The following is a 226,868-nucleotide window of genomic DNA, read 5'->3' as shown; positions in this document are numbered from 1 at the left end:
ATAGCACTTGCTATATTAATAAGCCACTGCTTTCATATGCGTCAGCCAGGTCGCCCTCGCCGCCTTTCTTTCCCCAAGGACGACGCCCTCATGCCCGTTGCCACGCCCCTCTTCCATCGGCTGCCCCTGGCCGCCGCCATTGCCCTGACCCTGCCGCTGCCTGCACTGGCCGCCACTCCGAAACCGACCGAACTGGACCGTGTGCAGGTCAAGGTGAGCACCGCCACGCGCAGCGAACGCCTGCTGTCGGACGTGCCGATCCGCACCGAGGTGCTGCGCAAGGAAGACATCGCGCTGCGCGCGGCCACCGACTTCTCGCGCGCCGCCGAGCTGATCAACGGCCTGCGCGTGGAGAGCAACTGCCAGAACTGCAACACCAGCGAAGTGCAGCTGCTGGGCCTGCCCGGTGCCTACAACCAGCTGCTGTTCGATGGCATCCCGCTGCTGTCCACGCTGGGCAGCGTGTACGGCCTGGAACAGATCCCGGCCGGGTTCGTCGACCGCATCGAAGTGGTCAAGGGCGGTGGCTCGGCGCTGTACGGCCCGGGTGCGGTTGCCGGTGTGATCAACCTGATTCCGCCGCTGCCGGCGCGCAGTGGTGGCCATGTGCAGGCCGGCGTGGGTGTCCTGGAAGGTACGCCGCAGAAGAACGCCGACGTGCGGCTGGACCTGGTGGCCAAGGAAGTAGACGCCGGCCTGTCCGTGATTGCCCAGCGCAACTGGAACAACGGCATCGACTACAACGGTGACGGCTACACCGAGATCACCCGCAAGAACCTCAAGGTCGGCGGGCTGCAGGCCTGGTACGCGCCCACGCCGGGCACGCGGCTGCGCCTGGACCTGCAGGTGACCGATGAAACCCGCCGCGGCGGCAACCGCCTGGACCAGCCCGAATACCTGGCCAACATCGCCGAATCGCTGGATACGAAATACCGGCGCGGCAGTGTGTCGTGGGACCAGGAGATCACTGCCGACGTCGATTTCCGCCTGGCCTACGCCTTCGCCGACATCGACCGCGACAGCTTCTACGGCGGTCTCGGCGACGTAGTCACCGATCCGTCCGCACCCGGCTATGACCCGTCGCAGCTGGACCGCAACGTGGCCGGCAGCGCGGCCTCGCGTTCGTGGCGCCAGTACGGCCGCACCCACAACCCGCTGCACTACATCGACAGCCAGTTGAACTGGCGGCTGGGCGCGCATGCGCTGGCCTTCGGTGTGCAGTACAAGCACGAGGCGCTGCGCGACGACAACCGCACCGGTGACGGGCAGCGTCTTGCGGTGCTGGAGGATGCGACCTTCCACAACCTGGGCGCGTTCATCCAGGACGAATGGAGCCTGCGCGACAACGTCGACCTGGTGCTGGGTGCACGCGTGGACAAGAGCTCGGAACTGGACAACGCGGTGTTCTCGCCGCGCATCGCGCTGGCCTGGCAGGCTACACCGAACCTGAAATGGCGGGCGGGCATCGCCACCGGCTTCCGTGCTCCGGAGATCTTCGTTGAGGATGTGCACGTCGATACGCTCGGTGGCGAACAGGTACGCGTGCGCAATACCGATGGCCTGAAGGAAGAGCGCGCGTTGACCACCCTGTTCGGCTTCGACTGGCGCTCGGACCCGGCCAATCCGGTGTGGAGCTGGGATGCTACCGCCTCCTATGCACGCATCCGCGATACCTTCGCGCTGGGCGAGATCCAGCGCGGCGATGACGGCCAGCTGAGCCAGCTGCGTTACAACGCCTCCGGCTCGGACGTGCTGGGTGCGGAAACCAACCTCGGCTGGCAGCCGTCGCTGCAGTGGCGCCTGACCGCCGGTGCCTCGTGGTACCGCTCGCGCTACCGCGAGCCGCAGCGCGTCTTCGACGACAGCGGCGACGGTGGCGACACCGTGATCGAAAGCCGCGACTACCTGAAGACTCCGCGCTGGACCGGCCTGGCCCAGCTCAGCTGGATGCCGGCCGAACCGTGGGAAACCTTCGTCGCGCTGCGCCATACCGGGCCGATGTCGGTGCTGAACAACCGGTTGGGCGAACTGCACCGCACGCGTTCGTTCCTGGTCACCGATCTCGGGGCGCGCTGGCACCGTCACCTGGGCGCACAGGCGCAGCAGGAAGTGTCGGTGGCCGCGGGCGTCAAGAACGTGTTCGATCAGCGCCAGAAGGATCTGGAAGTGGGCGCGCTGCGTGACAGCGACTATGTCTACGGGCCGCGCTTCGCGCGTTCGTGGTACGTCAACCTGCGCTATGCGTTCTGAAGCGCTGAGAGCGTTGGTGCTGGCCTGTGCCGCGCTGCCGGCCGCACCGACGGTGGCTGCGGACCTGCACGCGCAGGTCTCGGCTTCGCTGATGCGGCCGGAACAGCGCTCGCTGCGGCCGATGCAGTGGACACCGCCGCCGAAGCTGGTGGCGCTGTACTTCGGTGCCGACTGGTGCGCGCCCTGCCATGCCTTCGTACCCACCTTGCGCAGCGTACGCGACGCGTTGCGCGAGGCCGGCGCCGATACCGAAGTGGTGTACGTCAGCCTGGATGAGAGCGACGCTGCATTGCGCCGCTACATGCACACGCAGGACATGCCGTGGCCGGTGCTGGACCCGCGCCGCGCCGCGCGCATGCCGGCGCTGCAGGCATTGGCCGGGCTGGCACCGCCGAACCTGGTACTGATCGATGCCGACGGCACGGTGCTGGCCAACGGCTGGCAAGGCCGGCGCTATCAAGGCCTGCAGCCGGTGTTGAAGGAATGGATGAAACGGGCGTGTGCGCAGCAGCAGGCGCGCTGCCCGCCCGATCTGTAGAGTCAAGCCACGCTCGACGCATTCGATCACCGTGCGAACGGCAGCCGAGCATGGCTCGGCTCTACAAAAACCGGGATCGCGCGAACGGCCGGAGGCCATGGCCCGGCGCTACCGTTACGGCGCCTCGCCCTCGGCCTTGCGCACGAAGGCTTCGAACAATGCCAGCGTCTGCTCGCTCACATGGTGCTCGATGCCCTCGGCATCGCGCCGCGCGGTATCCGCGTCCACGCCCAGCGCCAGCAGGAAACGCTCCACGGTCTGGTGGCGCTGGCGGCTGGCGTGGGCCAGCGCTTCGCCTTCCGGGGTCAGGAACACGCCACGGTACGGCCGCTGTACCACCCAGCCATCACGGGCCAAGCGCCGCAGCATCTTCGCCACGGTGGGCTGGGCCACGCCCAGTCGGGTGGCAATGTCGACCTGGCGGGCCTCGCCGCCGTCGGCCAGCAGGTCCGAAATCAGCTCGACATAGTCCTCCACCAGCTCCATCCGGTGCGCCTCGCGCACTTGCCGGAAGCTCTCGACCTGGCGCTCGGCCTCGATCAAGGGGGTGCTTTTCAGCGATGTCGAATCGTCGGTCTTGCCCACGCCTGCGCCTGTCCTTCCGGTGCAATCCGGTGTTGAACCTGAATTCTGGACCAGTCACACGATAAAGACGATTGTTTCACATTGCTAATGACTATAGCAGGAGCTATATTTGGACCCATGAATACCTTGGCGCCCAGCGACCCTTCGGCCTCCACTCCGGCCAGCCTGGGTGCGCTCAACGCCTCGGTCGCGGTGCCCGACAGGGGCCATTGGTGGTTCCGCCTGCTGGCCTTCCTCGGCCCGGGCTACATGATCTCGGTCGGCCACATGGACCCTGGCAACTGGGCCACTGACCTCGCCGGCGGCTCGCGCTTCGGCTACCTGCTGCTGTCGGTCATCCTCGTCTCCAACCTGATGGCGGTGATCCTGCAGGCGCTGTCGGCGCGGCTCGGCATCGCCACCGGCATGGACCTGGCGCAGGCCTGCCGCGCGCGTTACCCCAAGCCGGTGAACCTGGCGCTGTGGGCGCTGTGCGAGGCGGCGATCATCGCCTGCGACCTGGCCGAGGTGATCGGCACCGCCATCGCACTGAAACTGCTGTTCGATCTGCCACTGCTGTGGGGTGCGGTGATCACCGCGCTGGACACGCTGCTGGTGCTGCTGCTGATGAACCGCGGCTTCCGTGCGCTGGAAGCTTTCGTGATCGCGCTGCTGATGGTGATCTTCGCCTGCTTCGTGGTGCAGATCGCGATGGCTGCGCCGCCGGTGATGGCGGTGCTGGGCGGCTTCATTCCGCGCGCGCAGGTGGTGACCGATCCGAACGCGCTGTACATCGCGATCGGCATCATTGGTGCCACCGTGATGCCGCACAACCTGTACCTGCATTCGTCCATCGTGCAGACCCGCGCCTACCCGCGTACCGATGAAGGCCGCCGCAGTGCGCTGCGCTGGGCGGTCACCGACAGCACGCTCGCGCTGACCCTGGCGCTGTTCATCAACGCCAGCATCCTGATCCTGGCGGCGGCGGTGTTCCATGCCAATGGCCGATTTGATGTGGAAGACATCGAGCAGGCGCACCAGCTGCTGGCACCGATGCTGGGTGTGGGCGCAGCGGCGACGTTGTTCGCGGTGGCCCTGCTGGCCTCGGGCCTGAATTCGACGGTGACCGCCACGCTGGCCGGCCAGATCGTGATGGAAGGCTTCCTGCACCTGCGAATGCCGCCGTGGCTGCGTCGGCTGATCACGCGTGCGCTGGCCATCATCCCGGTGGTGGTGGTGATCCTGCTGTTCGGCGACCAGGGCGCGGTGAAGCTGCTGGTGCTGAGCCAGGTGGTGCTGTCGATGCAGTTGCCGTTCGCGATCATCCCGCTGGTACGGATCGTGACCGACAAGGTGACGATGGGCGCGCTGGTCGCACCGCGCTGGCTGGGCGCGATCGCCTGGGTGATCGCGCTGGTCATCGTGGTGTTGAACGTGAAGCTGCTGGTGGACACCCTCAACGGCGCATAGCGCGAAGTACCAGGGACGCCTGTGTAGAGTCGAGCCATGCTCGACTCATCGCACACCGCACGAACAGCAGCCGAGCATGGCTCGGCTCTACAAATGCAACGCAATCGCGGCCTCGATCTGCTGCGGCGACTGGAACCCTGCCAGGCGGGTACGTTCGTCCCCGTCACGGAACAGCGAGAGCGTCGGCGTCTGCCGCAGTCCCAGTTCCCTGAAGAACGCCTCGCCCAGCACCTCCAGCTGCACGCGCAGCAGCGTGGTGCCCTGCCCCGCGACGCTGTTGGCCACCCGGTGCAGCGACATCTCCAGCATCCGGCACCCCGGGCACTGGTCCTTGTGGAAGTCCACCAGTACGCGCGGGTGTTCGGCCAGCAGCTGCTGGAACTGCTCAGGCGTGGTGGCGTCGATGATCTGCATCGCTGTTGCTCCAGTAATGGGCCAGGACCGCATCGGTCCAAGCCTCGATGGCCGCGGCATGGCGCTCGCCATGCGGCATCTGTTCGATCTCCAGCGGCGGATAGTCGCTGTGGAAGTAGCGGATCAGCCGGTGCACAGCACCGCAGTAGTACTCCTGCCCCCACTGTGTCTCGCCGGTACCGAACACCGCCAGCTGCCGCGGCCGCTCGCCGCGCTCGGCGATGCCAGCCACCCATGCCTTCATCTCCGAAGGCGTGCGGCCGGCGTTGTCGGTCCAGCAGCCCAGCAGCACCAGGTCGGCCTCGTCGGCCGCCAGGGACGGCGCCTGCTGCAGGTCGTCGGCCTCCCGCCAGTGCACGGCATGGCCTGCAGCGCGGCAACGCTCGGCAATCTGCCGGCCAAGCTCGCGGGTGTTGCCGCTCAGTGAGGCCACCACCAGCAGGATGCTCAGCGCCGTGCCGGACTCAGAGGTCGTCGAAGCCGTTGTCGACGTTGGTCTTCTTGTAACTTGCATTGCGCATCTCGAAGAAGTCGGTCTTGGTCTCGGTGAAGTTGTCAGCGTAGGCCTTGATCCACGGCATCACGTTGTCGGTGGTGTCGCTGTACAGGCGCTCGATGCCGAGCATGCCGGCCATCTTGTTGGCGCGGTACTTCACGTAGCGCGTCATTTCCTCCACATCGATGCCATCGATGCCGTCCAGTACTTCCGATGACCACTGGGTTTCCAGTTCGATGGCGTGCTCGAACGCCTGGTGCACATAGGCGGTCAGCTCGTTGGTCTGCAGCTCCGGGTTCTCGCCGATGATGGCGCGGATCAGCTCGCTGATGAACTTGGTATGGGCCAGTTCATCGCGGTTGATGAAACTGATGATCTTGCCGGTGCCGGTCATGCGGTTCTGCCGCACCATGTTGTAGAAGTACGCAAATCCGGAATAGAAGTTGATGCCCTCCAGGATCGAGGACTGGATCAGCGACTTCAACAGGGTCTCGGCGGTCTTCTCGCGCATGAAGTCGTCATACGCGCCCATGATCGGCGCGTTGCGCTTGATGATGGTCGGATGGGTGCGCGCCAGTTCAAATACGCGGTTCTGGTTCGGCAGGTCGGTGATCGAGGCCAGCACATAGCTGTAACTCTCGTTGTGGATCACTTCCTGCTGGCCGATGATCGCGGCATTGGCATGCGCGGCCGGGTCGGTGATGTACTCGGCCACGTTGTAGATGAAGCGCGTCTGCGGTGAGTCGAGCGTGGCCAGCAGGCCGATGATCGAGTCGTAGGCGTTCTTTTCGCGCCCGGACAGCTCGCCGTACTGGCGCGCATCGGCCTTCATGTCGACCTCGTCGGGGATCCAGAAGTTGGTCGACAGCTCCTTGTAGGCCCGATAGAACGACGGGTACGGGATGTCATTCCAGTTCAGTATCCCGCTAGTGCGGCCGTTGATGATGCCGGTGCTGCGGTTGGGATGGCGCGGTTCGAGGATCTTGATGCGGTCGAGGGGGGTTGCCATGGTCGTCTACCTTCGTATTACGTGCGTTGCAGATGTAGAGCCGAGCCCATGCTCGGCTGCTCCTCGCGTCGGAGCCGAGCGTGGGCTCGGCGCTACAGGGGCCGCAGCGGTCAGCTGGCGCACCACTCGCATTCGCTGATGTCGATGTCGTTGGAGCGCACGTAGTAGGTGGTCTTCAGGCCCTCGCGCCAGGCGCTCAGGTGCAGCTCCAGCAGGGTGCTGGCGCGGATCGTGCTGGGCACGTACAGGTTGAAGCTGATCGACTGATCAACATGGCGCTGGCGACGCGCGTTCTGGCGCACGCTGGCGAACTGGTCGACCTTGTACGCCCCCTTCTCGTAGTACGGCCAGGTTTCCAGCGACAACCCCGGCGCTGCCACCGGCCGCCGGAAGTCCTTTTTTTCCTCGTAGTAGAACGCGCTGTAGATCGGGTCGATCGATGCGGTGGAACCGGCAATCTGCGCGGTGCTCATGTTCGGCGCCACCGCCAGCAGCCAGCCGTTGCGCAGGCCGTGCGTGGCGACCTCGCGCGCCAGGCTGTCCCATGCGGCGCCAGTGTAGTCGCGGTCACGGAAGTAACGCCCGTTGTGCCAATCGCTGCCGGTGAACATCGGATAGCTGCCCTTTTCCTTCGCCAGTTGCGCGCTGGCCTGGATGGTCAGGAAATTGATGCGCTCATACAGGCGGTCGGCCAGTTGTTCGGCATCCGGTGAATCCCACTGGATCGCCTGCTGCGCCAGCAGGTGGTGCCAACCGAACGTGCCCAGTCCGATGGCGCGGTACTTGCGGTTGGTGATCGTGGCCTGCGGCACCGGCAGTGCGTTGAGGTCGATCACGTTGTCCAGCATGCGCACCTGGATCGGGATCAGGCGCTCCAGCACATCGGTGGCCAGCAGGTCATCCGGCGCATGGATCGCGCGGCCGAGGTTGATCGAAGACAGGTTGCAGACCACGAAGTCGCCGGCGCGGCGTGTGGTGACGATCTGGTCGCCGCTGACGATCTCCTGGATCATCCGCGTCGGGCTCATGTTCTGCAGGATCTCGGTGCACAGGTTGCTGGAATAGATCATGCCGGCGTGCTTGTTCGGGTTACGGCGGTTGACCTCGTCGCGGTAGAACAGGAACGGGTTGCCGGTCTCCAGCTGGCTGAGCATGATCCGCTTGAAAAGATCGATCGCCTTCACCGTGCGCCGGCTGATGCGCTCGTCGGCCACCAGTTCGGCGTAGCGGTCGCGGAAGCTGCCCGCGCCGCGCTTCTCGTCGTAGAAGTCCTGCAGGTACCAGCCCTTGGCCTGCTTCACCTCGTGCGGGTCGAACAGGTACCAGTCGGCACGGCGTTCGACTGCTTCCATGAACAGGTCCGGCACGCACACCGAGGTGAACACATCATGCGCGCGCAGGCGCTGGTCGCCGTTGTTGAGGCGCAGGTCCATGAAGGCTTCGATGTCGCGGTGCCAGATGTCCAGGTACACCGCCACCGCGCCCTTGCGCTGGCCAAGCTGGTCGACCGACACTGCGGTGTTGTTGAGCTGCTTGATCCACGGCACCACGCCGCCGGAGGAATTGGGCACGCCCCGTATCGGCGCGCCGCTGCTGCGCACATAGCCCAGATAGGCACCCACGCCGCCGCCGTGCTTGGACACGCGGGCGATGTCGGTATTGGAGTCATAGATGCCCTGCAGGCTGTCGTCCACCGTGTCGATGAAGCAGCTGGACAGTTGCCCCCCGACCTTGCCGGCGTTGGCCAGGGTCGGCGTGGCCACCGTCATGTACAGGTTGGACAGCGCCCAGTACGCCTCGCCGACCAGCTGCATGCGCCGCTCGCGCGGCTTTTCTTCCTGCATGAGGTACAGCGCGATGGTCAGCCAACGCTCCTGCGGCAGCTCATAGACCTCGCGGCTGCGGTCGCTGGCCAGATAGCGCGTGGCCAGCAGGTACAGGCCGTTGTAGGCGAACAGGCGGTCGCGTTCCGGGTCGATCATCCCGCCGGCCTGCTGCAGTTCTTCCTTCGAGTAGCAGCGCAGGATGTCGTTGCTGTAGATCCCGCGGTCAGCCAGGCTTTCCTGCAGGCCCACGTAGGAGCCGTACTTCAGGCCGACATCGTAGAAGCGGTTGCGGCTGGCACGCTTGTACAGGCGGCGCAGGTAGATGCGCGCGGCAAACTGCTCCCACTCCGGCGCGACCAGGTCCACGCGCGATTCGGCCTCGCGGATCAGCAGATCGACCAGGTCATCGGCGCTGATGCTGGGCTTGCGCTCGACCATTGCCTGCACCACGCGGCGGTAGTCGCTCACATCCAGCTGCGGGAACTCGGCGTGCACCGCATCGATACTGCGCTGCAGTCGCCCGGCGTCGAATGGCAGGCGGCGGTTGCCGGCCTCCTTGGTGATCCAGGTCGGCACGCGCTCGCCACCGGCGCGCAAGGCGTCGCCAGCGCCGGCCAGATCGGCCACGCGGAAGGTACTGTCGGTCATGGTGGTGAAGCTCCAGGCTCGCACGCGCGTTGGCGGTCGATGCCATGGCGGCCCTGCACGCGATACCGGCGCACGGGGCGGTCGGGGTGGGATGCCAAAGCGCGGGAACACCAGATCGTCGGCAACAGCCTGCGCCTGCGGCCGGTATCCGGGCCGTGGGGGCGATCTGGGTCCGCACGATGGCGGCCGCGTCGACACGGCAAGCCTTCAGGGGCGGGCCGCGGGACGTTTGCTGCGTGTCCGGCGGCGGCGGCTGACCGGGAGTGACGACCACAACATAGTGGGGATAATCGGAACCGTCAACACAAGATGCGGCAATCACGACATGCCGCGACGATCAGTCGCAGGATGCCGTGTTGCACCTGCGGCGCCTTGTCGACAGCGCCTGCGTCCCCAGTTCGGTACAACATCAACTTTCCGCGGAACACCGCCCATGCGCGCTGCCCAGTACCCTTCCTTCGGCAACCCGGCCGACGTCCTCGCCATTGCCGATGCCACCCTCCCCGAGCCCGGCCCGGGCGAGGTGCGCATCCGCACCGTGCTGGCCTCGATCCACAATCACGACCTGCTGACCGTGCGCGGCCTCTACGGCTACAAGCCGACACTGCCGGCGATCGGTGGCAGTGAAGCATTGGGCGTGGTCGACGCACTCGGCGAAGGCGTCGACGGCCTGCAGATCGGCCAGCGGGTTGCCGCCGCCTCGGTGCATGGCACCTGGGCCGAAGCGTTCATTGCACCGGCACGCATGGTGATTCCGATGCCCGAGGCGATCCCCGACGAAATGGCCGCGCAGCTGATCGCCATGCCGCTGAGCGCGCTGATGCTGCTGGAATTCCTGCACGTCGAAGCAGGCCAGTGGATCGTGCAGAACACCGCCAATGGCGCGGTGGGCAAGTCGCTGGCGATGCTGGCGCGGGCGCGTGGCGTGCATGTGGCCAACCTGGTGCGCAATGCCGATGCCGTCGCGCAGTTGCAGGCGCTGGGTATCGATCATGTGTTCGACACCTCGGTGGAGGGTTGGAAGGATCGCGTGCGTGAAGCGACTGGCGAAGCACAGGCCGCGGCCGCGGTGGATTCCATCGGCGGCGACGCCAGCGGTGACCTGGTCGACCTGCTCGGCCACCACGGCACCCTGGTGTCGTTCGGGGTGATGAGCGGCGAGCCGATGCGCATTCCCGCCGGTGGCCTGATCTACAAGGAGGCCACGGTGAAGGGCTTCTGGGGCAGCAAAGTCAGCCAGGCGATGGCGGTGGAGGACAAGCGCCGGCTGGTCGGCGAGCTGCTGAAGCGTGCGGCCAGCGGCGAACTGACCCTGCCGGTGGAGAAGATCTTCGCACTGGACGACATCGCCCAGGCGGCGAAGGCGGGCGCCGGTTCTGGCCGCAATGGCAAGGTGCTGCTGCGGCCTTGAGGGTAGGACAACCGGGGTCAGATCCCTTTCCGCTGGAAAGGGATCTGACCCCCGGGAGGAGTGCGGACCAACGGTCCGCACCCACCGAGTCGGTTCGTTAAGAACCTGTGATGTATAACTGAATGCGCTTTCGTCATTGGAAGGCGCACGTGCCTGCGTGCGGTACTGACGGCTCCTCCCCCGTTCTGCGTTGTCGCTTCCATGTACCGCACCACCCTGAACCTGCTTGCCGGCGCGATCGCGCTGGGCCTCACCGCCGGCGCTGCCGGCGCCGCTGAATCCGCCGATACCGGCAAGGACAGCACCACCCTCGGCGCCGTGCTGGTGACCGGCTCCAACATCAAGCGCAGCGACACCGCCGGGCCGAATCCGGTGCAGATCGTCAGCCGCGAACAGATCGAGCAGACCGGCCGCTCCACCCTCACCGACGTGCTGCGCAACCTGTCGGCCAATGCCGGCAACAGTTTCGACGAGCAGTACACCGGCAGCTTCGCCGCCGGTTCTGCATCGATCGGCCTGCGCGGCCTGTCGCCGAAGAACACGCTGGTGCTGGTCAACGGCTATCGCGTGTCCAACTTCGGCTTCGCGCTCAACACGCAGGACACCTTCGTCGACCTCAACGCGCTGCCGATCAGCGCGGTGGAACGCATTGAAGTGCTGAAGGATGGCGCCTCGGCGGTGTACGGCTCCGACGCCATCGCCGGCGTCATCAACATCATCCTGCGCAGGAACTTCCAGGGCGTGGAAGTCGGCGGCGGCTTCGGTACCGCCACCCAGGGCGGCCTGAACGAGCGCAAGGCCAACCTGCTGGCTGGCTTCGGTGACCTCGAACAGCAGGGCTGGAACGTGCTGTTCGGGCTGGACCTGCTCAAGCGTGATCGCCTCGACGCCGACCAGCGTGCCTACACCCGCAGCGGCGATTTCCGCGACAAGCCCGGCGGCCGCCTGGCCGGTTGGTCCACCGCCGGTGGCAACTGGCTGTCCAACCCACGCGCGCCGCAGCCGTTCGCCAACTGCCCCGACGGCAGCCAGCTGCGCCCGTACAGCGACTTCGGCAGCACCCTGCCCGGCCAGGCCTGCGCCTTCAACGCGCAGCCGTTCAAGACCCTGCAGCCCGGCGCCGAGCGCCTGCAGGCGTCGTTGAGTGCGACCTACCGCTTCAATGACAGCGTCGAAGCGTTCGCCGACGTGCTGTACAGCCACAACAAGGCCGACCAGATCTTCAGTGCGCCGCTGACCGTTGGCCCGGGCCTGCGTGCCTACAACCCGGCCACCGGCACCCTGATCGACGTGCCGGCGGTGCTGCCGGTCGGCCACCCGAACAACCCGGGCAGCACGCCGCTGCCGTTCGAGTACACCTTCTTCGACATCGGCCCGCGCCTGAAGGACAACACCCAGGTGTTCTACCGTGCACTGGCCGGCGTGCGCGGCAGTGGCGAGCGCTGGGACTGGGAAGTGGCGGCGCTGACTTCGCAGAGCGCGCAGCGCGAGTACGTCGACAACTTCGTCAACCGCTACGCGTTCGAACAGATCCTGCGCGATGGCAGTTACAACTTCCTCAACCCGTCCAGCACGCCGGGCGCGCTGGATGCACTGCGCCTGCAGACCAAGCGACCGGGCTGGTACAAGCTGCACGCGTTGAACGTGAAGGCCTCGACCTCGCTGTGGGAGCTGCCGGCCGGTGCGGTCGGCTTCGCCTGGGGTGCCGAGTTCCGCAAGGAATCACTGGACGCGCGCACCAGTGCGCAGGTGCTGTCGGGCACCGAGCTGCGCCCGGCCATCAACGTGGTCAACGGCGAGCGCCAGGTCAGCGCCGCCTACGCCGAACTGAGCGTGCCGCTGCATCGCACCCTGGAGCTGCAGGTGGCCGGTCGCGGCGACCACTATGACGACTTCGGCAACGCGTTCTCGCCGAAGGTGGCGCTGCGCTGGCAGCCGCTGGACAGCCTGCTGCTGCGTGGTTCGTTCTCGCGTGGCTTCCGCGCACCTTCGCTGCCGGAGATCGCGCCGGGCCAGACCGTCAGCTACGGCTCGGTGATCGATCCGCTGGACCCGCTGCAGCCCGGTGGCAGCCGTGGCGTGACCAACATCCGCACCGGCAATCCGGACCTGAAGGCCGAACGCTCGCGCAACTTCAACGTGGGCGCGGTGTGGTCGCCCAATGGCGATACCAGCATCGGCCTGGACTGGTACCGCATCGAGCAGGACAACCTGGTCAAGCCGGACAGCGCGCAGTTCATCGTCGACAACCCGACACTGTTCCCCGGACGCGTGCAGCGTGATGCACAGGGGCGCATCCAGTTCATCACCAACCAGTACGCCAACCAGGGCGAGCTGACCACCTCGGGTCTGGATCTGGAAGCCAACCGCACCTTCCGCACCGAAGGCTGGGGCAACTTCACCGTTGCCGGCAGCTGGACCCACCTGCTCAGCTTCAAGCAGCCGCTGGTGGCCGGCCAGGCACCGTATGAAGGGGCCGGCAACAACCGCCACGGCGCACTGCCGCGCACCCGCGGCACCACCTCGTTGAACTGGGCAGTGGGCGACTGGAGCAGCACGCTGAGCCTGCAGTACGTGAGCGGCTACGACCAGCGCGTGGCGACAGCGACCAGCAACCCCGGCCTGCGTGATCGCATCAAGCCGTATCACCAGCTGGACCTGTACGTGGCGTACGAAGGGATTCCCAACACCACGCTGTCGCTGTCGGTGCTGAACCTGACCGACAAGGACCCGCCGTTCGACCCGGCCGGTGGCTCCAACGGTTTCGACATCAGCCAGTACAACCTGCGCGGGCAGTTCATTTCGCTGGGGGCGCGCTACCGGTTCTGATGCGCCAACGGGGCGGCGGTGATGGGCCGCCCCGTTCGCGTTGCCGGCCAGCGGCCGGCACTACCATCACCGGCTCAGGTGCAGGAACTGCAGGTGCCGTTCGTACTGGCTGATGATGTCGTTGATGATCTGCTTGCGGCTGTAGCCCACCAGGTCGTAGTCCTGGCTGCCTTCGAACAAGTGCACCTCGGCGCGGTAGTAGCGCTGGTTGCGCAGCTGCTGGGCCGCGAACGACGGGGTCAGGTAGCCACTCAGGATCACCCGGTACAGGAAGTCCTGCTGCTCGCCGTGATTGACCGTCAGCTCCATGTCGCCGGCCTCGAAGCGCGTGGCCACATCCCAGCCCTGCCCGCGCAGCTGTTCGGCCACCGCTTCCATCGCTGGCTTCACCGTGTCGTCCATGAAGCGGTAGACCTGGTCGCGCACCGGGAAATGCATGGCCTGGCTCAGGCGCTGGCGCCAGCCCTGGTGGTGGCGGTCGTCGCCGATCAGCGGCGAGGGCCGGTACTGCAGCGCGCGCTTGCGGTGCGATTCGTCACTGAAGGCGCGGGTCAGCCCCCACATCATCAGCAGCAGCACCGCCGAGAACGGCAGCGACGCCAGCACCACCGCAGATTTGAGCGCATCGATGCTCCCAGCCAGCAGCAGCCCGGCGGTCAGTACGGCGATCACCGTGCCCCAGAACACACGCAGCCAACGCGGACCATCATCCTCCGGTGCACCGCCATGCGAGGACAGCGTGGACAACACCACCGCCCCCGAGTCGGCCGAGGTCACAAAGAAAATGAAGCTGACCAGCACCGTCACCGCGATCACCGTGCGGCTCCACGGGTAGCCATCCAGCAGTGCATACAGCACCGTCGGTGGATCATCCACCGCCAGCTGTGCCAACTGCTGCTGGCCGTGGTGCAGGACCTGGTCCAGCGCGCTGTTGCCGAAGATCGACAGCCAGGCCAGGGTGAAGCCCAGCGGGATCAGCAGCACGCCGAACACGAATTCGCGGATGGTGCGGCCACGCGAGATGCGCGCGATGAACAGGCCGACGAACGGCGCCCAGCCGATCCACCAGGCCCAGTAGAACACCGTCCAGCCGCCCAGCCATTCCGGCCGGCCGCCATAGGCGTACACATCGAAACTCTTGCCGACCACGCTGCCCAGGTAGTCGCCCAGGTTCTGCATCAGCGTACTCAGCAGGTACTGGGTGGGGCCGGCGCACAGCATGAACAGCACCAGCGCGATCGCCAGCAGCATGTTGATGTTGGCCATCCAGCGCACGCCCTTCTCCACGCCTGAAACCGCCACGGCCACCGCCGCGCCCATCATGCTGACCACCAGGATGATCTGCACCAGGTTGGAGTGCGGGATGTTGAACAGGTGCGACAGGCCCGCGTTGAGGTGCAGCACGCCGAAGCCCATGTCGGCGCCGATGCCGAATACGGTGGCGACAATGCCCAGCGCGTCCACGGTGTAGCCGATCGGCCCGTTGATGCGCTTGCCGATCAGCGGATACAGCGCCGAGCGCAGCGCCAGCGGCAGGTTGTGGCGATAGGCGAAGTAGGCCATCGCCATCGCTGCGAGTGCGAACACGCCCCAGCCATGCAGGCCCCAGTGCAGGAAGAGCAGCTGCATGGCCTGGCGCGCCCCGGCCTCGCCCGCCGCCGGTTCGCCCTGCGGCGGCTGCAGGTAGTGGGTCAGCGGTTCGGAGACGCAGAAGAAGAACAGGGTGATGCTGATGCCGGCGGCGAACAGCATGCCGGCCCAGGAAAGATAGCTGAACTCCGGCTCATCATGGTCGGCGCCGAGCTTGATGCCACCATACTTGGACAGCGCCACACCGACCACGAACACCAGGTACAGGGTCATCGCCAGCAGGTAGTACCAGCCGACATTGAGTGCGGCCCAGTCCTGCGCCTTGACCAGCAGGCGGCCCGCACCGAGCGGAAACAGGCTGACGAACAGCGCGAACGCCACGACAACGATCGCCGCGAAGGCGAACACAGGCCGAAGGGTGCGCACCGGGGATTGTTGCGGCTCCAGTACATCCATGGGGCGGCGTTCTCCGGTAGATCAATGGGTTAGCCGACCGATTCTGGCTGAACCGCAGTGGACAGAGCATGAAGTTGCGGCCTGTGGTCACAGGCCCGGCCCACCATTCCGTGTTATCACGCGCGCGCCGGAGCGCAACCTTGCCCGCGCGGTCCGCGCCGCGGCCACGCGCGTCCTGTCCGATCACGACATTACATGCACCGCACACAGCTTGTTGCCATCCGGGTCACGCAGATAGGCCAGAAACACCTGCCGACCGGACATGTTGCGGACGCCGGGCGGATCTTCGATTGCGGTGCCACCGTGAGCCACGCCAGCTTCCTGCCAGGCACGCACGGCCTCTGCACTGCCCAGACTGAAACCGATGGTGCCGCCGTTGGCATGGCACGCTGGCTGCCCATCGATCGGCGCGGTCACGCCGAACATCCGCCCATCCTTGAAGTACAGCAGCCGACCCTTTTCGTCGAACACACCCGGACGTGCCCCCATCGCGGCGAACAGGGCATCGTAGAAGCGATGCGCGACGTCCATGTCGTTCGTTCCAACGGTGATGTGGCTGAACATGCGGGCACTCCTTGTGGAAAGCCGCAGTGTCGGCGAGCGCGGCGGGCACCGCAAATGAGCGCGCGACAAACGCTGCTCCCCGCGCAACGTTTGTCGCGCGCCATTCGATCACCCTATAATGGGAATCATTCTCATTAATGGCCAATACTGATGGCTGTGCCCGCCGCCTCCAGCACCGCGCTGGCGGGGTTCTACCGCGAACACCATGGCTGGCTGCTGGGCTGGCTGCGCCGCCGCACCCACAACGTCGACTGCGCTGCCGACCTGACCCAGGATACGTTCCTGCGCCTGCTCAGCCGTCGCGTCGATCCATCCGAACTGCGCCTGCCGCGCGCTTATCTCAGCACCATCGCGCACGCCCTGCTGGTCAACCACTGGCAGCGCGCGGACCTGGAGCGCGCCTACCTGGTCGCACTGGCTGCGCAACCGGAGCCGGTGCACCCGTCTGCTGAGGAGCGCGCGCAGGCACTGCAGCTGCTGCATGCCATCGCCGAGATGCTGTACGGCCTGGCCGAACGCCCACGCCGTGCGTTCCTGCTGGCACGGCTGTCTGGCCTGGACTATGCGGAGATCGGCCAACAGCTGGGCGTGTCCGAGCGCATGGTCAAGAAGTACATGGCGCAGGCGATGCTGCATTGCCTGCGCCTGTCCGGCGATGCCACGGCATGAACGCCGCCCTGGCGGGCCCGGCGCTGGAGCAGGCGGCAGAGTGGTTCGCGCTGCGCCAGCAAGGCTGGAGTGACGGCGACCAGCAGCGATGGCGCGCCTGGCTGCACGCCGATACCCGTCATGCCGATGCGTGGCGCCGGGTCGAGTCGGTCTGGCAGTCCTTTGCTCCCTTGTCGGCACCGGCGGCGGCAACGGCGCTCGATGCTGCCGGCCGCCGTCGCCGCCGCGCGCTTCGCACTCTCGGCGGCGCCCTGGGCATCGGCGCTGTTTCCCTGCTCGGCCTGCATGGGCTGCGCGAACAACGCGGCCTGCAGACCCAACGCACTGCTGCCGGGCGCACCGGTCATTGGACGTTGGCCGATGGCAGTCAACTCTGGCTCAACGCCGACAGCGACGTTGCCATCGAGATTGGCAACGGTCGCCGCGCCCTGCATCTGCTGCGTGGTGAGCTGCTGCTGCAGACCGGCCACCACCGTGCATTCACCGGCCTGACGTTGACCGTGCATGTGCCGGGCGCACGCCTGCAGCCGATCGGCACCCGTTTTGCGGTCGGGCGCGAGGCAGAGGGCAGCCGATTGGATGTGTTCGAAGGAGCGGTGCGCTGCCTGCCGCAGTTCGGCGACGCGCTCGATGTGGCTGCGGGAGGCGCGGTGCGGATCGGCCCGATGGGCGGGCTCTCAACGCTCAGTGCGGATCCACTGCGCGGCGACTGGCAGGACGGACGCCTGCAGGTGCAGGACGCGCCGCTGATCCGGGTGATCGACGAACTGGCCCGCCACCACCGAGGCTATCTGGGCTGCGATCCGGCGCTCGCCGCATTGAATGTGACCGCGATACTGCCGCGCCTGGACAGCCTGCAGGCGCTGAAACTGCTGGCGCGCGCCCTGCCGATCCGCATCGAGCAGCGCTGGCCATGGTGGACCGTCGTGCGCCCGATCTGAAGTGACGGTTCCCTTTTCGCGCGCTCGGCGGGCACTACAAGGGAACCCATTGCGGATGTCGCCGCCCCCATGAAACTACCCTGCCCTTCCCCTCGCCCGCTGGCCATCGCGCTGTGCCTGGCCCTGGCCACGCCGTGCCTGTTGCCGGCCGCCGCCCATGCACAGGAAGCTGCCGCTGCCGTTCGCTGGCAGATCCCAGCCGGACCGCTCGACCAGGCCTTGACCACATTCGGCCAGCAGTCCGGCCTGTCCATCGCCGCCGATGCGCGGCTGACCCGTGGCCGCCACAGCGGCGGCGTGCAGGCCTCGCTCACGGACGAGGCCGCGCTGGCGCGGCTGCTGGCCGGTACCGGCCTGACCTTCCAGCGTGATGCCAGTGGCGTGGTACTGCAGGCCGCCCCGGCCACCGACGCCGGCGTGCGCCAGATCGGCACCCTCCGTGTGGTCGGCCAGGCCAGCGAAGGCGCTTCGCCGTGGGGCCTGGCCGATGCCGATGCGGTCTACCGTGACAGCGGCTCGCGCGTGCACCTGGATCGCCAGCAGCTGGAGCGCTTCCGCGGCCAGTCGATCAGCGACGTGCTGGCCGGCGCGGTCGGCGTGCACACCGGGGACGTGCGCAACGGTGGTGCGCTGGACGTCAACATCCGCGGCCTGCAGGGCCAGAACCGGGTGCCGGTGATCATCGACGGTGGCCAGCAGGCCATCGACGTGTACCGCGGCTATGCCGGCGTGCAGCAGCGCAGCTACCTCGACCCGGACCTGATCAGCGCGGTCAGCATCGAGAAGGGGCCGAGCCTGGCCGCCAACGCCGCCAGCGCGATCGGTGGCGTGGTCTGCATGGAAACGCTGAACGTCGATGACATTCTCGACGACGGCCAGGCCTCGGGACTGCGTGTGCGCGGCGGCGTGGCCGACAACAGCATCGACCGCACCCGCACCTTCAAGCAGATCGCGCGTGGCAGCGACAACCGCAACAGCCTGCGCGACCCGCGCGACTGGAACGGCAGCGTGGCCTTCGCCCAGCGCGGCGAGGACTGGCAGCTGGTGGCTGCCTATGCGCGACGCCGCCAGGGCAACTACTTCGCCGGCAGCAACGGCGCGCATCGCTACGACGACCAGCACCTCTCCAGCGGCGGTACCGGCATGTCCAGCCAGGCGGTCTCGGACATGTACCACCCCGGCGATGAGGTGCTCAACACGCACACCGACAACGAATCGTCGCTGCTGAAGTTCACCTGGACACCCAACCCGGACCAGCGCCTGGAGCTGAGCCATCGCTACTTCAACTCCAGCTTCGGCGAGATCATGCCGTCGGCAATCGGCCGCGTGGGCGAGTCCAACGAATGGGTGACCTACGTGGAGAAGGCCAACACCATGTTCCAGTTCGAGCCCGGCAAGATGCGGGTCAACGCCACCTCGCTGCGCCATCGTTACCGACCCGAGGCGCACCCGTGGCTGGACCTGAGCAGCACGCTGTGGTTCACCACCGCCACCAGCCGCATGTTCAACAGCAATATCGCCAACACGCCGCTGTTCAAGGAAATGGCCTCCGACCAGATGCCCGACACGCTGGGCGAGACTTACGGCCCTGGGCTGCAGTCGGACGTAAAGACCCGGCGTTGGGGCGTGGACAGCAGCAACACCACCCGCTTCAGCAATGACCTGGGCGACTGGACGCTGCGCTACGGCGCGTCCTTCCAGCACGAAGACACCGCACCGAACTCGCCCGTGCTGCCGGTGGACTACAACAACAACCGCTACCTGCGCTCGGGCACGCGCCGCGAAGCCAGCGTGGTCGCCTCGCTGCAGTGGCAGCCGTGGGACTGGCTGTCACTGACCGCCGGCGGTCGCTTCATCGACTACCGCACCCGCGACCGCAACCGCGTGGCCTTTGTCAGCGAATCGCGCGACCTGCGCTACACCTTCGCGCGCCTGAGCAAGGGCGGCCAGTTGCTGCCGGGCTGGTACAAGGAGTGGTACCCGGACGCACAAGGCAATTACACCTATGACTCGCTGCGCGCCACGCCCTATGGCGACAGCACGCTGGGCCAGGCCTACGATTTCGACGGATTCATCCGCGATCCGCGTGGTGCCAATGGCTTCCATACCAAGCAGATCCCCACCGCCTGGGGCTACAAGCCGGCGATCCGGCGCTCGGGCCACGGCTTCGCGCCGTATGCCGAGGCGCGCTTCAACCTCGACGCGGACACATTCTTCTACGTGAAGTACGCGCAGGGCTGGAAGATGCCCAGCCTGTTCGAGTCGACGCTGGGCAACAGCACCTCGGCGCCGGTGGCCGGCCTGAAGCCGGAAAAGAACCGCTCCTGGGACATCGGCTTCAGCCTGCTGAAGCAGGATCTGTGGCGTGACGGTGATCGCCTGGCATTCAAGGTCGCCTGGTTCAAGAACGATATCGACAACGCCATCACCCGCCGCTTCGATTCCAGCAACTGGGCGTTCTACGTCGACAACGTCGACAACTACACGGTGTCCGGTTACGAGCTGCAGTCCGGCTATGACGCCGGCATCGCCTACCTGGACCTGTCGGCCAGCTACTACCAGCGCGCGCGCACCTGCGATGCGGCCACCGCCAAGCGCCTGCGCGACGACCCGTATGCGAAGTGGAGCAAGCTGGACACCACGCCGGACTGCGTGGACGGCGGCTTCGGCACCTCGTTCGTCAATGCGCAGAACCCGCCGAAGTACTCGATCCACAGCACACTGGGCTTCCGCCTGTTCGACAAGCGACTGGATACCGGCATCCGACGCACCTACAACAGCGGCCCTACCCATGAACTCGACAAGCCCTGGAACACCACCGGCTCGACCGGCCTGCAGAACATCTACCTGCCGACCGCGATCTACGACTTCTATGCACGCTGGCAGTTCACCCCGCGCAGCGAAGTGGAACTGGTGGTCAGCAACCTTCGCAACACCTACTACATGGACACGCTGGCGATGAGCCTGATGCCCGGCCCGGGCCGCACCACGCGGCTGAACTTCACCGCACGTTTCTGACTGCTGCAGAAACAGCAACGCCCCGGGGAGATCATCCCCGGGGCGCCTGCTTGCGGCGGCTCACGCTCTGGCAGGTGCCAACTTTGGTTGCTTCAGCACGGTAGGTGCCAACCTTGGTTGGCACGGCGACGCGTTACTTCGCGGTACTCAGCAGCAGTACCGCGACGGTCACCAATGCGATGCCGACCCAACCGATCGGACGCAGGCGGTTGCCGAACAACAGGCGTCCGCAGGTGGCGGTACCGATCACGCCGATCGCCCCCCACATCGCGTAGGCGGTGGCCAGGTCCATGTAGCGCACAGCCTGGCCCAGCAGGGCAAAGGCAATCCAGACCATGACGATCGCTCCAACGCCCCAGCGCCAGCGGCGGAAGCCCTCCGACTTGGCCACCATCATGTTCGCGGCGACATCGATCAGCGCCGAACAGATCACGAAAAACAGAGCCAGGGTATTCATCAGTGTGCCTCCCCGAGGGTGACGCAGACGATGCCCACCACCGCCAGCACCAGGCCGGCCAGCTGCTGCAGCGACAGGCTCTCGCCGAACACGGTGAGGCCGACCACGGTCAGCAGGGTCAGGCCCAGGCCTTCCCACACCGCGTAGGCCACGCCCACCGCGATGCGACGCACCGACTGCGCCAGGAAGAAGTAGGACAGCGCCAGCGCACCGGCCATGATCAGATAACCGGTCCAGCCGCCATCGCGGGCGGCGTGGGCCATGAACGAGGTGCCGACCACTTCGGCGACGATCGCCACGGTCAGGCAGGCCCAGGCGACCAGCGCGCCACGGGCGGGAACAGTACGGGACATGTGAAACTCCTTGCAGGACGGGGACCGCGCCGCCTCATCAATGGATCCACGCCGCGCGTGGAGGGTCCGGAACGCCCCTCGCAGACAGGGGCGACGGTGGTTAGTATCATCGCCTTTTACGGTGGTATCAAAATGGATTCCATCGACAGGAGCGATGGATCAATGCCCTATTCCCCTGAATCCCTACAGGCCTTCGTGGAAGCTGCCGCGCTGGGCTCGTTCTCGGCCGCGGCACGGCGGCTGGGCAAGACCCAGTCGACCTTCAGCACCGCCATTGCCCACCTGGAAGCCGACCTCGGCGTGAGCCTGTTCGACCGCAGCGGGCGCTACCCGCGGCTGACCGAGGCCGGGCGCCAGGCGCTGGGCCACGCACAGGAGATCCTGGCCGCCGATGCGCGCCTGCAGCAGTTGAGCGTGCGCCTGTCCGCGCCGGTCGAGCCGCGCCTGACCGTGGTGTTTTCCGATGTCTACCAGCTGGATCCGGAGCAGCGGATCCTGCAGCGCTTCGCCGAAGCGTTCCCGGAGATCGAGCTGGAGTGGCTGGATGCCGAAGGCGAGGACGTGCTGGAGCTGGTCGGCAGTGGTCGCGCCGCGCTGGGCCTGCTGCCCAGGCAGGAGCGCTATCCCGATGGGCTGGTGGCGCGGCCGCTGGCGCACCACAGCGAACTGTCGGTGTACGTGGCGCGCGGACACCCGCTGGCCAGCGCCGGGCGTCGCGCCGCCGCACAACTGGCACGGCATCGGCAGGTGCGCCTGAGCGCGGAAGTCGATCAGACCCGCTTGGTCACCGGCCTCGCGTGGACCGCCACCGATTACCTGATGGTGATGGAGATGGCCGAGGACGGCATCGGCTGGGCCGAACTGCCGCGGGCGCTGGTGCAGCGCTATGACCGTGGGCGGCTGGTGGAACTGGTGCTGCCCGGCTGGCCGCGGCGCATCCACAGCGACCTGCTGTGGCGACGCGACACGCCGCCAGGCCCAGCCGCACTCTGGTGGGCCGACGCGTTGGGGTGAAAAAGGGGACGGAGGGGATTAAGTCGTTTGTGCCCCGGCGGTACTGGGGCACAAACGACTTAATCCCCTCCGTCCCCTTTTATCTGTCAGCGATGGGCGAGCGCGTAATCCAGCGCCGCGCACACCGCTGCCACCTGTGCGTCGTTGCACTGCTGCGGGGTGGCCCGCGGGCTGTCCGGGTAGACCTCGGTGGTGGTGGTGTACTTCGCGCCGGTAATGCCGGCGCACAGGCCCAGCTTCACCAGCGGATACTCGATCACGCCGTGGGCGATCACCGGCGAACCGATGATCTCGCCTTTGTCGTCGGCGGCGGCGATATGGGTGACCTTCTCCACGGCGGCAATGACCGCCTGCTGGAAGGCCGGCTGCGGGGCCTCGCTGTCATCCACCAGGTAGAAGCCATCCGGAATCAGGCCCGGCTCGAACGGCTTGCCGTCACGCGCGGCCAGCGCCGGGCGGAACTCGCTTTCATCACTGTCGGTGGTCTCGTGCAGGTCGATGTGCAGCACGAACTGTCCCTTGATCGGTGCAACCAGCTCGATCAGCGCGGTCGACTCGCGGGCCGGGCCATCGGCGCGGAAGTTGCGGTTCGGGTCGATCGCATCGAAGTTCCAGCGGTTGATGCGCTCGAAGCCCCACGGATTCACGCACGGCGCCACCAGCAGGTTGGCCTTGCCGGCATAGTCGGCGGCGTGCTTTTCGAGGAACTCCAGCGCGCCCATCACGCCACTGGTCTCATAGCCGTGCACGCCACCGGTAACCAGCGCGGCGGGCAGCGCCGGGTTCCAGTCGCGGCTGCGCAGGGCGAACAACGTATAGGTCTCGCCAGCGTAGTCGAGCTTGCCATAGGCCACCTTGTCGAAACGCGAGGCCAGCGCCTCGATGCGCGGCAGCACCTCCTGGTCATAGCGACGCAGGCGCTGCTGGCGACCACGCCACAGCTCCCGTTCCGCCGCTCCCCACGGCTGGCCAGGAGTTCCGACGGGGTAGAAGGCGGCTTGGGACATGGCGGATCTCGGCGAGTCAGGAAGCAATCGCCCACTCTATCACCGGGGCAACGGCATGAACCCGACGCGCATTCCATTGGCGAATGGAATCAGCAATAATTCTCATTTAGGACCTTCCACAGCCTGCACCGATGCCCATCCACGCCCTGCAACCGGCCCGCCTGCCCCTGGCCGCCGCCCTCACCCTGTGCCTGCTTCCGGCCGCCAGCGTCTTCGCCCAGGACGGCGCTACCACGCTCGACAGCATCCAGGTCTCTGGCAGCTGGCTGGGTACCGGCCTGCATGACAGCGTGAAGCGCTTCGCCGGCGCGCGCACGGTGGTCGACCGCCAGCGCATCGAGGCCAGCGGCGCGGCCAGCATCGGCGATGCCATGCGCCGCATCCCCGGCGTGCAGGTCACCGACAACTCCGGTACGGCCGGCAGCTCGGTCTCGCTGAACATCGGCGTGCGCGGCCTGACCGGGCGCTACTCGCCACGCTCGACCGTACTGCTGGACGGCGTGCCGCTGGCGGTAGCGCCGTATGGCCAGCCGCAGCTGTCGTTCGCACCGACCAGCCTGTCCAACATCGAATCGATCGACGTGGTGCGAGGCGGCGGCGCGGTGCGCTACGGCCCGCAGAACGTGGGCGGCATCATCAACTTCAGCACCCGCGCCATTCCCACCGAGGCAGGCCTGCACGGCGAAGCGGGCGTGCGCTACACCGCCTACGACCATGGCGGCGGGGACAGCACCCAGTACAACGCCTTCCTCGGCGGTACCGGCGACAACGGCCTGGGCGCGGCCCTGCTGTACTCCGGCCAGGATGGCCGCGGCTGGCGACAGGGCAGCGATGACCGTTTCAACGATCTCGCTCTGAAGTTCGCCTACGCCATCGACGAACAGCAGGAGCTGCGCGCCAAGCTGTCGTACTACGACGTGCGCTCGCTGACGCCGGGCGGCCTGACCCGCGCCCAGTACGAGGCCGACCCGTTCCAGAACACCCGCTCCACCGATTTCTGGAAGGGCCACCGCACCGGCATCGACCTGGGCTACACCAACACGCTGTCGGCCAACAGCGAGTTCGAGGTGCTGGCCTATTACAACGAAAGCAGCCGCGCCAGCTCGCTGATCAACACGGCCAATACCCAGTTGACCGTGCAGCCGCGCGATTACCGCGTGCTTGGCATCGAGCCGCGCTACACCCAGCGCCTGCACTGGGGCGCCAGCGTGCACGACATCACCGCCGGCTACCGCTTCCTGCGCGAACGCGGCAACGACCGCAGCTACACCGTCAGCCGCCGCACCGGCGTGGCCAGTGCCACCACCCGTTTCGACAACGCGACCGATGCCCATGCGTTCTACATCGACGACCGCATCGCGATCGGCCAGTGGCGGATCACCCCGGGCGTGCGCATGGAATGGATCGACATGGACCGCCGCCAGGCCGGTGGCACGGCGACCTTCAGCAGCCGCAACGACAAGGCCCTGCCCTCGCTCAACATCGCCTACCTGCTGACGCCGCGGCTGACTGTGTTCGGCAACTACACCACCTCGTTCGGGCCGGTGCAGAACATCCAGCTCAATTCCCAGACCGCCAGCAATCCGCTCAAACCGGAAGTGGCAAAGACCGCCGAACTGGGCGCGCGCTGGCAGGACGGCGCACTGCGCGCGGAAGTGACCGTGTTCAAGATGCGCTTCGACAACCAGATCCTGCAGGTGCCGGGGATCACCCCACCGACCTTCCAGAACATCGGCGCCACCGACCACAAGGGCGTGGAGAGCGCGCTGGAGTACCACTTCGCCGAGGACAGTGCGCTGGCCGGGCTGGAGCTGTACGCCAACTACACCTGGACCCAGGCGATCCAGCAGTCCGGTGACAACCGCGGCCTGGACGTGCCCTTCTACTCGCGCGACACCGACAGCGTCGGCGCCCGCTACGCACTGGCCGGCTGGACCTTCAATGTCTCCAGCACCCATCAGAGCGGCCAGTTCTCCGATGCCGCCAACACCTGGGAAGAAACCGCTGACGCGCGCGTGGGCCGCGTGCCGGGCGTGCGCCTGTGGAACGCGCAGGTGGCCTGGCAGGTGCCGGGGCTGGACGACAGCGAGATCGCGCTGGGCGTGAACAACCTGACCGACAAGCGCTGGTACACCCGCAACGTCGATGGCAACGCCGGCCGCATGGTGGCTGCGCCACGCACCTTCTACGTGCAGGGCCGCTACCGCTTCTGACGCGGTAACCGCCCGATGCAGTGACGGCGGCGACCACGGTGGCGGCGTATCATGCCGCCACCATGTCACTGCCTGTTTCGCCATCGCGCCTGCATCTGGCCTTCCAGGGCCTGCGCCTGCGCCTGCGCGGCAGCGACCTGTGGTTCATCGCGCTTGCCCTGCTGGTCGGCCTGATCGCCGGCTACCTGACCCTGCTGCAGTCCGGCATCGCACGCTGGCTGCAGGGCACCCTGTACGGGCTCGACGACGGCATGCGCCTGAGCTCCCTGCCCGCGCTGACCTGGACCGCACTGCTGGTGCTGCCGCTGGGTGGCCTGCTGGTCGGCCTGGTCAGCCTGGCCGCGACCCGGCTCAAGCGGCCCCTGCTCGATGCGGTCGAAGCCAATGCCCTGCATGGCGGGCGCATGTCGATGCGCGACAACCTCATCGTGCTGACCCAGACCCTGCTGTCCAATGGCTGCGGCGCCTCGGTCGGGCTGGAGGCTTCGTATACGCAGATGGGAGCGGGCAGCGGCTCGCAGCTGGGCAGGGTGATGCGCCTGCGCCGCAACGACGTGCGCATCCTGGTCGGCGCCGGTGCCGCCGGTGCCATCGCGGCCGCCTTCGGGGCGCCACTGGCCGGCGCGTTCTACGCCTTCGAGATCGTCATCGGCGCCTACACCCCGGCCGCACTGGCGCCGGTGGCGGTGGCCGCGCTGGCAGGTGCATTCGTGGCCGACCAGGCCGGCATCGAGCCCTACCTGCTGCCGGCTGCCTCGACGATTGATGTCCGCGCCGCCGACTACGCCATTTACGGCCTGCTTGGCTGCTGCTGCGCGATGGTCGGCATCGCGGTGATGCGGCTGATCGCCTCGATCGAAGGCACGGTCAAGCGCAGCCCGCTGCCTGCCTGGGGTCGGCCGGTGGTGGGCGGCCTGCTGCTGATTCCGCTGGCCCTGGCCAGCCCGCAGGTGCTGTCGTCCGGCCATGGCGCGCTGCACCTGGACCTGACCACGCACCTGCCGCTGATCTGGATCGGCGGCCTGCTGACCCTGAAGTGCCTGGCCTCGGGCATCTCGCTCGGGTTTGGTTTCCGCGGCGGCCTGTTCTTCGCCTCGTTGTTCATGGGCACCCTGGTCGGCGCCCTGTTCGCCGGCCTGCTGGCGATGGCCACTGGTGTGCCGGTGATCGACGCCACGTCCGCCGCGCTGGCTGGCATGGCAGCGTTGGCCGCCGCCGTGGTCGGCGCACCGATGACCATGGCCATGCTGGTGCTGGAAGGCACCCACGACTTCCTGCTGACCAGCGTGGTGATGAGTGCGGTGCTGGTCTCCAGCACGCTGGTACGGCAGTGGTTCGGTTATTCGTTCTCGACCTGGCGCATGCACCTGCGCGGCGAGACCATCAAGAGCGCACGCGACGTGGGCTGGGTGCAGAACCTCAACGCCGGCCGGCTGATGCGCAAGGGCGTGGCTACCGCGCCGGCCGATCTCGATGCCGCCACGTTCCGCCAGCGCTTCCCGCTGGGTTCGGGCAGCCGGGTGATCCTGATCGACAGCGAAGGCCATTACGCAGGCATCGTGCAGATTCCGCGCGTCTACGGCGACGGCGTGAAGCCGGAGACCATGATCGGCGAGCTGGCCGAGAACCGTGACGTGTCACTGTCACCGGCCGCGGACGTGGTCAGCGTGATGCAGCGCTTCGACCAGACCCAGGCCGATGAACTGGCCGTGGTCGCCGCCGACGGCCAGGTCCTGGGCGTGGTCTCTGAAGCCTTCGTCCGCAAGCGCTACGCCGAGGAACTGGACAAGCGCCAGCGCGAACTGATGGGCGAGCGCGTCGACGACACCGACTGACCCCACAAAAAGGGGACGGAGGGGATTAAGTCGTTTCTGACACTTTCGAAATCCGCGCATGGCGTGGATCTACTGTCACCTCGACCGGGTAGACTCCGGCCATGCGCTTCATTGAGACCTTCCAGGCCGGTCCCTTCGCCGACACCGTGGTCAGCCTGCTGGCCGCCTTCGTGCTGGGCACGCTGATCGGCGCCGAGCGCCAGTACCGCCAACGCACCGCCGGCCTGCGCACCAACGTGCTGGTGGCAGTGGGCGCCGCCGCCTTCGTCGACCTGGGCATGCGCATCGCCGGCAGCGCCGAGGCGGTACGGGTGATCTCCTACGTGGTCTCCGGTGTAGGCTTCCTCGGCGCCGGCGTGATCATGAAGGAAGGCATGAACGTGCGCGGCCTGAACACCGCCGCCACCCTGTGGTGCTCGGCGGCGGTCGGCAGCTGCACCGGCGCGGACATGCTGGCCGAGGGCGTGCTGCTGACCGTGCTGATCATCGCCGGCAACACGCTGCTGCGGCCGCTGGTGAATGCGATCAACCGCATCCCGATCAACGAGGCGGCGACCGAAGCCACCTACGAAGTGCGCCTGAGCGTGGATGCCGAAGCCGTACCGCGGGTGCGCGAGCGACTGGTCGATGCGCTGGAGGCCGCGCAGTATCCGGTGGGCGATGTGCAGGTGGTCGAGCATGCCGACGCGCCTACCGACGTGATCGCGGTGCTGGTCAGTACCGCGGTCAGTGCCGACGAGCTGGATCTGGTGCTGGCACGGATGGAGCACGTGCCGGGGGTGCTGCATGCCACGTGGGAAGTCAGCACCCGCGATTGATTCATCCACGCAGGGCGTGGATCTGCCGAGGTCGTGCTGCAGTAGATTCACGCCATGCGTGGATACGCTTCTCTCACCCACCCGCCATGCGCTGCTGTGCCCGCAGCAGCTTCCGGAACGAGCCGCACTTCCGGGCATCCTGTGCCTGCGGGCAGGCCGCCGCACGTTGCAGGTGCCGGCGTACCCGTTGCAGCTGGATGATCTGCTGCTGCAGCACATCAGCCTGCGCCAGCAGGGCCTCACGATCCAGCGTAAGGCATCCGCGCTGCGGTGGCAGCGATGCGCCGATCTGCTGCAGCGACAGCCCGGCCGCCTGGCCCAGGCCGATCAGTGCCAGCCGCTCCAGCACCTGCTCGTCGTACTGCCGGCGCAGGCCGCGACGGCCCACTGCCTGCAGCAGCCCAAGCTGTTCGTAGTAACGCAGGGTCGAGGCCGGCACGCCACTGCGCTTGACCACTTCGCCGATATCCAGTTCACGCACGGGCTTGACCTCAAGTGACCTTCAAGCGCCAACCTATGGGCGACTTCCCTGCAAGGCAAGACCATGACCCGTACACCCCCCGTTGATCAGAGCGCCCTGTGGAACGGTCCTGGCGGCCAGGTCTGGGTTGCGCAGCAGGCCATTCTCGATGGCCTGTTCCAGCCCATGGCCGACCTGCTGGTGGCCGAACTTCCGGAGACCGTCACGCAACTGCTGGATGTAGGCTGCGGTACCGGTGCCAGCCTGCTGGCATCAGCCGCCGCACGCCCGGCGACACACAGCACCGGCCTGGACATCTCCGCGCCGATGCTGGCGCTGGCCCGCCAGCGCGCCGAGGCTGCGGGACTGGACGCGGACTTCATCGTGGCAGACGCGCAGCGCCATCCTCTGCCGTCCGCGCACTTCGACTGGATCCAGTCGCGGCTGGGCGTGATGTTCTTCGAGGACAGCCAGGCCGCGTTCGCCAACCTGCATCGTGCCGCGACACCCGGCGCTGGGCTGCGCTTCATCGCCTGGCGCAGTGCCGACGAGAATCCATTCATGACCACGGCCGAGCGCGCCATCGGCGATGCACTGGATCTGCCGCCCCGGGTACCCGGCGCGCCGGGACAGTTCGCCTTCGCCGACGGCGGGCAGGTACAGCGGCTTGTGCAGGCCGCCGGTTGGAAGGATGTGGAGGTGGTTGCGGTAGACCTGTCCTGCTCGATCGCCCGCGAAGACCTGCCCACCTATGTCGGCCAGCTGGGCCCGTTGGGGCTGGCCCTGCGCTCAATGCCGGAAGCCCGTGCCGCCGTGCTTCGCCACCAGGCGCTGGCTGCATTCGCGCCGTTCATCGAAGGCGACCGCGTACGCGTGGATGCCGCCTGCTGGCTGGTCCGCGCCCGCGCGTAGGAAAAGGGGACGGAGGGGATTAAGTCGTTCTTGCCCCGCGTGTGCAGGAAACGACTTAATCCCCTCCGTCCCCTTTTTCTTTACAGCGCCTCGCCGGCGTCGGCCAGGCGCGATTCGATCAAGGCGTACCACTGCTGCAGCACGTCGATCAGCATGTCCAGCTCGGCGTCGGTGCGCTGTGCGCGGCCGCTGCGCAGGCAGGCCTGTGCTTCCTGCAGCTGGGCCAGGAACCCTGCCACGGTATCGGCCTGCAGGATCAGGCCGGGCAGGCGCCGGCCCGGGATGCGCACCACGGCATGGTTGCCGAGCTGGCCGTACACGCTGAGCGTAGCTTCCGTCTTCATGGAGAGTGGCAGGAATTGGGCATTCATCGCGTGCACCGTTTGAAGACCTGAGCCGCAGGCAGGCGTGGACGACGGGGGAGACGTTGCCACGCCTGCCGGCGGTCAGGGGGGACTCGGGATGCCGGGGCACCGCCCCGGCGCAGGAGGGTCAACGGGGCTGTGCCATCCCGGCGATCTGCACGCGCCGGTTCGGCGCCAGGCAGGCAATCAGCTCGCGCCGGTTGCGCTGCCCGCACTGCACGATCGGCTCAGCCGCGCCGCGTCCTTCGGCGCTGATGCTGGCCGCAGGCACGCCGCCCTGCACCAGCGCGCTGCGCACGGCCTCGGCGCGGCGCTGCGACAGCGCCTGGTTGTAGCTGGCGCTGCCGATACGGTCGGTATAGCCGGTCACCCTGATCGACTGCACCTGTGCGGCTTCGCGTACCTGCGCCAGGATGCCCTGCACCGCCTGCTGCCCTTCCGCGCTCAGCACCGCGCTGTCGAAGCCGAACAACGCGTCGGCCGACAGCCGCAGCGGCTGTTCCGGCAGCGGTGCCGGTGCCGGTGCCGGCGGGACCGGTGGCCGCGGCGGCTCCAGCACGGCCGCGCACGATTCCGGCTTCCAGTAACCCGCCTGGGCGATGCCCTTGCTGTCAAAGCGGACCTGGAACTGGCAGGTGAAATACTCCGCACCTTGCGCGGTGCGGAAGTTGAACAGGTAGTTCCACTCGCGCACGCCCCACATGCCTTCGTTGAAATGCGGCGTGCCCAGCAGCGTGTACAACTGCCGCTTGCTCATGCCCGGCGCGAAGCGGCGCAGGTCGGCGACGTCCGGATAGATGCCTTCCTTCAACGAGGCCCTGGAGGCCTCCGGGAACTGCACGGCGGTGGCCTCGGCAGGACCGTCGGTGGCCGGCGCATGGCTGCGGCAGGCGGCCAGCAGGCCCATCCCCAGGATCAGGCCCAGCGTAGCGGCACGTTGGCCGGCGCGGGCGATGCGATGCTGTTTCATGTCATTCCCCCTGTAGACGTTTCCGCGATGCCGGGCCGCGGGTGCGGCCCGGCGGCGGGGATCACCACTGGATGCCGGCACCGACGGCCACGCCGGCCTCGCCACGGCTGTTGGTCGAACCGCTGAACTTGTAGATCCAGCGCCCGCCTTCGGAGACACCGGAGATGCCCAGCGCCACGCCCGATTCGCCGTTGTAGCTGCCAGCCGCGATCGAGGCCATGCTGCGGCCGGCCTCGCTGGGCTGCGGCAGCGCTGCGGTGGCCATCGCCGAGGCGATACCGGCCGAAGCACGGTTGTCGGTCTTGCGCAGGTCGCGCTCGAAGCCACCCATGCGCTCGTCGGTGTAGGCCTTGGACCAGTCCAGGGTCTGCGCCATGCCAGACTTCAGCTGATCCACGTTGACCGCGTCGGTACCGGCGGTGCCAGCGGCAACGTTGCGCACCGTGGTCGGGCCGCTGCTGGTGCTGCCCAGGGTGACGCTGTTGTAGTTGGTCGCACCGTTCACCGTGGTGTCGTAGCGGATGGTGCCCTGCTGCGACGCCTGCAGCTGGCGCACGTTGACCGCGTCGGTGGCCTGCGAGCCGTCAGCCACGTTGACCACCTGGCGTTCGGCGCCGCTGGCACCCACCGAGACCGTGTTGGCCCGGTTTGCCACCGAACCCGCACCCAATGCCACCGAGTTGTCGGCCTGCGCCTGTGAACCATTGCCGAGCGCGGTCGAGTTGGCACCGGCGGCAGTGGAGCCTGCACCACCGGCGGCGGAGTTGGCGCCGCTGGCGGACGGATCGGCCAGGTTGTTGGTGTTGTTGGCGCGGAAGCTGCCCGCCACGTTGGTGATGTTCTGGATCTTCTGGTCGGTGTACTTCTTCGACTCGTCGATGGCGTAATTCACGCCGTTCTTCAGCTGGCCGACGTTGGTCGCGTCGTAGGTGTCCGAGCCGTCGGCAACGTGGGTGATCTTGCGCTCGCTGCCGCTGCTGCCGACCGAGACCTCACCGGCCGAGTTGCTGGCACCGGCCTGGCCGTAGGCGCCGGTATAGCCGCTCTGCGCACCGACGCTGGCCACCGAACCGGCACCCAGTGCCACGCTGTTGCCGGCACTGGCGCTGGCGCCGTTGCCGACCGCCACGCTGTTGGCACCGGCCGCACTGGCCTGCGGGCCGACCGCCACCGCCTCCGCCCCGGCCGCCGTTGCGGCCGCTGCCGTCGAGTTCACCGCCAGGTAGGCACTGCCACCGCCGCCGTTGGTGATGCGCTGGTTGAGGACCTTCAGCGAGCCGTCCACCGCAGTGAAGGCGGCGGTGACATTGTTGTAGTCGCCGCTGGTGAAAGTGCCATCGGTGGCGATGCTGGAGATGCTGAACGTCGGCGCGGTCCACGCGTTGGTGGTGCCGTTGTAGGCGGTGGTGCCACCGAAGTAGTTGGCGATGGTGCTGTGGGTGCTGAACAGCTGGTCGCCGGTGATGGCATCGCTGCTGCCGGCCAGGATGCTGCCGGCGGCGACGTTGGTGATCTTCACCGCACCGGTACCGGTGCCCGTCAGCGTCACGCTGTTGAGCACGTTGCCACTGCCGTCGACATCGTACTTCACGGCCAGCTTGTCGATCTCGCCGGTCTGATCGGCAACGTTGGCCAGCGAGTTGCTGACCGCATCGAAGGCGGTGCCGACGTCGTTGTAGCTGCCCTTGGTCACTGTGCCGTTGGCGGCGACGTTGTTGATCGAGTACGTCGGTGCGGTCAGCACGCCGCTGGCGCTGACCGCAGCACCACCGCCGAGGTGGGTGGCCACGGCCTGGTTGGCGGCGAACAGCTGGGCCCCGTTGATGGCCTCGCTGCTGGTGGCGCTGACCTGGCCCGGGCCGAGATTGCGCAGCGTGGTGGCGGTGCCGGCCTGGCCCAGCGTGGCGCTGGCATAGTTGACGCTGCCATCGGCGTTGAGGTCATAGCGCAGTGCCCCCTGCTCCGAGGCCTGCAGCTGTCCCACGTTGACCGCATCGGTGGCCGCGGTACCGGCCGCCACGTTGATGACCTGACGCTCTGCGCCAGCGGCACCGATGGAAACCGTGTTGGCACGATCGGCAAGGCTTCCCGCACCCACTGCGATGCTGTTGGCTGCCGTCGCCCGCGCATTGGTGCCGACCGCGATCGAATCGGCGCCGCTGGCCACGGCCTCGGTACCGGTCGAGTTCACCCGCAGGTACTTGGTACCGCCGTTGCGGATATCGGTGATCTGCGTGTTGAGGTTGACCAGCGAACCATCCACCGCCGCGAAGGCATCGGTGGCGTTGGTGTACAGGCCCTGGGCGATGGCGCCGGTGGTGGAGATCGTGCTGATCTCGAACAGCGGTGCGGTGAAGATGCCGCTGGCAGGATCGAAGGCCGCACGACCACCGAAGAAGCTGGCGATCGCGCTGTTCGTTGCCGCCAGCTGGCCACCGTTGACGGCCTCGAGGCTGCCCGCGGTGACCGCACCGGCGGCGAGGTTGCCGATGGTGGTGGTGCCGGTGCCTGCACCGAGGGTGACCCGGCGGTAGTTCGGGTTGCCGCCGGCGTCCAGATCGTAGGTCACCGCGGCATCGGCCACGCCATTGATCAGGCTGATGGCCCCCTTCAACTGCGCTACGTTGACCGCGTCGGTGTTGCCGCTGCCCGCAGCCACGTTGGTGATCTGGCGCTCGCCCCCGCCGGCGGTGCCCACCGATACTTCACCGGCCGAGACCTGCGGCGCCGTGAGGCCGTAGGCACTGTAGCTGGCCTGCGCGCCACGCAGTGCGGCCGAGCGGTAGCCCAGCGCGACCGAGTTGGCCTGGTTGGAGGTGGACTCGGCACCCAGCAGGGTCTGCCCGTTGGCGGTGCCGACGGCACTGTCGCCGACGATCACCGAATGGCCCATGCGCGCGGCATAGTCGGCCGTCGGCACGCCGGTCGGGTTGCTGGGATCGTTCACGCCATCACCGGGGAAGGCGACGTTGGCATCGACCTTCGGCAGCTCATGCCGTGCGTTGGCACCGATCACCACTTCCTTGGAGCCGTTGGCGAAGGCGCCGTCACCCATCAGCACCTGGTAGTCCTGCGCCGCGTTGACGGCCCAGCAGGAGATGTCGGCCAGCGCGATGTCCAGGCACTTGGCCGCCCACGCCGGCGAATCGGTCGGCAGAAGAAGGCCCAGCAGGCCACCGGGATTGCCGTTGTTGATGTTGTAGATATAGCTGTCGGAGGTGACGCCACCGATCAGGGTCAGGTGCGAGCTGCCGCCCGTGGCGGCGCCACCCAGGCCGTTGAGCGTGCTGCCGACCGGTGACAGGTTGACCACCGGCAGACCCAGCACGTTGACGGCCGAATAGGTCTGCATGACGTTGGCGTTGCTCAGCTTGAGATTGCCGTTGCTGACGTAACCATCGCCGCCGAACAGGCTGGTGGTGGTCGGCCCGATCAGCTGGCCGACATTGCCGACCAGGCCACCGGTGCCGATGATCAGGCCGGCATTCGGGTCGGCCGGCGCCGGTGCCTTCGGGCTGGTCGGCGGGATCGCCGACGGCTGGGTCAGGCCGAGACTGCCGAGCGTGCCACCCACCAGGCCACCCACGGCGCTGCCCAGGTTGCCGACGGTGCCATTGAGATTGCCGTTGAGCAGGTTGCCCACCGCGCTGCCTACGTTGCCCAGCGTGCTTCCCAGCACGCCGCCCAGGCCTGTGCCGGGGCTACCGGTGGTGCCGTTGAGAATGCCGCCCACTGCGCTGCCGACCGTGCCGACGGTGTTGTTGAGCGTGCCGCCCACTGCACCGCCGACCTGGCCGACAGTGCCGTTCAGAGCGCCACCCACCGCACTGCCGACGGTACCGTTCAATGCGCCACCGACTGCGCCCACCGTGTTGTTGAGCGTGCCGCCCACTGCACCGCCGACCTGGCCGACAGTGCCGTTCAGTGCGCCACCCACCGCACTGCCGACGGTACCGACAGTGCCGTTCAGAGCGCCACCGACTGCGCCTACCGTGTTGTTGAGCGTGCCGCCCACTGCACCGCCGACCGTACCGACAGTCCCGTTCAGAGCGCCACCCACTGCGCCGCCGACCTGGCCAACGGTGCCGTTCAGAGCTCCGCCCACCGCACCGCCGACGGTACCGACGGTGCCGTTCAGTGCACCGCCGACTGCGCCGCCAACTGTGCCGACCGTGCCGTTCAGAGCACCGCCAACTGCACCACCGACTGCGCTGCCGACCTGGCCAACGGTGCCGTTCAGAGCTCCGCCCACAGCACCACCGACCGCACCGACCGTGTTGTTGAGCGCGCCGCTCACGGCGCCGCCAACTGTGCCGACCGTGCCGTTCAGAGCACCGCCAACTGCACCACCGACCACGCCGACTGTGTTGTTGAGCGTGCCGCCCACTGCACCGCCGACCGCGCCGACTGTGCCGTTGAGTGCACCGCCCACTGCGCCACCGACTGTTCCGACAGTACCGTTCAGAGCGCCACCCACTGCACCGCCGACCGCGCCGACTGTGCCGTTGAGTGCACCGCCCACTGCGCCACCGACTGTTCCGACAGTACCGTTCAGAGCGCCGCCCACTGCACCGCCAACCGTGCCAACGGTGCCGTTCAGCGCACCACCCACCGTGCTACCGACCGCACCCGCGGCACCGTGAAGCGTCCCGCCGACAGCATCCACTGCTCCGCCCACCAGACCGCCGACGCCCAGCGCGCTGTGCTGCGCGGCTACGGTTGCCTGCCCGGCCAGCTTCAGGTTGCGATCGGCGACTACTTCCTGGCCGTCCGGCGCCTGCACGCGCACCTTGCCCGCGGCGCCGGCATCGAACGCGGCACTGATGGCGCGATCATGCGTGTCACCCGGCAGTTCCTCCTTGGCCGGCAGCGTGACCGCCGCCGTCGCCCGGGCCTGGCCCTGCCCCTCGATGTGATGGCCAGCCACCGCCAGATGCGCGTCGGTGTCGCCGTCGACAGAGGCCTTCAGGGACGAACCGCTGAGGCCCGCTGCCGCCTGGGCACCCGAATCGATCGAAGCGACCTGATGGCCAGCGATGCCGACCTTGGCCCTGGCGCGCGCATCGGCAGCCACGCCCAGCGGCGCCTGCGCGCCCGGCGCAACGTGCGCTGCCAGCGATGCATCCACCTGTGCCGCCTTGATCGCAGTGTTGCCCAGGCCGACAGTGGCGCGTACATCGGCCGCCAGCGCCGGCACGGCCACCTGCTTCGGCGTGGTGTTCGCTGCCAGCTTCACCTGCACGGCGGCCGGCAATACGTCACGCACCACCGGCAGCGATGTGGTGTTCAACTGCAGGCCCAGGCGAGCGTCCGCACTGATCGCGGGGCTGCTCTGCGCCTGTCGCGCGGCGGCAGCCAAGGCCACTTCCGCATCGACCTTGACCGGCATCGGCTGCGCATACTTCGCCGCAAGCGCTTGCAGGTCGCGCAGCGACTGATTGGTTTCCGATGCCCCTGCGTGGCCGCTGGCCAGCGCGCACAGCAGTGCCAGGACCAGCGCGGTGGGCATCAGCAGGAAGGCGCGCGGATCGCGTGCGGCGCCGCCGCCGCTGTCGCCGGTGGCCAGTTCCGAGGCCACAACCAGAGCATTGAGCTGGCGGTTCCATACACGCCGGTAGATGCGGTTCATGAGCATTTCCCCCGTAGGCGAACAACTGGAATGTCAGTGGACTTGCCGTTAGGCAGGTGACTGACATTTCAGCGGTTGCAACGGTGGCGGCGCACTTCAATCCGGCACGGCAATCGCGCATTCCGGCAAATCCACGGCCGGAATCGGCAGCCGTTTATGCAGAAGCGGCAACATGATCGGCAAGCGGATGTGCAATTCCGGCACGAATGCCGCGAAAACCCTTGCGGGGCTTGGCTCAGGCCGGTTGGCCGATCTGCGCGGGCGCGCGCATCAGGGTATCGCGCGGCAGTTCGCCGAATACCTTGCGGTAATTGTCGGCGAAGCGCGAAAGATCCCACAGGCCGCAGCTGAGGGCGATGGCTTTCACCGAGCGACGGCTGGAATCGGCCATCGACAGGCTGCGGCAGGCCGCGCACAGGCGCAGCATGGAGAGATACCGGTTGGGCGAGGTTCCAAACAGGTCCTCGAACGCATAACGCAGGCCGCGCTCGCTGACCCCAGCCGCATCGCAGATTTCATTCATGTAGATATTGCGGCGCAGGTTGAGCCGCATGAAGTTCTCTGCCCGCTGTGCGATCAGATAATGCGTACGCCGTGCACGGCTGCAACCCGGGCGATCCGCCGCACCGGCACCCAGAAGGGCCTGCACATGCTCGTGCAGCAGGGTTTCAGTTTCTTCCGGCTGCAGGCCTGCACCCTGCCCCAGCTGCAGGTGCAGCTGCTGGTAGTGGCGTGCCAACGGCGTGCCTTCGCTGGCCAGATTGAACAGTGACAGTGCCTGGCCAGCGGGAGGCGTGCTGCGCAGGCTCAGTTCGGTCAGCTTGCGCTGCACCCGTGCCACCGGCAGCAGCATCAGGGTCAGTGCGTGCCTGGGCTCAGGGTGAACTCACTGATGCCTTCCGGCATGATCGTCAACGCCATCCCCGGCGTGAGCGGTACGCCATGGCACCAGCTCAGCGTCTCATCGGTGGCGTGCAGGTACCCGAGCATCGCCCAGTCCGGCGGCAGCATGAAACGGCCGCGGCAGTGGAAACCGCAGCTGATGCTGCAGAACAGGGCTTCCTCGTGCACGCGCGAAGCGAATGCCGCACGTGGCCCATTGCCATCGAGCAGCAGCAGTTCGACATCACAGACACGAAGCACGCCGCTCAGCGTGGCCAGGTCTATCGACCGCAGGCCGCTGTCGCCGCTGTCTCCTACCCCACCATCGACCATGACAGTGTTGTCCCCCGTTGATCCGCCATGCGATGCGGCCCCCACTGCCTGACAGGGCGCGCAGCGATCCAGAAACCACTTCCGTTGTCGTGCAGGCCGCATCGGCTCCGATGCGGCCAACCATGGAAATGCAACAGCTTGAATGCGAGTATGCCCGATAATCGGCGAAGGTAAACCCGCGGGCTGCAATGAAGAAAAAAGATACACAGATGAAGAAAATGTCGGCACCATTGGCACGGTCCTCGCATGCGCCGGAAAATGGAAATCACATAATCTGCACGACCATGAATCGTTTTGCCTTCGAAAGGATTCTCGTCACAGAAACGGCCTGAAAGTTTCAGCATCCCGGGGTTTCTGCCGAATTTGCATATAGGTTCCTGTTGCAGCCAACGTCCATTCAGGCAAAGTCGATAGCACGGTGATCCGGCCAACTGATCCGGCCGCACCCAGGGGGACAGCATGACCACGCACGCATCATTGGATGCCTCGACCACCGGCCCCGGGCCGAGCGGTCGCGACCGTGCGGCTGGCGGCCAGCCTGGAGACGATCGCCCTGCTTGAGCACAGCGGGTCCATCCCGCCGTGCCTCCTCCGCCAGGACGCGCGGAGGCCCACGGACGATCCCGGCGGAGCCGGGCCACCGCCCAACGCAGGTGTACTGCATCCGCAGACAGGTAGAGGGAGACATTGGTCATGAACGCATCGATCCGCAAATTCCTGAAGGAAGAAGACGGTGTCACCGCGCTCGAGTACGGGCTGCTGGCTGCCGTCATCGCTGGTGTCCTGATCGCGGTCGGCAACGACCAGATCAAGGGGTTCTTCGAAACGCTGTTCAAGAACCTCTCCGCACTGGCCACCAAGGCGTCGGGCTCGACGACCTGAGCGGCGACCGCGCGCGGCCGGCAGAGCCGCGACGGTGGGGCGCATGGAACCAGGCGAAGACCGTCCAGTGACGGACGACGGAGTGTGCGATGACACTGCTGGGATTGTTGGCCATCGGCGTATGCCTGCGGATCGCGATCAGTGATCTGTATGCCCGTCGGGTGCCCAACGCCTGGCTGATCGCCGCTTGCGTGATCGCCACCGTGGTGATCGTCTTCGGCCAGTTCAGTGCGCCGCGCCAGCCGTGGTTGCCCCACGTTGCTGGCGCGGCGCTCGGCCTGTTGGCGCTGCTGCCGTTCTATGCCCTGCGCTGGATGGGCGCCGGCGACGTGAAGTTCTTTGCCGTGCTGGGGCTGATGCTGGGCTGGCAGGCGCTGCTGCCGGTCTGGCTGGTCGCCAGCCTCGCCGCCGGGTTGCACGCCGTGCTGGTGCTGGCGGGCCGGCGCCTGGGCGTGTTGCTGCCCGGCCACCTGCAGATGCAGGTGAATCGCACCAGCACGCAATGGCACGCGCATCCGGCCCTGCGCGACATGCAGGCCGCACGCCAGGGACGACGTGGCATTCCCTATGCCGCCTACCTCGCACTCGCCGCCATCGGCTGGGTGCTGGCAAGCATCTACGGAGGTGCACAATGAACATCCGCAGCCCGCGCCGGCAACGCGGCGTCGCCAGCATCGAGTTCGCCCTGATGCTGATGCTCGGCCTGTTGCCGCTGCTGCTGTTCACCTTCTCCGGGGTGATGATCATGGCAGCACAGCAGACCCTGGCCACCGCCTCGGCCGAAGGCGCGCGCGCCTCGCTGCGCTACGGCACGGCCGGCGAACGGCGCACCGCCGCCTGCGTCGCCGCACGCACCTCGATGCAATGGCTGCTGCAGTTCTCCAGGCAGAACGTGGACTGCAGCGCGGGGGGCAGCAATGCCATCGTAGTGTCCGCGCAGGCGCCCTGCGCCGGCCTGGCCACGGCCCAGTGCATGACCGTGACAGTCAGCTACGACTACGCCAGCCATCCCTTCCTGCCCGGCACCGCCACGCTCTACAAGTGGGTGATGCAGGCTCCCATCCGCAGCGTCGCGGTCGCCCAGCTCGATCTCGGCAGCGGCAACTGATGACCGGTATTTTGGAGACGGTTCCATGCTCAAGTTGACCCGCATCGCTGCCGTCGCCCTGATCGGCCTGGCCGTGCTGCTGGCGCTGATCGCCTTCATGATCGGGCGCAAACCGGCGGCACCGGTCACGGCCGCGCCGATCGCGCACAACGAAGTGCAGGCCATTGCGGTGGTGGAAGCCGTGGCGCGCCTGCCCGCGGGCGAGCCGATCAGCGCCAACGACCTGCGCCTGGCCCAGCGCACCTCCCCCGTCGCCGGTGCCGCCACCAGCATCGCCGCCGTGGTCGGCAAGGTGCCGGTGCAGGACATTGCCGAAGGCAGCCCGGTCAGCAGCAGCGCATTGGCACAGGGCTTCTCGCTGCAGCTGCGGCCGGGCGAGCGCGCACTGGCCGTGCCCGTGGACGAACTGGTTGGTGCCGGCAACCGCATCCTTCCCGGTGACTTCGTCGACGTCTTCCTCAACCTGCGCAATGCCCAGCCCAGCATCAACAGCCCCGCCGAAGCCGCGCAGACGCGCCTGCTGCTGTCGCGCCTGCGCGTGCTGAGCTATGGGCAGCAGGACATCGTGCCGGTCGCCTCGGAAGCCACCTCCAATAGCGAGGCCGACACCCGCAACGACCCGCGCGCGGCCGACATCACCGGCAGTGGCGGCAGCCACAGCAGCAATGAAGCCCCGCAACCCGCGCGCAGCGCGGTGCTGGCGGTACCGGTGGCCGACGCCAATCGACTGCTGCTGGGTGCGCAGCAGGGCAAGCTGTTCCTGGCGCTGCGCAATCCCGCTGATACGGGCCTGCCCGACCTCGCACTGTTCCCTCAGTCGCGCGGCGTGATCGATCCGCTGCGTGGGCTCGACGCAGAGCAGCAGCTGGCACTGCAGCGCCCGGAGAACCACGCCTTCGCCGGTATCGACGGCGACGCGCTGGCCGGCCGCGGCAGTGCCCCGCCACGCAGCAACGCGGATGCACCCGCGCGTGCGCCGGCGCCCCGTCGCAGCGCCCCGCGCGCTTCGGGTATCGAGATCATCCGTGGCGACAGTTCCGCCCCCCGTGGCTCCCTTTGACCTGCATCGAGCGCATCCATGACCGAACGTCGCCGCCGTCCACGCCTTTCTCCCCGCCAGCGGTGGCTGGCCCTGCTGCTGGTGCTGCTGGCACCGGCAACGAGCGTGGCCGCCGATGACCTGGTGCTGCAGGCCCGTGAGCAGCGTCCCTGGAACCTGCCGGCCGACCTGGAACGGGTGGCCATTGCCGACTCCGGCGTTGCCGACATCGTGATGCTGCGCGGCCAGCGCCAGGCGCTGCTGGTGGGCAGGATGCCCGGCACCACCACCCTGCTGCTGTGGCACCGCAAGCAGGCCGAGCCGCAACGGGTGACAGTACGGGTGCAGAGCGCCGTACAGGGTGCGGCCAGCACCGGCGGCAACGATCTGGTGTTCACCCAGCAGGACCAGCAGGGCCTTTTGCAGGGAAGCACTGACAGCGTGCTCTCGCACATGCAGGAACAACGCACGGCGGCGATGGCACTGGGCAAGGAAGGTGCGCTTGCCGATACGTCCACCATCAGCAGCGGCGGTGTGGTCCAGGTCGAGGTCAAGGTGGTCGAGTTCAACAAGACCGCGATGAAGCAGATCGGCATCAACTTTCAGAACCGCAACGGCGGCTTCGCCTACGGCTTCGCGCGGCCCGGCACCGGGTTGCCGGGCAACACCGGCCTGCTGCCCGGCATGAAGGAAGGCAACAGCAGCAACGAGGCCGTCTCGCCGATTTCCTCGGCATTCCGCCTTGTTTTCGGCTCGACCAAGGGGCTGTGGAACGCCGATGTCGAACTGCTGCAGGCCAATGGCATGGCCCGCGTACTGGCCGAGCCGACGCTGGTGGCGCTGTCCGGGCAGAGCGCCAGTTTCCTGGCCGGTGGCGAACTGCCGATCCTGGAACCGCAGGGGCTTGGCACTACCACCATCACCTACAAGCCGTTCGGCATCGGCCTGACCGTGACCCCGACCGTGCTGGCAGCGAACCGCATCGCGCTGAAGGTAGCGCCCGAAGCGAGCGACCTGGACTACAGCAATGCCATTGTGCTCAACAACGTGCAGATTCCCTCGATCACCACCCGCCGCGCCGACACCACCGTCGAGCTGGGTGATGGCGAGAGTTTCGTCATCGGGGGCCTGGTCAGCTCCAACATCGTCTCCAACGTCAGCAAGATTCCGCTGCTGGGCGACCTGCCGATCATCGGCTCGTTCTTCCGTAACTTCGATTACAAGCGCCAGGACAAGGAGCTGGTGATCATCGTCACCCCGCGCCTGGTGCAGCCACTGGCGCGCAACACCGAACTGCCGCTGCCCGGCGAGCGCGAAGCCAGGCCGCATCTCCCCGAGTGGGGTTCCTGGTTGCTGGGTCCGGTTAGCCAGGACCCGGTGCCCGGATTCTCGCGCTGACTCCATGATGCCTGCGATACCACGCCCATGCCCTACGCCACCGCCCAGCCGCTGCATCCGCAAGGACCGCCAATGAACCTGGTCCTGTACGGCATCGACCGCGAACTGCTGCCCCGGCTGGCCGCCAAGCTGCCGCCGAGCACCGCCCTGCATTGGCAGGACAGCAACGCCCCCACCTCCGCCCAGGACCTGCAACGCGGCCCGCAGAGCCTGGTGCTGCTCGACTTCCGGCCCGAGCATGCGGCCGCCTCGAGCGTGCTGGCGCAGCAGCTGCAGCAGACCCAACCGGACCTGCCGCTGGTGGCCGTGGGCGCCACCAGCGCCGGCCAGGTCGAAGGCGTGGTGATCGCGCTGCGCGCCGGCCTGCGCGATGTACTGGACCTGGACAGTGACGACGCAGGCATCGAGGCGGCCTTGCGGCGCGCCCTGTCTCCGCGCCCGGCAGCGGTTGCCCAGCACGCACACAAGGCACGCCTGATCGTGCTGCTGGGTGTGCGCGCCGGCGTCGGCACCAGCACCCTGGCCGCACATCTTTCGGTGCTGGCGCAGCAGACGCGCGCCCTGGCCCAGGGCGAAGCCGTGCAGCAGGACGGCCTGCTGATGGAGCTGGCGCAGCCCTCCGGCGACCTCGCGCTGTACCTCAATCTCGACAGCCGCTTCCACTACGAAGACGCGCTGCGCAATGCCAGCCGCATCGATGCCACCCTCGCCCGCACGGCCATGGCGCGCCATGACTCCGGGCTGGTGCTGCTGGATCGTGCCAGTGGCAGCGATGCCGTCCCGCCCTCGGATCCTGGCGCGCTGCTGCAGCGCCTGCGCGGCGTGTTCGCCAGCGTGCTGTGCGATGCCGGCGGCTGCCCGTTGCGGCAGCTTCCGCCCCTGTTGCTGGACCAGGCCGACGAGATCTGGCTGGTCACCGATGCCTCGATCGCCACGCTGGTTTCTCTGGACCAGGCCCTGAAGCACCTGGCGGGCCAGCGTGAGCGCGAGAAGCGCCTGCAACTGGTGATCAACCGCCACGATGACAGCAGCGGCATGAGCCCGGAACAGATCGCACGCCGCTTCGAAGTACCGCTGCTGGCGACGCTGCCCGAACGACCGCGCGTGCGCCTGGCCGCCAGCCAGGGACACCTGCTGCTGCAGGATGCCCCGCGCGACCCCTATCTGCGTGCCCTCGCCCCGCTCGTGTCGCGCCTGGATCCGGCCGCCTGCCCGGTCCAGCCGCATGGCCTGCGGGAAAGACTCTCCCTTGCCCTGGGTGGATCGCAATGGAAGACAAGGTAACCCCGTTCCCGCATGCCGTTGCCCGCCCGGTACTGCCCGAATCTGCCCCGGGCCACCTGCCGTTCGCGCAGACCGAGCAGTACCAGAAGGTGCTGTCGGCCGCGCATGAGCACCTGCTCAACAGCATCGAGGACGAGCGCATCGACATCGATTCCTGGGCCCCGGACACCATCGCCCGCTGGGTGCAGGTGCAGACCGTGGGCTTCATCCAGGAATGGCGCATCCCGATCAACGAAGAAGAGATGCAGGTGGTCGCCGAGGGACTGGTCAAGGAGCTGACCGGTTTCGGCCCGCTGGACGACCTGCTCCACGACCCCTCCATCGAAGACATCCTGATCAACGGCTTCAAGGATGTGCACGTTTCGCAGGGCGGACAGCTCAAGCGCGCCACCCAGCGCTTCACCGATGATACCCACCTGCTGCGCATCCTGCGCCGCATCCTCGCCCCGCTCGGCCGCCGGCTGGATGATTCCAATCCGATGGTCGACGCGCGCCTGCCCAACGGTGGCCGCCTCAACGCGATCATCTCGCCGCTGGCGGTGGACGGACCGATGGTGTCCATCCGCAAGTTCCGCAAGGACCCGTTCACCCCCGACGAACTGCTCGCCAAGGGCACCTTCGACGCACCGATGCAGGCACTGCTGAAGGCGATGGTGCTGGGGCGCTGCAACATCCTGGTCTCCGGCGGCACCAGCTCGGGCAAGACCTCGCTGCTCAATGCCCTGGCCAGCTACGTGCCGGCCGATGAGCGCGTCATCACCGTGGAGGACACCGCCGAGCTTTCGCTGAACCATCCGCACGTGGTGCGCCTGGAGAGCCGCATCGGCGGCGCCGAGGGCCAGGGCGCGGTCAGCATCCGCGACCTGGTGCGCAACAGCCTGCGCATGCGCCCGGACCGCATCGTGGTCGGCGAAGTGCGCGGCGCTGAAGTGCTGGAAATGCTGCAGGCGATGAACACCGGCCACGACGGATCGATGGCCACCATCCACGCCAACACGCCGCGCGACTGCCTGTACCGCATCGAGATGCTGGCCGGGTTTGCCGGCTTCCAGGGCAGCGAAGACAGCCTGCGCCGGCAGATCGCCAGCGCCATTGATTTCATCGTGCAGATCTCGCGACTGGGCAGCGGGCGCCGGGTGCTGGTCTCGATCACCGAGATCACCGGGGTCAGCGACAACCTGATCACCACCCAGGAGATGTTCCGCCACGAGGTGCAGATCGATGGCACCGGCCGCGAGACCGACCGCTGGATCGGCCTGGGCTTCCATCCGCATTCGCACAAGCTGGAGCCGTTCCGCCAGCAGCTGCGCGAATCACTCTACGGGGACTTCTGAACATGGGCACCGGCCTGCTGCTGGGCGTGTTGAGCATCATCTCGGTGCTGCTGGCGCTGGCCGTCTGGCTGTGGGGTACCGCCAGCAGCCGTGAACAGCGCCAGGCCTCGCTGCAGCACACCGAGCAGCAGCTGGCACGCGGCAGCACGGCCAGTGCGGTGCCGGCCGGGCCTGCCGTTGCGGCGGCGAACGATTCGGCCCGCCCCGCCAGCAGTGGGAGCCGCGCATTACCCTGGGATGGCGTCCTGCAGCGCGCCGGCCTGCAGCCGGGCTGGAAGCTGCCACTGATGCTGCTGGTACCGGGACTGGTGCTTGCGGTCGTGGCGGCGGTGCGGCTGGGCACGGCCTGGATGTTTCCGCTGACCCTTCTGCTGTACCTGCTGGGCTGCTGGCTGTGGGTGATGCGCCGGATCACGAAACTGCGCGCGCAGCTGCTGCACCAGATGCCGGACTTCCTCGACAACCTGGTCCGCCTCACCGCGCTGGGCAACAGCCTGCAGGCCGCGTTCCAGGTGTCTTCGATGCAGACCAGCGCGCCACTGCGCGGCCTGCTGGACACCACGGTGCGCTATGCGCGCAGCGGCATGGAGCTGGATCGTGCATTGAGCCTGGCCGCACAGCCGTACCGGATGGACGTGCTGAAGGTGCTGGCGGTGGTGATCGGGGTGAGCGTGCGCATCGGCGGGCGCGCCGACCAGATCCTGCAGCGCATGGGTGATTTCATGCGCGATCTGGAGCAGGCCCAGCAGGAGCTGGCCGCCACCACCTCGGAAACCCGCATGTCGGCCTGGGTATTGGGGCTGCTGCCACCGGCCAGTGCGGTGCTGATGGCGATCTCCAGCCCGGCGTTCTTCCAGCCGGTGCTGCATGACCCGCTCGGCCACAGGATCCTGCTGATCGCACTGGGCCTGGAACTGCTCGGGGCGTTGCTGCTGTACCGCCTGGCCAAATCGCTATGACCGCCCGCAGCTACCCGCGAGGTTCCCGATGAGCGCCAGCGCCTGGTTCGCCCTTTCGCTGCTGGTGCTGGCAGCGGGCGTCGCCCTGCTCGGCATTGCCGGCTGGGTGCGCAGCCATCGCGAGCACCGCACCTCGGCCGCGCTGAAGACCGCCCTGCAGCCGCGCGAGGAAGCCCGCGACACCGGGGCCACGCGCCGCGACTCGCTGGGCTGGCTCGAGCGCTTCGGGCGCTCGCTCAGTGGTGGCCGCCTGGAGGCCGCGCTGCTGGCCAACGAGGACAGGCTGCTGCTGGACCTGGCCGGCTGGAACACGCGCCGCGGCACCGCCATCTATCTCGGCCTGCGCCTGTTGCTTGCGCTGCTGGTGCTGGCGCTGGCGCTGGCGTTCAGCAGCGCGCACGGTCTGGCCAGGGTGATGGTGGTGATCGGTGCGCTGGCGGCCGGGCTGCTGCTGCCCAAGTTCGTGCTGTCGTCGTGGGTCAAGCGCCGCCGCCGCGCGGTCGAGAACGAACTGCCCTTGCTGATCGACCTGCTGCGCCTGCTGCAGGGCGTGGGCTTCAGCATGGACCAGAGCCTGCAGACGCTGGGCGACAAGCTGCGCGATGCGTTGCCGGTACTGGGCGGCGAACTGCAGGAAGCCAACGTAGCCTACACCCACGGCCGCACCCGCGCGCAGTCACTGCGGCGCTTGAGCGAGGTCTACGCCGATGACGACCTGGCCAGCCTGATGCAGCTGATCCTGCAGGTGCATGCGCACGGCGGCGCCGTGCAGGAACCGCTGCGCCAGTTCAGCATCCGCCTGCGCGAGCAGCGCCGCAACACGTTGAAGGAAAAGGTCGGCAAGCTCTCGGTGAAGATGACCGTGGTGATGATGCTGACCCTGTTGCCGGCACTGATGCTGGTGCTTGCCGGTCCAGCGCTGGTCGCGCTGGCCACCACCATGTCCAAGATGGGATCGCCCTGATGCCTGCCCTGCGCACCCCCTGCCTGCTGCTTGCCGTCGCCCTCGCCACCCTGGCCAGTGGCTGCGCATCGACCACGCCGAAGTACGTGCGGGCGCCCAGCCTTGCGCCGCCGGAGCCCGATCCGCAGGACAGCCGCAACACCTATCTGGAGCTGATCGAGCGCATGCAGCAGCAGGGCGCCTGGTATGCCTCGCTCGCCCACGTGGAGGCCTTCCGCCAACGCTATGGTGATCGCCCCGCCCTGCGCCTGCTGCAGGCCGACGCCCTGCGCGAGACTGGCCAGAGCGACGCAGCGGTCGCGCTGTATCGCGAGCTGTCCAGTGGGCCGCAGGCCGCTGCGGCCGCCCACGGCCTGGGCCTGATCGCTGCACGCCGCGATGACGACGCCGGCAGCGAACAGGCGCTGGCGCGCGCCACGCAACTGCAGCCCTTGAACACCGACTACCTGGGCGACCTGGGTTATGCGCGGCTGCGCGCCGGCCAGTTCGACCAGGCGCGCGAGCCGCTGGCCAAGGCCCTGGAACTGTCGCCAGGCAACGCCAAGGCCACGGCCAATCTCGCACTGTGGGCGCTCCTGCGCGGCGACCAGGCCACCGCGGAGCGCCTGGCGGCACAGGCCAACCTCAACGACGAAACGCGCCGCAGCATCCAGCAGCAGGCCCAGCAGATCCGCACGCGCCTGCAGCAGCGGCAGGCGGCGGCCGCCGTCAACGCCCCTGCGCCTGCGCCTGCGGCCAGCAGCGAACACGGCGCCCGTGCGTCGGGCAGTACCCGGCTGGCAGCCGAACCACGCCGCGAAGCACGTGACGAGCGCGATCCGCAGCGCCTGCCACCGTCGATGCTGGAACGCTTCAGCACCACCGAACACCCGACCGGAAGCACACCATGACTGCGATGCGCCTGACCCGACGCCTGTTGCCCGTGCTGTCCTGCCTGCTTGCTGCCGGTGCCGTGCAGGCCCAGCAACAGCCATTGACCGGACAGATGCTAGGTGGCCCCTTGCCGTCGGCACCGGCCGCAGCACCGATGCAGGCCGAGCCGCTTCCCACCGTGGAGCTGGCCGCACCCGCCGCATCCGCGGCGGTGGCAGCGGTGCCACCGGCACTCCCCGCAACCGACGGTGCCCCGCCGGCAACACCGCGTGCGCGCCTGCAGAGCGGCGAAGCCACCCGCAACCTGTTTCGCCTGCAGGCGTCGGGACAGCAGGCCGGCCAGCGCCTGCCGATCCTGGGTGACCAGGCCACCCTGAGTTATGCGCGTTACCTGAAGAGCTTTGAACACGAGATTCCGGACTTCTTTGAGACCGATGTTGCCCGGTCCAAGGATGCCTCCTCCTCCGGACGCTGAGGTAGGCCATGAAACGCCCACGCCAGTTCAGTTTCGGCCGCGCACGCGGCGGCATGTCGGTCACCATGATGCTGGTCATGCTGGCCTTGCTGGCGATGCTGGGCCTGATCGAGATCGGCTATCTGTTCTGGGCCAAGCGCGATGCGCAGAAGGTTGCCGATCTGGCCGCACTGGCCGGCGCGCAGCGACTGGAGTTGTGCAGCGCGGACAACAGCGACAACAGCGCCGCCCGGCAAAGCGCACTGGCCCAGAACAGGTTCGCAGGCACCTTGCAGGTCCGCTGCGGCAACTGGAGTGCCAGCCGCGGTACCAGCAACCGTTTCGTCACCAGCGTTGATGCCAGCAACCCGCGCAATGCGGTGCAGGTGATCGCCGAGCGCAGCGTGCTGCCCTTCTTCGGCCAGAACACCAGCCTGCCGACCGTCAGCGTGCAGGCGGTCGCCCGCCGCTCGGAGCCCACGGCGGTGTTCGCGGTGGGCTCGCAGCTGCTGCGCACCAATGGCGATTCCGTACTGCTGTCGACCCTGCGCCTGGTCGGCCTGGATGTCAGCAATGCCACGGTGCTGTCCTATGACGGTCTGGCGCAGGCCAACGTCACCCCATCCGGCCTGCTGAAGGCACTCAACATCCCGGTGAGCGCCAACCTCAGCGTGGCCGATTTCAACCGCCTGCTGTCGGTCAACAAGATCTCGCTGGCGCAACTGGTCGATGCCACCGCCACCGTGGTCGGCCGTGACTCGACGGTGGGCGTGCAGCTGCGCGCCCTGTCCGACCTGGTCGCCACCCAGCTGGACATCAACAAGCTCAACATCGTGCTCGGCAGCCAGGCCGGCGGCGGCGGGCTGTTCGCGGAAGTTGTCTCACCCGACGGCACCGTCGGCAGCGCACTGGAATCGAAGATCAACGTGCTCAACCTGATCAGCACCGCCATCTCCATCGCCAACGATGGCAACGGCGTGACGATCAAGGGGCTGGACCTGCTGGGCATCAACATCCAGGGCGGCGTGGTCGAGCCGCCGTCGATCGCCATCGGCGGCGTCGGCACCCGCGCCTACAATGCGCAGGTGCGGCTGATGGTGGACGTGGACAGCAACAACCTGTTCGCGCTTGGGCCGCTGCTGAACCTGCTCGGCACGCGCCTGCACCTGCCGCTGCACGTCGACGTGGCCAACGGCATGGGTACCCTGACCGGCATCCAGTGCGGCGGCAGTCCCCCCAAGGCCACCATCCAGGTCGATTCATCGGTGCTGCGTGCCTGCGTCGGCAACGTCGACCCCGCACAGCGATTCTCCAAGGCCAATGTCTGCGACGCCACGCTGCAGAACGAACAGCTGTTGAAGCTGCTGGGCCAGCCGCTGATCAACGACAGGATAACCCTGCCCGCCCTCACCGGCTCACAGGACCTGACCCTGGCTGCGGGCGAGACCGGCTCGACCCGGATCAATCCGCTCGCGATCGGTGACGCAGTGTCGAGCCTGGTCAACGAGCTGCTGCGGGTGCTGTCGGGCATGCTCAGCTCGCCAAAGCAGGGCATGAGTGCCAACGACACGGCCAAGGCGCTGGCCGATCGTTACCTGCAGGCGGCCTTTCCCACTGGCGGACGCTACAACGTCGACCAGGTCATCCCGCTGCTGCGCGATGGCGATCCGGCACGCAACCTCGCCCCGCTGGGCAACTGGACGGTGAAGAATGGCGTCCCCAAGCCCTGCCTGCTGGGCCTGACCACCTGCTGGGAAGACGGTTCGGTGTGGACCGGTTACAGGACGACCGTCACCGGCCAGGGCCTGGGCCTGCTCGATGGCCTGCTCGGCTCGCTGGCCGGCGGCCTGCTGATCAACCGCTGCGACAGCCTGCTCGGCAACCTGATCGACTACAACGGCTGCGTGCGCAACAACCTGGCGTCGTACATCCAGACCGCGCCGGCGGGTTTCCTCGATGGCGCCGGTGGCAGCGGCGTCGCCAACCCCGACGGAAGCGTCAGCTGCAGCGGCCTGCTGTGCACCGTGCTGAAGCCGATCCTGGCCGCACTGCGACCGGTGCTCAACAGTGTCGGCACTCTGCTGACCAACCTGCTGGCCAGCGTGCTGGGCCTGGAACTGGGCCGGACCGACGTCAACGTGCAGTCGATCCAGTGCAGCGCGGCACAGCTGGTCTATTGAAATCGCGCCGTGACCGCCGCCCTTGGCGGCGCCCGCGCCCATGCTAGACTCCCGGCGGGGAACCACCTTCATCTCAACCCACACTCATCCGTGGATGGTCTAGACATGCGAGAAACTTCAGGGGGCGCGGTCTTCGCCCGGCACGCGCGCAACGCAGCAGTGCTGGCCGTGGCCATGATGCTGGTGGCACCGGCGGCGATGGCCGCGCGTGGCGACCGCGAGGCTGCAGCCGAACCGGCGCGCAGCGCGCCGGTGGTGCGCAATACCGTGGACGAGCTCAAGCAGTTGATGGATTCGCGCCAGCTGACCGAGCTGCGCACCACCTACAACGGCAACTACGGCGCCAGCCTGCTGTTCAACGCCAATACCCTGACCTACTACGTCGCCCTGTTCCAGGAGAAGAACTTCTGGCGGGTGATCAAGACCGATGCGGTGGACAACGCCGAACGTGTCTACCGCACCTTCGCGCAGCAGTCCGAGCAGCTGGCCCAGGTCTACATCGACACCACCCGCCTGGAAGCCGGCAAGCGCTACACCGAGCGCCTGGTGGCCTACAACGAAGAACGCCTGCGCACCCTGCAGCAGGAAATGGAACAGCAGCAGGCACAGTCGGCGCAGGTCAGCGCCGCCCTGCAGCAGGCCCAGCAGCAGGCAGTCAGCCTCAGCACCGATGTGCAGAGCACCAACAGCCAGCTGGACGCCCTGCAGCGCCGCATCCAGATCCTGCAGGCCGAACAGGGCAACCCGGAGTTGAGCCTGCCCAAGCCGGACAGCGTGCCCTCGCCGGCACCGGCCGCCACCAGCGACGGCCGCTGAGAGCTGCACTCACGGCATTGCACACGACGGCGCCCCAGGGCGCCGTTGTTGTTTTCGGCACTTCAGTGCACCACTTCACTGGCAGGCGTCGTAGACCGCGTCATCCAGCTGCCGGCGCTGCACGAAATCCAACCGCCGACGTTTGAGCAGCGCCTGTCCGCGCTGGCGGCGCACACGCTCGCAGGCCGCCGCATCCGTGCTGATCGTGATCAATGCGCCCTGCGCCCGGACGGCACGACGCGGGCGACGCGACGGCTTCGATGGCGTGACTGCGGGAACCACCGCCCCACGGGACAATGACTGCTCCGCCGGGACATCCCAGCGCCACGCCGCCCGGCCCTGGCAGGGTGTCTGCTGGTAGACCGGATGCGGTCCATCCACGCATTTGTAGACATTGGTCTGAGCCGGCGCGGCCATCGGCAACAGCAGGCACAACAGCAGGGACCATCGCGTGGCGGGCATCCGGGCATTCCACAGGCGGGCTGCGGACATCCTCGGCGCGCGACTCGGGTCCCGCCAGAGCGATATGCGTCACATCCTCTGCAATCCAGCACAGCGGTGCAAGTCCGTCGCCGGCACCTGCGCTGTACTGCCGAAGGCACCGGCAGCCTGCCGGTGCCTTCCCTCCCTTCCGCCAAGGAACCTGCAATGAGCAACTTCGTCACCGTCGCCGACGGCGCCCGCATCTTCTACAAGGATTGGGGCAACGGCCAGCCGATCGTGTTCGCCCACGGCTGGCCGCTGTCGTCCGATGCCTGGGATCCGCAGATGCTGTTCATGGGCCAGAACGGTTACCGCGTGATCGCCCACGACCGCCGCAGCCACGGCCGTTCCAGCCAGACCTGGGACGGCAACAACATGGACACCTACGCCGACGATCTGGCTGCAGTGATCGAGGCGCTGGACCTGAAGGACGCGATCCTGGTCGGCCATTCCACCGGCGGCGGCGAAGTGGCCCACTACATCGGCCGCCACGGCAGCACGCGCGTGGCCAAGGTGGTGCTGGTCGGCGCCGTGCCGCCGCTGATGCTCAAGACCGCCGGCAACCCGGCCGGCACCCCGCTGGAGGTCTTCGACGGCATCCGCAAGGGCACCGGCGGCGACCGTTCGCAGTTCTTCAAGGACCTGACCACCCCGTTCTTCGGCGCCAACCGCGATGGCAACAAGGTCACCCAGGGCATGCGTGATGCGTTCTGGCTGCAGGGCATGCTCGGTGGCGTCAAGGGCCAGTACGACTGCGTGCACGAATTCTCGGAAGTGGATTACACCGAAGACCTGAAGAAGATCGACGTGCCGGCACTGGTCGTGCACGGTGATGACGACCAGATCGTCCCGTTCGATGCCTCGGCCAAGCTCTCCTCGCAGATCATCAAGAATGCCGAACTGAAGGTATACGCCGGTGCCCCGCACGGCCTGACCATCACCCACGCCGAGCAGTTCAACGCCGACCTGTTGGCGTTCGCGCGCAGTTGATGCGCCGCGGCGGCACTGTAACGGTGCCGCCGCCCCTTCGATCGCAAAAAGGGGACGGAGGGGATTAAGTCGTTTGTGCACAAACGACTTAATCCCCTCCGTCCCCTTTTTTTGTCCGTCCCCTTTTTTTGTCCGTCCCCTTTTTTTGTCAGATGTCGGTGTGGTGATGCGGCACAGCGGCAGGCAGCGGGTTGTGCCCGCCTACGAAGTGGCGCACCACCGGCGCACGCTCACCGCGATGCAATCCGCGCAGCACTTCCTGGATCGCCCTGTCGTCGGCGGTGATGCGTTCGTGCTGGCGCAGGTGCTCCAGCCACGACGGGGTCACGAAATACTCCAGATGGATGCCCGGGGTGGCCACATCCTCGACCACGCCCCAGACCACGGCGCCATCGCGGCGGCGGATGGTGCCCAGTGCGCGCATCTGCGCCTGGAACGCGGCGCGATCAGCATCGTCAATGCGGTACTCGATGGTCACCAGCACCGGGCCTCGATCATTGGATACCGGTACCGACAGTTCGGGGGCTGGCCAGTGCCCCGCCGGACGCAGGTTCAGGTCTTCGGTGCCGGCGATGCGCACGCGCCACACCAGCAACCCGCCGATGACCGCACCCGCAGCAGCCACCAGCAGGGCCAGCTCCGGCGAGGTGCGCTGAGCCAGTGCGCCCCAGCTCAGGCCGCCGGCGGCCATGCCGGCAGAGAACACCATGATGTACAGCGCCAGCGCACGCGCACGCACCCACGCCGGCACTGCGGTCTGCGCCGCGATCTGCAGCGACGACAGCACGGTGATCCAGGCAAAGCCATTGACCAGCATCACCAGCGGCAGCACGTACCAGCTTCGGGTCAGCGCCAGCCCGACCAGGCTCATGGCCAGCGACAGGGTCGCCAGCAGCACCAGCAGGTCGCGATCCAGCTGCGCGCGCAGCTTCGGCAGCAGCAGCGCACCACCCACCGCACCGATGCCGATGCAGCCGAGCAGCATGCCGTACTGGCCCGCCCCGCCCTGCATCTGCCCACGCACCACCACCGGCAGCAACGCATTCATCGCTGCGGCGAAGAAGAAGAAGCCGACCGACTTGATCAACACCGCCTGCAACCGCCCGGCGCGGCTGGCATAGCGCAGGCCCGCTTTCAGGCCCGCACCGAAGCCTTCCGGCGGCAGGCTGGACTGCTTCGGGTCGCGCTTCCAGCCCCACACCACGAACAGCATCGCGGCGAAGGTGATGGCGTTGAAGCCGAAGGCCCAGACCGCACCGAGCTGGGCGACGATCACGCCGCCGATGGCCGGGCCGATCGAGCGCGCGATGTTGATGCCGATCGAGTTCAGCGCCACCGCCGAGGCCAGCATCGGCTGTGGCACCAGTTCGGACACGATAGCGGCCTGCGCCGGCATCGCCATCGCCGCACCGCAGCCCATGCAGAAGGTCAGCAGCACCAGCAGCTGCGGGGTCAGCATGTCCATTGCGGTCAGCGCCGCCATCACGGCGGCGACCAGCAGCATCCAACCCTGCGTGGCCAGCAGGTACATGCGGCGATCAACGATGTCGGCCAGGGTTCCGGCGGCCAGTGCCAGCAGCACGATCGGCACGGTGGTGGCCGACTGCACCAGGGCCACCATCAACGGCGAGCCGGTACGTTCGGCCATCACCCAGGCGGCGGCCACGTCGTTGACCCAGGTGCCGATGTTGCTGGCCAGGATCGCCAGCCAGATCGAGCGGAACATCTGGATCTTCAGTGGGGACCAGGCGCCTGCGGCCTGTGCGGGGGGTTGCGACGCGGTTGCGTTCACCATTGCCATGCTCCAACGATCGAGGCGAACAGCGTGTCCTGGCCGCCGGCCTGCTTCAGTGCAGGCCCGGCATCGACCCAGGCCAGCTGCAGCTGCCATTGCCAGTGTTCGCTGGCCTGCCAGCGGGTTTCGGATTTGTACTGCGTGCCGATGCGGCGCGCGCCGCCGGCGCTGCCCGGCAACGCCACCAGCGGTGCCGGCGTGGTGTAGACCGCATCGGCGCGGCGATGCTTCCAGGCCATCTGTACGCCCAGTTCCGTCGTCACCGCGTCGTGCAGGCGCAGTGTCAGGGTCGGCTGGACGTCCATCAGGTTGGCCGGGGCCAGCAGGCTGGCCTCGCTGAAATAGGCCGACTTCGGGAACAAGGCATTGAAGGTGCCCAGGCGGCCGTCGTGCAGATTGCCATCGCCACTGGCGATGTCGGCCTTCAGCCCCAGACGCGGCTGCAGCGGCAGGTCCGTCCAGCGCCACCCCGTATCGGTGGCCAGCGTCCAGGCGTGGATATCGAGCGTGCCAGCGGTCGTTCGCAGTTCACCGCCCTGCGCCACCAGCTCGCTGTTCCAGTCCAGTGCACCAGCCTGGCCGAACCAACGCGCACCGAGGGTCTGCCGTCGCTCGGTACCGGAGCCCGCCGCAAAGCGCGCGCCTTCACGACGGTAGTCCAGCAGGTACAGATCCCATTGGCCTGGGCCACGACCACGCGCGGTGGTCGCATACGCGCCCCACAAGTGGGCACCGCGTTCGCCGCGGTCATCGAAGGCGCCGGGTCGGTTCTCCAGCGGTCGCAGCGCCATCAGGTCCAGCGTGCCGAGGCGGCCTTTCCAGCCTGCACGGGCACCATCGAATGCCAGCCGGATGTTCGGCCCATCGCGCACCGACAACAGCCGCGAGCTGCCATAGCCGGCTTCCTGCCGGCCGAGTTGCAGATGGAACCCACCGCGCTGCCAGCGCCAGTACGCCTGCTGCACGTCCAACGCGCCACGGTCGGTACGACCCGGTCCACCTGCCTTGCCAGTCTCGGCATGCACGCCCAGCTGCACCCGTGCCTGCCAGTTGTCCTCGACATACGTGGCCGACGCCAGTGCACGCAGCAGACCGTAGCCGTCTTCACTGCCGCCGATACCGAATCGGGCCGGGTCGTAGTACATCCCCCTGAAGCGCAGCGAGGCGTCCCATTGCAGTTGCCCGCCGCCCATGTCGGTGCAGCGGCCGGTGTCACAGGCCAGCGCCATCCACGGCATGGCCAGCAGCGCCAGGCTCAGAACGCGAAGCACGAGCATCCCATCGCACCCCAGAAGGCGCTCAGGTCGTCGGTGGGCGCCGCGTGCTGCGCGGCATGGCCGTGAGCACCATGCGTACTACAGGCCACGCCGTGATGGTGGCGATGCGCGGCGGCCAATCCGGTGGCAGCACCGCCAACGTGGTAACCACCGAACCGGTTGACCGGCGACCAGTCCGGCATTGCCGGCGGCAGCTGCGGCGCAAGCCCTGCATAGTCGGCGTCGGCATGCACGATGCGCCCGCCGACCACGGTCAGCACGCTGGTGATGTCAGCGATCTGCGCGTCATCGACCCGGAAGAAATCGGCCGAGAGCAGGATGAAGTCGGCCAGCTGGCCCACCTTCAGCGTGCCCTTCACCGCTTCGTCGCCGGAGAACCAGGCGCTGCCCTGGGTCCACAGGCGCAGCGCCTGTTCGCGCTCGAGCAGGTTCTCATCGCCATACAGGGCCAGCCCGCCCACGGTGCGCCCGGTCACCAGCCAGGACAACGCCACCCACGGGTTGTAGCTGGCCACGCGGGTGGCATCGGTACCGGCACCGACCGGCACGCCTTCGGCCAGCATGCGCTTGACCGGCGGCGTGTGCCGCGCCGCCTGCACGCCGTAGCGCTCGACGAAGGCTTCGCCCTGGTAGGCCATGCGGTGCTGCACGGCGATGCCGCCGCCCAGCGCGCGGATGCGTTCGATGTTGCGCGGGGTGATGGTCTCGGCGTGGTCGATGAACCAGTGCAGGCCATCGAACGGCACCTCGCGGTTGACCTGTTCGTACACATCGAGGATGCGGGTGATGCTCTCGTCATAGGTGGCGTGGATGCGGAACGGCCAACGCTTCTCGACCAGCAGTTTCACCACATCGTGCAGTTCCGGTTCCAGCTCAGGCGGCAGTTCCGGGCGCGGCTCGTTGAACAGCTCGAAGTCGGCCGCGGAGAACACCAGCATTTCGCCAGCGCCGTTGTGGCGCAGCAGGTCATCGCCCTGGCGCGGCTGCAGTATCTCGCTCCAGCCGCGGAAGTCGTCCACTTCCTTGCCCTTGTTCTGGGTGAACAGGTTGTAGGCGATGCGCACCGTCAGCTGGTCATCGCGATGCAGCTGCTCGATGACCTGGTAGTCCTCGGGGTAGTTCTGGAAACCACCGCCAGCGTCGATCACCGAGGTGATGCCGAGCCGGTTCAGTTCGCGCATGAAGTGGCGCGTCGAGTTGGCCTGGTACTCGATCGGCAGGCGTGGCCCCTTGGCCAGCGTCGCATACAGGATCAGCGCGTTGGGCTTGGCCAGCAGCAGCCCGGTCGGGTTGCCCAGCGAGTCACGCACGATCTGCCCGCCCGGTGGATCCGGCGTGTCCTTGCTGTAGCCGCAGGCGCGCAGCGCGGCGCGGTTGAGCAGCGCGCGGTCATACAGGTGCAGCAGGAACACCGGCGTATCCGGCGCAATGTCGTTGAGCTCCTGCAGCGTCGGCAGGCGCTTCTCGTTGAACTGTGCGGCGGTGAAGCCACCGACCACGCGCACCCACTGCGGTGCCGGGGTGCGGTCGACCTGGGCCTTCAACATGTCCAGCGCGTCGCCCAGCGAGCGCAAACCGTCCCAGCGCAGCTCCAGGTTGTAGTTCAGGCCACCGCGGATCAGATGGGTATGGCTGTCGTTTAGGCCGGGCAGCAGGCGCCGGCCCTGCGCATCGATCAGGGTCGCTTCATTGCCCCAGCCGCGCATGATCTCCTCATCGCTGCCGACAGCGACGATGCGGCCCTCCTGCACGGCCAGTGCCTGCGCGTGCGGCCGCTGCGGGTCGAGGGTGGTGATGCGGGCATTGCGGATGACCAGCGTGCTCATGCGACGCTCCTTGGAAGTGGAATCGAGTGCGGCAGCGGCGCGACCGGCCAGGCCGAGCGCAACCGCGGCACCGCTGGCCAGCACCACGTTGCGGCGGCCGTGGTCGAGGGGATCGTGACTCATGCGAAAGCTCCCGGAAGTCGTGGACCGTCCAGCGCCCAGGCCCCCGGCCCGGCCAGGGCGATGGCCAGCAGCACCGTGGTCCACATCAGCGGGTACTCACTGCCGCCGCGCATCCAGAACCAGCCCCTGGGCAAGGCCAACAGGACGGTGAAGCCGATGAAGGCAGCGGCGGCAAGCGCGGCGATGCGGGTCTGCCAGCCCAGCAGCACGGCCAGCCCGGACAGCACCTGCAGCAGGGACAACAGCAGCGGCAACGGCGCCACTGCCGGCAGCCCGAAACCGCGCAGCTCGGTGGCGAAGCCGGCCAGCCCCGGTCCGCCGAACCAGCCAAACAGCTTGCCCAGCGCGTGAGGCAGCAGGAAGCCGCCTGCCGCCACCCGCAGCATCAGCAGGGCCAGGTCGAGGCCGTGGCCGGCCAGCATGCTCAGTGCCCGCCTTCCTGCGCGCCGAACATGCGCTTGGCGTACTGGATGCCGATGCCATAGCCGCCGGCGTGGTCGCGGGCGATGCCGGTGGTCAGGTCGTAGGTTTCACCGCGTGCCCAGTCACGCTGCAGTTCAAGCAGGTACTGCACGCTGGTCATCGGCACCGCGCCGGCCTGCACCATGCGGGTGATCGCACGCTCGTGCGCTTCTTCGCTGACATCGCCACAGGCATCGGTGATCACGTGGACCTCGAAGCCCTGCGCCAGCGCCGACAGCGCCGGACCCACGATGCAGACACTGGTCCACAGGCCGGCAAGAACCAGCCGGCGCTTGCCGATGCGGTTGATCTCATCGATTACCGGCTGGTCTTCCCAGGTATTCATCGAAGTGCGGTCGAACACCGGCTGGCCCGGGAAGATCTGCGGCAGTTCCGGGAACATCGGGCCGGAGAATGACGTCTCGGCCACCGTGGTCAACACGACCGGCACGTTGAACCCCTTGGCCCCCTTGCTGATCAGCGACACGTTGTTGCGCAGCGCGGAGATGTCGATCGTGTGGGTAGCAAATGCCATCTGCGACTGGAAGTCGATCAGCACCAGGGCATGGTCGGTGGGCGACAGCAGGGCCGGGGCGGGCGTGGCGGTGGCAAGGCTCATGGGTGGACTCCGTGGGAAACATGATCAGGGGGAAGCAGCAGGGCCGCATCGCCGGCCCGATACTGGCCGGGGCTGCAGCCGGTCTCGGCGCGGAAGCTGCGGACGAAATGGCTCTGGTCGAAGAAGCCCAGCTGCTGGGCCAGGCACGCCATCGGCAACTGCGCGCTGGGCAGCAGTTGGCAGGCACGCTGGATGCGGCGGCGGCGCACGTAGCGCAGCGGGCTGGCACCGGTGCCGCTACGGAACAGGCGCACCAGGTGGAAGCGGCTGACACAGGCAGCCTGCGCCAGCTCGGTCACCCGCAGCGGCTGCGACAGGTGCTCATCGACATAGCGCAGGGCGCGCTGCAGTGCGGCGGCCTGCTGCGGGGCAAGCGGGGTGGCGGACGGATCGGACGGACTGACGGTGGCCATGCGGGGCGCCGCGAGGGGGTGGCCCATGGTGCGTGGCCGGCGCACGATGCCCTACCCCCGTCGGTCGAGGCCGGCACCTACCCGAATGGGGGAGGCCGACGGCCGAGCAGGCGGCGCCCGAACAAGCGCGCATCCACCGAGTAGGCGCCCGGCCCCAGCATCAGCAGCGCCGCAGGCAACGCCACCAGCGGCCACGGTGCCTGCTGCGCGAACATGGTCGCGGCTGCCATCAGGGTCGCCAGCGGCGTCAACACGCCCAGCACGAGCATGGCCGCCGCCAGCCCGCACAGCACCGCCCCCCAACCAGCATGCGTGCCAGGCGCGCACAGCGCGGCGGCCAGGCACAGCCGCAGCCACAGCAGGCCGATGCCCGGACCGCGATCAGGGAACATCACGAACAGGCGCTGCATGGCCGGGCTCCAGGGGTCATGCCGGCGTGATAGCCGACCACGGCGGCCACTGCCTACCCCGTTCGGGTCACCCCGGACTGCCCCGCACCTGCCAGAATGCGCGCCATGCGTGGCCGCCCCTTCCTGTTGCAACGTCACCTGCGGACGCTGCTGACCTGCCTGCTGCTGTTGACCGCCCTGCCCGCCCTTGCCGTGCAGCGCCCGCCGGTGAGCGGCGGGTTGCCCGATTACGAGCACACGGCCTGGCGCGTCGGCCAGGGCGCCCCCGGTGACATCTGGGACATCACCCAGGACCGCGATGGCCTGTTGTGGCTGGCCACCGGCTCAGGGCTGTACCGCTTCGACGGTCGTCGCTTTGAACGCCAGGCCGCTCCCGCGGGCAGCCATTTCCCGTCCACCAACATGGTCACCCTTGCGCGGGGCCGCGACGATGCACTGTGGATCGGCTACTTCCAGGCCGGCATCAGTCAGTTTGCGCGCGGCCAGCTGCACAACTACGGCCGCGACCAGGGCGTGCCGGTGGGTGTGGTGCCACACTTCAGCCAGGACCTTGACGGCCGGCTGTGGGCCGCGATCAATGGTGGACTACGCCAATTCACTGGCCAACGCTGGCAGCCGCTGCCCGCTGGCATGGGGGTGCCGGAACATCGCGTGCAATGGCTGCTGCACGACAGCCGCGGCACCTTCTGGGTACTGGCCGACCTGAAGATCTGGGTGCGCGCGGCCGGCCAGGCGGCCTTCAAGGACACCGGCATCGCCGTTTCGCAGATGGCGACGCTGGCCGAAAGTCCGCAGGGGGAAGTGTGGCTGGCCGACCGCGTGCGCGGTACGTCGCCGCTGGCCAACGCACGAGGCCTGCTGCCGGACAGCGAGCGCGAGGCACGGCGGTTGCCGGAGCTGGTGGCGGCGCGCCTGCAGTTCACTGCCGATGGCGCGCTGTGGGCAACGATGAGCCCGCATGGCGGTGTCGCCCGGGTCACCTTCGATGGCGACCGCGCCATACGCATGGAGCGCTTCGATTCGCCGCACGGGCTGACCGCCACCTCGGCCGTGCCGATCATCGTTGATCGCGAAGGCAATCTCTGGGTCGGCACCAATCTCGGCCTCAACCGCTTCCGCGCGCGCAGCGTGCACACGCTGGCGGTTGGTCCCAGTGATCCCTACCGCTCGCTGGTGCGGGCCAGCGATGGCCATGTGTATGGCTATGGCGAAGACCTCAAGCCCTACGACCTCGAGCGCACCCTGCTCGATGGCAGCGCCACGCAGCTGCAGGCCGCCGCGCGCCAGGCAGCTGCCCCGATCTGGCAGTTCGACTGGGTCAACCTTGCGCGCACCGTGGCCGGCCGCACCACGCGGATTCCGCTGCCTGCGCCGTTCACCGGGCAACCACTGCATGCCCTGCTGTTCCCCGACGACGAACAGGCCTGGGTCTGCACCGGCGAACGGGGGGTGCTGCACTACCAGCAGGGCCAGTGGCAACGCGAACGCCGCCTGCCCGAACAGGCCTGCTCGTCACTGGCGCTGGATGCCAACGGCCAGCTGCTGCTCGGCTATGCAGACGGCCGGCTGCGCCGCATGGGGGCGACGCAGATCGAAACCTTCGACGCCAGCCACGGCCTGTCGGTCGGGCCGATCACGGCGGTACTCGATCATCAGGACCTCCTGCTGGTAGCCGGCGAGGCCGGATTGGCCGTGCGCCCGGGCAATGGCCGGTTCGTTCAGGTGAGCACCGACATGGCCGGCGTCATGGAAGGCATCACCGGCATGGTGGCCGATGCGAATGGCTACCTCTGGCTCAATGGCAGTCGTGGCTTGGTCCGGCTCGGGAGCGATCAGCTGCGGCGCGCACTGCGCAGCCGGCAGCCGGTGACGCCCCGCCTGTTCGATGCGGTGGATGGCATGCCGGGCATCGCCCTGCAGAGCGGACCGATCTCCACCACCGCGCTGGCCAGCGATGGCCTGTTGTGGCTGGCCACCAACCAGGGCCTGGCCTGGCTGGACACCACCCGCTCGCACGTCAACACCATGGCGCCCAGCGTGCGCATCGGCGACGTGCTGTACGGCAGTGAACACCAGCCACTGCGCGACGGCCTGCGCCTTCCGGCCGGCACCAGCCAATTGCAGATCGATTACGTGGCGCTGTCGTTGGCGCGCCCGGAGCGCAACCGCTACCGCTATCGCCTGTCCGGGGTCGACGACGGCTGGCAGGATGCCGGCAGCAGCACGCGCGCGTATTACACCAACCTCGCACCGGGCAATTACCGGTTCGAGGTGGAAGCCGCCAACGAAGACGGCATCTGGAGCACTGCACCCGCCAGCCGCACCTTCCGCATCGCCCCTACCTTCATGCAGACCCTGTGGTTCAAGCTGCTGTGCGCCGCCGCGGTGCTTGCGCTGCTGGTCCTGGCGGTGCGCATCCGCAGCGGGCAGCTGGCTGCACTGTTCCGTGCGCGCCTGCAGGAACGCCATGGCGAACGCGAACGCATTGCCCGCGACCTGCACGACACGCTGCTGCAGGGCAGCCAGGGCCTGATCCTGCGGCTGCACGCGATCAGCCAGTCGCCGCAGACCCCGGACAGGGTGCGCGGCCAGCTGGAATCGGCGATGCAGCTGGCCGAACGCAACCTGGCCGAGGGCCGGGAGCGGGTCAACGCACTGCGCGACGGTCCTTTCGCGGGCCGCGACCTCGCTTCGGCGCTGGCCGATGTTCACGCCGAATACGCCGGGCACGGCACCAATCCGCTGCGCCTGACTGTGGAAGGCGCAACACCAGCGCTGCAGGCCGATGCCGCCGAGGAAGTGTTCCTGATCGGCCGCGAGGCCATCCGCAATGCACTGCGCCACGCCAATGCCAGCGCCATCGAGGTAGAGCTGTCCTACGGCGCGCGGTGCTTCCTGCTGCACGTGCGCGACGATGGCGTCGGCATCGCCGACGAAAATGCCGGGCATGGCCATTGGGGCCTGCAGGGCATGCGTGAGCGCGCGCAGCGCCTCGGCGCGGAGCTGCGGCTGTGGACCCGCCCCGGGCTGGGCACTGAAGTCGCGCTGGCGGTTCCCGCCCGTCGCCTGTATCACCGCCGCCCATCGCGTTGGCGCTGGCCCTGGAGTAGAAGCCACCATGACTGAGTCCCCTGCCCCGATCGGCGTGCTGGTGGTCGACGACCACCCTCTGCTGCGTGACGGCCTGGCCGCGCTGCTGGGCGCCCATTCCGACCTGCGCCTGCTCGGCGAGGCCGCCGATGGCGAGGAAGCCATTGAGCGCTATCAGCAGCTGCAGCCGGACGTGGTGCTGATGGACCTGCAGATGCCACGCCTGGATGGTGTGGAAGCCATCGTGCGGATCCGCGCGATGGACCCGCGTGCGCGCATCATCGTGCTGACCACCTATCGCGGTGACGTGCGTGCGGTACGGGCGCTGCAGGCCGGCGCCAGTGCGTACCTGTTGAAGGACATGCTGCGCCACGAGCTGGTCGATACGATCCGCATGGTCGCTGGCGGCCGGCGCGCACCGATACCACCGGCAGTCGCTGCGAGCATTGCCGCACATGTGGTGGAGGACCGGTTGTCGCCGCGCGAGACCGAGGTGCTGCGGCATGTGGCCGGTGGCCTGTCGAACAAGCGCATCGGCGAGCGCATGCAGATTTCCGAGCAGACGGTGAAGGCGCACATGAAGAGCCTGATGGACAAGCTCGGGGTGGGTGATCGCACGCACGCGGTGACCCAGGCGCTGCGGCGCGGCATCATCAGCCTGGACGACAGCGGTCACGATTAGGGGTTGTTCGGCAGGGCTTGCAGCCCTGCACCTGCCGCGGCATTCAAGCAACAGCAACAGCAGAAGCGGCATTCCGTGGGTTGGCGGGGCGGTGTCGGACTGCGGGGACGCTGCAAATACGTCCCTGCAAGCTTGGCAGCCGCATCCATGCGGCTGACACCCCGCACTCCGACACCGCCCCACCTCTGACGGATTCCGATGGCGTTTGGTAGGTGTCGACCTTGGTCGACACTTCTGTCAGATATCGAAATCAATCAGGGGTCAGATCCGTTTTCCTTCGGAAAACGGATCTGACCCCAAGAGCCGTTCCAGCAGACCGCAGGAACCTGTCGAAGGCTACTGAAAATCCGCTGTTTGCGCTGTTGCCGGCCAGCGGCCGGGACTACCGCAGGTGCAGGGCTGCAAGCCCTGCCGAACACCCCCCCTACTTCAAACGCAGCAGCAGACTGCCGCCCGCGCACATCACCGCCAGCCAGGCCACGCCGTGCCACCCCCACTGCGCCAGCGCCAGGCTGCCCAGCGCACCGCCAGCGGCCATGCCGATGAACATGCCGGTGAACAGCAGCGCGTTGAGCCGGCTGCGTGCCGGCGGCACCAGGCCATAGACCAGCGTCTGGTGCGCCACCAGCGCCGACTGGAAACCGAAGTCGAACAGCAGCGCACTCACCACCAGCAGCGGCAGCAGCGCGGCGGCCGGCAGCCAGGCTTCGGCCAGCAGCAGGCCGAAGCCCAGCAGCGCCACCGCGATCGCCAACCGCGCCACGGCATGGCAACCCAGGCGATCAGCGAAACGTCCTGCGAACGGTGCGGCCAGCGCACCGGCCGCACCCGCAATACCGAACGCACCCGCCGCCGCACTGCCCAGGCCCAGGCGGGCATGCAGCATCAGCGCCAACGTCGACCAGAATGCGCTGAAGCCGACCGCCAGCAACGACTGGCTCGCCACCGCGCGGCGCAGCTGCGGCTGCTCGCGCCACAACGCCAGCAACGAGCCCAGCAACGCCGGATAGCGCAGCGTGCTGGTCGGTGCGAAACGCGGCAGCGCACGCGCCATCACTGCGCCCATCGCCGCCACCGATACCGCGGCCAGCACGAACTGCGTGCGCCAACCCCATGCCTCGGCCACCACGCCACTGACCACGCGCGACAGCAGGATGCCGAGCAGCAGGCCGGTCATTACCCGGCCGACGATCTGGCCGCGCTGTGCATCCGGCGCCAGCACCGCAGCGGCCGGCACGATGTCCTGCGCCAGCGTGGCCATCAACCCGACCAGCAGGCTGGCCATCAGCAGGCCCGGCAGGTGCCCGGCCATCGCTGCGGCGCCCAGTGCCAACGCCAGCAGCGCGGACTTCAACAGGATCAGGTGGCGGCGGTCGAAGCGGTCGCCCAACGGTGCCAGCAGCAGGATGCCCAGCGCGTAGCCGAGCTGGGTCAGGGTCGGCACCAGCCCGGCGGCGCGCTCACCTGCGCCAAGGTCCTGCGCGATCAGGCCCAGCATCGGCTGGCTGTAGTACAGCGAGGCGACCGAAAAGCCGGCGCCGGCCGCCATCGCCAGCACCAGCGGGGTGGAAGGCGCGTTCGCGGGTGCGACGACGGACAGCGAAGGGGTAGACATGGGGGAGTCCGGTGGAGGAAGTGGGCGTATCCTGCCCGTATTCGCCATGCGTCTGTAGTAGGCTCCAGCACATATACTTCATACGTGACACGCATGAATGACCTCGCCACCGGCGCCGATCGCCTGGATCTGCTGCGCACCTTCCTGCGCATCGTCGATGCCGGCAGCCTGTCTGCCGCCGCCGTGCAGCTGGGCACCACCCAGCCGACGGTCAGCCGGCGCCTTCAGGCACTGGAGCGGCAGCTCGGCCTGCGCCTGCTGCAGCGCTCCACCCATGGCCTGCAGCTGACCGAAGATGGCCTGCGCTGCCAGCGCCATGCGCAACGCGTGGTCGACGAATGGGAGTCGCTGCAGGCCGAACTGCACGGCGAACCGGAAACGCTGCGCGGACGCCTGCGGGTGATGGTGCCGCATGCCTTCGGCCAGGCGCAGCTGCTGCCGACCATGCTCGCCTTCCTCGCCCAGCACCCACAGCTGAGCCTGGAGTGGATCCTGGAAGATCGCCGCCCGGATTTCATCGCCGAAGGCATCGACTGCGCAGTGCGGGTAGGCCCCGTCGACGAACCGCGCATGGTCGCACTGCCGCTCGCCGAAGTGCCGCGCATCGTCGTGGCAGCGCCCTCGCTGGTGCAGGCCACCGCGATCAGCACACCAGAACAGGCGCAGGCACTGCCGTGGATTTCACTGGTCACCTACTACCGCGAACGCCTGCTGCTGCATGACGCACAGGGGCGTGCGCATACCCTTTCGATCAGCCCGCGCCTGCTCAGCGACAACCTGTTCGTGGTGCAACAGGCCGCATGTGCTGGGCTGGGTGCAGCGGTGGTCTCGGCCTGGCTGGTGGCCGGAGACCTCGCACAAGGGCGGCTGGTGCAGCTGCTGCCGGACTGGCAGGCGCCGGCGCTGCCGGTACACGTGGTATTTCCCGCCGCGCGCCAGCAGCCGCCACGGCTGCGCGCCTTCATCGATGCGATGAAGGCCGCACTGCCGCAGCTGCACGGAATGCGGCCGGCACCGCGCTAGGTCACCGACCGCATCGAAGCCACAGGGTCGGATCCCTTCCCACGGGGAAGGGCTCTGACCCTGTCGATCACTGCGCCTTCGCCGCCTCGGCATTCCACGCCGCGACCTTGGCCCTGGTGTCGGCCAGCATCTTGTCCAGCGCGGCGCGGTCATACACGTTGCCACGCAGGATCACGCTGTCGATCTTTTCGGTGGCGGCAATGTCCTGCAGCGGGTTGGCGGTCAGCAGCACCAGATCGGCGGCCTTGCCTTGAGCAACACCCCCGTAACGATTCATCTGGCCGAACCAGGCCGGGCCGGAACGGGTCGCCGCCGACAGCGCCTGCGGCGCGCTCAAGCCCTCCTTCACGAACAGCTGCAGTTCCTGGTGCAGGGCGATGCCCGGGAAGTTGAACGAGTTGAGGAAGCCCGCATCGGTGCCGGCGATGATCGTCACGCCGGCTTCCTGCAGCATCGGCAGCACGGCGGCCACCTGGTGGTACTGCGCATGGCGCGCTTCAATCTGCGCCGGCGTGGCCTTGGCTGCGCGGTCCACGCGCCACTGGTAGGTCGCGCGCAGGCCAGGGCCGATGTAGGCCAGGTACGGATCGTTGGCGTGGTCATCCTGGTCAAGGAAGTCGAGGATGCGGCCACCGTTGAGGGTCGGGGTCACGAACACGCCGCGCCTGGCGAAATCGCGGTAGGCATGCATCGCCGTATCGCGGTCGAAGCTGGCGTCGAGGCGGCGGTTGGCTTCGGCGCGGTCGATGCGGCCGGCACCGAAGTCGGCGGCAATCTGCGCTTCGTCCTTGCTGCCGGCCTTGAATGCGTAGTCCAGATGCTCGATCGAGGCCAGGCCGGCATCGACCGCCTGCTCCACGGTCAGCGCCATCGGGATGTGCCCCGACGCCTTGAATCCAGCATTGCGCGCGGCACTGGCCGAGTACAGGAACAGTTCCGGCTTCAGCGTGCTGTCGGTGATCTTCACGAAATCGACCTTGTCGTGCTGCAGGCGGGTGATCGCCTTGTCGACGTCGGCCTTGCTGCCCACTTCGATCGTGCCCTTCCAGACCGGCTTGAGGCCTTCGATCTTCGCGCCCGAGCTGAGCAGCCGCGGACCGAACAGCGTGCCCTTGGCAATTTCCCCGCGCCACTGCAGCACCTGCTCGGGCAGGTCGCCGGAACAGTCACGCACCGTGGTGATGCCGTGCGCGATGTACAGCGGCAGCAGTGCCTTGTTCTCTTCGATCAGCGCCGGGCCACCACCAAAGTGCACATGCATGTCCCACAGGCCCGGGATCAGGTACTTGCCCTTGGCATCTATCTGGCGGGCCGCGCTCCACTGGCTGCGCAGCTGCGCATCCGGACCGACCGCGACGATGTCCTCGCCACGGATCACCACGCTCTGCCCGGCCCGGGTACTGGCGTGCTCGACATCGACCACGGTGGCATTGCGGATCAGCAGGTCGGCGCGCTCGGCGGCAGACGCCGACAGCGGTGCCACCGCAAGGAGGATGGCAAGAGACAACGGACGGGAACGGAACATGGACAGCATCCTGATGGGCACGCCCAGCGTGCGGGTGGAAGGGGTTTGCATTCAGCGCACCGCGCCGTGCTGGCGCAGCAGGGTCTCAATTCCGGTATAGCCGCGCTGGCGCGCATGCGCCAGCGGCGTCACGCCGTCGCCGTCGGCCAGCTCCGGGTCGGCACCGGCCTCCAGCAGCAACTGCACGATCTGCAGGTGGCGCGCACCGCCATCGCCGAGCAGGATTGCTTCCAGCAGCGCGGTCCAGTGCAGGCGGTTCACATGATCGACCGCCACGCCCGCGCGCAGCAGCGTACGTACGGTGGCGACGTGGCCACGCTCGGCGGCCGGAATCAGCGCGGTGCCGCCATAGCGGTTGGTGCTGCGCAGATCGGCGCCATGCGCCAGGGTCATCGCCAGGATCTCATCCAGGCCCCGCGCGCCGGCGTACAGGTAGGCGCTGTCCTGCATGGCGTCCTTGGCATTGACGTCGGCACCGGCGTCGATCAGCTCGCGCGCGGCATCCACGTTGTTGCCCTGCGTGGCCAGCAGCAACGCCGTGCGACCCTGGCCATCGCGCGCCTCCAGCGTGGCGCCATCCTCGATCGCCTGCCGCACCGCGTCGGCGTCGCCGCGGCTGGCAGCATCCCGCAGGCGCGCGTCTGCGTCGGCCCGGGACGTGGCGGTGCAGGCGGGGGTGACCATGGCCAGCAGGCACAACAGCAGCACGCGCGTGAACGGCGCAGGCCAGCCAGCGGAATGATGGACGCGCATGACAGTGTCTCCTCATGTCCGTCGCCACGGAACGCCGTGCGACGGTAGCAACAGCCGGGCATTGCCGGCCCATGCCCTGCATGGTAGAAGTCGGCCTGGGTATCCAGAAGTGAAATGTTCAAATGCAAGACAGTGCCAAATCGAATAGAACCCTGTTCGAACTGGACCTGCTGCGGGCGCTGGTGATGGTGGCCGACTGCGGCAGCTTCACCACGGCCGCCACGCGCCTGCATTCGACCCAGTCCACGGTCAGCCAGAAGGTGCGCCGGCTGGAGGAACTGGCCGGGCATCGCCTGCTCGAGCGCGGCCACCGCGACGTGCACCCCACCGACGCCGGCCACACCCTGCTCGGCTATGCGCGCCGCATGCTCGACCTGAACGAGGAAATGGCACAGGCGCTGGCCGGCGCCACCGTGGAAACCGCGGTGCGCATCGGTGTCCCCGAGGACTTCGTCAACGCGCAGACCACACGCATGCTGGCCGCTTTCAGCCGCCGTCACCCGCAGGTGAAGCTGGAAATCAGCAGCGGCCTCAGCCGCGACCTGGCGCACGGCTTCGACCACGGTGAACTGGATCTTGTGCTGGTCAAGCAGCGGCGCAACAGCCGTCAGGCGGTGCACTGCCGCCGCGAGCCGATGCACTGGATCGACAGCCTGCGCAGCAGCTGCCTGCAGCAGGACCCGCTGCCGCTGGTCACCTTCCCGCCGCGCGGGCTGTACCGCGACGAGATGATCCACGCCGTGGAAGCGCTGGGCCTGCGCTGGCGCATCGCCTTCACCAGCTCGTCGCTGAGTGGCATCCAGGGCGCCGTGGCCGATGGCATCGGCATCAGCCTGCTGCCCCGCCGCGCGGTCGCCCGCGATCATCGCATCATCGATGGTGAGCGCGACCTGCCGGTGATCGACAACTACGAAATCGGCCTGCTGCATCGTGCGGACGCCGACGATGCGGTGCGCGCGCTGGCCAGCGAGCTGTGGCGGCAGGTGCAGCGCGAACCGGATTGACCACTGCAACTGCGGTAGCGTGGGCCGCTGGCCGGCAGCCGCGACGGCAACATCGTCCCGCGTGGGGTCAGATCCGTTTTCCGAAACGGATCTGACCCCGAAGCGAAATCCGCGCATTGACCATCGAAAGCTGATCACGCCTGTCGCGCGGAAGTCACGGCTCTGCCGCTAGAGTGCCTCCTGTTTCCGTGCTCCACGGCATCATGTCATGTCCGACGAAATCCCCGCCCGCTTCGACCCCCTGCCCGCCGCCCTGCAGACGCACCTGCAGCACCAGCGCTCGCTGATCGCCGCGCGCGTCGCCGCCGGCTTCCCGACGCTGCCGGTGCAATGGCCGCTGGCGGCCAGCACGCTGCAGCGCGTGATCGATGCCGAGCTGATCGAGCCTGACGACTGCGATGGCTGGGAAGCGCTGGGCGTGGCGTTCGGCGATACCCTGGCCCAACGCGTGCCGGGCCTGGCCTGGATGCAGGTCACCGACGCCTGGGGCATCGATGCAGTGCTGCGCTATGCCGACAGCAGCCTGCAGATCGGCGCCAGCACACTGCTGCTCAAGCGCGTCGAACAGGGCGAAGTCATCGACATCGCCCACCTGCTTGCGTGGCTGGAAGCGTTCGTCGCTACCCGCGCCGACGATTACGCCTGACGACACATCGAGGTGGATCCACGCCATGCGTGGATGAATGAGACCACGCGATGGTTCCCTCCATGCACGGCGTGGATCTACAACCAGCGGCCGTCAACCACCACCCGGCGCTCCACCGGCACCCCTGCCACGGCCGCCGGGCCATGGTCTGCACGCACGGCCACGAACGTCGCCGGCCGGCCTTCGGCGATGCCGTGCTGCGGCAGCCCGATCACCCGCGCGGCATGGGTGGTGACCATGTCCAGCGCCAGCATCAGGTCGCCATCGGTGTAGAAGCCCGAGCGGTAGCCCAGCAGCATCGCGCGCTGCAGCAGGTCCCCATTGCCATACGGCCACCAGCAGTCGCGGATGTTGTCATTGCCGGCGAACACGCGCACGCCGGCGTCATGCAATGCACGCAGCGGCGGGAACGGATGGTCGCCCGGCGCGTTGCTCATGATCGCAACGCCCGCCGTGGCCAGCGCTTCACCCACCTGCAGCGCGCGCGCCAGCGGCACGTCGCCCAGCGAGTAGGCATGGCTGACCGCAACACGTCCCTGCAGGCCGGCGGCACGGGTGCGTGCGGCGATGCGCAGCAGCTGGGCCAGTCCGGTTTCGCGGGGCTCATGCAGGTGGATGTCCAGCTGCACGCCATAGCGCTCGGCCAGGCCGAACAGCAGGGCCAGCTGGCCTTCGGCATCGCCGTCGAGCGTGGTCGGATCGATGCCACCCAGCACCTCCACCCCTGCGGCAAGGGCCTGCTCCAGTACGGCGGCGGTGCCGGGACAGGACATCACCCCGGCCTGCGGGAACGCCACCAGCTGGATCCGCATGATGTCGGCGCAGCGCAGCGCGGCCTCGCGCACTGCTTCGAGATGACGCAGGCCGGTGCTGCCGTCGACATCGACGTGACAGCGCATCGCCACCGTGCCGAAGCGGCTGCACTGGCGGATCAAGGCCTCGGCACGGTCCACCATTGGCGCCGCGCCCGCCACCGCGGCCTTCTCCACCGCCAGCCGCTCTCGCAGGCTGTTCACCGGCTGATGCGGGTGCCAGCGGTCGCCGACGAAGCTCTTGTCCAGATGAATATGGCCGTCGACCAGGCCCGGCAGGACGGCACAGCCCTGCAAGTCGATGGGTTCCGCACCCTCGCGCGGCGCAGCATCACCGTTGAGACCACTGATACGACCGTTGTGGATGTGGAAATGCAGCGGCGCGCCCTCGCGATCAACCGCGCCATGGACGAACTGAAGCGTCATCGGAAACTCCCGGAAAGCCAAGTCATGGCGCCATCCTGCGCGCTGGCACTGCCATCGGCCAACGAAATATCTGGATGCCACACATTCATCAGAACGATGAATGCCGCCGCGACGGCGGCTCGCAGCCACGCCGTGCACACGCCTGAACGGGTACCATAGGCACCTGTTTCCGCTGTGATGCCGCATGGGCCCGTCCGACCGCCACGATCGTCTCCGCCGCTGGCAGGCCGCGTCCCTGCTGGCTGCTGCCCCGATGGCCAGCCTGTCCGCCACTGATGCGGCCGCCACCGCGCCGCTGCAGGCGCCGCCTGGCCAACAGCGCATCGCCCCGGCGGCGCTGGTCGAGCGGCTGCACCAGCGTGTGCTTTCCGGGCAGAGCGCCACCGCCACCCTGGAACACTGGTGCGCCGAACACGGCCTGGCCGAACAGGCGCGGGTGCGCGCGGTGCGTGTACACGGCCAGGACAAGACAGCACCGGCCGACGTGCTGCAGGCACTGGGTGCGAAACCCGGCACCGCCCTTCGCTACCGCCGTGTGCAGCTGGTCTGTGGCAGCCGCGTACTCTCCGAGGCCGACAACTGGTACCTGCCGGACCACCTCAGTCCCGCCATGAACCAGGTGCTGGACAGCACCGACGAACCCTTTGGCCGCGTGGTTGGCCCGCTCGGCTTCCAGCGCCAGACACTGGCTGACCAGACCTTCTGGCCACCGCGTGGCGAAGGCGACCGCAGCGTGATCCTGGAAGTGCGCGCCCTGCTGCGCGATCGCCAGCAGCAGCCCTTCAGCTACGTCATCGAGTCGTACCTGCAGCAGGCACTGCCCTAGGCCACCGGCGCCCGCCATCACAGCGGACATCGACACAGCAGAAGGCCCGGCATTGCCGGGCCTTCTGTTTGCCAGCCGGATCAGCGGAACCGGTAGTCCAGCTGCAGCCAGTACTGGCGGCCATACGGGTCGTAGTTGCCAACCGGATAGAACGGCCAGCCGCCACCGTTCCTGTCCGCCGGCGGGCGGCTGTCACGCAGGTTGTTGACGATCACGCCCACCGACAGGTTCTCGCCGAACTGGCGGAACACGCTGGCGTTGTAGGTCATGTACGGCGCGATGCGGCCACTGCCATCGGTCTTCGGCAGCGAGCCGAAGCGGTTGCCGTACAGCGTGGTGGTCCAGTCACCCTGGTTCCAGGTGATGCTGCCATTGGCCTTGCTGCGCCACTGGTAGTCATCCAGCGAATTGCGGATGTCCCGCTCCGGATCATCGGAGAACTGCCGGTACGTGTGCTCCAGCACCACGGTATAGGCCAGGCGCGTAGTGAAGCGGCCATAGCGGCCGGCATCGAAACGCCAGTTACCCTTCAGGTCCAGGCCACGCACCGATTCGGAGGCCGCGTTGATCGGATTGATCAGCACGCGGGTCACCTGGTCCGGCTGCACGGTTGCAGTAGACGGGTTGCGGATCACCCGCGACAGCGCGTCCTGGCACAGCGGTGAACCGATATCGCGCGCTTCGCCACCCAGCGTGCGGCCCAGGCGGCAATCGGCTTCGTCGCGCAGGATGCGGCTGGTATCGAGGCTGGTGACCTCGTTGTCGATGCGGATGTCGTAGTAGTCGGCACTGAAATCCAGGCCGGACAGCGGCGACCAGACCACGCCGAAACCATAGGATTTCGCGGTTTCCGGCTGCAGCTGCGCGTTGGCGCGGTTGCTGTAGTCGATCGACAGGCCGTTGTAGTCGCAGTTGTCGTACGACTGGCCTGCGGTGCGGCAGCGCCAGTAGTCGGTCATGCCCGGGTTGTAGCCGCGGGTCTCGGTCGCGAACACGTAGTTCATGTCCGGCGCACGGAAGCTGGTCGCAGCAGAGCCGCGGATCAACAGGCTCTCGATCGGGCGGAACTCGACGCCGAAGCTCCAGGTCGCCTTGCCGATGTGCTCGCCACCGGCGCGATACTGGTCATAGCGACCGGCCAGCGTCGTGGTCAGCGATTTCAGCAACGGCAACTGCAGCTCCACGCCGGCCGCATAGCGGTCACGATCACCGCCGGCACCGATACCGGCGCTGGTGTTCCAGAACTCGCCCGTGCCCAGTCGCGGGTCCGGGCGGTTGCGGTAGCCCTGGCTGCCGGCCTCGACCACCGCCGCCAATGCAGCGTCGCCACCGGGCAGCGCGAACAAACGGCCGTTGACGCTGGCGCTGAAGGTCTGCAGCCACGCCGCATTGCGGCTTTCCTGGTAGCCGGACAGGCCCTCGTATTCGCCCGGGGTCAATGGTTTGAACAGGCGTGCCGGGTCGGGCGCATAGACCTCCACGCCGTTGCGTACGCCCAGCTTCGGGCCCAGCAGGTATTCGTTGATGCCGGCCAGCAGTACCGGTCGGCGGGTGCGGTTCTCGTAACGCGAGCGGCTGTAGACCGCTTCGTAATCCCAACCGCTGTCGCCGATCTGGCCACGTGCGCCGACATTGAACGACCACGAGTTTTCCAGGAAGCGGTTGGCATTGCGCGGCAGGCCGCCGATTTCCTCCGGCGCGAAGCGGCGGTACCAGCTTTCCAGGTTGCCGGTGGTCTGGTTGTAGAAGTAGTTGCGGGCCGAGGTCCAGGTCGGTGCACGCGTGTTGTTGTAGATCCGCGCGCTGCCCACGGCGACATCGGCGAACAGGTCGGTGGTCTCGTTGACGTGGAAGGTCAGCAGACCGTAGCCGTTGAGATTGCGCTTCTGGGTCTGCACGGTCCAGTAGCTGGCGGCGGCCTCGTTGCTGCCGCAGTACCAGCCCTGGCGCGGGTTGTTGGCACGGAACACGCTGCCGCCATAGATGTCCGACGCGGCGTCGCAGCCGTTGACGCCCGGATCGATGTTGCGGCCGGTGGCAGCATTGCGCCGATAGGCGATCGCGGTCGCCTGCGGCGCCTTGCCGGCCGGGTCATCGTCCAGCGAATCCATGAAGTCGCGCTGGCGCGCGTGGATCGCCTTGCGCACGTCGAACTCGAAACCGAACAGGCCGTCCCAGCGCTCGCCGGAACTGCCGCCCACCACCTGCACGCGCTGGTTGTCACCGCCGCCCTGCTGGGTGCCGCCGGCGCGCACGTTCATGTCCACGCCTTCAAAGCGGTCCTTGAGGATGATGTTGACCACACCGGCAATGGCGTCGGAGCCGTACACCGCCGACGCACCGGCAGCCAGCACTTCGATGCGTTCGATCAGGGCGCTGGGAATGTTGGCCAGGTTGACAACGTTCACCGAGCCTTCGTAGGCCAGCGGGTAGTCGGCCTGGCGACGGCCGTTGACCAGCACCAGCGTGCGGTTCGGACCCAGCCCGCGCAGATTGATGGTGTTGGCGGCCGGCGTGAACGTATTGCCGAAATCCTCGCCCTGCACGTTGCCGGTGTTCTCGGTCAGCGCGCTGAGGGCGTCGAAGGCATTGCGGTAGCCCTGTGCGTCGATCTGCTCGCGGCTGATCACCGTCACCGGCGAGGGTCCCTCGACACTGGCACGTGGAATGCGCGAGCCGGTGACCTTCACTTCCTGCAATGTGGTGGGCGCGCTTTCCTGCGCGAAGGCCGGCAGCGAGGCCAGCATCAGGGACGACAGCGCGAGCACCAGCGGACGCGGGCGCATCGCCTTGTGGGAGGCGGACATGGGCTTCCTGGGGGAGTGGGCGGGTGGTACGGGAGCCGCAGCCGGTACGACACATAACGATCCCGTAACGAAAGTGTCCTGAATGGGTGGTTTCAACGGAAATGACCAGCCCTGATGGGCTTATGCCTGAACCGAATCAGACGCGTTTACGGCACCACCCCACTTTTGCAATGAATTGCATGGCCTGGCGCGTCGGTGATGCGCATCGTGCCGGGATGACCAACAGCGCCCCTTCCACCCACTTCGCCCCACTACGACCCGTCCTGCGCCGCCACTTGCTCCACCTCCAGGCCACGCCCATCACCCTGCGTTCGTTCCAGCGCACCGACCTGCCACGCTGGCGCGCCTTCGACGACCGTCGCCAGCGCGGCCAACGGCCGTCCTACGGCATTGATGAAGAGGCGCGGTTCCTCGCCAGCGTCTATCGTTCACGCCTGCAGGAAGACAACGACCTGCTGGTGCTGGGTGTGTTCGACGACGTGCAGGGCGTACTGCACGACCAGCTGCATATCCGCCTGCAGTCGCTGCACTCGCGCTGCGCCGAGCTGCAATCGCTGCAGCACCGGCACCCCCATCCGCAGGCGGCACTGCGGGCACTGTTCCCGTTCCTGTTCGACGATGTCGGCCTGCACCGCCTCTTCGTTCTACTGCCGCCAAGCTGCACCAGCCCGTTTGCCCAGGCGCTGCAGGCCCATGGGTTCATCCGCGAAGGGATCCTGCGCGACTACCATCTGGACGCGCAGGGATGGCATGACCGTCAGCTGCTGGCGCTGACCGCGTCGGCCTGGCGCAGCTGCCAGCAGCCGATCGGCTAGCGCACCCGCTCCAGTGCCGCACCGGCACCGGTCAAGACCGTGCAGGCATGGTCCTGTAGTTCCTCGCCGCTGGCATCGTTGCCGCTGGCGGCATCCACGCGGGTAGCCAGCAGGATGAAGCCGGGGCCGCCCTGCACCTCGCCGCGCCCGGCCACCACCAGGCTCCACTGGCCCACATCGCCCACGCCGCTCAGGCCATAGGCCAGCAGATTGAGCGGATTGGCGGTCAGTTCTGCACCGGGCAGCAGATAGGCCTGGTACTGATGCCCGCGCAGCGGCACCGGAAACGGTGACCAGCGCGGACCGAGCGCACCGGCATGTGCATCCAGTGCCTGCAGCACATCCGCGCGCAGGCAGTCGACATGGATATGCAGTTGGTGCTGCGAGCGACCGTGCGGCGAATTCAGTGCCAGGCTGGCCACGCTGCGCGGCAGCGGCCGGCCCAGGGCCTGTTCGGTATGCCCGCGCGCCTGCCAGGCGGCCGCAAAATAGTTGGGTACCCCACGCTGGTACAGGCCGTGGCTCTCGATGCCACTGACCTTGTCCAGCGGCATCAGCAGGAACTGGTAGTCACCGTGCGCATCCTTGACCAGCACGTCGCGGCGGTCGGCCGCCGTCTCCACCCGCAGGCAACTGCCACGCGGTCCTTCCACCGCCTTGCAGTCACGCTCGATCAAGCGCCACAGCGCATCGGAATGGGCCGACGGTGGAGGTGGCGCGCTGGCGCAGGCGGACAACAGCAGCAGGGACGACAGCAGCAAAGGGCGCAGGGACACGGCAGCAACTCACGGAACAGGCACGGCAGACGGCGCCGCGCTGCATTCTAGCCAGTGCAGTGCTGCAGTCAGTAGGTGCCGAACGGCACTTCAACCACGAACGGGGCCTCGCTGTCGCCGCCCTGCAGGGTGTAGCGGTCCAGCGCGCCATCATCATCGGCGTGCGGCTGGCGCTGGAAATGCAGGGAATAACGGTTGTCGCCCAGCAGGACGGCACTGCCATCGTCCTCCAGGGCGGCGCCCTCGGGGATCAGCAGCCCACCCAGGTCGCTGTAGGCCCCGGGCACATCGGCGAAGCCGTAGTCTGCCAGTTCGTCCACACGCTGCATCGCATAGACATGCGGCAGATAAGGACGCGCCGGGCTGCGGCCATTGCTCAGGTCGGTCACCCAGGCCTGCGGCAGGTGGTACTGCTCGCGCAGCGCGGCCACGCCCAGCGACGGGCTGGCCACCTGCAGGCAACACACCGCCCGCTTGCCTTCACGGTCGAGGACGGCGAAACGGTCGCCGCGGGTCGCCGCCTGCGGCAGCATGGCGAAGGCCAGATTGCGCTGGGCCGGCGCGTAGCCGGCCTCGGTCTGAAGGTTGCGCCACGCGCCGAACACCGGCGTTTCCGCGGCTGCGGCCGGCACTGGCTCGGCGGCAGTGGCGGCACACGCCACGGCCAGCACCGATACTGCAAGTACCGTCATCGCCCTGCGCTTGTCGCGGAAACTGTCTGCCGTCATACCGTATCCAGCACCTGCACCGGAATGGCCCGGCCTGCCCGCTGGCGCGATGCCAGTCATCCCTCCCACTATGCAGTGGCTACGCCGTGCCGGCAATGACCGGGGCGCTGACGCCTTTCGCGCGCCGGGTGCTATCGTTCCGCCCATCTTCCCTGCGCAGGAGCGCTGCATGTCCGCCTTCCGTCTGTCCCTGTTGCTACCCGCGTCGGCCCTGCTGCTGTCGGCCTGCGTCAGCACCCCCGGTCCGCAGGTCAAGGGTACCGGCCACTGCGACGCCAGCCAGCTGGGCTGGGCAATCGGCCAGCCTGCCAATGAGCCCAACATCCGCCGCCTGTCCAGCGAAAGCGGTGCCGGCCTGGTCAACCCGATCGGCCCCAACACCATCACCACCAAGGACATCCGCCACGACCGCCTGCGTGTGTACGTGGACAAGGACAACATCATCACCGCCACCCGCTGCGAGTAGGCGCTGTAGAGCCGAGCCCATGCCCGGCTGCGCTTCCGTGACAGCCGAGCGCAGGCTCGGCTCTACAGCTCAGGGCTCGGTATACCCCGCGCAGTCCGGCAGCGCCTGGTCGGGGTGGAACACCCCATCACTGAAGCGGAACAACCGCGTGTAGCTGCACGCCGGGTCCTGCTCGGTGCGCAGGTCCTTCTTCTTCAACGGCCCCTTGGCCAGCGAATCCTCGAAGCGTGAGACACCGGCCGGGAACCGCGTCGCCACCGTCTGGTAGCGCAGCACCGGCATGCCCCCGGCGGCGGTATCCAGCGCCAGCCTTGCCGAGAACCCGTACTCGTCGTGGCAGGCGCCTGCGCGCTGCTTCATGTCCTGCTCGCTGAAACAGGCGCGGATCATCGCGTTGCCCAGCCATGGCAGGGTCAGCACGTCGTCGTCCACCTGGATGTCATCCTGCAGGTGACGCACGCGCGCCAGCTGCAGCGTGGACGCGTCGGCACCACCGCCTGAGTACATCGTGCTGAATTTGACGATACCGCCCACCAGCACGTTCTGGCGGGCGCGCTGCCGCGGGTCGCTCACTGCCTCATCGCTGCCAACGCCAGGCGCAAGCCGCACGATCCACGGCCACAGCGAAAGCTCGCTTTCCTGCGGCACGTCGATGCTGACGTGGTAGACGTGCGGCTCGCTTTCGCCGGCCTCCCGTTCAGAGACTTCCAGCGTCGTCGGCCGATCGCCGTCCTCGGCCACCGGCTGCACACGCACGCACCAGGCACGATCGAGGGTGCAGTACTGCATGCGTGCTTCGCCCTGCCCTCCCTGTTCCAGCACCTGCCCCAGCGGCTCCATCACGTTGCCGGCGGCGTCGCGCTGCTGCGGCAGGATCGCAGACTGCGCCAGCACCAGCAGCGGTGTTGCCAGCAATGCAGCGCACAGGGTCGCGCGGGCAACGATGGTGGGCATGGGCGGCTCCTGCGTACGGGATTCCGATGGTAACCGCTGTCCGGGTGGGGCTGAGCCATGCTCGACGGCTGTCTGTCGGGAAGAGCAGCCGAGCATAGGCTGGGCTCTACATCATCCGCAGTCGCAGCCACCCCACCCTTTTTCCTTCGAGGTCTGGCCGATGCCCGGATTGAACGTATTGCTCGGGTCCAGCTGCCGATAGAACCCGGCCAGGGCAGGCTTGGCCGGGTACAGGTGGCCGACATTGTGCTCGGCCGGATACTCGGCGCCGCGCTGGTCCAGCAGCGCCCACATCGCGTGCTCGATCGCCATCGGGTCTTCGCCCTTGCGTGCGATGTAGTCCTGGTGGAACACATGGCACAGGAAGTGCCCGTAATACAGCTTGTGCAGCAGGCGTCCATCGATATCGGCCGGCAACTGCTCGAACCAGTCGGCATCATCGCGGCGCAGGGCGATGTCCAGCGCCACGATATCCTGCACCTGGTCCCGATGCACTTCGCGGTAGCGCACCGCCGCGCCGGCCACCGCGAAGCGATGCAGGAACGCCTTGCGCCCCTCATCGGCCGTGCAGTGGAAGTAACCACCCTCATGATCGGCGAAGAAGCCGCGCAGCCAGGCCTCGGTTGCCGCCGCGTCCTGTGCGGAGACCTTCAGCAACAGGTGATGCTCGTAGCGCTGGCGGAATTCACCCATGCGCCTCGGCAGGTGCGAGGGCAGCAGGCCGGTCAGCATCTGCATCACCCGGTCGGTTACCCCGCGCAGGCCCAGCCGTTCGAACCATCCATCGACCCGGCTCTTCAATGCGAACGCGGCGGGCACACGGGAAGTGCCGAGGCGGTCGATCAACAGGAAGCTGTCCTTGCCGTAGCGCTCGCCGATGTCATAGGCATCGCGGTGGATGTACTCGCCGGCAATCGGCAGGCGCTCGAAGCCGGTCAGCAGCTGGCGTCGGATCGCAGTGAGGCTGTCGGTGCGGTTGCTGCCGATGTAGAAGACCTCGGCGGGCTCCTTTTCGAAGGTATCCAGGCGCACCGCGAACACCGCCAGCTTGCCGGCCGAACCGGCCGCTTCGAAGTGGCGGCTGGGGTCGGCGTTGAAGCGTGCCGGCGTATCGGCATCGACCCGGCGCACTTCCTCGGCGTAGCGTGGATCAGACGCGGCGCGGCCATCGCCGTCACCCACGTCGTCAGCGGCATAGTCACCGGCCTGCAGGCGCTGCAGGATCTGCTCGGGCGTATCACCCAGCGCGATGCCGAGGTGGTTGACCAGCTGCAACTGGCCCTGCGCATCGACCTGCGCATACAGCGCCAGCTCGGTATAGGCCGGGCCACGGCGCACCAGCGCGCCGCCGGAGTTGTTGCAGATGCCGCCCAGCACCGAGGCGCCGATGCAGGAGGAGCCGATCACCGAATGCGGTTCGCGGCCCAGCGGTGCCAGGGTCTGCTCCAGGCGGTCGAGCGTGGCGCCGGGCAGGCACAGCACCTGGCGGCCCTCGTTCAACAGCTGGATGCCGGTCAGGCGCAGCGTGCTGACCAGCACGATCGGGCGCCCATAGTCGTCCCCATCCGGGGTCGAGCCACCGGTCAGGCCGGTATTGGCCGCCTGCAGGATGATCGCCGCTCCGCCCTGCACCGCTGCCTGCAGCACATACCACAGTTCCAGCAAGGTACCTGGGCGCACCACCGCCAGCACCGGGCCATCGCCGAAGCGGTAGCCACGACGGAAGCGGCGCGTGGCCTTGTCGCCGGTCAACACATGGCGGCTGCCGACCGCGTCGCGCAACTGCGCCAGCACGGCGTCATGGCCACTCATGGCAGGTTGACCAGCGAATCGCGCCCGATGTCGGCAATACGGTGCGCGCCGGTCAGTGTCATCGCCACGCGCATCTCCTTGGCGATCAGGTCCAGCAGGTTGGCCACGCCGGCCTCGCCCTGCGCGGCCAGCGCATAGACGAAGGCGCGCCCCAGCAGCACGGTATCGGCCCCCAGCGCCAGCATGCGCACCACGTCCAGGCCGGTACGGATGCCCGAATCGGCGAGGATCTTCAGGTCGCCCTGCACCGCATCGGCGATGGCCGGCAATGCACGTGCGGTAGACAGCACGCCATCCAGCTGGCGACCACCGTGGTTGGAGACCACGATGCCATCGGCACCGAACCTGACCGCATCGCGCGCATCATCCGGGTCGAGGATGCCCTTGATCACCATCGGGCCCTTCCAGAACTCGCGGATCCACTCCAGGTCCTTCCACGAAATGGACGGATCGAAGTTGCTGCCCAGCCAGCCGATGTAATCCTCCAGCCCGGTCGGGTTGCCGCGGTAGGTGGAGATGTTGCCCAGGTCATGCGGACGGCCGAACAGGCCGACGTCCCACGCCCAGTGCGGATGGGTGACGGCCTGGCCGATGCGGCGCAGCGAGGCATTCGGGCCGCTCATGCCGGAGTGTGCGTCACGGTAGCGCGCGCCCGGCACCGGCATGTCCACGGTGAACACCAGCGTGGTCACGCCGGCGGCCTGTGCCCGCTCCAGCGCATTGCGCATGAAGCCACGGTCGCGCAGCACGTACAGCTGGAACCACATCGGCCGCTGGATGGCCGGTGCCACTTCCTCGATCGGGCACACCGATACGGTGGACAGGGTGAACGGGATGCCCCGGCTGTCGGCCGCGCGCGCCGCCTGCACTTCACCGCGGCGGGCATACATGCCGGTCAGGCCGACCGGCGCCAGCGCCACCGGCATTGCCAGCGTTTCGCCGAACAGCTCGGTTTCCAGGCTCAGGTCGGACATGTTGCGCAGGATGCGCTGGCGCAGCGCGATGTCGGACAGGTCGGAAACGTTGCGCTTCAGCGTGTGCTCGGCATACGCGCCGCCATCGATGTAGTGGAACAGGAACGGCGGCAGCCGGCGTTGCGCTGCGGCACGGTAATCGGTGGAGGCGGAGATGATCATGGGGTCAACCGTGTGGGGAAGGCAGGCGCGAGGCCCGCGCACGCCGGGCTTCGTTGTCATCGAGCGTGCGCAGCGTGGTGTGCACGAACTCGAGGTGGGCATGCGCGGCGGCGCGCGCGCGTTCGGGGTCGCCGGCCAGCACCGCATCCATCATTTCGCGGTGCTGGTCGGACAGGGGCGAGAAGGTCCTCGCCGAGGTGTAGAGCTTCTCGCGGCTCTGCGAGATGTTGGTCTGCAGCAGTTCGAACAGGCCGCGCATCACCTGCAGCAGCACCAGGTTGTGGGAGGCCTCGGCGATGGACAGGTGGAAGGCCGCGTCAGCCTCTGCTTCACCGGTGGGGTCGTCCTTGCCGTGCGCGTCCATCATGGTCTGGAAGGCCTGCGCGATGCGCGTACGGTCCTCATCGGTGGCTCGCAGCGCCGCATGCCAGGCAGTGGCACCTTCCAGCGCGTGGCGGATCTCCAGCACGTCAAAACGGTATTCCGGGTCGCCCTGGAACAGCGGCAGGTACGGCGCCAGCGGTTCATCCAGCGCCTGCCGCGCGCGCGCCGCCGGTTCGGCCACGTAGGTGCCGCCACCGATGCGTGCAGTCAGCAGGCCCTGGCTGGCCAGCTGCGCGATCGCCTCGCGCAGCGCGGTGCGCGAGACCCCCAGCTGCACCGCCAGGGTGCGCTCGGCGGGCAACCGGTCGCCCGGCCGCAGCCGCTGTTCCTGCACCAGGCCGCGCAGCTGCGCGGCCACCCTGTCCGAAATACGTTGCGTGCTCATGGCGCCATTGTGGCCCGAAGCGCACAGCGGGTGGTCGGCCAGCCATGCATGGCTCAGGGAATCATCCAGGTCAGCCAGTAGGCCTGGGCCAGGGTGATCAGGCCGACCATCGTGGTGAAAATCAGGCTGTGCTTGACCGTGAAGCGGAACAGGTCCGACTCCTTGCCGGCCAGGCCGACCGCCGCGCAGGCAATGGCGATCGACTGCGGCGAGATCATCTTGCCGGTAACGCCACCGGTGGTGTTGGCCGCCACCAGCAGCACGTCGGATACGCCGATCTGTTGCGCGGTGGTGGCCTGCAGCGCCGAGAACAGCGCATTGGACGAGGTATCCGAACCGGTCAGGAACACGCCCAGCCAGCCCAGGAACGGCGAGAAGAACGGGAACGCATCGCCGGTGTGCGCCAATGCCAGCGCCAGTGTTGCCGACAGGCCCGAGTAGTTGGCGATGAAGGCGAAGGCGAGCACCATGCCGATCGAGTAGATCGGCATGCGCAGCTCACGCACGGTTTCGCCGAAGGTCTGCAGCGCCGAGCGGGCCGGCATGCGCAGTGCGATGATCGCGATCACCGCCGCAAGGAAGATCGCGGTGCCGGTGGCCGAGAACCAGTCGAATTTGTAGATCGCCTCATAGCTGAGCGGCGCGTCGACGATCGGCGGCATCTTCTGCACCCTCTGGTCCAGGCCCGGCACCGGGAGCTTGAGCACCCAGCCTTCCAACGGGCCGCCTGCCGCGAAAAGCGACTTGAACGGCTTGATGCTCCACAGCGTGACCATCGCGGTGAGGATCAGGAACGGCGACCACGCCTTGGCGATCTGGCCGACGCTGTAGCGTGGTGCCTCCAGTGCCTGCGCGGCCGCCTCGGCGCTGGTTTCGGTATCGAAGCGGAAGATCCGTGCCGGCTTCCAGCGGCGCAGGAACAGGGTCAGGCACACCAGCGACGCCAGCGAGGCGGTGATGTCCGGCAGCTCCGGGCCGATGAAGTTCGAGGTCAGGTACTGCGCGATGGCGAACGAGCCACCGGCCACCAGCACCGCCGGCCAGGTTTCCTTGACGCCACGCCAGCCATCCATGATGGCCATGATCCAGAACAGCACGATCACAGTCAGGAACGGCAGCTGGCGGCCGGCCATCTGGCCGATCTCGAATGCATCCAGGCCGGTGACCTGCCCGGCCACGATGATCGGGATGCCCATCGCACCGAACGCCACCGGCGCAGTGTTGACGATCAGGCACAGGCCGGCGGCATACAGTGGCTTGAAGCCCAGCCCGACCAGCAGCGCCGCCGTGATCGCCACCGGCGCACCGAAGCCGGCCGCGCCTTCCAGGAAGGCACCAAACGCGAAACCGACCATCAGCATCTGCAGGCGCTGGTCTTCGGTCACCGACAGGATCGAGGCGCGGATGATGTCGAACTGACCGGTCTTGACCGAGACCTTGTAGAGGAACACCGCGCCGATGATGATCCAGGCGATCGGCCACAGGCCGTAGACGAAGCCGAAACCGGCCGCGCCCAGCGCCTGGCTCAACGGCATGCGGTAGAACAACAGGGCCACGCCAAGCGCGATGGCCACGGTGATCGTGCCGGCCAGCCAGCCCTTCATGCGCAGCACGGCCAGGGCAATGAAGAAGAACGCGATCGGCAGCAGCGCGATCAGGCTGGACAACCACAGGTTGCCGGCGGGGTCGTACAGGTGTTGCCAGGGCTGCATGAAGGCTCTCGACTGGGGCGGGATGTGCTCCACCGCAGGCGGTGGGTCGCCATGGCTGTCGATTATTGGTCGTACCAATAATGATTTCGATCAGACCACTTGCAGCGGATTTAACCGCCGCTCCGACGAAGTGCCTATTAGACCATAGGGCTAGACTTCATATTGGTCCGACCATTCAGTCCGCATGGTAGTGCCGGCCGCTGGCCGGCAATTCGAGATTCCCTACGAGATCCGTTTCTCCAACCGCCGCATCACCGCCAGCACCAGCACGCAGAGCACGCTCACCCCGATGGCGATCACGTACTTGCTGATCCCCACCGCAATCCCGATGGCCGCTGCCATGATCAGCGAGCTGGCCGTGGTCAGGCCGCTGACCTGGTCCTCGCGTGACCCACGCAGGATGCTGCCAGCGGCAACGAAGCCGACACAGGCCACCACCGCTTCGATCAGGCGCACCGGATCGACCTGCAGCAGGTCGCGGTAGCGCTCCTGCTGGAAATGCTCGGCCACCGAGTCGCCGAGGCCGACGATCAGCGCAGCGGCCCCCGCGATCAGCATGTGCGTACGCAGGCCAGCGGCGTGCTTGCCCATCTCGCGCTCGACGCCCAGCACGCCGCCAAACAGCATCGCTGCGGCTACGCGCAGCAGGATCGAGACATCCTGGGTGAGTTCCATGGCCAAGCTCCGGGGTTTTCCCGGAGCGTCGCGTGGCCCCCGTGGCACAGAGGTGAAGGCCACGCCACAGTCCGTTCACCCGGTAGCGCCGGGCGACACCCGGCGGCACCGCACCCTGCGTTCAACGCATCACTGCGCCAGGTAGCCACCATCGATGGCGTAGTACGCGCCGGTCGCAAACGAGGCGTCGTCGCTGGCCAACCAGGCCACCAATGCCGCCACTTCCTCGGCCGTGCCCAGTCGCTTCAGCGCGTGCCGTCCTTCCAGCGTGGCGCGCACCTTCGGGTCCATCTTCTCCAGCAGCGGCGTGCTGATGAAACCCGGACCCACCGCGTTGACACGGATGCCGTCGGCCGCATGTTCCCACGCGGCGGTCTGGGTCAGCCCGACCACGCCGTGCTTGGCCGCCGCATAAGCGGTGGAACCGGCATAGCCCACCTGGCCCAGGATCGAGGCCATGTTGATGATGCTGCCGCCGGTTCCAGCGGCCCGCATTGCCTGGATCTGCGCACGCTGGCACAGGAACACACTGGTGAGGTTGACGTCGATGACCCGCTGCCAGCCCTCGATCGGATAGTCGCCGCTGCTGGCCGCCGGCCCGCCGATACCGGCGTTGTTGACCGCCACATGCAGGCCGTCAAGTTCCTTGACCGTGCGCTGCACCGCCGCCTCCACCGCTGCATCGTCGGTGACGTCCAGCGCGATGCCGATGGCCTGTGCGCCGGTGCTGCGCAACTGCGCCACGGTGGCATCCACCGCATCCTGCTTGAGGTCCCAGACCGAAATACGGGCACCGGATGCGGCCAGCGTCTGTGCCACGGCCAGGCCGATGCCCGACACGCCGCCGGTCACGATCGCGGTCTTGCCGGTCAGCTGGTAATCAATCATCTGCATTCTCCATCGGTGGGGGTAGCGATGCGGCGCGCGGCCGCCAATCCATCACCTTACGCCGGCCGCTGTGACGAGCAGACCAACAGCCTGTCCGCGGATGATCGTTCCAGCAATGAAACCTCAACCGAAGTTCATGTAGGGAATCAAGTACGGATATAGCGGCAAAACGCTGGCGTATGTCCGGCACTCCGTTCAACTTGGCCGTAATGACCAATCGGTTTGACCGTATTCAAATCCCCTGCGAATGATTCGCAGCGACAATGGGAAACGTTTCCAGTTTCTTCGACACATTCCTTCCAACCTGGCGTTTTCCGGCCTTCCAGGCTGCCCGCTACGCGGGGCAGCACATGGGCTCATGGCGCCAGCGCCTCCCCCTCCTGTACGTGCCGAGCGATGTCCCGATACTTCACCTTTGCCGATTACCGCCGCTTCGGCCAACGCCACGGCTTCGATTACCGCGCTGATCCGGAACACCTGCGTGACGACCAGTGGGCCGGCCGCGGCGAAGTCAACGAACAGTTCATGCGCGGTGGCATGACCCTGATCGCCTCCGACGTGCATAACCGGTTCCCCTATGTGGCGACCGCGCAACAGCGGCCCGGGCTCGCCATCCGCGTGATGCTGCAGGGTCAGGTCGACGTGCGTATCCCGCGACGCGGAAGTTTCACCCTGCGTGCCGGCACCGCGATGACCGCCCACCATCGCGACCAGATCGAGATGACCGGCGCGCACCCCGGCGAAACGCGCCTGCGCGGGGTCAGCGTGATCGTGCCGGGTGGCATCGACGCGGATGTTTTCCAGATGCCACAGTTGGAAAAAGCGCTTGGCACGCACCTGGAATGCCGCCACTGGGCCATTCCCCACGCCATGCTGCCGGTGCTGGGCCAGTTGTTCGACAGCCCGTGGCAGGACGGCATCGACGCGCTGTGGCGCGAAGGCGTGGCATTGCAGCTCCTGGCCCTCGGCCTGCAGGCCGAGGATCTGCAGACCGACCCGGTGCGCACGCTGCGTGCCGGCCAGCGCGAGCGCCTGGAACGGGTACGCAGTTACCTGCATGACGACCCCAGCCATGCACACAGCCTGGTCGAGCTGGCCCGGCTGGCCTGCATGAGCCCCAGCTCATTGCGCCGCCATTTTGCCCAGCAGTATGGAAGTTCGGTGTTCGACTACCTGCATGAACAGCGCATGCGCCATGCCGAACAGGGCCTGCGCGAAAACGGATGGACGGTTGAGCAGGCCGCCGCCGCCAGCGGCTACCGCCACCCCAGCAACTTCGCCGCCGCGTTCCGCAAGCGCTTCGGCCTGGTCCCCAGCCGCTGGCGTACGGGCCCCTCGAAGGTGGGGTGAGGATCCCCGCTCCGGTAGGTGTCGACCTTGGTCGACACGCTCCTGCACCGTCGCCGATGCCGGCCAGCGGCCGGCACTACCGCCGCCGCAATCGACATGCCATGGCCAAGCACTGGTAGGTGTCGACCTTGGTCGACACGCGCTGGAAGCGATCATATTCCCGGCACATCTTTGCGCATGTCGCATATGCCCATTGCCGCGAAAGATGGGCCGCGGCATCGTAGTAGGGCTGACTACGGGGACTTCTCGTGGACAACCGAGATCAACCAAGCACGCCTTACTTCATCCGATGCATCCAAAGTCCATGGCTACCCGAGACAGGCGCGCATGCGGACGATCTACGCAGCTTACAGGCACATTGGAGCGAGGCAGCAATTTCAGAGGACTTCATACAGCTCCTGCGTTGGTCAAACGGTGGGCGCTGCGTGTTCCCTCATGCTTATGTCGACCTATGGTCCGTCGCCAGCATCATTCAGCTCAACCGCAGCTACCAGATCCGGCGTTATCTTGGCGACTCCCTGATGGGCATTGGAACGGACGGTGGATCGACGCTCATCGCGCTGGTTCTCTGCCCGCTCAGTCGCGGACAGATCGTCTCATTCGATCTGGGCGATCTCGACATCAGCCGGGGAAAGCCCATCGCCGAATCTATCGCCGAACTCTTTCGGAAGTTCGACAGCGGGCTGCTGACGAGCGACAACATTTATCCTTGAGCTTAGAAGTGCCGGCCAGCGGCCGGCACTACCACACCCGCCTGAAACGGCATGCCATGGCCCGGACTTGATAGGTGTCGACCTTGGTCGACACGCTCCTGCGCCATCGCGGATGCCGGCCAGCGGCCGGCACTACCACGTGCTGCCGGGCCATGCCCGGCGTCATCCTCTCCGCCTCAATACACCGGCAGATCGATGTAACTGGCCTGCGCTGCGCTGTGCCAGACCCGCTGCGTGGCCTTCTGGTAATCGCCCGGCTTGGCCAGGTAGATGTTCGGCACGTAGGTCTGCGGATTGCGGTCATACAGGGGGAACAGGCTGGACTGCACCTGCACCATCACCCGATGGCCCTTCTGGAAGGTGTGGTTGGCGTTGGGCAGGTCGAAGCGGTACGGCAGCACCTGGTTGGCGGCCAGCGGCTTCGGATCGCTGAAGCTTTCGCGGTAACGGCCACGGAAGATCGCCAGCGACACCGGCAGCTCGTAGCCACCCATCTCCGGCGTCGACGCTTCCTGGTCCGGATACACGTCGATCAGCTTCACCACCCAGTCGCTGTCGGTGCCACTGGTCGAGGCCTGCAGGTGAACCACCGGTGCGCCGCCGATGCGCAGCGGCGCCGTCAGCGGTTCGGTGATGAAGGTCAACACGTCCGGGCGGCCATCGACGAAGCGCTGGTCCTTCACCAGCCAGGTGGTCCACATGTCGCGGTCGCCGAAGCGGACCGGGCGCGGCACGAACGGTACCGGCTTGGCCGGGTCGGACACGTATTCCTCGAAGTCCCCCTCGCCCGCCGCCGGTGCCTGGAACGCCAGCTTGCCGCCGGCGCGCAGGTACAGCGGCTTGCTGCTGGCGGCACAGCCCTTGTCGCAGCTGCGCGGCCAACCCTTCAGGCGGTCCCAGTGGTTTTCGCCGGTGTTGTAGATCAGCACCGGCGGCGTATCGGCCTTCGGCGCGCCATCCACCAGGTATTGGTCGAAGAACGGCTTGAGCACATCGCGACGGAACTGTAGCGCGGTATCGCCATCAAACTTCAGCGCACCCAGCTCGCTGCCGCCGTAGTTCACCTGGCTGTGCCGCCACGGGCCCATCACCAGATAGTTGCGGTTGTTGCCGCTGTCGCGCCCTTCCATCGCCTGGTAGGCGTGGTTGGCACCCCACATGTCTTCCTGGTCCCACAGGCCCTGCAGCCACATGGTCGGCACCTTCAACGGTGTCTTGGCCATCACCGCGTCCAACGCCTGGCCCTGCCAGAAGCCATCATAGGCCGGGTGCTCGACCAGCTTCTTCCACCAGGTCAGCTGGTCCACGCCGGTGAAACGCGCGTAGTCACCGGCCGAACCGAGGCGCAGGAAGGTGCTGTAGTCGTCATAGCCGAGGCTGGGCAGCGGCGTGCCCTTGCCGCGCTTCTCGGTCTGCATTGCGAAATAGTTGAAGTTGACCTGGCGGAACGCACCGTAGTTGAGCCAGTCGTCACCCATCCAGCCATCGACCATCGGGCTCTGCGGCGCGGCCACCTTCAGTGCCGGGTGCGGGTCGGTCAGCGCCATCACCACGGTGAAACCCTCGTACGACGAGCCGAGCATGCCGACCTTGCCGTTACTCTCCGGCACGTTCTTCACCAGCCAGTCGATGCTGTCCCAGGCGTCGGTGGAGTGATCCACCCTGGTGTTGTTCAACGGCCCGCGCAGCGGCCGGGTCATCACGTAATCGCCTTCGGAGCCGTACTTGCCACGGATGTCCTGGAACACGCGGATGTAGCCGCCGTCGACGAACACCTCGTCGCCCTGTGGCAGCAGGTCGCGCATGCGCGGCGAGTCACTGCGGTTGGCACGGCCAGCAGCGTCGTAGGGGGTGCGGGTCAGCAGGATCGGGGCATTGCGGGCACCCTTGGGCACCACGATCACCGTATACAGCTTGGTGCCATCACGCATCGGCACCATCACCACGCGCTTGTCGTAGTCACGACCGACATCGGGGGCAACGAAGGGCTTGCCGCTGATGTCCGGGGTCATCGGCGGGGTATCGGCGGCCAGCACGGCGCTGGACAGGCAAAGGGCAATGGCTACAGCGACGGCACGCACACGCATGGACAACCCCTCCCGGCAGGAAAGCTCCAAGCCTACTCCTGCCCCAAGCCATGAAGTGTGTGCGGGCTTTGCATTCTGCGGTGGATGCAGGCAGGACTGATGGCACATGTGCCTGCGTTGCCGCTGCGCTCGCCGGCGACCGGTAGTGCCGGCCGCTGGCCGGCAACTTCATGATCCTGCGGCGCGTTACGCGGTTGCCGGCCAGCAGCCGGCACTACCGGTCAGGCTACCGGCACTTCATGCAGGGCCAGCCAGCGCCAGCGCCCGGTTTCCTGCCGCAGCACCGCCAGTGACTCCCGCCATGCAGGCGTGCCGCCATCGATCGAATGCCCTTCGCGATAGCGCAGCACCGCCAGCGGTGAAGGCGCTTCCACCGCGTGCACGGCGTCGATGGAAATCCGCAGCCCGGGGCGCGCCCCGTAACCGCCCGCGAACAACGCCTGCACGGCTTGCCGATCCAATCGGCGACCCGCGATGCCGACCATGCTGAAGTCCGCGCTGAAGTGCGCCATCAGATCCTCCAGCGCATCGGCGCCGACATCGGCACGGAACCAGGCCTGCAGCTTGTCGTGCAGGTGGTGGATTTCATGTTCTGCGGTGGTATCCATCAGATGTTCTCCGGTTGCGAAAGGGTGAGCAACTGCGGCCGGCGCAGCAGCGCCATCGGCAGCAGGGTCAGTACCGCGGCCAGACCCAGCGCCATGCCGGTGGCGTGGGCCGGCAGCCATTGCATGGCCAATGCCAGCAGCAGCGCGATGGCCGCGGTGCCCAGGCAGAAGCTGAGCTGGCGGTTGAGGTTCCAGAGTGCGCTGGCATCGCCCAATGCTTCGCCCTCGACCCCATGGAAGGCCAGCGTCTGCGCGGTGCTGCTGCACAGGCTGCCGCCGGCGCCCATCAGCGCGAACAGCAGCCCGGCCAACGCGAAGGCCGGCTGCGGCAGCAGCGCCATCAACAGCAGGCCGCTGGCCTGCAGGAGCATGCCCGTACGCAGTACCGTGGCCGGGCCGAAGCGCGCCAGCAGGCGCTTGCTGGCCGTGATCGCAATGGCCGAGGCCAGCGCCCAGGGCAGCATCAACGCGCCGATGCGTGCCGCGCTGTAACCGGCCTGGTGCAGCTGCAGGGTACTGACCAGCTGGCTGCCGATGAACACTCCGGGCACTGCCAGATAGACCAGCATCGCCAGGCGCAGGCCCCGATGGGACAGCAGCGACCAGCGCAGCAGGGGCTGCGCCTGCTGCCGTGCATGCCGCAGGTGGGCCGCCGCCAACAGCATTGCGATCAACAGCAGTACGGCACCGGCGGCCCGATGGCCGGGTTCACCCAGCCAGGTCAACGCCAGCAGCAGCGCGCCCAGCGCCAGCATCGCGGTGGACAGCGCATAGGCCTGCAGGCGCGGCGCACTGCGCGCGCCATCGGCCGGCATCCAGGCCAGCACCAGGCCGATCGCCACCACCGCCAACGGCAGGCTGGCCCAGAGCACGCCGCGCCAGGACAACCACTGCACCAGCAACCCGCCCAGCGCCGGCGCCAGTGCCGGCACCAGCAGCGCCACCAGCAGGATGCGGCGGGTCAGCGCGCCACGCTGGTCCGGCGTGCACTGTCGGTACGCTGCCGCCTGTGCCACCGGAATCAGCAGGCCACCGGCCAGGCCCTGCAGCAGGCGCCAGCCCAGCAGCCAGCCGATACCCGGTGCGGCGCCGGCCAGCACAGCGGCAACCGCGAACAACAGCAACGCCACCAGCAGCAGGCGACGCTCACCACAGCGCGCGGCCAACCAGGGCGCCAGCGGAATCACCACGCTCAGGCCCAGCATGTAGGCGGTGCCCACCCAGGCCAGGGTACCGACATCAGCGTGCAGTTCCGCTGCCAGTGCCGGATAGGCCACCGTGGCGATGAACATGTTGACCAGATCCAGGGCGAACACCAGCAGGAAGATCGCCTCATGGCGCAGGCGGGGGGGCGGCATCGGCGGTGCTCCAGCAGAGAGACCGCCAGCATGCCGCCCGGGAGCTGTTGGAAGAACACGACAACACCTGCAACACTGTCAAATCTGTTTTGACAATGAATCGCCATGGTCAGCCTCGATCGCTTCGATATCTTCCGTGCCGTGGTCGAGGCCGGCAGCCTGACCGCAGCGGCCGATCGGCTCGGCCTGAGTCGTGCGGTGGTCAGCTTCAACCTGAAGCGGCTGGAGCAGGAACTGGGCGTGACCCTGCTGCTGCGCAGTACCCGCCACCTGGCCCTGACCGACGCTGGCGAGCAGTTCCTGCAGCACTGCATACAGGCGCTGGATGCCGCGCAGGCGGCAATCGATGCCGCGCGGCGCGACCAGCACCAGCTGCAGGGTGTGCTGCGCCTGACCACCACCCCGGAGTACGCGCAGCTTCGCCTGATTCCCGCACTGGAAGCCTTCCGTGCGCGGCATCCGGCCCTGCAGCTGCACCTGTCCACGTCTCCCGCGCCGGCAGACCTGATTCCCGAGCGCTTCGACCTGGCGATCCGTCTCGGCCGTCTGCCCGATTCGGGCCTGCATGCCAGTGAACTGGAACGGCACCCGCTGTGCGCGGTGGCGGCTCCGTCCCTGCTGGCACGCCTGCCCTCTGCCGATGCGGCCAACGACCCCGTGCAACTGGGCACCCTGCCCCGCCTGGGTTACCCGCGCCTGGCCGACGTGCCGGTGGTCGCGCCCGACGGCAGCGATGCCTTGTTTGCCACCAACCCGGGCAATGCAGTGGTGCGCGTGGATGGTGCCAGCAGCCTGCGCGCCTTCGCCGTGGCCGGCGCCGGGGTCACTGTGCTGCCACGCTGGCTGATCGAGGACGACCTGGCCCAGGACCGCCTGCGCCCGGTGCTGCGCCAGCACCGCTTCCCGCAGCAGAGCGTGTACGCGGTCTACCCGCACAGCACGCAGCCCTCGCCGAAGGTGCGGCAGCTGATCGATTTCCTGCGCGGGTGGTTCGCCATATGAAAAGGGGACGGAGGGGATTAAGTCGTTTATGCATAAACGACTTAATCCCCTCCGTCCCCTTTTTTCAGGCACGGCCCTTGCGGGCCGTGCCTTCAAGCCTCAGCGCAGCACCTGCTCCACCAGCTGCACGTCCACCGTCTGCAGCGGTTCGGCGGCGTTGCGCGACAGCTGCACCTGGTAGGTGCCACCGTCGATCTTCCACTGGCGCGCCTGTGCATCGTAGTGGGCCAGCGTCTTCGGCTCGGCTTCGATGCGGATGCGGCGCTGTTCGCCCGGCTGCAGGGTCACCTTGTCATAGCCGATCAGGCGGATCGGCGTGGTGCTGCCGGCCGGCAGCTTCAGGTACAGCTGGGCCACGTCGGCACCGGCGCGCTTGCCGGTGTTGCGGATGTCGACGCTGGCGACCAGGCGCGAACCTTCCACGCTCACCTTCAGGTTGTCATAGGCGAACGAGGTGTAGGACAGGCCATGGCCAAAGGCGAAGGTCGGGGTCAGGCCCTTGGCCGCCATCCACTTGTAGCCGACGTTGGCACCTTCGATATCGAAATCGAACACATCACCGAACGGCTTGGCCGGCTTGAAGCCGAGGCCGTCGATGTGCGGGCGCGGCAGCTGCGATTCGTCCGTCACCCAGGTCACCGGCAGGCGACCCGACGGATTGACCTGGCCGGTCAGCAGTGCGGCAATGCCTTCGCCACCGCGGATGCCCGGGTACCAGGCCTGCAGCATCGCCGGCACCTGCGCCAGCCACGGTGTGCGCACCGGGCCGTTGGTTTCCAGCACCAGCACGGTCTTCGGGTTGGCCTTGGCCACTGCCGAGATCAGGGCATCCTGGTTGTCCGGCAGCTGCATGTCCGGCAGGTCCACCGATTCGGCAGCCCACTGCGTGGCAAACACGATGGCCACATCCGCCTGCGCGGCCGCCTTGGCCGCAGCAGCGGCGTTGGTGCCATCCACATACGTGATAGTCGTGTCCGGGCGCGCCGCACGCAGCGATTCCAGCGGCGAGGACGGATGGAAGATCACCGGGCCCGGCCAGGTGGTCGGCATCACGCCGGGCACCGCGTTGGTGCCCTTGGCGGTCACGCCCACCATCGATGAACCACCGCCACCGATCACGCCCTTGTCGGCATGGCCGCCGATGATGACGATGCGCTTCACGCTGTCGGCCAGCGGCAACAGGTTGCCCTCATTGCGCAGCAGCACGCTGCCCTCCTCCACCGTGCGCTGGGCAACGGCGAAGCCGGCCTCGGCATCCACCTTCTGGTGCTGCGGCGGGTTGTCGAAGTTGCCATGCAGGAACATCGTGCGCAGGATGCGCGCCACCATGTCGTTCAGGCGCGCCTGCGGCACCACGCCGCCATGCACGGCCAGGCGCAGCGGTTCATCGAAGAACACCGCCGCGTCGAACACCTCACCGGCCGACTGCTGGTCCAGGCCGGCCAGCGCAGCCTTCGAGCCACTGTGCACGCCACCCCAGTCGGACATCACGAAACCGGGGAACTTCCATTCCTGCTTCAGCACCTGGTTCATCAGGTAGCCGTTCTCGCAGCCGTAGGTGCCGTTGATCTTGTTGTACGAGCACATCGCCACGCCCGGGCGACCGGCATCCAGCGCGATCTCGAAGGCCAACAGGTCCGACTCGTGCATGGCCTGTTCGCCGATGCGCACGTCGTGGAAGTTGCGACGGGTCTCCATGTCGTTCAGCGCGAAGTGCTTCATCGAGGAGATCACGTGCTGGCTCTGCACGCCCTGGATCAGCGCGCCAACCATCGAGCCGGCCAGCAGCGGGTCTTCGCCGGCGTACTCGAAGTTGCGGCCGTTGCGCGGGTCACGCTGCAGGTTGACGCTGCCCGACAGCAGGATATTGAAGCGCTGCTGCCACGCCTCGCGGCCCATCGTGGCGCCACCGGCGAAGGCAACTTCGCGGTTCCAGCTCGATGCGGTGGACGGGCCCGATGGCATTGCCGTGGCGAAGTCGCCCGGGCGGATGCCCCCCGGATTGGTCACGCCGACACCGGCATCGGCCGACTGCTGCGACGGGATGCCCAGCCGCGGTACGCCCGGCACGAAGCCGGCCGAACCGACCGCACCTTCCGGCAGCGGGCCGCCGTCCTTGCCCAGCCCGAAGTAGCTGTGCAGCATCTGGAACTTCTCATCCTCGGTCATCGCCTTCAGCAGCAGCGCAGCGCGCGCATCGGCGTTGAGCGTGGTGTCCATCCACGGCGTGTCGCCGTGCTTGTCGGCGGCATAGGCCAGGGTCAGCAGGGTGGCACGCAGCGTGCTGCCTTCCACCTTGAACGGCGCGCTGCTGGCGGCCTGGAAGCCGTCGCTGAAATAGCTGGCATCGGCTTCCAGCGCCACACGCGCCGGATCGAAGCCTGCGGCCTTGGCCGATTCACCGGCCACCGCGCCGAGCAGCACCGCCGGTGCACCCAGCCGCGAACGGGTGACCAGCGCCGGCAGCTGCGCCGCACCTGCACCGGCATCGGTATAGACCGCCACAGTGTGGCGGCCATCGTCCAGGCGCAGGTAGTTCAGGCCCGGCTGGTCGGGGCCGGATTCAGCGGCGATCGGCAGCCGGGTCAGAACAGCCTGGCCGCGCTGGGTCTGGCCATCGTCCTTGCCGGCGGCAATGAAGCGGTACTCGTAGCCCAGGCCATCGGCCAGCACCTGCAGCGGATCGACCTGGCCGATGCCGCGCTGCACCTGGCGCACGCTCACCGCGTCCACCTTCAGGCTCTTGAGTTGCGCGGCCAGCGCCGGCATCGCCTCGGCGTTGGGCGCCTGTTCCAGGGTCAGCACAGTGAACGCGGCCGGGTCGGCCCAGGCCGGAGCGGCCAGTGCGGCAGACAGGGCCAGAGACAGTGCAAGCGGTTTTGTAAACGTTTTCATCGGCAGGCGTAATTCCGTTGCCAAGGCAATCGGTCCAGGGAAAGTGCCGCCGAAGGGTGCAGCGTTCATGCCGCGCAGGGGTTGCCAGGCAACGCCCCGCAGGCCGATGGACGGGCCGGTCTGCGCGCGGGACCCTCCTCCCGGCGTGACAACCTGCCTGCCCGGGCCGCGCAGGGCGACCCAATCCTGTGAAGATTGTGCGAGGGCGTTCACACCTGTCAACAGGACCTAAGTCACAGGGGCAACCCGGCCAATGGTTATCAGGCCATCACTGGCGGTCATCAGCGCGCCGCGCGAGGCTGCTGATAATGGAGATCCCTGGCCACGAATCGAGCCCATGACCGTACATCGCGACTTCGATCATCTCTGGCGCGACCGATGTGACACCTCCAGCCAGCGCGCACCGCGCGTGCTGATCCGGGTGTTCGTGGCCCCGGGCGAGCTGGAGCGCAGCGTGGCGTTCTACGAGCAGTTGCAGGGCGTGGTAGCCGATGCGGGGTTCCCGTTCCCGGAAGCCGGGCTGCGCCTGGCGATGGTCGGCGCCTTCCTGCTGATCGAAGGCAGCCAGGCGGCACTGGCCCCGTTCACCTCGACCACGGGGACACTGCTGGTCGATGATGTTCGGCCCTATCACGACAAACTGGTCGCCGCCGGCGCCGAGATCATCTTCCCGCTGCAGGTAGTCCCGACCGGGGCGGCGTTCAATGCGGTGCATCCCGATGGCACCGTGGTTGAATACGTGCATCACCGGCCGGATCCGCACGGCCGGTGAGGGGACGGCCGGGCTGCGCCCGGCACCCGCAGAGGCAACGGCCAAAGCAACAGCGGGGCTCCTGTGGGTAGGCGGGGTGGGTCCGTTGGCGGGGGACGCCGTGAATCCGTCCCTGGAGGCTCGGTCGCGCCATCCATGGCGCTCACGCCCCCGCCAACGGACCCACCCCGCCTTCAACAATTTCTCGCAACCTGCGGTAGATCCACGCCATGCGTGGATGCTCTTCGTTTCATTGTCGAAATATTTGATTTCGATGGAGATTCATCCACGCATGGCGTGGATCTACAATCCCTCAATGTCCTCCCCCACCCTGCCCTGGAATGGCACGTTGCTGCTGGATGCTCACGTGGCCGTGCTGCAGGGTCATGCCGGTGACAGCGCCGCGCACGCGCACTACGCCCATCAACTGCTGCTCAGCGACGGCGCAGCCTGGAAGGTCGAGGTCGATGGCGTGCAGCAGCAAGGCCAGCGGCTGTGGCTGCCGTCATTCCAGCCGCACGCGATCCTGTTAGCGCCAGAAGCAGGCTGCACGGTGTTCCTTGAGCCGACGCATGCCAATCCCGCACAGATCCAGCAATACCTGCACGCACTGCCGGGCAACGCGCTGGAACTGCACGGCTGGCTGCCACGGCTGAGCCGCCCGCAACCGCTGGACCGCCGCGTGCAGGCGGCATTGGCCCGTATCGCCCAGCACCTGCCCGGCCCGGTGCCGGCCGCCGATATCGCCGGGGCGGCGCACCTGTCGACCAGCCAGCTGCACCGGCGTTTCCAGTCTGATCTGGCGGTGACCCTGCGCGGCTGGGTGCTGTGGCAGCGGCTGCGCCGCGCACTCATGCATCATCTGCGCGGGCACACCCTGACCGACAGTGCGCATGCCGCTGGATTCGCCGATCTGGCCCATCTGTCGCGCAGCCTGCGCCGCATGTTCGGTATCGGTGCCGCGCAGCTGCAGGGCCTGCAGCTTCACGCGGCCTGACACGGCCCATCATCCGCGCCTGCGCAGACCTTCCGGCAGCTCCGGCACCTCGCCATGCGGCAGTTCGCGGAACGGCGCCAGCAGCTGTTCCGGATAATCGCGCGGATAGTCCGGTTGGCTGCCGATGCCGAGGTCGCGCTGCTGCAGCCGATAGCCCGGCGCATCGAAGGCGGTCCCCAGCAGGTGATCCCAGACGGTCAGGAACAAGCCGAAGTTGACGTCGCCAGCGGTGCCGTAACGCATGTGGTGGAAGCGGTGCAGCGGCGCCCACGCCATCACCCGGCCCAGCAGGCCCGGGCGCATGTCCACGTTGGAGTGCTGCAGCAGCAGCTGGATGGCAATGGCGAAGGCCAGCACCGCAGCCACCGGCATCGGCAGGCCCAACAGCAGCAGCGGCAGTACGCCGCCCACTGCTTCGGCCGCCTGGTGCAACGGATGCTTCATCAAGCCGTTGAAGCCGTACATGCGGGTGACGCTGTGATGCACCGCGTGCAACCGCCACAGCCAGCCGACGCGATGGCTGGCGTAGTGCACCAAGGTAATGCCAAGGTCGGCGCAGACGATGGCCAGCAGTACCTGCAGAACGAACGGCCACTGCAGCGGCCACAGCTGCCACGGAAGGAGCGCTGCCAGCAGCGGCACCGCAGCGATCGACAGCAGGTTCAGGCTTTCGTTGACCAGTGCATGCAGGGTGTCACGCAGACTGTCGCCGTGGTCGTGGTTGAACGCGGGGTCATACGGCCAGGCACGTTCGGCAGCGAACGAAACCGCGATGGCGACCGCCAGCAAGGCCAGCAGCCATAGCGGATCGCCATGGAGGTGGCCGACCCAGACGACGGCGGCGGCAACGAAACCGAGCAGGAACAACGGGGCATACAGGCGGAGGATCCAGTGTTTCATGGGCAACCTGGAACGTGAGGGGCCTGCATGCTGGCGCGGCACGACGGTTGCGGGCTTGAACAAACGGCGCAACCCGCCCCGCCTCGGTGGATATCCCCCCTTTGGCCGACACCGCGTTTCCCCCACCCACGGATGGCGTGGATCTACAATGGCGCCCTCATCGCGCCCGGTACCGGCATGGATTCCTTCAACCTGATGCGCGCCTTCCGCCGCATCGTCGAACGCGGCGGGCTGGCCCGCGCTGCCGAAGACCTGGGCATGTCGCCGGCCGGGCTGAGCAAGCAGTTGCGCGCGCTGGAAACGCACCTGGGCGTGGTGCTGCTGCAGCGGACCACGCGGCGCATGAGCCTGACCGAGACCGGCCACGCCTATTACCGCGAATGCTGCCGCCTGCTCGACGAATTGGACGCATTGGAACGTGGCATCGCCGAACAGCGTGGCGAGGTGGCCGGGCGCCTGCGTGTCAATGCACCGCAGTCGTTCGCACTGAGCACGCTGTCGCCGCTGCTGCCACGCTTCCTGCAACAGCATCCACAGCTGTCGCTGGACCTGGTGATGGAAGATCGCCTGCTCGATGCGGTCGGTGAGGGTTTCGATGTGTCGTTGCGGCTGCGTGCCGAGCTGGACGACTCGCGACTGGTGGCGCGCCGGCTTGCCTCGCTGCAACAGGTGCTGTGCGCTGCCCCGTCCTACCTGCGGCAGCGTCCAGCACCGCAGTCGGTGGACGATCTGCAGGTGCACAGTGTGCTGGCCTACAGCCTGTCCGACTCCCCCGGCAGCTGGCCGCTGCTCGGCCCGGATGGGCAGGTGACCATCACCCTGCCGGCACGCGTCACCGTCAACAACAGCCTGCTGCTGCGCGACCTGCTGGTGGCCGGCATGGGCATCGGCGCCCTGCCCTCGTTCCTGGCGGCACCAGCGCTGGCCCGTGGCGAACTCCAACAGGTGCTGCCCGACCACCGCTATCCGCCACGCTTCGTGCATGCGGTCTATCCCACGTCGCGCCACCTGCAACCCAAGGTGCGTGCCTTCATCGATTTCCTGCACGCCGAGCTGCCCCGCTGCGCCGGCCTGGATTCGTAACCGCCAGCGAAAACTGAGCTGCCCACGGCGCGCTGTTTCGGCCCCGCCGCGCTGCCTAATCTGCCGCCTCCCCTCTCACCGATGGCAGGCAGATGTCTCCCGTTCCTTCCCCCGCCACCGCCGCGCCGGTGGTCGACTTCTTCCACGACGTGGTCTGCGGCTGGTGCTTCGTGCTGGCCCCGCGCCTGCAGCAGGTCTCGGCCGAACTCGGCATCCAGGTGCGCCATCGCAGCTTCGTGCTGCAGGACTCGCGCGCGCAGATGGTCGAGGTGTTCGGCTCGATGGAGCGCGCCAAGGCGATCATCCTGCGCCACTGGACCGACTGCGCCGCGCATGAAGACAGCGCGCGCATCGATATCGAAGGCATGCGCGCACAGGACTTCGAATATCCCTCCGGCTGGCTCGGCGCACTGGCCTGCCAGGCCGCAGGGTTGATCGGCGGCAATGATGCCCATGGCGCAATGTTCGACGCGGTGCAATGGGCGCACCTGCACCAGCACCGCAACATCGGCGACGCCGAAGTGCTGCTGGATATCGCCGAATCACTGGGCCATCCCCGTGGTGCCTTCGCTGACCACATGTGCAGCGACGCAGTACGCCAGCGCGTGCAGGCCGATCGTGCCGACGCCGCTGCCCTCGGCATCCGCTCCATTCCCACCGTGATCGGCGGCAACGGCCTGCGCCTGCAGACCCTGCCGCTGCCGCAACTGCGCCAGGCCCTGGCGCCCCTGGTCGCGGCCTGAGCCGCACCCTCCCCCACCCTGCAAGGAGATTCCCCCATGACCCCACGTATCCTGGCCAGCGCGCTGGCCCTGCTGCTGGCCGGCACCGCGGCGTCCACCACCGTGTCCGCGCACGAACGCGTTCCCTCCGGCCAGCAGGTCGGCACCAGCCCCTGGGGGCCGAAGGACGAGATCGGCCGGCTCAACCTGATCACCGAAGCCTCGCGTGCGGCGATCCTGTCGCGGGTCAGCGGCGGCAAGGCCTATGACCTGGCCACCGACTACTACGTCGGCATGCCCAGCTGGCAGGACGCCGGCGACCCGCACTACCAGTTCTGGATGACCCACACCCCGCGCGGCACGGTGATGGACGACCCGATGGGCGTGGGCGAGACCATGAACCTCACCCGCAGCTACACCGGCACCGCGTTCTCGATGTACAGCCACACCGGCACCCACATCGATGCGCTGAACCACTTTGGCATCCACGGAAAGATCTGGAACGGCTTCGAGGCCGACAAGCATCTCGGCGATCGTGGCTGGAATGTCACCGGCATCGAGAAATTCCCGCCGCTGATCGCGCGTGGCGTACTGATCGACGTGGCCGCCGCCAAGGGCGTGGACATGCTGCCGGACAGCTACCGCGTCACCCGCCAGGACCTGAAGGATGCGCTGGCACGCCAGCGGGTGAAGCTGCAGCAGGGCGATGTGGTGCTGATCCGTACCGGCCGCATGCGCCTGTTCGAACAGCCCAAGGCCTACATGGCCAACCCGCCGGGCATGGGCCTGGACGCGGCGCGCTTCCTGGTTGAGGACAGCGGCGCGATGATCGTCGGCGCCGACAACCTGAGCTTCGAGACCTTCCCCTCGGAGGTGGCTGACGACTACGTGCCGCTGCACACCTACCTGCTGGCCCAGCAGGGCGCGCCGATCATCGAACTGGTGGCGCTGGATGAACTGGCCCGCGACAAGGTCTACGAGTTCGCCTTCATCGGCGGCCCGCTGAAGATCCGCGGCGGCGATGCCGCGCCGCTGCGCCCGGTCGCGCTGCCGGTCCGCCCGTAACCGGGCCCTGTGGGTGCCGACCTGGGTCGGCACTCCTTTCCCACTTCAGCAACCTGAAACCCGGCCCGCCAATTTCATTAGTAATTCTACTCACAAGGCGAGTAGCATGTCTGGTCTCAGCCCCTGATACCAGCCCGCCGATACTCGCTCCATGCCTGTCGTTTCCGCCCGTTCCTGCCGCTTCCAGCCCGCCCGGCGCCTCCCTTGGAGGACCGGCTGATGGGCGCCGTCGTCGCCCTCGACCGGCTGCTGGACGGCCGCCAGTTGTGGCGCGGCCCGGCCCGCCAGGGGCCGGCCAGCGACCACCTGGCCAGCGGCCACCCGGCGCTGGACGCACGCCTGCCCGGCGGCGGCTGGCCGGCCAGCGGGCTGTGCGAGGTGCTGCAGGCGGCGCCGGGCGTTGGCGAACTGGCCCTGGTCTGGCCGGCGCTGGCCAGGCTGAGCCAGCGCGACCGCCCGATCGTGCTGGTCGCCCCACCCTATCGCCCGCATGCCCCGGCCTGGGCCGCGGCCGGGCTGGATCTGGCCCAGCTGCAGATCATCCACGCTGCGCCGAAGCAGGCGCTGTGGGCGGCCGAACAATGCCTGCGCTCTGCGGCCTGCGCGGCGGTGCTGTGCTGGCCGCACCAGGCCGACGATCGCGCCCTGCGCCGGCTGCAGGTCGCCGCCGACAGCGGCCAGTGCCTGGGCTTCGTGTTCCGCGAGGCGCAGGCAGCGCGCAACCCCTCCCCGGCCAGCCTGCGCCTGCAGCTCGACCACGGCCAGGTAAGGGTGCTGAAGTGCCGTGGCGGCCTGCCACCCGCGCAGCCGTTGCCACTGGCCATCACCCACTGAGGCCGCGCCATGCACTGGGCCTGCCTGTTGTTGCCGCAGCTGGCGCTGGACAGCGTGCTGCGCCTGCAGCCGGACCCCCAGCGGCCACTGGTGCTGCTGCAGGGCCCAGCGCAGCGCCGCGTGCTGCGTGCGGTCAGCCCGGCCGCGCGCGCAGCAGGGCTGCGCCCGGGCATGCTGCTGTCGGCCGCGCAGGTGCTGGTGCAGGACATGCACCTGCACGACTACGACCCTGACGCGGAACAGCACACCCGGCAGCTGCTGGCCAGCTGGGCCTACGCCTACAGCTCGCAGGTCAGCCTCGATTTCCCGCATGCACTGGTGCTGGAGATCGGCGCCAGCCGTGCCCTGTTCGGTGACTGGCTGACGATCGAAAAGCGCCTGCGCAACGAACTGCATGAACTCGGTTTCCGCCACCGCCTGGTGGCCGCGCCCACGGCGCATGCCGCGCGCGTGCTGGCCAACGTCCACGACGGCCTCGGCATCGATGCGCAGCAGCTGCCAGCGGCACTGGCGCAGCTACCCTTGCCGCGCTGCGGCCTGCCCAGCGACGCGGTGACCGTGCTCGGCCGTTCCGGCCTGCGCACGCTGGGTGCGGTGCTCGAGCTGCCGCGTGACAGCCTGGCCCGGCGCTTCGCACCGGAGGTACTGCAGCAGCTGGAAGCACTGCGCGGCCTGCCCACCGCGCCGCTGCGCTACTACCAGCCACCGGACCGTTTCGATGCGCGCATCGAATTCGAATACGAGATCGAATCCAGCCAGGCCCTGCTGTTCCCGCTGCGCCGCCTGCTGCTGGACCTGGCCGCCTTCCTGTGTTCGCGCGATGGCGGCGTGCAGCGCTTCGACCTGCATTTCGAGCACGACCTGCTGCCGGCCAGCGTGCTGACCATCGGCCTGCTGGCCCCCGAACGCGATCCTGCGCTGCTGTTCGAGATCGCACGCAACCGCATGGAAGCGTTCGCCCTGCCGGCCGGCAGCCGCGCACTGCGCCTGCAGGCCGAGCAGCTGCCACCGTTCGTGCCCGCCGCGCGCGACCTGTTCGATACCCGGCCGGCGCAGGCGATGCCCTGGAACCAGCTGCGCGAGCGCCTGCGTGCGCGGCTGGGTGATGACGCCGTGCAGCCGCTGGCGGTGCAGGCCGACCATCGCCCCGAACGCGCCAGTGGCACCCAGCCACCGGCCAAGCCCCCGTCGTACTGGCCACTGCGCCCCGGCTGGTTGCTGGACACCCCACAACCGTTGCGTGACCCGCGCCTGCGCATCGTCGCCGGGCCGGAGCGGATCGAATCGGGCTGGTGGGACCAGGCCGACGCACGCCGCGACTACTACGTGGTGGAAACCGCACACGGCCAGCGCGGCTGGGCCTTCCGTGAGCGCAGCGATCCGCATGCGCCGTGGATGCTGCACGGCTGGTTCGGCTGAGCCGCCATGCACAGCGAACTGCCCGGCTACGCCGAACTGCACTGCCTGTCGGCCTTCAGTTTCCAGCGCGGTGCTTCGATCGCCGAAGAACTGTTCGCGCGCGCCGCTGGCCAGGGTTACCGGGCACTGGCGATCACCGACGAATGCTCGCTGGCCGGCATCGTGCGCGCCTGGCAGGCGGCGAAGGCGCATGGCGTGGCGCTGATCGTCGGCGCCGAATTCCAGGTCGAGGACGGGCCGAAGCTGGCCCTGCTGTGCACCGACCAGGCCGCCTATGCCGGGCTCTGCCAGTTGATCACCACCTGCCGGCGGCGCGCAGCCAAGGGCGAGTACCGCTGCCTGCGCGAGGATCTGCTCGGCCTGCCCGACGGCCTGCTGTGCCTGTGGCTGGACCGGCAACCGGCCGCCACCGACCTGGAACTGCTGCGCGCCGGCTTCAATGATCGGCTGTGGTTGGCGGTGGAGCTGCACCACGAACACGACGACGCACGCCGCCTGCAGCAGCTGCAGGCCTTCGGCCAACGCCACCGCCTGCCGCTGGTCGCCAGTGGCGACGTGCACATGCACGTGCGCCGCCGCCGCGCCCTGCAGGACACCCTGACCGCGATCCGCCACCGCTGCAGCGTGGCCGAGGCTGGCTGGCGCCTGTTCCCCAACGGCGAGCGCCATCTGCGTCCGCGCACCGCGCTGGCCCAACTGTATCCGCCCGAATTGCTGGCCGAGACCCTGCGCATCGCCGAGCGCTGCCACTTCACCCTGGAACAGCTGCAGTACACCTACCCACGCGAGCTGGTGCCCGAGGGGCATGACCCGGACAGCTGGCTGCGCGTGCTGGTCGAGCGTGGCATCCCCTCGCGCTGGAAAGGCGGCATCGAACCGAAACAACGCGAACAGATCGAACACGAACTGGCGTTGATCAAGCAGAAGAACTACGCCTCGTACTTCCTCACCGTGCAGGACATCGTGCGCTTCGCGCGCAGCCAGGACATCCTCTGCCAGGGCCGCGGCTCGGCGGCCAACTCCGCGGTGTGCTTCGTGCTGGGCGTGACCGAGATCGACCCGGCACGCAGCAACCTGCTGTTCGAGCGTTTCATCTCCGCCGAGCGCGACGAGCCACCGGATATCGACATCGATTTCGAGCACGAGCGCCGCGAGGAAGTGCTGCAGTACGTGTTCAAGCGCTATGGCCGCGAGCGCGCCGCACTGACCGCGGTGGCAATCAGCTACCGTGGCCGCAGCGCGATCCGCGACGTGGCGCGTGCACTTGGCCTGCCGATGGACCAGGTCAACGAACTGGGCGCGGCGATGGACCACTGGGGCGGCAACATCCCATTGCCGGAAACCCTGCGCGAGCGCGGTTTCGATCCGGACACGCCCTTGATGCGGCGCCTGCTGGCGCTGACCGCCGAGCTGATCGACTTCCCGCGCCACCTGTCGCAGCACCCCGGCGGTTTCGTGATTTCCGAACATCCCCTGTCGACCCTGGTGCCGGTGGAAAACGCGGCGATGGCCGACCGCACCGTCATCCAATGGGACAAGGACGATCTGGATGCCACCGGCCTGATGAAAGTCGACTGCCTGGCGCTGGGCATGCTTACCGCCATCCGCAAGTGCCTGGCCATGCTGAAACAGCATGGCCTGCATGAAGGACGCATGGATGCGATCCCGCCCAAGGATGCAAAGACCTTCGACATGATCTGCGCCGCCGACACCATCGGCGTGTTCCAGATCGAATCGCGCGCACAGATGGCGATGCTGCCGCGCATGCAGCCACGCACGTTCTATGACCTGGTGATCGAGGTGGCAATCGTGCGCCCTGGCCCGATCCAGGGCGACATGGTGCACCCCTATCTGGAGCGGCGCCGGATCCTGCGCGAACAGGGACCGGACGCGTTGAACGACCCGGACAACCCGCTCTACCCACCGCAGCTGGAACGCGTGTTCGCACGCACGCTGGGCGTGCCATTGTTCCAGGAACAGGTGATGCAGCTGGCGGTCGAAGCAGCCGGTTACACGCCTGGCCAGGCCGATGCCCTGCGCCGTTCGATGGCGGCCTGGAAACGCCGTGGCGGCTTGGAACCGCATCGTGAAAAACTGCTGGCAGGCATGTTGAAAAACGGCTTCAGCCGCGAATACGGTGAGCACCTGTTCGAGCAGATCAAAGGGTTCGGTGATTACGGTTTCCCGGAAAGCCACGCCGCCAGCTTCGCCCTGCTGACCTATAACAGCTGCTGGCTGAAATGCCACCATCCGGCCGCGTTCACCGCCAGCCTGATCAACAGCCAGCCGCTGGGTTTCTACAGCCCCGACCAGCTGCTGCAGGACGCGCGCCGGCATGGCATCAGCGTGCTTCCCGTGGACGTGCGCCACAGCGACTGGGACTGCACGCTGGATTTCAGCAGGGGCGCGGCCGCGATCCGGCTCGGCCTGCGCCTGGTCGACGGCTGCAATGAAGCGGCTGTACAGGCCATCATGCGCGAACGTGCACGGCGCCCGTTCGACGATGTGGGCGACCTGTGCCAGCGCACCGCCCTGGATCGCCGCCAGCAGGGCCTGCTGGCCGATGCCGGTGCGCTGCGCGGGCTCAGCGGCCATCGCCATCGTGCACGCTGGGATATCTCCGGCGTGGAGAACCGGCTGCCGCTGTTCGACCAGGCCCGCGCCACCGCTGAAGCACGTGTGCCGCTGCCCCTGCCCAGCGCCTGGGAGGACATGCAGGCCGATTACCGCAGCATCGGCACCACCCTCGGCCGCCACCCGATCTCGTTCCTGCGCACGCAGCTGCGCAGCCGCGGCTGCCTGGATGCCGCGCAGCTTGCGGGCCACGGCCATGGCCGTCGCGTGCGCATCGCCGGCCTGGTCCGCATGCGCCAGCGCCCGCAGACCGCCAGTGGCGTTACCTTCCTCACCCTTGAAGACGAGACCGGCATGGTCAATGCCGTGGTCTGGCGGCACCTGGCCGATCGCCAGCACCGGGTCCTGGTCGATACCCGGCTGATGCAGATCGACGGCCGCCTGGAACGCGTCGATGGCGTGCAGCATGTCATCGTGCAGCGCATGCACTGCCTGGATGAACTGTTGCAGGGGTTGCGCAGCCACAGCCGCGATTTCCATTGACGATACACAGCGTCACACAATGAACTGGCCATCGGTCGCCCGCATCCGCTATCGTCGCTGCATCCAAGGAAGGACGACACGATGCCGCGCGCACTGCTGCTGACCACGCTGGTGGTCTCCACACTCGCCCTGCTGGTTTCCGGCTGGACCGCCTGGAGCCTGCATCGCAGCCAATCGCCACAGCGCATCATCGAAGCGCGCGGGCTGATCATCCACGATGGCACGGGCCAACCCCGGGTGATCCTAGGCGCGCCGGTGCCCGACCCCCTCAGCCGGGGCCGTATCCAGGGGCCGCGCGCCACCGCCCTGTCCGGCCTGATCCTGCTCGGCCCGGATGGCTCCGAACGCGGGGGCTATGGCACCAGCGATCGCGGCGGTGAAGCCGTGCTGACCCTGGACGATGCCAATGGCACCACGGAAGTGTTCAAGGTGGTGGCCAACCCGGACCGTGGTGCCAGCCTGATGGTCAAGCACCAGAACAACACCGGCGCCATGCTCACCTCATGGCAGGGCAAGCCGGAACTGATGTTCGTCGATGACAGCGGCCAGTCCTACTACGTGCGCCCGGGCGCCAACGCCGCGCCCTGATCTGCTTCTGTAGCGTCGAGCCATGCTCGACTGCTTCTACCAACAGCAGCCGAGCATGGCTCGGCTCTACAAAGGCGAAGCAACGTCGAGCATCGCTCGACGCTACAGACCGCACACCGCCGCCAGGTCGTCAGCCAGCGGCCGCAGTTGCGCCGCGCCCAGCGCCGCGCAGGTGATGCGCAGGCCATGTGCCGGCGCCGCCACCGCGAACACCTCGCCAGCGCGCACATGCCATCCGCGCGCGGCCAGCGCCAGCACCTGCGGATGGCTGTCGCCCGGCAACGGCAGCCACAGGTTCAATCCCTCCATCGGCAGCGGCGTCGGCACGCCACGCGCGCGCAGCAGTTCCTGCAGCGACTGCAGGCGCTGCTGGTAACGCTCGCCTGCCGAGGCGATCTTCGCCCGCTGCGTTGACGACGCCAGCACCGAGGTTGCCGCGTCCTGCAGCAGGTGACTGACCCAGCCGATACCGGATGCCAATCGCAGCCGCAACCGCATCGCGGTTTCTTCATCGCAGGCCAGCCAGGCCAGCCGCAGGTCGGGGCCGAGCGGTTTGGACAACGAACGCAGCAGCGCCCAGCGCCGCCCATCCAGCGGCAGTACCGAGTGATAGGCCTGCTGCGAGAGCAGCGCATAGTGATCGTCGATCAGCACTGCTACCTGCGGGTACGCCGCCAACAACTGCCGCAACGCCCGCGCCCGCTTCGCATCCAGGCTGGCCCCGGTCGGATTGTGCGCCCGGGGGGTGAGCAGCACCGCACGTGCACCAGCCTCCAGCGCCTGCCGCAGCGATTCGACCTGCATGCCCTGGGCATCCACCGCCACCGGCAACGGCGCATGACCCGACGCATTGAGCACATTGAGGCTGCCGAGAAAGCATGGATCCTCCACCGCGATGCGATCACCCGGCAGCAGCCACGCCGCCAGCAGGCGCTCGATGCCATCGACGGCGCCATGGGTCAGCTCCAGCGCATATCCCTCGGGGCAATCCGCATCCAGCGAGGCGCGTGCCAGCGCCTGCAACCTCGTGTCGACCGTACCCACGCCATACAGCCGCGGCGCCGCCGGGGTCAGGCGCAGGTTCGGCAGCAGGCGCGGATCCGGGTTGCCACCGGCCAGGTCCTGCAGCGCCAGCCCCGGGGTGCTGCCCTCGCGCGCCAGCGGCGGCGGCAGGCCACGCACCACCGTGCCGCGGCGGCCCGCCGTGCTGGCCAGTCCCGCCGCATCCAGGCGCTTGTAGGCAGCAGCCACGGTGTTGCGGTTCACGCCCAGCTGCTCGGCCAGTTCACGCACCGGCGGCAGCACGCTACCGGCCGGCAGGCGGCCCTTGCCGATGCCGTCGCGGATGCTGTCGAAGATCGACTCGGCGCTGTACCCGGTGATTTTCATTTTGTCCTATGCCAAAATATCTCTTGTCCTGTGCCAGTGTATCCCACCCTGGCCACCCTGCATTGGAGGTGCCCGCATGCCCCTTGCCGCTGCCGACTGGCCCGTCGCCCAGTCCGTTGAACAGATCGCCGCCAACCTGGTCACGGTGCGCCAACGCATCGCCGATGCTTGCGCCCGCGTCGGCCGTGACCCGGCCAGCGTGCGCCTGCTGCCGGTCAGCAAGACCGTCGATGACGCCCGCATCCGCATGGCGGTGGCCGCCGGTTGCCGCGAGCTGGGCGAGAACAAGGTGCAGGAGGCGCAACGCAAGGCCGAGACGATGGCCGATCTTGGCGTGCACTGGTCGGTGATCGGGCATCTGCAGACCAACAAGGCGCGCTACGTGGCGCGCTTCGCCAGCGAGTTCCAGGCGCTGGACAGCCTGCGCGTGGCCGAAGCACTGCAGCAGCGCCTGCAGCTGGAAGACCGCACGCTGGATGTGTTCGTGCAGGTCAACACCTCCGCCGAACCCAGCAAGTATGGCCTGGAACCCGCTGCCGTCGAGGCCTTTGTGCAGCAGCTTCCAGCGTTCGATCGCCTGCGCGTACGCGGCCTGATGACGCTGGCCATATTCACCCCGGAGGTCGAACGCGTGCGTGCCTGCTTCGTGCGCCTGCGCGAACTGCGCGACCAGCTGCAGCGCACTGCACCTCCCGTCATGGACCTTTCGCAGTTGTCCATGGGCATGTCCGGAGACTTCGAAGTGGCGATCGAGGAAGGTGCCACCGTGGTCCGCGTCGGGCAGGCCATCTTCGGCGCACGCGCCACCCCGGACAGTTTCTACTGGCCCAGCAATGGAGCCCCCGCATGAAGCACGCGGTCGTCCTGCAACACGTCGCCTTTGAAGACCTCGGCATCCTGCAGCCACTGCTGTCGGCACAGGGCTGGCAGCTGCAGGTGCTGCAGGCCGGTATCGACGCGCTCGACTCCGCCGAAACCGCCGACCTGCTGGTCGTGCTGGGCGGCCCGGTCAGCGTCAACGATGTTGATCGCTATCCCTTCCTCAACGACAGCATCGCGTTGTTGCAACGTCGGCTGCAGCAGCAACGGCCCACGCTGGGCATCTGCCTCGGCGCGCAGCTGATGGCGCGCGCACTCGGTGCCGACGTCGCCGCCAGTGGTGGCAAGGAGATCGGCTTTGCGCCACTGCTGCTGACTGATGAAGGCCAGCGTTCTCCGCTGCAGTCCCTGCAGGGCATTCCGGTACTGCATTGGCACGGCGAGGCATTCGAACTCCCGGCCGGTGCACGCCGCCTGGCCAGCACGCCGGCCTGCCGCCATCAGGCCTTCGCCATGGGCAGCCATGCGCTGGCCCTGCAATGCCACCCGGAACTGGATGCCCGCCAGTTCGAACGCTGGCTGATCGGCCACACCCTGGAGCTGGCGCAGGCCGGCATCGATCCGAACGATCTTCGCGCCCAGGCACGCCGTTACGGTGCACCGCTGGCGGCGGCGGCCACCGCGATGTTCGACCATTGGCTGCAGGAGCTGCCGGAGACACCGCAATGAACTACCGATTGCAGATCCACCGCGATGGCGCCCACTGGGGCCACTTCGACTGCAGCGGCCCCGATGCCATGCAACGCATGGACACCATCGCCGCGCAGCTGCCTGCCGAACAGGGCTTCCAGCTGAAACGGCAGAAAGGTGTCGGCGAAGAGCGCATCCTGTCCAGCAATGCCGACGGCCTGCGCGTACTGGCTTCGCAGATCCAGTACCGCGACATCTGACGATCGTCACGGTAGTGGCGGCCGCTTGCCGGCACTACCACGGCTGTTCGCCCGCGTGCGAAGCTTCACGCATGCTGACCCTGCAACGCGGCAGCCACCACGGGCTGCTGGTCGCCCCGCGCTGGCCCTCCACCCATATCCAACTGGAAGAAGAGGTACTGCAACGCCTGCTCGATGCGCAGGCAATGCTGCCTGTCGGGCTGCGACTGCTGCTCACGCGCGGCTTCGAACCCGGCCACAGCCGGCTCGGCAGCTTCCGTCGTGGCGTGCGTTGGCTCGGTATCGCGTTGTTCCGGGCCTGCTATCCGCAACGCCATGATGAGGTCGATGCCATCTTCGGCGCCAACGGCCACGACATCGATGGCCGTCATATCGATGTCTCGCTGGTACTGCACGGCAAGCGGCTACGGCTGCTGCCCGTGGGCGTATTCACCCCGCCACGCTGGCAGGATCGTCGCGTCGCCCGCCATGCCGAAGCGGTCGCGCGGGTGAAGCGCAGCCTGCAGCGCTGCGGCTTCGAGCTGCATCACAACCCCACCGAAGCCCTGCAGATCCACTGCGATTATCGCCCGCGCTGATCTCCCACCCGGGCAGGCGTGTCACGCCCATCGATAGATGCAAATGATTCTCTTTTGCTGTAAGGTGCAGCCGCTGCCCTTGCCGCCGCGGGCTGTTCCCTTTCCCAGTTGTCGCCCGCCCCGTGTCCACGCCTGTCGAACCGACGGATGTCGCGCAGCTGTGCGCGGCCCATTACCGGCCGCTGCACGCCCATGTCCGCCGTAAACTCCCGCAACGCAGCGACGCCGATGACGTCGTCCAGGAAACCTGGCTGCGTGTCATCAAGGTCGCCGCCAGCGGCCTGCTGAGCAACGGCCGCGCCTACCTGTACCGCGTCGCCCACAATCTGATCGCCGATCACTACCGGCAACGCCAGCGCCGTCGTGAGGAAGCGCTGGATGACGCCCAACTGCACGCCCTCGCCGATCCTGCACCGCTGCCGGAGCAGCACCTGCTGGACGCCGAACAGCTGCGCCATCTCGACGCGATCATCGCCGCGCTGCCACCGCGCTCGCGCCAGGTATTCCTGCTGGCCCGGGTGGAGCAGATGGCACTGGCCGAGATCGGCCGCCGGCTCGGCATCAGCCGGCAGACCGCGCACGGCCATCTGCTGCGTGCGCTGGTGGCGGTGCAGCAGGTACCCGGCGCATGAGCCCGGAGGCGATCGCGCGCGAGGCCGCGCGCTGGTGGCTGGACGGCCACGACGGCGGCCGCGACGAGCGTGCCTTCAACCAGTGGTACTACGCCGATTGCCGCCACGCCGCGCAGTACCAGCACCTGCAGGCGCTCTGGCAGGCCGGTGATGCCACGCCCAGCCTGCAGCGGCATCAGCGCAAGCGGCAGCGCCGGCACCTGCGCGACGCCGGCACTGCCGTGCTGCTGCTTTGCGCCTTGGGCCTGTATACCCGCCAGGCCGCACCACCGGCCGCGCAGGTGATGCGCACGGCGGCAGGCGAGATCCGTGAAGAAGTACTGCCGGACGGCTCGCACGTGCTGCTGTCACCCGGAAGCGAAGTCCATGTCCGCATCGATGCACAGCGCCGCCAGCTGCAGCTGCAGCACGGCCAAGCCTGGTTCAAGGTAGCCGCCGATGCGCAGCATCCGTTCCAGGTGCATACGACGCACGGCATGGTCACCGCGCTCGGTACGGCCTTCGACCTTGCCGTGCAGGACAACGACAGCGTGGTCACCGTCACTGAGCATCGCGTCCGTGTGGACAGCGGCACCCGCAGTGAGCAGGCCATCGAAGGGCAGCAGCTGCGCTTCGATGGACAGGCACCGATCATCGGCCTGGCCGCCAGCCACAGTGCCCTGGCCTGGCGCGAGCGTCGCCTGCATTGGGTCTCCACGCCCTTGGCCGAGGTCACCCAGGGCCTGGATCGCTGGCATAGCGGCCACACCTGGATCATCGGCGCACACCTGCGCCAGCAGCCGGTCACCCTGCTCGGCAGTGCAGACGGTGCGGCGCGCAGCCGCGACCAGCTGGCCACGCAGCTGCATGTACGCGTGCTGCGCCTGGGCGCGGGCGTGCAGGTGTGGCTGCCGCCACGCAGGGAACATCGCGATGCACCCTGACATCGGCCCTGCCACTGCGTCTACCCAGGATGACGACGCGCCGCGTCAGCCCCTGGAGCTCCCGATGCTGTTTCACCGTCCCCTTGTCCTCGCCCTGTCACTGGCCTGCGCCAGTCCGCTTCCGTTGTTACCTGCCAGCGCACACGCGCAGGCCGCCTCCCGTCACTTCGATCTTCCTGCGCAATCGCTGGCCAGCGCGCTGGATGCCTACAGCCGGCTGACCGGTGTCGATCTGGTGATCGGCGCGGCATTGCCAGGCGGCCAGACGGCGCCGGCACTACGCGGACGGTTCGACGACGCGCAGGCCCTGTCACGCCTGCTGGCCGGTAGCGGGCTGCGCCCCCGTTTCATCGACGCGCGCCGCGCCACCCTGGAACCGGCGCCGGCCGCCCCCTCCGATGGCAGCCGTCGAACCGGCCCGCTGCGCGTACAGGGCGATATCGCACACGGCCATTCCCCCGGTGCAGGCGCCAGCCAGTATGTCCCGGCGGCCCGCGATGGCTTTGCGCCCGCCGTCGGCAGCGAGCGCGTGGCGATGGCCGAACGCCAGGACGGCAACAGCCTGCTGCGTTCGATGCCCGGCACCCACAGTTTCCACTCGCGCAGCCAGCCCGGCCTGCAGGTCAACATCCGCGGCATGACCGGCGCCGGGCGGGTCAACACCATGATCGATGGTGTCACCCAGACCTTCCGCAACAACGCGGGCCATGGCTCCGGTGGTCCGTTCGCCTACGTCGACCCATTCCTGCTGGCCGGTGTGGACGTGCAACGCGGTGCGGTCGCCGGTGGTGATGGTGCCGGCACGCTGGCCGGCAGTGCCAATTTCCGCACGCTGGACATCGACGACCTGCTTGGCGAAGGTCGTGACTGGGGCCTGCGCGCGGGTTACCGCCATGGCAACAACGGCTACGGCAATGGCCGTACCTTTGCCGGTGCCTGGCGCCACAGCGAGGATGGCGGCGACCGCCAGTTCGGCCTGCTGGCCGCTGCCAGCAGCAGCCGCAGCGGCGAATACGCCACCGCGCGCGGGCAGAAGAACACCGCCGATCCGGGCAGCCAGCAGCCCAGCAGCTGGCTGTTGAAAGCACGCCTGCAGCCCAGTGACCAGCATCGGCTGGACCTGAGCCACATGCGCTACGAAAACGACTTTTACCACAACTACCCGTGGCAGATTTCCGCACGCAACCAGCGCGCCAGCTACCACTACACGCCCTACACGCCGTGGATCGACCTGCGCGCGACCTTCGCCGGCAACAAGACCCGGCTGTTCTATCCGCCCGTGGAGGATTCCAGCTACATCGGTCGCCGCACCCACAGCAGCCTGAGCAGCTGGACGCTCGACAACACCAGCCGCTTCGACATCGGTGCACTGCAGGCACGCTGGAACACCGGCATCAAGCACCAGTCGGACGTCTACGTGGCCGACACCCCCATCCTGCGCGGCGCCAACCCGCAGGGCCGCAGCCAGCTGGACAGCGTGTTCAGCACGCTGGAACTGCAGTACGACATCTACGCGCTGACTGCAGGCCTGCGCCAGGATCGCTATGGCATCCGCGGCCACGTCCCGGTGTGCTCGGATGTGCCCGGCCAGTGCGCCGAGATCAACGGCGGCGGCATCGACGTGCGCCGTACCCAGCGCGCACTCAGCCCCAGCCTGGCGGTCTCGTGGCAGGCCACCGACTGGCTGCAACTGTTCGCCGAAGCCTCGCGTACTTCCCGCCCGCCGCGCGTGCAGGAGATGTTCTTCGAGAAGATCCCGCTGGAAGGCATGAGCGATGCCGATGGCGTGGGTGCCAACCCGTTCCTGCGCCGAGAGCGCTCGCGCAACCTGCAGTTCGGCGCCAACCTCAGCGCCTCCTCGCTGCTGACCGACGGTGACCTGGCGCAGCTGCGCGTCACCCGCTTCGACAACCGCATCCGCGACTACATCAAGCCGCAGTACCTGCTGATCGTGCACCCGCCGGAGGTGGGGCCTTTCGTGGTACCGATCGACAGCGATCAGCAGCTCACTGCCTGGACCGATGCGCTGGACGTGGACGACTTCAGCACCACTACGCGCTGGATGAACCACCCCGGCGTGGTGCGCATGCGCGGTATCGAGCTGGAAGCGCACTACGCCAGCGCGCACTACCACGCCACGCTGAGCTGGACCCGCTCGCGCACCAGTGCGCCTGCCATCGAATTCGTCAACCTGGAAGACATCACCGCCCTGCCCGACCGCTTCTGGACGTTGGATGTCGGCGGCCGCTGGTGGCAGCAGCGCGTGCAGGCCGGCCTGCGCGCCGAATACTCCGGGCCCACCGAAGAAGGCTACGACTTCTTCCAGACCCGCAGGACCGGCGGTACCGGTGTACTGCTCGACTTCTACGCCAGCTTCAAGCCCCAGCCCAACACCACGCTGTGGCTGAACATCGAAAACCTGCAGAACAAGGCCTATGACAACAATGCCTCGATCGACAGCATCTTCAGCCCGACCCTGGACCGCGGCAACGGCCGTGGCCGCACCGTCTCGATGGGCGTCAATGTGGCGTTCTAGCCGCCGCTGGCTGCCGCTGTGCCTGCTCGCACTGGCCGCAACGGCCAGCGCGCAGCCTATGCCCGGCACGGTGATCGACCTGGCCAGCGGGCAGCGCCTGGACGAAGCCGCGTTCGTGAAGCGTGCAGCGAACGCCCCGCGGCTGCTGCTGGGCGAACGCCACGACCTGGCCGGTGACCACGCCGCCCAGCGCTGGCTGCTGCACGCGCTGCAACGGCAGCGTCCACAAGGCGCGCTGGTGATGGAGATGATCGCCAGTGAACGCCAACCGCGCCTGCAGCGGGTGCAGCGCTGGCTGGCCAAGGGCAACCATGCCGATGGTGCGCGCCTGCAGGCGCTGCTGGGCTGGGATACACGCTGGCCGTGGGCCACCTATGGCGGGCTGGTACAGGACGCCACCGCCGCCGGCATCCCCCTGTTCGGCGGCAACCTGTCGCGTGCCGAGGTCAATGCGTTGCTTGCCTCCAACACGTCGGTGCGGTTTCCGATGCCCACCGCCCGGCAACGCCTGTCAGCCGTGGTGCTGGCCCAGCACGCAGACGCCGCACCGATGCTGGAAGGGATGCTGGCCGTGCAACAGGCCCGCGACACCCGCATGGCACAGGCACTGACCGCAGCCCCTGCACCCGCGCTGCTGGTGGCCGGCCGCTGGCATGTACTGCGCGGCACCGGCGTGCCGGGCTACCTGCCATCGGAGGTACCGGCACTGGTGATCGCGCTTGCGTCACCCGACGAAGGCGTCGATGCGGTCGACGCCGATCTGCTGTGGGTGCCGGGCGATGAGTGAACGCGGCCAACACTGGCAGGCGATTGCCATCAGCATCGGCCTGCACCTGTTGCCCTTGCTGCTGTTGGTGCACTGGATGGCCGCGCCACCGTTGCTGCCGCCGCCTGAGCAGGATGTGCGCATCAGCCTGCGCCTGCTGGCACCGGCTACGCCTCCCCAGCCGGTCGAAGAGCGCCTGGCCGACACCCCCAGCCAGGCGCAGCAGGCGCGCGCGTCGCAACCGGCGAAGTCGCCCCCTCCGCCAAAGCCCACCGCCGCGCGCGAGGGCGAGGTGGCCGCCAGCGAGCTCGGTGGCCCTGGCCGGCAAGCCCTGCCGGTCGCCCCGCCTGCGGCCGTGACCGATGCCAGTCCCGCACCGGCATCGATCACGGCCGCGCCGCCCGCTCCCGACGCACCACCGGCGGACTTCCAGGCCGGCGCCGCCAGCGACCAGTGGGAAGCCCGCCTGATGGCGCGCCTGGAGCGTTATCGCTACTACCCCGCCGTCGCGCGCTCGCGCCGGCAGCAGGGAACGACCTGGGTCAGGGCCAGCATCGATCGCGAGGGACGCCTGCAGGCCCTGCGGCTGGAGCAGTCCAGCGGCCAACCGATGCTCGACGACGCCGCACTGCAGACGTTCCGCCGCGCGCAGCCGCTGCCGCCCATTCCCATGGAAATGAAGGCACCGCAGGAACTGGTGGTGCCGGTGGAGTACTACCTGCGCTAGGCGGCGTAGGCCTCCGCCTCGATCTCGAACAGCATGCCGTCCAGCGCCAGCCGTGGCACAGGAATCAGGGTGCAGGTCGGCGCTGCGCCGTTCGGCCAACGCCGCCGTACCTGCCGGGCGATGATGCCCAGCCGGTCCTCGTCGTGGTCGACCACCAGGATGCGCAACCGCGCGACATCGGCCAGGCTGGCCTGCGCCGAACGCAATGCGATCTGCAGGTTGTCCAGTGCCTGCTCGACCTGTTCCCCGAAGCCGGGGGAGAGATGACCATCGGCATCCTCACCGCCCTGCCCGGCGATATGGATCACCCGGGCGGGAAGGCGCACCACCGCCACGTGCGAGTAGCCGTTGGCCGAGGGATCGTAAAGCCCCGCAGGATTGAACAGTTCCAGCAGGCCGTGGCCCAGGTCCGGGGTGGTCAGCAGGTTCATGCCGCATGCCTCATGGGGAATGCGAGGCAGTCTGCGACCTCAACCAGAGTTGAGGTCAAACCGATCCGCTGCAACAGTCCGGTCCGCCATGCGCAACGATCGTGCCCACGTGTAGAGCCGAGCCCACGCTCGGCTGATCAGCGCGGCAGCCGAGCATGGGCTCGGCTCTACCGTTCCCGGCTCACGTCCACGCCGGATCCGCCGTGAAATCGATGGTCAACCAGAAAGTACTGGCCCGCGCATCCAGCCGCACCGCGATCTCATCGCGCATCGCATCGACTTCGCCTACCGACCCCAGCGGCGTGATCGGGTCAGCCAATACATGGATCTCGATGAAGCGCATCCGCCCCATCTTCGCCACATGGCTGGTGAAACCGGCATAGCCACGCTCGGCCACGAACGCCTGCATCACCTGCTGCACGCGCCGGTCCAGAACATCCGGCGCCACCTGCAGCACTTCGCGCATGGCCTTCCACGCGCTGCGCGCCGGCACCGGCAGCATCGCCAGGCTGATCAATGCCAGCACGATCGAATCCAGGTACGGCACCCAATGGTGCCACTCACCACCGTGCAGGACCAGCGCCAACACGAAGGCCAGCACCACTGCCAGGCTCATCAACCCGCCCAGCAGCCAGCCACGCACATCCAGCCATAACAGCGCCGAGCGCAGATGCCGCGCCCGCTGCGCAACGAACGCCGCCATCGCCAGGTTGCTGGCACTCAGCAGCACCGCCCACCACAGCGCGGGCCCGAATTTCACTTCGTGCCCGCCCGTGGTCAGGCCGATCACCGCGTTGGCCAGCGCATACACGCAGGCCAGCGACAGGATCACACCACCCAGCGCTTCGACCATCGGCTCCAGATGCCAGTAGCCGTACTGGAAGCGCGGGCTTTGTTCCCGCGCCACCAGCCGCAGCACCGACAACGACACCAGGGTCAGGGCGACGTCGACCAGGCTGTACACGCCGTCGAACAGGATGGCCTGCGATCCCACCAGCAGGCCACCGCCGAAGCCGACCGCGCTCACCGCAAGGGTGACCCCGATCGAGAACGTCAGGATGCGTTGCTCGCGCGCGGTATCCATCGTTCGCCGATGAGCCGACCGTTACGGGTCAGGCCTTCAGCACCTCCACCTTGTACGAGACCGCATCACCCTCCTGCTCGATGATGAGCCCGTGCACGTCCGATTCGAAGCCCGGGAAACGGGCGTTCTGCTCGCGGGCGATGCGCAGCGACTGGATGATCGGCTCGTCGCTGTCGCCGAAGCGCTCGCCCGGCATGATGGTCGGGATGCCCGGCGGGTACGGCACCAGCATGGTCGCCGCGATGCGGCCACTGATCTGCTCGATGTCGACCCGCTCGATCTCGCCCTTGACCAGGTGGTTGTAGGCATCGGCCGGGGTCATCACCGGCGTCGGCAGGTCCACGTACATCTCGCGCATCACCTTGGCCACGGCAAATTCCTGGTTGAACGCATGCAGCGCGTCGCACAGGTCACGCAGGCCCCAGCCGGCGTAGGCATTCGGATAATCGGCGGCCAGCGTCGGCAGTGCCTGGCTCAGCGGCGCATTGCGGTCGTACAGTTCCTTGAACGCCATCAGCTCGGTGACCAGGGTGCTCCACTTGCCCTTGGTGATGCCCATCGAGAACAGGAACAGCACCGAGTACAGGTTGGTCTTTTCCACGGTGATGCCGCGGCCCCACAGGAACTTGCTCAGCACCGCCGCCGGGATGCCCAGCCTGCCCATGCTGCCGTCCATTGCCAGGCCCGGGGTCAGCAGGGTCACCTTGATCGGATCGATCAACACATAGTCGTCAACCAGGTTCTCGAAGCCGTGCCAGTGCGCGTCCGGCCGCAGGTACCACTCCTCGCGCTTGGCCACCAGCGGTGCCGGCGTATCGCCCTTGTCCAGGCTGCGCTCGACCTGGGTTGGCTGCCACACGCTGAACCACCAGTCGTCGCGACCGAGATCATCGCGGACGTGCAGCATCGCGCGGCGGAAGGCAATTGCCTCGTCATGCATTTCCTGCACCAGCGAGCGCCCGGCATCGCCTTCCATCATCTTCGAGGCCACGTCACAGGCGGCAATCACGCCGTAGTGCGGGCTGGTCGAGGTGTGCATCATGAACGACTCATTGAAGCGCTCGGCATCAAGGTTGCGTTGCGCCGAGTTGCGGACGTGGATCATCGACGCCTGCGAGAACGCAGCCAGCAGCTTGTGGGTGGAATGCGTGGTGAAAATGATCGCATCCTGCTCACGCGGCTTGCCCTTGGCCATGCCGTAGTGGTTCTCGTAGAACGGGTGGAACGCGGCGTAGGCGTACCAGGCTTCGTCGAAATGCAGGAAATCAACTGCGCTGCCGATCTCGTCGGCGATCTTCTCGGCGTTGTAGCACAGGCCGTCATAGGTCGAGTTGGTGACCACCGCGATGCGCGGCTTGGAGCCGGCCTTGTAGGCCTGGCTGGCCAGCGGATTGGCGGCGATGCGCTGCTGCAGCGACTCCGGCGTGAACTGGTCCAGGCTGATCGGGCCGATGATCCCGTGCGCATTGCGGCTGGGCGTGAAGTACACCGGCACCGCACCCGTCATGATCAGCGCGTGCAGCAGCGACTTGTGGCAGTTGCGGTCAACGAACACCACGTCGCCGCGGGCCACCGTGCCATGCCAGACGATCTTGTTGGCGGTGGAGGTGCCATTGGTGACGAAGAAGGTGTGGTCGGCACCGAAGTTGCGTGCCGCCTCGTTCTCGGCATCCTTGATCGGGCCGGTGTGATCGAGCAGCGAGCCCAGCTCCGGCACCGAGATCGACAGATCGCTGCGCAGGGTGTTCTCGCCGTAGAACTGATGGAATGCGCGGCCGACCGGCGACTTGGTGAACGCCACGCCGCCGGCATGGCCCGGCGTATGCCAGGAATAGTTCGACTCGGCCGCATGATGGATCAGCGCCTTGAAGAACGGCGGCAGCAGGTTCTTCATGTAGTCTTCGGCCGCGCGCATCACCTGCCGCGAGATGAAGCTCTTGGTGTCTTCGAACAGGAAGATGAAGCCGTGGATGTACTTGAGCAGCTTGCTCGGCACCTTCTCGATGGTGCGGCGCTCGCCGTACAGGAACACCGGCAGATTGGCACGGCGCGCGCTCTGCTCGCGCAGGAAGGCGGTCAGGCGCTGGAACTCGCCATCCACCTCTTCGCTGCCATCGATGGAGATCAGCACGGCCGAGGCCGCCACGTAGGTGCGGGCACCGGCCCGGGCGTCATCCAGGTTCAGCCCGCACAGCACGCGCTGGTCGTTGCTGCGCAGCTCTTCCACCAGCGCACGGATCAGGATGCCACCGATGCGCGGCGACTCGTAGTCGTTGTCGATGACAATGACCGGGTAGTCCAGGGACTTGAAGTACACGTTGATTCTCCTTGTCGAACTCAGGATTGCCGGGCGCCGGCGCTGATCGCCGAGGCCTCGCGGGCGCGCTGCCGCTGCTGGCGGCGCTCCTCGCTGAAGAAGGGATAGAACACGGTGATGAACAGCACGAACAGGAAGGCGTACTGCACGATGGTCCCCGAGGAGCCGTAGATCGCCCACAGGCAGTACACGACGGTCAGGCTGGTCAGCGTCCAGAACGCACCGGTGTGGACCAGGGTGTGCGAACGCTCGACCACGAAGTAGCACGCCACGCACGAGTAGATGTAGGGCAGCAGGGTCAGCACCACGGCCGCCGACGTGATCACGTCGAACTGGGCCGACGCGGTTTCCGAGGTGGAGGTCACCAGCACCGCCAGGGTCATCAGCACCGCCACGATCAGCACGCCCTTGACCGGCACGTCGTCCTTGTTGGTCTTGCTGAAGATGCTCGGGAACAGGCCGTCATCCGACGCTGCCTTGGCACTCTGCGCGGTCAGCAGGATCCAGCCACCCAGCGAGCCGGCGGCACCGATGAAGGCGCACAGGCTGACCAGCGCGCCGCCCCAGCCACCGACCGCCTTGGCCGCCGCCAGCGCGAACGGTGCGTCGGACACCTGCAGTTCCGCGTTCGGCACCATGCCCATGATCACCGACGAACTGGCGATGTAGGCGATGGCAGCCAGGAACACGCCGGCCAGCGTCGCGCGGGCGACGTTCTTCTCCGGATTTTCGACCACACCGGCAGTCACCGATGCAGACTCGACGCCGATGAAGGCCCACAGGGTCAGTGCCGCAGCGCTCGAGATCGCACCGAAGTTCGACTCGCCAGACACGTTGTAGGCGCCCTTGAAGATGTCGGCATCGAAGAAGAACCAGCCGAAAATGGCGATGCCCAGGATCGGCACCAACGCAAAGCTGGTGGTGACCGTCTGCACGCGGCTGACGAAGGCCGGACCGATCACGTTGGCAAAGCTCAGTGCCCACACCAGCACCAGCACCGCGATGCAACGCACCAGCGGCTCGGACAGGATCGGGAAGAAATAGCTGAAATAGCCCACCGCCGCGATCGGAATGGCGACGTTGCCGATCCAGTTGGCGAACCAGTAGATGGTGTTGGTCTGGAAGCCCATGTACGGCCCGAACCAGTCGCGCGCGTAGGCATAGGGACCGCCCGCCTTGGGTGCGAGCTTGCCCAGCTTGGCGAACACGAAGGCCAGCAGCAGCGCACCGGCGGTGGTGATCAGCCAGCCCCAGATCGAGGCGGTACCGATCTTGGCCAGGCTGGACGGCAACAGGAACACGCCTGAGCCCATCATGTTGCCGGCGACGAGGAAGGTGGCTCCGACCACCCCGATTTTCTTTGCTTCTGCCATGACGATCTCCGGTACTGGCATGAGCCCGGCAGCACCGGGCGTGGGGACGGTTACGCTGGCGTACGACCGCTGGCGTCTATTTGATGAAGTTGTATTGCAGGCTGCCCTGCACCCGGACCGTGTCGCCGCGTGCGCCGCCCTGCTGTTCCAGCCGGCCGTACAGCAGCTCCATGCCCATCGTCCAGGACGGCGCCGGGCTCCAGATCAGGTTGAACACGCCGTAGCGGCTCTGCCGGAATGCATCAGCGGCGAGTGCGGCGTTGCGCTCCAGGGTCAGCTGGCCAAAGATCAGGTTGGAGCGCCACAGCGCGGACCAGTAATGGGTGTAGCCGACGAAACCGCCGTGCAGGTCCAACGCGGCGAGGCGGCCATCGGCACCGACCACCGCGTCCAGTCCGGAACCGGTCAGATCGGCGGTGTAGCGACTGAGGCCGCGCCCGCCGAGTACGCCGAACAGCAGCAGGTCGCGCTCGCCCACTGACGCCGAGCCGCTCAGCTGCAGGCCACCGGCCATGCGCCGGTCGCGCTCGCCATCGCCGTCGTAGGCCAGGCTGCGTGCCACCGCGCCCAACTGCAGGTGGCCCCAGTCGCGCTCCAGGCGCGCGGTCACGGTCACATCGGGCAGGCGGTTGACTGCCGTGCGAGCATCGCTGGCGCCGGCGAGTTCAGTCTTCGGGTCTTCAGCGGCGACGGTCAGGGTGTTGCCCTTGCCTATCGCAAAGCTGTGGTGGATGCCCGCCACCAGCAGGTATCCTGCACCGCCAGGCCCTGCGAAATCCAGTGTGTCCGGCAGGCTGTCCGGGTCCATGAAGCTGGAGTAGCCATAGCCGGCATAGGTGTTGCCAAGCTGCCCATAGGCGTGTCGCAGGCGGAACTCATACCCCTCACTGCTGCCGAAGAAATCGTTCTCCAGGTAGAAACGCAGGTTGCCGTGCGTGGTCGGGCGCCGCGCCTCGAAGCTGAAGCGGGTCTGCTTGGCATGGATGTTGAAATTGGAGACATCGCGATGGCTGCCACCCACCGGCATCGACGACGGAATGAACTGATCTTCGTCACCGGCCGCACGCGAATCGGCAATCGCATCCAGCTTGGCGTAGCCGCCGATGCGGATCACCGTATCGGTGCCGGGAATGGCGAAGAAGCCTTTCAGATCGGGGTCGGTCGGACCGGCTGCACTGTCGGGACGCGACGCCGCCGTTGAGGGATCGGCCACCGATTCGCGCTGCGGCAGCACCGGTTGCGCCACGCCCGGCACCTGGGTCGGGTGCAGCATGCTGGCGCTGCCGCCCGCCGTTGCTGCCAGGGTCGGGGCCTGCGCCACGGCGGCAGGCGCTGAGCCCTCGCGCTGCTCAAGCCGATCCAGGCGCTGCTGCATGCCTTCCAATGCCTGGCGCATGGCAGCGATTTCCTGCCGCAACGCCTGCGCATCTTCCTGGCCATGCTGCTGCGCATACGCTGGCGCGATCGCCAGTGCGGTCGAACAGGCCAGACTCAGTACCGCCAAGCGCATTGCATCCTCCCTGGACAAACATTCGCAGCGCGCTGGCCGGATACAGGCGCACAGTGCCCTGGCCTCGCGTCGCCGTTGCTGGAAATGCGGATACTGCGTTGACGACACCGGCCAGCCTGCATCCGGCAGGCAACAGGACGATGACACTGCCCTGCCCGCACCGGTGTCGAGCCCATCAAGGCCGCGCTGCCAGAGAGGTGGCGACCGCAGCGGTCTGGGTAACAATCGGGGAGTGAGAGTGTCGTGAATGGCTGTGCCGACCGCCCTGGTTCAAGGCATGTCTGGCGCGGCATCCATGGCACGTTGACGCTGTATTCCATGCGTCAACAGGCTAATCCGCCTGTCGTTTTTGACCTTGATTGGAATCAAGGCGCGATGCTTGATGTCAGTCACGATTCAGATGTGACGACGAACAGCTGCTGCGCAGCCCTGCTGCCCTCTCCGCCCGCCGCAGGAGCGCCGAAATGCAACAGGCCCGCATGCTGCCATGCGGGCCTGTCGGTTACATCACGACGTTGGCGGCGATCAGCGCGGACCCAGCACCGTCTGCAGGTCGGCGCCCTGCGGCAGGCCCGCGCGACGCTGCACCTGCCCCTGTGCATCCTGGAACAGGATGCCCGGCGTGCCCTGGAAGCCCATCTCGATCATCAGGACCTGGTTGGCATCAAGCTTGCCTGCGATCTCGCGGCTGATGCTCGGTAGCGCCTTGATGCCGCCACGGTCGAACTGGTGCTCATTCTCCAGCAGCGCCGCGCTCGGATCACGCGCGGCGAGGATGGCGGCGGCCTTGGCCGGGCTGTCCTCGCGGATCACGCCAACCATGATGTGGCGCAACTGCACCTTGCCGGCGTCAACCCACGGACGCGCCGCTTCCCAGAACTTGTGGCAGTACGGGCAGTTGGCATCGCTGAAGGTATAGACCACACGCGGTGCATCGGCCTTGCCGTCACGCACCCAGGCGCTGGCTTCCAGCTTGGTCCACATCTTGGCCGACATCGGTGCAGCGACCAGCTTCTCCACCGCCTCGGCGGCCACATCGTTGCCTTCGGCATCGAACAGGCTGCCCACCAGCACATGCTTGCCGTCGGCGGTCACGTACGCGGCGGCGGGCTGCTGCCCCCCCACCACGCCGGCGAAGCCACGCAGGCCACCCGGTGCATCAAACTCGGCAACGACTTCGAAGCCGTGCTTCTCGATGCCTTTCAGCACTGCGGGACGGTCGCCCTTTGCCGCGGTGGCCGGAGCGCCGGCGGCCGGCGCTGCCGCCGTCTTGCCCGGCGGGGTCTGGGCCTGGCTGCAGGCGGCCAATGCCAGCATGACCGGCAGCAACAGCACCGCCGGAGCGATGCGCAGGGAAGTCGACAACATGGGAACTCCGTAATGAGATGCCCGCGCAGGCTACCGCAGCCGGCGCAGTTTGTGTTCAAGACCCGCCGCCGTCAGTTCGCCAAGGTGCAGTTCACGCAGGCGACCTTCGGCGTCGAAGAACAGCGTCGACGGATAGGCCTGCACACCCAGCACGGTTGACGCCGAGGCGGTATCGTCCAGCAGTACATTGCCCAGCCGGAGCTGTTCGGATGCAATGAAACCCTTCACTTCGTCCAGGGTTTCCCCCTGGTTGAGGAACACGAACTGCACGTCGGTGTGGGTCTGCTGTGCGGATGCCAGCACCGGCATCTCGCGCCGGCAGGGCCCACACCAGCTGGCCCAGAGATTCAGCACCAGTGGCTTGCCCCGGAACTGCTGCAGGTCGATCACGCGCCCCTGCAGATCGGCCACCTGCACCGCCGGCAGCGGCATCCGCTGCTCCTGCCAGGCTGACAGCAGGTGGCTGCCCACCACCCACGACACCACGCCCACCAGTGCGCCCGCCAGCACCGGCGCACGCAACGCGCGCCAGAGCCGCAGCCGCCAGGTGCCCCACGCCAGGCCCGCAGCCAGCACGACTGCAAGGTGATACCCACCGTCGGCGATCTGCAGGATGCTCCACGGGGCCTCACGGTAAAGCGCGAAGTTCAAGGCGACGAAGCTGATGCGTCCGCACAGCAGGCCGATCAGCAACATGTCCAGAACCAGGCTGGCCGCGGAAGGCACTGCCATCCCGTCTTTCCGACGCGGCCACAGGCGTGCTACCGCCATGGCCAGCAGCACGCACATCAGGATCAACACCACCGGCATCGGCACCGGTCCCACACTCGACATCAGCCCACCTGCCCCATCATCCGTTACCTGCATGGTCGAAGCGTCGCGCCCAGGTTGCAAGCGCGACGCCTACTGCAGGCATCAGGCCACGCTGCGCGGCATCTGCATGCCGGGCGCCGGTTGCAGCCCGCGCAGGCTGCCTGCCACCGATGACAACAGCGGCCGCTCGCGCCGCTTGTTGTTGACCAGCCGGCGATAGTTGGCCGGCGTCATTCCAACAATGCGCAGGAACAGGCGACGGAATGCGCTCTGGTCGGCATAGCCCACGCCCCAGGCCACTTCATCGATGCCCGCCCCCTGCTGCAACAGCGTCTGCGCCTTGGCGATACGCAACCGCTGGCAATACTCGATCGGGCGCAGGCCGGTGGCCTTCAGGAAGCGCCGCTGCAGGGTTCGCGGCTCCAGCCCGGAAATCTCACAGATCGCACCGAGCGTGGCGCCGCGCGCAGCGGTGGTATGCAGCCAGCGTTGCGCCTTCAGTACGTCGCGATCGCCGTGGGCGAAGTTGGCACTGAAACGCTCGAGATCCTGCTGGATCGCCGCCGGAACCGTGATCCCCAGCTGCTGCGCCACGGAACTCGCCACGCCCTGGCCGTGCAGCCGGTACAGCAGGCGCAGGGCGAGGAAGCGCCAGGCCTGGGAACCGGCCACCGTCAGCAGGTCGCCGTCATCGACCAGCGCGCGCTCGCTGGGTACCCAGCTGGCCGACTGCCCCTGCAGGCCCGGATGGCGCCCGAGGTCCGGACCACTGACGGTGCGCCCAGCCAGCAGACCGGCGCGTGCCAGCATGCTGACACCGTCGCTGGCGGCAGCCAGCAGACTGCCACCGTCGTAATGCGCGCGCAGCCAATCCAGCAGCACCTCATCGGCGCGCAGGCAGACGCCCTGGCTGATCTGGCCAGGCACGGCGATCACGGCGGGGATGTCCGCCTCGAGCATCTCCGCGCCGGCAATGCGATGCACGCCGGTCTGGCTGGCCGGCACGATCCAGCGGGTCACCAGGACACGCTTGAACGGACGGCGCTGCTGCTGGGCAAGCCGGTTGGCGACATGTGCCATCTCGGTCAGCACGGAGGCGGCCGACGGGTCGCCTCCCGGGTATTCGACCACCGCGACCTCGACGAATCCTTCGTTCCTGAATCCTTCCACAGACCATCTCCTCGGTTCGTTGCAGGCCGTCCAGCGGCCGGTTCAGGCGCAGGGTAGGAACTGCCACGACGGTGGGGCTATGAAGAAAGTTGCAAAGTGCGCTGAATGCGCCGTCAGCGACGGGACCTTGACCCTGGACCAGACTCAAGGCTTCACAATGAGCGGCAGCATCCGCAGGAATCCGCCATGAACATTGGTCAACTGGCACGCCAGGCCGGCGTGCCGATCGATACGGTGCGCTACTACGAACGCCAGCAGTTGCTGCCCACGGCGGCACGCTCGGCCGGGGGCTACCGCATCTTCGGTGAGCAGGACCTGCGCCGGCTGCGCTTCATCCGCCGCGCCAAGACGCTGGGCTTCAGCCTGGAAGAAATCGCCGAACTGCTGGCGCTCAGTGACCGCCACTCACAGGACATGGGCAGTGTGCGCGACACGGCGCAGGCCCGACTGCAGGACATTGCACAACGCATGGCCGAACTGCAGCGCATGCACACCGCGCTTTCTCAGCTGGTCGACGCCTGCCCCGGCCACGGCACGCTGGATCAGTGCCCGATCCTGGCGGCGCTGACCGACGACGCGGCATAACAACGCGCGTGAAGAAAAGTGCAACAAATGCTTGCCAACCCCCGGGGGCAAGGCTATTATTTCGCTCCTCAGCGACGTGGGGCCATAGCTCAGCTGGGAGAGCGCCTGCATGGCATGCAGGAGGTCAGCGGTTCGATCCCGCTTGGCTCCACCAATCTTTCGGCATTAGGCCGTCGAAAGGTCGCTAAAGAACATTGATGAGAATTGCGTCCCCATCGTCTAGAGGCCTAGGACATCACCCTTTCACGGTGGCGACCGGGGTTCGAATCCCCGTGGGGACGCCACTCATCACGAACAACGAGGACCCGGCCGATAACCGGGTCTTTTTTGTTCACCGCCTACCGGCATTCAGGTTGTGGCGTTGCGGTTCCCCTGCCCTCGTGGCGACGGTCGAACCGGAACGAAAAAAGTTCAAAAAAAACTTCCACAAACGTGAACACGCAGGTATGATAGGCGGCTCGGTAACACGGGGCCATAGCTCAGCTGGGAGAGCGCCTGCATGGCATGCAGGAGGTCAGCGGTTCGATCCCGCTTGGCTCCACCACTTTCGACATTAGGCCGTCGAAGGTTCTACAACTTGAAGTTTTTCGTGCGTCCCCATCGTCTAGAGGCCTAGGACATCACCCTTTCACGGTGGCGACCGGGGTTCGAATCCCCGTGGGGACGCCAGTTTCAAAACGGGCTCTGCTCCCGGCAGATCATCCGGAGTTTCATGGGGCCATAGCTCAGCTGGGAGAGCGCCTGCATGGCATGCAGGAGGTCAGCGGTTCGATCCCGCTTGGCTCCACCACTTCGACATTAGGCCGTCGAAGGATCTACAACTTGAAGTTTTCGTGCGTCCCCATCGTCTAGAGGCCTAGGACATCACCCTTTCACGGTGGCGACCGGGGTTCGAATCCCCGTGGGGACGCCAATTCTTGAAAACCCCGACTCCGGTCGGGGTTTTTCTTTGCCTGTGATTCCTGGGAAGGCCCTATCCACGCATGGCGTGGATGGCTTCACCCCGATTACGGCTCAGAACCGCCGATACATCCCGATCGATGCCGGTGCCGTGGGCGCGAAACCAAACTGTGCGTACAACCGATGCGCCTCGCCATCGGCCAGCAGGCTGACGTACGCCGATGGCGGCAGGTTGGCCTGCATCCAGCCATCCAGGCGCCGCATCACTTCCTTGCCCAGGCCCTGCCCCTGCAACCGCGGCAGCACCGCGATATCACAGACCTGCAGGTGGCAGCCGCCATCGCCGACGATACGGCCCATCGCCACCAGCTCAGTGCCCTGGTAGGCACATACGCCGAACAGCGTATTGGGCAGCGCGCGGGCGGCCGCTTCCCGGGCCTTGGCACTGAGGCCTGCAAGCACGCGCAATCGGCAGTAGTCCTCGACCGTGGGCACGGCTTCGCGGAACTGGCAGGTGATGGAATCAGTCATGCGGCATCTCCAGATGGGTCGGGCTATCCTGCCGCATCCACGTCGCAGCCGCTGCGACCCAGGCCCCCAGAGTCCCATGTGCTATTCCGCCCTGATCCGCGCTGACTACGCCAAGCTGGTACGCGAGTTCGGCGCCATCCTGTCGCTGGAGGAGTTCGCCGAACTGTACGCACACGATCCAGGCAAGAAGCGGCCGAAGACGCCGAAGGCGATGGATGACGGGTTCGCCGGTGCGCGTACCGAACAGGGCCGGGACATCGTGGCGAAGATCCAGCAATGGCATGCGCAGGAGCAGCAGGCGCTGGAGGCTGAACTGGTCCGGCAGCGCGAACGACGCGATATTGCCCATGCCACGCTGGCCACCCGGCCCACGCAGAAAGCGCGCAATGACCTGCGCGTGGCCGGCAACCGCATCGAGCGCGCGCAGGCCCGGCTGGACGACCTGCATCGGGTGCAGCTGCTGCCGCGCGACAACCGCATTTTCCCCGGCACCTACGCACCGGTGATGGTCAGCGAGAACGGCCGGCGCGTGATCAAGCCGATGCGCTACCAGTGCCGGTTGCCGGACAAGCCGGCGCGCAACGACGTGCTGTACCCCGGCACCTACAACGCGCGGCGCGACAGCCTGGAAGGTTACTGGCGGGGTGCGTTCGGACTGCGCCACGGCGTGGTGGTGGTGCAGGCTTTCTACGAGCACGTGCCCCGCCACGCCATCGCCGGCCGCAGCCTCGGTGCCGACGAAAAGGAGCAGGACGTGGTGCTCGAATTCCGCCCCGATCCACCCCGCGACCTGCTGCTGGCCTGCCTCTGGGCGGAATGGGAAGGACCGGAAGGCCGCCTGCTTTCGTTTGCCACGATCACCGACACACCGCCCAGCGACGTCGCCGCTGCCGGGCATGACCGCGGCGTGGTACCGATCCGCAGGGAACACCTGGACGCCTGGCTCAACCCCGAACCGGATGATCTGGCGCGCCAGTACCGCATCCTCGATGACCGCGAGGAAATCCGTTACGTGTACGAGGAAGCGGGCTGAGCGCCGGACGCGAATGAAAAACCGCGCGTGGGCAGGGCTCCTGGATCAGGGGTTGCCGCCGCGCATCGCAGACGTGAGGATTCAGCCCCCGCAGCTTCCCCCTGCCGGTGCGTGGCGAGCGGCTCAGGCCTTGGCGCTGGAGCGTCCCACCGCACGCGCCAGCGCCCGCGACAGATCGGCCGACAGGTACGGCTTGACCAGCAACAGGCCGGCCAGCATCGGCGCAGGCAGCTGCTCGGCCAGCATCCCGGTGGCCAGCACGAACGGAATGCCACGCGCCGAAAGCGCTGCAGCCACTGGTTCACTGGTCTCGTTGCGGGCCAGCCGGTAATCCAGCAGGGCCACGTCAGGAGTGCTCTGCTCCAGCAGCCGCAGGGCCTCGGACACACTCGCGGCAAGCCCGACCACAGTCGCACCGGCATGCACCAGCTGCATCTGCAGCAGGGCCGCACTCATCTCGTCGTTCTCGACCACCAGCACCCTCAGGTCCTGCAACACTGTCATCAGCTACCGCTCCTGGAGGCAATTGCACGTCGGGAGTATAGCTACCAAGGGGCCAATGCCGACAGGAACCGCCCTGATAGGCTCTCCTACTAGGCATCTCCTGCCGACCTCGGTTACACTCGCATGCTGCCTGCCGGTGTGGCGGAATGGTATACGCAGCTGACTCAAAATCAGCCGGGGGTGACCCCATGAAGGTTCGAGTCCTTTCACCGGCACCACTGCATCAAAGGCCAGGTCCATGACCTGGCCTTTTGCATTTCCCGGACCGGAGCGCCGGCACTGGCGAGGATGCCCCAGCATGCCCCTCCCACGCTCGCCGACATACTGCGCGCCCATCGCCACGTGCGGGGGCAGCCCCGCGACTTCTGGACGTACGCCCACGGCAACGCCGTCGTGTCACCCCGATGAAACGAAAATGTGACAGCCGACAAGGTTGCGAATAGCACTAGCGCACACTTTTCTTGCCAGCCTCACCTACTTCTGCCTATCGTGATCCCAGCCGGATCTGGGGGCGGGGGAATGCATGACGTTGCGTGCGGCACTGTTTTTCATGGTCACGCACGCGCTCGTCATTGCCTTGATCGGCCCGCAGGACCCGGTTGGCTCCTACCTGATGCTGATCACCGCCCCCCTTCTGGCCGCTCTGGCCTGCGTGCGACGCGCGCGCGACAGCCAGGCGGCCTGCAAGTGGCGAACGCTGGGCGCTGCCGTCGGCCTGTTCTCGCTGGCCCTGCTGGCCCTGCTGTATCGCAATGTGGCCGGCCTCAGCCCTGCGCAGATGACCGCCTCGTCGCTGATCCTGTATGTGTTCTACCGGATTCCGCTGACCTACGTTGCCGCCAGCCCAGGCGGCGGCAACCGCTGTATCCGTGCGGTGGACCTGGCGGTCATCGCGCTGCTGTGGGTGCTGTACTTCGTGCATACGCGGGCGGTGGCACACCTCAACACCGCATTGTGGACGCAATGCCTGCATACCCTGAGCAACGTGCAGAACAGCCTGGTGTTCTGCTTCGCGCTGATCCGCTTCCTGGCCGAGGACAATGCCGACCGCCGCGACTTCTTCCGCACGTTGACGATCTACGCGCTGGGCTACTTCCTGATGGCGCTCTACATCAATACCTGGCAGCCGCAGGTACCCGATGGTGGCTGGGGCGACCTGCTGATCAGCGGGCTGTTCGTGCTGCTGGCAGTGCTGGCCGGCAGCACGTACCGCCCACCGGCGGTGGCTGTGCCGCGCAACCTCCGCCGCATCGTCGATGCCGGTGTGCCGCTGATGCTGCCGTTGCTGCTGATGATGGTGGCGCTGCTGGTGGCACGCCTGCAGCCGACCCTGGCCACCGTGGGGTTCATCGGTGCCATGCTCGGCTATGCCCTGCGCAGCGTGCTCACCCAGGTGCAGATCCAGCGTGAGCGCGACGAGCTGGCGCTGCTGGCCCGGCGCGATCCGTTGACCGGGCTCGGCAACCGGCGCAACTTCGATGAAGCGCTCGGCAGCGCGCACGGCCGCGCCCGTCGCCAGGGCGTGGGGCTGGCGGTGCTGATGATCGATATCGACCACTTCAAGCGACTCAACGACACCTACGGGCATCCGGAAGGTGATCGCCGCCTGCAGGCGGTCGCCGCGATCCTCGACGGCTGCCTGCAACGCGGTGATGACCTGCTGGCCCGCTACGGCGGCGAGGAGTTCATCGCCGCCCTGCCCGCGCCCGACATCGGCCACGCCCTGGGCCTGGGCGAGCGCCTGCGCGCCGCCGTGGAAGCCGCCGCCCTGCCCGCCGCCCAGGCCCACGTGACCATCAGCATCGGCGTGGCCTGGCAGGCCGCGCATGATGAGGGTGACCCGCGCAGCCTGGTCGAGCGTGCCGACCAGGCCCTGTACCGGGCCAAGCATGCCGGCCGCAACTGCGTGCACGCCGCCCCGGCCGTCGAGGCCGGGGAACAACACGCCGACCGCCGCGCCTAGACCGCGCGCAGCACCGCCGCACCATGCAGGTGCCCCGCCCCACCCTGCACGCGGAAGCTGGCCACCGTCTGCAGCAGCTGCGCCGACTGTTCTTCCATGCTGCGCGCCGCGGCCGAAGCTTCCTCGACCAGCGCGGCGTTCTGCTGGGTGCCCTGGTCGATCAGATCGACGGCATGGTTCATCTGCTGGATGTCGTCGCTCTGCTGCTGCGCGGCCGTGCTGATCTCGGACATCAGGTCGCTGACCCGGCGCACGTTGACCACAATCTCGTCCATGGTGCGGCCGGCGCTCTCAACCTGCGCGGTACCGGCACCGACATTGGCCACCGACGCATCGATCAGCTGCTTGATCTCCTTGGCGGCACTGGCCGAGCGCTGCGACAGTTCCCGGATCTCGGTGGCGACCACGGCGAAGCCACGCCCGTGTTCGCCCGCACGCGCGGCTTCCACCGCGGCGTTCAGGGCAAGGATGTTGGTCTGGAAGGCGATGCCGTCGATCACGCCGATGATGTCGACGATGCGGCGCGAGGACGCGTTGATCACCGCCATGGTTTCCACCACTTCGTGCACTACGTTACCGCCGCGCGCGGCGACATCGGCGGCACCACCGGCCAGCTGACTGGCCTGCCGTGCGTTGGTCGCGGTGCGCTGCACGGTCTCGGCCAGGCCCTTCATCGACACCGCGGTCTCCTCCAGCGACGCTGCCTGCTGCTCGGTGCGCTGCGACAGATCGCTGTTGCCCTGCGCGATCTCGGTGGCGCCGACGGCGATGGTGTCAGCGGCGAACTTGATCTGGCCGATGATCGCGGCCATCGCCTCGACCAGCGAATTCACCCCTTCGCACAGCTCGGCGATCGGCCCGTTCTTGTCGGCGGTGGCCACGCGCCGGGTCAGGTCGCCCTCCTTGGCGGCCGCCACCACTTCACGGGTCTGCGCCACGGCACGCTGCATGGCCTGGTTCTCATGCACCTGCGCGGTGATGTCGGTGGCGTACTTGACCACCTTGAACGGCTTCCCGTTGAGGTCCAGGATCGGGTTGTAGGACGCCTGGATCCAGACCTCGCGTCCGCCCTTGCCGAGGCGCCGGTACTGGCCGGCATCATATTCGCCACGGCCGAGCTTTTCCCAGAACTGCCGATACTCGGCACTGCTGCGATACTCAGGTTCGACGAACAGCGAGTGGTGCTGGCCACGCACATCATCCAGGCTGTAACCGGTGGCAGCCAGGAAGTTGTCGTTGGCCGACAGGATGCGGCCATCCATGCTGAACTCGATCACCGCCTGCGACTTGTCGATCGCCGCCAGCTGGCCGGCCGAGTCGGCCGCCTGCAGCTTCTGCGCAGTGATGTCAGTGGCGAACTTGACCACCTTGTACGGACGCCCCTGCCGGTCCAGCACCGGGTTGTACGAGGCCTGGATCCAGATCTCGCGCTGGTTCTTGCCAAAACGCCGGTACTGGCCCGCGTCATATTCGCCACGACCCAGCCGCGCCCAGAGGTCACGGTATCCGGCGCTGCGCGCCTGCTCGGGGTCGACGAACAGGGAATGATGCTTGCCCTGGATCTCCTCCAGCCGGTAACCCATCGCCTGCAGGAAGTTCTCGTTGGCCTGCAGGATGGTGCCATCGAGGGCGAACTCGATGACCGCCTGGACCCGGTGCAGCGCCGCGACCTGCGCCTCCAGCTCGGCACGGCCATCGGCCGCCGCCTCGACGCCGCTGCGGTGCTGCGGTGCCAGCGCGCCCAGCAGGGCGCGCCACGGCGACCAACGGGTATGCAGCTCGGCCGGCGCCTGCGCGCCCGCCGTAAAGCCTGGAATGAGCATTGTCTGATCCTCGGTGTCCGGTAAGCGGTTGCGACCCGACGGGCGGGATGCCCGGCGGCAACTTCAGTTGCTTGGGACTACAGGTACCGGCAGGCACCCCTCGAGCGGCTGGCAAGAACGTCTGGTGCGGGTGCGATCGGCATAAGGAGCGGCGGAACACACAGCGCGGGCCGCCCGTCGGGGGCAGCCTGGGGTCCTGCAGCGGGCGACTTGAGCGGGATCCAGAGGGAATATCGGCGATGCGATCGGTGGCTTTAGCCGGATTCCGCGACGTCCGTCGCATCTTCAGATGCTCCTGCAGGGATGCGGTAGACAATCGCGATGCACTTCACATTCTGCTCACGCGAGACAGGGGCACCGCCGAGCGGTTTCGCCAGGCGCCGGCTGGGCAGGTTCTGCTCGGCACCGGGTGTCGTCAGGGCATATGTCGCGCGTTGTCGCCGTCACTGGGCATAGCCTTGCCCGGCACGCGGATGCAGTTCAAGCGGAAAAGGTTTGCATGACCAACGGGAGATCCGGTGGTAGATGAAACTGGCCAGCATGCAGCGAACCGCAGGACGCTCACTGACACGGAGATCGCATGTTCCCACGCCTGGCCAGTTTCCTCATCCTGGGCCTGTGCAGCAGCGGCGCCTTCGCTGCCGACGCCACCTACCGCCCCAGCTTCCATCCCGACCAGCTGAAGGGCCCGCCTGCCGGGCGCCCGAACGAAGTGCTGGTACTGGGCACCACCCACTTGTCCGGCCTGCCCAAGTCCTTCCAGCCCGCCTTGCTTGAACCGTTGCTGCAGCGACTGGTCGCCTGGAAGCCCGAGCTGATCGCCACCGAAGACCTGTCAGGCCTGCAGTGCGATTTCATGCGTCGCTACCCGGCACGCTATGCGGAGAGCGTGGCCACCTACTGCTTCGACACCACCGCTGCGCAGGCTGCGACCGGACTGGACGTGCCTACGGCGAACACCCAGGCCGAGCACCTGCTTGCGACCTGGCCGGACGAGCCGACGCCCGCCCAGCGTCGTCGGCTCGCAGCATTGTTCCTGGCAGCGGGTGAACGCGGCTCGGCGCAGGTGCAGTGGCTGCGCCTGCCTGCGTCCGAGCGCAAAGGCGGTGATGGACTGACACCTGCCCTGGTCGAGATCCTCGAAAAAGGCCTGGTTCGCCGCAATGAAACCCACCTGATCGCCGCCGAGGTCGCCGCCCGCCTCGGGCAGGAACGCCTGTGGGCCGTGGACGACCACACGGCCGATTCGCCCACGCCCGCCGAGGATGAAGCGGCGGCCAGCGCGGCCATCACCGGTGCCTGGAACAATACGCACTCGCGCGCGCGGCGGGAGGCCGATGAACGCCTCGTGGCCGGTCTGGACAAGCCCGGCGGCGTCATGGCGCTGTATCGGGACTACAACAGCCCGGCGGCGGCGATGGCCGCCTACCAGAGCGACTTCGGCGCGACGCTCGTCGAGCCGTCCTCCAAGGCGTTCGGCCGGATGTACGTCGGTTACTGGGAAACCCGCAACCTGCGCATGGTCGCCAACATCCGCGACGTGCTGAGCCAGCATCCTGGCAGACGCATGCTGGCCATCGTGGGTGCCTCGCACAAGGGCTACTACGAGGCCTACCTCAATCAGATGCATGACGTGCGGCTGGTCAGTGCGGACACGGTATTGCGTTGACGGGAACAGGTGCCGGCCATGCGCCGGCGCTATCCTGCAAGGCCCGATTCGCAAGTGCCGACATGCTGAAAGTGATCGCCGAGGATTTCATCCATCCCGATGCGGTGGACACCGTGCTTCCCCTGTACCGGGAGCTGGTCGCGTGCACGCTGCGCGAGCCGCGCTGCCTCGGCTATGAACTGTTCGTCGACCAGAAGGATCCGGCCACTTCATCTTCATCGAGCTGTGGCCCGACCGCGCCGCGCTCGACCTGCACTGTGCCAGCGAACACTTCCAGCGCCTTGTGCCACAGATCAATGCCTTCCAGTGTGCGCCGTGCCGGTTCCTGCTGATGGATGCCGTACGGGTGTAGTGCCTGCAGCGGGATGCACATGATCGCTGCGGCCATGCCGCCACAGCAACAGGCAGGCCGCAACCGTGCAGGACAGGCTCAGGACCAGCAGCGCGACCGCACCTTGCTGCAACACGGGCAACAACGCCCGTGCGTGCAGGTCGCCGCGCAGCTGTTCGGCGCGTAGACAGGCGGCCAGCGCCACGCACCAGCCGATCAGGGCCGGAATGAACTTGCGTACCGCAACCGGGTTCCAGGCATTCATGGAGGTTACCTGCGTGAGTGGAGTGCGCGCAGTATTCGCGCGCGTCCTCTCACAGGCTGAGATCAGTCCTCCGCGGCGTCGGGATCGTCACCCGGAAGCTGGGACAACTCGCCCTGCACCTGCACGTTGTTGCGCCCCATCGCCTTGGCCCGGTAGCACTGGGCATCGGCCGCAGCCACCGCCTGGTCCACGCTCATGCCGCCGGCCAGCGGCGCGATACCGATGCTGGCACCGATCCGCAGCCGGTCCTGGTCCCACGGAATGGACAGCGCGGCCAGGGTGTGCAGCAGCTCGCCCCCGATGCGGGCCGCACGCCGCGGCGTGCAACCGGACAGGATGACCGCGAATTCATCACCGCCCAACCGCGCCACCACGTCCGAATCGCGCACGCCATGGCGCAGCACGCTGGCCACCGCCCATAGCACGGCATCGCCGGCCAGATGGCCCCAGGTGTCGTTGACCGGCTTGAAGCGGTCCAGATCGATGTACATCAGCGAGGCAGCCTGGCCGGTGCGCTCCACGCGGGTGATCGCCTGCTGCAGGTGTACCTCGAAACCGCGGCGGTTGCTCAGTTCGGTGAGCGGATCGATCTCGGCCAGGTGGCGGGCTTCGCGCTGGCGTGCCCGCTGCTGGGTGTCGTCGCGCAGCACCCACACCGCGCCGCGCACGTGGCCTTCGTCATCGCGCAGCCAGGCGCGGGTCAGGTCCACCGGCACCGTTGCCGTGCCCAGGCGCAGCAGCAGGTCGGCGTGCAGGTCCACCGCGTTGCTCTCCGGGTCCAGCAGCACCGTCACATCCAGTACCGAACCGGGCGCGTACTCGGTGGTCAGCGCCAGCACGTCCTGAACCTTGTGCCCGGCCAGCGACAATGCGCCATCACCGGCCAGGGTGCGCACCGCAGCCGCGTTGGCGTAGTCGATGCGGCCATCAAGGCTGACGCTGAGCACCAGGTCGGCCACCGCATCCAGCGTGATTCGGCTGCGTTGTTCACTCTCGAACAGGCGCTGCTCGCTGCTGCGCTGGGCGGTGATGTCCTGGATCTGCGACACGAAATGCAGCGGTTCGCCATGCTCGTTGCGCACCAGCGACACCGACAGCCGCGCCCAGATGATGCGGCCGTCGCGGTCGAGGTAGCGCTTTTCCAGGTGATAGTGGCTGCGTCGCCCGGCCAACAGGTCCTGTACCAGGGCCAGGTCGGTCTGCAGGTCATCGGGATGGGTCAGGCGCTGGAAATCGACCTGCAGCAGCTCTTCTCGCGGGTAGCCCAGTATCCGGCACAGCGCGTCGTTGACATCCAGCCAGCGTCCTTCCAGCGACACCAGTGCCATGCCCAGTGCGGCGGAGGTGAACGCGCCAGCGAACTTCTCTGCCGACAGTCGTGCTTCGGCGCGTGCCTGCAGGATCTCGGTAATGTCGATGGCCATGCCGACGTAGCCGATGCGCGTTCCATCGGCACTCTCCATGCGGCTGATCGACAGGCGTACCTGGCGTGACTGGCCATCCTTGCGCAGCAGCGTCCACTGCCGCGAGTAGGTCTGCCCGTCGGCACGCGCGCTCAGCGCCTCGAACACGCCGGGAAGATTGCCATCAGCATCAGCCAGCGGCTGCAACCACGCTTTCAGTTCGGCTGGATCGTGGAAGGCGTCGAGCCGGCGCTGGCCGACCACCTCCGCCGCGCTGTAGCCCAGCAGGCGCTCCGCCCCCGTGTTGAACAGGGTGATGGTGCCATCGGTATCGGTGGCGATCACCGCCACCTCATCGGACGCATCGACCACGGCCTGCAGGCGTTGCCGGGTCTCGGCCGCGTCCTGCCTTGCCTGCTGCAGCTCGGTGACATCGGCATGGGCACCGGCCATCCACAGCGGCTTGCCGTGCCCGTCCCATTCAAAGACCCGGCCACGGTCCTGGATCCAGATCCACTGGCCGTTCCTGTGGCGCATGCGCAGCAGGCAGGCGTAGTTGTCGCTGCGCCCTTCGAAATGATCGTCCAGCGCTGCATCGGACAGCGCAATGTCATCGGGATGGACCAGCTTCAGGAACGTCTTCTGGCAGATCGGTTCCAGCTCATCCAGGCGATAACCGACAATCTCGGCCCAGCGCGCATTGACCCGCATCTCGCCGGTCTGCACGTTCCATTCCCAGGTACCCGCAGCGGTACCGTCGATGATCATCGCCAGCCGGCGACGCTCTTCCGCCAACGCCTGCAGGCGGCGCTCCAGCAGTCCATTGCCGTGGGTGCCCTGGCCCGGCATCACTCCGGTCCCCTGCCGGCACGGGCAGGCGCCGACCGCAGCGGAGCGCTGCGGCCTGCAACGAAGACGGCGGGTCGTGCTGGCGTCATGGTCCTCCCCAGCGACAGCGGGGAGGCCAAACGCCCCCCTCAGGCGCAAGTGTGCGCAATCACGGGGAAAACCGACAAGTCCCCCACCCCGGATCAACCGTGACGGGGGGCACGATCCTCAGCTGCGCTTGGCCCGGGCAAAGGCCTCGGCCAGGGCATTGTTGGCCGGCGGCGCAGACTGGGCCGGACGGCCGCCAGCGCCCTGGCCGCGGTTCGGTCCACGGTTCTGGCCGCCAGCGTCACGGCGCGGCCCTTGGCCCTGGCCCCGCTCATCGCGCTGGCCCGGGCGGCTGGTGGCCTGGCCCGGGGTATCGTCCAGGCGCCGGGTCAGGGCGATGCGCTTGCGCGCCACGTCCACCTCCAGCACCTTCACCTTGACGATGTCACCGGCCTTGACCACGTCGCGCGGGTCCTTCACGAAGGTATCGGCGAGCGCCGAGATGTGGATCAGGCCGTCCTGGTGCACGCCGATATCGACAAAGGCCCCGAAGGCGGCCACGTTGCTGACCACGCCCTCCAGCACCATGCCCTCGCGCAGGTCCTTGATGTCCTCGACGCCCTCGGCGAAGCGCGCCGCCTTGAACTCCGGGCGCGGGTCGCGGCCCGGCTTTTCCAGTTCCTTCAGGATGTCGCGCACGGTCGGGACGCCAAAGGTGTCGTCGGTGAACTGTTCTGCCTTCAGGCCACGCAGGAAGCTGCCGTCACCGATCAGCGCCTTGATCGGGCGCGCGGTGCTGGCCACGATGCGCTCAACCACCGGATAGGCTTCGGGGTGTACCGCCGAGGCGTCCAGCGGCTGGTCGCCATCGGCGATGCGCAGGAAGCCGGCGCACTGCTCGAAGGTCTTCTCGCCCAGGCGCGCGACCTTCAGCAGGTCCTTGCGGCGCTTGAACGGGCCGTTGTCGTCGCGATGGCGCACGATGTTCTCGGCCACCGTGGCCGACAGGCCGGACACCCGGGACAGCAGCGCGGCCGAGGCGGTGTTCACGTACACGCCCACGGCGTTCACGCAGTCCTCCACGCGCGCGTCCAGCGCCCGCGCCAGGCGGTACTGGTCCACGTCGTGCTGGTACTGGCCGACACCGATCGCCTTGGGTTCGATCTTGACCAGTTCGGCCAGCGGGTCCTGCAGGCGACGAGCGATCGATACCGCGCCACGCAGCGACACGTCCAGCCCCGGGAACTCCTTGGCCGCGAACTCGGAGGCCGAGTACACCGAGGCGCCCGCCTCGCTGACCACGACCTTCTGCAGCTTCGGGTTGGCGGCAGCCTTGATCGCTTCGCCGGCCAGCTTGTCGGTTTCGCGGCTGGCGGTGCCATTGCCGATCGCGATCAGCTCCACGTTGTGCTTGGCGCACAGCTGCTTGATCGTCTGCACCGACTGCTCCCACTGGCGACGTGGCTCATGCGGGTAGATGGTGTCGGTGGCGACCAGCTTGCCGGTGGCATCGACCACGGCGATCTTGCAGCCAGTACGGATGCCCGGGTCCAGGCCGAGTACGGTCTTCGGGCCGGCCGGTGCGGCCAGCAGCAGGTCCTTCAGGTTGTCGCCGAACACCGCGATGGCTTCGGCTTCGGCCTTTTCGCGGGCCTGGTTGAACAGGTCCAGCAGAAGATGGGTGTGCAGCTTGGCGCGCCAGGTCAGGCGGCAGGCATCCAGCAGCCAGCGGTCGGCGGCACGCCCCCGGTCGGCGATGCCGGCCTTGCGTGCCACCCGACCCTCGGCGTACTGGTGGCCCGCTTCGGCATCGCTGCCCGGGTCCAGTTCCAGGAACAGGATCTCTTCGCGGCGCGCGCGGAACAGCGCCAGCAACCGGTGCGAGGGAATCTTCGCCAGAGATTCGGCATGTTCGAAATAGTCGCGGTACTTGGCGCCTTCGGTTTCCTTGCCCTCGGCCACGCGGGCACGGATCACGCCGGTCTCGCCCAGCCAGGTGCGCAGCTCGCCAACCAACGCGGCATCTTCGCCCCAGCGCTCCATCAGGATCGCGCGGGCGCCTTCCAGCGCGGCCTTGGTGTCGGCCACACCCTTGTCGGTATCGACGAAGGTGGCCGCGAACGTCTGCGGGTCCTGCGTCGGATCGGCCAGCAGGCCATCGGCCAGCGGCTCCAGACCGGCCTCGCGGGCGATCTGGGCGCGGGTACGTCGCTTGGGCTTGTAAGGCAGGTACAGGTCTTCCAGCCGGCTCTTGGTATCGGCGGCCAGGATGTCATTGCGCAGCTCGTCGCTGAGCTTGCCCTGCTCGCCGATGCTGGCCAGCACCGCCGCACGGCGGTCCTCCAGCTCGCGCAGGTAGGTCAGCCGGGTTTCCAGGTTGCGCAGCTGGGTGTCGTCCAGGCCACCGGTCACTTCCTTGCGGTAGCGCGCGATGAACGGAACGCTGGCGCCCTCGTCGAGCAGGCCGACGGCGGCGCGTACCTGGGCGGACTGGGCACCGATCTCGTCGGCGATGGTCTGGGCGATCTGCTGGGCGAGCGCGCTCTGGGCGTTCTTGGCGTCGTGCATTGCTTCAGGTCTGAGCCGCGTTACGGGAAGACCCCATTCTGGCAACCGACGACGGAGCCGGACAAGGCATTGACAGGGGACGAGGTTCAGCGCCGTAGCCGGAGTGGACGCCGGCATCCTGGCAAAGAGCGGGCCCGGACTGGCCCGGGGCTGGGATGCCGGCGCGGGCGCGCGATGGTGGGCGCGCCCTGCCGCGTGTTGCGTAGGTCAGCGGTAGTGGCGGGCGGCGCGCTGCATGACGATCTCGTCACGCATGCCTTCCAGGGCCATCAGGCGGACCTTGCCGACACCCTGCAGTTCCATGAACCGCTCCGTGTAGAACTCCGGCCCCAGCGCGGTGTCGGCGCGGGATTTGCTGAAGCCGTAGGGCACCACGCCCTTCTCGCCATCCTTGCTACCACCGACATAAAGAACGATTGCCATGTGATGTATTCCTCCAAATTGCTACTGCGTACTGCACTCGATGAGCGATGCTGCGAGCTCATCGGGGGAGAGCTTACCGCGTCGAACCTGACTGGAACGTCACGAAGGCTAATGACGATCGGTTGCATGCAGATGACTGCGGGATCGCAGCAGAATGCTTACGGATCTTTAACTTCCGGCTAACGAATCCGTGGGGGATTCCCGCCAACGGCGCAGCCCCTCGTGGGTGGTCGTGTAACGCGTTTGATGTGATTGGGCCGGGCGAGGTGGGTGCGCGGGACACGCCGTAAACCCGTCCATGGGGGCTCGATGGCGCCATCCATGGCGCCAACGGTCCCGCGAACCCACCCCGACCGGCCCCTGACAGTTTTTCGGGCACGTTCACCCACGGAAAAGAAAAAAGAAGATCAAAAGCAAAAACAGCTTGGCTGGCCGCTTTTTGTAGAGCCGAGCCCACGCTCGGCTGCTTTCCGGCCAGTCCGCGAAGCCGAGCGCAGGCTCGGCTCTACACGAGCAAGCGCAGCGCGCGACCCGCTTTTGCTGTTCTTTATCTCTTCCGTGGCTGGACGCGCACGGAATCTGTCAGCGGCCGGGTGGGTGGGGGTGGCGGGGTATCCGCGGCATGGGTCGGACGCATGCGCCCGACGGGTTGGGCAGGACGCCCAACCCCGGTCTTGCCGTGTGCGCAGGACAGCGCACACGTGCAAGCCGCGGCCAAGCCCCCATGGATGGGTTCACGGCGTCCGCGCTGGCCCCACCCACCCGGCCAGCCCCCAGGAAGCAGGCATTCCGCGACCAAGCCACGAGGGGCTGCGCCGTTGGCTGGAAACTACGGCCACCAGCCTTGCCCGAACCGGGCGAAATGATCGGCCGCCCGCTCGAACGGATTGCGCGCACTCACCCCGCCACACAGCAGGTACACCGGCAGGTACAGCGGCCCCAGCACCATGTACTGGTAGACATGCGCACGCTCATGGTCGTCCAGCCGGATCAGCGGCTCCACGCCCCACCCCGCCTGATGCGCGTAGGTCCGGCAGGAAATGCCAAGATCGTGGCCCGTGTGCAGGATCACATTGCCCAAGGTGATCGCCCCACCCGGCCCCCACGGCCAACGGTCGAACACCAGCGCGCAGTCACGCCCGCTCCAGCGCAATGTCGCGCCGCCGAGCATGCCGGCCAACCCACCCATCAGGCCGATCAGGGTGTTGGGCAGGGTCCACACCGCGCCCAGCACCTGCAGCGCGCGCAGCCAGATCGGCCAAGGCCGGGAGGCGGTGTTCAATCGGCCTCGTTCGGCATCAGCAGCCACAGGATCAGGTAGACCAGGATGCCGGGGAAGGCCGCCGAGGCCAGCGACAGCAGCACGTAGACCACCCGCAGGAGGGTGGCATTCCAGCCGAAGCGATGGGCAATGCCACCCATCACGCCGGCGATCATGCGGTCGTTCAATGAACGCGACAGTGTCTTGGGCGTGGTGTTCATGGCGGCGGCTCCGGGCAACGGACAGGGCAGTCGAGCGTGGCTCGACTCTACACCCTGCCCATGTCTACGGCGTGCGGTGACGCAGCGCCTGCAGGCGCGCACCGAACCAGGCGGCTGCGGTCTGTTCAGGCTGCCCCGGGCACTGGATGCGATAGGGTTTGCCGCTCATGCTGCTCTGGCTGGCGGCGCGTTCGATGAACTGCTCGGCGCTGTCCACCATGTCCTTCTTCAGCAGATAGTCGTACTTGCGCTGCAGATGCGCGCGCGCATCGCCGCCGTCGTACCAGCTGCCATTGCGCTGGAACCGGCACTGGGAGCCGTCCAGGCTGGCGATCAACTGGGCGATCTCCCGCCGTGCATCCGCACCGGGTGCGGCCTGGGCAAGGGGCGCTGCCAGCAGTACCGCAAGAATCAACAAAATCCGGTACGTCATCATCCCTCCAAGTCAGTCGAGCAGGGCTCGACTCTACAGGTCGCGCGCCTTCAGCCAACCATCGATCGTGGCCGGCACTTCGCGCTGCGCGCGCCCGGACACGTAGATGCCGATATGGCCACCGCGGAAACTGGACTCGGTGTAGTCGTCCGTGCCCAGGCGCCCGCGCATCGCGCGCGAGGCGTCCGGCGGCACCAGATGATCCTGCTCGGCGTAGATATTCAGCACCGGCAGCGTCACCTGCGACAGGTCCACTGCTTCCTCGCCGATCCTTACCGTGCCCTTCATCAGGCCATTGGCCTGGTAGAACTGCTTGATGAAATCGCGGAACGCCTCGCCCGCCAGGTCCGGCGAATCGAAGATCCACTTCTCCATGCGCAGGAAGTCCTCCAGCGCCGCCTTGTCATCGAGGATGTCGAGCAGGCCGACGTACTTCTGCACGTTCAGGCGGAACGGCTTGAGCATCAGGTAGCTGGCGTTCATCAGGTCGGCCGGGATGTTGCCCAGCGTATCGACCAGCAGGTCCACGTCCACCTGCCGCGCCCAGTGCGAGAGCATGTTGTCGGCGGTCTGGAAATCGACCGGGGTGACCATGGTGATCAGCTTGCCCAGCTTCTGTTGGCGCAACGCTGCGTAGCAGAGTGCGAACACGCCGCCTTGGCAGATGCCGAGCAGGTCGACCGGGCCACCACTGCGCACGCGCAGCGCATCGACCGCTCCGTCGATGTAGCGCAGCAGGTAGTCCTCCAGGGTCTGGAAGCGTTCGGACCGGTCCGGGTAGCCCCAGTCCAGCACGTACACGTCCTGGCCCAGCGCCAGCAGCTTCTGCACCAGCGAACGGTCGGCCTGCAGGTCGACCATGTACGGCCGGTTGACCAGCGCGTAGACGATCAGCAGCGGCGTGCGCCGGGTCGGCGCCTGCTCACCGACGAAGCGATACAGCACCACCTTGCCGTCGCGCCAGACTTCCTCGCGCGCGGTCACGCCATAGTCCACGTCTTCCACCTGCGGCAGCAGCTTCAGCCCTTTCATCAGCTTGCGCTGCATGGCCAGGCTCTCCTGCATCAGGTCATCGGCGTTGAAGCCCAATGGTCCCTTCATCGGTCACGCGCCCGAGCGGAAGCGCGAGGTGCGGCCTTCTTCGCAGATGTCTTCTTTGCAGATGTCTTCTTCGCAGGCGCCTTCTTTGCCGGCGCGGCCTTCTTCGCGACCTTGCGCGCAGTTGGCTTCACCTTCGCCGGCGCCGGCTGCGCCACCGGATCGACCTCAGCGGTTCCGGCCAGCACAGCCACCTGCGCCTGCAGGCGGCGCAGGCTGCGCTCCAGCTCGGCGATGCGGCGGTGTGCGGCATCCATCTCGCTGCGGGTCGGCAGGCCGATCCGTTCACTCATCTGTTCCACCTCCCGCTGCAGGCCGGCGCGCAGGCGCATCTGCGCGTTGCCCAGCGAGGCGTACACCTGCTGGAACGGTTCGGACATGGCGACCTTGGCGTAGGCCTCCTCGGCAACTTCGATCCACAGGTCGAACATCGCGCGGGCGCTGGTCAGCTGGCTGCCGGGCTGTTCGTGCTCGGCCAGGCGCTGCTCGAACAGCGCAAAGGCTTCGTCCAGTGCCTGCTTGATCTGATCGACATAGGCGCGCGAATGCTGCTGGTATTCCTCCTGCGCACGCAGCAGGGCCTGCCAGCGCGCCTGGTGCTCGCGGCCGGGGCCGAATGCCGGGCTCTGCAGCCACGGGCCCGCCTGCAGCTGGAACTGCTGCAGCCAGGCGGCGAATTCGGGTACCGCGGCGCCGGCGTGCGTGCTGCCACGGGCGCCCTGCAGCATCCACTGGAGCATGCCGTCGCCCTGCCCCTGCACCGCCTCGCGCCAGGCCTGGGCCACATCGGCACTGCTGGCGTCGCGGCCCGCAAACCGTGCGGCGACCTCCTGCATGGTGCCGTACCAGCTGCCCGCCTGTTCGCGGAACCGGCGCACGGCATCTTCCGGCGCGCCCTGCGCCTGCTCGGGCAACAGCTGGCCCCACCAGTCGAACAACCGCTGCCAACTGCCGGGATCGTCACCGGCGGGTGCGCCGGGCGTGCTCGCATGGCGCAGGGCATCGCCCCAGGCGCCGAAATACTGCCGGGCCAGGGTTTCGAAATCGCTGCTGCCGGTGTCGTGGGCCGAGCTGGTCATCGCAGGCCTCCGCAGGGCTGGCTCATGGCTTGGGAATACGCAGGGTCTTGCTGATCATCAGCGACCCGGACAGGGCGAACAACAGCACCATCGGGTGCAGCTGCCACGGGCCGATCTGCCACTGGCCGAACCAGATGTTCTGGCCGATGGCATCGGTGCCGGCGGCAATCGCCAGTACGATCACCAGCACCAGGCTGGTCGGGATCGGGGTGCCCTCGAAATACGTGACCTTGCCCTCGTCGCCGGCGAGCGCCTCGGCAGTGACGTTGTAGCGTGCCAGGCGGCTGACGCCGCAGCAGACGAAGTAGCTCAGCACCAGCCAGTCCCAGCCACCCTGCATGCCGCAGGCATAGGCCAGCGCCGCCGGCGCCACGCCGAAGGAGATCACGTCGGACAGCGAGTCCAGCTCGCGGCCCAGGGTGGAGCTGGACTTGCGCCAGCGCGCGATGCGCCCGTCGAGGGCGTCGAAGATGAAGGCCAGCGGGATCAGCGCCATGCCGAACAGCAGATAGCCGCGCTCGCCGTCCTGCAGGAAGCGCATCGCGGCAAAGACCGCACCGGTGCCGCAGAAAGCATTGGCCAGGGTGAACCAGTCGGCCAGCTGGAATTCGCGCAGCATCGAGAAGTGACGTTTCATGGGGTCTCACGGAGCATCAAGGCCCACAGGTTACCGCGAGCGCCGCCGCTGGCGACAGCGCTGGCTCAGCCGATCCTTCACCGCCCCCTCACTCGTCCTCACTGGCGGTGAATTTTTCGCCACCCATCTTGACAGCCTAGGGGGGTGGCGCCTGTCGGGGCTTATCCACAAAGTTGCCCACGCGTAATCCACACCCCCTGTGGACAACCAGATCTCACCGACTGCGACGGTGGACATTTCCTCATCACTCTTCCGCGGGGTTTCCCTACTTCCCAAGCCGCAGAGTCGGCGCTATGGTCACCGGCGGGCCCGCCGCCGCCGCGTCCGATTCCTGGTGACGGGCGGCGATGATGCCGGAGTGCTTCCACCTGCCGCTGGCGCAGCGGCCCTGAAGTGGTAGAGCCGACCGCTGGCCGGCTGCCCCGACCGTTCAGCGTTGCCGGCCAGCGGCCGGCACTACCCAGCCTGCACCCGCCGCCACCGGGCGAAACACATCACCTGCATCACCAGCATCGCCAGCAACCCCAGCGGCCACGCCCACCACACGCCGGCCAGCCCATGCCGCGCCTGCAACCACATCGCCAGCGGCAGCTCCAGCAGCAATACCGCCGTCATGCCCAGCAGCGCTGGCCGCCATACCGTGCCACTGCCGCGCATCACCCCTACCAGCACGGTGCTGCCGCCCATCGCCAGCACGCCCCATGCCACCGTGCGCAACTGCAGCGTGGCCAGTTCACGCGCTTCGGCAGCCACCAGGATCACGCCGGTCAGCCAGGGCGCAAGCACCATCACCAGCAGCACCACTGCACTCAGCATCGCCAGTCCAAGCAGCACGCCGGTGCGGGCGATGCCGGGCAGCCGTGCCGTACGCCCCGCGCCCATCGCATGCGCCGCAAGGATGGTGGCGGTAATGCCCAGTGACATGGCCGGCAGCTGCACCCAGCTCATCAACTGGTTGACCGCACCGTAGGCGGCCGTGGCCGTGTAGCCGTAGCGGTTGATCCAGCCCAGCAATACGATCTCGGCAATGGCCAGGCTGAGCATCTGCAGCGAAGACGGTACGCCGATGCGCAGCATCGCGCGGATGAGCGCGCCATCGAAACGGATGGCACGCACCAGCTCGCGCCCTGGTGCCAGGGGATGTCCTACCCGCTGCCAGCGCCACAGCAACCAGCCCAGGGCCAACAATGAGGCAAACGCCGCCGATACAGCCGCACTGGCCGACCCCAGCCGCGGCAGGCCGGCCCAGCCCAGGATCAGCAGCGGCGTGCACAGCAGGCCGACCACCGTGGCCAGCAGCAGCGCCTGCAGCGGCGTCTTTGCATCGCCCACCGCGCGGCTCACGGCAGTGGCCAGCCACAGCAGGAAGAACACCGGAGCCGCCAGCAACAGCACGCGCGCGTACACGATGGACTCGCCGAGGATCGCTGCCGGCGTGCCCAGTGCCGCCAGCAGCTGTGGCGCGAAACCGCCGCCCAGGGCCATCACCGGCACCGACAACAGCAGGATCAGCGCCACCGCGCTGCCGGCCACCGCGCGCGCCTGTTGCGGGCGGCCCGCGCCCCAGGCCTGGCCGATCAGCACCATCGCGCCCGTGGCCAGGCCCATCACCAGGGCCAGCAGCAGGAAAAAGACCGGGAAGAACGCCGCGGCCGCAGCCACCGCCTGTGTGCCAAGCAGGTGGCCGAGATAGATGTTGTCCAGCGTGCCTGCGGCCAGCTGCAACGCATTGGTCAGCAGCATCGGCAGCAGCAGCGTCAGGTAGGTGCGCCACAGCGGGGGTGCTGCCGGAGGTGTCGGATGTACAGGGGGGCTCATGGGATTCTCTGGGCAAGGCGCCGCCCTGCCCGGCGTTTCCGCCAGCAAAGCAAGCACAGGGGAAGCGGGCCGCGGCCCGCGATCAGATGACGCCGTCGCTCAGCAACGGCGCGATGGCTCAGCCGTCAGCGTCTTCGAACGCCAGGCGCAGGGCGTGGTCGCGCACATCCATGGGCCAGGAATGCAGCGCCGCTTCCAGGCCCGCGCGGTCATGCGCGAACAGCACCCGAATGGCCTCCTCGAAGCCCGGCAGGTCACCGGCGATGGCCTGCAGGAAGTGATAGGTACGCTCGCTGTGGCGGCGCTGCCGGTCCTCGTCGGCACCGGCACGGCTGGCCGCTTCCACCAGCCTGCGCAGCACCACCGAGGCCCCACCCGGCTGTTCGGCCAACCACGCCCAATGCCGCGGCAGCAGCGTCACTTCGCGGGCGACCACGCCCAGTCTGGGGCGGCCACGGCCACGCGGGGTCGCGGGCGCCTCTCCGGTAGTGGCGTCGGCATCCGCCTCCACGGCGGAGGGAAACGCTTCGGTCACCCGCGCCAGCAGCTCTGTGTCGCTGCCGCGCGTGTCGAAATCGCGGGTTCGCCCGCTGGCGTTGTCGAACACCAGCAGCGGACCGGCTGCGTTGTCGGCACGCAGCTGTTTCAACGCCAGCGCTGCCACTTCCGGGGTACCGGAAGCGACCAGGCGATGGCCGTCGAAACAGCTGAAGGGAGGAAGTCGGGACACAGGCATGGCAATGGCATCAGAGGCGATGCGCGAATATTGCCCGGGTAATTTAACCGAGTCAATATTATCCGGGTATTAATTTGCCAGGAGAGCGTGCCAACCAAGGTTGGCACCCACCCGATTCGTCACCTCACAGCCGGCTGTAGGACCAGCTGACCATGCGGCCGTCTTTGTACGGCATGACGCCGTGGAACGGGCGCGGGTCGGTGTCGAACACCAGCGGCAGGAAGTTGCGGTCGCCCTCCCACATCGGCAGCGTGTCCAGCTTGTCCAGGTCCACCCACTCCAGCGTGCCTTCATGGTTGCCGCCGTGCGGGGTGCCTTCGAAAGTGTCGATGACGAACACGAAGCCCAGCCAGTCTTCACCGTGCTTGCCGAAGCCCGGCCAGCTGAGGGTGCCGCGCAGCCGCATGCAGGTGCAGTCGATGCCGGCTTCCTCGGCGATCTCGCGACGCATGCTGGCTGCCACGTCCTCGTCCGCTTCGATCTTGCCGCCCAGCCCGTTGTACTTGCCCAGGTGGTGGTCACCCGGACGGGTGTTGCGATGGATCATCAGCACCTGGCGACGATCAGGCGACAGCACGTAGCCCAGGGTGGCGACGATCGGGGTGTACGGCATGGGCGGCATCCAGCGGCAGGTCAGCCGTGGATTATGGCCGATCAGCGCACCAGCGACAGGCGGCGCTCGGCGGGTGTGCCTGCGCCATCGGGATCGCGGCGCAGGGTGGCCACGCCGTGACCGCGCTCAGCCAGGTATTCCAGCCACTTGCCGAGGAAGGTGTTCATCCGCATGCGGTGGCTGATCAGCTCGGCCGGCGGCGGGTACAGGCCCATCGTGTCCTGCCAGCGGCGGCCGACGTAGCAATGGGTGGTCTCGGCCTGGCGTGCGTCACGGTAAAGGCGCACATACGCCGAGGGATCCGGCTCACCGGTGACCGGGTCAGCCAGGTCGTAGGTCAGGCGCAGTTCCACCGTGTAGCGGTGGCACTCGATCACGTCCAGGCGTACGTCCAGGCCGTCGCCGATCGAGGAAATGTAGCTGCCCGCCACCAGTCCGGCCGGTTCGAACAGGCGCACCAGATGACGGTAGTTCTCCGCGTACAGGCCCATGAGCCAGCTCAGCCGGCTCAGGCGGGGAATGCGTTCGGTGCGGGGCGAGGCTTGGGCCATGGGTCGATCCTACACGTTGGTGCTTCAACGTGGGGGCGCCTGAAGCCACAGCCAACCCGACAACGACGATCCCCGTGTAGAGCCGAGCCCATGCTCGGCTGCTGTTCGGGAAGAACCCGGCGGCCCAGCCGAGCGTGGGCTCGGCTCTACAGGGCGAAGTGCAGCGCGCCGGAAAGGATCAATACAGCTCGCGCTGCAGCCCCAGCGTGGCCAGCACCTTGCTGGAAATCTCCTCGATCGAGGTATGCGTGGTGCTCAGGGTCGGGATCCGCTCCATGCGGAACATGGTCTCGGCCGCAGCCACCTCGCGCTTGCAGGTCTCCAGGTTGGCGTAGCGCGAGTTCGGACGGCGCTCCTGGCGGATCTGCTGCAGCCGGTCCGGATCGATGGTCAGGCCGAACAGCTTGCGCCGGTAATTGCGCAGTCGCGGCGGCAGGCGATCGCTTTCCAAGTCTTCGTCGGTCAGCGGGTAGTTGGCCGCGCGTACCCCGTAATGCAGGGCCAGGTAAATGCAGGTCGGCGTCTTGCCCGCGCGCGACACCGCCACCAGGATCACGTCGGCATCGTCGTAGTTCACCGCGATGCCGTCGTCATGGGTCAGGGCGAAGTTCATCGCGTTGATGCGACGGTGGTAGGTATCGAAATCGACCATGCCGTGGGCCTGGCCGACCCGGGCCAGGCGCGGGCTGGCCAGTTCACGCTCCAGCGGCTCGATGAACGGCGCGAACACATCCAGCATCAGCGCCCCGCTGTCGGCCAGGATCAGGCTCAGGCTCTGGTCCACGCAGGAGTTCACCACGATCGGCCGGACCTGGTAGCGCTCCCCCGCCGCCTGGATCCGGGCACAGGCTTCACGCGCTTTTTCGGGGTCGTCGACAAACGACATGCGGTCGGTAATGAAGCTGAACCCGGAGAACTGGGTCAGCAGGCTATGCCCAATGGTTTCAGCGGTGATACCGGTTCCATCGGAAACGTAGAACACCGGACGGATGGTCGACATGCGCGCTTTTACCCCCTACGAAGCTTAAAAAGGCCGCCAGCACAAGCTTGTGCCGACGGTGCTCTGCCCGGCATCATATCGGCTTCTTCCTACGGACGCGGCCACTCAGCCCGCCTCGGGCGATGGCCAAACGGAGCATCGCGCTTGAACGAGAACATCCTGTGGTTGCACGAACTGCGTCTGGCCGATCTGGCCCGCGTAGGCGGCAAGAATTCGTCGCTGGGCGAGATGATCGGCAACCTGGCCGGTCTGGGCGTTTCGGTGCCGGGCGGTTATGCCACCACCGCTGAAGCCTTCAAGGACTTCATTGCGCACAACGATCTGTCCAAGCGCATCTTCGACAGGCTGGCCACGCTGGACGTCGAGGACGTCAACGCGCTGACCGCCGCCGGCAAGGAAATCCGCAGCTGGGTGATCGATGCGCCGCTGCAGCCGCAGCTGGACCAGGACATCCGCACCGCTTACGCCAAGCTGAGCGCCGACAACGGCGGCGGCGATGTGGCCGTGGCCGTGCGTTCCTCGGCCACCGCCGAGGATCTGCCGGATGCCTCCTTCGCCGGCCAGCAGGAAACCTTCCTCAACGTCACCGGTGCCGACGACGTCGTGCACAAGGTCAAGGAAGTGTTCGCCTCGCTGTACAACGACCGCGCCATCGCCTACCGCGTGCACCACGGCTTCAAGCATGAGGACGTGTTCCTGTCCGCCGGCGTGCAGCTGATGGTGCGTTCGGGCGTCGGTTCGTCCGGCGTGCTGTTCACCCTGGACACCGAGTCCGGCTTCCGCGACGTGGTGTTCGTCACCTCTTCGTTCGGCCTGGGCGAAATGGTCGTGCAGGGCGCGGTCAATCCCGACGAGTACTACGTCTACAAGCCCACCCTGCAGGCCGGCAAGCCGGCGATCCTGCGCCGCTCGCTCGGCAGCAAGGCGATCCGCATGGTGTATTCGGATGTTCCGGGTGAGCGCGTCAAGATCGAAGATACCCCGGTCGAACTGCGCAACACCTTCTCGATCAGCGACGAGGACGTGCAGGAACTGTCCAAGCAGGCGCTGGTCATCGAAAAGCACTACGGCCGCCCGATGGACATCGAGTGGGCCAAGGACGGCGTCAGCGGCAAGCTGTTCATCGTGCAGGCGCGCCCGGAAACGGTGAAGTCGCGCAGCCACGCCACCCAGATCGAGCGCTTCGCGCTGACCGAAAAGGGCGGCAACGTGCTGGCCGAAGGCCGCGCCGTCGGCGCCAAGATCGGCTCGGGCGTGGCCCGCGTGGTGAAGACGCTGGACGACATGAACCGCGTGCAGCCGGGCGACGTACTGATCGCCGACATGACCGATCCCGACTGGGAACCGGTGATGAAGCGCGCTTCGGCCATCGTCACCAACCGTGGCGGCCGTACCTGCCACGCCGCGATCATCGCGCGCGAGCTGGGCGTGCCGGCCGTGGTCGGTTCGGGCAACGCCACCAAGGTGATCGAAGATGGCCAGCTGGTCACCGTCAGCTGCGCTGAAGGTGATACCGGCTTCATCTACGAAGGAAAGCTCGGCTTCGAGCGCACCACCACCGATCTGGGCAACATGCCGCCGGCACCGCTGAAGATCATGATGAACGTGGCCAACCCGGAACGTGCCTTCGACTTCGGCCAGCTGCCGAACGCCGGCATCGGCCTGGCCCGCCTGGAAATGATCATCGCCAGCCACATCGGCATCCACCCGAACGCGCTGCTGGAATACGACCGCCAGGATGCGGCAACGAAGAAGAAGATCGACGAGAAGATCGCCGGCTACGGTGATCCGGTCAGCTTCTACGTGGACCGCCTGGCCGAAGGCATCGCCACGCTCACCGCCTCGGTTGCACCGAACCCGGTGATCGTGCGCCTGTCGGACTTCAAGTCCAACGAGTACGCCAACCTGATCGGCGGCAGCAACTACGAGCCGCACGAAGAAAACCCGATGATCGGCTTCCGCGGCGCCAGCCGTTACGTCGACCCGAGCTTCTCGGCCGCCTTCGCGCTGGAGTGCAAGGCCGTGCTGCGCGTGCGCAACGAAATGGGCCTGGACAACCTGTGGGTCATGATTCCGTTCGTGCGCACCCTGGAAGAAGGCCGCAAGGTCGTCGAGGTGCTGGAACAGAACGGCCTGAAGCAGGGCGAGAACGGCCTGAAGATCATCATGATGTGCGAAGTGCCGTCCAACGCACTGCTCGCCGATGAGTTCCTGGAGATCTTCGACGGCTTCTCGATCGGCTCCAACGACCTGACCCAGCTCAGCCTGGGCCTGGACCGCGACTCGTCGATCGTCGCGCACCTGTTCGACGAACGGAACCCGGCAGTGAAGAAGCTGCTGTCGATGGCGATCAAGGCCGCACGCGCCAAGGGCAAGTACGTCGGCATCTGCGGCCAGGGCCCGTCCGATCACCCGGATCTGGCCGAATGGCTGATGCAGGAAGGCATCGAGTCGGTGTCGCTGAACCCGGACACCGTGGTCGATACCTGGCTGCGCCTGGCCAAGCTGAAGGCCAACGGCTGATGCCGTAATGGGCTGACGTCGCTTTCATCGACGTCCGCACATACTGCTGCCGCACGCAAGCCCCGCCTCTGCGGGGCTTGCTGTTTCTGGCGTCCGTGCACGCCACGCGCACCTCGCGCCTGTCCCTCAGCAGCAAAGGAACTCCCGCATGATCGCCGCCGCCCGACCCGCCCCCGCCGCAACGCCCTGGTTCCACTCGCTCAACTGGGAGCGCCTGCTGGAAACCTACGGCGTACCGTTGCTGGCCGCGATCGTGGTGCTGCTGGTGGGCCTGTGCGTGGCACGGCGCCTGTCCAACGCGATGCCGCGCGCTACGGCTCGCATGGGCGTGGACCCGATGCTGGGCAGCTTCCTGCGCAACGTGGTGTATGCCGCATCGCTTGTGATCGTGGTGGTGCTGGCGATCGGCACGCTGGGCGTGCAGATCACCCCGCTGCTGGCCGTGCTCGGTACCGCTGGCCTGGCCGTCGGCCTGGCATTGAAGGATTCGCTGTCCAACATCGCCTCGGGCGTGATGCTGGTGACGCTGCGACCGTTCCGCGTGGGCGATGTGGTCACCGTGGCTGGACAGACCGGCACGGTGCGTGAAGTGCGCATCTTCCAGACCGTCATCACCGGTGCCGACAACCAGCACACCACCATTCCGAACACATTGATCACCGCTGCACCGATCATCAACCTCACCGCCGAACCGACCCGCCGCGTCGAACTGGTGATCGGCATCGGCTATGAAGACAACATCCAGCTGGCGCGCGATACCGCGCTGGCGTTGATGAAGGCCGACCCACGCGTGCTGCAGACACCGGCACCGGACGTGGTGGTGTATGAGCTGGGCGCGCACGCCATCAACCTCGGCATCCGCTGCTACGTGAAGTCGGCCGACTGGTTCGGTACCAAGGTCACGCTGCTGGAGCAGCTGAAGCTGGGCTTTGACAAGGCCGGCATCAACATCCCGTACCCGCAGCAGGACATGCACCTGTACCTGCATGGAAAGGATGGCGGCGTGATAGAGGCTGACGCGCTGGTGCGCGACAAGCCCTGATCCATGCCGGTAGTGCCGACCAACGGTCGGCACCCCCCCATCGGCGATACGACATCGGAATGCCGGCCAGCGGCCGGCACTACCCCTCGCCCACTGGTAGTGCCGGCCGCTGGCCGGCAGCGTCCAGGATCAGGCCGCGACGCTCTCTTCCAGCGTCGGATAATCGGTGAAGCCCGCCGCGCCACCGCCAAAGAATGTCGCACGATCCGGCGGATTCAGCGCCGCACCGGTACGCAGTCGCTCCGGCAGGTCCGGGTTGGCGATGAACGGGCGACCGAAGCCGATCAGGTCAGCCCAGCCTTCAGCCAGTGCCTGCTCGGCGCGTTGGGCGGTGTACTTGCCGGCGTAGATCAGCGTGCCCGGGTAGACCATGCGCAGCGCCTGCTTGAACGCCACCGGCATCAACGGTGCATCGTCCCAGTCGGCTTCGGCGATGTGCAGGTAGCCCACGCCCAGCTCACCCAGCAGGTGCGCCGCGGCCAGATAGGTCGCCTGTGGCGTATCGTCCACCGCGCCCTGCAACGTCGTCAGCGGCGCCAGACGGACACCGACGCGGTCACCACCGGCTACGGCCGTCACCGCCTGCACGACCTCGCGCAGGAACCGCAGCCGGTTCTGCAACGCGCCGCCATAGCCGTCGGTGCGCCGGTTGGCCTGCGAGTCGATGAACTGGTTGATCAGGTAGCCATTGGCCCCGTGCAGCTCCACGCCATCGAAGCCGGCGGCCAGTGCATTGCGGGTGGCCTGTGCATAGTCGGCGACGATGCCCGGAATCTCGTCTTCGCGCAGCGCGCGCGGCATCGAGTGCTGGATCATCTCGCCTACGCCCGCTTCCGGGCCAGCGCCTGCAGGGTCGACAAACACTTTCACGCCTTCGGCCAGCAGCGCCGACGACGACACCGGGGCGGCACCACCCGGCTGCAGGGCCACATGCGAGACCCGGCCCACATGCCACAGCTGGGCATAGATGCGGCCGCCAGCGGCGTGCACCGCATCGGTCACCCGGCGCCAGCCCTGCACCTGTTCCGGGCTGTGGATGCCCGGGGTCCAGGCATAGCCCTGGCCCTGCGGGCTGATCTGGGTGCCTTCGCTGACGATCAGGCCAGCACTGGCGCGTTGGGCGTAGTAGGCGGCCATGTCCGCGGTGGCGACGTTGCCGTCGGCGGCACGCGAGCGGGTCATCGGCGGCATCACGATGCGGTTGGGCAGGGTCAAGGCGCCCAAGCGGTGGGGAGTGAACAACATGGCGGCGATCTCTTGCGGGGGGGACTGCCGCAAAGGATGGGGATGCCAGCTGCCAGGCAACAGGCATGCACTGGCAAAACAATTGTTCCCCCAAGGCAAGGATGACCGGCCGGGGGGCAGAGCCCCTTCCTGCGGAACGGGATCCGACCCCGCGCGCAACCGGGGTCGGATCCCTTTGCAACGCAAAGGGCTCCGACCCCGAAGCCGGTTACAGCGTGGGCTCGATCAGTACGCCGCCATGCGCCACGCGGTCATAGCAGGCGCGCACCACATCTTCCCCGTACTTCAGCTCCAGCCGACGCACGATGAAGTGGCCGCGCGCCATGTCCTGGTAGTAGTCGGTGAACATGGTATTCAGTGTTGCACCGGCGGCGGCACCGACGATCGGCACCGCCTGCGCAGCGAATTTCTCGGTAACCACCACGCCGAAGCGCGCCGCCACCTTTTCCACCATCTTCGCCAGCAGCTTGCCAGCTTCCTTTGGCGCCACGCCCAGGGTCAGGTCGCGGCCGGTCACCACGCGCCCGGCCAGCTCGGCCGACAGGTGGCGCATCACATCCGTGGTGAAGCCGCGGGCCAGGTAGTAGCCGGTCTCGCTGGCATCATCGCGCGGCGAGTTGCCGCCCAACGCGAACACCTCCAGGCACGCCTGGCGGGTGCTGAACTCGGACAGGTCGAAGCCCTCGCTGCGGGCCACGTCGGCCACCGCACGCATCATGATGGTGGTCGACACCGGCAGCTCGATGAACAAGGCCGCGAAGCCGAAGGCCCCACCGACCGCGCCCGAGGTGGCCGCCGCCAGTTTGTGCCAGCGGGTGGACGCCCCCTTGCCGGGGGTGTTGTCCATGCTCCACAGCGCGGCCTGCGCCGATTTGCTCAGCGCCGCCTGCACAGCACCGTGGATGCGGTTGGAGACCGAGCTGGGCAGCGCCTTCACCGCGAACTCCAGCGGCGTGCCGACCAGGTTGGCCATGCGCGCGGTCAGGGTCGGCGCTTCCAGCAGGGCCACCGCGCGCTGCAGGTCGGACCAGTCGCGGGCGTCATGGGCGATGTCGCGGGGGAGCAGGATCGGCTCGTTCATGGCGCCGATCTTAGCGCCAGGAAGTTGAACGGTTCGTCGCGGGGTACGACAGAGGGGGCAGAGCCCTTTCCGCAGGAAAGGGATCCGACCCCGGCGCCTTGCCGGCCAGCGGCCGGCACTACCCGTTGGCGTGTCATCCGATAGCGCCGGGCCATGCCCGGCGTCGTTGTTCAGGCAACCGGCAGCCCCGACAGCGCGCCCATGAACTGGCGGTAGTGGCGCAGCTCAGCGATCGAATCGTGCACGTCGCTCAGCGCGGTGTGGTTGCTGTTCTTGCCGACGCCGGCGGCCACGCTCGGCGCCCAGCGCTTGGCCAGTTCCTTCACCGTGGACACGTCCAGGTTGCGGTAGTGGAAGTACTTCTCCAGTCGCGGCATCTGGCGGTGCAGGAAGCGGCGATCCTGGCAGATCGAGTTGCCGCACATCGGCGACAGGCCGGCCGGGATCCACTGCGCCAGGAAGTTTACCGTCTGCGCCTCGGCCTGGCCCAGGGTGGTGGTGCTGTCCACCACGCGCTGCCACAGGCCCGAGCGGCGGTGCTGGTTGCGATTCCACTCGTCCATCGCTTCCAGCGTTTCCAGCGGGTGGTGGATGGCGAATTCCGGCCCTTCGGCCAGTACGTTGAGCTGGGCATCGGTGACCACGGTGGCGATCTCGATGATCGAATCGTTGTCGGTATCCAACCCGGTCATTTCCAGGTCGATCCAGATCAGTCGCTCGTTGGCCGCGCCGTTGTCCGCCATGTGTCGCCTCGTTGCTGGGCAGGCGCGCGGCCTGCCGGTGATGGAAAGAGGCGCCCATCATACCGGTTCGCCCCCTCAGGCCTCGCCGGCATGGTCTTCCAGCAGCAGCGGCGGCTTGCCACGCTTGGCACGGAAATAATTGGTCAGGCGCATGCTGGCCTCCTTGGCCAGCACTCCACCGTGGATCTCCACCCGGTGGTTGTGGCGGGCATCGCCCAGCAGGTCGAACACGCTGCCGCAGGCGCCGGTCTTGGGGTCGCTGGCGCCGTAGACCAGGCGGGCAACGCGTGCATGCACGATGGCCATCGCACACATCGCGCACGGTTCCAGGGTCACGTACAGGGTGCTGCCGAGCAGCCGATGATTGGCCAGCCGCGTGCCACCGGCCCGCATGGCCACGATCTCGGCATGCGCACTGGGATCGTGCGAGGCGATGTTGAGGTTCCAGCCCTCGCCCAGCAGCTGGCCATCGGCGCCCACCAGTACCGCACCAACGGGGATCTCGTCGTACTCGCGCTGCGCACGCTCGGCCAGCGCCAGCGCATGGCGCATCCAGTGTTCATCGGCGTCGTGCACCGGTACACCCAGGGCGTCGGTCATGGCGGTTCTCGCGTGTCTGCAGGGCCAGGATGGCCGCCGGGGCCGCATTGTACGCCCGCGGCCGTGCAGGCGCCGCTAACGCGCGTCGAAGCGCTCGCGGGCGGCGTCCAGCGCCGGGAAATTGTGCTCGGCCCAACGGTCCAGGGCGGACAGCGTGTCAACCAGTCCACGTGCGACCTCGGTCAGCCGGTATTCCACATGCAGTGGCTTGCTGCCCCGCTCACACCGCTCGACCAGGCCGTTGCGCTCCAGCTGCCGCAGGGTCTGGGTCAACACCTTCTGCGAGATGCCTTCGATCTTCCTCAGCAGCGCGCCATTGCGTTGCGGGCCCTGCGCCAGCGCCGGCAACAGCAGCATCACCCACTTGCCGGAGATCAGCGCCAGCGCATCGCGTGCCGAGCAATCGGCGGCATAGACATCGCCCGGATAGGCCATGGTTACCTCAAGGTGCGTAATTGCCGGGGCATACCGGCGCCGCGAGGATGGTCGCACACTCCTCGAACACCTCGCCCCATGCGCGCCCTGATCCTGCTTGCCCATCCCGAACCCCGCTCCTTCAACGCCCACCTGGCCGCGCAGGCCGCGGAGCAGCTGCGGCATGACGCGCTGGAGGTGGACGTGGTCGACCTGTATGCAGAGGGCTTCGATCCGCTGGAAGCGGCCCACCATCATTCAAGTCGCCTGCAGCCCGGCCGTTTCGATGCCCAGCGCGAACAACGCCACGGCGCCGAACAGGGTCGGCTGCCCGCCGATGTGCAGCGCCATCTGCAGCTGCTGCAGGCCGCGGATCTGGTCATCCTGCAGTTCCCGCTGTGGTGGTTCGCGCCGCCGGCAATCCTCAAGGGCTGGCTGGATCGCGTGCTGGTCTACGGGCCGATGTACAACAGCCGCCTGCGCCACGAGCACGGCGCGATGCGCGGCAAGCGTGCGTTGCTGAGCGTCACCACCGGCTCATCGGCACGGGCCTGCGCCGTCGACGGCCGCGAGGGAGATACCCGGTTGTTGCTGTGGCCCTTGATGTACAGCCTGCGCTACGTCGGCTTCGACGTGCTGGAGCCGCATCTGGTGCATGGCGTGCGTTCCGGGCTGGCAGCGGAGCGCGTGCAGGCACACGACGAGGCATTGGCTGCAGCAACCCACTACTACCGCGAACGCCTGGCGCAATGGCCGCGGTGGCCCACCGTGCCCTTCAACGACAGCGGCGATTTCGAGGATGGCGTGGTGCTGCGCGCGGAGGCCACTGCCTACAGCCCCTTCATCCGCCATCGCAACACCGGATGAATCCACGCCTGCGCGCTGGGTCGGGACGCGCCATACTACGCGCTCTTTGCAAGCACCTTGGTGAACCCATGACCACCCTCCGTCCCTCGCGCGCCGACGACGGCGGCGCCCTCGTCGACCTCTGGCGCCGCGCCGTCGACGCCACCCACAACTTCCTCAGCGCCGACGACCGCCAGGCCATCGATGCCGAAGTCGCCGGCTTCCTGCCGCAGGCTCCGATGACCGTGGCCGTCGACGCTCAGGACCGCCCCCTTGGCTTCATGCTGATCGACGGCACGCACATGGAAGCGCTGTTCATCGATCCGGACGTACGCGGCACCGGTATCGGCCGGCAGTTGCTGCAGCACGCGCTGGCCCTGCATCCGCAGCTGAGTACCGACGTCAACGAACAGAACGCGCAGGCCGTCGGCTTCTACCAGCGCATGGGCTTCGTCGAAACCGGACGTTCACCGCTGGATTCGCAGGGCCGCCCGTATCCCCTGATCCATCTCCGGTACAACGGCTGACATTCGACGGATGTTCGAGGCCCGCCCCGATCATCAGGCCGTGGCCTCGAATGCCGGCGAGTACTGCACCTCTCCCTGCGCCATCGGTGGCCGCAGGCACAGCGCCTGGAAGTACTCTGGCGGCACACCCGGCAGCACCAGGCCCGGCTCGGCGCGGAACCCGAATCGTCCGTAATAGGCGGGCTCCCCCAGCAATACACAGCCCTGCGCGTTCTGCTCACGCAACGCGCCGAGCGCCGCGTGCATCAGCGCCGCACCGATGCCCTGCCCCTGCCAGTCCGGCAGCACCGAGATTGGCCCGAGGCCGAACCAGCCGGTGCTGCCATCGCTGATCGTCACCGGCGACAGCGCGATGTGCCCGACGACCTGTCCGTCCTTCTCGGCGACCAGCGAAAGACTCAGCTCTCCACGCGAACGCAGCGCATCCACAATGAACTGCTCGGTGTGGCTGCTGTGCGGGGCTTCGCGGAAGGCCGCCTCGGTGAGTGCATGGATGACCGCGTGGTCTTCGCGGGTTTCAGGGCGGATCGTGCAGTTCAAGGACAACACCTTTGATGAAGTGATGGACATGTGAATGATCGATTCCGGTCACGGATTCAGCTGCGAACCTGCGTCCGGCGTCAGAGCCAACGCGACGATCGGATGCCCTGTGCGGCAAGCGATCTGCCGGCGGCGCGCCCCGGGAGCGTCAAAAATCCGTCTCCAAGGGGTGGCACAGGGCTCCCGGCACGTTCCATAATCGAGAAACCTGCCACCCAGGAAGGATAGATGGACATGGACGCACGATGCAGGATCGGGCCATGGGTGTAGCGCACCTCGCACACAGGGGACGGCCGCTGCTGGCAGTGCTCGCCCTCGTCCTGCTGGCGGCATGCTCGCCCTACGCCGATGCCGAGCGCGACGTCGCCGCGGGTGGACGCGGCCTTGCCAAACTCAACCCGGCGCCGAAGCAGGCCTATGAGCTGGTGCTGACACTGAAGGGCGCGCCAGGCCCGTTCGCGGTTGTTGAGGGCGTGGCCCAGTATGACGCCATCAACTACGCAGACTGTGGACGGATCGTGCCTGCAACAGGCACTGCAGGCCGCATCACCAGCCAGGAGCCCATCACCCTGCACAAGGTCAGCGAGAACGAGTACCGCGGTACGTTTTACCTGGACCGTATGCTGGATGAGGACTACTACGGGCGTGGCGTCTGCCATTGGACGCTGACGGGTGTCGGTGCGATGTTGCGCGCCACGACCAGCAAGGCGGATACGCGATTCCTGACGTTCATCGACAAGAAGCGCATGGAGAACGACTCGCCTCTGACGCTTTATTACCCGAACCTTGTCTATCCGCGCGCCGACACTGTCGCCAACTTTGGCGCCAGTGGCGAGGAAGCTCCGTCGGGGTACAGCGAAGAGCTGCGCAATGCGCTGTTCTCAACCACCACCACTGTGCAGAAGCTCGTGCCATGAGCCGCCAGTGCCACATTCACCCTTACACACCAGGAGGCCGACATTGCGCCACAAGATGATTCCGTGCCTTGCTCTACTTCTGTTGACCGCCTGCCATCCGGAGACCGCCATGAACCAGGAACGTGCCGCTGCTGAAGCCGATGTCGCCCAGGGTGGGCGCGGCCTCGCCAAGCTCAACCCCAGCCCGCGCAAGGCCTATGAACTGGTGCTGCGCCTGAAGGACGCCCCGGGCGATTTCGCGGTGGTCGAAGGTGTCGCGCAGTACGACGTCACCAACGAAGACCAGTGTGGCTATATCGAGCCGGCCACCGGCACGGCTGCACGGATTACCAGCCAGGAACCGGTGGAACTGCGCAAGGTCGCTGATGGCGAGTACCGGGGCACTGTATACATCGACCGCATGCTGGATGAGGATTACTACGGTCGCGGTGTCTGCAAGTGGGAGTTCACCGGTGCAGGCGCGATGCTGAAGGCGACGGGGGCCGAGGGCGAGACGCGTTTCCTTTCATTTATTGAAGCAGCGCCATTCGTGAAAGGCGAGACCGAGACTCGCCACTATCCTCGTTCGGACTATCCGCGCGTGAACGAGATTCCTGACTACGGCGCAAGCGGCCAAGAAGACCCCACCAAGTTCCGCCCTGAGCTGCAGAATTCGCTGTTCTCGGCTTCACTTGAAGCCAATGAGGTCCGCCAATGAGCCTCAGCAGCCAAGACTATGCGGGTATTTCCGACGACGTGTACAAGGACCGTGCGGTCGGTCGACGCGCTCCCGGCAAGGAAGAGCTCGTAGCGATCAACGGGCATGAGTACAAGATCCTCGAGCACGTTGATAATCGATTGAACGGTTATCAGGGAACGATCTACCAGCGAGTCGACACCAATGAAATTGTCGTCGCACATCGCGGCACCGAACAGATCGCCCGCGATGCGATCCTGACCGATGGTGGCATGGTTGTCGCCCGCACCAACGTCCAGGCACCGGACGCCATCGCGCTGACCCAACGCGCCCTGGCCTACGCCAAGAAGGAGGGGCAGGATCTCGGACAGCGCCCACCCGAAGTCACCGTCACCGGCCACTCCCTCGGCGGCGCGCTGGCCCAGATCACCTCGCACCATTTCAACGTCAAGGGCGAGACCTTCAACGCCTATGGCGCGGTCAGCCTCAGCTACCGCATCCCGGAAGGCGGCAACACCATGATCAACCATGTCATGGCCTCCGATCCGGTCAGCGCGGCGTCGCCGCACTTCGGCCAGGTGCGCATCTACGCCCGGCCAAATGAAATCAGCACGCTTGCCGCGAACGGCTTCAGCAATCACTCGTTGCGCGCCCTGATCCCCGACCGGCCGATCATCGCCGCAGGCAGCTCGTTCGGTGCGCACAAGCTGGGCAACTTCCTCGGTGACGGCTCGGTGCTGCAACACCCGGAAACGCAGAAGCTGGCAAAAGACAACGCCAGGATGATCGAGGAGTACCGCGACGACGTTGAATCACTGCGCCGTGGTGTCACCCGCGCGGCGCGGGGCATTCCGGGCGGCGCCGTCGATCTGTACGACCACATCCGCGGCCCGCTGCAGCCCGGTGAGCCGGCACGCCGCGAAGCGGAGAAGAACGGCCATCACACCAGCATGCTGCGCATGGACGACGCCAACCATGTGGGCAACCCACTGTTCAACGACGCGATCCGTGGCGTGCACGCGCAGGACGTCCGCGTCGGCCGGGTACCAGACGTAATGAGCACGCAACTGGCCGGCAGCCTGGCCGCCGAAATGCATGCGGCGGGCGGCAAGCGCATCGACGAAGTGGTCATGAATGCCGATGCCTCGCGCAGCTTTGCCGTGCAGGGCCAGGGCGGTGACCCGGCCCACCTTCGCGTATCAGTGGATACGGCGGTGGCGATGAACACACCGCTGGAACAGAGCAGCCAGCGCATCGACCAGCAGGCCGCAGGTCAGCGCCTTGCACTTGAGCGCGACCAGCAGCTGGAACAGCAGCAGAATCAGACCCGCAGCCTGCAGGCCTGATGGACAGCACGGGAGCCGGTAATTCCGGCTCCCGTTGTACATCGGCACTCTGGTTCAGGGGCTGGAGGCCGCCACCGGCAGCGATGCTCCGGCCGTCACGAACAGATCCGGCCCGGAATCCGGGAATCCACCGCAGGCGCGATCGCCGGGCGCCACCGGATCACAGGGCCACTGCGCCCGCGCGACTTTGTCGCGCAGCTCGAAGCGATCGCCGGTCCAGACCACGAACGCGATGTGCTCGCGGTTCCAGTCACCGTAGGCGCGCGGACCACCCTTCTGCGCCGACTCCGGATACTGCACGAACCAGCGCATGACCGGGCCATACTGCAACTTGCTGTGGTCCAGGCTGATCCGTCCCTCACGCGAGAGCTGGCGCGCACGATCAGCTTCCGCCTGCTGCGGCATGGCCGGCATGGCATCGGTGGTTACATCCCTCGGCGCCGCATCCCCGCGGACCTGGTACACACGCTGGGCCACATAGGCCTCGCGGCATTCACCCGCTGGCACGCGGACCGGCTCCGCGCCGTACTCATCCCGGTTGGCGACCTGGTCGCTGCAGGTGAACGGCGCCGACACCAGGTAGAACGTGCTGTCGGCGTCGCGCCCTTCCAACGAGCGCACCCAGATGTCGCCCATCCGCACGATGAAGTCCGGGCGCTGGCCGTAGCCCGGCACCGCCTTGAACCAGGCCTTCTGCCGCACCTCACGCTCGCGCCAGCTGCGCGGCAGGTGGACGTCCTGCTCGGGCAGCGCGACCAGCATCGCAGCCAGATGCGCCGGCATGGTGCCCTGGCAGGCGCCGATCAGCAGGTCGCCCTGGCTCGCCAGCCGCCCGGCCAGATCCACCGGGCAGCGGGCACCGAGCGCACGCTCGGTCGCCTGCTCGGGCGGCAACGGCACGATGGCCAATGCAGGCGGTGCCGGCGCTACCGCCGGGACCGCTGACTCGACGACTGTGGGCGGTGCAGCCACAGGCGCCGCCGCTGCGGGCGGAACGGGCGCAGGCGCCGGGTCCGCAGCCGGCGCCGGCTGCGTGTCCACCACCGGTGTCGCAGGGGGTGTCGCGGCAGCCGGTACTTCGGGAGCCGGCGCCGCGACAACGGCGTCGGCCGCCGCGGGCGCTGCAACGGGCGCCGCCCCTGCAGGCGCCTCAACGGTAGCCTCGGCAGCGGGGCGCGTCTCCACGACGGGCGCCGCTGCCTCCTGAGCCTGTGCCGACGCTGCGGCAAGTCCAAGTGACAGCAGCCAGAGCGGCGGCAGGCGGCGCACGGGTGCATTGCAGCGGGCAGCGGCGTGGCGGGCATTCGGGGGAACGATTCGCATGTGGTGTCCTTACGGGTGGGTTTCCATGTCGGCGCCACAGGGCGCCACGCGTCGTACGTAAAGCGCCAGCGGGCACCCTGCCCGCCGGCATCGGTGTTACAGGGATCGAGAACGCTGCTCCTGCTCGCGGGCGAGCGCGGCCGCCGGGTCCTGCTGGGCGACATTGGCAGCCAATTGCTGGCTGCTCTGCGCCAGCGGCTGCTGCGCCGCCTGTTCGCGATCGACCGATGCGCGCAGCATGGCCGGATCGCCTAGCGCGCCCTGTACAGCAAACAGCGTGCGACCGTCATTACCCGCCAGGAGATGATCGATGCGCGACATCCCCGCCTTCTGCGCGCTCAGCGCCAGTGCGCCGGCGGCATTGTCCAGTTCCTGCACGCTGCGCAGACCGCTTTGCGGCCCCATCTGCTGCAGGTGCTGGCGCGCTCCCGAGAACAGCGTGTATCCCGGCTCGCCCGGTTGCGACATGTCGCGTCCCGTTGTGGGCTGGGCAGGCGCCCCCACTTCGCCACGCTCCAGGCGCGCCATCACATCGGGGGTCAGCTTCTGCTGCCACACGTCAAAACGCTGCTGGCGGGCTTCGATGCCGTTGAGCGCGCCATTCAGGGCACGCGTCGCTTCGCGCACGTCCTCGCGCGCCGCTTCCGGCACCCGCGTCTGCCACTGCCACACGGCAATACGGCCTGCGTGCTCGGGTTGCGCGGCCAGCTCCGGCTGATTCACCAGGTCCAGGTCCAGCGCCTTGCCGGCACGCTCGTAATTCTCCTTGCCGACCAGCGGCAGATAGCCACGGCCGTGATACTTCAGTGCATCACCGGGCGCGTCATTGCCCATGCGCCCGCCATACATCAGTTCGGCCAGGTTCTCCGGCCGCCCGCGCAGCGCCTCCTGGCGGGCGCTCTCAAGCGCGCCATTGCCATTGCGCCACGCTGCTTCCACCGGGATCTGCGAGATGCCCCGGGTGAAGTTGAAACTCTCATTGAGCCGGCTCAGGCCACGGGACTCGTGCCCGGCCTGCGCCATGAAGTTGGCCAGTTCCCGGGACGAGGTCATGCCAGCCTCCGTGGCCTGCCGCAACAGCTGCGACTCTCTATCCTGCGACACGGTGAAACTCCTGCTCGATCATCGTTGGATACTCCCGCCTCCTCACGGGCATGGCACTCAGGGCAAGCTGACGTCGGCGACGACGGACGGATCGAAATCCTCGAACCGCACCCGGCCAAGCTCGGCCGCGGAGAAATCGCGCGTGTGGGTCGCTTCGGTTTCGGTGTCCACCACCTTGCGCTGCACGCCATGCACCCAGCACGCCTGCTCGGCAGGTGCATACCGGAAGGTGTAGACGCTGCTCCAGCGTTCGCGGCTGCCGCCGTTGGTGATCACGCTGAACGCGCCGTCTTCAATCGTCACGTAGGCGAAGGGGTCACCGGCAATGCCACCGCGCGTTGAGCACGGCACCAGCTTGTCGTTGCGTGCCGCCAGCTGCCAGCGGCCCGTGGCATCGCCCAGCAGCAACAGCAGGACCCGGTTCGGTCCGTGCTCGCCGGGCAGCAAGCCCTCCGGAGGAGGTTGGTCGATCACCAGCAGCTGGTCCTGGAAACCATTGCCGGTCAGATCGCCGCGTACGGCTTCCAGCAGGTTCGCGCCGGACGGAACGAACGCCAAGGCATTGTCCATGTGCGTGCCACTCCCCTTCTCCATCCCCTGCAACTCCTTCAATCCCGTCTTGCCAGTTCCCGAGCGGAGGCCGGAAACGGGGCGATGCCTCGCACGTGCACTGCGGCCGCCATGGCGGATGATAGCCCCGAGCCAACGGCGACCGCGATGGTGGCAAGCGTCACCCGCACCGCGGGGGGACACAGTCCTCATGGACGGAAAAGCTCCTGTGTTCGATGGCACCGGCGCGTCGGGATTTTGACGCGCACGCAGCTTACTTCGAGGAGGCAGCGCTCGTCGAAGGGTGCTTGGGATGAAAAGCGCACTTGATCACAGAAACAGCGCGGCTAACGTGAATGGTGGCTTATCCGACTATCAGACACGCGGTGGATGGCACCGCAGGTATGGCTCGCATTCCCACATACGGTCTGGTCCGGCCGGGGCGATGTTGCACGGAAAGCCTACGCCGCTTAAGTCGATGGGTGCGGGACCCAGCACAAGCCATGCTTCCTCGCGTTGTGGCCAGCAATCGCGCTCAGCGCAACTGCTGGGCGCATGCGGCCCCCTGTGTGGCGTAGTCGCGGACGTAGCCGTCCGTCGTCAGCACCGTGATATCGCATCGATTGTTTACGTCGCTGACGACATGCCCATAAGCATTCAATCCCTGCACACGCTCGCCACGATGCAGGTACAACGTGCGCGAACCATCGGCGCCGTTCTCCACACGATCCGGTGGGCCCCACGTCCGCACGAATTCCTGCTCTGTCTTGCCGATCCACAGGTCCATGAGATTGTTGCGACCCACTCGGTTGGCTGCGCGCCGCGACTCATCCAGAGCTTTGCTGGTTTCACTCTGGCCGCGCGCCACAGTCGCTTCCAGGCTACGCACAGTACGATCCATTTCAGCGTCGCCCGGCAGATAGGTGAATGCTGGACGTTTGCCGTCCTTCCACAGGCTGGCCCAGATGAAATCCACAGGCGATTGCCCGACGTCACCGATGGAAAGGAAGCCACGCTTCATCATTTCCGCTGGCGCCTTGGCCTTGGGATCAGGCCCAACTAGACAGGCAAACCGCACCAGTTGCACCTGCCAGGGAGCAATCGCCTCGGCCTGCGGTTCGAACTTATCCGGTGGGACGTTCTCCATTGGCCGATCGCGCCACTGGATCAGACTCGTCCTGATGGCCACGCTGTTCTGTGAACAGTTCACCCAGTACTTTCTGACCAGTCGATTCGGTTTGGTCGCGTTCTCGTAGACGGTATTGACCTGGATTTCGTACACCGGCTCCGGACCCGCAACTGGGTCACCGGGCTTCGCCGGCTCCCTGCGGCGCAACTGCTTCAGGTACGCGTTCTGCTCTGCCGGCGTGGCACGCTGCAGAAAACCGACCAGATCCGAGCGGTCGGCGAGCGATTGTGCATCGACCACCCACGCCTCGCGGTTCGGCGTTTCGCCACCGGTGAAGATGACCCAGCTATCAGCGGCATGGGCCGACGAGGCGAACAGCAGTCCGCCAATCAGCGAGGCAACACGGCCGGGATTCGGCATGATTCGTTCCTTCGAATGGCGCGAAGACCCACGGCATCGCGAATGGGGCCTTATAGCACGGTCTGGCGCGTCGCATCGAGGGACGCCCACCTAAGCGCAAAGCCTGCGCATCAAGCGAGAGCAAATGAGGGGCTGAAGCGTCAACATTTTTGACGCGAACGCACCCTACTTCGAGGAGGGATTGGTCGCCTAACGGAACTTGGATTGAGAGGCGATCTTGATTGAAAAAAAGCGCAATCACCATGAGTGGCTACCTACGTGACTCAAGCGCCAAGCAGCAGTCTCACCTAGAGACAGATACCACCAATCTGCCAGAATGCGATAGACGCTGGACGTCGGATGTATCAACGCAGCTCCATCGAGCAATCAGAATTCTTGGAAGATCGGCTCACTGCAATCGGTGTACTTGATCGTGCACTGCCCACCGCCGTGAGCAGCACAGTACTTCAGAACCTCAGTGGAAGCAGCCTCTCTCGTTGGGCCGCCGGCCATTGAAATCAAGCCTTTAGAGCCCGGAGCCGGATCCGCGCAAGCGACACACTGGTTCTTATACGTTATCCCTACAGTGCAATCCTTCGCACCATATGTCGCACACCGGGACTGAGCCTCAGCGACAGCCTCGGCCTTTGATCTCTTTCCCACCGAAGCTCCCACATCACCGGTCGCAACAGAACGAGATATGGCTCCCCAGGTTTTGATCCACTTACCTATCGCACGCGGCCCGGAACTCCCCTCACCCTGAGAGGCTGGAATCGGGGCACAGCCACCAACACCCCGGCCACCGATGGGATACTGACCAGGTGGACACCGCCCCTCTGCCCGGACCGACTCAGAGGTGAGCGCAGCACCCGCCACCCCAATTGCTGCGACCAAACTTGCCGCCACTGAACGCCTGATCACATCGGGAATCTCCCAACACAAAGAATAGAGATTTTTTCTTAGCGGGCAGAACCAATCTCGCCAACAGCCAAGCTATTTCCATTCCTAGCCATTGGAATGACAGGCGTAATGGCATGATCTGTACTATTGCCATCAGCGTGAGAAAGATGAGGCTCCGGCCGGCACCCATACGGGGACCCGATCACGTGATCAGGACTTGCGACTCGATCGGCGCAGAGAAGAAATGATCCGCTCAATACCGGCCATTCCACTGCCGGATCATCAGAATAACGCGAGCAGTGACTCAGAACTTCTCAAACTCCGGTTCGGTGCAATTGGACATGACAATCTCACATGTCTCTTTGGAACCAGCACGACATTGCGCCAAGGATAGACCTGCCGCCTCTTCCTTTGTGGCTGCGGCAGAGTAGAAGGTTCCCCCATTTCCCGTATTTGAGACAGCCGCCGTTGCGCACTGATTCTTATAGGTGAACTTCACTCGACAATCCCGGCCGCCGGCATCAGAGCAGGACCTCACTGCCGCGTTTCCCGCATCCGCCTTCTTCCTCCACCCGCTTGCCGCTCCTGCGATACCGGAAGGCGAGGCAGCAAATGCTCCCCAAGTCTTGATCCACCGCCCCGTTGGACGCGGGCTTTCCGCTCCTGATCCACCAGCAGGAATCGGTGCACATCCGCCGGCGCCCTGCCCACCAATCGGATACTGGCCTGGAGGACACCGTCCTTCGGCGAAGGCAGCGCTGTTCCCCCCAAAAATTAGGACTGCCGCAAGAGCGCACCTCAGAACTTGAGCTGCCCAGTCAATATTCATACACACATCCTTCAACCTAAGTCAGAACCATCAATCCGCCAAGCCATACTGCCCCTGCTTCTGATTAGACGGCGTGTAAGTACTTGGAGCAGAGTTCCTTACAGTGACACCACTATCCTGGTGACTCGAATGGCCTTCGCTCTTCGATGGCGAAGGAGGCGTGTAAGTGCCCGGGGGCCGACCATCAGCACTAGGAGTTGAGGCCGCACTGCCACCTATCTGCGAATATGCCATGAAGCTACCCAAGGTACCCTGGAAGAACATGGCCGCCATTGGGGGCGCAGTCAGAATCAAGGTCGTCAGGATCAATCCCATGCCGCCCTGCTGCATCGCCTGGCTGGTCATGCCGTCGCTGGAGGCGCCTTCGAGCAGGAACTTGTTGACCAGGGCGGTGGACCAGAACGCGGTCGAGACACGGATCACCATGTCCAGCGCGATCGATACCATCGCTGCCAGTACCGCCATCGAGAACATCGTGCCGATGCCGTAGAACAGCCATCGCTGGAACAGCTGCTTGGTCTGGTCGAACAACAGACACAGAATGAACAAGGGACCCAGGCCGATGAACAGCGCCAGCGCGACCTCGTAGAGCAGCAACATCGCACCTGCGGTGACCGCCGGGCCGCCCGTGCCCAGGCCGATGAACCACAGCGCCCGGGTCTTGTCCGCCTGCAACCCTGGATCATTCAGGATCTTGATGCCATCAATGCTCGACAGCGCCACCTGCATCCACGCCAGGCTCTTGTCGATCTGGTCTTCCGGCTGCTGGTCCTTGCCGGTCACCACGTGGGTGATCAGGCCTTTGACGTCCTCGTTGAGGAATTTCTGCAGGTTGCTGCCGAACATCGCCATGCTGGTGGCAACACTCACAATCAACGCCGCGCGCGCCATATTGGTCACCAGCACCATCATGGAGTCGCGACTGCGGCCGGTGACGATCCGGAAGCCCTGGATCAGTACCCACAGCGTCATCAGCACCAGGGCAATGCCACCGACCCAGGACATCATGCGCCCCATCAGGTCGATGCCGTAGTCACTGATCCTGTCGCGCAGGTAATCCATGATCAGCTTGAAGAAGACGAAATCGCCGATCGACTGGACACGCACAGCGTAGCCCAGCAGATCCTGCAATCCGCCTGAGAAATCAAAGTTGGCCAGCCACCTGATCGTCATTTCCACAATCCCTTGGTAATTCCGTTACTGCATGAAATGCCGCATTGCTTTGCAGCGCATGTCTACGTATTAGCGGCCTGCGATCACTTGACGCTGAGCGCGGCCTTCAGTGCGGTGGTCTTGACCATGTCGCTGATCAGCTGCTTGGTCGGGTCCCCCTTCAATGCGGCCTGCGCCACCACCTTCTGGTTGGCCTCCATGACCTCGATATAGGCATCATAGGATTTCATCCGTGCTTCCCAGCTCTGGGCAAGTGCGGCAATGTCATTGGCGGTGCGGAGCGATTCGCTGTCGGCACCCTGCACGGTGCCCTGATCGTTGTTGGTCAGGCGGATCTTGAGGATGCGGGTCAAGGAGTTGTTGATGCGCGGAACGGTCTGGGTCAGGAAATCGATCGCGTCGTTGTACTTGCGGTTCTGCATCATCCGGATGTTGACGCAGATCTGCATCTGCTGCTCCTTCACATCCGCCTGCGGATTGAACACGAACACCTTGAAGGCGGACTCCAGGCTGAAGTCCAGCGCCTTGCCGCAGGTTTCGGCAACCAGATAGTTCGGTGCCACCGGCACCAGCGGCGCGCTGTCGGGCATGCCGAAGCTGTTCACCGCCGCCTGCACCTGGATCAGCGCCTGGCGATACTGCTCCAGCGTGCGGATCCAGCGGGTGTTCTGCTCGACGTACTCGGCCGCGTCCTGCGCTTTGGCCGCGTAGACGGTCGCCTCGGTCTTGTAGGTGTTGATCTGATTGAGCAGGTGCTGGATGAGGCTGGTACCGGTCTCCTGCACGGGAATCCAGGCGCTGACATTGCCGGTGCCGAGCGCCATCATGGCTGCCACGGTCATCGCTGCAAGACGGGGCGCGCGGCGGCGGGGCGAGGAAGCTTGCTTGGTATTGTTCATATCAGTCTCCATTGATCGGAACTCGTAGTCTTCGGGCAGGCCGTCTCGCGGATCAGGTAACAGTGTCGCGCGCTGCGACAGCCGCCTTGCCCGAGCCCTTTCGATTCTTGTAGAAATCTTCAAGCCACTGTTCCGGCGTCAGCTCATCCACCGTCACCCGTGCGCGTACCGCAGCTGTCTGCAATACCCGATGCATGATGTCGATGTTGTCAGTGGACGCCGAGATCACCGACAGAATGTCATCCATGCCGCGCAGGTTGAGCTGGCACACGCTGGACGCGTGACCCTGCTTGACCAGGAAGCAGCGCGAGCGCTCGTCCAGGGCAGTGACCACCTTGAACTCGGCCTCGGTCAGTTTCAGGCCGTCCATGTAGTCGCTCTTGCTGGCGTTCGGGTTCGGCAGCAGGATCAACGTGGCAGTCTGCTCGATCAGCGCTGCCGAGATGTCGCTCTTCAGCGCGTCCTCCGGGCTCTGCGTCGCGAAGATGCCCAGGCCATTCTGCTTACGAATGGTCTTCTGCTTGTTCTTCGCGAACTCCTTCAGGCCACCTTCGCCATCCAGGATCTTCCAGAATTCGTCCATCACGTAGATCAGCGGACGACCATCGATCAGCGACTCCAGGCGGTGCAGCAGGTAATTGATGACCGGCACGCGCACTTCGGGATTGTCGATGATGTCGGTGTAGTCGAAGCCGATGATATTGGCCTTGCTCAGATCAACGGTGTCGACCGGATTGTCGAATACCCAGCCCAGCGAATTGCCCGAGGTCCAGCGGCGCATGCGCGCGTAGAGCCCATCGTCGCCCATGTTGGGCAGGCTCTTCTGGAAGTTGGTCATGCTGCGCAGGTGCATCGGCGTATCGAGCATGCTTTCCACCGCGCGGTAGATGTCCTCTTCCTCGCGCGCACTGTACTCACGCTTGCCGGCCAGCACCTTGATCAGGTCGGCCAGGAACTGCACGTTGGCTTCGTTGTTCTCGCACTGGAACGGGTTGAAACCGGTCGGCGCGCCGTTCTCCAGGGCCAGATAGTTGCCACCGCAGGCGCGCACGAAGATCTCCGCACCACGATCCTTGTCGAAGAAGAAGATGGTCGGTGACGGCTCGTACTTCTGAACCTGGCTGAGCAGGAAGTTGATCAGCGCGGTCTTACCGGTACCGGACTTGCCGATCACCATGGTATTGGCGATCGCCTTCTCGCCCAGCGAGTTTTCCGACGGATGGGTCGCGTGGAAATTGAAGTAGTACGGCTGGCCGTTGGTGGTCTGCAGCGTGGTGACGCAGTCGCCCCACGGGTTGTTGTGCTGCTTGCCGGTCGCGAAGTTGTGCAGCGGCGACAGGCCCAGGAAGTTCAGCGAGCTGACATTGGCCAGGCGGGTACGATAGCGCCAGTTGCCCGGCAGCTGCGAATAGAAGGACGAGGTGACCGCAAGGTCTTCCTTGGTCGACACGAAGCCGGCGTTGGACAGCTCGGCGCGGGTCGATGCGACGTTCTGCGATAGCTTGGCCTGAGTGTCACCGTAGACCGCCATGATGAAGTGGTATTCACCCAGCACGAAGTTGCCGGACGACAGCTGATCCATGGCCTGGTCGAGCTCGACGATCTGGCTGACCGCCTTGTCGCCGGAGGAGATCATCATGCCCTTGGTGCGATCAAGCACCTTCAGCGCGTCCTGCCGCCCCATCGGGCTGAACGAATGGGTGATGACGTACTCGTAGTCGAGGTACTTCAGGCCGTTGAGGATGCCCGGGTAAGTGCCCTCGGCATACTCCTTGATGTTCAGGATGGCGCCGTAGTGATTGGCACCATTGGGGGTATTGATCGCGAAATCGCCGGTCTTGGCCGAGAACATATGGCGGCTGACAGGCAGGTAGTCCTTGATCGGTGCCGACAGCACCGGCACCGGCTCGTCGATGCGATTGATCAGGTAACCGAACAGCTCCAGCGTTTCCGAGAACACCACGCCGTTCTTGGCCTCGTACATTCCCAAGCGGTATGGCGCATAGTCCCGGATGACGGCCTCGACGTTGCCGGCCAGCTCCATCAGCTTTTCGACCGCCTGCTCCTGCTCGGCGCGCAGCTTGTCCACGTTTGCCGACTTCTCTACGAAGCGCTTACCCGCCACCACGGGGCGGTAGATCATGGTCAGGTACAGCTCGTTCTGCATGATGCGCTGTGAGGACAACATGCCCATGTACTGATCGGACACATCCTGGTTGAAGCGCTGCTTGTAGTTGCTCTTGCCCTTCAGGGTGCGGCGACGACGGATGTCGTGCACCCAGAAGGCGACGTTGACGAAATCCGGCGCGCGCAGCGTCTGCAGCAGGCGGTTGAACGTGTTGTGGCGATGTTCGAGCTCCCACTCCTCGCGGCCGACGAACGGCAGCCCTTCCAGATGCCAGGTCAGCAGGTAATCGCCGCCCGTGGTCTTGACCACGTTCGGAGCGACATGCGACGACAACGGAATGAACTCACTGATGGAGGTGTCAGGGCTGAACATACGACTGCTTCCAAAGAGGTAGTGCCAAGGAGTTACAAAAGACCCGGCGGGCGCAGACGCCCGCCAGGCCGGATCCGGACCTCAATCCATTCGGGCCGGCTTGTCGCGGTAATGGTTGGGGTTGAATACCCACATGCCATCGTGTTCCTGCACGTTGCGGACTTTCAGCTTGAACATCAGGCGCAGGCCCAACAGGCGGAAGATCATTTCGTCACGCTTGGCCATCTGCCGCATGATGAAGACCGCCACCGGAATGGTGAGCAGGAACCAGAAGTTCGTGTACATGCTGAGCAGCAGCAACCCACCTGCCACCATGAAAAATGGCAGGTAGGGGACGCCCAGGAACATCGCTGGGCGCGTGCAGCCGCGGAACACGACGTTCTTATGCACTGTAGTACTGGATCACGTGGTTGATCAGGTAGGAGGTGCTGGTGCCACCACCGCACTTGCCGTCGCTACCCTCGCCCAGCAGCATGCGCGCAATCTGGCCGGCGGCACCGATCAGCACGCCACCGATCAGGATCGGCGCGACGTCACCGATGCGCTTGTGCGCGAAGGCGATCTGGTAGCCGGCGAAGATCACCGCAATTGTCACGACGGCGATCGAGGCCATGTTCAGCAGGCCGTTGATGTTGGAGAAGAAACCGCAGACCTTCTTGTCGGTGCCGCCGAAGTCGGTGCCGGTTGCGAACACCTGCGGGGCGAACAGTGCGCCAACGAAGATCGTGGCCATCAGCAGGGTCTTCAGCGTGCGCTGGGCCTGGACGAGGTCGAGATTGGATCGCTTCATGGATTGATTTCCTTGTTGATGGACTAACACAACTGAATCGGCCAGCCGGGGGACTGGCCGCACCACGACTTCGTCAGAACACGAAGGCCGCATCCCCTGCGGGAATCTGCTGCACCGGCGCAGCCTGCACCGGTGCGTTGAATGAATTGTCGCCACCGGCGACAGGCTGGTTGCGCTCGCTCCAGGGCCGCAGCATCACTGGCCCCTCATTGCCGGCGCCAGCCGCGCCCGGCAATTGCTGCGGCATGGCCATCGCCTGTGCGGGGCCCTGCTGTGGCAGCTGCTGCGGCATGCCGCCGGCCTGCTGCTGCGGATAAGCGCCCGCCTGGGCCGGCTGCGCCTGCAGCTGCATCATCCGATCCACCGAACCCAGTACCACCTTGGACAGTGCCTGGTCGGCGATGTTCAGGAGGCTGCCCCGCGCCATCGCCCCGGTGGACGGGTACACGACATAGGCGCGTGCGGGATCTTCCGACGGCACGTACACGGGGCCATTGGATTGAGCAACGATGCGCGCCTGCGCCGGCGAAGCCAGCTGCGGGTGATGCTCGACCTTCACCGCGCGGCGCTCCCCCCGACTGACCACGTCGATCGGTGCGACACCATTACTGGCGACCTGCTGCCCGCGGCGGATCGAGTCGTAGATCTTCTGCACGTAGCCATGACGGAAGCCGGTCTCGAAATTGCCCGAGTAGTAGCAGCTGAACGACTTGCCCCAGTCACCACCGGAGCGCTTGTAGCACTCGGCGAGGATGCGCGAACCAGCCTGCAGGTTCGGGCACTGCTGGAAGGCCTTCTCGTAGGAATCCAGCCCGTATTTGCCCAGGTTGTAGCGATTGACCTGGGCCAGTCCGATCGAGAAGTTGTAGCCCTTCTCTTCCAGCATGCGTACCGTCGCCAGCGCTTCATCCAAGGCCTTGGGCTGGCGCACCAGTGCACCGCCCACCACGCCGATGGCATAGGGATTGCGCGACGATTCGACGTTGATTACATGCTGCATCACATCCATCGAGACGGCCATCTCCGGGCACGCCATCATTTCCAGTCCTGGCAGCATCCTTCAGCCCTCCTGCCCCTGGGCACGCCCAGGATTGAAGTCGATGCCGGTGATGTAGCGCGAGCCGGCATGCGCCTTGATATGCACGACGATATCGATCGTCATCATCAACAGTCGCTTGATCACGTTGAACTCCAGGCCCGAACCTTCGGCCGAGGCCTTCACCATCAATGCCAGCTGGTCCCAGGTCTGTTCCGGACTGCCGGCGTGGCAGCTGGTGATCGACCCCGGGTGGCCGGACGCGCAGTTACGGATGAAGTAGAACGCCTCGTCACCGCGCAGCTCGGCCAGGATGATGCGTTCGGGCTTCATGCGGAGGCAGGCTTCCATGCAGCTCTTGGCGCTGACATTGCTGGTGCTTTGTCCACCCTTGGAATACAGCAGGTGCACGACATTGGGTTGGGTCAGAAACAGTTCGCGCGCGTCCTCGATGGTGACCAGTCGCTCGTTGTCCGGGATATGATTGACCAACGCTTTCATGAAGGTGGTCTTGCCGCTACCGGTCGCACCGGATACCACGATGTTCTTGCGGTACATCACCGCACGCCGGAAGAACTCGGCGTACTCGCGCGAATGGCGCAGCTCCAGCAGCTCACGATCCTGCTCGCTGATGCTGCCATCGGTTTCGAGGATCTGATTGAAGAATCCATCTTCGTGATACTGCGTGAGCGACTTGGTGTGCTTGGACGGCAGACGGATGGTGATCGACACCTTGCCAGCGTCGCAGGCCGGCGGAATCACGAACTGCGCACGCTGGCCGGTGGGGAACGTGAGCGACACGACCGGATCGGCATCGGTGATGCGCTGGCCGGTGTTGCTCTCGTTCACCACCGCCGTGCAGAACTGCCGGGCCCGCTCGAAGGTCAGGCTCGGCACGTCCACCCGCTGCCACCCCGCCCGGGTTTCCAGGTACAGCTCACCGGGACGGTTGATGCAGATTTCCGTCACTTCCGGAGACGTCATGTACTCGGCGATGCCCAGCACCTCGTACTGATAGCGCAGGAAATCGCTGGAGACGAGGGCGAGGGGTGACACTTCGGCGTCCATGATCGTTCGTTGGGTTACCGGCGGGGGTGCAGCACGTTGGTGAAGTCGACGTCCTTGGCGACGTAGACGTTCACGATCGTGCCCTGGTTGATGGTGACGGTCGGCGGACGACGGTTGCTGCTGAGTGCCTCGTTGGCCAGGCGCTCCATCGTGCGTGCGGTAGCACTCTCATAGGGCGACTGCACCGTCATGCCGTTATTGGCGATGGTGGTGGTCTCCGGACCGTGTTCGGCGGCTGCGTACTTGAAGGCATCGGAAATCAGGCTGATCATCAGCGCCGAGGCGATACGGCTGCCCCAGTGCGCGCTGTACTGGCCCGGATGACCGGCGCCACCCAGCTGATCCACGCCCGGGCTGGACATCGCAACGTCGATGCCATTCGGAGTGGTGATGCGATCCCAGATCACTTCCACGCGCTTGCCCATCGGACCGCCGCCGTAGGCGCCATAGATCTTGGAGCCCTTCGGCAGCAGCAGGTTGCGACCGTTGATCGAGTACACCGGCTCGGTCAGCAGGCACGAGGTATAGCCGGCGAGATCGGTGATGATTCGGGTTTCCAACACGCAACGCAGGTAGGTGCCACGCACCAGCAGCGCGTCGGGGCTCTGGATGTAGGTGGCGCTGGAGACATCCTCGACGTCCGGGCCGCGGCGAACCTTTGCCGGCGCCGCCTGATTGTTGGGCAGCTGGGCCAGCATGGCACGGGTGTACTCATCCATGCCGCGGCCGCCATTGCTCCCGTTGCCATCCTGTCCATCACCACCACCCACCCCGCTCCCGGAGCCGATGCGGCGGTCCAGCAAAGTCGGGCCACGGTCAATCTCGCGCGCCGAATCGGACTGGGGAACGAACAGCGGGGTGGAATCCAGCGGCGGCGGCGGTAGCGGCGGCGTCATCGGAATCGGATCAACCGGTTGCATGGCCTGGGAGGGCACCGGACTCGTCTGCACGGCGTCCGGCAGAGTCGGCGTAGACACGCGCGCAACGTCCGGCACCTTCTGCACAGCGTCCTTGTCATCCTGGCCCTTGCGGAACAGCAGGAAACCCATGGCCACCAGCAGCACCACGATGCCGCCCAGGAACAGCAGCGCCTTTCGGTTCAGCCGCTGCTCTTCGGCCGAGCGCAGCTGCGGCGCGGCCGCATCCAGATCCGGCGCAGGCTCGGCCTGGGTCGTGCCGAAGTACGGGTTCGACGGCGCGTCCGCGGCACCCTGTGCGCCGTACGGGCTCTGGCTCTCGTCGCGTCCGTTGTTCGGGTCGTTTCCGGGAGTGTTCTGCTGGCTCATTTCTTCACGTTCCTTCGCAGGCCGACGACGAAGTCGCCGTGGCGGATGACCAGGTACGGGTGTGTCCCGTGCACGATCAGCGTATTGCCTTCAACCGTGGTGTTGACCACGAAGTCTTCACCGTATTCTGTTTCACGACCAAACACCGCCGGGAAGATGCCGGTCTTGTACTCCGGCGAATTCGGCAGTTTCAGGTAGGTGAAACGACCATCGTCATAGGCGTTGACCGGGATCAGCCACCCCATCTTCTTCGCCTTGCTGGTCGAATAGGAGTAGTTGAAGTTGTACTGGCGGTCCTTGGCCAGTTCCGAGCTCAGCAACGGCTTGGCCTCTTCCTCGACCGCTTCCTGGGCGACGCCGAACACGGTGTCGTTCGGATAGACGAAGGCGATCTTGTACTGCACACCGGCACGACGGGCCTGTTCCAGCTGGCGCCAGTCGGTGGCCACCACCTTCAGCTCGAAGATGTAGGAATGGGTCTCGGTGCGCACCATCATGTTGGTGTCGACGTCGACGTTCTTCGGCTTGAGGTAGAACACGTTCTCGCGACGGGTCAGTTCCCAGCCGCTGCTGAAGCCGGTGCTGTAGTCGAGGATCTTCTCGTTCGGGCTCAACTCGATCTGGGTGGTCAGGCCCAGGCCGGTGCGAACCGGATAGATACGGTCCTTCTCGTACTCGTAGTGGTCAACCGCCTGCGCCATCGCCGCTGCTGAGAACAGCAACGACAACATCGACAGCAGCGCCAGCGCGCTTCCCCTGATATTTCGACTACTCATCGGTTGCTTGCTCCATCAGCAGTTCCGGTGGAATTGTTCTGCGCCGGCCTCATGGCCGGCTGTCCGGGCATGGCCTGCCCCGGCATTGCTTGCCCCTGCACCGGCTGACCCGGCATGGGTTGACCCTGTACCGGCTGGCCCGGCATTGCCTGGCCCGGCACCTGGCCGTTGACCGGAGCCGCGACCGGCTGGCCGGTGGCCGGATCGATCATGGTGGCCGCGGCCGGATTGTTGGGATCGTAGACACCCTGTGCCTGCTGCGCCGCCTGTGCGGCCTGCTGCGCCTGCGCCTGCATGGCGCCGTCATCCGGCACCGGCACGCCACGCGAGTAGTCGTTGTCGACGCGGTACTCGGTGACCTGGAACGCCAGTGGGTTCAGGATGCGATCCTGTTCGGACAGCGCCAGGTTCTGGTTGTAGCTGAAGCGCATCGTCACCAGCTGGTTGTCCAGGTAGGTAGAGACGCCGGTGCGCTTGTCCAGCAGGCTGCGCTGTATGCGCACCGAAGCGCCGCGGAAGCTGCCGTTCGGCTCGGCCCCCAGTGGCGTGATGCTGAGGATCTTGACCCGGATGGCGCGCTCGCGACCGTACATCACGAACGGGTTCTGCGGATTGTTGCCGGCATAGCGGACACGCATGGACTGCGCCACCGGATCGGTGGACATCACGAACACCAGTTCCCAGTCACGCAGGCCCATCACCGCCGAGTCATACGATTCGCGCGCGAGCACGTACTGGGCAACGTTGCTGCGATTGATCGCTTCGTTGGTGGTGATCGTCTCGCCCTGGAACGTGCCACTCAACCGCGCGACGGTCGCCGTACCCGTGTAGGCATCGGCCATGACCAGGAACGGCACCTTTTCCTTCAGCGGCAGCATGTAGTAGTAGCCGCCCGCCAGTGCGAGCGACATCAGCAACGAGCCTGTGGCGACCCACCACGCACGCCGCTCGCTGCGGCGCGCCATGTCGGCCACGGTGATCTCGTAGCTGACCGCCTTGGCGACCGACTGCTCGACCTTGGGACTATTGCCGGGATCCTTCTTGCGGAACATGGATTCTTCCGTACTGCTGAAACATCAATGGGCGTGGCACCCCTGCGACAGGCGCGGGGAGCGGCACGTTCGATGATTTCGAGGTGGACTCAGGTGCCGCTGTTTGAATCAGCGCCCTGTGCCGACGCGGTCGGCGTCGAGCCAGCGCTCTGCACAACGATCTGGTTGCCAACGATGGAGACGGAGATGCCCTGCGCTGCATAGGCCGCCGTCAGATCGATCACGGCCTGCTGAGCGTTGGTGGTGTCGATGCTGGAGACCGCGCCGTACAGGGTGAAGTCCGAGCTCAGGCGGTAATCCAGCGTGCGTCCGGAATCCTTGGCCCAGCGCTCGAGCATGGCTTTGAGCGTGCCATCCATCGGCGAGGCCTGGTAGACGTAGCTGGAGTACAGCGGGATCTCGGTGGGTGCCGCAGCAAAGCGGTTGACCGGCTTCCAGCGGCCTCCGAAATCGGGAGCGGACTTGGTGGCGCAACCGGCCACCATCAACGCCGCCACTGCGGCGATGGACATTTTCGCGATAAACGCCTGATTCATACGGGCTTCACTTTGACGTACGAAAAAGCAGTCCCGAGCATTGGCCCCCTGGTCGTCCGGCGCTGCGTCGCGCACGCCGGAATCGGAGCGACGCACTGACTGGCAGCACACCTGCTCCGGCTCCCCTGCAGCCAACGGCTGCCAACCAAGTCGCGGGGCCGCCAGACACTGCCGACGACACACCCGCATACCTCACCAACGTCGAAACCATCCTTGTTTCATGGCACAAACTCCTGGCCACCCTGCTCTACAACATCTGCCATCCATCACACATTTCTGAACGACATGCACAGGGTCGCACAACCACGCGTCAATTCCATGTCAGACAAGTCTGAAAATCCATGAACAAATGCCAAATTCTTGACCGAAATCACGAATTCACATTCTTAACTACGAATTGTGATCACAAATTCAGCGACGTGAATTAGACGTTCAGCATCGGAACGTCCACCTTCGGCAGCAGCCTCGAGGTGAAGTAGCGATCCTTGTAGTACCGGATCTTGTCGCACTTCACCGGGTGAGGTATCCCCTCGTACAGGAACACCTCCATGTCCGGCCCCATCGCCTTCAGCTCCTGCGGCAGCATCAGCGCGCGCCGTTCCTCGGTGAAGTTGTGGGTCTTCTCGCGGGCATGGGTGACGTTCTTCCTGCGCACCGTGGTGTAGCCCAGCATGTCCGAGTAGTCGTTGGCATCCTGCTGTTCGCGCGGCGCGTACAGGATCTGCAGCGCGTGGTTGGTGATGATCGTGCGAGAGACTTCCCGGCCGTAGGTGGCGTCGAGCTGGGACATGCTCTGGATGATCGGCAGCAGGCGGATGTTGTAGCCGGCCATGTAGGAGACCGCCGAGGCGATGATCTCCACTTTGCCGATCGAGGTGAATTCGTCCATCAGCAGCAGGCACTGGTACTTCAGGTCCGGGTTGGACTTGGGCAGTTCCTTGGTGTTGAGGTTGATCAGCTGGCTGAAGAACAGGTTGATGATCAGCCGGCTCTCGGCCAGCTTGTTGGGCTGGATGCCGATGTAGATGGTCATCTTCTTCTTGCGGACGTCGGTCAGCAGGAAGTCGTTGCTGCTGGTGGCCTTGTCCAGCACCGGGTTGATCCAGGGATTGAGCGGCTCCTTGAAGGTGCCCAGGATCGAGGCGAAGGTCTCATCGGCCTGCGACAGCATGTTGGCGAACGCCGAACGGGCATTGGCACTGAGGAACGGTCGCTCCGACAGGGTCTTGAGGTACTTCTTCAGGTCGGTGCCGTCGCCGGAGGACAGACGGTACACCGCACCGAGCGTGGGCGTGCCGGCGCCGCCCGGGAAACCGCTGCTGCGCTCGTCGTCCCAGTTCTCGAACAGGTACAGGGTAAAGGCCATGAACGCGTTGCGTGCCTGGCTGACCCAGAACTTCTGGTCCTCGGCCCCGTCTGGGTACAGCATCGCGGCGATGCTCATCAGGTCCGACACCCGGAAGGCCGGATCGTCGGAGACGTAGCTGAGCGGGTTCCAGCGGTGCGTGCGCCGGTCCTCGGCGAAGGGGTTGAACAGGTAGATCTCCTGGCCCTGGCTGGCGCGCCAGCCGCTGGTCAGGTCGAAGTTCTCCTGCTTGATGTCCAGCACCACCAGCGATTCGCCGTACTCCAGCAGGTTCGGGATGACCACGCCCACGCCCTTGCCCGAGCGGGTGGGCGCGGCCAGGATCACGAACTGCTGGCCATCCAGGCGCACCAGCTTGCCGCCATGGCTGCCGACCACGATGCTCTGGCCGGTCTTCTTGAACATGCCGTGCTTGGCCAGGTCGGCGCCGGTGGCGAAGCGCGCGTCGCCGTGCAGCGAGCGCTTGTCCTTCTTCAGCAGCAGCACCAGGCCGGCCACCAGCAGCACCAGCAGGGGCAGGCCGAAGCCTACGTAGCCCGCCCATTTGATCTTGCCCACGAAGGGCGCGACCTGCGGTTGGCCGATGGCGTGGACGTACTGGTAGTAGGTGTTCCAGGTGAACAGCTGGGTGTCCAGCCCCAGGAACAGCAAGGTCAAGTAGCCGGAAAACACGAAACCAAGCAACAGGGTCGCCAGCGTGATGATGGCGATGAGCAGATACTTCTTACTGGGCAACACCCGAATCCTCCATGATGCGCACGCGGCGCGACGGCCTAGCGGTGGCGCCAGCGCGACGCCTTCTTCCGCAGGTGGTTCTCGTTTTCCAGCCCGGGCTCCTCGCCCTCTTCACGCACCAGTTGCAGCAAGCGTTGGCGCGCTTCGGCCAGTGATATCAGGTCGGTCAGACGATCCCCATCGTCGGCGACGACCGCATGGCCGACCACATCGCCGGGAGCGTACACCGGCTCGTGGGACACCGCTACCAGCTGGTAGCGGCCACGGGTTTCCAGCACATGCCTGAATTCCTGCATCGCACTCCTCCTTGTCGGGGCAACACTGCGCCCCCTGCCCCGCCATCATGCCGGTGGCAGCGTCATGGGCGCATCCACAACCGCTGCGGCTTCTGCGCGAAACTGTGCGCGGATATCCAAGGAGACCGCAATGGACTGGGTAGCACTTGCCCGCACGCTGGCCACCGAGGCCCACGCGGGGCAGATCGACAAGGCCGGCCAGCCTTACATCGGCCATGTGGCGCGGGTGGCGGCTGCGGTGCGCGGCGACGATGACGCCGAAGTGGTGGCCTGGCTGCATGACGTGGCCGAGGACTGCCCGGCGTTTGCCGCGCGGATCGAGGTATTTCCCGCACCGCTGCGCGAGGCGGTGCAACTGCTCAACCGCGATGCAGCACCCGACGCGGACAGCTACTACGCGCGCATTGCCGCCCACCCGCTGGCACTGAAAGTGAAGCGCGCCGATCTGGATGACAACGCCGATCCGCAGCGGCTGGCGATGCTCGATGCGGCGACGGCCGCACGCCTGCACGGAAAGTACGCTCATGCCCGGGCGGCGCTGGGCATCTGAGCCGGACGCGACGAGGCGCGGCGGGCCGGCGTGTCACCGATCAAACGCTGATTTACCCTGAGTGCTGCTGCTCCTGCTGCAGTGCAGCAGTACAATGGGCGGCTCCCGCCCCCCATCGCGCCCCCGCATGAGCCCCACCTCTTCCCTGGCTGCGCGGCTGACGCCCCGCCAGCGCACCCTGATCATCCTCGCCCTTTCACTGGGTGGCTTCGCCATCGGCACCAGCGAGTTCGCCAGCATGGGCCTGATGCTGGAGATCAGCCGCGGCCTGTCGATTTCCGAAACCCAGGTCGGGCATCTGATCAGCGCCTATGCCATCGGCGTGGTGGTCGGCGCCCCGATCCTCGCCTTCGTCGGCGCCAGCTTCCCGCGCCGCAAGCTGCTGCTGGCACTGATGGGCTTCTACGCGGTCGGCAACCTGGCCAGCGCGCTGGCACCGAACTACGGCACGATGCTGGTGGCGCGCTTCGTCGCCGGCCTGCCGCATGGCGCCTACTTCGGCGTGGCGATGCTGGTGGCCGCGGCGATCAGTCCCGCAGGCCAGCGCGGCCAGGCGATGTCACGCGTGCTGCTGGGCCTGTCTATCGCGATCCTGGTCGGCAACCCGCTGACGACCTGGCTGGGTCAGCAGCTGAGCTGGCGCACCGCCTTTGCCCTGGTCAGCGTGCTGGCCATCGCCACCGTGGCGATGATCGCGCGCTTCCTGCTGCCGGACCCGGATGAAGTACGTACCTCGCCGATGCGCGAGCTGCGCGCCTTCAACACGTCCCAGGTGTGGCTGGCGCTGGCGATCGGCGCGGTCGGCTTCGCCGGCATGTTCTGCGTGTTCACCTACCTGGCACCGACCCTGGTGCAGGTCACCGGCGTGGCCGAATCGTGGATGCCGCTGGCGGTGGGCGTGTTCGGCATCGGCGCGATCATCGGCAACATCGCCGGTGGCTGGCTGGTGGACAAGTTCCACTTCAAGGCCGCCGCCGTGGTGCTGCTGTGGTCGATCGTGATGCTGCTGCTGTATCCGCTGGCCGCACAGTCGGTGTGGACCATCGGCCCGATGATCATCACTGTCGGCACCATGGGCGCACTGGCGGCGGTGCTGCAGACCCGCCTGATGGACGTGGCCGGTGAGGCGCAGACGCTGGCGGCGGCCTCCAACCACGCCGCTTTCAATACTGCCAACGCACTCGGCCCGTGGCTGGGCGGCATGGCAATCAGCGCCGGCTTCAGCCCGGCCAGTACCGGCTATGTCGGCGCGGCTACCGCGATCGGCGGCCTGCTGCTGTGGTGCGTGGCGGTGATGCTGGACAAGAAGCGCAGCACCGCCGTCGTCGGCAGCCACTGAACATTGCGCCGGATCGTCAGTCGCTGCCTCTGCGGCGACGGCGATCTGGTCGCAGCAACGCTGTATCGCCGGCCACCAGGGTCGGCCGCGCCAGCTCACCGCGCTTCACACGGTCCAGCACCCGCCGCGAATTGGCTGCACAGTCGATGCCGTCCGGCCGCGCCTGGATGTCCTCGATCAGGGCCAGCAGATGCGCCCGGCTCTCTGCCAGCCGCAGCTGCAACGCTTCGATGTCAGCCACCTTCTGCTGCAGCATCGTGATCAACGCCTCATGCTGCCACTGGCCCATGTCCGGTGGCAGCAGGGCGCGGATCTCTTCCAGGCTGAAGCCTGCACGCTGCGCGCCCGTGATCAACTCCAGCAACAGCACCGCCTGTTCCGGATAGTCACGGTAGCCATTGGCCTGGCGCTGCACCACCAGCAGCCCCGCGTCTTCATAGAAGCGAATGCGCGACGCCGCGAGGCCCGTGAGGCGGGCCAGCTCACCGATCTTCATCTGCCTGAATCCTCGCCATGGGAGTCTGTTGACCTTCAATAAAACTTGAAGGTTAGCGTAGCGCCATTCCCCTGTCCTGGAGCTGTCCGATGTCGCTGTTCTCGCCCCTGGCACTACCCTCCGGTGCCATCATCCGCAACCGCATTGCCAAGGCCGCGATGGAGGAAAACATGGCCGACGCCGACCACGCGCCGTCCGCTGCGCTGCTGCAGCTCTACCAGCGTTGGGCCGATGGCGGCGCAGGACTGATCATCACCGGCAACGTGATGGTCGATGGCCGCGCCATGACCGGCCCCGGCGGCGTGGTGCTGGAAGACGACCGCCACCTTGACCGCTTCATCGCCTGGGCCGAAACGGCACGCTCACGGGGCGCGCAGATGTGGATGCAGATCAACCATCCCGGGAGGCAGATGCCGGCCGCACTCGGCCAACCGGCACTCGCGCCGTCAGCCGTCGCCCTGGAGATGGGCGCGCTGTCCAGGCAGTTCGCACCGCCGCGGGCGATGACCGAGGCGGACATCGAAGAGGTGATCGCCCGCTTCATCCGCAGCGCCGAGCTGGCCGAGCGCGCCGGGTTCAGTGGCGTGCAGATCCATGCCGCGCACGGTTACCTGCTCAGCCAGTTCCTGTCGCCGCTGTCCAACCGCCGCGACGACCGCTGGGGCGGCAGCCTGCACAACCGTGCGCGCCTGCTGCTGGAGATCGTGCAGGGGGTGCGCGCCACCGTGTCGCCCACGTTCGCGGTGGCCGTGAAGCTCAATTCCGCCGATTTCCAGCGCGGTGGCTTCTCGCCCGAGGATGCGCGCGCAGTGGTGGAAATGCTGGCGCCGCTCGGCGTGGACCTGGTCGAACTGTCCGGTGGCAGCTACGAAGCACCGGCCATGACCGGTGCCGCACGCGACCAGCGCAGCCTGGCCCGCGAGGCCTACTTCCTTGAGTTCGCGCGTGAGATCGCCACGGTGGCAACCATGCCGCTGATGGTCACCGGTGGCATCCGCCGTCGCGCCGTGGCCGATCAGGTACTTGACAGCGGTGTGGCCATGGTCGGCGTCGCAACCGCGCTGGCGATCGAGCCGGATCTGCCACACCGCTGGCAGCAGGGCCGCGACCCGGTGCCGACACTGCGCACCATCGACTGGCGCAACAAACCGTTGGCCGCCAGCGCACACATGGCCGCAGTGAAGTACCAGTTGGCGCGGCTGAGCAGGCTCCGGCCCACGGCGCCGGGTGTTTCGCCCGTCTGGGCACTGCTGCTGGCACAGGCGGCCGCAAAGTGCCGGACCCGCCGCTACCGGCGCTGGATCGGTGCACGCGCAGGAGGATACTGAGCGGGCAGGCTTCTCATCACCGAATCGATGCTTCACCATCTGCACGATCGGCGGCAGCCCGTCGCCGGTCGCAACACGCAGAAGGAACCCTCGTGGCAGCAGGACCAACCAGGAACCACGAAAAGCTGCTCGATGACCTGCTCTCACTGGGCCGCAACTGGGCGCTGGCCATTGCCATCGCGGGTGCCGGAGCTGCGGTCCATTACAGCGAGTCGGTCTACGAAGCAGGCATCTGGCGCGACCTGCTGCCCACGCTCTGCTTCCTGGTCGCCATCGTCTGGATCGTGCTCAGCATCATCCGCTTCGACCTGACCATCCAGCAGCACTTCGAGCGGAAATTGTCACGCTGGCTCAGCCGTCTGCTGTATGTCGTGCTGCTTGGCACCGGCATCACTGCCGTGTTCTTCGTCACCGAACTGGCGGAGAACAATCACATCGCGCGGATGTGCGACTCGGTGGCCAATGAACCCGGCAGCCGCATCCACAGGTCGGCCGAGTGCCAGCGCCTGTACCAGCACCGCGCGGCGTACCGGCAGCGCCTGGAATCGGCCGAGGGTGAGTTCGACTGAACGGGCTTCATCGCGGTCTTCGCGCGCGATGAACACATTTCGTGGATGTGCATTTGGGCACAGTGCAGCCGACGCCGCGCTCTCGGCCCGTACCGGACCCGCAATGCACCCCCATCGCGCACCTGCCCGCCATGATGCCATCGCCTTGCAGGCCGGCATGCTGGGCAGCGTGTTGGGCGTGGCGCTGTTCAAGGCCATCGCACTGTCTGCGTTGGCGACGGGTTCGATGATGGGTATCGGGCTATGGGTGATGGCCTGCGCGCTGCTGGCAGCGTGGGCGCTCGCAGCCTATCTGGCCTGCCTGGCACTGAGCCGACGCGTGTTCGTGCTGATGCTGGTGCTGTGCACGGTACTGGTGATCTGCATCGCCTGACGCCGGCAGGGGCCGGACTATCGCGCATCTGTTATAGGATAACAAGTGCGGTTGGTCCGATTGTGCATGCCCGGTGTCACGGATTTGAATTCCATGGCCATCCTGGCATCACCCGAGGCCCCCCATGAACCTGCAGCCCCCGCTCCGCGCGACCCTCATTGCCATCGCCCTCGCATCGCTCAGCGCCTGCGCCACCTATGACGACAGCAACATGCATCAAGCCTGCCAGGAGTCGCCGCACCTGAAGGACCTGCCGCCCGAGGTCGCTGCCCGCGAGAGCCGCTGCAACAAGGGCATGGAAGTGTGGTCGAGCGAGCGCAAGGGCAGTGACAAGCCGCTGGACCTGAGCGGAAAGAAGAACAATCCCTGACGAAGGTGCGCGCCCGGTTGCCGCGCCTGTCTTGATCGCGCCCATGCATCCGGCTGACTGCTCCATCACAGCCGGCGCGCGACGATGAGGTCTCCCCACCCTGTCGAGACTCAGATGCCGGACACTGCCCACCCTGTCATTCGCGCGTTCGAGGCCGTGTTCGATCTATCAGGCAGCGTGCAGCGCATCACTGCGCTCACGGTCACCTGCCGGCATTGCTCGTCGACCAGCTCTGCCAGCGAAGACAACCTGGTGCAACTTCCGGGCGGGGCGTTGTTCCGTTGTGACGGGTGCGGCTGCCATCAACCGGTCAGCCACGCCCGCCTGTCGGACTGGCAACCGGCGTCGTTGCTGGGTATCTGAGGGCCGCCACGTGGAAATGACTGCGGAACAGCGGAAAATACTCCAGGCAATCGCCGCTGCAGAGCCGGTGCGCGGCGATGCCGCAACGTGGGCGGTGACCGCCGGATGGGCGGTACAGGCGGAAGACGGGGATATCGATCTGACCGAGGCTGGCCGGGATGCGCTCACCGCGCAGGCAGGTCGTAAGGGCTAGACCCGCCGATCAGGCCAGCTTCGCCTCCCTCCGCGCTGCGCCGCGATAGCGGCAACCTGCTGAACAAAGGGTGCATCCCTGCCACGTCAACGGCGAAGTGGCGAGGCCCTTCATGCCGAGGGTGTGCAGGGCATCATGACATGCGCTCGGCTATGCTGCGCCACCTCCCTGCGCCAATGGCGGCCATGCATCCTTTTCCCCTGCCAGTCTCTGCACCTGATCAGCTCGCCTACCGACTGCTGCAGGACAGTGACTGGGCCCGCTCGGCCACTGCCGCAAGCGCACCCGCCGAACTTCGCACCTTGCTGGCGATGATCCTGGATTCGCCGGAACCCCTGTGGCTTGCCTGGGGCAAGGAAGACAAGGCGTTCTTCTTCAATGATGCCTATCTGCCGATGCTGGGGGAAAAGCTGCACGGCGCGATGGGCAACCGTCTGGAGGATGTCTGGGCGGACGTATGGCCGGACGTGGTGCATGCCGTCGACGACGCCTTTGCCGGCACCAGCCGCAGCTTCAAGAACCTGCCATTGATGATGGATCGCGACGGCACGCTGCGCGAAACTTTCTGGACGTTTTCCTATTCACCGCTGCGCGTCGGCTGCGGCAGTGTCGCCGGTATCCTGTGCGTGGTCAGCGAGCAGACCGAACGGGTGATCGAGCGCGACCTGCACAGCCGCCAGGTCGCGGCGATCACCGAGCAGGCGCGGGAGGCCCATCTGGAACTGGTGCGCGCCCGCGAGCAGCTGCGCCAGTCGCAGAAGCTGGAGGCGATCGGCCAGCTCACCGGCGGTGTGGCCCACGACTTCAACAACCTGCTGCAGGTCATCACCGGTTCGGTGGACATGCTCCTGCACACGTGGCCGTCAGACGACACCCGGCGCCGCTACATCCAGGCCATTGCCACAGCCTCGGACCGCGCCACCAAGCTGACCGCGCAACTGCTTGCGTTCTCGCGTCGCCAGAGCCTGTCGCCGGAGGTCTTCGATCTCTGCGAGAGCGTGCACGCGCTTTCGGACATCATCACCACGGTACTGGGTGCACGCATCCAGGTGTCGTTGACGTTGCCCGGCACGCCGTTGCCGGTGCTGCTGGACCGGACCCAGCTGGACACTGCATTGATCAACATCGCGGTCAACGCGCGCGATGCGATCGAGGGACACGGCAGGGTGACCATCGAGGTGGAGCAGGTAACCGCGGTGCCTTCGGTGCGCTTCGCCGCGCCGATGAAGGGCGACTTCGCCGCGATCAGCGTGACCGACACCGGAGCAGGCATCGACCCCGCCGTCGTCGACCGCATCTTCGAGCCCTTCTTCACCACCAAGAGCGTCGGCGCCGGAACCGGCCTCGGCCTCAGCCAGGTGTTCGGCTTCGTCAAGCAGTCGGAAGGCGAGGTGGACGTGCAGAGCCAGGCGGGCGCCGGTACCCGCTTCACCCTGTACCTGCCGCTGGCGCAGGCGAGAGAAATGACGGAACGGCCGGCGACGCTACCGGGGCTGCAGCATGGTCACGGTGTCTGCGTGCTGGTTGTGGAAGACAACGTCGATGTGGCCGAATTTGCCGTCGGCGCCCTGCGCGAGCTCGATTACAACGTGGTACTTGCGCACAATGCGGACGAGGCCCTGGCGGAGCTCGAACGGGATGCCTCCCGCTTCGATGTAGTGTTCAGCGACGTAGTGATGCCTGGCATGAACGGCCTGGATCTGGCCCGTACCATCCGCAGCCGCCTGCCTGGGCTTCCAGTGATCCTTACCAGCGGCTACAGCGAACTGCTGGCCCGGGACCCTGGCCATGGCTTCACCCTGCTGCGCAAGCCTTACTCATTGAAGCAGCTGGCCTCGGTGATGACCGAAGCCGGGCGCTGCGCGCAGGCCGTGGTAGCGTCGCCCTAGCGGGCGGTCACCGCAGCGAACCGAACCAGCGTTCCAGCGAAGGCTCCAGCCCCGACGTGTCACCGCCAGCATCGCAGGCCCAGGCGACGATACCGTCGGGGCGGACCAGCACGGCGCCCAGTCCCAGCGTGTCGCGCGCCGTAGACATCACGCAGGTGACCGACCGCTGCCAGCGCTCAATGATCGGACCGAGCGAATCGCCGGTATCGAGCCCCAGCAGCACGCCCTGCCCTGCACGCAGCAGCTCTCCCATCCGACGGTCATCAGCCAGTTGGACGTCCGGTGCGCTTCGGCCAACCCGCGGATGGCTGCCGTCGAGCACCGGTGGCGGTGCCACACCCCACAGCCGCTCGGCGAGATAGGTGGCACCGTCGCGGGTCGCGGCCAGGTCGGCGATGACCGCCGCCAGCGCGCGCGACCCGGGGCCTGGCCGCATCAACGCCACCTGCGCACGTGACCAGTCGAGCACCTGGGCGCCGATCGGATGGCGCTCAGCCTGATAGCTGTCCAACAGCGACTCTGCCACATCACCTCGCACCACCGCGGCCAGCTTCCACCCCAGGTTCATCGCATCGCCGATGCCGAGGTTCAGCCCCTGCCCGCCCAACGGCGAATGCATGTGCGCGGCATCACCGGCCAACAGCACGCGGCCGCTGCGATAGGCCGTGGCCTGGCGCGCGGCATCGGTCCATGTGGTGGCCAGATGCAACGCCGTGATCGTTGCCTCTCGCCCGGACACACGCCGCAGCAGCGCCTGGGCGGTGTGCCGGTCCAGCGGCGTGCGATGGCCGGCGCCACCGTCGAAATCGGCCAGCGCCAGCATGCCCGGCGGATTGAAATTGCACATGCCGTGTTCGGTGAACTGACGCCCCGGGACGAGCACCGACGGGTCTGCCAGTTCGACCTGCAGCGTGTGCCCGGTGAACTCCGGCGCCGTCCCTGCGAACACGAACCCCGATTGCTTGCGTACCGTGCTGCGGGCGCCATCGCAACCGACCAGCCAGCGGCCCCGCATCAGCCCGCGACCGGTCTGGACCACCATCTGTGCTTCGCGTGCGTGCACCGCCTGCACCGTGCAGCCACGCTCGATCTGTACACCCAGCGACACCGCACGCTCGGCCAGCACCGCCTCCAGCGACTGCAGCTCGACCGCCATCTGGGTGGGCACCGGCGTCGGCAGGCGATGGCGCCAGCGCGCACTGTCCACGTTGTCCAGCGCAAAAGGAATGCCGGCGAAGTGGCCGCCCAGTGGCCGCGGTTGCGCCAGCCAATGGGCGGTGCCGGGCGGCGGTGCGCCGTTGTCCGGCTTCAGCACCTGACTGGCGGCAACCGCATCCAGCAGGCCACGTCGATCCAGGGCCTCCAGGGTGGGCGCATTCAAGCCGCGCAAGCCAAAGGGCAGGCGTTTCAAGGGCGTCTCGGGCGACGCTGCCTGCTCCAGCAACAGGACCGAACAGCCGGCCTGGGCCAGCTCGCACGACAGGAACAGGCCGACCGGGCCGGCCCCGGCGATGACGACGTCGTACAGCATGGGATTTCCCTGTGAGCGCCGGGCCGGCGCTCTGGCGACGCCAATGTTACACTCGGTGTACGTTTCCACCAGTGAACCGCCCATGATCCCGCCCCGGGGCCGCCGCGAGCAGCGCAAGACCGAGACCCGACAGACCATTTCGGACGTCGCCACCGAACTGATCATCCGCCGCGGCTTCGAAGCCGTGTCCATGTCCGAGATTGCCAATGCGGCGGGGGTCTCGCGCAAGACGGTCTTCAATTATTTCGCCAGCAAGGAAGACCTGGTGTTCGACCGCGATGAGGAGGCCCGGACCCTGCTTCGCGAAGGCATGGCGGCGCGCCGTGGCATGGCCCCGCTGGCCGCCTTCCAATCGCTGGTGCGGGAGCTGCTGGACAGCGGCCATCCGCTGTTACGGATCAACTCCGGTGCAGCGGCCTTCTGGGCAACCGTGGCCGACAGTCCGGTGCTGGTGGCGCACGCGCGACGGCTGCAGGCACAGCTGGCCGACGACCTGGCCCAGCTGATGGCCGACGCGGCCGGTCGGCCCGCGCAGGACGCGGAGGCACGCCTGGGCGCAGCCATGCTGCTGGCGTCGATGGTGGCCGCCTATGAGAGTGGACTGGCCAGCCAGCAGAGGGGCGAGGATCCGCGCCAAGCGATGCTGCAGCTGATCGTGCGCGGTGGCACCGGCGTGCTGGTGGGCTTGGCCGGCACCCCATATACCGACCCGGGCCTGCGTCCATAGCGCACTCGGGGGATAGGTCACGAAGCATTGCAAATGCTAATCTTTCTCATTTGTAGCCCGCCCCGACCCCCTCATGCCGCTTCCAACCCCGCTCAAGCACGCCCTCTGCCTGGCGCTGCCCCTTTCCCTGGCTACGCCTGCACTGGCCTCCGAGGCCTCCGCTGACACCCTGAAGGACCTGGACAAGGTCGAAGTCCGCGGCCGCGCGCAGACCCTGTACCGTGCCAACGATGCGGCCGTCGGCACCCGCACCGATACCCCGTTGGAACTGGTGCCGCAGTCGATCCAGGTCGTGCCGCGCGAGCTGATCGACGACCAGGCCGCGCGCCAGGTCACCGATCTGTACCGCAGCATCAGCGGCATCAGCTTCTTCAGCTATGCCGGCGTCACCCTGCGCGGGTTCCGCCAGGAGAACGTTCTCTACGACGGCCTGCGTGGTGATCCCTATGCGGGCTTCTCGGTGCCGCAACTGTTCAATATCGAACGCGTGGAAGTACTGAAAGGTCCGGCCGGTGCGATGTACGGCGGTGGTGATGCGGGCGGTGTCATCAACTATGTAACGCGCAAGCCCAAGGCGCGCGCCGAACGCCGCATCGAGCTGCAGGCAGGCGACAAGGACTTCCGCGCCGGATCGATCGAAGGCACCGGCCCCTTGAATGCCAGCGGCAGCATTCGCTATCGCGCCGGCCTGTATGCCGACAGCGAGCAGGGCGTGCGCTGGAATGCCGACAGCGAAAGCGTGATCGGCGATGCCTCGCTGGCCTTCGATGTCGGCCAGACCGGCGAACTGGTGCTGCAGTTCACCGACATCACCCAGAACCTGGGCGGCAACCGCCTGCGCGGCGTGCCGGTGAACGATGCCGGCAGCTTCCTGACCGACCGCCGCTGGAACCACAACGAGGCCAGTGACTTCCTCGACATGCGCGCCAAGGTCGCACTGGCGCAGTATCGCTTCGCACCGCGCGACAACCTGGACGTGGACCTTGCTGCGCGCTGGTTCAGCAACAACGAGCACCAGATGTACCACGAGCCGATGGGGCTGATTGATCGTGACCGCGACGGCGTGGCCGAGTGGATGACGCGCCAGCTGCGCAACCAGATCCGTGACAACACTGCCTTCACCGCCAGCGGCAATGCCGTATGGCGGATCAACACCGGCCGTATCGAACACAAGGTGCTGTTCGGCGCCGACGTGTACCAGCTCGACGCCGACTTCACCGCGCAGACCGCCAACAGCGCCGACCTGGCACGCGGCGCCGGCCCGGTGCGGGGCATTGACCTGTTCAACCCGGTCTATGGCGCGAGCACCTGGCATGACTACAACCTGGCCGCTCTGCCCTGGCGCAGCACCGCCACCCGCAGCAAGCGCTACGGCGGATATCTGCAGGATGAGCTGGCACTGGGCGCGCGCTGGCATGTGCTGGCCGGGCTGCGCTGGGATGGCTTCAAGGATCAGGACCGCATGGGTGGCGGCAGCGTGGATGGCAACGATCTCAGCTGGCGCCTGGGCAGTACCTTTACCGTCCGGGACGGCGTGAACCTGTACGCCAACATCGCCAGCGGCTTCGTGCCGCAGAGTGCCACCAACCAGAACCCGGCGGCCGGCGGACCGTTCGACGCGGAGCGCAGCAGGCAATGGGAAGTCGGTCTGAAGTCCCTGCTGGCCGACCGTGTGACCCTGAACATGGCGGCCTACCGCATCGACCGCAGCAACATCGTGCAGGCCACCGGCGAGGTGATCGGCGGGGTAAACCAACTCGCTGCACTGGGCCTGGTACGCAGCACGGGCATGGAACTGGACCTGCTGGCCGACGTGACCGAGCGCTGGGTGGTGAACCTGACCTACGCCTACAACGACGCACGGGTGAAGGATGCCGGACCGAACGGCATCACCAATGCCTCCGGCGACCGCTTCGCCAATGCGCCACGCAACAAGCTCGGCGTGTGGACGCGCTACGACCTGCCGTCGATCAACTCGGCCATCGGCTTCGGCGCCGACCATGTGGGCGAGCGTGTCAGCCTGGATGGGCAGGCGGTCAAGGCATACACGGTATTCGACATGAGCTGGAAGACCACGTGGAAGCAGTGGCAGTTCCAGGCCAACGTCAAGAACCTGTTCGACAAGGTGTACGCGGCCAGCGGCTTCATCGAGCGCAACGGGCATTTCCCGGGCGAGCCGCGGCGGGTGTATGTGCAGGCGGCTTACAGCTTCTGAGCGGAGCCACCTGCGTCGCCGGCATCTCGTGCCAGCGTGCCGCCTGCCCGGACGGTAGACCACCCCAATTCAGGTATCCTTGCGCGCAGTCAGCCACGTCTTCATGCGACCGCTGCGGTGCAGCATCGACGTTGCCGACGAACATACGATTCACCATGGATGTTTCAACGTAGTCACAGGGGAAAATGGATGAAGAAGTTCCTGTTCGCGGCGATCATCGCCGTGTCGCTGGCGGGTTGTACCACCAATCCGCCGCTCAATTTCTCGGTCCCGAACGTCGGGGTCAGCAGCAAGAAGATTGATGGCGAACTGAAGTCGCTGACGGTCACGCTGGCACGTCCGGATGAGGCCAAGGGCAAGATTCCCGCGCAGGCCCAGCACGAAGTGCCGCAGATGTGGCAGAACGCGCTGACCGAAGCGCTCAATAAGATGGCGGTGTTCCGCGACGATGCACCGGTGAAGTTGAGCCTGTCGGTGAAGATTCTGGCGATCGACATTCCCAGCTTCGGTGCATCAATGACCACCAAGACGATCGCCCGCTACGAGCTGATCGATCGTGCAACCGGCAGCATCGTCTACACCCAGGATGTCAGCGCATCCGGCGAAGTTCCGTTCAACTATGCCTTCGCAGGGGTAATCCGTGCCCGCGAGTCGATCAGCCGCTCAGCACAGAACAACATCGCCCAGTTCCTGCAGGCGCTGGAAACCGTGGACATTACCAAGCCGATGTTCCCGAACAAGCAGGAAGCGCCATGAAGCGCCTGCTGGTGGCTGCATCCGTTGCTGCGATGCTGACGGCCTGCGCGCCAAATGTGCGTACGGACAGTTATTCCATCGGTTCAGTGGGACAGGTCAATCGAACTGTCGGCGGTACGGTCATCAGCGTCCGCGCGGTCAGTATTGACGGTTCACAGGGCGGTGGTGCCGTTGCCGGCGCTGCGGCTGGCGGTGGGGCCGGCTCCACCATCGGTGGCAGCGACCAGGGGGCGGCCATCGGTGCCATTGGCGGCCTCGTGGTCGGAGCTATTGCCGGTGCAGCCTCCGAACGCGCACTCTCGCAGGCCAAGGGCCTGGAATATGTTGTGCAGACGGAGAACGGCAACCTGATGACGGTTGTGCAGGGCCCCGATCCGGTGTTCACCACCGGCATGCGGGTCCTGGTGCTGTATGGATCGCCCTCGCGCATCATTGCCGATCCGCGACAAGCGAAGACAGCGCCGTAACCCCCAACAATGCCCCTTTCGAGGGGCATCGTTGTATTGGATATCGAGGGGGAGGTGGCAACCCACCTCCCCTGCCCAGGTCAGTGCGAGCAGGACACCAGCATCGAGCGGGTGGCCATCTGGGTAGAGGTGAAGCCGTTCCTGTTGCCCACCGCGATGGCATTTCCTTCATCGCCATCCTTGCTGAAGACCACATAGCCGCCTGGGCACATCTGCCCGGCCTTTTCGTAGCAGCCACTCCAGGAACTGGAACCGCTGCAGTCGATGGAAACACCACGGCGGCCATCGGGGGTGACGGTCATTTTGGCAGTGGTGCAGCCACTCAAGGCGGCAACCAGCAACAGCGGGACGAACAACTTCATGGGCACTCCAGGGGTTGGGGATCAGCGAACGGGCGCCAAGGCTGGAGTGCGCGGATTGCGCGAACCTTGCGCCGGGCGGCCCGCGCCGCAGCGGGTGTTGCGGCGTCACCGGCAGGCCCCGAAGGAACGCCATGTTCACGCAATGTTCCTGTAATACGGTGCCGGCGCTTGCCGCCCGCCTTATGCCTCCTTCCCGCCTGACGCCTGCCGATGCACATCCTGCTGATCGAAGACGAAGCCGAACTGGCTGCCACCCTGAAGTCTGCCCTGCAGCGGGAGCGCTACGTCGTGGACCTGGCCAGCACCCTGGCACTGGCCCGCCAAGCAGCACTTTCCGGATCACACGACCTGGTGCTGCTGGACCGCACCCTGCCCGATGGTGACGGGCTGGGGCTCATTCCCGTGCTGCGCGGGCGCAATCCGGGGGTGCCGATCATCGTGCTCAGCGCACTGGGACAGTTGCCGGACCGCATCGCCGGCCTGGATGAGGGCGCCGACGACTACCTGGCCAAGCCCTTCGCGCTGGAAGAACTGTTCGCGCGGATCCGCGCGGCCGGGCGCCGGCCGAGCGGCATGCAGGTGGAGCCGGTGAGCATCGGCCGGCTGCTGTTCGACCCCACCTCGGGCGAAGCCAGCGTGGGCGGACAGCGACTGGAGCTTCCGCGCCGCGAGATCCGCGTGCTGGCGGCCCTCGCCCGCCGGCTGGGCCGCACCGTGCTTCGCGAATCCATCGAGATGGCGGTGTACGGCTTCGACGACGGCATCCATTCCAACACGCTGGACTCGCATGTCTCACGCCTGCGGCGCAAGCTGGCCGACGCGGATGCGGGGGTGGAAATCCATGCCATCCGCGGTGTCGGCTATCTGATGCGGGAAACGAAGTAATGGCGCTTCGTCCCTCACTGAAGCGCCCGCTGATCGTCAAAACCCTGATCTACCAGCTGCTCGCACTGCTGGTGGCCTTCTTCGCATTGCTGATGGTGCTGGTGCGTGTCGACAGCGGCGGCTACTACACCATCCAGACCTTCGCCCCGGTGGCGGCAGAGGCCGTTCGTCGGGACAGCAAGGGCGAGCTGTATGTGGAACGCACGCCGGCGCTGGACGAGCTGCTGAAGATCGTCCCCGGCGCGTGGTTCATCGCCGAGGATGAGCAGGGCCAACATGTGACATTCGGCCACGTTCCGCCCGCCTACGCCTCGCTGGTCGGCGCCCTCGACGGCATTCCCTATGGCGACCTGCGCGGACGCGGCCGCAACGACGGCCTGGCCGTGGTGATACGCCAGCACAGCGGTCCGGCCGGCAAGCTGACCATCATGGCCCATGGCGAAACCGATTCGCTGACCTGGCAGATGGCGCTGGCCGCACACATCATCACCCTGCCGATCTTCCTGCTGCTGGGCCTGGCCACCATCATCCTGACCCCGATCATCGTGCGCCGCGCCCTGGCTGGCGTGGAGCGCATCGCGCAGGAAGCCCGCAACATCTCTGCCAGCCGTCGCGGCATCCGTCTGACAGAGACCGCCGTACCGGTAGAGATCGCCCCCCTCGTGACCGCGGTGAACGAAGCGCTGGACCGACTGGACGAAGGGCACGAACGGCAGCGCCGCTTCATCGCCGCCGCCGCCCATGAGCTGCGTACACCGATCGCCATCCTGCGGGTGAAGATCGATGCCACCGACGATTCCACCTCACGCAGCCTGGCGGTGGAAGTCGCTCGGCTGGCAACGCTTGCCGAGCAGCTCCTGGACCTGCACCGCATGGAAGCCGATGGACCGAAGGACTCCCTCAACCTGGCCCGCGTGGCCAAGCGGGTCGTCGCCGATCTGGCCCCCCTGCTGATCCAGTCCGACAAGACGGTCGCCGTGGCAGTGGAACCGAACTTCCCGGTGCTGGGCGAGTCCGGTGCCATCGAACGGGTGCTCTCCAACCTGGTACTGAATGCCGCCGAGCACGGTGGACGTCATATCATCGTGCGCGTGCAGGGCAGCTGCCTTGAGGTGGAAGACGATGGACCCGGCATTCCGGTCGACCAGCGCGAACGCGTGTTCGAGCCCTTCCAACGCCTGCGGCCCCGGCAGACAGGCGCCGGATTGGGATTGAACCTGGTGCGGCAGGTGATCGACCGCCACGGCGGCCACGTCACGATTCTGGATGCGCCCGGTGGTGGCGCCCTGATCCGCGTCGAGTTCCCCGTGCATCCAGGCGTCACCAGCGCATTGGCGCCGGAGTACTGAGCGCATCGCTTCCACGTGGATGACTATGCGCGGATGACTACTGGCTGTCCGCGCGCCAGGACTGCGGTTGATGCGCAAGGTTGCGGCAATGTTCGCTGCCCAGCATCCAGGTGAGCGGCACAGCAGGTGCTGCGTCCGGAACTGACAGGAAGCCTGCATGTGACACAGGGAGCTCCTCCACCGCCCTCTTCCCCCCCTGCCCCGCCGCCTCGGAATACGCCCAGCCTGACCGCCGCAGCATGGAACTGCCGCGCGCATGCAGGCCGCACGCGTGGGTTGGAACACTGGCCGCACTGGCTGCGGATGATTCCCGAACGCGAGCGGGCCGGCGTGCTGATCCGCCTGTTCGCCGCGCTGTTCCTGCTGCTCCCCGGCCTTGCGCTGGTGGCTTCCGCGTATCGGCACGCGCATGCAACGGCCACTGCCGTGCTGGTGTTCGTCGCCGTGCATGCCGCACTGCACATGCTGGTCGTGTGGCGAGGGGCTGCACTGCGCCCGGCTCCCCCGCTGCTGCGGGCCCTGGATACGCATGCAGCCACCGTGATGCTTGCTGCCACGTTGATGATCATCGCGATCATCGCCGCCACCGCAACGCTGCCGATTGCGGTCTGCGCCGTGCTGCTGGTCGGCGCATTGTGCCACCTTTCGACCTTGCCCACGCCGGCGCAACGCCTCCGCCACGTGCTGTTGGCGCTCGGTAGCATGATCCAGTTCATCGCGATGGCACTGCTCACGCAGGGCATTGCCCACTGACACGCCTGCACCATCGCAAGGTTCGCGCAATCCAGCGCATCGAGACTCGACCACCATCCACACCTGTCGCCCCAGGCGTGCATTCCAACAGTCTCGAGGATCCACGATGCCCTGTCTCTTCCGGATGCCGCGCCGATGAGCGCCACACCGCGCAGCCGCCGCCGTGTGCTGATCATTGCTGCCGCACTCCTCTGCACAACGTTGGCACTCTTCGCTTGGCTCCGGCCCGTACCACCACCGAAGCTGCAGGTGGCACCGGTAACCCGGGGCAACATTGAACAGGTCGTTGAAGCCACCGGAACACTGAAGCCCTCGCGGCTGGTGAGCGTGGGCGCGCAGGTATCCGGCCGCATCGAGGCCCTGCATGTGAAGCTGGGCGACAAGGTGAAGGCCGGCGATCCGATTGCCGATATCGATTCGCGCACCCAGCGCAACGCATTGCTGAGTGCGCAGGCAGCACAGCGCACCGCGCGCGCCAACCGCGATGCGCTGGCCACCGACCTGCGCCAGTTCGAGCTGACATTGCATCGACAGCAGCAGCTGGTGACCTCGCAGTTGGTGGCACGCGCCGACGTCGATGCGGCCAAGGCCAAGGTCGATGCCACCCGGGAACAGATCGCCGCGCTGGAGGGTGAGATCGTGCAGCGGCAGACCGACGTGGATATCGCACAGACCAACCTCGAGTACACCCGTATCACCGCCCCCACCGACGGCACCGTGCTGGCCGTGGTGGCGCGCCAGGGGCAGACCGTGAACGCGGTACAGAGCGCACCGACCATCGTGATGCTGGGCAACCAGGACGTGATGACGGTCTACGCGGAAATCTCCGAGGCGGATGTTGTGCACACGTCCGTTGGTCAGGAAGCGTACTTCACCATTCTTGGCGACGCGGGACGTCGCTACAGGAGCACGCTGCGCGACATCGCCCCGGCTCCGGAATCGATCACCCAGGAAGACGCCTCCGCCCTTGCTTCACCCGCGACCGGCGGTGGCAGCCGCACCGCCATGTACTACAACGGGCAGTTCGACGTCGCCAACGCCGATGGCCGCCTGCGCAGCTACATGACCGCGCAGGTGCGCATCGTGCTGGGTCGCGCCGACAACGTACTGACGCTGCCCTCCGCTGCGCTCGGTGCACGCGCGGCCGATGGCAGCTACAGCGTACAGGTGCGTGGCGCGGACGGGCACGCCCATGCGCGCCGCATCACCATCGGGCTGGACGACCAGATCCAGGTGGAGGTACGCAGCGGCCTGAAAGAGGGCGAACAGGTGGTGCTGGCGCAGGCCCGGGACGAAGCCGCTACCGCACACGCGCCGTCGAAATGAGCACATCCACCACCGCCCCTTTGCTGCGCGTACGCGGCATCCGCCGCGAGTTCGCGGCCGGCGAACAGACCCTGGTCGTGCTCGATGGCGTGGACCTGGACATCCACGCAGGCGAACTGGTGGCCATCGTGGGCCAGTCCGGCTCGGGCAAGTCCACGTTGATGAACATCCTCGGCTGCCTCGATCGCCCTTCCGCCGGTGCATACCAGATCGCCGGACGCGAAACCGCTCAGATGTCGCCCGATGAACTGGCCGAACTACGCCGCGAGCACTTCGGCTTCATCTTCCAGCGCTATCACCTGCTGACCGACCTGACCGCATTGGGCAATGTAGAAGTGCCAGCGATCTATGCCGGCATGGCGGGGGCCACCCGCCGCGCCCGCGCGGCCGAGCTGTTGGCGCGGCTGGGCCTGAGCGAACGTATGCAGCATCTGCCTGGCGAGCTGTCAGGTGGCCAGCAGCAGCGTGTTTCGATTGCGCGCGCACTGATGAACGGCGGCGCGGTGATCTTCGCCGATGAGCCGACGGGTGCACTGGACACCCACTCCGGCAGGGAGGTGATGAAGATCCTGGGCGAGCTGCATGCCGAGGGCCACACCGTGGTGCTGGTGACGCACGACATGGCCATGGCCGAACATGCTCATCGCATCATCGAGATCCGCGATGGCCGGATTGTCGATGATCGCGCCACGGGCAAGGTCTCTGCCGCGGATGGGTCAGCGGCGGCCCCGCCGCAGCGCGGCGGTGGCAGCGGCTGGCAGGCGGTGCGTGACCGCTTTACGGAGGCGTTACGCATGGCCCTGCGCGCAATGAACGCGCACCGCATGCGCACCTTCCTGACCATGCTCGGCATCATCATCGGCATTGCGTCGGTCGTCTCCGTGGTCGCGCTGGGTACCGGCGCGCGCCAGGCCATCCTGTCCAACATTTCCTCGCTGGGCACCAACACCATCGAGATCTATCCCGGGTCCGGCTTCGGCGACCTGCACTCGGCGCGGGTGGAAACGCTCACCCCCGGCGACAGCGTGGCCCTGGCCGGGCAGCCGTTCGTGGACAGCGCTACACCCGGCGTGGCCACCACCGGCACCGCGCTGCGCGGCAACCGCTCGGCCAGCGTGCAGGTGCAGGGCGTCAGCGAGCAGTACTTCCGCGTGCATGGCCTGAAGCTGGGCGAAGGTGCCTTCTTCGGCCCGGCCGCCGTGGCCGGCTACCAGCAGGTAGTGGTGATCGATGCCAATACCCGCGCCCGCTTCTTCGCTGCGGTGGACAATCCCATCGGCCAGACCCTGCTGCTGGGCAACGTGCCGGTGCGCGTGGTGGGCGTGGTGAAGAAGGACGCCGGCGCGGTCGGCGATGCCTCGCTGCTGCGGGTGTGGCTGCCCTACACCACCACCATGGCGCGCATGCTCGGGCAGAGCCACGTTTCCAGCATCACCGTGCGTGTCTCCGATGCCATCAGCATGGAGGCGGCCGAGCGCGCCATCGGACGATTGCTGGCACGCCGCCATGGCAGCACCGATTTCTACATGAGCAACAACGCGCAGATCCGCCAGTCCATCGAACAGACCACCGGCATCCTGACCATGATGATCAGCTCCATCGCCGCCATCGCGCTGGTAGTGGGCGGAATCGGAGTGATGAACATCATGCTGGTGTCGGTGACCGAGCGAACACGCGAGATCGGCGTGCGCATGGCGGTGGGCGCGCGGCGCAGCGACATCCTGCAACAGTTCCTGATCGAATCGGTCCTGGTCTGCCTGCTCGGTGGCGTGCTCGGCATCGGCGTGGCCCTGGCATTGGGGGCAGGGTTGGCGCTGGCCAACGTGGGTTTCAGCCTGGTGTTCTCCGCCAATTCGATCCTGGCCGCCTTCGCCTGTTCCAGCCTGATCGGTATTGGCTTCGGCTTCCTGCCAGCACGCCGCGCCGCGCAGCTGGACCCGGTCGAAGCACTGGTTCGATAGCCAGTGACGTTACCTGCAGTGACGGCAGGTTCGCGCAATGTCTGCGGGCTCTACTGGAGCTACCAACAATGTCCGCACAGGAGCTGGACGATGTCTCTGAAACCAGGAAGAACCGCACTGCTGCTGGCAGCGGCTGCACAACTGATGCTGCTGTTGCCCTACTCCGGCGACGCCCATGCGCAACGCGGTAACCGCTACAACCCGCAGTGGGACCAGGACTACCGTGACCGCGATCGTGATGCATGGGAGCGTCGTGAACGCGAGCGTGAGCGTGACCGGGAACGTGAGCGCCGCCACGATGCCAAGACCACCGGTGTGGTGGTGGGCGTGGTGGGCGCAGCCGTCGTGGCCGGTGTGATTGCCGCAGCCGCCAAGCGCGAACGCGAGACCCGCGAACGCGCCGACTACTGCATTCGCCGCTACGGCAATTATGACCGCCGCAACGATACCTATCGCGGCGCCGACGGCTACACCTATCCCTGCCGCTGACCTGCACATCTCAAGGACATACGACCCATGAAGAAGACCGCTCTGTTGATCGCATTGTGCGCCGCTCCGCTGGCCTCCCAGGCCGCGCCGGCTGACCCGAAGCAGGCCTACATCGATTCCACGTTCACAGCGATGGACACCAACAAGGATGGGCGTGTCGACAAGGCCGAATACACCAGATTCCAGCAGGGGCGCTTCAGCAAGCAGGCCGATTCGATCGACGCCGCGTTCAGTGCCATGGACACGAACAAGGATGGCAGGATCAGCAAGGATGAAGCCACGTTGGTGCCGGAGATTGCGAAGTACTTTGCGGGCCTGGACACCGATGGTGATGGCTATCTGTCGCTGAAGGAGATGCAGCAGGCCATGGTGGCCGCGCAGACGGCAGACGCCCCGGCGAGGTAGCGCCCCGGTACTGGATGCCAATCCACATCGCCTTGGTGGGTGCCCACCTTGGTGGGCACGGCTGCGTCACCGCGCGCCAGGGCCAGAATGCCCACCAAAGTGGGCGGCTACCGCAGCGGTGAAATGGCATCCACCCAGGCGGACATCTACCCGGCTGGTACGCGTCGGTCGCCAAGCGAACTTAGCAATGCCCGCGCACCGAGTTGCAAAGACCGCGTGCGGCGAAGCTGCGACAGGCCGGGACCCTAGCCCATCCGTATCGCCGGGATGTCGCGCGCCTGCGCATCGACCTCCTGCTGGCGCTGCGCGTGTGCCTGTTCACGATCCGCACCGACTGCCTGCAGGGCCTGCAGTGACTGCTCGACCGGCGTCTGCACCGCCCGGTCCGTGGGCATGGAGGCCCGCAGATGCGCCGGATCATTCAACTCGCCCTGCACCACGAACACGTTGCGGCCGGCCGGGTGATCGGCAGTCTGCGCGCTCAGCAGCACATGGTCGGCGCGTTCGAGCTGGTTGTGGCGCGCCAAGGCCATCACGCTCGCCACCAGGCGCTCGCTGTTCTCGTCGTGGGTACGCCCGGCGCCGGCATCGATCGCGGCCACGCCTTCGCGCACCTGCTGCATCAATGCGTACTCACGGTGGCCGGGTCCAATGTCGGCCAGACGGGTCGCTACCTGCGCGGGATCCGGCACGTCGTCCACGGCTGCGGTCAGCGGGCTGCGGGTGATGGTCCGGTACGGGTCGTCCGGGTGGAACTGGGTACGTTTTTCCTGCCGTTCCAGACGAACGTCCCGCGCGTCGTTGAGTTCAGCGATGCGGGCCGGATCGGTGATCTCACGCATCGACATGTGGCCACCACCCGCGCTGACACTGGCCCATTTCCTGTCCGCTTCGAAGTACATCGCGTAGTAGCTGTTGCCACCGATGACGTTCGGATCGACCGCCGAGCGCCCTTCCAGTGCCTGGGTGGCTTCCAGCACGCTCAACCGGGTCAAGTACTGGCCGCCTTTCGTCCATCCCATCTGGCTGATGGCATCGACGCTGGTGTTGCCTACGCGCGGGCCGCCGGCGTAGTCGTTGTTGAGCATGTTGGTCCAGATCTGCTCCAGCTTCGCGGGGCCGCTCTTCTGCTCAGCCGCCTGCAGCAACACGCGCGGCGTCCAGCAGTTCGGATCGAGTTCATGCCGTTCGAATGCCCGGTCGTGTGCCAGCATTACATCCTTGCCGGGAAGATTCAGTGCAAATTCGGGACGCCCCTGCTCCATCCAGAACAGGCGTCGCTCCAGGTCCTGGCGCAGAAGCGTCTGCCCAAACATCTCCCATTGCCGCTCGCTCAGCTGCGCATCGGGAAAGCCGGAGCCCTTGCCTTCCTGATCTTGGGCGTAATCCTGTGCGTAGCTGTTTGCAACGCGGCCTGGCAGGCTGTCGTTGCGAACAACACCCAGCGCAAGCGTGCCATAGCCATCCGCATCTGGCAGCTGCGACAGATAGTTCCAGTACAACTCACGGTTTCCGGCCTTGGCATAGCTGGCCAGAATCCTGAGATTCTCTTGCGTCAATCCGCCCATCGCCTGCTCCTGAATGCACTCACTGCCGGACGCGGGAGCGCGCGAGAAGATCCCGCACCGCATCTTCCATCCGCTTCCAGTCCGCCAGGAAGGCCCGCTTGTAGTTCAGCGAGATGGAAAGCTTGTTCTCCACATCCGAGAAATAGTGGAAGCACCCCGCAGCGGCTTGCCCTTGCTCACTGATGACCTGATCGCCCTGCAGGCGAACGCCATCCCCCCGAAACGCCGTGCTTTCGCATTTGATGAATGTGGTCAGGCTGCCGTTGGGAGCGCGCGCGATGTACCAGTCATCTTCATAGGCAGGATTACGGGTGGGCGGTTTTCCATAGCGTGCCTCGTATTCCTTCGAGAAAATCCCCATCCTCGTTTCATCAATGGCGTAAGGCGTCAGTCCCATGACGTCGGGCCGCGCAATACGCAGATCGAGTCGATCCCGAGGATCCCCTCGCTCCACCGATCCTTCCTCGGCGGATGCCTGGTTGGAGGACAATCGCTCCAATGATGTTTCGATTGGCGCACGATCGATGTAGTCGATCGCCACAGCAATTTCCTTCCGGAAATCATTCGTACGCGGATTCGCCCGGGCACCCGGCGGCGTCGGCTTCATGTCCGGCCACTCGATGACCAGCGTCACGCCCTCGCCGGGCCACGGTGCGATCTGGCTGTCCAGGTAGTTGGCCGGAATGCGGAAAGTGTTCGGCCCGAGCTTCACGTCCACGGGCGCATCGGTATAGGTGTGGCCGTTGATCGTGCGGCCGGTCTGCGTTGCGCCGGACATGGCGGGATTCCTTTCGTGTTCGGTGGACGGCGGCCGCGCACACGCGCCGGCACTCACCGCGACGGCAAGTGCAAGCGTCAGGCAACGGCCGGGGGACATCACGTGCATGGGCATTCCATTGCAGAGTTCCCAATCGATTATAGGTAAAACTGCGGAGGCGAACGAAGGGTCCGCGCCCCAAGGCTTAAAGGCCTAGGCGAAAACCACTTTAGACCCGAGCCCGTGACCGGCTCACCCGGGAGGCCGGTCAGGCCATCCGCATGGCCGGGATGTCGCGCGCCTGCGCATCGACCTCCTGCTGGCGCTGCGCGTGTGCCTGTTCACGATCCGCACCGACTGCCTGCAGGGCCTGCAGTGACTGCTCGACCGGCGTCTGCACCGCCCGGTCCGTGGGCATGGAGGCCCGCAGATGCGCCGGATCATTCAACTCGCCCTGCACCACGAACACGTTGCGGCCGGCCGGGTGATCGGCAGTCTGCGCGCTCAGCAGCACATGGTCGGCGCGTTCGAGCTGGTTGTGGCGCGCCAAGGCCATCACGCTCGCCACCAGGCGCTCGCTGTTCTCGTCGTGGGTACGCCCGGCGCCGGCATCGATCGCGGCCACGCCTTCGCGCACCTGCTGCATCAATGCGTACTCACGGTGGCCGGGTCCAATGTCGGCCAGACGGGTCGCTACCTGCGCGGGATCCGGCACGTCGTCCACGGCTGCGGTCAGCGGGCTGCGGGTGATGGTCCGGTACGGGTCGTCCGGGTGGAACTGGGTACGTTTTTCCTGCCGTTCCAGACGAACGTCCCGCGCGTCGTTGAGTTCAGCGATGCGGGCGGGGTCAGTGATCTCCCGCATCGACATATGGCCGCCACCCGCGCTGACACTGGCCCACTTCCTGTCCGCTTCGAAGTACATCGCGTAGTAGCTGTTGCCACCGATGACGTTCGGATCGACCGCCGAGCGTCCTTCCAATGCCTGGGTAGCTTCCAGCACGCTCAACCGGGTCAAGTACTGGCCGCCTTTCGTCCATCCCATCTGGCTGATGGCATCGACACTGGTGTTGCCTACGCGCGGGCCGCCGGCGTAGTCGTTGTTGAGCATGTTGGTCCAGATCTGCTCCAGCTTCGCGGGGCCGCTCTTGTCCGAGGCGGCTTGCAGGAGCACTCGAGGAGTCCAGCAATTGGGGTCCAGTCTGTGCTGCTCGAAAGCGCGGTCATGAGCCAGCATGACGTCAGCGCCAGGCAGATTCAGCGCGAGATCCGCACGTCCGTTTCCCATCCACGCCTGTCGAAGCTCCAGATCTTCCCGCAGCAGTGTCCGCCCGAATGCTTCCCACTGGCGCTCGCTCAGCTCGGCATTTGGAAAGCGCGAACCTTCGTCATTCTGAGATCTGGCATGGCTTTGCGCGTAGGCATTGGCCACGCGTCCAGGCAAACTGTCATTACGTACCACACCTAGCGCCAGCGTACCGTAGCCGTCCGAACCCGGCAGTTGCGACAGGTAGTTCCAGTACAGCTCACGATTACCGGCATCTGCATAATCGATGAGGATTCTGATGTCCTTCTGGGTCAGGCCGCTCATTGCTTTCTCCTTGAGCCTCGTCGTTTAGCGCGTCCGTGCTGCAGCAAGAACATCGCGAACAGCATCTTCCATGCGTTTCCAGTCTTTCAAGAAAGCTCTCTTGTAATGCAGGGAGATGGATAGGCTGTCAGAGATATCGACAAAGTAGTGAACGCATCCGGCAGCCACAGGATCGTCCAGATCAATGACCTCATCCTGCGTCAGGCGCACTCCGTCCCCCAGGAACGTTGCGCTATCGCACTTGATGAAGCTTGTCAGTCCCCCAGCACCGTCCCGTGCAACATACCAGTCGCGCTCGAATGCCGGATTGCGGACAGGCGGCTTCCCATACCGGGCCTCGTACTTCTTCGCGTACAACACCATCTTCGCTTCATCGATTGCATAGGGCGTCAGGCCCAAGGTCTCCGGCTGTGCAACGCGTTGATCGAGACGGTCCCTGGGATCCTCCCTTTCCACAGAACCCTCCTCCGTGATGGCTTCATTTGAGGAAAGCCTTGAAAGCGAAGTCTCAATTGGAATGCGATCGATGTAGTTGATACGAACAGCAATCTCCTTCCGGAAATCATTCGTACGCGGATTGGCCCGGGCACCCGGCGGCGTCGGCTTCATGTCCGGCCACTCGATGACCAGCGTCACGCCCTCGCCGGGCCACGGTGCGATCTGGCTGTCCAGGTAGTTGGCCGGAATGCGGAAAGTGTTCGGCCCGAGCTTCACGTCCACGGGCGCATCGGTATAGGTGTGGCCGTTGATCGTGCGGCCGGTCTGGGGTGCGCCGGACATGGCGGGATTCCTTTCGTGTTCGGTGGACGGCGGCCGTGCACACGCGCTGGCACTCGTTGCGACGGCGAGTGCAAGCGTCAGGCAACGGCCGGGGGACATCACGTGCATGGGCATTCCATTGCAGGGTTCCAGCGCCACTATAGGGAACCGGGCGTCAACGGAACAGGAACCGCGTCGCAGCCCTTCACGGCACCAGGCAGCGTTCCACCTGCAGCGACAGCGCCTGGCAGGCGTTGAACAGACCTTCGACCACGGCGGCGGAGGGACAGCAGGCAGGATCGTCGTTCTCCCGTGCCACATGCGTGGCATGCAGCACCGCGGTCAACGCCGTGATGCCCGAAACGCTGCGGGTCGCCAGGGCCATGTCGAAGGCGCGGCCGGGGCTCAGGCACATTTCACTCCAGGCCTCGCCATCAGCGCGCAGGTTCCTGCCGTGGCCTTTCAGTTGTGCAAAGAATGCCGATGGGGTGACGAACTCGGCTGATTCGCGGAGCGCGTCCTCCAGCGTTTCGGCCAAGGCAGCGGGAAGATCAAGTACAGCGGCACCCAGCAGCGCGTGCAGGCGGGGATGGTCGGGAAGACGTTCGGGCATGACGGCAACCTCACGATGTGGCCACCTGCAGATGCAAGGTGGCGGACGGTGCGGGTTGGCGTGCCGGATACGTACCGCTAAAGCCGGCGGATCGGAAGATCCCCACGCACCGTCCACCATGAGCCGGTAGGCGGTGCATTGTCGCGGTTGCAGCTTCGGCTGCAATCGCGACCGGTAGCGGTACGTAAGTTCGGGACGCCAATCCCGGCCAGGGCGAGTGCCTTGGCGCGGCGATGATGGGCGCACTCCATCACCGAAGCAAAGTAGGAAAAGTCCGCGCTGACGCGTTCCTACGCTGGTTGCGTCACAGGATGGCGAACCGTCCACCGACTGACGTGTTTCGTTGGTACATCGCGCCTGCCTGCGCGTGCTGCCCAACGATCACATCGAGCCGAACGCGACACACCGGCTGTGGTGATCGCGCAGAAAGTCGCAATACGCACGGCCTTCGTCCTCAGCTCGAGCACAGACGTTCCGCGCTGGATGCACACCGGGAACGCTTGCATGGAGGAGCCCACAGGCACATTCGAGCGCGATCTGATCACAACGAAATGTCTGCGCCACGCCATTTTCGTACGAGATCCGCGAGGTGAGGACTATAGTCGCCGACCTCAATGGATCAAGAGCTCATTATGGAATTCACTTCCTGGCGCAACATTCTTGTTGCCGCTGGCGTGGCGGTCGCACTTTCCGTGGCCGCCTACAACGACCATCACCGTCATGCCCTCACTGACGGTGCCGAAGGGCGCGATGCAGTGGGCCTCGTCACCGAGGTGCATTGGGATGAGAAAAGGGGCAGAAAGAGCAACTTCGTCCTGAATGTCGAGTTCGAAACCGAAGACGGCCAATCACGCGTCGAGAAGATCGCGGTCTCCAACGACCTTGGCAATCGGATGCGTGCCACCGACGAGGCGGAAGAGATTGATATCCGCTACAACGCCGAGGATCCATCGGTGGCTGTGGCTGTGGCCGCGGGCGAAGCGGACAACTCCCTGCTGTTGTTGTGGCTGGCAATCGCCTCCGCGCTGGTCACCCTGGCACTGCTGGCCACCCGGGTGGTGCAGGGCCGGAAAGCGCAGCCGGCCTGAGCCATCCAGGCGCGGGCGCATCCAGAATGCGCTCGCGCAGAGCCAAAAGTGTCTTCAACTCTGGCAATCGCCTTCCGTGCTTCCATGGCCGCGATAGGTCTCGCCCCACTCGCGCATGGCCAGCAGCACCGGTACCAGCGTGCGCCCGAACTCGGACAGCTCGTATTCCACTTTCGGCGGCACTTCCGGGTACACGTGGCGGATCACCACGCCATCGGCTTCCAGTTCACGCAGCTGGCTGGTGAGCATGGACTGGGTGGCATTGGGCACCCGTCGCGTCAATTCCATGAAACGCCGCTTGCCGGTCATCAGGTGAAACAAAATGATCGGCTTCCACACGCCGCCGATCACCGACAGCGTGACTTCCACCGCGCAACCGCTCTTGCCATCCCAACGCTTGCTACGCATGCATACTCCGGAAAACCATAGTACCTACGGGAAATCGTCGTTCTTGTTGCGATAACGGTGCGAGCCTAGCATGGGGCCATCCACTGAACGTGAGCCCCCACCATGAGTTTCAAGGCACTGCTGACCCGCAAGACGAACGACGGCGTATCCACGGAACTGGTCGATTTCAATGAAGCCGACCTGGTGGACGGCGACGTCCTGGTACAGGTCGAGTACTCCACGCTCAACTACAAGGATGCGCTTGCCCTCACCGGCAAGAGTCCGGTCATCCGGACGTTCCCGCTCATTCCCGGCATCGATCTGGCAGGCGTGGTGCTGGAATCCAGCACGCCCGACTTCAAGCCAGGCGACCGCGTTGTGCTCAATGGCTGGGACCTGAGCATGGGCCACCACGGCGGCCTGGCACAGCGCGCCCGCGTACGCGGCGAATGGCTCAACCGGATTCCCGGCAACCTGAGCACCCGCGACGCCATGGCCATCGGCACCGCTGGCTATACTGCGATGCTGTGCGTGCTCGCCCTGGAACATGCCGGCGTGACGCCCGAGAAGGGCGATGTGCTGGTGACCGGCGCCAACGGTGGCGTCGGCTCGATCGCGGTGGCGATCCTGTCGAAGCTGGGCTATCGCGTGGTGGCCGCCACCGGACGCCCGGAGCATGCTGAGTATCTGCACAACCTGGGTGCGGCCGAGATCATCGATCGTGCGCAGCTTTCGGAGCCGCGCGAGCGGCCGGTGAGTGCCGAGCGATGGGCCGGTGTGGTGGATGTGGCCGGCGGCCCAACGCTGGTCAATGCCATCGCCGAAACGAAGTACCGCGGTGCCGTGGCCGCCTGTGGCCTGGCCCAGAGCGATGCACTGCACGGCTCGGTGCTGCCCTTCATCCTGCGCAACGTGACCCTTGCGGGTGTGGATTCGGTGAATGCCCCACAAGAGGTTCGCCAGCGCGCCTGGGATCGGCTCGCGACCGACCTGGACCCGCAGAAGCTGGAAAGCACCGTGCAGCAGATCGGCCTCGCCGAGGTGCTGGATGTCCATGAGCAGATCATCCCCGGCAAGGTGCGTGGCCGCATTGTCGTGGATGTGAACGCCTGACGCCTGCCGCGCCGGCGAGGGTGCAATGCCATCGCTGGCGCGCGTGCGCGAGTGACCGGAAACCCAGCGTGCCATGCCAAGCGGCCTTATCATGGGGCGGCAAGGGCACTTTACGCCCGGTGACGTACGCAAGGCAGTATCTGGATGTCTATGGAATGGCGCCCCTCGGGCTGGGGCCAGCGTGTGACCCGCTCGCCGGACTGGCAGTTGCGGCTGGATGGCGAACAGCTCGCGCTTTTGATCGACGGCAGGCAATACCACCAGCATGTGGCGAACGAACACAGCGTGCGGGTCGTTCGCGGCGTGCTCTGGTCCCGGGTCGAACTGACGACCGAGCGCGGTGAAGCACTGTCCGTGGATGGGCTGCCCAACAGCCAGGGCTCCCGGCTTGCGGCGGCGCTGCAGCAGGTGCGCTTTGCGCGCACCACACGGGGACGCAAGGCCCTGTTTGACACGATCCTGGAGCAGATCCAGGCGTGGCTGGCCGAAGCAGACGCGCTTACCGACCGAGGCACCACCGGACGCCGCTGGATCACCCACGAACAGCAGCAGGCGTTGCTGGCCGACCGCCCCGCCCTGCCCCTGCCGCCCGCCGAGCTGGAGCAGCTGTTCCTCGACGAGGAGGTGCACGACGACCTGCACGCGCCCGGCCACCGCATGGCGCTGGACGCCCTGCACGACTGGCAGCTGGATTGGCCCGCCGTCTGGGCCGAGGCCAACGCGACCATGGCAGAGCGCGAGCGGGTGCTGGCCAAGGACTTCCTGGACCGGGTCGAGAGCAAGCCCCTGACCGAGGAACAAGCCCGCGCCGTCATCTGCTTCGACAACCGGGTGCAGGTCGTGGCCGCGGCCGGCTCTGGCAAGACCTCCACAATGGTCGCCAAGGCCGCGTATGCCATCGACCGCGGCTTTGTCGAACCCGAACGGATCGTGATGCTCGCCTTCAACAAGGACGCCGCCCAGGAGCTGAAGGAGCGCGCGCAGCGATGCTTCGACCGGCTCGGCATGGGCGACACCGTGGTGGAAGCCCGGACTTTCCACGCCCTGGGCCTGTCCATCATCGCCAAAGCCACAGGGCGCAAGCCGGATATCCCGGAATGGGCGGTCGACGCGACGCTGGGCTTCAACAAGCTGGCCGAACTGGTGGACGACCTGAAGGACCACTCGACCCATTTCCGCACCCAGTGGGACATGTTCCGCCTGGTGTTCGGGCGCGACCTGCCGCCGTTCGGTGCCGACATGATGGCCGATGGTTACGACCGCGATGGCACGCCCTACATCCGCACCCTGAAGGGTGAGCGGGTGAAGAGCCTGGAGGAGTGCGTCATCGCCGACTGGCTGTTCTACAACGGCGTGGCGTACGACTACGAGCGGCGCTACGAATTCGATACCGCGACAGACACCCATCGCCAGTATCGCCCGGACTTCTACTATCCGGACGCCCAGCTGTATCACGAGCACTTTGCGCTGGATGCCGATGGCCAGCCGCCGAAGCACTTTGCCAACTACAGCGAAGGGATGCACTGGAAGCGCCAGCAGCATGTGGCGCGCGGCACCGCTCTGGTCGAGACGACGTCGTTTGGCCTGCGCAGTGGACAGGCCCTGCAGCATCTTGCCGAGCGGCTTGGCGCGTCTGATGTCGAGCTCGACCCGAACCCGGACCGCGAGCTGCCTGATCAAGGCGCCAAGCCGATGCCGGACGCAGACCTGATTGGCCTGATGCGCACCTTCATTGCCCATGCCAAGAGCAACTGCCTGACACTGGACGATATGGCGGCGCGCCTGCGGCAGATGCCCGAGGATCAGTTCAAGGAACGCTACCGGCGCTTCCTGGAGATCGCCGGGCCGGTTTTCCGGGCCTGGGACAACGCACTGGCTGACGAGCGCAGCATCGATTTCGAGGACATGCTCAACATGGCGGCCGGGCTGCTGGAACAGGGCCACTATGAATCGCCCTACGAACTGGTGATGGCCGACGAATTCCAGGACGCATCGCGCGCCCGCGCGCGCCTCTGCCGTGCGCTGGTCAGCCAACCGGGCCGCCATCTGTTTGCGGTGGGCGATGACTGGCAATCGATCAATCGCTTCGCTGGCGCCGACGTTGCGGTGATGACTGGATTCCGCGAATGGATGGGCCATGGCCAGGTGCTGAAACTGGAGCAGACGTTCCGCTGCCCACAGGCACTGTGTGATGTTTCCAGCCGCTTCATCAGCCGCAACCCCGCGCAGATCGCCAAAAACGTTCGCTCTGCTGCGCCGGCAATGCGCCCGGTGCTGCAGGCGTTCCAGATGAACCGGCGCGAGGAGGTGCAGGATGGCGTTCGCCAGTACCTTGCGAAGCTGCACCAGCAACTGTTGTCAGGTGCGGTGCCGCAGGGCCGCACCGGGCGCGTGACGGTCTTTGTTCTGGGGCGGTATCGCGCGGATCGCGGTGCGATGCCTTCGGATTGGAAGACGGCCTTCGGCAGCACGATGGACGTCGAGTTCCTTACCGCACATCGATCGAAGGGGCGCGAGGCGGACTACGTGATCCTGCCGGGCATGATCAACCGCAGCTTCCCGAGCCTGCGCGCGGATGACCCGGTGCTTTCGCTGGCAATGCCGGACGGCGATACCTATCCGCTGAGCGAAGAACGGCGCCTGTTCTATGTCGCGCTGACGCGTGCGCGACGGTCGGTCGCGATGTTCACCCTGCAGGGCAAGCACTCGCCATTCCTGGATGAGCTGGTGAAGGACGGGGCAGTGGAAGTAACCGCGATTTCAGGCGCGGCCATCCACGATGAGCGCTGCCCGGTGTGCAGGGTGGGCGTATTCGTGGACCGGAATGGGCCACATGGGGCTTTCCGGTCGTGCTCGAGTTACCCGTTGTGCCACAACAAGCCAACAGGTGGGCGTCGGGGCTGAATGCCGCTCCCTCCACATATGCCTGCCTGCATCAGGGCACATAGGCACCGTCTCGGTTTCGCCCCCGGCACGATGCGCGCCATGGCGTTTCCGGAAGCGAAAAAGCCCCGGCAGGACCGAGGCTTTTGTCTGGAGGGTGGCAAGGTTGCAGGGTATCGCAAGGTCCCCAGACGTCCCCGCCGCGCCCTGCTACGGGATAATGCAGCCGTTCAGACGCAGGCATTGCATATAGTTGCGGGTACAGATACTCAAGTTTGTACCTGACGCCTCGCACGCAATGTATTGGACCTCGCAGACGGAACATGGGCCAGGGGCTTTCGCCGTGGCGCTGCTGATTCCAAAGGTCAACGCACAGGCCGCAACAGCAACAGAAAGCTTGAATCCAATCTTCATGCCATGACTCCGTTGGTCGCCCTCCTTGGGCATCCGAAGCCTAGCGCGGGTGTCTGGCACATTCAAATTGCCCGGCGCCAACGTCAGCGCTTGTGCACCTGCAACGATTACGTCCTTGAATGAAGCAATTCCCCGTTTGTCAGAGGAATGCACCGGTTCATTCGTTCACCTGACCTTGGTTGCCGGATGGCTGGCCAGCAAGGGCCGTAGAAACAGAAACGCCCCTGCTTCCAGGGGCTCTTCTGAACTTCTTGGCGGAGAGAGTGTCTGCCAAACCATAATTCAAATTATTTCCAGGCCATCTTCAAAACTCACATTTAATCTTATAAATCAAACACTTGACAGCTTAAAAATACAAATAAAGCCTAGACCGTCCCCACTCAGCCAGGCTACCATGTAGGGAACAGCGATGGGAACAACATCAGGCAATGCTCACAGCAGTGGCAGTCAAAAACGCAGGCCCTGGCAGACACAGTGACGGCGGCAACCTATATCTGTACGTCAAGAAGAACAGCGGCCGTAAGACTTGGGTCTTCCGCTACCGAGACCGGCTCACGGGGAAAGCGAAAGACTTGGGTCTAGGCTCGGCCAGAGATGTAAGCCTCGCGCAAGCGAGGCAGCGCGCCCAGCAGCTCCGAACCGACCTCGCAGCAGGTATAGACCCCCTCCGCGCCAAGAGAGATGCCTTGGCAGCAGCGCGGCGTGGCTTGGCCAGACAATTGACTTTCGGAGAGTGTGCACGACGCTGCATTGAGACTCATGAGCACGAATGGCGAAACGCCAAGCACAAGGCTCAATGGACGTCGACCCTCAGTACATACTGCGCCGGCATTGAGGACATTCCGGTGTCGGACATTAGTGTGGAGCACATCCGCGACGTGCTGGAGCGCATATGGCTCACAAAGACTGAAACGGCCACCAGGGTGAGAGCGCGCATTGAACGAGTGCTGGATTGGGCGAAAGCCAACAACTTTCGCCAAGGCGAGAACCCTGCCGCGTGGCGAGGAAATCTACGGAGCCTGCTCCCCTCTCCCGCAAAGGTTAAAAAGGTCGTGCACAGAGCTGCGTTGAACTACAACGAAGTGCCAGCTTTGATGCGGGAGCTGGCACCAAGGGCGGACTTCTCTGCATCCTGCTTGCGGCTCCAGATTCTTACAGCAACCCGACCAGGCGAGGCATCAGCGGCCCGATGGGCCGAATTCAATCTGGACAACCGAACTTGGTTGATTCCGGGGGCACGCACGAAAACTGGAAGGGACCACACCGTCCCCTTGTCGACCCAAGCAGTTGCTCTACTGACCCACCTTCCGACGTCCGGGGACAATTTCCTGTTTCCTGGAAAGCCAGGCAAGCCCATCACGACTGCGGCGCCCTTGAAACTTCTGAAGTCGCTACGGCCGGGGCAGACTTGTCATGGATTCCGAAGCTCCTTCCGAGACTGGGCTGCGGAGGTCTCCCATCACAGCCGAGAGGCCGCAGAGCTAGCGCTCGGCCATGTCGTCAAATCCAAGACCGAGGCGGCCTATTTCCGCTCGGAAATGCTCAAGAAGCGAATCCCACTGATGCAAGACTGGGCGGACTACTGCCACGCCGAGCCGTAGCGGCTAGGCTAGGACCAGCGCGGCCCTAGCTAAGCCTACTTCTGCCGCGCAAAGCGACCATTTGCGTAAGTCCATGCCTCCCTCCCCGGAAGGCTTCTCAGTACCGGCCTTCCGTTGCTGCTATCCAAGTAGAAGTTGGTCCCTTTGAAGTGCTTGGCGCTCTCGGTGTACCCAGGCAGCACATCACTACTTGCGTTGTGCCACCGGCCCCCTTCATACCGATAGACGCCCAGCTCATGCAAACCGGAATTGCCTTCGTAGTACGTCACCAGCATGTTTGAGGCACCTCGCGGCAACCACATCTGCGTGCTCGCATCAAGCTCAGCGTAGCCATTGCTGGCATCTATACGCACGAAATCTGACGCCGACACACCTACATAGCCTGGATGAGTTCCTAGTGCAGCGATGGCCTCGTTGATAGAGGCGAATCCCTGCGAGGTGCTGCGGCGGTCACAGTCACTGCCAAGTGGGGATGTCACACGATTCACCCGCACCTGCATGAGGCGAGCTTCTATGCGCTCGTCATACATCTCATCTTCGGGCTGCAACTTGACATTGGCTAGTACAACGCTTGCCGTTCCCTTTGCTACGTACTTGCATCCTGGCTTCTGCCCGGACGGTACGACTCCAAGAAGCTTGGCCGCGTCCGAGGGGTTCGAAAGGCACAAGGCACCTCCCAATTGCTGCAACTGCGGATTCCGTGCCACTGAGGCGGCATCCAACTGAAAGCAGACGTTGAGTCCTTCGTCCGTTTCCATTCGGGATGCGTCGCGGTACTCCCACTGACCGGTAACGGTAAGAAGCCCTTGTGCCACCGAGGGCAGTGGAACAATTGCAAGGGAAGCCACTATGGCGAGCCGGGTCAGCATATGAGTTGTCCTTGAATGCAATGAATGTAAGAACATGGGGATTTTTTTGCTTCGCTTAGCAGCTACGCTCCCCGCTGAGAGGAGTCCCTATCTGCGTGAACCCGCGAAAAGCCAAACTTGTTGAGCCTTTAGCTCGGATGTTGCTTTGTTTTCCGCTGTCCCACTTGCCCGCTATAGAGCAAGAACTGAGGTGATGTCGTTGGCACCAGGGTCGGCAATCAGCTGTTCCACCCTACTGAATGTTGGGATGCTGTCCTTCACATCTACGCATACCAAGCGGACGACCCCCTTTTCATAGAAGACAGTGGCAACTCGCTCTTCTCCTGGCATCAAGGTAACTCCCAACATTGCGTGCACATTCTTGGGTCTACCAACCATGCGTTTCTGACCGTCGAAACCAGCACACTCCATGTTGGCCTCCCTAGGAGCATTCATGTGATTGCGCATCACACAGTTGAAGCTGACAGGGCCACGCCTCTCGCATGACGTCGGCCTAATGAATCCGAATGAGACCATTTCACTCGGACCAGCCATCGCCGTGAGCTGGTCACAACCAGCGAGGAGGATGGGAAGTAGTACGGTGCAGATAGGAAAGACGGCGCGCATGGTTCTCCTTCAGCGCAAGGATGTTCTAAGAGAAGAGAAGCCCGCTCAGCGGCGCTGGAGGTCTGCCTCGCAACTCGGGCAGGAGTAGATGTCACGGCTTCCAGACATCGCCAATCCGCTGACCAGGGCACCAACAACGAATGCAGCCACCATCCCAATGCCACCGAACAGGACAAATGCGACGCATGCCGCTACGGCTGAGAGAAGCGTGCTTCCCCACCAAGTTGCGTACCACGGCTTCCAGCTGGATTTGATGCCCATGAGACCGGTGTATCCGCACTCTAGGCATGTCATACCAGGTGCGTGCCGTTGGCACTTCTTTAGGTTCTTGCGAATGTGGTCTGGCAGCACGAACGTTGCGGTACTGCCAGAGGGCGACTCATTCCCGTTCATAGACGACCCCTATCGAATGATGGCTGTATCCCGCCCTAGCAAACTTTGATTGACTCACAAGCACCTTACGGGCCAGTCAGCCGCCTCTAATTCCTCATAGGCGAGGGTTTCGGGGGGCATTCGAGTGCACCTTCCCGCGCAAACAATCAAATGCTTCTACCGGGTTAGCTTGTCTGGGATGCCCGCACCGCAGAAGTATGGATAGTCCGAACACACGGAGTCAAGCCTAGCCGAACGACAGCGGTGTGGACTCTCCATATTTTGGTTGCCTAGTTCAGCAGGCAACCGAAATGAAGAGCTTTGGCGATAGATTGCGGGAAGCGCGGGCAGCTTCCGGCCTGACACAGGAGCAACTGGGCTTTGCTATTGGTGTCACCAAGGCTTCGGTTTCGGCCTGGGAGAATGGGCGCGAAACGCCCAGCTTCCGTGTCTTGGCTGACCTACGTGATGCCTTGAACAGGTCCTTGGACGAACTCATTTGCGGCAGCCTGAGCGCCGTAGCCGAGCCTGCGGCCACTAAGGAAGGCGAGCTACGTGCCAGTAATGCCCAGGAAGAGGCCTTATTGGTCCGCTTTCGAGCGCTCCGAGCCAGGAAGCGTGAAGCTCTACTTGAAGTCCTTAAGCCGTAGTGCCGGCCTGTAGGGCACGGTACACGCTGCTACGTCTAACGAAGAATGGCTCAGTCAGTTGGTACCGACTCCCTCTTTCAGCCTCAGCCTCAGCCTCAGCCTCAGCCTCACCCTACAAATATGCTCCTCCCCTGCACCCGTGAGCGCCCTCTTGGGTTCAAGAAGAGCGCCCCCCTTCTGTTGAGCGCGAGCGATTCACTCTCTTTGGCGTTCGTCGAGCATGTCCGCCTCGAACCCTTCGAAGGCTCCAAGTAAGTTGAACACCAGCCTTCCTGACGTGGTCTCATCCACAGCTTTGTCGAGTACAGGGAGGCTGATGCCCCTTTTCTTAAGTCGCTCGGTAGTCTTGGCAAGGTCCAGTACTGACCGGGGCATGCGGTCCAGGCACCATACGGTCAGCGCGCTTCAATCTGGGATGTACTCTAAGCCCGCCCGTAGCTCCGGGCGGTTGTCGACTAGACGACCAGAGCGCCTCTTCAGGCAGGCCTTGCTGCACCCCGGCCTAAGCCGGCTTGTCTAATTGGTCGTCTCTGTTAGATTAACGTGAAGACCTACGTGTCACAGAGGAAGTGAGAGATGGGCGAGACTGTCAACACGGCAAAGATGGCGGAGAAGCTCTGCGATGAATTGTTTGCCGAGTTCTTGTGGAAAAAGGTTGGCCCAACCAACGTCAACTGGAGCTGCGCAACACCTGAAGCGCACAATGTAGAAACACACCCATCAGATGTCGTCTACTTCTACGATGAACCCTATTCTGTGCGCCGCACGTATCTACAGTGCGACCTGAAGAGCTACGCAAAGGGAAGCATAACGTCGACCGCTATTAGAGGCGCGATTGAGAGCCTTGCAAAGCAGGTATCGTGCGCTGAGAAGAGCGAAGAGTGGAGGAAATACTACGCACATGACCACGTGACCTACACGGTCACAGGCCTCCTCATCGTCTACAACCATGATGGGGAGTATGACTCTAATTTCAGCAGCAATTTAGAGCTTGTTAAATCAAGCGAAATCCAGATTCCTTTGGACTCGAAGATTGTCGTACTCGGCCCGAAGGAAGTTTTCTGGCTGGACAACATTCGCTACGATATTCGGCAGATGCGCGGCTCCGCAGGAACCGACAAGCTTCCTGCAGCAGAGCATTGCAACTTCTATTTCCCTCAGCTTGCCAGTCGAGCAAACGTTCAGCCTGATAGCGCCGTTGCCGCGACCCTCGAAATGCTTACTTCACCGTGGGTAATCCTTGAACACAAGGCACCCAAAGAAGGCCCCGGCATGGTCGTCTTCTATAAAAGGAAGGGAGAGACCACCGATGAGTTCATGTATCTCTTGGACTATCTCCGACAGCACGGGGCGTTCGATGACGACCGCCGGATACGCATAAAATCATTCGACGCTGACAAAGCAATCAACGCCAACTTCCAGAAAGCTTCTCAGCGCTATGTGGAGGAGATGACCAATGGCGCTGAAGACAGCAACGAACTAGGAAGCCGCATCACTTCCATAGAATTGTCAAACATCCCTCAAGTCAAATCAACATTTTCCAATGTTGAAATAGGAATGGAATATGAGGCGTAGGATTGAAATTCTTAGCGCAACAGACCGTGAAATTCACGACCTACTTGTCTCCAGCAAGCAGCGCATTACCCTACCCGTATTGCGCGAGCTAGCAAGAGACAGGGGAATCTTCTACTCCGCGAATGAGACAAGAGAGCAGATTGCTGATAAGCTATCAATCCTGCCCCATGACTATTTTGATATTGTTGACATAATCGAACGTCGACAACCATCAAATCGCGGCGAAAAGACCACCACGATGACGCTTGACGTCGCTGTGACCACGGACGACCTGAAGACTGTCCTCGGCTCTTACAAAGACGAGAAGAACGGCTCAGAGTCCGTCAAGTTCAATATTGCGGGCGCCGATGCTGCGGTTCTGGAGATTGACTACGAAGAGTTTGACTTCTCCAAGACGCGCTTGGCGCAGCGCCAGCCGAAAGACGCGCGCATTGAACTAAGAATCTCTGATGGCAAACTGGCTGTCAGAATGCCCGCCAACGAGAAGGCACGCCATGTAATCGGACAGCTGCAGGAAAAGCTGGGCCAAATCAAGAAGAAGGATGTGGAGGCAACTCAGATTGAGGTAACCACGTTATCGCCTGAACTTCGCACGAGATTCTTCACGACACTGATAGCGAAGCTCCCTGGATACACATACAGAACCGTATCGAACGTTCGAGTATCACCAGGAGTCAAGGCAGATGAAGATGAAGAGCTTCTACTTGAAGAGGACGATGAAGGAGCGCAGTCTGAAATTCTGTCATTCGTACGAAGTGTCGCAATGTCTGGCGAAAACTTGGCTGTCTCTCCTGAATACAAGAGTCTGCTGGATAGCGGGTACTTCGTAACTTCTATTACCTGGCATACAGAACATCGCTCTCCACCGTACCACCTTATGCGCTTTGAAGCCGGCTTCGAGAATGGCGCAGATGGCACTGGCTTCCGTTACGCCGTTAAATATGCACCACGCACGAAGGCCGGGCACTACGCTACCAGTTTCCGAACGCTCGACACCCTGGAAAGGGAACAGCACCTCCAGGCATTGGAAGTATTCGCTCGCGAAACACTGAATGCACTTGTGAAGGAAGCTGCCCTTTCGAGCGCTTCACCGACCGAGGCGGGAGAGGCCCCTTAGTTATGAGCAAGGTAAAATGGCTTTCGGCGGATTTGGACGTATCGGCTCGGCAGCTAGCAAGACTACTCCAACAAGCGCAGTTCACTAAGGATTCCGAGGAAGGATTTGTAGTTGACAGAGCGCGACGAAACTCTGTTGAAGCCCGCTATGTTCAACGAGTCAACGTAACGGAGGTCATAGTCGACCCATTCGGAAACGAAGCAGAGTTCTCCTCCGTTAAGTATTCCGAACAGCATTTTTTTATTGCTGATGACCTACCTTGCATAGAGCTTCGACAGGGAGTCCGGCATTTGCATGCCTGTCTGGCACTGCTAAGCCAAACTACCGACTTTAGAATAGCCGTGAAACCCGTGAAGGTCGACGTCAATCATTGGCTTGAGGTCTTCGCAGCCTCCACAAGCATGCCGTTTACTGTTGACGCCTTCCAAGTTGGAAGCATCGCATTTTCGGATGGAGCGAGCGCGAGAGCGTTGGTTAAGGCAGGAAGAGGCGACGCACAGACCGCACTGAAGTCCTTGACGTCAGCCAGACCGTACGTCATCGAAAAGGTCCGCGTTAAGCATCAACGCGTTGACCATAGAGGGACTGTCGTGCTCGCGTCATCCGGCACGGCATCCACAACAGGCTTCTCTATCGAAGAAGACACTCACGTGCTGGAGGCCTTACGGAACTCGTTATCAGTGTCTATTTGAAGAGCCAGAAGAATCCCAACTCACTACCGTGACCTTATATATTCCCCATAGATAAATCAGGGGAGAGCTGACTCCCCTTCGCTGATGATAGCAATATACCAGAGGCATTTGCCTCCTACGAAGTGAATCCAGTTCTTAAATCGCAGACCGAGTTGGCATAAATTTTACAAGTACTCCGTCGATGTCTTGCGCGCACTTTTTCAGGACGTAGTGGGTCACTTCGCGCCTGTCTTGCTCATTGCTAATATCGACGAACCAATCGCTACTATTCGGACAGTTCACGTTTGGGTCTCCGCACAACTCGCCCGAAGAACACCATAGGTTCCGGACTACTTCCTTGTAGTCCATCGGGTCGCCAGGCAATCGCATTAAGCAATGAATGTGCGTTCCTCGTCGAACACCTTGAGCCGATGTACTCCACATCTGTTCCCCACCAAAGTCTTCAACTATTGGACACATACGAATCCGCTTCTTCGAGTTCCGACCAAATAGACGACACTTCAGCTTGTGCGTAAAGGAACCAAATGCCTTCTCCGCAAACTGATAGCTCACTCCTTTTTCGCCGCTGAAAGTTAACGTGACCATCGCGTTGCACTCTTCTCTGAGAAGCCACTCTGCGGTCTGTCGTTGAAGCTCAGTTCTTGAATAATTATTCGTGTCATCCATTGCTTGTACCTGCAAGAGCGTTGTGCGTTTTTGCTCTCACAGGTATCTTCTCAAGGGGGGACATTCCGCAATTTGGGAACCAATAGGCATGGCAAGACCCGGTGGGAATCCAAATCTGAAGGCAGTCCGCAACAGCGACACGGCAGCTGCCACGCGACAGTTGCAGCTCAACGCAGACAAGCATGCAAAGACCGTCTATGAAGCACTGCTTGCTGCAATGAAGGACGGGGCAATAGACAGTGCCGACGATGGGCACGACAAGGCAAGCTGGCGCGCGTGGCTGAATGCCAACGGCGTGCACACGCTAAGAAAACGCCCCTGGACGAAGAAGTCTTTCAACCGGATGCTTGCACGGTTGAGGCAGCGGAACTTGCTAGGAGGCAGCGAAAGCGCCCCCGACTCAGAATAGAAGAATGAACTAAGGTCCGCCTCGGCTGGTTGAGGCGTAATGACAGAGTGTTCGCTCTAGTCGCCAACAGGCGGCGTTCTGACGACCAATCCGAGGCGCTCGGGCAGAGAATGAACGCTACTTACATATACGTAGCGCCGGTTCCCGTACATGAAGGTCTCCAGTAGCCCCTCATTGGCGAGCTTGAATGCATTAGTTCTTGATATGCCGTGGGCTTTGCACACATCTACAAGCGGCCCGTAAAGAACGTCGAACTTTCCTTCCTGCGCCATCTACTTCCCCTATTAGACTGCAGCCGATGCACCGCATTGGGAACAGCGATGGGAACAGCCTCCAACAAGTGGGCCAATAACCATTAAAATCAACAACATGCGCCACATCTTGGCGGAGAGAGTGGGATTCGAACCCACGGAAGGTTTAACCCTTCGCCGGTTTTCAAGACCGGTGCCTTAAACCGCTCGGCCATCTCTCCAATCGGGTCCCGGTCGCCCGGGCAGCGCCGTATTCTCGCACGTGAAGGGCATTTGCCCAAGACCACCTTGCCCCTGCCCTTCGCATCCGGCACGGTGGGGGCCTTCACCGCACTCGGAGCCGCCATGGCCCATCTCGATCTGGCCAACCTGCGCACCTGCCTGCTGGACGACACCCAGCTGGCCGCTGTGGCCCTGCACCGCACCTTCGCCGGGCACCTGCCGGTCAGCAGCGGGCACGTGGTGGTCTGCGATCCGCTGGTCCAGGCCGAGGCGCCTGCGCTGGCCGACTACACCGCCCCGCTGGGCCGGCATCCGGTCGAGATCATCGTGCACAGCGGCCGCCCGGCGTTGGCCGTGGTCTGGTTCAAGCCACGCGAAGCTCTCACCGCGACCGCCCTGCACTGGCAGATGGCGCGCTGGACCACGCAGGACCTGACCGGCCTGGATGAGGACAGCTTCATCGGCTACCCGGTCGACGCCGGCATCGGTTGTTTCATGGACACCGACACCCAGCAGGCGCTGCTGGCCCTGATCGAACAGGCCGATGGCGACGAAGAGAGTGAATGGTCGGATGCACTGATCGACCACGATGGCCTGGATGAAGGCGCCGAGTACCGCCCCTGGGGCGAGGACTCGCCGCACGGCCTGGTGGTGTTCACCAGCGGCTGGGGCGACGGTGTCTATCCCAGCTACTGGGCGCTGGATACGTCCGGCATTCCGGTCGCCCTGGTCACCGATTTCCTGTGCATCCAGGGCGGCGATGGGCGCGACGAGCGCGAGATTGCCGACCAGGCCTATCGCGACAACCTGCCAGCTGCGGAAGCCGAGGCGCTGGCGCGGCTGGTGGCTGCAGTAGAACGAGACGACGCGGAGGCATTGCAAACCCTGTTGGAGGATGCGCCGCAGCGCGCCAACCTGATCGAACCGGGCTGTGGCGGCACCGCCCTGTACGAGGCGATCCGCCTGGATCGTCCGCAGGCATTGCGGGTGCTGTTGCAGTGCGGCGCATTGCCGGCAATGCCCGAACCCCTGCACATGAGCATGGTGACCAGCTATCTGGACTATGCGCGATTCCTGAAGAAGCCGCGCAGCGCGGAGCTGATGGCGGTGCTGGAAGCGCCCGTCGTTGCAGCCGGACCGCCACCGGCCGCACCGCGACGCCGTAGTTTCTGGGACCGGCTGTTCGGCCGGAACTGATCGGCGCCGGAATACAGCAACGCCGGGCATGGCCCGGCGCTACCTACCCGCCTTCTCAGCCGGCATCCACCGCCAGCGCACCCAGTGCACTGGCCTTGATCCGCTCCTTGGCCTTTTCACAGGCGCCACCGCAATCCAGGCGCGAGGCCTCCAGCTGCGGCGGCAGGTGCTCGGCCAGGAAGTCGATGAACACGCGCACCGCCGGCAGCAGGCCGCGGCGCGAGGCGAACACGGCGTGGCACACGCCCTGCGGCAGCGACCAGTCCGGCAGTACCACTTCCAGCTCGCCATTACGCACGGCGTCGGCGCACACGGTTTCCGGCAGCATGGTGATGCCAAAACCGTCCTTCACCATGCTCTGCAGCAGCGGGAAGTCAAAGCCGGCCACGCGCGGCTGCAGGTCGACCCGGCGCACTTCGCCTTCCGGGCCATGCAGTTCCCAGCGCTGGCGGGCTTCGTCTTCGCTGATGCTGAGGGTCACGTGCTGGGTCAGCTCTTCCGGGTCCTTGGGGCGACCGGCGCGGTCCAGGTACTTCGGGCTGGCCACCAGCAGTTCCTGCACCTGGCCGAAGCTGCGCATCACCAGGCTGCCGTCGTCGTCCAGGCGCGAACGCACGCGCAGGGCCACGTCGTAGCCTTCGTTGATGATGTCCACGCGGCGGTTGCTGATGTTCAGCTGCAACCGCACCTTCGGATACTGCTCAAGGAACTTGGGCAGCAGCTTGGGCAGCTGCATCTGCGCCAGTGACACCGGCACGCTGGCGCGCACCACGCCGCGCGGTTCCGCGCTGAGGCGGTCCACTACTTCGCGTGCGGCCTGCGCTTCGGCCAGCATCGTCTGCGCATGTCGGTGCACGCTGGTGCCGACATCGGTGACCGCGAAACGGCGCGTGGAGCGCTGCAGCAGGCGCACGCCCAGGTCGGTTTCCAGCTGGCTGATGCGGCGGCTCAGTCGCGACTTGGGGATGCCCAAAGCGCGCTCGGCGGCGGCGAATCCGCCGTGGTCGACCACCATCGCGAAGTAGTACAGGTCATTCAGGTCATGCATGCCCGAGTTCCATATCTAGAACAATACGTGGCATTCAATCACCTTTATTCCGCCTTTGCAACAACCTATCGTTCTCTCCGTCGGCGGGGCCACCCCGCTCCTTCCTCCCAGAACATAGGTGACTGCCATGAAGCTTCTGCATCTCGACGCCAGCGTGCTTGGCGACAACTCCGTCTCGCGCCAGCTGTCGGCCGCCGTGGTCGCCCGCCTCGCCAGCCAGATCGATGGCCTGCAGGTCGATTATCGCGATCTTGACGCCAATCCGGTACCGCACCTGCGCAGCAGCTCGCTGGCCAAGACCGACGCCGCTGAAGCGACCGATGCTGAACAGGTGATGCAGCAGTTCCTGGAGGCCGACATCGTGGTGATCGGCGCGCCGATGTACAACTTCAGCATCCCGTCCACGCTGAAGGCCTGGATCGACCGCGTGGCCGTGGCCGGCCGCACCTTCAAGTACACCGAGAACGGCCCGGTGGGCCTGGCCGGTGGCAAGCGGGTGATCATTGCCAGCAGCCGCGGCGGCATCTACACCGACTCGCCGGCCGACTTCCAGGAGCCGTTCCTGCGCCAGGTGTTCGCCTTCATGGGCATCAACGAAGTCGAGTTCGTGCGCGCCGAGGGCATCGCCTACTCGCCGCAGCACCGTGAAGACGCCATCGCCGGTGCGCTGGCGGCGCTGCCGTCGCACGACGTGGCCGAAGCCGTCGCGGCG

Annotated in this window: 202 protein-coding genes, 8 tRNA genes and 3 pseudogenes (1 of these 213 only partly in view); 107 read left to right on the top strand and 106 right to left on the bottom strand. The window is 66.2% G+C overall.

Going from position 1 to position 226,868, the window contains the following annotated elements; genetic code table 11:
- Positions 1-90: 90 nt before the first annotated feature.
- A complete protein-coding gene (locus tag VG556_RS10530) occupies positions 91-2,250 on the top strand; it encodes a TonB-dependent receptor plug domain-containing protein (RefSeq protein ID WP_100450214.1) in 2,160 nt (719 codons plus the stop codon).
- Positions 2,240-2,788 carry a thioredoxin-like domain-containing protein gene (locus VG556_RS10525; protein WP_100450215.1) on the top strand — a complete coding sequence of 183 codons (549 nt, stop codon included), beginning with the start codon at positions 2,240-2,242 and terminating at the stop codon, positions 2,786-2,788. Before VG556_RS10530 ends, VG556_RS10525 begins: the two co-directional genes overlap by 11 nt.
- A gap of 114 nt (positions 2,789-2,902) precedes the next feature.
- Here the strand turns inward: VG556_RS10525 and mntR are convergent, their stop codons facing one another.
- A complete protein-coding gene (gene mntR / locus VG556_RS10520; RefSeq protein ID WP_014647435.1) occupies positions 2,903-3,373 on the bottom strand; it encodes a manganese-binding transcriptional regulator MntR in 471 nt (156 codons plus the stop codon).
- 117 nt (positions 3,374-3,490) lie between these two features.
- Between mntR and VG556_RS10515 the strand changes: the two genes are divergently transcribed.
- Complete coding sequence (locus VG556_RS10515) at positions 3,491-4,822, top strand: Nramp family divalent metal transporter (protein WP_111144222.1); 1,332 nt, start codon at positions 3,491-3,493, stop codon at positions 4,820-4,822.
- A gap of 87 nt (positions 4,823-4,909) precedes the next feature.
- Here VG556_RS10515 and VG556_RS10510 read toward each other — a convergent pair whose 3' ends face one another.
- The 4 genes from VG556_RS10510 to VG556_RS10495 form a co-directional block, all read right to left on the bottom strand.
- On the bottom strand, positions 4,910-5,236 hold the full coding sequence (locus VG556_RS10510) for a thioredoxin family protein (RefSeq protein ID WP_005409967.1): 327 nt from the start codon (positions 5,234-5,236) through the stop codon (positions 4,910-4,912).
- Positions 5,208-5,687, bottom strand: a complete 480-nt coding sequence (locus VG556_RS10505) for a flavodoxin (protein WP_181452934.1) — start codon at positions 5,685-5,687, stop codon at positions 5,208-5,210. The genes VG556_RS10510 and VG556_RS10505 overlap by 29 nt, the downstream gene beginning before the upstream one ends.
- 13 nt (positions 5,688-5,700) lie before the next feature.
- On the bottom strand, positions 5,701-6,741 hold the full coding sequence (locus VG556_RS10500) for a ribonucleotide-diphosphate reductase subunit beta (protein WP_008267116.1): 1,041 nt from the start codon (positions 6,739-6,741) through the stop codon (positions 5,701-5,703).
- A 110-nt stretch (positions 6,742-6,851) separates the two neighbouring features.
- The gene (locus tag VG556_RS10495) at positions 6,852-9,215 is read right to left on the bottom strand and encodes a ribonucleoside-diphosphate reductase subunit alpha (protein WP_046431067.1); all 2,364 of its coding nucleotides are present in this window, start codon (positions 9,213-9,215) and stop codon (positions 6,852-6,854) included.
- Between the two features lie 433 nt (positions 9,216-9,648).
- On the opposite strand from VG556_RS10495, the gene VG556_RS10490 reads away from it, so the two are divergent.
- Positions 9,649-10,626, top strand: a complete 978-nt coding sequence (locus VG556_RS10490) for a zinc-binding dehydrogenase (RefSeq protein WP_075077108.1) — start codon at positions 9,649-9,651, stop codon at positions 10,624-10,626.
- 201 nt (positions 10,627-10,827) lie between these two features.
- On the top strand, positions 10,828-13,455 hold the full coding sequence (locus VG556_RS10485) for a TonB-dependent receptor (RefSeq protein ID WP_100450217.1): 2,628 nt from the start codon (positions 10,828-10,830) through the stop codon (positions 13,453-13,455).
- Between the two features lie 66 nt (positions 13,456-13,521).
- Here the strand turns inward: VG556_RS10485 and betT are convergent, their stop codons facing one another.
- The gene (betT, locus tag VG556_RS10480; RefSeq protein ID WP_049407437.1) at positions 13,522-15,501 is read right to left on the bottom strand and encodes a choline BCCT transporter BetT; all 1,980 of its coding nucleotides are present in this window, start codon (positions 15,499-15,501) and stop codon (positions 13,522-13,524) included.
- Between the two features lie 183 nt (positions 15,502-15,684).
- Positions 15,685-16,065 (bottom strand): VOC family protein, encoded by a 381-nt coding sequence (locus tag VG556_RS10475; protein ID WP_046431075.1) that lies wholly within the window; start codon positions 16,063-16,065, stop codon positions 15,685-15,687.
- Positions 16,066-16,215: 150 nt separating this feature from the next.
- Between VG556_RS10475 and VG556_RS10470 the strand changes: the two genes are divergently transcribed.
- The 3 genes from VG556_RS10470 (at position 16,216) to VG556_RS10460 (ending at position 20,693) form a co-directional block, all read left to right on the top strand.
- A complete protein-coding gene (locus tag VG556_RS10470; protein WP_100450218.1) occupies positions 16,216-16,734 on the top strand; it encodes a sigma-70 family RNA polymerase sigma factor in 519 nt (172 codons plus the stop codon).
- Entirely contained in the window at positions 16,731-17,675 is a 945-nt protein-coding gene (locus VG556_RS10465; protein ID WP_100450219.1) for a FecR family protein, read from the top strand. The genes VG556_RS10470 and VG556_RS10465 overlap by 4 nt, the downstream gene beginning before the upstream one ends.
- A 69-nt stretch (positions 17,676-17,744) precedes the next feature.
- The gene (locus tag VG556_RS10460; protein ID WP_111144223.1) at positions 17,745-20,693 is read left to right on the top strand and encodes a TonB-dependent receptor; all 2,949 of its coding nucleotides are present in this window, start codon (positions 17,745-17,747) and stop codon (positions 20,691-20,693) included.
- A 133-nt stretch (positions 20,694-20,826) separates the two neighbouring features.
- Here the strand turns inward: VG556_RS10460 and VG556_RS10455 are convergent, their stop codons facing one another.
- Positions 20,827-21,150, bottom strand: a complete 324-nt coding sequence (locus VG556_RS10455) for a DMT family transporter (protein WP_005409978.1) — start codon at positions 21,148-21,150, stop codon at positions 20,827-20,829.
- On the bottom strand, positions 21,150-21,503 hold the full coding sequence (locus tag VG556_RS10450; protein WP_010485170.1) for an SMR family transporter: 354 nt from the start codon (positions 21,501-21,503) through the stop codon (positions 21,150-21,152). Before VG556_RS10450 ends, VG556_RS10455 begins: the two co-directional genes overlap by 1 nt.
- 162 nt (positions 21,504-21,665) lie before the next feature.
- On the opposite strand from VG556_RS10450, the gene VG556_RS10445 reads away from it, so the two are divergent.
- Entirely contained in the window at positions 21,666-22,517 is an 852-nt protein-coding gene (locus VG556_RS10445; RefSeq protein WP_100450221.1) for a LysR family transcriptional regulator, read from the top strand.
- An 86-nt stretch (positions 22,518-22,603) separates the two neighbouring features.
- Here the strand turns inward: VG556_RS10445 and VG556_RS10440 are convergent, their stop codons facing one another.
- A complete protein-coding gene (locus VG556_RS10440) occupies positions 22,604-23,524 on the bottom strand; it encodes a M14 family metallopeptidase (protein WP_100450222.1) in 921 nt (306 codons plus the stop codon).
- Positions 23,525-23,655: 131 nt separating this feature from the next.
- Between VG556_RS10440 and VG556_RS10435 the strand changes: the two genes are divergently transcribed.
- The 3 genes from VG556_RS10435 to VG556_RS10425 all read left to right on the top strand — a co-directional run bounded on the left by VG556_RS10435 (position 23,656) and on the right by VG556_RS10425 (position 28,390).
- Positions 23,656-25,737, top strand: coding sequence for a TonB-dependent receptor family protein (locus VG556_RS10435; RefSeq protein WP_100450223.1), 2,082 nt, complete (start codon positions 23,656-23,658; stop codon positions 25,735-25,737).
- Positions 25,738-25,799: 62 nt separating this feature from the next.
- Positions 25,800-27,572 carry a chloride channel protein gene (locus VG556_RS10430; RefSeq protein WP_046431088.1) on the top strand — a complete coding sequence of 591 codons (1,773 nt, stop codon included), beginning with the start codon at positions 25,800-25,802 and terminating at the stop codon, positions 27,570-27,572.
- A gap of 101 nt (positions 27,573-27,673) precedes the next feature.
- Positions 27,674-28,390 (top strand): MgtC/SapB family protein, encoded by a 717-nt coding sequence (locus tag VG556_RS10425; protein ID WP_014647448.1) that lies wholly within the window; start codon positions 27,674-27,676, stop codon positions 28,388-28,390.
- Positions 28,391-28,463: 73 nt separating this feature from the next.
- Here VG556_RS10425 and VG556_RS10420 read toward each other — a convergent pair whose 3' ends face one another.
- Positions 28,464-28,871, bottom strand: coding sequence for a MerR family transcriptional regulator (locus VG556_RS10420; RefSeq protein ID WP_049407425.1), 408 nt, complete (start codon positions 28,869-28,871; stop codon positions 28,464-28,466).
- Between the two features lie 63 nt (positions 28,872-28,934).
- Here VG556_RS10420 and VG556_RS10415 point away from each other — a divergent pair, with 63 nt between their 5' ends.
- Positions 28,935-29,762 (top strand): class I SAM-dependent methyltransferase, encoded by an 828-nt coding sequence (locus VG556_RS10415; protein ID WP_049407423.1) that lies wholly within the window; start codon positions 28,935-28,937, stop codon positions 29,760-29,762.
- Between the two features lie 80 nt (positions 29,763-29,842).
- On the opposite strand, the gene VG556_RS10410 is transcribed toward VG556_RS10415, so the two are convergent.
- The 4 genes and pseudogenes from VG556_RS10410 to VG556_RS10395 all read right to left on the bottom strand — a co-directional run bounded on the left by VG556_RS10410 (position 29,843) and on the right by VG556_RS10395 (position 37,941).
- Entirely contained in the window at positions 29,843-30,106 is a 264-nt protein-coding gene (locus VG556_RS10410; protein ID WP_223224455.1) for a DUF6959 family protein, read from the bottom strand.
- A gap of 148 nt (positions 30,107-30,254) precedes the next feature.
- Entirely contained in the window at positions 30,255-31,097 is an 843-nt protein-coding gene (locus VG556_RS10405; protein ID WP_100450224.1) for an OmpA family protein, read from the bottom strand.
- A gap of 61 nt (positions 31,098-31,158) precedes the next feature.
- Positions 31,159-36,726, bottom strand: a complete 5,568-nt coding sequence (locus VG556_RS10400; protein ID WP_100450225.1) for an ESPR-type extended signal peptide-containing protein — start codon at positions 36,724-36,726, stop codon at positions 31,159-31,161.
- A gap of 235 nt (positions 36,727-36,961) precedes the next feature.
- Positions 36,962-37,941 (bottom strand): annotated as a pseudogene (locus tag VG556_RS10395) (helix-turn-helix domain-containing protein).
- 693 nt (positions 37,942-38,634) lie between these two features.
- On the opposite strand from VG556_RS10395, the gene VG556_RS10390 reads away from it, so the two are divergent.
- The 13 genes from VG556_RS10390 (at position 38,635) to VG556_RS10330 (ending at position 51,232) form a co-directional block, all read left to right on the top strand.
- Positions 38,635-38,823, top strand: coding sequence for a Flp family type IVb pilin (locus tag VG556_RS10390; protein WP_005416979.1), 189 nt, complete (start codon positions 38,635-38,637; stop codon positions 38,821-38,823).
- A gap of 89 nt (positions 38,824-38,912) precedes the next feature.
- Entirely contained in the window at positions 38,913-39,458 is a 546-nt protein-coding gene (locus VG556_RS10385; RefSeq protein ID WP_100450226.1) for an A24 family peptidase, read from the top strand.
- Positions 39,455-39,931 (top strand): TadE/TadG family type IV pilus assembly protein, encoded by a 477-nt coding sequence (locus VG556_RS10380; protein ID WP_100450227.1) that lies wholly within the window; start codon positions 39,455-39,457, stop codon positions 39,929-39,931. Before VG556_RS10385 ends, VG556_RS10380 begins: the two co-directional genes overlap by 4 nt.
- Positions 39,932-39,956: 25 nt before the next feature.
- A complete protein-coding gene (cpaB, locus tag VG556_RS10375) occupies positions 39,957-40,991 on the top strand; it encodes a Flp pilus assembly protein CpaB (protein ID WP_100450228.1) in 1,035 nt (344 codons plus the stop codon).
- A gap of 18 nt (positions 40,992-41,009) precedes the next feature.
- Complete coding sequence (locus VG556_RS10370; RefSeq protein WP_100450229.1) at positions 41,010-42,368, top strand: type II and III secretion system protein family protein; 1,359 nt, start codon at positions 41,010-41,012, stop codon at positions 42,366-42,368.
- A 27-nt stretch (positions 42,369-42,395) separates the two neighbouring features.
- Positions 42,396-43,652: an AAA family ATPase gene (locus VG556_RS10365; protein ID WP_041863560.1), complete on the top strand. Its 1,257-nt coding sequence runs from the start codon at positions 42,396-42,398 to the stop codon at positions 43,650-43,652.
- Positions 43,637-44,986 (top strand): CpaF family protein, encoded by a 1,350-nt coding sequence (locus VG556_RS10360; RefSeq protein WP_014647459.1) that lies wholly within the window; start codon positions 43,637-43,639, stop codon positions 44,984-44,986. Before VG556_RS10365 ends, VG556_RS10360 begins: the two co-directional genes overlap by 16 nt.
- A gap of 2 nt (positions 44,987-44,988) precedes the next feature.
- Complete coding sequence (locus VG556_RS10355) at positions 44,989-45,945, top strand: type II secretion system F family protein (protein WP_100450230.1); 957 nt, start codon at positions 44,989-44,991, stop codon at positions 45,943-45,945.
- Between the two features lie 28 nt (positions 45,946-45,973).
- Positions 45,974-46,909: a type II secretion system F family protein gene (locus tag VG556_RS10350; RefSeq protein WP_069116449.1), complete on the top strand. Its 936-nt coding sequence runs from the start codon at positions 45,974-45,976 to the stop codon at positions 46,907-46,909.
- A complete protein-coding gene (locus VG556_RS10345; protein WP_100450231.1) occupies positions 46,909-47,799 on the top strand; it encodes a Flp pilus assembly protein TadD in 891 nt (296 codons plus the stop codon). The genes VG556_RS10350 and VG556_RS10345 overlap by 1 nt, the downstream gene beginning before the upstream one ends.
- Positions 47,796-48,257: a DUF3613 domain-containing protein gene (locus VG556_RS10340; RefSeq protein ID WP_049440896.1), complete on the top strand. Its 462-nt coding sequence runs from the start codon at positions 47,796-47,798 to the stop codon at positions 48,255-48,257. Before VG556_RS10345 ends, VG556_RS10340 begins: the two co-directional genes overlap by 4 nt.
- A gap of 8 nt (positions 48,258-48,265) precedes the next feature.
- Complete coding sequence (locus tag VG556_RS10335) at positions 48,266-50,416, top strand: TadG family pilus assembly protein (protein WP_100450232.1); 2,151 nt, start codon at positions 48,266-48,268, stop codon at positions 50,414-50,416.
- Positions 50,417-50,521: 105 nt separating this feature from the next.
- Positions 50,522-51,232 (top strand): DUF2968 domain-containing protein, encoded by a 711-nt coding sequence (locus tag VG556_RS10330; protein WP_014647465.1) that lies wholly within the window; start codon positions 50,522-50,524, stop codon positions 51,230-51,232.
- A 75-nt stretch (positions 51,233-51,307) separates the two neighbouring features.
- On the opposite strand, the gene VG556_RS10325 is transcribed toward VG556_RS10330, so the two are convergent.
- Positions 51,308-51,694 carry a hypothetical protein gene (locus tag VG556_RS10325; RefSeq protein ID WP_014647466.1) on the bottom strand — a complete coding sequence of 129 codons (387 nt, stop codon included), beginning with the start codon at positions 51,692-51,694 and terminating at the stop codon, positions 51,308-51,310.
- A gap of 186 nt (positions 51,695-51,880) precedes the next feature.
- Between VG556_RS10325 and VG556_RS10320 the strand changes: the two genes are divergently transcribed.
- Positions 51,881-52,705 carry an alpha/beta fold hydrolase gene (locus tag VG556_RS10320; protein ID WP_100450233.1) on the top strand — a complete coding sequence of 275 codons (825 nt, stop codon included), beginning with the start codon at positions 51,881-51,883 and terminating at the stop codon, positions 52,703-52,705.
- A 148-nt stretch (positions 52,706-52,853) separates the two neighbouring features.
- On the opposite strand, the gene VG556_RS10315 is transcribed toward VG556_RS10320, so the two are convergent.
- The 7 genes from VG556_RS10315 to VG556_RS10285 form a co-directional block, all read right to left on the bottom strand.
- Positions 52,854-54,500: an MFS transporter gene (locus tag VG556_RS10315; protein WP_100450234.1), complete on the bottom strand. Its 1,647-nt coding sequence runs from the start codon at positions 54,498-54,500 to the stop codon at positions 52,854-52,856.
- Positions 54,494-55,777, bottom strand: coding sequence for an alginate export family protein (locus tag VG556_RS10310; RefSeq protein ID WP_100450235.1), 1,284 nt, complete (start codon positions 55,775-55,777; stop codon positions 54,494-54,496). The genes VG556_RS10315 and VG556_RS10310 overlap by 7 nt, the downstream gene beginning before the upstream one ends.
- The gene (locus VG556_RS10305) at positions 55,756-57,603 is read right to left on the bottom strand and encodes an amidohydrolase (RefSeq protein WP_181452951.1); all 1,848 of its coding nucleotides are present in this window, start codon (positions 57,601-57,603) and stop codon (positions 55,756-55,758) included. The genes VG556_RS10310 and VG556_RS10305 overlap by 22 nt, the downstream gene beginning before the upstream one ends.
- A gap of 119 nt (positions 57,604-57,722) precedes the next feature.
- Entirely contained in the window at positions 57,723-58,148 is a 426-nt protein-coding gene (locus VG556_RS10300; RefSeq protein ID WP_032958865.1) for a DoxX family protein, read from the bottom strand.
- A 2-nt stretch (positions 58,149-58,150) separates the two neighbouring features.
- Entirely contained in the window at positions 58,151-58,807 is a 657-nt protein-coding gene (locus VG556_RS10295; protein ID WP_014647472.1) for a hydrolase, read from the bottom strand.
- On the bottom strand, positions 58,804-59,220 hold the full coding sequence (locus VG556_RS10290; protein ID WP_049407118.1) for a helix-turn-helix transcriptional regulator: 417 nt from the start codon (positions 59,218-59,220) through the stop codon (positions 58,804-58,806). Before VG556_RS10290 ends, VG556_RS10295 begins: the two co-directional genes overlap by 4 nt.
- A 77-nt stretch (positions 59,221-59,297) precedes the next feature.
- Positions 59,298-59,630: a hypothetical protein gene (locus VG556_RS10285; protein ID WP_046431144.1), complete on the bottom strand. Its 333-nt coding sequence runs from the start codon at positions 59,628-59,630 to the stop codon at positions 59,298-59,300.
- Positions 59,631-59,726: 96 nt separating this feature from the next.
- Between VG556_RS10285 and VG556_RS10280 the strand changes: the two genes are divergently transcribed.
- Together VG556_RS10280 and VG556_RS10275 are read left to right on the top strand one after the other, a co-directional pair.
- The gene (locus VG556_RS10280; RefSeq protein ID WP_100450237.1) at positions 59,727-62,756 is read left to right on the top strand and encodes a sensor histidine kinase; all 3,030 of its coding nucleotides are present in this window, start codon (positions 59,727-59,729) and stop codon (positions 62,754-62,756) included.
- Positions 62,749-63,402, top strand: a complete 654-nt coding sequence (locus VG556_RS10275) for a response regulator (RefSeq protein ID WP_014647476.1) — start codon at positions 62,749-62,751, stop codon at positions 63,400-63,402. The genes VG556_RS10280 and VG556_RS10275 overlap by 8 nt, the downstream gene beginning before the upstream one ends.
- Positions 63,403-63,826: 424 nt before the next feature.
- Here VG556_RS10275 and VG556_RS10270 read toward each other — a convergent pair whose 3' ends face one another.
- Complete coding sequence (locus VG556_RS10270; RefSeq protein ID WP_014647477.1) at positions 63,827-65,017, bottom strand: MFS transporter; 1,191 nt, start codon at positions 65,015-65,017, stop codon at positions 63,827-63,829.
- A 93-nt stretch (positions 65,018-65,110) separates the two neighbouring features.
- Here VG556_RS10270 and VG556_RS10265 point away from each other — a divergent pair, with 93 nt between their 5' ends.
- Positions 65,111-66,040 (top strand): LysR family transcriptional regulator, encoded by a 930-nt coding sequence (locus tag VG556_RS10265; RefSeq protein WP_014647478.1) that lies wholly within the window; start codon positions 65,111-65,113, stop codon positions 66,038-66,040.
- Positions 66,041-66,107: 67 nt separating this feature from the next.
- Here the strand turns inward: VG556_RS10265 and VG556_RS10260 are convergent, their stop codons facing one another.
- Together VG556_RS10260 and VG556_RS10255 are read right to left on the bottom strand one after the other, a co-directional pair.
- Entirely contained in the window at positions 66,108-67,565 is a 1,458-nt protein-coding gene (locus tag VG556_RS10260) for an amidohydrolase family protein (RefSeq protein ID WP_111144303.1), read from the bottom strand.
- A 51-nt stretch (positions 67,566-67,616) separates the two neighbouring features.
- Positions 67,617-68,318 (bottom strand): ankyrin repeat domain-containing protein, encoded by a 702-nt coding sequence (locus VG556_RS10255; RefSeq protein WP_100450238.1) that lies wholly within the window; start codon positions 68,316-68,318, stop codon positions 67,617-67,619.
- A gap of 122 nt (positions 68,319-68,440) precedes the next feature.
- On the opposite strand from VG556_RS10255, the gene VG556_RS10250 reads away from it, so the two are divergent.
- The gene (locus tag VG556_RS10250; RefSeq protein ID WP_046431153.1) at positions 68,441-69,322 is read left to right on the top strand and encodes a LysR substrate-binding domain-containing protein; all 882 of its coding nucleotides are present in this window, start codon (positions 68,441-68,443) and stop codon (positions 69,320-69,322) included.
- 208 nt (positions 69,323-69,530) lie between these two features.
- Entirely contained in the window at positions 69,531-69,968 is a 438-nt protein-coding gene (locus VG556_RS10245; protein ID WP_069118246.1) for a DUF3806 domain-containing protein, read from the top strand.
- 77 nt (positions 69,969-70,045) lie between these two features.
- Here VG556_RS10245 and VG556_RS10240 read toward each other — a convergent pair whose 3' ends face one another.
- On the bottom strand, positions 70,046-71,206 hold the full coding sequence (locus VG556_RS10240; RefSeq protein ID WP_100450239.1) for an amidohydrolase family protein: 1,161 nt from the start codon (positions 71,204-71,206) through the stop codon (positions 70,046-70,048).
- 184 nt (positions 71,207-71,390) lie between these two features.
- Here VG556_RS10240 and VG556_RS10235 point away from each other — a divergent pair, with 184 nt between their 5' ends.
- The gene (locus VG556_RS10235; protein ID WP_049440926.1) at positions 71,391-72,032 is read left to right on the top strand and encodes a hypothetical protein; all 642 of its coding nucleotides are present in this window, start codon (positions 71,391-71,393) and stop codon (positions 72,030-72,032) included.
- Between the two features lie 80 nt (positions 72,033-72,112).
- On the opposite strand, the gene VG556_RS10230 is transcribed toward VG556_RS10235, so the two are convergent.
- The gene (locus tag VG556_RS10230; protein ID WP_100450240.1) at positions 72,113-74,839 is read right to left on the bottom strand and encodes a TonB-dependent receptor plug domain-containing protein; all 2,727 of its coding nucleotides are present in this window, start codon (positions 74,837-74,839) and stop codon (positions 72,113-72,115) included.
- A 179-nt stretch (positions 74,840-75,018) separates the two neighbouring features.
- Between VG556_RS10230 and VG556_RS10225 the strand changes: the two genes are divergently transcribed.
- Complete coding sequence (locus VG556_RS10225; protein ID WP_100450241.1) at positions 75,019-75,654, top strand: GNAT family N-acetyltransferase; 636 nt, start codon at positions 75,019-75,021, stop codon at positions 75,652-75,654.
- Here VG556_RS10225 and VG556_RS10220 read toward each other — a convergent pair.
- Together VG556_RS10220 and VG556_RS10215 are read right to left on the bottom strand one after the other, a co-directional pair.
- On the bottom strand, positions 75,651-76,430 hold the full coding sequence (locus VG556_RS10220; protein ID WP_100450242.1) for a CDP-diacylglycerol diphosphatase: 780 nt from the start codon (positions 76,428-76,430) through the stop codon (positions 75,651-75,653). The two genes, VG556_RS10225 and VG556_RS10220, sit on opposite strands and share 4 nt — an antisense overlap.
- 68 nt (positions 76,431-76,498) lie before the next feature.
- Positions 76,499-77,158 (bottom strand): decarboxylase, encoded by a 660-nt coding sequence (locus VG556_RS10215; RefSeq protein WP_100450243.1) that lies wholly within the window; start codon positions 77,156-77,158, stop codon positions 76,499-76,501.
- 169 nt (positions 77,159-77,327) lie between these two features.
- Between VG556_RS10215 and VG556_RS10210 the strand changes: the two genes are divergently transcribed.
- Entirely contained in the window at positions 77,328-77,624 is a 297-nt protein-coding gene (locus VG556_RS10210; protein WP_014037553.1) for a hypothetical protein, read from the top strand.
- Between the two features lie 69 nt (positions 77,625-77,693).
- Here VG556_RS10210 and VG556_RS10205 read toward each other — a convergent pair whose 3' ends face one another.
- The 7 genes from VG556_RS10205 to VG556_RS10175 form a co-directional block, all read right to left on the bottom strand.
- Entirely contained in the window at positions 77,694-78,578 is an 885-nt protein-coding gene (locus VG556_RS10205; protein WP_032957700.1) for a hypothetical protein, read from the bottom strand.
- Between the two features lie 111 nt (positions 78,579-78,689).
- Positions 78,690-80,390, bottom strand: coding sequence for a D-lactate dehydrogenase (gene dld, locus VG556_RS10200; protein WP_049407547.1), 1,701 nt, complete (start codon positions 80,388-80,390; stop codon positions 78,690-78,692).
- The gene (gene lldD / locus VG556_RS10195) at positions 80,387-81,526 is read right to left on the bottom strand and encodes an FMN-dependent L-lactate dehydrogenase LldD (RefSeq protein WP_049407546.1); all 1,140 of its coding nucleotides are present in this window, start codon (positions 81,524-81,526) and stop codon (positions 80,387-80,389) included. Before lldD ends, dld begins: the two co-directional genes overlap by 4 nt.
- A gap of 4 nt (positions 81,527-81,530) precedes the next feature.
- The gene (lldR, locus tag VG556_RS10190) at positions 81,531-82,295 is read right to left on the bottom strand and encodes a transcriptional regulator LldR (protein WP_014647493.1); all 765 of its coding nucleotides are present in this window, start codon (positions 82,293-82,295) and stop codon (positions 81,531-81,533) included.
- 53 nt (positions 82,296-82,348) lie between these two features.
- Positions 82,349-84,007, bottom strand: a complete 1,659-nt coding sequence (gene lldP / locus VG556_RS10185; RefSeq protein ID WP_100450244.1) for an L-lactate permease — start codon at positions 84,005-84,007, stop codon at positions 82,349-82,351.
- Positions 84,008-84,229: 222 nt separating this feature from the next.
- Complete coding sequence (locus tag VG556_RS10180) at positions 84,230-84,682, bottom strand: MgtC/SapB family protein (RefSeq protein WP_100450245.1); 453 nt, start codon at positions 84,680-84,682, stop codon at positions 84,230-84,232.
- 129 nt (positions 84,683-84,811) lie between these two features.
- Positions 84,812-85,570 carry an SDR family NAD(P)-dependent oxidoreductase gene (locus VG556_RS10175; protein WP_014647496.1) on the bottom strand — a complete coding sequence of 253 codons (759 nt, stop codon included), beginning with the start codon at positions 85,568-85,570 and terminating at the stop codon, positions 84,812-84,814.
- Between the two features lie 396 nt (positions 85,571-85,966).
- Between VG556_RS10175 and VG556_RS10170 the strand changes: the two genes are divergently transcribed.
- Positions 85,967-86,920: a helix-turn-helix transcriptional regulator gene (locus VG556_RS10170; RefSeq protein WP_100450246.1), complete on the top strand. Its 954-nt coding sequence runs from the start codon at positions 85,967-85,969 to the stop codon at positions 86,918-86,920.
- A gap of 248 nt (positions 86,921-87,168) precedes the next feature.
- The gene (locus VG556_RS10165) at positions 87,169-87,633 is read left to right on the top strand and encodes an SMI1/KNR4 family protein (protein WP_108242564.1); all 465 of its coding nucleotides are present in this window, start codon (positions 87,169-87,171) and stop codon (positions 87,631-87,633) included.
- Between the two features lie 176 nt (positions 87,634-87,809).
- Here the strand turns inward: VG556_RS10165 and VG556_RS10160 are convergent, their stop codons facing one another.
- The 3 genes from VG556_RS10160 to VG556_RS10150 all read right to left on the bottom strand — a co-directional run bounded on the left by VG556_RS10160 (position 87,810) and on the right by VG556_RS10150 (position 91,686).
- On the bottom strand, positions 87,810-89,720 hold the full coding sequence (locus tag VG556_RS10160; protein ID WP_100450247.1) for a CocE/NonD family hydrolase: 1,911 nt from the start codon (positions 89,718-89,720) through the stop codon (positions 87,810-87,812).
- Between the two features lie 221 nt (positions 89,721-89,941).
- Positions 89,942-90,328 (bottom strand): DUF4440 domain-containing protein, encoded by a 387-nt coding sequence (locus VG556_RS10155; protein WP_100450249.1) that lies wholly within the window; start codon positions 90,326-90,328, stop codon positions 89,942-89,944.
- Positions 90,328-91,686: an MFS transporter gene (locus VG556_RS10150; protein WP_100450250.1), complete on the bottom strand. Its 1,359-nt coding sequence runs from the start codon at positions 91,684-91,686 to the stop codon at positions 90,328-90,330. The genes VG556_RS10155 and VG556_RS10150 overlap by 1 nt, the downstream gene beginning before the upstream one ends.
- A 105-nt stretch (positions 91,687-91,791) precedes the next feature.
- Between VG556_RS10150 and VG556_RS10145 the strand changes: the two genes are divergently transcribed.
- Complete coding sequence (locus tag VG556_RS10145; protein WP_100450251.1) at positions 91,792-92,688, top strand: LysR family transcriptional regulator; 897 nt, start codon at positions 91,792-91,794, stop codon at positions 92,686-92,688.
- A gap of 99 nt (positions 92,689-92,787) precedes the next feature.
- On the opposite strand, the gene VG556_RS10140 is transcribed toward VG556_RS10145, so the two are convergent.
- The gene (locus VG556_RS10140; protein ID WP_100450252.1) at positions 92,788-95,583 is read right to left on the bottom strand and encodes a beta-glucosidase family protein; all 2,796 of its coding nucleotides are present in this window, start codon (positions 95,581-95,583) and stop codon (positions 92,788-92,790) included.
- A 337-nt stretch (positions 95,584-95,920) separates the two neighbouring features.
- Here VG556_RS10140 and VG556_RS10135 point away from each other — a divergent pair, with 337 nt between their 5' ends.
- A complete protein-coding gene (locus tag VG556_RS10135; protein WP_014647503.1) occupies positions 95,921-96,355 on the top strand; it encodes a VOC family protein in 435 nt (144 codons plus the stop codon).
- Between the two features lie 271 nt (positions 96,356-96,626).
- Positions 96,627-97,331: an AraC family transcriptional regulator gene (locus VG556_RS10130; RefSeq protein ID WP_100450253.1), complete on the top strand. Its 705-nt coding sequence runs from the start codon at positions 96,627-96,629 to the stop codon at positions 97,329-97,331.
- A 9-nt stretch (positions 97,332-97,340) separates the two neighbouring features.
- On the opposite strand, the gene VG556_RS10125 is transcribed toward VG556_RS10130, so the two are convergent.
- Positions 97,341-98,231 carry a sterol desaturase family protein gene (locus tag VG556_RS10125; RefSeq protein WP_100450254.1) on the bottom strand — a complete coding sequence of 297 codons (891 nt, stop codon included), beginning with the start codon at positions 98,229-98,231 and terminating at the stop codon, positions 97,341-97,343.
- A gap of 132 nt (positions 98,232-98,363) precedes the next feature.
- Here VG556_RS10125 and VG556_RS10120 point away from each other — a divergent pair, with 132 nt between their 5' ends.
- The 7 genes from VG556_RS10120 (at position 98,364) to VG556_RS10090 (ending at position 107,059) form a co-directional block, all read left to right on the top strand.
- The gene (locus tag VG556_RS10120) at positions 98,364-99,314 is read left to right on the top strand and encodes a LysR family transcriptional regulator (protein ID WP_014647506.1); all 951 of its coding nucleotides are present in this window, start codon (positions 98,364-98,366) and stop codon (positions 99,312-99,314) included.
- 92 nt (positions 99,315-99,406) lie between these two features.
- The gene (locus VG556_RS10115) at positions 99,407-100,057 is read left to right on the top strand and encodes a DsbA family oxidoreductase (RefSeq protein ID WP_100450255.1); all 651 of its coding nucleotides are present in this window, start codon (positions 99,407-99,409) and stop codon (positions 100,055-100,057) included.
- Between the two features lie 36 nt (positions 100,058-100,093).
- Positions 100,094-101,101, top strand: coding sequence for a cyclase family protein (locus VG556_RS10110; protein WP_053496083.1), 1,008 nt, complete (start codon positions 100,094-100,096; stop codon positions 101,099-101,101).
- Positions 101,102-101,320: 219 nt separating this feature from the next.
- On the top strand, positions 101,321-101,935 hold the full coding sequence (imuA, locus tag VG556_RS10105) for a translesion DNA synthesis-associated protein ImuA (protein WP_014647509.1): 615 nt from the start codon (positions 101,321-101,323) through the stop codon (positions 101,933-101,935).
- Between the two features lie 9 nt (positions 101,936-101,944).
- Entirely contained in the window at positions 101,945-103,354 is a 1,410-nt protein-coding gene (locus VG556_RS10100; protein ID WP_100450256.1) for a Y-family DNA polymerase, read from the top strand.
- A gap of 6 nt (positions 103,355-103,360) precedes the next feature.
- On the top strand, positions 103,361-106,471 hold the full coding sequence (locus VG556_RS10095) for an error-prone DNA polymerase (protein WP_100450257.1): 3,111 nt from the start codon (positions 103,361-103,363) through the stop codon (positions 106,469-106,471).
- Positions 106,472-106,552: 81 nt separating this feature from the next.
- Positions 106,553-107,059: a hypothetical protein gene (locus VG556_RS10090; protein WP_032957269.1), complete on the top strand. Its 507-nt coding sequence runs from the start codon at positions 106,553-106,555 to the stop codon at positions 107,057-107,059.
- 102 nt (positions 107,060-107,161) lie between these two features.
- Here VG556_RS10090 and ptsJ read toward each other — a convergent pair whose 3' ends face one another.
- The gene (gene ptsJ, locus VG556_RS10085; RefSeq protein WP_032957271.1) at positions 107,162-108,448 is read right to left on the bottom strand and encodes a transcriptional regulator PtsJ; all 1,287 of its coding nucleotides are present in this window, start codon (positions 108,446-108,448) and stop codon (positions 107,162-107,164) included.
- A gap of 76 nt (positions 108,449-108,524) precedes the next feature.
- Between ptsJ and VG556_RS10080 the strand changes: the two genes are divergently transcribed.
- The 9 genes from VG556_RS10080 to VG556_RS10040 all read left to right on the top strand — a co-directional run bounded on the left by VG556_RS10080 (position 108,525) and on the right by VG556_RS10040 (position 116,379).
- Positions 108,525-109,298: a YggS family pyridoxal phosphate-dependent enzyme gene (locus tag VG556_RS10080; protein WP_100450259.1), complete on the top strand. Its 774-nt coding sequence runs from the start codon at positions 108,525-108,527 to the stop codon at positions 109,296-109,298.
- On the top strand, positions 109,295-109,996 hold the full coding sequence (locus tag VG556_RS10075; RefSeq protein ID WP_032957277.1) for a glutamine amidotransferase: 702 nt from the start codon (positions 109,295-109,297) through the stop codon (positions 109,994-109,996). The genes VG556_RS10080 and VG556_RS10075 overlap by 4 nt, the downstream gene beginning before the upstream one ends.
- On the top strand, positions 109,993-110,217 hold the full coding sequence (locus VG556_RS10070) for a hypothetical protein (RefSeq protein WP_014647516.1): 225 nt from the start codon (positions 109,993-109,995) through the stop codon (positions 110,215-110,217). Before VG556_RS10075 ends, VG556_RS10070 begins: the two co-directional genes overlap by 4 nt.
- A 71-nt stretch (positions 110,218-110,288) precedes the next feature.
- Positions 110,289-110,795: a hypothetical protein gene (locus VG556_RS10065; protein ID WP_100450260.1), complete on the top strand. Its 507-nt coding sequence runs from the start codon at positions 110,289-110,291 to the stop codon at positions 110,793-110,795.
- Positions 110,796-110,917: 122 nt separating this feature from the next.
- Positions 110,918-111,427 carry an RNA polymerase sigma factor gene (locus VG556_RS10060; protein WP_100450261.1) on the top strand — a complete coding sequence of 170 codons (510 nt, stop codon included), beginning with the start codon at positions 110,918-110,920 and terminating at the stop codon, positions 111,425-111,427.
- Positions 111,424-112,350 (top strand): FecR family protein, encoded by a 927-nt coding sequence (locus tag VG556_RS10055; RefSeq protein WP_049406199.1) that lies wholly within the window; start codon positions 111,424-111,426, stop codon positions 112,348-112,350. The genes VG556_RS10060 and VG556_RS10055 overlap by 4 nt, the downstream gene beginning before the upstream one ends.
- 64 nt (positions 112,351-112,414) lie before the next feature.
- The gene (locus VG556_RS10050; protein ID WP_100450262.1) at positions 112,415-114,886 is read left to right on the top strand and encodes a TonB-dependent receptor; all 2,472 of its coding nucleotides are present in this window, start codon (positions 112,415-112,417) and stop codon (positions 114,884-114,886) included.
- On the top strand, positions 114,873-115,673 hold the full coding sequence (locus VG556_RS10045) for a ChaN family lipoprotein (protein ID WP_049406195.1): 801 nt from the start codon (positions 114,873-114,875) through the stop codon (positions 115,671-115,673). Before VG556_RS10050 ends, VG556_RS10045 begins: the two co-directional genes overlap by 14 nt.
- On the top strand, positions 115,666-116,379 hold the full coding sequence (locus tag VG556_RS10040) for an energy transducer TonB family protein (protein WP_049406194.1): 714 nt from the start codon (positions 115,666-115,668) through the stop codon (positions 116,377-116,379). Before VG556_RS10045 ends, VG556_RS10040 begins: the two co-directional genes overlap by 8 nt.
- On the opposite strand, the gene VG556_RS10035 is transcribed toward VG556_RS10040, so the two are convergent.
- The 8 genes from VG556_RS10035 to VG556_RS10000 all read right to left on the bottom strand — a co-directional run bounded on the left by VG556_RS10035 (position 116,376) and on the right by VG556_RS10000 (position 126,445).
- The gene (locus VG556_RS10035) at positions 116,376-116,810 is read right to left on the bottom strand and encodes a RidA family protein (protein WP_049406192.1); all 435 of its coding nucleotides are present in this window, start codon (positions 116,808-116,810) and stop codon (positions 116,376-116,378) included. The two genes, VG556_RS10040 and VG556_RS10035, sit on opposite strands and share 4 nt — an antisense overlap.
- A 181-nt stretch (positions 116,811-116,991) precedes the next feature.
- A complete protein-coding gene (locus tag VG556_RS10030) occupies positions 116,992-117,894 on the bottom strand; it encodes a cation diffusion facilitator family transporter (RefSeq protein WP_049406190.1) in 903 nt (300 codons plus the stop codon).
- Between the two features lie 28 nt (positions 117,895-117,922).
- Positions 117,923-120,211, bottom strand: coding sequence for an Orn/Lys/Arg decarboxylase N-terminal domain-containing protein (locus tag VG556_RS10025; RefSeq protein ID WP_049440967.1), 2,289 nt, complete (start codon positions 120,209-120,211; stop codon positions 117,923-117,925).
- A gap of 20 nt (positions 120,212-120,231) precedes the next feature.
- Positions 120,232-121,584 (bottom strand): arginine/agmatine antiporter, encoded by a 1,353-nt coding sequence (adiC, locus tag VG556_RS10020; protein WP_049406187.1) that lies wholly within the window; start codon positions 121,582-121,584, stop codon positions 120,232-120,234.
- Between the two features lie 76 nt (positions 121,585-121,660).
- A complete protein-coding gene (locus VG556_RS10015) occupies positions 121,661-123,094 on the bottom strand; it encodes a DcaP family trimeric outer membrane transporter (protein ID WP_049406184.1) in 1,434 nt (477 codons plus the stop codon).
- 525 nt (positions 123,095-123,619) lie between these two features.
- Positions 123,620-124,462 (bottom strand): thiol:disulfide interchange protein DsbG, encoded by an 843-nt coding sequence (gene dsbG / locus VG556_RS10010; protein WP_032957294.1) that lies wholly within the window; start codon positions 124,460-124,462, stop codon positions 123,620-123,622.
- Positions 124,463-124,492: 30 nt separating this feature from the next.
- The gene (locus tag VG556_RS10005; RefSeq protein ID WP_032957295.1) at positions 124,493-125,296 is read right to left on the bottom strand and encodes a redoxin family protein; all 804 of its coding nucleotides are present in this window, start codon (positions 125,294-125,296) and stop codon (positions 124,493-124,495) included.
- Positions 125,297-125,377: 81 nt separating this feature from the next.
- Positions 125,378-126,445 carry a GlxA family transcriptional regulator gene (locus VG556_RS10000; RefSeq protein ID WP_032957296.1) on the bottom strand — a complete coding sequence of 356 codons (1,068 nt, stop codon included), beginning with the start codon at positions 126,443-126,445 and terminating at the stop codon, positions 125,378-125,380.
- Positions 126,446-126,631: 186 nt separating this feature from the next.
- Between VG556_RS10000 and VG556_RS09995 the strand changes: the two genes are divergently transcribed.
- From VG556_RS09995 to VG556_RS09965, 7 genes are all read left to right on the top strand, one after another.
- Positions 126,632-127,030, top strand: a complete 399-nt coding sequence (locus tag VG556_RS09995; protein ID WP_032957298.1) for a heavy metal-responsive transcriptional regulator — start codon at positions 126,632-126,634, stop codon at positions 127,028-127,030.
- A 78-nt stretch (positions 127,031-127,108) separates the two neighbouring features.
- Positions 127,109-127,184 (top strand) — tRNA-Ala (locus VG556_RS09990).
- A gap of 54 nt (positions 127,185-127,238) precedes the next feature.
- Positions 127,239-127,314, top strand: a tRNA-Glu gene (locus tag VG556_RS09985).
- A gap of 184 nt (positions 127,315-127,498) precedes the next feature.
- Positions 127,499-127,574, top strand: a tRNA-Ala gene (locus VG556_RS09980).
- Between the two features lie 49 nt (positions 127,575-127,623).
- Positions 127,624-127,699: transfer RNA gene (locus VG556_RS09975), tRNA-Glu, on the top strand.
- Positions 127,700-127,744: 45 nt separating this feature from the next.
- Positions 127,745-127,820, top strand: a tRNA-Ala gene (locus tag VG556_RS09970).
- A gap of 47 nt (positions 127,821-127,867) precedes the next feature.
- Positions 127,868-127,943: transfer RNA gene (locus VG556_RS09965), tRNA-Glu, on the top strand.
- Between the two features lie 101 nt (positions 127,944-128,044).
- Here the strand turns inward: VG556_RS09965 and VG556_RS09960 are convergent.
- On the bottom strand, positions 128,045-128,461 hold the full coding sequence (locus VG556_RS09960) for a GNAT family N-acetyltransferase (protein WP_014647532.1): 417 nt from the start codon (positions 128,459-128,461) through the stop codon (positions 128,045-128,047).
- Positions 128,462-128,537: 76 nt separating this feature from the next.
- On the opposite strand from VG556_RS09960, the gene VG556_RS09955 reads away from it, so the two are divergent.
- Positions 128,538-129,494, top strand: a complete 957-nt coding sequence (locus VG556_RS09955; protein WP_049404942.1) for an SOS response-associated peptidase family protein — start codon at positions 128,538-128,540, stop codon at positions 129,492-129,494.
- A gap of 123 nt (positions 129,495-129,617) precedes the next feature.
- Here VG556_RS09955 and VG556_RS09950 read toward each other — a convergent pair whose 3' ends face one another.
- Complete coding sequence (locus VG556_RS09950; RefSeq protein ID WP_032957303.1) at positions 129,618-129,998, bottom strand: response regulator; 381 nt, start codon at positions 129,996-129,998, stop codon at positions 129,618-129,620.
- A 132-nt stretch (positions 129,999-130,130) separates the two neighbouring features.
- Between VG556_RS09950 and VG556_RS09945 the strand changes: the two genes are divergently transcribed.
- Positions 130,131-130,216, top strand: a tRNA-Leu gene (locus tag VG556_RS09945).
- Positions 130,217-130,521: 305 nt separating this feature from the next.
- The gene (locus tag VG556_RS09940; RefSeq protein WP_100450263.1) at positions 130,522-131,961 is read left to right on the top strand and encodes a GGDEF domain-containing protein; all 1,440 of its coding nucleotides are present in this window, start codon (positions 130,522-130,524) and stop codon (positions 131,959-131,961) included.
- On the opposite strand, the gene VG556_RS09935 is transcribed toward VG556_RS09940, so the two are convergent.
- The gene (locus tag VG556_RS09935) at positions 131,958-133,784 is read right to left on the bottom strand and encodes a methyl-accepting chemotaxis protein (RefSeq protein ID WP_100450264.1); all 1,827 of its coding nucleotides are present in this window, start codon (positions 133,782-133,784) and stop codon (positions 131,958-131,960) included. The two genes, VG556_RS09940 and VG556_RS09935, sit on opposite strands and share 4 nt — an antisense overlap.
- Positions 133,785-134,364: 580 nt before the next feature.
- Between VG556_RS09935 and VG556_RS09930 the strand changes: the two genes are divergently transcribed.
- The 3 genes and pseudogenes from VG556_RS09930 (at position 134,365) to VG556_RS09920 (ending at position 135,971) form a co-directional block, all read left to right on the top strand.
- The gene (locus tag VG556_RS09930) at positions 134,365-135,453 is read left to right on the top strand and encodes a DUF5694 domain-containing protein (protein ID WP_100450265.1); all 1,089 of its coding nucleotides are present in this window, start codon (positions 134,365-134,367) and stop codon (positions 135,451-135,453) included.
- A 62-nt stretch (positions 135,454-135,515) separates the two neighbouring features.
- Positions 135,516-135,805: pseudogene (locus tag VG556_RS09925) on the top strand (putative quinol monooxygenase).
- Between the two features lie 19 nt (positions 135,806-135,824).
- Positions 135,825-135,971, top strand: coding sequence for a hypothetical protein (locus tag VG556_RS09920; RefSeq protein WP_154582529.1), 147 nt, complete (start codon positions 135,825-135,827; stop codon positions 135,969-135,971).
- A gap of 140 nt (positions 135,972-136,111) precedes the next feature.
- On the opposite strand, the gene VG556_RS09915 is transcribed toward VG556_RS09920, so the two are convergent.
- From VG556_RS09915 to ppsR, 14 genes are all read right to left on the bottom strand, one after another.
- Positions 136,112-138,301, bottom strand: a complete 2,190-nt coding sequence (locus VG556_RS09915; protein WP_049404946.1) for a PAS domain S-box protein — start codon at positions 138,299-138,301, stop codon at positions 136,112-136,114.
- 207 nt (positions 138,302-138,508) lie between these two features.
- Entirely contained in the window at positions 138,509-140,896 is a 2,388-nt protein-coding gene (locus tag VG556_RS09910) for a Tex family protein (protein WP_100450266.1), read from the bottom strand.
- A 207-nt stretch (positions 140,897-141,103) separates the two neighbouring features.
- Positions 141,104-141,319, bottom strand: a complete 216-nt coding sequence (locus tag VG556_RS09905; protein ID WP_005410085.1) for a hypothetical protein — start codon at positions 141,317-141,319, stop codon at positions 141,104-141,106.
- An 829-nt stretch (positions 141,320-142,148) separates the two neighbouring features.
- Positions 142,149-142,601, bottom strand: coding sequence for a hypothetical protein (locus tag VG556_RS09900; protein WP_032956093.1), 453 nt, complete (start codon positions 142,599-142,601; stop codon positions 142,149-142,151).
- The gene (locus VG556_RS09895; protein ID WP_014647543.1) at positions 142,598-142,801 is read right to left on the bottom strand and encodes a PspC domain-containing protein; all 204 of its coding nucleotides are present in this window, start codon (positions 142,799-142,801) and stop codon (positions 142,598-142,600) included. Before VG556_RS09895 ends, VG556_RS09900 begins: the two co-directional genes overlap by 4 nt.
- Positions 142,802-142,865: 64 nt before the next feature.
- Positions 142,866-143,234, bottom strand: coding sequence for a YfeK family protein (locus VG556_RS09890; protein ID WP_049408149.1), 369 nt, complete (start codon positions 143,232-143,234; stop codon positions 142,866-142,868).
- A gap of 33 nt (positions 143,235-143,267) precedes the next feature.
- Positions 143,268-144,335, bottom strand: a complete 1,068-nt coding sequence (gene phaC, locus VG556_RS09885) for a class III poly(R)-hydroxyalkanoic acid synthase subunit PhaC (RefSeq protein WP_423179986.1) — start codon at positions 144,333-144,335, stop codon at positions 143,268-143,270.
- Complete coding sequence (gene phaE / locus VG556_RS09880; RefSeq protein WP_100450267.1) at positions 144,332-145,411, bottom strand: class III poly(R)-hydroxyalkanoic acid synthase subunit PhaE; 1,080 nt, start codon at positions 145,409-145,411, stop codon at positions 144,332-144,334. Before phaE ends, phaC begins: the two co-directional genes overlap by 4 nt.
- A 22-nt stretch (positions 145,412-145,433) precedes the next feature.
- Positions 145,434-146,048 (bottom strand): CDP-alcohol phosphatidyltransferase family protein, encoded by a 615-nt coding sequence (locus tag VG556_RS09875; RefSeq protein ID WP_014647547.1) that lies wholly within the window; start codon positions 146,046-146,048, stop codon positions 145,434-145,436.
- 456 nt (positions 146,049-146,504) lie between these two features.
- Entirely contained in the window at positions 146,505-147,866 is a 1,362-nt protein-coding gene (locus VG556_RS09870; RefSeq protein WP_100450268.1) for an MATE family efflux transporter, read from the bottom strand.
- A gap of 118 nt (positions 147,867-147,984) precedes the next feature.
- A complete protein-coding gene (locus VG556_RS09865) occupies positions 147,985-148,602 on the bottom strand; it encodes a DUF2239 family protein (RefSeq protein ID WP_100450269.1) in 618 nt (205 codons plus the stop codon).
- A 124-nt stretch (positions 148,603-148,726) separates the two neighbouring features.
- Positions 148,727-149,215 carry an NUDIX hydrolase gene (locus VG556_RS09860; RefSeq protein WP_100450270.1) on the bottom strand — a complete coding sequence of 163 codons (489 nt, stop codon included), beginning with the start codon at positions 149,213-149,215 and terminating at the stop codon, positions 148,727-148,729.
- A gap of 41 nt (positions 149,216-149,256) precedes the next feature.
- The gene (locus tag VG556_RS09855) at positions 149,257-149,766 is read right to left on the bottom strand and encodes a DUF1249 domain-containing protein (RefSeq protein ID WP_032956108.1); all 510 of its coding nucleotides are present in this window, start codon (positions 149,764-149,766) and stop codon (positions 149,257-149,259) included.
- 178 nt (positions 149,767-149,944) lie between these two features.
- Positions 149,945-150,766, bottom strand: a complete 822-nt coding sequence (ppsR, locus tag VG556_RS09850) for a posphoenolpyruvate synthetase regulatory kinase/phosphorylase PpsR (protein ID WP_014647552.1) — start codon at positions 150,764-150,766, stop codon at positions 149,945-149,947.
- A gap of 144 nt (positions 150,767-150,910) precedes the next feature.
- Between ppsR and ppsA the strand changes: the two genes are divergently transcribed.
- Both ppsA and VG556_RS09840 read left to right on the top strand, forming a co-directional pair.
- Complete coding sequence (ppsA, locus tag VG556_RS09845) at positions 150,911-153,289, top strand: phosphoenolpyruvate synthase (protein WP_032956111.1); 2,379 nt, start codon at positions 150,911-150,913, stop codon at positions 153,287-153,289.
- Positions 153,290-153,437: 148 nt separating this feature from the next.
- Complete coding sequence (locus tag VG556_RS09840; protein ID WP_100450271.1) at positions 153,438-154,331, top strand: mechanosensitive ion channel family protein; 894 nt, start codon at positions 153,438-153,440, stop codon at positions 154,329-154,331.
- 129 nt (positions 154,332-154,460) lie between these two features.
- Here the strand turns inward: VG556_RS09840 and VG556_RS09835 are convergent, their stop codons facing one another.
- The 5 genes from VG556_RS09835 to VG556_RS09815 all read right to left on the bottom strand — a co-directional run bounded on the left by VG556_RS09835 (position 154,461) and on the right by VG556_RS09815 (position 158,435).
- The gene (locus tag VG556_RS09835) at positions 154,461-155,576 is read right to left on the bottom strand and encodes an alkene reductase (RefSeq protein ID WP_100450272.1); all 1,116 of its coding nucleotides are present in this window, start codon (positions 155,574-155,576) and stop codon (positions 154,461-154,463) included.
- Positions 155,577-155,784: 208 nt separating this feature from the next.
- Complete coding sequence (locus VG556_RS09830; RefSeq protein ID WP_049441668.1) at positions 155,785-156,657, bottom strand: EcsC family protein; 873 nt, start codon at positions 156,655-156,657, stop codon at positions 155,785-155,787.
- A 170-nt stretch (positions 156,658-156,827) separates the two neighbouring features.
- Positions 156,828-157,400, bottom strand: coding sequence for an oligoribonuclease (gene orn / locus VG556_RS09825; RefSeq protein ID WP_014647557.1), 573 nt, complete (start codon positions 157,398-157,400; stop codon positions 156,828-156,830).
- Positions 157,401-157,475: 75 nt separating this feature from the next.
- Positions 157,476-158,000: a tRNA adenosine(34) deaminase TadA gene (gene tadA / locus VG556_RS09820; RefSeq protein WP_014647558.1), complete on the bottom strand. Its 525-nt coding sequence runs from the start codon at positions 157,998-158,000 to the stop codon at positions 157,476-157,478.
- A 75-nt stretch (positions 158,001-158,075) separates the two neighbouring features.
- Positions 158,076-158,435 (bottom strand): winged helix-turn-helix transcriptional regulator, encoded by a 360-nt coding sequence (locus tag VG556_RS09815; protein ID WP_032961582.1) that lies wholly within the window; start codon positions 158,433-158,435, stop codon positions 158,076-158,078.
- Between the two features lie 78 nt (positions 158,436-158,513).
- Here VG556_RS09815 and VG556_RS09810 point away from each other — a divergent pair, with 78 nt between their 5' ends.
- Together VG556_RS09810 and VG556_RS09805 are read left to right on the top strand one after the other, a co-directional pair.
- Positions 158,514-159,281: an NAD(P)H-dependent oxidoreductase gene (locus VG556_RS09810; RefSeq protein ID WP_100450273.1), complete on the top strand. Its 768-nt coding sequence runs from the start codon at positions 158,514-158,516 to the stop codon at positions 159,279-159,281.
- Between the two features lie 68 nt (positions 159,282-159,349).
- On the top strand, positions 159,350-159,787 hold the full coding sequence (locus VG556_RS09805; protein ID WP_100450274.1) for an acetyltransferase: 438 nt from the start codon (positions 159,350-159,352) through the stop codon (positions 159,785-159,787).
- 33 nt (positions 159,788-159,820) lie between these two features.
- Here VG556_RS09805 and VG556_RS09800 read toward each other — a convergent pair whose 3' ends face one another.
- Positions 159,821-160,327 carry a GNAT family N-acetyltransferase gene (locus tag VG556_RS09800; RefSeq protein WP_041863578.1) on the bottom strand — a complete coding sequence of 169 codons (507 nt, stop codon included), beginning with the start codon at positions 160,325-160,327 and terminating at the stop codon, positions 159,821-159,823.
- A 260-nt stretch (positions 160,328-160,587) separates the two neighbouring features.
- Here VG556_RS09800 and VG556_RS09795 point away from each other — a divergent pair, with 260 nt between their 5' ends.
- From VG556_RS09795 to VG556_RS09785, 3 genes are read left to right on the top strand one after another with little or no spacing between them, the layout of a single operon-like run.
- Entirely contained in the window at positions 160,588-161,244 is a 657-nt protein-coding gene (locus VG556_RS09795) for a hypothetical protein (protein WP_238381466.1), read from the top strand.
- Between the two features lie 43 nt (positions 161,245-161,287).
- Positions 161,288-161,941, top strand: coding sequence for a hypothetical protein (locus tag VG556_RS09790; RefSeq protein ID WP_014647564.1), 654 nt, complete (start codon positions 161,288-161,290; stop codon positions 161,939-161,941).
- On the top strand, positions 161,938-163,266 hold the full coding sequence (locus tag VG556_RS09785) for an XVIPCD domain-containing protein (protein WP_069118273.1): 1,329 nt from the start codon (positions 161,938-161,940) through the stop codon (positions 163,264-163,266). The genes VG556_RS09790 and VG556_RS09785 overlap by 4 nt, the downstream gene beginning before the upstream one ends.
- A 54-nt stretch (positions 163,267-163,320) precedes the next feature.
- Here the strand turns inward: VG556_RS09785 and VG556_RS09780 are convergent, their stop codons facing one another.
- From VG556_RS09780 to VG556_RS09690, 19 genes and pseudogenes are all read right to left on the bottom strand, one after another.
- The gene (locus VG556_RS09780; RefSeq protein WP_414614022.1) at positions 163,321-164,589 is read right to left on the bottom strand and encodes a hypothetical protein; all 1,269 of its coding nucleotides are present in this window, start codon (positions 164,587-164,589) and stop codon (positions 163,321-163,323) included.
- 96 nt (positions 164,590-164,685) lie between these two features.
- Complete coding sequence (locus VG556_RS09775; RefSeq protein ID WP_049408128.1) at positions 164,686-165,693, bottom strand: XVIPCD domain-containing protein; 1,008 nt, start codon at positions 165,691-165,693, stop codon at positions 164,686-164,688.
- A 57-nt stretch (positions 165,694-165,750) separates the two neighbouring features.
- Positions 165,751-166,287, bottom strand: a complete 537-nt coding sequence (locus VG556_RS09770; protein ID WP_049408130.1) for a hypothetical protein — start codon at positions 166,285-166,287, stop codon at positions 165,751-165,753.
- Between the two features lie 490 nt (positions 166,288-166,777).
- Positions 166,778-167,791 carry a hypothetical protein gene (locus VG556_RS09765; protein WP_100450276.1) on the bottom strand — a complete coding sequence of 338 codons (1,014 nt, stop codon included), beginning with the start codon at positions 167,789-167,791 and terminating at the stop codon, positions 166,778-166,780.
- 366 nt (positions 167,792-168,157) lie between these two features.
- On the bottom strand, positions 168,158-168,646 hold the full coding sequence (locus VG556_RS09760; protein WP_257473476.1) for a DUF4189 domain-containing protein: 489 nt from the start codon (positions 168,644-168,646) through the stop codon (positions 168,158-168,160).
- Positions 168,647-168,974: 328 nt separating this feature from the next.
- Positions 168,975-169,499: a DUF4189 domain-containing protein gene (locus tag VG556_RS09755; protein ID WP_153643293.1), complete on the bottom strand. Its 525-nt coding sequence runs from the start codon at positions 169,497-169,499 to the stop codon at positions 168,975-168,977.
- A gap of 30 nt (positions 169,500-169,529) precedes the next feature.
- Positions 169,530-170,672, bottom strand: coding sequence for a type IV secretion system protein (locus tag VG556_RS09750; RefSeq protein ID WP_238381468.1), 1,143 nt, complete (start codon positions 170,670-170,672; stop codon positions 169,530-169,532).
- An 83-nt stretch (positions 170,673-170,755) separates the two neighbouring features.
- A complete protein-coding gene (locus tag VG556_RS09745; protein ID WP_053091844.1) occupies positions 170,756-171,571 on the bottom strand; it encodes a hypothetical protein in 816 nt (271 codons plus the stop codon).
- A gap of 52 nt (positions 171,572-171,623) precedes the next feature.
- Positions 171,624-174,071 carry a VirB4 family type IV secretion/conjugal transfer ATPase gene (locus VG556_RS09740; RefSeq protein WP_049408136.1) on the bottom strand — a complete coding sequence of 816 codons (2,448 nt, stop codon included), beginning with the start codon at positions 174,069-174,071 and terminating at the stop codon, positions 171,624-171,626.
- An 81-nt stretch (positions 174,072-174,152) separates the two neighbouring features.
- On the bottom strand, positions 174,153-174,461 hold the full coding sequence (locus VG556_RS09735; protein WP_019660289.1) for a type IV secretion system protein VirB3: 309 nt from the start codon (positions 174,459-174,461) through the stop codon (positions 174,153-174,155).
- Positions 174,454-174,861 carry a TrbC/VirB2 family protein gene (locus VG556_RS09730; RefSeq protein WP_046431329.1) on the bottom strand — a complete coding sequence of 136 codons (408 nt, stop codon included), beginning with the start codon at positions 174,859-174,861 and terminating at the stop codon, positions 174,454-174,456. Before VG556_RS09730 ends, VG556_RS09735 begins: the two co-directional genes overlap by 8 nt.
- A 579-nt stretch (positions 174,862-175,440) precedes the next feature.
- A pseudogene (locus tag VG556_RS09725) lies at positions 175,441-175,918 on the bottom strand (lytic transglycosylase domain-containing protein); the annotation flags it as partial.
- A gap of 3 nt (positions 175,919-175,921) precedes the next feature.
- A complete protein-coding gene (gene virB11, locus VG556_RS09720) occupies positions 175,922-176,965 on the bottom strand; it encodes a P-type DNA transfer ATPase VirB11 (RefSeq protein ID WP_100450277.1) in 1,044 nt (347 codons plus the stop codon).
- Positions 176,966-176,979: 14 nt separating this feature from the next.
- Entirely contained in the window at positions 176,980-178,251 is a 1,272-nt protein-coding gene (locus tag VG556_RS09715) for a TrbI/VirB10 family protein (protein ID WP_049408143.1), read from the bottom strand.
- Positions 178,248-179,027 carry a TrbG/VirB9 family P-type conjugative transfer protein gene (locus VG556_RS09710; protein ID WP_014037652.1) on the bottom strand — a complete coding sequence of 260 codons (780 nt, stop codon included), beginning with the start codon at positions 179,025-179,027 and terminating at the stop codon, positions 178,248-178,250. The genes VG556_RS09715 and VG556_RS09710 overlap by 4 nt, the downstream gene beginning before the upstream one ends.
- Positions 179,024-180,079, bottom strand: coding sequence for a virB8 family protein (locus VG556_RS09705; protein ID WP_049408147.1), 1,056 nt, complete (start codon positions 180,077-180,079; stop codon positions 179,024-179,026). Before VG556_RS09705 ends, VG556_RS09710 begins: the two co-directional genes overlap by 4 nt.
- Positions 180,080-180,168: 89 nt before the next feature.
- Positions 180,169-180,615, bottom strand: a complete 447-nt coding sequence (locus tag VG556_RS09700) for a hypothetical protein (protein WP_032957008.1) — start codon at positions 180,613-180,615, stop codon at positions 180,169-180,171.
- 424 nt (positions 180,616-181,039) lie between these two features.
- A complete protein-coding gene (locus VG556_RS09695; protein ID WP_014647580.1) occupies positions 181,040-182,719 on the bottom strand; it encodes a type IV secretory system conjugative DNA transfer family protein in 1,680 nt (559 codons plus the stop codon).
- A 35-nt stretch (positions 182,720-182,754) separates the two neighbouring features.
- Entirely contained in the window at positions 182,755-183,012 is a 258-nt protein-coding gene (locus VG556_RS09690; protein WP_014647581.1) for a hypothetical protein, read from the bottom strand.
- 130 nt (positions 183,013-183,142) lie between these two features.
- Here VG556_RS09690 and VG556_RS09685 point away from each other — a divergent pair, with 130 nt between their 5' ends.
- Both VG556_RS09685 and VG556_RS09680 read left to right on the top strand, forming a co-directional pair.
- Positions 183,143-183,562 carry an HD domain-containing protein gene (locus VG556_RS09685; protein WP_032957003.1) on the top strand — a complete coding sequence of 140 codons (420 nt, stop codon included), beginning with the start codon at positions 183,143-183,145 and terminating at the stop codon, positions 183,560-183,562.
- Positions 183,563-183,689: 127 nt separating this feature from the next.
- Positions 183,690-184,901, top strand: coding sequence for an MFS transporter (locus VG556_RS09680; protein ID WP_100450278.1), 1,212 nt, complete (start codon positions 183,690-183,692; stop codon positions 184,899-184,901).
- 16 nt (positions 184,902-184,917) lie between these two features.
- Here the strand turns inward: VG556_RS09680 and VG556_RS09675 are convergent, their stop codons facing one another.
- Positions 184,918-185,397: a MerR family transcriptional regulator gene (locus VG556_RS09675; protein WP_032957429.1), complete on the bottom strand. Its 480-nt coding sequence runs from the start codon at positions 185,395-185,397 to the stop codon at positions 184,918-184,920.
- An 89-nt stretch (positions 185,398-185,486) separates the two neighbouring features.
- On the opposite strand from VG556_RS09675, the gene VG556_RS09670 reads away from it, so the two are divergent.
- The 7 genes from VG556_RS09670 (at position 185,487) to VG556_RS09640 (ending at position 190,482) form a co-directional block, all read left to right on the top strand.
- Positions 185,487-186,725, top strand: a complete 1,239-nt coding sequence (locus VG556_RS09670; protein ID WP_100450279.1) for an NADH:flavin oxidoreductase/NADH oxidase family protein — start codon at positions 185,487-185,489, stop codon at positions 186,723-186,725.
- A 92-nt stretch (positions 186,726-186,817) separates the two neighbouring features.
- Positions 186,818-187,294 carry a hypothetical protein gene (locus tag VG556_RS09665; protein WP_046431353.1) on the top strand — a complete coding sequence of 159 codons (477 nt, stop codon included), beginning with the start codon at positions 186,818-186,820 and terminating at the stop codon, positions 187,292-187,294.
- 103 nt (positions 187,295-187,397) lie between these two features.
- Entirely contained in the window at positions 187,398-187,667 is a 270-nt protein-coding gene (locus tag VG556_RS09660) for a hypothetical protein (protein WP_032957425.1), read from the top strand.
- Positions 187,668-187,791: 124 nt separating this feature from the next.
- Positions 187,792-188,037 (top strand): hypothetical protein, encoded by a 246-nt coding sequence (locus VG556_RS09655; RefSeq protein ID WP_014647588.1) that lies wholly within the window; start codon positions 187,792-187,794, stop codon positions 188,035-188,037.
- A gap of 114 nt (positions 188,038-188,151) precedes the next feature.
- Positions 188,152-188,400: a hypothetical protein gene (locus tag VG556_RS09650; RefSeq protein WP_014647589.1), complete on the top strand. Its 249-nt coding sequence runs from the start codon at positions 188,152-188,154 to the stop codon at positions 188,398-188,400.
- Between the two features lie 16 nt (positions 188,401-188,416).
- On the top strand, positions 188,417-188,593 hold the full coding sequence (locus tag VG556_RS09645; RefSeq protein WP_219634421.1) for a hypothetical protein: 177 nt from the start codon (positions 188,417-188,419) through the stop codon (positions 188,591-188,593).
- Between the two features lie 185 nt (positions 188,594-188,778).
- A complete protein-coding gene (locus VG556_RS09640; RefSeq protein WP_041864224.1) occupies positions 188,779-190,482 on the top strand; it encodes a hybrid sensor histidine kinase/response regulator in 1,704 nt (567 codons plus the stop codon).
- Between the two features lie 7 nt (positions 190,483-190,489).
- On the opposite strand, the gene VG556_RS09635 is transcribed toward VG556_RS09640, so the two are convergent.
- Positions 190,490-192,013, bottom strand: coding sequence for an FAD-dependent monooxygenase (locus tag VG556_RS09635; RefSeq protein WP_049408532.1), 1,524 nt, complete (start codon positions 192,011-192,013; stop codon positions 190,490-190,492).
- Between the two features lie 82 nt (positions 192,014-192,095).
- Here VG556_RS09635 and VG556_RS09630 point away from each other — a divergent pair, with 82 nt between their 5' ends.
- From VG556_RS09630 to VG556_RS09615, 4 genes are all read left to right on the top strand, one after another.
- The gene (locus VG556_RS09630) at positions 192,096-192,740 is read left to right on the top strand and encodes a TetR/AcrR family transcriptional regulator (RefSeq protein ID WP_100450280.1); all 645 of its coding nucleotides are present in this window, start codon (positions 192,096-192,098) and stop codon (positions 192,738-192,740) included.
- Positions 192,741-192,813: 73 nt separating this feature from the next.
- Positions 192,814-194,955 carry a TonB-dependent siderophore receptor gene (locus tag VG556_RS09625; RefSeq protein WP_111144182.1) on the top strand — a complete coding sequence of 714 codons (2,142 nt, stop codon included), beginning with the start codon at positions 192,814-192,816 and terminating at the stop codon, positions 194,953-194,955.
- A gap of 189 nt (positions 194,956-195,144) precedes the next feature.
- A complete protein-coding gene (locus VG556_RS09620) occupies positions 195,145-195,711 on the top strand; it encodes a UDP-N-acetylglucosamine acyltransferase (protein ID WP_032957416.1) in 567 nt (188 codons plus the stop codon).
- The gene (locus VG556_RS09615) at positions 195,708-196,178 is read left to right on the top strand and encodes a hypothetical protein (protein ID WP_100450282.1); all 471 of its coding nucleotides are present in this window, start codon (positions 195,708-195,710) and stop codon (positions 196,176-196,178) included. Before VG556_RS09620 ends, VG556_RS09615 begins: the two co-directional genes overlap by 4 nt.
- Before the next feature lie 80 nt (positions 196,179-196,258).
- Here the strand turns inward: VG556_RS09615 and VG556_RS09610 are convergent, their stop codons facing one another.
- Complete coding sequence (locus VG556_RS09610; RefSeq protein WP_032957412.1) at positions 196,259-196,540, bottom strand: hypothetical protein; 282 nt, start codon at positions 196,538-196,540, stop codon at positions 196,259-196,261.
- A 210-nt stretch (positions 196,541-196,750) separates the two neighbouring features.
- Between VG556_RS09610 and VG556_RS09605 the strand changes: the two genes are divergently transcribed.
- The 7 genes from VG556_RS09605 (at position 196,751) to VG556_RS09575 (ending at position 203,708) form a co-directional block, all read left to right on the top strand.
- Positions 196,751-197,425 carry a response regulator transcription factor gene (locus tag VG556_RS09605; RefSeq protein ID WP_014647595.1) on the top strand — a complete coding sequence of 225 codons (675 nt, stop codon included), beginning with the start codon at positions 196,751-196,753 and terminating at the stop codon, positions 197,423-197,425.
- Positions 197,425-198,774 carry a sensor histidine kinase gene (locus VG556_RS09600; RefSeq protein WP_049419057.1) on the top strand — a complete coding sequence of 450 codons (1,350 nt, stop codon included), beginning with the start codon at positions 197,425-197,427 and terminating at the stop codon, positions 198,772-198,774. Before VG556_RS09605 ends, VG556_RS09600 begins: the two co-directional genes overlap by 1 nt.
- Positions 198,775-199,050: 276 nt before the next feature.
- Complete coding sequence (locus VG556_RS09595; protein WP_234413064.1) at positions 199,051-199,527, top strand: hypothetical protein; 477 nt, start codon at positions 199,051-199,053, stop codon at positions 199,525-199,527.
- 135 nt (positions 199,528-199,662) lie between these two features.
- Entirely contained in the window at positions 199,663-200,853 is a 1,191-nt protein-coding gene (locus tag VG556_RS09590) for an efflux RND transporter periplasmic adaptor subunit (protein ID WP_046431376.1), read from the top strand.
- Positions 200,850-202,814, top strand: a complete 1,965-nt coding sequence (locus tag VG556_RS09585) for a MacB family efflux pump subunit (RefSeq protein ID WP_100450283.1) — start codon at positions 200,850-200,852, stop codon at positions 202,812-202,814. The genes VG556_RS09590 and VG556_RS09585 overlap by 4 nt, the downstream gene beginning before the upstream one ends.
- A 90-nt stretch (positions 202,815-202,904) precedes the next feature.
- On the top strand, positions 202,905-203,303 hold the full coding sequence (locus VG556_RS09580) for a hypothetical protein (RefSeq protein WP_014647600.1): 399 nt from the start codon (positions 202,905-202,907) through the stop codon (positions 203,301-203,303).
- A 27-nt stretch (positions 203,304-203,330) separates the two neighbouring features.
- Positions 203,331-203,708 (top strand): EF-hand domain-containing protein, encoded by a 378-nt coding sequence (locus VG556_RS09575; RefSeq protein ID WP_014647601.1) that lies wholly within the window; start codon positions 203,331-203,333, stop codon positions 203,706-203,708.
- A 245-nt stretch (positions 203,709-203,953) separates the two neighbouring features.
- Here the strand turns inward: VG556_RS09575 and VG556_RS09570 are convergent, their stop codons facing one another.
- The 5 genes from VG556_RS09570 to VG556_RS09550 all read right to left on the bottom strand — a co-directional run bounded on the left by VG556_RS09570 (position 203,954) and on the right by VG556_RS09550 (position 208,996).
- A complete protein-coding gene (locus VG556_RS09570; RefSeq protein WP_100450284.1) occupies positions 203,954-205,276 on the bottom strand; it encodes an XVIPCD domain-containing protein in 1,323 nt (440 codons plus the stop codon).
- 19 nt (positions 205,277-205,295) lie between these two features.
- Complete coding sequence (locus VG556_RS09565) at positions 205,296-206,162, bottom strand: hypothetical protein (protein ID WP_053451569.1); 867 nt, start codon at positions 206,160-206,162, stop codon at positions 205,296-205,298.
- Positions 206,163-206,301: 139 nt separating this feature from the next.
- Complete coding sequence (locus VG556_RS09560) at positions 206,302-207,624, bottom strand: XVIPCD domain-containing protein (protein WP_100450285.1); 1,323 nt, start codon at positions 207,622-207,624, stop codon at positions 206,302-206,304.
- Positions 207,625-207,648: 24 nt separating this feature from the next.
- Positions 207,649-208,512 (bottom strand): hypothetical protein, encoded by an 864-nt coding sequence (locus VG556_RS09555; protein WP_041863587.1) that lies wholly within the window; start codon positions 208,510-208,512, stop codon positions 207,649-207,651.
- A gap of 76 nt (positions 208,513-208,588) precedes the next feature.
- Positions 208,589-208,996: a hypothetical protein gene (locus tag VG556_RS09550; protein ID WP_100450286.1), complete on the bottom strand. Its 408-nt coding sequence runs from the start codon at positions 208,994-208,996 to the stop codon at positions 208,589-208,591.
- A 632-nt stretch (positions 208,997-209,628) separates the two neighbouring features.
- Between VG556_RS09550 and VG556_RS09545 the strand changes: the two genes are divergently transcribed.
- On the top strand, positions 209,629-210,084 hold the full coding sequence (locus VG556_RS09545) for a DUF3592 domain-containing protein (protein ID WP_075076630.1): 456 nt from the start codon (positions 209,629-209,631) through the stop codon (positions 210,082-210,084).
- Positions 210,085-210,138: 54 nt separating this feature from the next.
- Here VG556_RS09545 and VG556_RS09540 read toward each other — a convergent pair whose 3' ends face one another.
- Positions 210,139-210,492 (bottom strand): winged helix-turn-helix transcriptional regulator, encoded by a 354-nt coding sequence (locus VG556_RS09540; RefSeq protein ID WP_049415019.1) that lies wholly within the window; start codon positions 210,490-210,492, stop codon positions 210,139-210,141.
- A gap of 102 nt (positions 210,493-210,594) precedes the next feature.
- Between VG556_RS09540 and VG556_RS09535 the strand changes: the two genes are divergently transcribed.
- The 3 genes from VG556_RS09535 to VG556_RS09525 all read left to right on the top strand — a co-directional run bounded on the left by VG556_RS09535 (position 210,595) and on the right by VG556_RS09525 (position 216,482).
- Positions 210,595-211,584: an MDR family oxidoreductase gene (locus VG556_RS09535; RefSeq protein ID WP_100450287.1), complete on the top strand. Its 990-nt coding sequence runs from the start codon at positions 210,595-210,597 to the stop codon at positions 211,582-211,584.
- 150 nt (positions 211,585-211,734) lie between these two features.
- Positions 211,735-214,488: a UvrD-helicase domain-containing protein gene (locus VG556_RS09530; protein WP_100450288.1), complete on the top strand. Its 2,754-nt coding sequence runs from the start codon at positions 211,735-211,737 to the stop codon at positions 214,486-214,488.
- 821 nt (positions 214,489-215,309) lie between these two features.
- On the top strand, positions 215,310-216,482 hold the full coding sequence (locus VG556_RS09525) for a tyrosine-type recombinase/integrase (RefSeq protein WP_031269815.1): 1,173 nt from the start codon (positions 215,310-215,312) through the stop codon (positions 216,480-216,482).
- A gap of 35 nt (positions 216,483-216,517) precedes the next feature.
- Here the strand turns inward: VG556_RS09525 and VG556_RS09520 are convergent, their stop codons facing one another.
- Complete coding sequence (locus VG556_RS09520; RefSeq protein WP_139727311.1) at positions 216,518-217,351, bottom strand: hypothetical protein; 834 nt, start codon at positions 217,349-217,351, stop codon at positions 216,518-216,520.
- A gap of 1,289 nt (positions 217,352-218,640) precedes the next feature.
- On the opposite strand from VG556_RS09520, the gene VG556_RS09515 reads away from it, so the two are divergent.
- Positions 218,641-218,979 (top strand): helix-turn-helix domain-containing protein, encoded by a 339-nt coding sequence (locus VG556_RS09515; RefSeq protein WP_021202783.1) that lies wholly within the window; start codon positions 218,641-218,643, stop codon positions 218,977-218,979.
- A gap of 195 nt (positions 218,980-219,174) precedes the next feature.
- On the opposite strand, the gene VG556_RS09510 is transcribed toward VG556_RS09515, so the two are convergent.
- Entirely contained in the window at positions 219,175-219,378 is a 204-nt protein-coding gene (locus tag VG556_RS09510; protein ID WP_366593616.1) for a recombinase family protein, read from the bottom strand.
- Positions 219,379-219,555: 177 nt separating this feature from the next.
- On the opposite strand from VG556_RS09510, the gene VG556_RS09505 reads away from it, so the two are divergent.
- The 4 genes from VG556_RS09505 to VG556_RS09490 all read left to right on the top strand — a co-directional run bounded on the left by VG556_RS09505 (position 219,556) and on the right by VG556_RS09490 (position 223,438).
- Complete coding sequence (locus tag VG556_RS09505) at positions 219,556-220,554, top strand: hypothetical protein (protein WP_021202781.1); 999 nt, start codon at positions 219,556-219,558, stop codon at positions 220,552-220,554.
- Positions 220,544-221,671: a hypothetical protein gene (locus VG556_RS09500; protein ID WP_100450291.1), complete on the top strand. Its 1,128-nt coding sequence runs from the start codon at positions 220,544-220,546 to the stop codon at positions 221,669-221,671. The genes VG556_RS09505 and VG556_RS09500 overlap by 11 nt, the downstream gene beginning before the upstream one ends.
- A gap of 2 nt (positions 221,672-221,673) precedes the next feature.
- Positions 221,674-222,363, top strand: coding sequence for a hypothetical protein (locus VG556_RS09495; RefSeq protein ID WP_146257721.1), 690 nt, complete (start codon positions 221,674-221,676; stop codon positions 222,361-222,363).
- Between the two features lie 754 nt (positions 222,364-223,117).
- Positions 223,118-223,438: a hypothetical protein gene (locus VG556_RS09490; RefSeq protein WP_139727315.1), complete on the top strand. Its 321-nt coding sequence runs from the start codon at positions 223,118-223,120 to the stop codon at positions 223,436-223,438.
- 382 nt (positions 223,439-223,820) lie between these two features.
- On the opposite strand, the gene VG556_RS09485 is transcribed toward VG556_RS09490, so the two are convergent.
- Positions 223,821-223,910 (bottom strand) — tRNA-Ser (locus tag VG556_RS09485).
- Positions 223,911-224,034: 124 nt separating this feature from the next.
- Here VG556_RS09485 and VG556_RS09480 point away from each other — a divergent pair.
- Positions 224,035-225,108 (top strand): DUF4241 domain-containing protein, encoded by a 1,074-nt coding sequence (locus tag VG556_RS09480; RefSeq protein ID WP_100450519.1) that lies wholly within the window; start codon positions 224,035-224,037, stop codon positions 225,106-225,108.
- 55 nt (positions 225,109-225,163) lie between these two features.
- On the opposite strand, the gene VG556_RS09475 is transcribed toward VG556_RS09480, so the two are convergent.
- A complete protein-coding gene (locus tag VG556_RS09475) occupies positions 225,164-226,156 on the bottom strand; it encodes a LysR family transcriptional regulator (protein ID WP_005410175.1) in 993 nt (330 codons plus the stop codon).
- Positions 226,157-226,283: 127 nt separating this feature from the next.
- Between VG556_RS09475 and VG556_RS09470 the strand changes: the two genes are divergently transcribed.
- Positions 226,284-226,868, top strand: partial view of an FMN-dependent NADH-azoreductase gene (locus tag VG556_RS09470; RefSeq protein ID WP_032957392.1) — the 5' portion only. Its footprint extends 3 nt past the window's final position; 585 of the gene's 588 nt are visible here — the first part of the coding sequence; the start codon lies at positions 226,284-226,286; its stop codon lies off the right edge, out of view.

It is taken from the genome of Stenotrophomonas sp. CASM106 (assembly GCF_049384825.1).
GTDB lineage: Bacteria > Pseudomonadota > Gammaproteobacteria > Xanthomonadales > Xanthomonadaceae > Stenotrophomonas > Stenotrophomonas muris.
Note: the sequence above shows the minus strand (reverse complement) of the source record. Positions and strands in the feature narration are given on the sequence as shown.

Excerpts from the sequence above, each read along its gene's own strand:
- VG556_RS10530 (WP_100450214.1), top strand. The coding sequence starts at position 91 with ATGCCCGTTGCCACGCCCCTCTTCCATCGGCTGCCCCTGGCCGCCGCC.
- VG556_RS10525 (WP_100450215.1), top strand. The coding sequence starts at position 2,240 with ATGCGTTCTGAAGCGCTGAGAGCGTTGGTGCTGGCCTGTGCCGCGCTG.
- VG556_RS10515 (WP_111144222.1), top strand. The coding sequence starts at position 3,491 with ATGAATACCTTGGCGCCCAGCGACCCTTCGGCCTCCACTCCGGCCAGC.
- VG556_RS10510 (WP_005409967.1), bottom strand. The coding sequence starts at position 5,236 with ATGCAGATCATCGACGCCACCACGCCTGAGCAGTTCCAGCAGCTGCTG.
- VG556_RS10500 (WP_008267116.1), bottom strand. The coding sequence starts at position 6,741 with ATGGCAACCCCCCTCGACCGCATCAAGATCCTCGAACCGCGCCATCCC.
- VG556_RS10495 (WP_046431067.1), bottom strand. The coding sequence starts at position 9,215 with ATGACCGACAGTACCTTCCGCGTGGCCGATCTGGCCGGCGCTGGCGAC.
- VG556_RS10490 (WP_075077108.1), top strand. The coding sequence starts at position 9,649 with ATGCGCGCTGCCCAGTACCCTTCCTTCGGCAACCCGGCCGACGTCCTC.
- VG556_RS10485 (WP_100450217.1), top strand. The coding sequence starts at position 10,828 with ATGTACCGCACCACCCTGAACCTGCTTGCCGGCGCGATCGCGCTGGGC.
- betT (WP_049407437.1), bottom strand. The coding sequence starts at position 15,501 with ATGGATGTACTGGAGCCGCAACAATCCCCGGTGCGCACCCTTCGGCCT.
- VG556_RS10475 (WP_046431075.1), bottom strand. The coding sequence starts at position 16,065 with ATGTTCAGCCACATCACCGTTGGAACGAACGACATGGACGTCGCGCAT.
- VG556_RS10470 (WP_100450218.1), top strand. The coding sequence starts at position 16,216 with ATGGCTGTGCCCGCCGCCTCCAGCACCGCGCTGGCGGGGTTCTACCGC.
- VG556_RS10465 (WP_100450219.1), top strand. The coding sequence starts at position 16,731 with ATGAACGCCGCCCTGGCGGGCCCGGCGCTGGAGCAGGCGGCAGAGTGG.
- VG556_RS10460 (WP_111144223.1), top strand. The coding sequence starts at position 17,745 with ATGAAACTACCCTGCCCTTCCCCTCGCCCGCTGGCCATCGCGCTGTGC.
- VG556_RS10455 (WP_005409978.1), bottom strand. The coding sequence starts at position 21,150 with ATGAATACCCTGGCTCTGTTTTTCGTGATCTGTTCGGCGCTGATCGAT.
- VG556_RS10450 (WP_010485170.1), bottom strand. The coding sequence starts at position 21,503 with ATGTCCCGTACTGTTCCCGCCCGTGGCGCGCTGGTCGCCTGGGCCTGC.
- VG556_RS10445 (WP_100450221.1), top strand. The coding sequence starts at position 21,666 with ATGCCCTATTCCCCTGAATCCCTACAGGCCTTCGTGGAAGCTGCCGCG.
- VG556_RS10440 (WP_100450222.1), bottom strand. The coding sequence starts at position 23,524 with ATGTCCCAAGCCGCCTTCTACCCCGTCGGAACTCCTGGCCAGCCGTGG.
- VG556_RS10435 (WP_100450223.1), top strand. The coding sequence starts at position 23,656 with ATGCCCATCCACGCCCTGCAACCGGCCCGCCTGCCCCTGGCCGCCGCC.
- VG556_RS10430 (WP_046431088.1), top strand. The coding sequence starts at position 25,800 with ATGTCACTGCCTGTTTCGCCATCGCGCCTGCATCTGGCCTTCCAGGGC.
- VG556_RS10425 (WP_014647448.1), top strand. The coding sequence starts at position 27,674 with ATGCGCTTCATTGAGACCTTCCAGGCCGGTCCCTTCGCCGACACCGTG.
- VG556_RS10415 (WP_049407423.1), top strand. The coding sequence starts at position 28,935 with ATGACCCGTACACCCCCCGTTGATCAGAGCGCCCTGTGGAACGGTCCT.
- VG556_RS10410 (WP_223224455.1), bottom strand. The coding sequence starts at position 30,106 with ATGAAGACGGAAGCTACGCTCAGCGTGTACGGCCAGCTCGGCAACCAT.
- VG556_RS10405 (WP_100450224.1), bottom strand. The coding sequence starts at position 31,097 with ATGAAACAGCATCGCATCGCCCGCGCCGGCCAACGTGCCGCTACGCTG.
- VG556_RS10400 (WP_100450225.1), bottom strand. The coding sequence starts at position 36,726 with ATGAACCGCATCTACCGGCGTGTATGGAACCGCCAGCTCAATGCTCTG.
- VG556_RS10390 (WP_005416979.1), top strand. The coding sequence starts at position 38,635 with ATGAACGCATCGATCCGCAAATTCCTGAAGGAAGAAGACGGTGTCACC.
- VG556_RS10385 (WP_100450226.1), top strand. The coding sequence starts at position 38,913 with ATGACACTGCTGGGATTGTTGGCCATCGGCGTATGCCTGCGGATCGCG.
- VG556_RS10380 (WP_100450227.1), top strand. The coding sequence starts at position 39,455 with ATGAACATCCGCAGCCCGCGCCGGCAACGCGGCGTCGCCAGCATCGAG.
- cpaB (WP_100450228.1), top strand. The coding sequence starts at position 39,957 with ATGCTCAAGTTGACCCGCATCGCTGCCGTCGCCCTGATCGGCCTGGCC.
- VG556_RS10370 (WP_100450229.1), top strand. The coding sequence starts at position 41,010 with ATGACCGAACGTCGCCGCCGTCCACGCCTTTCTCCCCGCCAGCGGTGG.
- VG556_RS10365 (WP_041863560.1), top strand. The coding sequence starts at position 42,396 with ATGCCCTACGCCACCGCCCAGCCGCTGCATCCGCAAGGACCGCCAATG.
- VG556_RS10360 (WP_014647459.1), top strand. The coding sequence starts at position 43,637 with ATGGAAGACAAGGTAACCCCGTTCCCGCATGCCGTTGCCCGCCCGGTA.
- VG556_RS10355 (WP_100450230.1), top strand. The coding sequence starts at position 44,989 with ATGGGCACCGGCCTGCTGCTGGGCGTGTTGAGCATCATCTCGGTGCTG.
- VG556_RS10350 (WP_069116449.1), top strand. The coding sequence starts at position 45,974 with ATGAGCGCCAGCGCCTGGTTCGCCCTTTCGCTGCTGGTGCTGGCAGCG.
- VG556_RS10345 (WP_100450231.1), top strand. The coding sequence starts at position 46,909 with ATGCCTGCCCTGCGCACCCCCTGCCTGCTGCTTGCCGTCGCCCTCGCC.
- VG556_RS10340 (WP_049440896.1), top strand. The coding sequence starts at position 47,796 with ATGACTGCGATGCGCCTGACCCGACGCCTGTTGCCCGTGCTGTCCTGC.
- VG556_RS10335 (WP_100450232.1), top strand. The coding sequence starts at position 48,266 with ATGAAACGCCCACGCCAGTTCAGTTTCGGCCGCGCACGCGGCGGCATG.
- VG556_RS10330 (WP_014647465.1), top strand. The coding sequence starts at position 50,522 with ATGCGAGAAACTTCAGGGGGCGCGGTCTTCGCCCGGCACGCGCGCAAC.
- VG556_RS10325 (WP_014647466.1), bottom strand. The coding sequence starts at position 51,694 with ATGCCCGCCACGCGATGGTCCCTGCTGTTGTGCCTGCTGTTGCCGATG.
- VG556_RS10320 (WP_100450233.1), top strand. The coding sequence starts at position 51,881 with ATGAGCAACTTCGTCACCGTCGCCGACGGCGCCCGCATCTTCTACAAG.
- VG556_RS10315 (WP_100450234.1), bottom strand. The coding sequence starts at position 54,500 with ATGGTGAACGCAACCGCGTCGCAACCCCCCGCACAGGCCGCAGGCGCC.
- VG556_RS10310 (WP_100450235.1), bottom strand. The coding sequence starts at position 55,777 with ATGCTCGTGCTTCGCGTTCTGAGCCTGGCGCTGCTGGCCATGCCGTGG.
- VG556_RS10305 (WP_181452951.1), bottom strand. The coding sequence starts at position 57,603 with ATGAGCACGCTGGTCATCCGCAATGCCCGCATCACCACCCTCGACCCG.
- VG556_RS10300 (WP_032958865.1), bottom strand. The coding sequence starts at position 58,148 with ATGCTGGCCGGCCACGGCCTCGACCTGGCCCTGCTGATGCTGCGGGTG.
- VG556_RS10295 (WP_014647472.1), bottom strand. The coding sequence starts at position 58,807 with ATGAGCCTTGCCACCGCCACGCCCGCCCCGGCCCTGCTGTCGCCCACC.
- VG556_RS10290 (WP_049407118.1), bottom strand. The coding sequence starts at position 59,220 with ATGGCCACCGTCAGTCCGTCCGATCCGTCCGCCACCCCGCTTGCCCCG.
- VG556_RS10285 (WP_046431144.1), bottom strand. The coding sequence starts at position 59,630 with ATGCAGCGCCTGTTCGTGATGTTCCCTGATCGCGGTCCGGGCATCGGC.
- VG556_RS10280 (WP_100450237.1), top strand. The coding sequence starts at position 59,727 with ATGCGCGCCATGCGTGGCCGCCCCTTCCTGTTGCAACGTCACCTGCGG.
- VG556_RS10275 (WP_014647476.1), top strand. The coding sequence starts at position 62,749 with ATGACTGAGTCCCCTGCCCCGATCGGCGTGCTGGTGGTCGACGACCAC.
- VG556_RS10270 (WP_014647477.1), bottom strand. The coding sequence starts at position 65,017 with ATGTCTACCCCTTCGCTGTCCGTCGTCGCACCCGCGAACGCGCCTTCC.
- VG556_RS10265 (WP_014647478.1), top strand. The coding sequence starts at position 65,111 with ATGAATGACCTCGCCACCGGCGCCGATCGCCTGGATCTGCTGCGCACC.
- VG556_RS10260 (WP_111144303.1), bottom strand. The coding sequence starts at position 67,565 with ATGTTCCGTTCCCGTCCGTTGTCTCTTGCCATCCTCCTTGCGGTGGCA.
- VG556_RS10255 (WP_100450238.1), bottom strand. The coding sequence starts at position 68,318 with ATGCGCGTCCATCATTCCGCTGGCTGGCCTGCGCCGTTCACGCGCGTG.
- VG556_RS10250 (WP_046431153.1), top strand. The coding sequence starts at position 68,441 with ATGCAAGACAGTGCCAAATCGAATAGAACCCTGTTCGAACTGGACCTG.
- VG556_RS10245 (WP_069118246.1), top strand. The coding sequence starts at position 69,531 with ATGTCCGACGAAATCCCCGCCCGCTTCGACCCCCTGCCCGCCGCCCTG.
- VG556_RS10240 (WP_100450239.1), bottom strand. The coding sequence starts at position 71,206 with ATGACGCTTCAGTTCGTCCATGGCGCGGTTGATCGCGAGGGCGCGCCG.
- VG556_RS10235 (WP_049440926.1), top strand. The coding sequence starts at position 71,391 with ATGGGCCCGTCCGACCGCCACGATCGTCTCCGCCGCTGGCAGGCCGCG.
- VG556_RS10230 (WP_100450240.1), bottom strand. The coding sequence starts at position 74,839 with ATGTCCGCCTCCCACAAGGCGATGCGCCCGCGTCCGCTGGTGCTCGCG.
- VG556_RS10225 (WP_100450241.1), top strand. The coding sequence starts at position 75,019 with ATGGCCTGGCGCGTCGGTGATGCGCATCGTGCCGGGATGACCAACAGC.
- VG556_RS10215 (WP_100450243.1), bottom strand. The coding sequence starts at position 77,158 with ATGACGGCAGACAGTTTCCGCGACAAGCGCAGGGCGATGACGGTACTT.
- VG556_RS10210 (WP_014037553.1), top strand. The coding sequence starts at position 77,328 with ATGTCCGCCTTCCGTCTGTCCCTGTTGCTACCCGCGTCGGCCCTGCTG.
- VG556_RS10205 (WP_032957700.1), bottom strand. The coding sequence starts at position 78,578 with ATGCCCACCATCGTTGCCCGCGCGACCCTGTGCGCTGCATTGCTGGCA.
- dld (WP_049407547.1), bottom strand. The coding sequence starts at position 80,390 with ATGAGTGGCCATGACGCCGTGCTGGCGCAGTTGCGCGACGCGGTCGGC.
- lldD (WP_049407546.1), bottom strand. The coding sequence starts at position 81,526 with ATGATCATCTCCGCCTCCACCGATTACCGTGCCGCAGCGCAACGCCGG.
- lldR (WP_014647493.1), bottom strand. The coding sequence starts at position 82,295 with ATGAGCACGCAACGTATTTCGGACAGGGTGGCCGCGCAGCTGCGCGGC.
- lldP (WP_100450244.1), bottom strand. The coding sequence starts at position 84,007 with ATGCAGCCCTGGCAACACCTGTACGACCCCGCCGGCAACCTGTGGTTG.
- VG556_RS10180 (WP_100450245.1), bottom strand. The coding sequence starts at position 84,682 with ATGGAACTCACCCAGGATGTCTCGATCCTGCTGCGCGTAGCCGCAGCG.
- VG556_RS10175 (WP_014647496.1), bottom strand. The coding sequence starts at position 85,570 with ATGATTGATTACCAGCTGACCGGCAAGACCGCGATCGTGACCGGCGGC.
- VG556_RS10170 (WP_100450246.1), top strand. The coding sequence starts at position 85,967 with ATGTCCCGATACTTCACCTTTGCCGATTACCGCCGCTTCGGCCAACGC.
- VG556_RS10160 (WP_100450247.1), bottom strand. The coding sequence starts at position 89,720 with ATGCGTGTGCGTGCCGTCGCTGTAGCCATTGCCCTTTGCCTGTCCAGC.
- VG556_RS10155 (WP_100450249.1), bottom strand. The coding sequence starts at position 90,328 with ATGGATACCACCGCAGAACATGAAATCCACCACCTGCACGACAAGCTG.
- VG556_RS10150 (WP_100450250.1), bottom strand. The coding sequence starts at position 91,686 with ATGCCGCCCCCCCGCCTGCGCCATGAGGCGATCTTCCTGCTGGTGTTC.
- VG556_RS10145 (WP_100450251.1), top strand. The coding sequence starts at position 91,792 with ATGGTCAGCCTCGATCGCTTCGATATCTTCCGTGCCGTGGTCGAGGCC.
- VG556_RS10140 (WP_100450252.1), bottom strand. The coding sequence starts at position 95,583 with ATGAAAACGTTTACAAAACCGCTTGCACTGTCTCTGGCCCTGTCTGCC.
- VG556_RS10135 (WP_014647503.1), top strand. The coding sequence starts at position 95,921 with ATGACCGTACATCGCGACTTCGATCATCTCTGGCGCGACCGATGTGAC.
- VG556_RS10130 (WP_100450253.1), top strand. The coding sequence starts at position 96,627 with ATGGCGTGGATCTACAATCCCTCAATGTCCTCCCCCACCCTGCCCTGG.
- VG556_RS10125 (WP_100450254.1), bottom strand. The coding sequence starts at position 98,231 with ATGAAACACTGGATCCTCCGCCTGTATGCCCCGTTGTTCCTGCTCGGT.
- VG556_RS10120 (WP_014647506.1), top strand. The coding sequence starts at position 98,364 with ATGGCGTGGATCTACAATGGCGCCCTCATCGCGCCCGGTACCGGCATG.
- VG556_RS10115 (WP_100450255.1), top strand. The coding sequence starts at position 99,407 with ATGTCTCCCGTTCCTTCCCCCGCCACCGCCGCGCCGGTGGTCGACTTC.
- VG556_RS10110 (WP_053496083.1), top strand. The coding sequence starts at position 100,094 with ATGACCCCACGTATCCTGGCCAGCGCGCTGGCCCTGCTGCTGGCCGGC.
- imuA (WP_014647509.1), top strand. The coding sequence starts at position 101,321 with ATGGGCGCCGTCGTCGCCCTCGACCGGCTGCTGGACGGCCGCCAGTTG.
- VG556_RS10100 (WP_100450256.1), top strand. The coding sequence starts at position 101,945 with ATGCACTGGGCCTGCCTGTTGTTGCCGCAGCTGGCGCTGGACAGCGTG.
- VG556_RS10095 (WP_100450257.1), top strand. The coding sequence starts at position 103,361 with ATGCACAGCGAACTGCCCGGCTACGCCGAACTGCACTGCCTGTCGGCC.
- VG556_RS10090 (WP_032957269.1), top strand. The coding sequence starts at position 106,553 with ATGCCGCGCGCACTGCTGCTGACCACGCTGGTGGTCTCCACACTCGCC.
- ptsJ (WP_032957271.1), bottom strand. The coding sequence starts at position 108,448 with ATGAAAATCACCGGGTACAGCGCCGAGTCGATCTTCGACAGCATCCGC.
- VG556_RS10080 (WP_100450259.1), top strand. The coding sequence starts at position 108,525 with ATGCCCCTTGCCGCTGCCGACTGGCCCGTCGCCCAGTCCGTTGAACAG.
- VG556_RS10075 (WP_032957277.1), top strand. The coding sequence starts at position 109,295 with ATGAAGCACGCGGTCGTCCTGCAACACGTCGCCTTTGAAGACCTCGGC.
- VG556_RS10070 (WP_014647516.1), top strand. The coding sequence starts at position 109,993 with ATGAACTACCGATTGCAGATCCACCGCGATGGCGCCCACTGGGGCCAC.
- VG556_RS10065 (WP_100450260.1), top strand. The coding sequence starts at position 110,289 with ATGCTGACCCTGCAACGCGGCAGCCACCACGGGCTGCTGGTCGCCCCG.
- VG556_RS10055 (WP_049406199.1), top strand. The coding sequence starts at position 111,424 with ATGAGCCCGGAGGCGATCGCGCGCGAGGCCGCGCGCTGGTGGCTGGAC.
- VG556_RS10050 (WP_100450262.1), top strand. The coding sequence starts at position 112,415 with ATGCTGTTTCACCGTCCCCTTGTCCTCGCCCTGTCACTGGCCTGCGCC.
- VG556_RS10045 (WP_049406195.1), top strand. The coding sequence starts at position 114,873 with ATGTGGCGTTCTAGCCGCCGCTGGCTGCCGCTGTGCCTGCTCGCACTG.
- VG556_RS10040 (WP_049406194.1), top strand. The coding sequence starts at position 115,666 with ATGAGTGAACGCGGCCAACACTGGCAGGCGATTGCCATCAGCATCGGC.
- VG556_RS10035 (WP_049406192.1), bottom strand. The coding sequence starts at position 116,810 with ATGAACCTGCTGACCACCCCGGACCTGGGCCACGGCCTGCTGGAACTG.
- VG556_RS10030 (WP_049406190.1), bottom strand. The coding sequence starts at position 117,894 with ATGGATACCGCGCGCGAGCAACGCATCCTGACGTTCTCGATCGGGGTC.
- adiC (WP_049406187.1), bottom strand. The coding sequence starts at position 121,584 with ATGGCAGAAGCAAAGAAAATCGGGGTGGTCGGAGCCACCTTCCTCGTC.
- VG556_RS10015 (WP_049406184.1), bottom strand. The coding sequence starts at position 123,094 with ATGCGCTTGGCGGTACTGAGTCTGGCCTGTTCGACCGCACTGGCGATC.
- dsbG (WP_032957294.1), bottom strand. The coding sequence starts at position 124,462 with ATGTTGTCGACTTCCCTGCGCATCGCTCCGGCGGTGCTGTTGCTGCCG.
- VG556_RS10005 (WP_032957295.1), bottom strand. The coding sequence starts at position 125,296 with ATGTCGAGTGTGGGACCGGTGCCGATGCCGGTGGTGTTGATCCTGATG.
- VG556_RS09995 (WP_032957298.1), top strand. The coding sequence starts at position 126,632 with ATGAACATTGGTCAACTGGCACGCCAGGCCGGCGTGCCGATCGATACG.
- VG556_RS09960 (WP_014647532.1), bottom strand. The coding sequence starts at position 128,461 with ATGACTGATTCCATCACCTGCCAGTTCCGCGAAGCCGTGCCCACGGTC.
- VG556_RS09955 (WP_049404942.1), top strand. The coding sequence starts at position 128,538 with ATGTGCTATTCCGCCCTGATCCGCGCTGACTACGCCAAGCTGGTACGC.
- VG556_RS09950 (WP_032957303.1), bottom strand. The coding sequence starts at position 129,998 with ATGACAGTGTTGCAGGACCTGAGGGTGCTGGTGGTCGAGAACGACGAG.
- VG556_RS09940 (WP_100450263.1), top strand. The coding sequence starts at position 130,522 with ATGACGTTGCGTGCGGCACTGTTTTTCATGGTCACGCACGCGCTCGTC.
- VG556_RS09935 (WP_100450264.1), bottom strand. The coding sequence starts at position 133,784 with ATGCTCATTCCAGGCTTTACGGCGGGCGCGCAGGCGCCGGCCGAGCTG.
- VG556_RS09930 (WP_100450265.1), top strand. The coding sequence starts at position 134,365 with ATGTTCCCACGCCTGGCCAGTTTCCTCATCCTGGGCCTGTGCAGCAGC.
- VG556_RS09920 (WP_154582529.1), top strand. The coding sequence starts at position 135,825 with ATGATCGCTGCGGCCATGCCGCCACAGCAACAGGCAGGCCGCAACCGT.
- VG556_RS09915 (WP_049404946.1), bottom strand. The coding sequence starts at position 138,301 with ATGCCGGGCCAGGGCACCCACGGCAATGGACTGCTGGAGCGCCGCCTG.
- VG556_RS09910 (WP_100450266.1), bottom strand. The coding sequence starts at position 140,896 with ATGCACGACGCCAAGAACGCCCAGAGCGCGCTCGCCCAGCAGATCGCC.
- VG556_RS09905 (WP_005410085.1), bottom strand. The coding sequence starts at position 141,319 with ATGGCAATCGTTCTTTATGTCGGTGGTAGCAAGGATGGCGAGAAGGGC.
- VG556_RS09895 (WP_014647543.1), bottom strand. The coding sequence starts at position 142,801 with ATGAACACCACGCCCAAGACACTGTCGCGTTCATTGAACGACCGCATG.
- VG556_RS09890 (WP_049408149.1), bottom strand. The coding sequence starts at position 143,234 with ATGACGTACCGGATTTTGTTGATTCTTGCGGTACTGCTGGCAGCGCCC.
- phaC (WP_423179986.1), bottom strand. The coding sequence starts at position 144,335 with ATGAAGGGACCATTGGGCTTCAACGCCGATGACCTGATGCAGGAGAGC.
- phaE (WP_100450267.1), bottom strand. The coding sequence starts at position 145,411 with ATGACCAGCTCGGCCCACGACACCGGCAGCAGCGATTTCGAAACCCTG.
- VG556_RS09875 (WP_014647547.1), bottom strand. The coding sequence starts at position 146,048 with ATGAAACGTCACTTCTCGATGCTGCGCGAATTCCAGCTGGCCGACTGG.
- VG556_RS09870 (WP_100450268.1), bottom strand. The coding sequence starts at position 147,866 with ATGAGCCCCCCTGTACATCCGACACCTCCGGCAGCACCCCCGCTGTGG.
- VG556_RS09865 (WP_100450269.1), bottom strand. The coding sequence starts at position 148,602 with ATGCCTGTGTCCCGACTTCCTCCCTTCAGCTGTTTCGACGGCCATCGC.
- VG556_RS09860 (WP_100450270.1), bottom strand. The coding sequence starts at position 149,215 with ATGCCGTACACCCCGATCGTCGCCACCCTGGGCTACGTGCTGTCGCCT.
- VG556_RS09855 (WP_032956108.1), bottom strand. The coding sequence starts at position 149,766 with ATGGCCCAAGCCTCGCCCCGCACCGAACGCATTCCCCGCCTGAGCCGG.
- ppsR (WP_014647552.1), bottom strand. The coding sequence starts at position 150,766 with ATGTCGACCATCCGTCCGGTGTTCTACGTTTCCGATGGAACCGGTATC.
- VG556_RS09840 (WP_100450271.1), top strand. The coding sequence starts at position 153,438 with ATGATCGCCGCCGCCCGACCCGCCCCCGCCGCAACGCCCTGGTTCCAC.
- VG556_RS09835 (WP_100450272.1), bottom strand. The coding sequence starts at position 155,576 with ATGTTGTTCACTCCCCACCGCTTGGGCGCCTTGACCCTGCCCAACCGC.
- VG556_RS09830 (WP_049441668.1), bottom strand. The coding sequence starts at position 156,657 with ATGAACGAGCCGATCCTGCTCCCCCGCGACATCGCCCATGACGCCCGC.
- orn (WP_014647557.1), bottom strand. The coding sequence starts at position 157,400 with ATGGCGGACAACGGCGCGGCCAACGAGCGACTGATCTGGATCGACCTG.
- tadA (WP_014647558.1), bottom strand. The coding sequence starts at position 158,000 with ATGACCGACGCCCTGGGTGTACCGGTGCACGACGCCGATGAACACTGG.
- VG556_RS09815 (WP_032961582.1), bottom strand. The coding sequence starts at position 158,435 with ATGGCCTATCCGGGCGATGTCTATGCCGCCGATTGCTCGGCACGCGAT.
- VG556_RS09810 (WP_100450273.1), top strand. The coding sequence starts at position 158,514 with ATGCGCGCCCTGATCCTGCTTGCCCATCCCGAACCCCGCTCCTTCAAC.
- VG556_RS09805 (WP_100450274.1), top strand. The coding sequence starts at position 159,350 with ATGACCACCCTCCGTCCCTCGCGCGCCGACGACGGCGGCGCCCTCGTC.
- VG556_RS09795 (WP_238381466.1), top strand. The coding sequence starts at position 160,588 with ATGGGTGTAGCGCACCTCGCACACAGGGGACGGCCGCTGCTGGCAGTG.
- VG556_RS09785 (WP_069118273.1), top strand. The coding sequence starts at position 161,938 with ATGAGCCTCAGCAGCCAAGACTATGCGGGTATTTCCGACGACGTGTAC.
- VG556_RS09780 (WP_414614022.1), bottom strand. The coding sequence starts at position 164,589 with ATGCGAATCGTTCCCCCGAATGCCCGCCACGCCGCTGCCCGCTGCAAT.
- VG556_RS09770 (WP_049408130.1), bottom strand. The coding sequence starts at position 166,287 with ATGGAGAAGGGGAGTGGCACGCACATGGACAATGCCTTGGCGTTCGTT.
- VG556_RS09765 (WP_100450276.1), bottom strand. The coding sequence starts at position 167,791 with ATGCCGAATCCCGGCCGTGTTGCCTCGCTGATTGGCGGACTGCTGTTC.
- VG556_RS09755 (WP_153643293.1), bottom strand. The coding sequence starts at position 169,499 with ATGAATATTGACTGGGCAGCTCAAGTTCTGAGGTGCGCTCTTGCGGCA.
- VG556_RS09750 (WP_238381468.1), bottom strand. The coding sequence starts at position 170,672 with ATGACGATCAGGTGGCTGGCCAACTTTGATTTCTCAGGCGGATTGCAG.
- VG556_RS09745 (WP_053091844.1), bottom strand. The coding sequence starts at position 171,571 with ATGAACAATACCAAGCAAGCTTCCTCGCCCCGCCGCCGCGCGCCCCGT.
- VG556_RS09740 (WP_049408136.1), bottom strand. The coding sequence starts at position 174,071 with ATGTTCAGCCCTGACACCTCCATCAGTGAGTTCATTCCGTTGTCGTCG.
- VG556_RS09730 (WP_046431329.1), bottom strand. The coding sequence starts at position 174,861 with ATGAAGCGATCCAATCTCGACCTCGTCCAGGCCCAGCGCACGCTGAAG.
- virB11 (WP_100450277.1), bottom strand. The coding sequence starts at position 176,965 with ATGGACGCCGAAGTGTCACCCCTCGCCCTCGTCTCCAGCGATTTCCTG.
- VG556_RS09715 (WP_049408143.1), bottom strand. The coding sequence starts at position 178,251 with ATGAGCCAGCAGAACACTCCCGGAAACGACCCGAACAACGGACGCGAC.
- VG556_RS09710 (WP_014037652.1), bottom strand. The coding sequence starts at position 179,027 with ATGAGTAGTCGAAATATCAGGGGAAGCGCGCTGGCGCTGCTGTCGATG.
- VG556_RS09705 (WP_049408147.1), bottom strand. The coding sequence starts at position 180,079 with ATGTTCCGCAAGAAGGATCCCGGCAATAGTCCCAAGGTCGAGCAGTCG.
- VG556_RS09700 (WP_032957008.1), bottom strand. The coding sequence starts at position 180,615 with ATGAATCAGGCGTTTATCGCGAAAATGTCCATCGCCGCAGTGGCGGCG.
- VG556_RS09690 (WP_014647581.1), bottom strand. The coding sequence starts at position 183,012 with ATGCAGGAATTCAGGCATGTGCTGGAAACCCGTGGCCGCTACCAGCTG.
- VG556_RS09685 (WP_032957003.1), top strand. The coding sequence starts at position 183,143 with ATGGACTGGGTAGCACTTGCCCGCACGCTGGCCACCGAGGCCCACGCG.
- VG556_RS09680 (WP_100450278.1), top strand. The coding sequence starts at position 183,690 with ATGAGCCCCACCTCTTCCCTGGCTGCGCGGCTGACGCCCCGCCAGCGC.
- VG556_RS09675 (WP_032957429.1), bottom strand. The coding sequence starts at position 185,397 with ATGAAGATCGGTGAGCTGGCCCGCCTCACGGGCCTCGCGGCGTCGCGC.
- VG556_RS09670 (WP_100450279.1), top strand. The coding sequence starts at position 185,487 with ATGTCGCTGTTCTCGCCCCTGGCACTACCCTCCGGTGCCATCATCCGC.
- VG556_RS09660 (WP_032957425.1), top strand. The coding sequence starts at position 187,398 with ATGCACCCCCATCGCGCACCTGCCCGCCATGATGCCATCGCCTTGCAG.
- VG556_RS09655 (WP_014647588.1), top strand. The coding sequence starts at position 187,792 with ATGAACCTGCAGCCCCCGCTCCGCGCGACCCTCATTGCCATCGCCCTC.
- VG556_RS09650 (WP_014647589.1), top strand. The coding sequence starts at position 188,152 with ATGCCGGACACTGCCCACCCTGTCATTCGCGCGTTCGAGGCCGTGTTC.
- VG556_RS09645 (WP_219634421.1), top strand. The coding sequence starts at position 188,417 with ATGACTGCGGAACAGCGGAAAATACTCCAGGCAATCGCCGCTGCAGAG.
- VG556_RS09640 (WP_041864224.1), top strand. The coding sequence starts at position 188,779 with ATGCATCCTTTTCCCCTGCCAGTCTCTGCACCTGATCAGCTCGCCTAC.
- VG556_RS09635 (WP_049408532.1), bottom strand. The coding sequence starts at position 192,013 with ATGCTGTACGACGTCGTCATCGCCGGGGCCGGCCCGGTCGGCCTGTTC.
- VG556_RS09630 (WP_100450280.1), top strand. The coding sequence starts at position 192,096 with ATGATCCCGCCCCGGGGCCGCCGCGAGCAGCGCAAGACCGAGACCCGA.
- VG556_RS09625 (WP_111144182.1), top strand. The coding sequence starts at position 192,814 with ATGCCGCTTCCAACCCCGCTCAAGCACGCCCTCTGCCTGGCGCTGCCC.
- VG556_RS09620 (WP_032957416.1), top strand. The coding sequence starts at position 195,145 with ATGAAGAAGTTCCTGTTCGCGGCGATCATCGCCGTGTCGCTGGCGGGT.
- VG556_RS09615 (WP_100450282.1), top strand. The coding sequence starts at position 195,708 with ATGAAGCGCCTGCTGGTGGCTGCATCCGTTGCTGCGATGCTGACGGCC.
- VG556_RS09610 (WP_032957412.1), bottom strand. The coding sequence starts at position 196,540 with ATGAAGTTGTTCGTCCCGCTGTTGCTGGTTGCCGCCTTGAGTGGCTGC.
- VG556_RS09605 (WP_014647595.1), top strand. The coding sequence starts at position 196,751 with ATGCACATCCTGCTGATCGAAGACGAAGCCGAACTGGCTGCCACCCTG.
- VG556_RS09600 (WP_049419057.1), top strand. The coding sequence starts at position 197,425 with ATGGCGCTTCGTCCCTCACTGAAGCGCCCGCTGATCGTCAAAACCCTG.
- VG556_RS09590 (WP_046431376.1), top strand. The coding sequence starts at position 199,663 with ATGAGCGCCACACCGCGCAGCCGCCGCCGTGTGCTGATCATTGCTGCC.
- VG556_RS09585 (WP_100450283.1), top strand. The coding sequence starts at position 200,850 with ATGAGCACATCCACCACCGCCCCTTTGCTGCGCGTACGCGGCATCCGC.
- VG556_RS09580 (WP_014647600.1), top strand. The coding sequence starts at position 202,905 with ATGTCTCTGAAACCAGGAAGAACCGCACTGCTGCTGGCAGCGGCTGCA.
- VG556_RS09575 (WP_014647601.1), top strand. The coding sequence starts at position 203,331 with ATGAAGAAGACCGCTCTGTTGATCGCATTGTGCGCCGCTCCGCTGGCC.
- VG556_RS09570 (WP_100450284.1), bottom strand. The coding sequence starts at position 205,276 with ATGGGCGGATTGACGCAAGAGAATCTCAGGATTCTGGCCAGCTATGCC.
- VG556_RS09565 (WP_053451569.1), bottom strand. The coding sequence starts at position 206,162 with ATGCACGTGATGTCCCCCGGCCGTTGCCTGACGCTTGCACTTGCCGTC.
- VG556_RS09560 (WP_100450285.1), bottom strand. The coding sequence starts at position 207,624 with ATGAGCGGCCTGACCCAGAAGGACATCAGAATCCTCATCGATTATGCA.
- VG556_RS09555 (WP_041863587.1), bottom strand. The coding sequence starts at position 208,512 with ATGCACGTGATGTCCCCCGGCCGTTGCCTGACGCTTGCACTCGCCGTC.
- VG556_RS09550 (WP_100450286.1), bottom strand. The coding sequence starts at position 208,996 with ATGCCCGAACGTCTTCCCGACCATCCCCGCCTGCACGCGCTGCTGGGT.
- VG556_RS09545 (WP_075076630.1), top strand. The coding sequence starts at position 209,629 with ATGGAATTCACTTCCTGGCGCAACATTCTTGTTGCCGCTGGCGTGGCG.
- VG556_RS09540 (WP_049415019.1), bottom strand. The coding sequence starts at position 210,492 with ATGCGTAGCAAGCGTTGGGATGGCAAGAGCGGTTGCGCGGTGGAAGTC.
- VG556_RS09535 (WP_100450287.1), top strand. The coding sequence starts at position 210,595 with ATGAGTTTCAAGGCACTGCTGACCCGCAAGACGAACGACGGCGTATCC.
- VG556_RS09530 (WP_100450288.1), top strand. The coding sequence starts at position 211,735 with ATGGAATGGCGCCCCTCGGGCTGGGGCCAGCGTGTGACCCGCTCGCCG.
- VG556_RS09525 (WP_031269815.1), top strand. The coding sequence starts at position 215,310 with ATGCTCACAGCAGTGGCAGTCAAAAACGCAGGCCCTGGCAGACACAGT.
- VG556_RS09520 (WP_139727311.1), bottom strand. The coding sequence starts at position 217,351 with ATGCTGACCCGGCTCGCCATAGTGGCTTCCCTTGCAATTGTTCCACTG.
- VG556_RS09515 (WP_021202783.1), top strand. The coding sequence starts at position 218,641 with ATGAAGAGCTTTGGCGATAGATTGCGGGAAGCGCGGGCAGCTTCCGGC.
- VG556_RS09505 (WP_021202781.1), top strand. The coding sequence starts at position 219,556 with ATGGGCGAGACTGTCAACACGGCAAAGATGGCGGAGAAGCTCTGCGAT.
- VG556_RS09500 (WP_100450291.1), top strand. The coding sequence starts at position 220,544 with ATGAGGCGTAGGATTGAAATTCTTAGCGCAACAGACCGTGAAATTCAC.
- VG556_RS09495 (WP_146257721.1), top strand. The coding sequence starts at position 221,674 with ATGAGCAAGGTAAAATGGCTTTCGGCGGATTTGGACGTATCGGCTCGG.
- VG556_RS09490 (WP_139727315.1), top strand. The coding sequence starts at position 223,118 with ATGGCAAGACCCGGTGGGAATCCAAATCTGAAGGCAGTCCGCAACAGC.
- VG556_RS09480 (WP_100450519.1), top strand. The coding sequence starts at position 224,035 with ATGGCCCATCTCGATCTGGCCAACCTGCGCACCTGCCTGCTGGACGAC.
- VG556_RS09475 (WP_005410175.1), bottom strand. The coding sequence starts at position 226,156 with ATGCATGACCTGAATGACCTGTACTACTTCGCGATGGTGGTCGACCAC.